The following is a 178,535-nucleotide window of genomic DNA, read 5'->3' as shown; positions in this document are numbered from 1 at the left end:
GCCCCTGCCCCCGCGCCTGTCGAGGCGCCCGGCCCGGTCGTCGCAGCTGCCGACGCGCCCGTCGCGCACGCGGCGCCGGCGGCGCAGCAGCAGGGCGTGGACGCGGGCGACCTGGCGGGCGGCGCGCTGCTGTGCGCCGGCCTGCTCGTCGCGATCGACCAGCTCCGTCGGCGTCGCCGGACCCCGGAGCCGTCGGAGGGCGCGATCGAGGCGGAGGTCGCCCTGCGCGTCGGCGCGGACCCCGAGCGCGCAGCCCGCCTCGACGCGGCTCTGCGGACCCTCGGCGCGACGCTGCAGTCGTCCGGCCGCAACCTGCCCGCGCTCTACGCCGCGACGATCGACGACGCCTCCCTCGTGCTGCACCTGGCCCCGCCGGAGCCCCACGCACCCGCGCCGTGGGTCGCGGAGGCCGAGGGTGCCCGGTGGGTGCTGCAGGCCACCGACCGCACGCCGGCGCCGCGACAGGCGGCCGCGCCCTACCCGGGGCTCGTGTCGCTCGGCCGCGACGACGCGGGCGCCGACGTGCTGCTCGACCTCGAGTCCGCGCAGGGTCCGGTCGCCGTGGTGGGCGACCCTCGGGCGGCGGGGGAGGTGGTCGCGGCGATCGCCGCGGAGCTGGCCACCAACCGGTGGTCGGACGCGCTGCGCGTCACCGGCGTCGACCTGCCCGGTGGTCTGACGGCCCTGGGCCCGCGCCGCTACCGGTCGGTGCGCAGTGCGCGCGACGTCCTGCCGGCCCTCGCGGAACGTCAGGCGGACGTGCTCGGCGGTGACGTCCTGAGCGGTCGGCTGCGCAGGCCCGGGGACCCGGCGTGGGTTCCGGAGTATGTCGCGCTCGGGTCGGTGCCGGACGCCGCGACCGTCGACGAGCTGCTGGTGCTCACGGGAGCGCAGCGACGGGCTCCGCTCGGTGTGGTCTGCGCGGGCGAGCTGCCCGGCGCGCGCTGGAGGCTCGAGGTGGACAGCGCAGGGACGCTGCGCGCGGGGCTGCTCGGCGTCTCGGTACGCGCGAACCGGCTCACGCCGGCCCTCGCCTCGGCCGTGGCGGAGCTGCTCACGGAGGAGCCTCCGCCGCTCGTCGACCCGGCCACGGTGGCGCGGAACGAGGAGTCGGTCGCGCGCCCCGCCCCGATCGTGCCGGCGCGTGAGGTCGACGCCGCCGACCTGGCCACGGCGCCCGTCCGCGTCCGGGTGCTCGGCTCTCCGTCCGTGGCTGCGCAGAACCCGATCGAGCCCGAGCGACTCGCCCTGTGCGTCGAGCTCGTCGTCCACCTCGCCCTGCACCCGTCGGGCGTCCACCCGACCGTCCTGGCCGGTGCGCTCTGGCCTCGCGGGGTCACGGCGGCGGTGCGCGACGCGACCATCGACCGGGCGCGCGAGTGGCTCGGCACCGACGTGCACGGGTCGCCGCACCTGCGCACCCGCGACGACGGGCTGCTCGAGCTCGGTCCGGGAGCCGTCCTCGACTGGGACGTCGTGTGCACGCTGACCGCCCGGGCACGGTCCCGGACCGACCCTGTCGACGAACGCCGCGACCTCGTCGCCGCGCTGCGCCTGGTCCAGGGTGGCGTTCTCGCCCGACGCCCGGCCGGTCGCTACGCGTGGCTAGCTCGCGTCCGGCTCGAGCGGGCTGCGCGCGACCTGCTCGTCGACACGGCACACCGGCTCGCGGTCCTGAGCACGCACGACGACGACCCGACGGCGGCGCGCGCAGCCGCCTGGACCGGTCTCGGGGTTGCTCCGACCGAGGAGCTGCTGTGGCGCGACGTGCTGCGTGCCGCGTTCGCGGAGGGCGGCACGGAGGCGGTGCGGTCGGCGGCGGACGAGATGGAGATGACCCTGCACGCATCCGGCGTCGCCGAGGTCGGGGCGCCGACCGCGGCGCTCCTCGAGGAGCTCGCACCTCGGGGGCTCGACGCCCGGCTGCCGGGGTCCGCGTGACGCGGGCGGCCCGCCCAGGGCTCCTCTACCCTCGTTCCATGCCGTCTCCCGTCCCGCTGCTCGGCCGCGCCGCCGTCGTCCTCCTGCTCGTCGGCGGGCTGGCGGCGTGCAGCTCGCCGGACCCCGAGCCGTCTCCGACCGTCGAGGCGGCGTCCACCCCGAGCCCGACCCCGACGCCGACCGTGGACGACGAACCGGTCGTCCTCGCTGCTCTGCAGCGGTACTGGGACGCCGAGGTCGCCGCCCAGGCCGGCAACACCGACCCGGCGGTCTTCGCCGGGGTTGCCGAGGGCCCGCTCGTCGAGGACTCGCTCGCCACGGCACGTCAGCTCCAGTCCGTCGGCCTCGCGCGCCAGGGGCAGCCGACGCTGTCGAAGCAGACGGTCACCGTCGACGGCGACACGGCGACCGTCCTGGTCTGCGTGGACAACTCGACCTGGACGATCCCCGGCCAGACGGTCGCCGAGGGTGTTTCGCTGATGGTCCCGACGAGCGTCTCGTTCCGCCGGGCCGGTGAGGACTGGGTGGTGACGGCGACGGCGGTCGCGCCACCGGAGTTCACGTGCTGAGGGCCTGGCGGGCGTTCGTCGTCCTGCTGATGCTCGCCGCAGGCACGGTCGTCGCCGCGTCGCCCGCGCAGGCCGCCTGTACGTCGCAGGTCGTCGGGGTCGACGCGCACGGGAAGCTGATCTACCAGACCGTCTGCGACGGCGGCCCGGGGACCCCGGGCGGCGGCACCGGCGGTAGCGGAGGCGGCCCGACGTGCACGCTCACGGGCCTGAACTCCTACTGCATCGGCTCGGCGCCGTGCTGGAGCAACATCCCCGCGGCCGTCCCGCCGACCCCCGAGCAGGAGGCGCAGCGCCCGTCGCCGGAGGCCGTCTGGGTGTACCAGCGGTGCAACGACGACGAGGCGGACCCGTTGTCGGGGTGGTCCTGGCAGGAGACGACCGGACCCACGCTCGAGGAGCTCGCGCAGCAGGCGTTCGGCGCCCTGCGGACCCCGCCGTTCTCGATCGGGGTGAACCCTCCGCGTCAGGCCGTCGTCGGCATCCCGACCTGGTTCTGGGCGGAGGCGGCAGGGAACGCGCCGCTGACCGGCACCGCGGCGCTGGGCGTCGTCGCCATCGGCACGCCGACGGGCATGGAGCTCGACCCCGGTGACGGGACGGGGACGATCAGCTGCCCGTGGACCGTGCAGGCGACCGACGCGTGCTCGCACGTCTACGACCGCAGCTCCGCCCGCCAGCCGGTGAGCGCCAGTGGGCTTCCGGCGTACACCGCGCGGGCCCGGCTGATCTACGACATCCGGTTCGAGGTCAACGGTGCGCCCCTGGACCTTCCCGGCACTCCCGACGAGCTGCAGTCGCCGTGGGCGCAGGTCGCGGTCCCGGTCGCCGAGGTGCAGTCGGTGGTGACGTCCTGACGCGAGCGTGGGAATCGTGACGCGACCCGCGCGGGGACCGCACTAGGATCGTCCGGTGCCCGCGAGGGCGCTCCCATGCATCCCAGAACGAAGGACGACCCGTGCTCCGCACCCACACGGCCGGCTCCCTGCGAGCCGAGCACATCGGTACCACCGTCACCCTCACGGGCTGGGTGGACCGGCGGCGCGACCACGGTGGGGTCGCGTTCGTGGACCTGCGGGACGCGTCGGGCATCGCCCAGGTCGTCATCCGCGACGAGGCCGTCGCGCACGGGCTGCGCGCCGAGTATGTGCTCCAGGTGACCGGCGAGGTCGGTCGTCGGCCCGCCGGCAACGAGAACCCGAACCTCGCGACCGGCGAGATCGAGCTCGTGGCGGCGGACGTCGTCGTCCTCAACGAGTCGGCCCCGCTGCCGTTCCAGGTCTCGTCGTCGCTGGACGAGACCGTCGGCGAGGAGGCCCGCCTCAAGTACCGCTACCTCGACCTGCGCCGGCCGGCCCCCGCCGCCGCGATGCGCCTGCGCGCCAAGGCCAACCAGGCCGCCCGCCGGGTGCTGGACGCGCAGGACTTCGTCGAGGTCGAGACGCCGACCCTGACGCGGTCGACGCCCGAGGGTGCCCGCGACTTCCTGGTTCCCGCTCGGCTGAGCCCGGGCTCCTGGTACGCGCTCCCGCAGTCGCCCCAGCTGTTCAAGCAGCTGCTCATGGTGGGTGGGCTCGAGCGCTACTACCAGATCGCCCGCTGCTACCGCGACGAGGACTTCCGCGCGGACCGCCAGCCGGAGTTCACGCAGCTCGACGTCGAGATGAGCTTCGTCGAGCAGGACGACGTCATCGCGCTCGGCGAGCAGGTGCTGGTCGCGCTCTGGGAGCTGATCGGGGTCACCATCCCGACGCCGATCCCGCGGATCACGTTCGCGGAGTCGATGGCCCGGTACGGCAACGACAAGCCGGACCTGCGGTTCGGCCTCGAGCTGGTCGAGCTCACCGAGTACTTCGTCGACACCCCGTTCCGCGTGTTCCAGGCGCCCTACGTCGGTGCCGTCGTGCAGCCCGGTGGCGGCTCGACGCCGCGCCGTGGCTTCGACGCCTGGCAGGAGTGGGCCAAGCAGCGCGGCGCCAAGGGGCTCGCGTACGTCACGGTCGGCGAGGACGGCGAGCTCGGGGGACCGGTCGCCAAGAACCTCTCGGAGACCGAGCGCGCGGGACTCGTCGCCGCCGTGGGGGCGAGCCCCGGGGACGCGGTCTTCTTCGCGGCCGGCAAGGCGAGCGAGGCCCGGGCCCTGCTCGGCGCGGCGCGCCTGGAGATCGGTCGTCGCGGCGACCTGATCGACGACAACGAGTGGAAGTTCGTCTGGGTCGTCGACGCCCCGCTGTTCAAGCCCACGGGCGAGGACGACGACGTGGCGGTCGGCGGCGGCGCCTGGACCGCGGTGCACCACGCCTTCACGTCCCCGACGCCCGAGTGGATCGACACCTTCGAGCAGGACCCGGGCGCAGCCCTGGCCTATGCGTACGACATCGTGTGCAACGGCAACGAGATCGGCGGCGGGTCCATCCGTATCCACCGCCGCGACGTGCAGGAGCGCGTGTTCGACATCATGGGCATCGGCCCGGACGAGGCGCAGGAGAAGTTCGGCTTCCTGCTCGACGCGTTCCAGTTCGGCGCCCCGCCGCACGGCGGGATCGCGTTCGGCTGGGACCGCATCCTCGCGCTGCTGACCGGCTCGGAGTCGATCCGCGACGTCATCGCCTTCCCGAAGTCCGGCGGCGGCTACGACCCGCTGACGGCCGCTCCCGGACCGATCACGCCCGAGCAGCGCCGCGAGGCCGGCGTCGACTTCACGCCGAAGGCTCCTCCGGCCGCGTGAGCGCGGACGTCCTGACGGGTCTTCCGCGACGGTGGCGTGCGGACCGTCTGCTCTGCGGCGACCGCGCGCGCTGGGGCGCCGTCGAGCCCTTCGGCGACGACGAGGGCGTCCTGCTCGTCGTGAGCGCGCACGAGCAGCCGGGTGTGAGCCTGCTGGGTCGGGGCGACGGCGCGACCGTCGACCGGCTGGTCGAGGCGGTGGTCGACGGGGGACGTCTCGACCTCGTCCGATGGATGAGCGTGCCGAGGACGTCCCGGCCGACCCCGCGGGTGCTCGACGCGCTCGGCCTGACGCCGTTCTCCGCGTGGGACTGGATGGCGTCCGACACCGAGCCGCCGGCGACGCCGGGTGAGGACCGGGTGCGTCGGCTCGACCCGTCACGCGATGCGGAGGCGATCCGATCCTGCCTGGCCGAGGCGAACCCGAGCACGTCGGCCGACCCGACCGCGGCCGGCGAGATCGGCTGGTGGGGCGTCGACGACGGGTCGGGGCTAGCGGGCGTGGTCGGCGTGGCGGCCCGCGCGGCGAGCGACGGCGGAGCGTCCTGGCACCTGCACGGTCTGGGCGTGCGACCGGTCGCGCGGGGGACCGGTGTCGGTTCGGCCCTCGCGGCCGTGGCCACCCGCACGGGCCTCGCGGCCGGCGCGGAGTGGGTGTCGCTGGGGTTGTACGCGAGCAACGACACCGCGCGGCGGCTCTACGAGCGGCTGGGGTTCCGGACCGAGGCGGAGCTGTCGTCGTTCGCGCCGGCGGGCGCGGACCGCCCGCCTGCCTGACGCGAGCTACCAGCGACGAGGCGGCGGCACCTCGCCCGTGAGGCTGGTGTGGGCGCGCGACGGGGCGTCGAGCTCGGGCACTCCCGTGGTCGCCCCGGGCCCGGCGTCGTGCGCGAGGACGACGGGCCGCGCACGGAAGGACCGCCGCCACGCCCACCAGACGACCAGACCGGCGCCGATCGCGTAGAGCCCGAGCTGGAAGAACGCCCAGCCCGCCTTGACCGCGACCGTCGGGTCCTCGTCGCCCGCGAGCCGGACGAGCTCTACCAGCGAGAGCGTGAACGGGATCAGGGCGCCGACGGTGATCCAGCGCGCCTGCCAGCGCAGGCGCCGGTAGGCGTCCCGGTCGGTCGGCACGTGGCGGGGCATCAGTGCACGATCCCGATCCGGTCGTGGACTCGGCGCAGGAACCCGGGCGCCCACCAGTTGAACCGGCCGAGCACCGTCATGGTCGCCGGCACGAGCAGGAGCCGCACGACCGTCGCGTCGATGAGGACGGCGATCGCGAGCGAGAAGCCGACCTCCTTGATCACGAGGAGCTGCCCGGCCACGAAGCCGGCGAACACGACGATGACGATCAGCGCGGCGGACGTGATGATCCGCCCGGACCGCTGCATGCCGAGGCGGACGGCCTCGTCGTTGGGTACACCCGCGTCCACGAGCTCCTTGATCCGCGAGAGCAGGAACACCTCGTAGTCCATGGCGAGCCCGAACCCGAACGCGACGACGAGCGCGACCACGTAGGTCTCGATCCCGCCCGTCGGCGTGAAGTTGAGCAGGCCGGCCAGGTGCCCGTCCTGGAACACCCAGACCATCACGCCGAGCGACGCCGCCAGCGAGAGCGCACTGGTGAGCAGCGCCTGGACCGGCACCACGACCGACCCCGTCATGAGGAAGAGCAGGATCAGCGTCGCCAGGGCCACGATCGCGATCGCGATCGGCGCGCGCTCGCCGACCGCGGCGGTGAAGTCGATCTGCGACGCGGCCTCGCCGACGACCCACGTGGGGAAGCCGGGGTCGAGCGCCCGGATCTCCTCCACGACCTGCCGAGAGACCGTGTCACCGGGGTCGTCGGTGTCGGGCCGGACGCCGATGGTCACGTAGGACCCGACCGGTGTGGGGGTGTCGACGGAGGCGACCCCGTCGATGTCCTCGAGGCTCGCGGCCCACGCGGTGGCCTCGTCGAGCGTGGTCTCGACGACGACCGTCACGGCCGGCGTGGAGGCCGCGGGGTAGTCGCTGGCCAGCACGTCGACGAACTCCCGCTGGGTGCTGCCCTCCGGCAGGAGCTCGGTGGTGGAGTTGCGCACCTCGAGGTGCGCCAGGGGGATCGCCAGGACGCCGAGCGTGACGACCGTCGCGCCGAGCACCCACCACGGGTGGCGCTGCACCCGTCCCGTGAGCCGCGAGAAGAACCCCTCCTCGGTCTGCACGTCGGAGGTGTGGGCGAGCACGACGCGCAGGCCGGGGACCCGGTCGAGGATGCTCGGGCGGATCAGCCGGCGGCCGGCCATCGCCATGAGTGCCGGAACCAGGGTCAGCGCGGAGAGCACCGCCACGAGGATGACCGCGACGCCGGCCGCCCCGAAAGCGCGCAGGATCGGCGCCGAGAAGACCATGAGACCGGCGATCGCGATGGCGACGGTCAGGGCGGAGAACGTCACGGTCCGGCCCGCGGTGGCCATCGTGCGCTCGATCGCGGTGATCACGGCGCCGTCGCCCCGTCGTCGGCGGCTCGCGCGTCCGTCGTCCTCGTCGACGAGCTTGTGCAGCTCTTCTCGGAACCTGGACACCATCAGCAGGCCGTAGTCGATCGAGAGCCCCAGCCCGAGCACGGTCACGATGTTGACCACGGAGGAGTCGAGGTCGATCACGTACGAGAAGGCGAGGAGCGCCGCCAGACCGCCCGAGATCGACGCGAGGGCGCCCGCCATGGGCATCGACGCCGCCAGGAAGCCGCCGAAGACGAGCACCATGATGACCAGGGCGATGGGCAGCGCGATGGCCTCGCCGGTGCGCAGGTCGGTCTCGACCTGCTGGGTGATGGCGTCGACGATCAGCGGAGTGCCGCCGACGATCCCGGTGACGCCCGGGGCGACGTCCTGCAGCTCGTCGGGCACCTGGTCGAGCTGCGCGTGCACCTCGGCCACGGCCTCGGCCTCCGCGTCCCCGGTCAGCTCCGGGTCCAGCTCGACGACGACGAGGAAGCCGTCACCGTCGTTCGCGACGAGGGGCGCGGCCGCCGGGTTCGCGGCTCCGTCGGGCAGCGCGAGCGGGTCGATGACGCCGACGACGCCGTCGATCGCGGCCAGGTCGGTGCGGATGGGGTCCATCGCCGCGTCGACGTCGGGGTCGGTCGGGTCGATGCCCTGCAGCGCGAGGGTCAGCGAGACGCCGCTCTCGTCGGCCTGGTCGAGGATGGCCCGGCCCTCGAAGCTCTCGGAGCCGGGAACCTCGGGTGCGCCGGTGGTCAGCCGCTCGAACAGGTTCTCGCCGTGCACGCCGACGACGGCGAAGCCGTAGCCGAGCACGACGAGCACGAGCCACACGGCGACGGTGAGGCGTGGGCGGTGGGCGACGATGCGACCGACACGGGCGAACACGCTGGCCATCGTCGCAGGTGATCGCGCCAACCCGCACACCCGCCACTCGATCGCGCGACCCTGACGGTCGGTGCCCGTGGGTGCGCGTGCGTACCCTGCCCGCATGGACCTGTTCGATGCGGTGACGTCGACGGCCTCGGGCCTGCCCTCCGTCGGGGAGGGCGCTCCGCTCGCGGTCCGCATGCGGCCGAGCTCGCTCGACGAGGTCGCCGGGCAGGAGCACCTGCTCGTGGCCGGGTCGCCGCTGCGTCGGCTGGTGGAGCCCGCCAACGAGGCGGCGCGTCGTGCGGCGCCCACCTCCGTCGTGCTGTGGGGACCGCCCGGCACCGGCAAGACGACGCTGGCGTACCTGATCGCCGCCACCTCGGGCCGGCGGTTCGTAGAGCTGTCCGCGGTGACCGCCGGCGTCAAGGACGTGCGGGCCGTGATCGAGGACGCGCGCCGCAGGCTGGCCACCGGCGGCACCGAGACGGTCCTGTTCATCGACGAGGTCCACCGGTTCACCAAGGCGCAGCAGGACGCGCTCCTGCCGAGCGTCGAGAACCGCTGGGTCACGCTCGTCGCCGCGACCACCGAGAACCCGTCGTTCTCCGTCAACTCGCCGCTGCTGTCCCGCTCGCTGCTGCTCACGCTCCAGCCCCTGGGCACCGACGACGTGCGGCGCCTCGTGCGTCGGGCCGTCGAGGACGAGCGCGGGCTGGCGGGCGCGATCGAGCTCGACGCCGACGCCGAGGACCACCTGCTGCGCCTGTCCGGCGGCGACGCGCGCAAGGCGCTGACCATCCTCGAGGCGGCGGCCGGTGCCGCGCTGTCGGAGGAGGACGCGGTGGAGCCCGTCCTCGTCGACCTCGCGACCATGGAGCGCGCGATCGACGTCGCCGCGGTGCGCTACGACCGGGACGGCGACCAGCACTACGACGTCATCAGCGCGTTCATCAAGTCGATGCGCGGCTCCGACGTCGACGCCTCCCTGCACTACCTCGCGCGGATGATCGCCGCGGGGGAGGATCCCCGGTTCATCGCCCGTCGCGTCGTCATCTCGGCGGCCGAGGACATCGGGATGGCGGACCCGAGCGCGCTGCAGACGGCGGTGGCCGCCGCGCAGGCGGTCGCCCTGATCGGCATGCCGGAGGCCCGGATCATCCTGGCCGAGGCCGTCGTGCACAACGCCACGGCGCCGAAGTCCAACGCCGCCTACCTGGGCATCGACCGCGCCCTGGCCGACGTGCGCGCCGGTCGCATCGGCTCGGTCCCCGCGCACCTGCGCGACGCGCACTACCCGGGCGCCCGCGACCTCGGCCACGGCACGGGGTACGTGTACGCGCACGACGAGCCGCACGGCGTCGCCGCGCAGCAGTACCTCCCGGACGAGCTGCTGGGTACGCGCTACTACGAACCGTCGGACCGCGGCTACGAGCGCTCGGTCACCGAACGCCTCGAACGCATCCGCGCGATCCTCGACACCCCGTAGCGTCCGCGCCCGGCGGCGGCGACGGATTGGGGGATCACGGTGCCCAGAGGGTAGAGTGGTGCGGTCGTCCGCGGGACGGGTGTGCTTGCACGCCCGGGCGGACGGCCACCTGGGGCCTTAGCCGCGTCGCAAGCACGTGACGCATCCATGGTCGGCCCCACGCCCCGGCGGAACTTCTCCGCACCCGGGTGTGACGTCTACAACGACAGGAAGTATCTCTGTGAGCAGTGTGACCCGTTCGCGCCGCCAGGTTCGCCTGAGCCGCGCCCTCGGCCTGGCCCTGACGCCCAAGGCCGTCAAGCACTTCGAGAAGCGTCCCTACCCGCCCGGTGAGCACGGCCGCGCCCGTCGCCGCACCGAGTCGGACTACGCCGTCCGTCTGCGCGAGAAGCAGCGTCTGCGCGCGCAGTACGCCCTCCGCGAGAAGCAGATGGCTCGTGCGTACGAGGACGCCCGCAAGGCCCCGGGCCTGACCGGTGAGGCGCTCGTCGAGAACCTCGAGACCCGCCTGGACGCCCTCGTCCTGCGCTCGGGCTTCGCCCGCACGATCCTCCAGGCCCGCCAGGTCGTCGTGCACCGCCACATCCTGGTCGACGGCAAGATCGTGGACCGTCCCTCCTTCCGCGTGAAGCCGGGCCAGACGCTCCAGGTCAAGCCGAAGAGCCAGGCCACCGTGCCGTTCCAGGTCGCCGCCGCTGGCGCGCACCGCGACGTGCTCCCCAACCTGCCGGGCTACCTGGACGTGCAGCTGGAGAAGCTCAGCGCCGTGCTGGTGCGTCACCCCAAGCGCGCCGAGATCCCCGTGACGTGCGAGGTCCAGCTGGTCGTCGAGTACTACGCCCGCTGATCTGAGCCGTTCGCAAGAACGACGTTCACGAACGCCCCGCTGCGCCTCGGCGCACGCGGGGCGTTCGTGCGCAGGTAGGGTTTCCGCGGGGTCGACGGCCCCGGAACCGGGAGGCAAGACATGTCGGTGGGTGACGTCGCGGGACTGATCGCCGCGATCGCGTTCGTGCTGCTCGTGGGCGTGCTGGCCGTGCCGCTGATCAAGCTCGGTCGGGTGTTCGACGAGGCGACGGCGTCGGTCAAGGAGATCACCGAGCACACGGTCCCGGTGCTGGACGAGACGGCGACCCTCGTCGCGTCGTCCAACACCCAGCTGGAGAACATCGACACGGTGACCACCGCCGCGGCGCAGGTCTCGGAGAACGTCTCGGCGCTGACGGCCCTGTTCGCCGCGACCGTCGGCTCGCCGATGATCAAGGTCGCAGCCTTCTCCTACGGCGTCCGTCGGGCTCTCACAGGCCTGTCCGCGAGCGCCCGCAAGGCCCGCTGATGCGCCGCCTGGTGTGGATCGGTGTCGGCGTCGTCGTGACGGTGGTCGTGATCCGCAAGGGACGCGCCGTCATCGACGCGTACGTGCCCGCGGGCGCCACGGACGCGGTCGGCACGGCCGCCCGGTACGGGTCGGCGCTGCGTACGGTGCGCCACGAGTTCGTCGCCGGCATGGCCGAGCGGGAGCAGCAGCTGCGCCGCGACCTGGTCGGCGACGCGGACATCGACACCATCCGCGAGCAGCGTCCCGAGCGCGTCGCGGACCTCAAGCGCACCTGGTCGACGGCGCGCAGGCACGACACCGACCCGCTGGGCCCGACGGAAGACCCGGACGACGACGACGGCTACACCTTCTTCTGACGCAGCGGGAGAATTGGCCTCGACCGAGGCCGTGCCAGGCCCGCACGATCAGGCACGACCCGAACCACCACGAGAGATGGACACGATGCGCACCGCCGAGATCCGCCAGCGCTGGCTCGACTACTTCGAGGGCCGCGGCCACACGGTCGTGCCCTCGGCCCCGCTGATCTCGCCGGACCCGTCGACGCTGTTCGTCATCGCTGGCATGGTGCCGTTCATCCCGTACATGCTCGGGGAGCAGACCGCGCCGTGGCCGCGCGCGACGAGCGTGCAGAAGTGCGTGCGCACGCTCGACATCGAGGAGGTCGGCAAGACCACCCGGCACGGCACGTTCTTCCAGATGAACGGCAACTTCTCGTTCGGCGACTACTTCAAGGAAGGCGCGATCACCTACGCGTGGGAGCTCGTCACGGGCTCCCAGGAGACGGGCGGCTACGGCTTCGACCCCGACTCGATCTGGGTGACGGTCTTCTACGACGACGACGAGGCGGCGGCGCTCTGGAAGCAGATCGCCGGGCTTCCCGACGAGCGGATCCAGCGCCGCGGCTGGAAGGACAACTACTGGTCCACCGGCGCGCGCGGCCCCGCGGGCCCGTGCTCCGAGATCTACGTGGACCGCGGTCCGGAGTTCGGGGCGGAGGGTGGTCCGGTCGTCGACGAGGACCGCTACCTCGAGATCTGGAACCTTGTCTTCATGCAGTACGAGCGCGGCGACGGGGGCGGCAAGGAGGACTTCCCGATCCTCGGCGAGCTCAAGCAGAAGAACATCGACACCGGGATGGGCCTCGAGCGCGTCGCGTACCTGCTGCAGGGCGTCGACAACCTCTACGAGATCGACGAGGTGTTCCCGGTCATCCGGGGTGCGCAGGAGCTGTCGGGCAGGCGCTACGGCGCGGTGCAGGACGACGACGTGCGCATGCGCGTCGTCGCGGACCACGTGCGCAGCGCGCTGATGCTCATGGGCGACGGCGTCACCCCGTCGAACGAGGGCCGCGGCTACGTGCTGCGCCGCCTGCTGCGTCGCTCCATCCGCGCGATGCGCCTGCTCGGCGTCGAGGACCTCGCGCTGCCCACCCTGCTCCCGCTGAGCAAGGACGCGATGAGCCCGAGCTACCCCGAGCTCGCGACGAACTTCGACAAGATCAGCCAGGTCGCGTACGCGGAGGAGGACACGTTCCGGCGCACCCTCGCGGCGGGCACGACGATCCTCGACACCGCGGTCCAGGCGGCCAAGTCGACCCCGCAGCCCGTGCTCACCGGCTCCCAGGCGTTCCAGCTGCACGACACCTACGGCTTCCCGATCGACCTGACGCTCGAGATGGCTGCGGAGCAGGGCGTCCAGGTGGACGAGACCGCGTTCCGCAGCCTCATGAAGGAGCAGCGCGAGCGGGCGCGCGCGGACGCGCTGGCCAAGCGCGCGGGTCGCGCGGACAACGCGGCCTACCAGGACCTGCACAGCACGCTGAGCAGCGAGAACGCGAAGCCGGTCCAGTTCGTCGGCTACACGGACTCGACCACCAGGTCGCGCGTCGTCGGCCTGCTCGTGGACGGCGTCCCGGCGCCTGCGGCGACCGCACCGGCGGACGTCGAGGTCGTGCTGGACGTGACCCCGTTCTACGCGGAGGCGGGCGGCCAGCTCGCGGACACCGGCACGATCGTGCTCGAGGGCGGCGCGCGGATCGAGGTCGACGACGTCCAGGCGCCGGTCAAGGGACTCTCGGTGCACCACGGCCGCCTGGTCGACGGCACCGTCACGTTCGGCGAGTCCGGTACCGCGTCCATCGACCTGGTCCGTCGACGCGCGATCGCGCGGGCGCACACGGCGACGCACTTCGTGCACAAGGCGCTGCACGAGTCGATCGGCGAGGGCGCGACGCAGGCGGGCTCGCTCAACGCGCCCAGCCGCCTCCGCTTCGACTTCCGCTCGCCGTCGGCGACGCCGTCCGAGGTCGTCGCGGAGATCGAGGCGCGCGTCAACGAGCGGCTCCAGGACGACCTCGAGGTCACCGACGCTGTCATGCCGATCGACGAGGCGCGCGGTCGCGGCGCGATGGCCCTCTTCGGCGAGAAGTACGGCAACGAGGTGCGCGTCGTCGACATCGGCGAGGGCTGGTCTCTCGAGCTGTGCGCGGGCACGCACGTCAAACGGTCCGGCGAGCTCGGTCTGGTGACCTTGCTGTCCGAGTCGGCGATCGGCTCGGGCGTGCGCCGCGTCGACGCGCTCGTGGGTGCCGGTGCGTACGGGTTCCAGGCCAAGGAGCGGGCCCTCGTCGGCCAGCTGTCGGGGCTGCTCGGCGCGCGCCCGGACGACCTGACCGACCGCGTCTCCTCGCTGCTCACCAAGCTCAAGGAGTCCGAGAAGGAGCTCGCCACGCTGCGGCAGGCGGCGCTCCTCGCGCAGGCCGGGTCGCTCGCGTCCGGCGCGCAGACCGTGGGGGAGACCCGCGTCGTGACGCACGACGCGGGTGAGGTGGCGAGCAGCGACGAGCTGCGCACGCTGGTCCTCGACGTGCGCTCGCGCCTCGGCGACTCCGCGCCGAGCGTGGTAGCCGTCGGTGGCACCAGCAAGGGCCGACCCGTCGTCGTCGTCGCGACCAACGCGACGGCGCGCGAGCGGGGTGTGCGGGCCGGGGCGCTCGTGAAGGCGGCGTCGACCATCCTGGGCGGCGGGGGCGGCGGCAAGGACGACCTCGCGCAGGGCGGCGGCACGGACCCCGACAAGATCGTCGACGCGCTGGCCGCGATCGCCGGCGCGGCGAACGGCTGACGTGCCGGGTCGTCGCGACACGCCCGACCCCGTGGTCCGCGGGGTCAGGCTCGCGGTCGACGTCGGGTCGGTGCGCGTGGGCCTGGCCGCGAGCGACCCCGACGGGCTGATCGCCACGCCGGTGGCCACGCTCGCGCGTGACAACAGCGGGAAGGGCCGGCTGCCCACCGACATCGCGTCGCTGGTGGGCGAGGTGGAAGAACGACGTGTGGGTGTTGTGTACGTCGGACTACCTAGACACCTGTCCGGGTCCGAAGGTGCCGCATCGGAGGCCGCGCGCGCGTACGCTGTCCAACTGGCGCAAGCCATCTCACCGGTACCGGTACGGATGGTCGACGAGCGGATGAGCACGGTGTCCGCACATCAGGCGCTGCATGCGTCCGGCCGATCCGGACGCAGCCACCGCAAGGTCGTCGACCAGGCGGCCGCGGTGGTGATCTTGCAGTCCGCGTTGGACGCGGAGAGTGCGACGGGGCGACGTCCCGGAGAGCGGGTCGTGGTAGACCCAGCTCAGCACCCTCCGACGGCGCGCGGGGGGGCTGCGGGCGACGCACGGACGACGGTGGAGTGACGCGCACGTGAGCAATCAGACCGAGTGGTGGGCCCCTGTGGAGCGAGGTGACGAGGTGACGTCCGACCTGTTCGGCGGCGACCCGCACGGCAACGCTCCCGACCCTCGTCGCAACTCTCGCTCCCGCGGCCGAGCCAAGGAACAGCGCGAGCGCAAGCGTCGCCGCCGCCGTTCGATCGGCGTGCTGGTGGTCGCGATCGTCATGGTGCTGGGCGCCGGGTACGTCGTCGTCGAGCTCATGGGCGGCTTCTTCAACGGTGGCCCCGCGTCCGCCGGCAACGTCGAGGACTACCCGGGACCGGGCCACGGCACCGTGACCGTGGCGGTCAAGCCGGGACAGACGGGCTCCGAGATGGCGACGACGCTCGTCGACGCCGGTGTCGTGGCCAGCACCAAGGCGTTCAACGAGGCGTTCGCCGAGAACCCCGACGCGGCCTCGATCCAGCCCGGCACGTACAACATGCTGCTCGAGATGAAGGCCGCCGACGCGATCGTCGCGCTGCTCGACCCCGCGAGCCGCGTCTCGTTCAAGGTGACCATCCCCGAGGGCCTGAACAAGGACCAGACGCTGGCCAAGATCAGCGAGAAGACCCTCATCCCCGTCGACCAGCTGAACGCCGCGATCGCCGACCCCGCGTCGATCGGCCTGCCCGCCGAGGCCGGGGGCAACGTCGAGGGTTGGCTGTTCCCCGCCACCTACGACGTGCAGCCCGACGCGACGGCTGCCGGCGTGCTCGGTCAGATGGTCCAGCAGACCGTCACCAACCTGACCAACCAGGCCGTGCCGCAGGACCAGTGGGAGACCGTGCTCATCAAGGCGTCGATCGTCGAGCGCGAGGCCAAGCTGGACGAGGACCGCTACAAGGTGGCCCGCGGCATCGAGAACCGGATCGCGCGGGACATGCCGCTGCAGATCGACTCGACGACGGCGTACGGGCTCGGCGTGACCCGCGCACCGACGCCGGAAGAGAACAACGACCCCAACAACGCGTACAGCACGTACACCCACGTCGGCCTGCCGCCCGGCCCGATCGCCTCGCCCGGTGCGGTGTCGATCGACGCCGTGATGCACCCCGCCGAGGGCCCGTGGATCTTCTGGGTGACCGTCAACCCGGTCACCGGCGAGACCCTGTTCACCGACTCGTCGGCCGAGCACGCCGCGAACATCCAGAAGCTTCGCGACTGGAAAGCGGCGAACGGGCAGTGACGGGAGCCGCTCCGCGGCGAGCGGCAGTACTGGGGCACCCGGTCGCGCACTCGCTGTCGCCGACCCTGCACCGTGCCGCGTACGCGGAGCTGGGGCTCGACGAGTGGCGGTACGACGCGGTCGACGTGACCGAACAGGACCTGCCGGAGTTCGTCGCGGGTCTCGACGACACGTGGGCCGGGCTGAGCCTGACCATGCCGCTCAAGCAGACCGTGATCCCGTTGCTCGACCACGTCGAGCCCTTGGCGCAGGTGGTCGGTGCGGTCAACACCGTCCTGCTGCAGGGCACGGGCGGCTCGCGCGTGCTGGTGGGTGCCAACACGGACGTGCACGGCCTCGTCGCGGCGATCGGCGAGCGGCAGGGGACGCAGGAGCTGCGCACGGCGGCCGTCCTGGGCGCCGGCGCGACGGCCTCCTCGACGCTCGCCGCCCTGGCGGAGCTGGGCTGCCCGTCGCCGGTCGTCTACGTGCGCGCGCTCTCGCGCGCCGGGGGGCTGATGCGCTCGGCGCACCGGATGGGCGTCACGCCCACGTTCCGCGCGCTCGACGCGGCCGCGGCGGAGATCGGCCGCGCCGACGTCGTCGTGTCCACGCTCCCGCCCTTCGCCGCCGACCCGGTCGCGGCGGCGCTCGTCGGCCCGGTCGACGGCGTGCTGCTCGACGTGGCGTACGACCCGCGCCCGACCGCGCTCACCGTCGCCTGGCGAGCCGCCGGCGGGGACGCGGTGGCGGGGGAGCGGATGCTGCTGCACCAGGCCGCCGAGCAGGTCCGCCTGATGACCGGTCGCCCCGGTCCCGTCGCGGCGATGTCCGCGGCCCTCGAGGACCGCCTGACGACCGTCTGACGCAAACTCGTCGGGTGCAGTTCCTCACGGGCGCCCACGCGTCTGCCGATGCTCCAGCGAGGACGGCCGACCGCGGCCGTCGGCTGAGGCGGAGGTACGGCGTGAAGCAGCTCGGGGAGATCTTGCTCGACGAGGGCCTCGTGACCGAGGCGCAGCTGCTGGCCGCACTCGACGAGACGATGACGCGGGGCACGTCGCTCGGCCGCACCCTGGTCGAGCTGGGCGTGCTGACCGAGGGGCAGCTGGTCAAGGCGCTCGCCGCCCAGGTCGGCATGACCTTCGTGGACCTGGACGACTACCCCGTCGACCGCGCCGCGCTCTCGCTCGTGCCGAGCGCCCTGTGCAGGCGGTACACGGTCCTGCCCGTCGGGTTCCAGGGGGACGCGCTGCTGCTCGCGACGTCCGACCCCGGCAACGTGATGGCCGTCGACGACGTGCGCACCGTCTCGGGACGCCCGGTTGTCGCCGTGATCTCGACGCACGACAACCTGCTGCGCGCCATCGACCGGTTCTGCCGCGCCGACGACGAGATGGAAGACCTCTCGCAGGCGTTCGAGGACGAGACCAAGCCGGCCGACGCGGACCTGTCCCGCATGGGCGACGTGGTCGACGACGACGCGCCGATCGTCCGGTACGTGAACCTCCTGGTCACCCAGGCGATCACCGACCGCGCCTCGGACATCCACATCGAGCCGACCGAGCACGACCTGCGCGTGCGGTACCGGATCGACGGCGTGCTGCACGAGACGCAGCGCTCCCCGAAGCAGATCCAGGGCGGCGTCATCAGCCGCGTGAAGATCATGAGCGACATCGACATCGCCGAGCGCCGCAAGCCTCAGGACGGTCGCATGTCCGTGGTCCACAACGGGCGCAAGATCGACCTCCGCGTGGCCACGCTGCCCACCGTGTGGGGCGAGAAGATCGTCATGCGAATCCTCGACAACTCGACCGCGAGCCTCGACCTGCGGGACCTGTCGTTCCTCGACGCGAACTACGCCACGTACCACGAGGCCTACACCAAGCCCTACGGGATGATCCTGGTGACCGGCCCCACCGGTTCGGGCAAGTCGACCACCCTGTACGCGACGCTCAACGCCGTCTCGCGGCCGGAGATCAACGTCATCACGGTCGAGGACCCGGTCGAGTACCGGCTGGCGGGCATCAACCAGGTGCAGGTCAACCCGAAGGCGGGACTGACCTTCGCCGGCGCACTCCGCTCGATCCTGCGCTCCGACCCCGACGTCGTCCTCCTGGGTGAGATCCGCGACCACGAGACCGCGCAGATCGCGATCGAGGCCGCCCTCACCGGTCACCTCGTCCTGTCGACGCTGCACACGAACGACGCGCCCTCGGCGATCACCCGTCTGACCGAGATGGGCATCGAGCCCTTCCTCGTCGGGTCGGCGCTCGACGCGGTCGTCGCCCAGCGGCTCGCGCGCAAGCTGTGCGGCAACTGCAAGGAGCCGTACACGCCCTCGCCGCAGGAGATGCTCGCCGCCCGCTTCCCGTGGGTCGAGGGGGAGCAGATCCCCGAGCTCATGCGTGCGGTCGGCTGCGTGACGTGCTCGAAGACCGGCTACCGCGGCCGCATCGCCCTGCACGAGGTCATGAGGGTCACCGAGGAGATCGAGCGCCACGCGGTCGCGCACTCCTCGAGCGCCGACATCGCGGCCACCGCCATCTCGCAGGGGATGATCCCGCTGCGCAACGACGGCTGGCAGAAGGTCGCCCTGGGGCAGACGTCGATCGAGGAGATCCTGCGCGTCGTCGCGTGAGGTGAATTCCCTGTTCAGACCAGTTTGTCGACTAGCGACGTGCACGCACGGCTCAAGTCAGTCACCCCCGTGACCGATGAACGGGCAGAGCAAGGCGACGGTGCGTAGGTCCGCGTACCGGCAGAGCAGGTCGGTCGACCGTGGAGGAATGACGTGAGCGAGTCCTACCAGGCATCTGCCGGGGAGCCGACCCGGCCCCTGCCGCCGTACCGGCCGATAGGCCCGCAGGCAGGCGCGCCCGCACCGGCGCCGGGGCAGACAATGTTCTCGCCGATCCCGTCGCAGACCGTCGCGGCGGCTTCTGTCGCCGCGGCCCAGCCGTACCCGCCCGCACCGAGCGGCCCGCCGCCGGGCTACGCGGCGCCGCAGCAGGGCTACGGCGCGCCCGCGGGAGCGCCGCAGCAGACCTACTCCGCGCCGCCCGACCCGACGCGTCAGTACGCCGGGGCACCGCCCGCCGCCGCCCCGCCGGGCGTCTTCATGCCCGCGCCCCAGGCCCCGCAGGCACCTGCCGAGCCGCTGGCGGCCGAGACTCCCCGGCCGCAGCCCGTCGCAGACGTCCCCGTCCAGAAGGCTCGCCCCGGCGCGCGTCGCGCCCTCGGCCAGGAGTCGCAGGAGGGGGACATCGCGATCGACGCCGTGCTCACCGAGATGGTGCGCTACGGGGCCTCGGACGTGCATCTCACCACCGGCGCCGCGCCGATGATCCGCATCTCCGGTTCGCTCAAGCCCCTCGACGGGTTCGGCACCGTCACGTCCGAGCCTCTGCGTCGCGCCCTCTACGGCATCCTCACGCAGAAGCAGCGAGAGAAGTTCGAGGCCAACCTCGAGCTCGACCTCTCGTACGCCGTGCGGGGTCTGGCCCGGTTCCGCGTGAACATCTACCAGCAGCGCGAGTCCATCGGTGCCGCGTTCCGCGTCATCCCGTACGAGATCAAGCCGCTCGAGGCGCTCGGCGTACCGCCGATCGTCGGCTCGTTCGCGGGCCTGCCGCGCGGACTTGTCCTGGTTACCGGCCCCACGGGTTCGGGCAAGTCGACGACGCTCGCCGCGATCGTCGACCTCGCCAACCGGACGCGCGAGGACCACATCATGACCGTCGAGGACCCCATCGAGTTCCTCCACCGCCACAAGAAGTCGCTGATCAACCAGCGCGAGGTCGGCTCGGACACGCTCTCGTTCGCGAACGCCCTCAAGCACGTGCTCCGCCAGGACCCCGACATCATCCTCGTCGGTGAGATGCGTGACCTCGAGACGATCTCGGTGGCCCTGACCGCCGCCGAGACCGGTCACCTCGTCTTCGCGACGCTGCACACCTCGGACGCCGCGCAGACGATCGACCGCGTCATCGACGTGTTCCCGGCCCACCAGCAGGCTCAGGTCCGCACCCAGCTGGCCAGCGCGCTCCAGGGCGTCGTCTGCCAGACGCTGGCCAAGCGGGCCGACGCCCACGGTCGCGCGGTCGCCACGGAGGTCCTCATCGCGACGCCAGCGATCCGCAACCTCATCCGTGAGGGCAAGACGCACCAGATCTACTCGGCCATGCAGGCCGGCGCCCAGCAGGGCATGCACACCATGGATCAGCACCTCGCCGACCTGGTCAAGACTGGCCGCATCTCCTACGAGACGGGCCTGGACAAGTGCCACCACATCGAGGACTTCAACCGGCTCACCGGCCGTGATCACGGCGGCACAGCGGGTGCAGGTCTGACCAAGGCCAGCATGGGCGGGAACTTCTTCGCGGAGGGGGCACACTGATGGCGGCGACGACGGCCAAGACATTCGAGTACGCGGTCCGGGACCGCGAGGGCAAGATCGTCAAGGGGCGCATCGAGGCACCGAGCCAGGCGGCGGTCGCCAACCGGCTCAAGACCTTGGGCATGGCGCCCATGTCCATCAACGAGGTGGGCACCGGCGGTCTCCAGAAGGAGATCTCGATCCCCGGCTTCGGGGACAAGATTACGCTCAAGGACCTGGCCATCATGGCCCGGCAGCTGTCGACCATGATCAACGCCGGCCTGTCGCTGCTCCGGTCATTGACGATCCTTGCCGAGCAGACGGAGAGCAAGCCGCTGGCCAAGCGACTCGCCGCGGTGCGCAGCGACGTCGAGGTCGGTGTCTCCTTCTCGGCTGCCCTCAGCAAGCATGCGGACGTCTTCCCGCCCCTGATGATCAACATGGTCAAGGCCGGCGAGGTCGGCGGCTTCCTGGACGGCGTTCTGATTTCGGTCGCCGAGAACTACGAGGCCGAAGTCAAGCTCCGTGGAAAGGTGAAGTCGGCGATGACCTATCCGGTCGTCGTCTTCTTCATCGCCATTCTCGCGGTGGTCGGAATGCTGTTGTTCATTGTCCCCGTGTTCGCGGGCATGTTTGCCAGCCTCGGTGGCGAGCTCCCGGCACCGACGCGCATTCTCGTCGCATTGTCAGGTTTGCTGAAGATCGTGGCGATCCCGCTCGTCATCGGCATTGTCGTCTTCAGCGCGTGGTGGAGCAGGCACAAGAACGATCGTGCGGTGCGCGAGCGCCTCGACCCCATCAAGCTCAAGGTGCCGGTGTTCGGCAACCTGTTCCGCAAGATCGCCGTCAGCCGGTTCACGCGCAACTTCGGCACCATGATCCATGCCGGTGTGCCGATCCTGCAGGCGCTCGACATCGTCGGGGAGACGAGCGGCAACCTCGTGATCGAGCGTGCCGCGAAGGCCGTGCAGGAGTCCGTCCGCTCCGGCCACTCGCTGAGCGGGCCGCTGTCGCTGCACCCCGTCTTCCCGCCGATGGTGGTGCAGATGATGGCCGTCGGTGAGGACACGGGTGCGCTCGACACGATGCTCGAGAAGATCGCCGAGTTCTACGACCAGGAGGTCGAGTCGACCACAGAGCAGCTCACCTCGCTGATCGAGCCGCTGATGATCGTCGTCCTGGGATCGCTCATCGGTTCGATGATCATCGCCCTGTACATGCCGATCTTCTCCGTCTTCAACCTCATCAACTGAGGGCCGGACGATGACAGGACGCCGGGGTTCAGAACCGGAAGAGGGCTTCTCGCTCGTCGAGCTGCTGATCGTCATCATCATCATCGGCATTCTTGCGGCAATCGCCATCCCCGCTTTTATCTCGCAGCGGCAGAAGGCGACGGACGCGAGCATCAAGTCCGACCTGCGGACGATCGCGACGGCCATCGAGGCGCAACGCACCTCCGACGGCGAGCTCCCCCTGACGTTGGACAAGATCGCCGCGGACGCTGTCACGAGTCCGGGAAACACGTTCGACGTCGTGATCACGGGGACGCAGTACTGCGTCGAGGGAGACCATCCCGCCGGCGTCGGTCCGTCCCACACCTGGGTGTACGACACGGCAGCCGGTGGCATGTCCAAGACCGAGGGAGCCGCGTGCTCCGGGACGCCGGCGTTCTCGATCTCCTAGCACGTCGGACGCGCATTCTTCTTGCTCGTCACCCACGGCCCGGACGCGAATCTTGCGCGTCTGGGCCGTTTGGGTGAATCGGGAAACTCACTTCCCAACGCACTCAAGTCGCCGGGTCAGATGCCGAAAACCTGTCTGTGCCCGACGCTTCGGCGGAGGGCAACCTGCCGACCATTAACCACGAATCTGAAATGGGGACGAGCACATGATCGCTCGCGTTCGCAAGTCCATCGACGAGAAGGACCAGGGCTTCACGCTCATCGAGCTCCTCGTCGTCATCATCATCATCGGCATCCTCGCCGCCATCGCCATCCCGGTGTTCCTGAACCAGCGCAAGAAGGCGGTCGACGCGTCGATCAAGTCCGACCTGCGCACGGTCGCCAACGAGATGGAGACGGTCTACACGGACGCTCAGGCGTACTACGCCGTCTCCAGCGCGGGCAGCGTCGCGTCCATCGCGTCGACGCCGACCGCTACGACCGTCCAGCTGTCGATCGGCAACGAGGTCACCGGCACGGTCACCGGCGAGGCCTACTGCCTGGTCGGCTCGGCCACCAAGGGGCCGCCCCCGCCCCCCCCCCCCGCGTCTCACAATTCCAGCGCGCGGCTCCCGGCCCCGGCCGGGAGATGCAGCACCTCCTCGGGGTCAGGGACGGCAGTCAGCCGACCCCGACCCCGTTGCCGAACCACGAGGGGACAGACCATGCAGGGTGCGACCAAGCGAGGGTCCGACTCGGGCCTGACGCTGATCGAGGTCGTCGTCGCACTGACCCTCCTCGGTGTGGTCGCCGCAGCCGCGTTGACGTTCTTCTTCCGCGGCATGCAGAGCGCCTCCCACCTTCAGAGCTCCCAGTCCGCCGTCGCGGTGGCCACGCAGGCGATGGAGAAGGCGCACTCGATCACCCCCAAGGTCGTCGACGTCCCGACGTCGACCAGCGGTCTCATCTACGGCCGGCCCCAGACGGCAGTCGTTGCGAGCTTCACCGCACACGCCGCTGACATGACGCAGACGAATCCCGCGTGGGACCCTTCCGCCACGGCCCGGCCGGGCGGACCGACCATCCCGCTCAGCTACGACACGGTCGTCTCGAAGAAGACGTACACGGTCACGACGCTGATCGGCACGTGCTTCCGTCCCGCAACTGCGAGCACGTCGGACCAGAACTGCACGAAGGCCGACCCCGGTGCCTCCGCGAAGATGTTCCGCGTCACCATCGTGGTCAACTGGGCACCGGGCAAGTCCGACGAGTGCGGCGGCTCGGACTGCGAGTACACGCTGACCTCGCTCGTCGACCCGACCGTGGACGCCAACTGGAACCTCACGGCCAAGCCCGTCGCGTACGACGACGTCACCTCGACGGTGACCGGCGCCGCTGGTGACGTGTCGAACACGCTGGCCAACGACATTTACGGCTTCGTGCCGCCAGGCGTGAACCCCACGACCATCACCCTTGCCCCCGCCCAGGGAACGGCCCAGGCCGTCACGAGCGGTTCCGAGATCGGGCGCATCAAGTACACGCCGCCGACCGCGGCTTCCGGCATCTACTCGCTGAAGTACCGCATCAAGGACGGCGCGGGTCGCACGTCGAACGAGGCGACGATGGTCATCAACGTGCTGCCGTCGGCCGCCAACGGGAGCCAGACGCTCGAGACGGGCACCACGGGTACGTGGGCCCTTCCGGCCGTGGGGACCGGACTCAAGGCCACGATCACGGGCGGGACGGCGGGCAGCGCAGCGACCATCAGCGGCAACACGAACCTGGTCTTCGTCGCCCCGAGCACCGCCGGTACCAAGACGGTGACCTACACGGTGAAGGACACGAGCGGCCTGGTCAGCGCGGTCGCCACGATCACCATCAGCGTCGTCGTCCCGACACCGCCGTCCACGACCGCCCTGACCATCCCAGTGAACGCCACGACGGTCGCCACCACCACCGACCTGAACATCCTCGGCCTGCTCGGGCTCAGCCCGAAGGCCTCGTACTCGCTGGCCGTCGCCACCTCGGTGTCACCGAGCAACGGCGGGACGCCGACGCTCTCTGCACCCAAGACCGAGATCAACTGGGTCCAGTCGTCCTCACAGGTGAACCAGGTGGGCGTCTTCACCTTCAACTACACGGTGGCCAAGGGCGCCAGCGCGCCGTCGGCCCAGAAGACGGTCACCGTCCAGATCAAGCCGGTCGCCACCAACTTCACGTCGGCGACGACGTTCGGTCCCAACGACAACAAGCTGGTGCCGCAACCGACCGGGGCAACGGGGAACATCCCGAACGTCGCGTTCAGCGGCGTGACTTTCAACGTCGTCACGCAGCCGACCTGCTCTCTGGGCACGAACGCCGCGATCAGTACCGCCCCGACGGTGACCGGAGGTACGACCGGTCTGACGTTCAAGTCCGTGAAATGGACCAAGGGGAGCACGACCGGAACGTGCACGTTCACCTACTCGATCACCTGGGCGGGAACCGGCGGGCCGCTGACCTCGACCACGATGACCGCGACGGTGCCGGTGAAGCAGTCATGAGCCGTTACTGGGCGGCGCGCCGACGCCGCGACGACAGGGCCGACGACTCCGGCCTGACGCTGGTCGAGCTCATCGTCTCGATGGGCATCTTCACCGTGCTGCTGTCGATGTTCATGGCGGGTGTCGTGATCATGACCCGCGACACGACGCGCGCCGTGGGGGTGTCGAACGCGGGAGATTCCACCCGCAAGGTCTTCCAGCGGCTGGACAAGGAGATCCGGTACGCGTCGAGCATCAACCGCCCAGGTGTCGGCGCCACGCCGGGGACCTACTACGTCGAGTACATCCAGACGGCGGTCGACGCTGGCCTGAAGCCGAAGTGCACGCAGTGGCGATACACCGCGTCCACGCACAAGCTCGAGGTGCGGACCTGGCGCGTGACGCCCGCCGTGGCGACGGCCTGGCACCTGGAGGCGACGAACGTCCGGAACGACCTGGCGGTCGCCTCGAGCCTCCCGTTCCAGTTCAGCCCCGCGGACTCGATCTCCCTGCGCCAGCAGCTGCGCGTGTACCTGACGGTCGGGTCCGGGACCAAGCCCGGAGCCGAGCTCGACTCGGTCTTCGTCGCGCGGAACTCCTCGGCCAGCTCGCCCTCCAACCCTGACGCCGTCGCCCCGTTCGGGTTGAGCGACACCCCTGTGTGCCCCGGTCCTGGGAGGCCATGATGTTGTCCCCTCGCACCCTCCTCGTCGCGCTGCGGCGCCGGACCGATCCGAGCGCACCCGCGGACGAAGGCGTCGCGCTGCTCACGGTAATCATGCTCATCATGGTCATGGGCGCCCTGAGCGTCCTGCTCCTCGGCGTCGTCGTCGCCCAGGTGAAGCCGACGATGTTCGCGGACAAGAACTCGCGGACGGTGTTCGCGGCCGAGGCGGGGATCGATGCCGCGCTGAGCCAGATGCGCTCGGCGAACGGCGCTCCGGACATCAACGGCAAGATCTACGGCGATTCGAAGAAGCTGCCGTGCACCGTCCAGGGGCCGGTCGACGGTGCCTCGACGTCCCTGACCTACAAGGTGACCGTCAGCTACTTCGACCAGGACCCCACCGGCAAGGACGCGGCGTGGCGCACCGCGAACCAGCTGACCTGCACCACGGGCGTGCTGATCGCGCCGAGCTTCGCCGTGCTCTCGTCGGAAGGCTTGGACGCCGGAGTCGCCGGGCTCGCGTCGGACGCCGGTGACCGGCTCCTCGAGACCATGTACACCTTCCAGGTCACGCACAACAACATCGAGGGCGGCACGATCTACGCCTTCGGCGACAAGCACTGCCTGCAGGCGACCGGCCAGGTCACCGGATCCAAAGTGACCTACGTCGACGGAGCTCAGTGCGGTGCCGACGACCCTCGCCAGCTGTGGACCTACGGCAAGGACTACGCGATCCACCTCTCCGTCACCGACCTGACCGGGACCCCGCTGTGCCTGACCGGCAACTCGAGCACCGGCGGCAACATCGAGGTCACGCTCACGGCCTGCACCGCCGGCAACACGAGCCAGATGTTCAGCTGGCAGGGTGGCGCGCAGTGGAACGGCGAGAACAGCGCCAAGACCGACTACTCGAACCTCTGCCTGAGCGCCGGTGCGGTCTACACGGACGCACTGCTCATCGGAAAGACCCTTCGGTACGGCAGCTGCCTCGCGGGCAACATCGCGTCCGGCTCCTTCGACCCGGACCCCCGGGTCGGTGCCGGCGCGGCCAGCAAGGCGACGAACCAGATCGTCAACTCCCTCGAGTTCGGCCGATGCATGGACGTCACTGGTGAAGACATCACGCAGTCGTTCATGATCGACTACCCGTGCAAGCAGGATCCCAGCGGCGGCAGCAAGCTCAAGTGGAACCACAAGTGGAGCTACTCGGAGCCGTTGAGCAACCTCGGATCGCTCGGGCCGCAGCAGATCACGGTGAAGAACGGCGGCAGCAGTGGTGTCTCCGGCGCCACCTACTGCCTCAAGGCGCCGTCGGCAACGGCGAGCCCCGCGTATGTCACGATGGTCACGCCGTGCGACGCGTCGGCTAACGACCAGAAGTGGATCCGGAACGCCGCGATGTCGACGTACGCGCTCAGCTGGACGTTCACAGACGTCTCCGGGACCAAGTGCATCACGCTCGGCGACAAGCTGGACGCCTCGTGGTCGAAGCTCCTCCTCGGGGCGTGCACGGGTGGTCCCGAGCAGAAGTGGAACGCGCCTACCGTGGACAAGGAAGCCGGCGTGAGCGACTACAGGGAGCTGAACAACTGAGCACCGTGCCCGACGCGACGATCACCGTCGTCGTCGCCGTGCTCTGCGGCGTCGTCGGCCTGCTCGTCGGTTCGTTCCTCAATGTCGTCGTCTGGCGTGTTCCGCGCGGCGAGTCGATCGTCTCGCCGCCGAGTGCATGTCCGCGATGCGGTGCCCGAATCAAGCCCTACGACAACATCCCGGTGGTCTCGTGGCTCATGCTGCGTGGTCGCTGCCGGAACTGCCACGAGCCGATTTCGGCGCGATACCCCCTCGTCGAGGCGGGGACAGGGGCGTTCTTCGTCGGGGTCGCCTGGTGGGCCGGGCCTTCGGCCGTGCTCCCTGCGTTCCTCTATCTCGCGGCGATCTCGGTCGCCCTGGCGCTGATCGACCTGGACACCCGTCGCCTCCCGAATGCGATCGTTCTGCCGGCATATCCCGTCGCACTCGTCCTGCTCGCCGTGGCGAGCTGGGCGCAGGACGACTGGACGGCCCTCGGTCGGGGCGCGGTCGGGGGCGCGGCCCTGTACGCGTTCTACTTCGCCCTCATGGTGCTGCGACCCGGGGGGATGGGATTCGGCGACGTCAAGCTCGCTGGAGTTCTCGGCCTCTATCTCGGCTGGCTGGGTTGGTCGTCCGTGGTCGTGGGAGCCTTCGGTGCATTTCTGATCGGCGGGATCGTCTCGATCGGCCTTCTGCTGGCTCGCCGAGCTGGCCGCAAGTCGGCGATCCCTTTTGGCCCCTTCATGCTGGTCGGCGCCTGGATCGGCATCTTCGCCGGGGAGGCCATCGGCTCGGGGTACCTCTCGCTCCTGGGCTGAATCTCGTGCGATCCGAGAACGACGAATTGCTCAAGTAGGCGACGCGCGCACCCGATACGGATGAAAGCACAGCAGTGCTTACCGGAAGGGGTAGAGCGTGGCTAAGACGCGGGTCATCGGGCTCGACATAGGCACGACCGCCGTTCGCGCGGCACAGCTGGAGTTCGGCAACGGCGGTCCGGGAGGCAAGGGTCAGCCCAGCCTCGTCCGGTACGGCGAGGTCCCCCTCCCGCTCGGTGCTGTCCGCGACGGAGAGGTCGCCGACCAGGCAACCGTCACGCAGGCGCTCAAGCAGCTGTGGGCGACGTACAAGTTCGACTCCAAGGACGTCGTCATCGGTGTGGGGAACCAGCGCGTCGTCGTCCGTGACCTGACCCTGCCGTACATGCCGCTCGCTCAACTGCGCTCGTCGCTGCCGTTCCAGGTGCAGGAGCTCCTGCCGATGGCCGCCGACGAGGCACTGCTCGACTTCTATCCGACGGGCGAGGGAGTGTCCGAGCAGGGCCGCGTCGTGCACGGGTTGCTCGTCGCCGCCGTACGCGACACCGTCACGGCCAATGTCCTGGCGGTCGAGTCCGCCGGGCTCCGGCCGACGATGGTCGACCTGAACGCCTTCGCCCTCCTTCGCGGTGTGGCTCGTGGCGAGCTCGCGCAGCGAACCGTTGCGCTGGTGGACATCGGTGCTCGGGTCACGGACGTGACGATCGTCGCCCAGGGCGTGCCGCAGTTCGTCCGGACGCTGCCCAATGGGGGCCAAGACGCGACCGACACGATCGCCCGCGGGATGAACATCTCTGGGACCGATGCTGAGACGCTCAAGCGTCAGATCGGCGTCGGCTTCGCCGTCGGTCCCGAGCTCCAGGATGCCAGCGACGCTCTCGCGACCGTCACGCGCACCCTCGTCGAGGCCGTGCGCAACACCTTCGTCTACTACTCGACCAACAACCCCGGTGCCGGCATCGACGTCGTCGTGCTGACCGGCGGAGGGTCGCACCTTCCCGGACTCGGGCAGTACCTCTCGAGCGCGAGCCGGCTCCCTGTCACCCTCGGCGACCCGCTGTCCACCATCAACGTCGCACGCACGGCGGGGGGCCGTGAGGCGTTCGCCGGTCGTGAGTCGCTCATGGCGTTGCCGGTGGGCCTGGCCTACGGAGTTGCAGCATGAGCATCACCCTGACCAAGGCACCTGCTCGCCAGGCGAGCGCCGCCTCGTTCGGTGCCCCCGGTCTTCCGCAGGTCAACCTCCTCCCGCCCGAGGTCCGGGCTGCCCGGGGCCTCGTGCACGTCAAGCGGTGGCTCGCCGTCGGCTTTGCCATCGTGCTCGTCGTCATCGGCCTCGTCTACGCGTTCGCACTGCTCCAGCGGTCGGCCGCTGAGAAGGACCTGGAGAAGACCCAGGCCACCACGGCGAGCCTCCAGGCGGAGACGAGCAAGTACGCCGAGGTGCCGCAGGTGCTGGGCGACCTCAAGCGCATCAACGACGCCCGCGCGATCGGCACGTCGACCGAGATCCAGTGGAAGCCCTACATCGACGCGATCACGGCGACGCTCCCGGCCAACGTGAGCATCGACGCCTTCTCTGTGACGTCGGCGACCCCCTGGACCCCGCAGTCGACGCTGCAGGATCCTCTCGTCGTCCCGGGTACCGCGATGATCTCGTTCACGGCCCGAGCGACGGCGCTGCCGGACGACGCCGCGTGGCTGGACGCGCTCAACACCATCCCGAACGTCACCCAGGCATCCCTGGTCTCGGCCGAGGCGACGGTGGACACGGGCGACCCGTACTACGCCATCACCGCGAACGTCCAGGTCTCCGTCTCGGCCGTGGTCCCGCGCGCCCCGATTGCCACCCCGGAGGGCTGACCCATGACCCGATCCAAGAGCACTCCCTGGATCGCGGGGACCGTCATCGTCTCCCTGCTCCTCTTCGTCGCCTCCTGGTTCCTCGCGATCTCGCCCGTGGTTGCCGCGACGGACGAGGCGAAGTCGCTGTCCGAGGCGCAGAGCCAGCAGAACGAGGTCCTCCAGGCGAAGCTGGCACAGCTGAAGAAGCAGTCGCTCAAGCTCGATGTCTACAAGGCCCAGCTGGCGACGATGCAGGCGCAGATCCCGCCCGTGACGGCGATGGCTGACTTCCAGCGGCAGATCTCGGCCACGGCAGCGACCTACGGCGTCACCATCGTCTCGGTCGTCGTCGCGCCGTCGACCCAGGTCGTCCCGACGGCTCCGGCCGCGCCAGCCACGACGGACCCGGCGACCTCGACGGACGGATCGACGACGAGCACGGACGCCACCACCGAAGCCGCTGCCCCCGCCGCGCCGAGCGGACTCGAGGGCTTCTACCAGCTCCCGGTGACACTTGAGGTGATCGGCAACTTCGGAGCCGTTCAGGCGTTCCTGAACGACCTGCAGAGCGATGTCGGCCGGACCTTCCTGGTCAGCACGCTCTCCGGTACGGCGACCAAGGACGCCGAGGCGAACGCCGGGCACCCCGCGACGGTGGTCGGTGACCTGGATCTCGTCATCACCGGATCGGCCTTCGTCCTGACGTCGAACGCACCTGCGGCCCCCGTCGACCCCGATGCGGTGCCGCCGGCCCTGCCGGTCCCACCTGCCGACAAGAACCCGCTGGTGCCGATCGGCTAGAAGACTCCACAGCAGTTCACAGCGACGCCACGCCCCGTCCGGGCGTGGCGTCGCAGTGCGTCCATCGCCCGGATGGCGAGTCCGTCACGTGGCTCGACCGTGGGAGGATCCGTGGCATGTTGCGTTGGTTGACCTCCGGTGAGTCCCACGGCCCGGCGCTCGTCGGCATCCTCGAAGGGCTCCCCGCGGACGTCGAGGTGCAGAGCTCCGACATCCAGGAGGCGCTCGCGCGCCGCCGCCTCGGCTACGGTCGCGGGGCCCGGATGAAGTTCGAGCAGGACGCGGTGCGGCTGCTCGGAGGTGTCCGGCACGGCCGGACGCAGGGGGGCCCGGTCGCGATCGAGATCGGGAACACGGAGTGGCCCAAGTGGGTCGACGTCATGGCGTCGGACCCGGTGGACGACGCCGACGTCCTGAACCGCGCGCGCAACGCGCCCCTCACGCGGCCGCGGCCCGGCCACGCCGACCTGGTCGGCATGCGCAAGTACGGATTCGACGACGCGCGCCCGGTGCTCGAGCGCGCGAGCGCCCGCGAGACCGCCACGCGCGTGGCCCTCGGCACGGTGGCCGCCCGGTTCCTCGAGCAGTCGGCGGGCATCCGCCTCGTCTCGCACGTCGTGTCGATCGGTCCCGTCTCCGTCCCGGAGGGCGCCGACCTGCCCACGCCCGACGACCTGGTCGCGCTCGACGCCGACCCGGTGCGCTGCTTCGACGCCGCGTCGTCGGCCGCGATGGTCGAGGAGATCGACCAGTGCCACAAGGACGGCGACACCCTCGGCGGCGTTGTCGAGGTCCTGGTCTACGGGCTGCCGTCGGGCCTCGGGTCGTACGTCCACGCGGACCGCAAGCTCGACGGCCGGCTGGCGGCCGCGCTCATGGGCATCCAGGCCATCAAGGGCGTCGAAGTGGGTGACGGCTTCCGCACCGCGGCGCGCCGAGGCTCGCAGGCGCACGACGAGATCGAGCGCGACGCGTCCGGCGTCATCGTGCGGCGCACCAACCGCGCGGGCGGCATCGAGGGCGGGATGTCGAACGGCGAGACCCTGCGGGTCCGCGCCGCGATGAAGCCCATCTCGACGGTGCCGCGTGCTCTGGACACGGTCGACACCGCCACGGGGGAGGCGACCAAGGCGCAGCACCAGCGCTCGGACGTGTGCGCGGTGCCGCCCGCCGCGGTCGTGGCCGAGGCGATGGTCGCGCTCGTGATCGCCGACGCCCTCCTCGAGAAGACCGGCGGCGACTCTGTCGCCGAGGTCCGGCGCAACCTGGACGCGTACGTCGCCTCGATCCCGGACCTGCTCGCGTGAGCGCTGTGCCCGACGGTCCGCGGATCGTGCTCGTCGGCCCGCCGGGATCGGGGAAGTCGACCGTCGGCCTCGCCCTCGGCGAGCGCTGGCAGCTCGCCGTGCGGGACACCGACGCCGACGTCGAGACGGTGGCCGGCAAGCGGATCGCCGACATCTTCGTCGAGGACGGGGAGCCGCGGTTCCGGGAGCTGGAGACCGCCGCCGTCGCTGCGGCGCTCGCCGAGCACGAGGGCGTCCTCGCCCTGGGCGGGGGAGCGGTCCTCGACCCGCGCACGCAGGACGCGCTGGACGGCTACCGGTCGGGCGGGGGAGTCGTGGTGTTCCTGGACGTCTCGCTGGCGTTCGCGGCACCCCGGGTCGGCTTCAACACCTCTCGGCCGCTGCTCCTGGGCAATCCGCGCGCACAGTGGCAGGCCCTGATGGAGGCGCGCCGCCCGGTGTACGAGGCGGTGTCGACGTTGCACGTCCTGACCGACGGCCTGCGACCCGCCGACGTGGCGGAACGGATCGAGCTCCAGCTGGCCGACCTGCGTACCGGGCAGGCGCCCCAGGCGGACGAGGAGTCCTCATGACCGAGCCCGTGACCGTGCGGGTGCACGGCGACCAGCCCTACGACGTACTGATCGGGCACCACCTCCTCGGAGCCCTGCCGGGTCTGCTCGGCACCGGCGTGCGCCGCGTGCTCGTCGTGCACCCGGCGGCCCTCGCCGCGACCGCCGACGTCATCCGTGAGGAGCTGCTCACCCACGGGTACGAGGCCCTCATCGCCGAGGTGCCGGACGCGGAAGAGGCCAAGACCGCGCAGGTCGCGGCATTCCTGTGGCAGGTGCTGGGCCAGGCGGACTTCACGCGGACCGACGCGATCGTCGCGGTCGGTGGCGGGGCGACGACGGACCTCGGCGGCTTCGTGGCGGCGACGTGGCTGCGCGGCATCCGCGTCGTCCAGGTGCCGACGACGGTGCTCGCGATGGTCGATGCGGCCGTCGGCGGCAAGACGGGGATCAACACCGCCGAGGGCAAGAACCTCGTCGGCGCGTTCCACCCGCCGGTCGGCGTCCTGTGCGACCTCGCGGCGCTCGCATCGATGCCGAAGCACGACTTCGTCGCCGGACTCGCCGAGGTCGTCAAGTGCGGGTTCATCGCCGACCCCCGGATCCTCGAGCTGGTCGAGCAGAACGTCGACCTCCTGCAGGACCCGGCGGCCGCGGCCGCGTCGCCCGTGCTGCTCGAGCTGATCGAGCGGTCGGTGCAGGTGAAGGCGGACGTCGTCGGCGAGGACCTCAAGGAGGCCGGCCTGCGCGAGATCCTCAACTACGGCCACACCTTCGGGCACGCGGTCGAGCACGTCGAGCGGTTCCAGTGGCGCCACGGTGCCGCCGTCTCGGTCGGCATGGTGTTCGTCGCCGAGCTCGCGCGGCTGGCCGGGCGCCTGTCCGACGAGGTCGTCGACCGTCACCGTTCGGTCCTGACGTCGCTCGGGCTGCCCGTGTCCTACCGCGGCGACCGGTGGGAACAGCTGATGTCCGCCATGCGCCGCGACAAGAAGACCCGGGGCGACCTGCTTCGCTTCGTGGTGCTCGAGGACATCGGCAAGCCGGTCCGTCTCGAAGGCCCCGACCCCACCCTGCTCGCCGCGGCCTACGCCGAGGTGAGCGAGGGTGCGGCCCCGCCGTCGCGCCTCGTCTCGCTCTGACGCGCGCGTGGTGCCCGGGCGTCAGGCTCCCCGTCGCCTAGGCTTCGCGGCATGGCGCGTGTGCTGGTCCTGAACGGACCCAACCTCGGTCGGCTCGGCGTCCGAGAGCCGGAGATCTACGGCTCGGACTCCCACGCCGACCTGGTCGCTGCCGTCGAGCTCTGGGCGAAGGAGCTGGACCTGGAGGTCGAGGTTCGCCAGACCGACGACGAGTCCACGCTCGTCGGCTGGTTGCACGAGGCCGTCGACGCCCGGGCGCACGTGGTGCTCAACCCCGCCGCCTTCACGCACTACTCGTACGCGTTGCGCGACTCCGCCGCGCAGGTCACCACCGCGGGCCTCGTGCTCGTCGAGGTGCACCTGTCCAACCCGTACGCACGCGAGACCTTCCGGCACGTCTCGGTGATCGGTCCCGTCGCGACCGGGACGATCGCAGGCTTCGGCCCGCTCGGGTACCGGCTGGCGCTCGAGGCGGTCGCCGCCCGCCTCTGACGGGTCGTCGGGGTGCCTGCGAGCGCAGGATAGGATGGTCGGCGGTCTGCGACCGATCACGGGTGCGCGCCTCGCGGCGTGGGTGTCCGATCGGACCGCGGAGACAGCTCCCCATCACTCGACAGGAAAGCGACGATCGTGGCGACCACCAACGACCTGAAGAACGGCACCGTGCTGAAGATCGACGGCCAGCTGTGGACCGTCATCGAGTTCCAGCACGTCAAGCCCGGCAAGGGTGGCGCCTTCGTCCGCACCAAGCTGAAGAACGTCCTGTCCGGCAAGGTCGTCGACCGCACGTTCAACGCGGGCCTGAAGGTCGAGACGGCCAACGTCGACAAGCGCGACATGCAGTACCTGTACAAGGACGGCAGCGACTTCGTGTTCATGGACACGGACACGTACGACCAGATCAACATCCCCGAGGCCACGGTGGGCGACGTCGCCAACTTCCTCCTGGAGAGCCAGAGCGCGATGGTTGCGACGAACGAGGGTGCGCCCCTGTACGTCGAGCTCCCGCCGTCGGTCGTCCTCGAGGTCACGTACACCGAGCCGGGCCTGCAGGGCGACCGCTCCTCGGCCGGCACGAAGCCCGCCACGCTCGAGACCGGCTACGAGATCCAGGTGCCGCTGTTCCTCGAGGCGAACACGAAGGTCAAGGTGGACACCCGCGACGGGAGCTACCTCGGCCGTGTGAACGACTGAGGTGGGTGCTCGAACCAAGGCACGCAAGCGCGCGCTGGACGTCCTGTTCGAGGCGGACCAGCGGGGCGTCGATCCGGTGAGCCTGCTCGCGCAGCGCATCACCGAGCCCGGCACCGAGGCGTCCCTGCCGCAGTACTCCGTCGACCTCGTTGAGGGCGTGATCGCGGAGCAGGGCCGCATCGACGAGCTGCTGGCCACGCACGCGCACGGCTGGACCGTCGACCGGATGCCCGCCGTCGACCGCGCGCTGCTGCGGATCGGCACGTGGGAGATCCTCTACAACGACGACGTCCCGGACGCGGTCGCGGTCGACGAGGCCGTCGAGCTGGCCCGGTCGCTGTCCACCGACGAGTCACCGACGTTCGTCAACGGCCTGCTCGGCCGGATCGTCGACCTGAAGCCGACTCTGCTCGCCTGACGCACGCACGACGAAGGGCCGCCCGTGGTGGGCGGCCCTTCGTCGTACCGGTCAGACGCTGCGCTGGATCGCGGCGAGCGAACCCTCGCGGGGACCCTGCGTCGGGACCGCGCGCAGCGACCGCGGCTGGGGGACCACCGGGATGGTGCCCGTGGTGGGGCGCGGACCGCGGACGGGGAGCCCGGGGGCGGCGCGGCCGAGGAAGTTGCCCTGGACGCGCGTGACGCCCATCGCGATGAGAGCCGTGAGCTGGTCGGGCGTCTCGACGCCCTCGGCGACGACGTCGAGCCCGTGCGTCTGCGCGAGCGCGACGATCGCGCGCACCACGCCCTGACCGCGCTCGGTGGACATGTCGCGGACGAAGGACCGGTCGATCTTCAGCTGGTCGACGGGCAGCCGAGCGATCCGGGCCAGCGAGCTGTAGCCGGTGCCGAAGTCGTCGACGGCGATCTGGGCGCCGCGGGCGCGGAGCTCGGACAGGACGGGGACCGCGGACGTGGTGTGGACCAGCGCGCTCTCGGTGATCTCGAGCGTCAGGTGCTCCCAGAACGCGTCGCCCCAGGCCGTCTCGATCTGCGCGAGCGCGTCGGGCTCGGCGAGCTGGCGGGCCGCGATGTTCACGGCGACGGGCATCTGGAAGCGCTCGAGCGCCTGCCGGGCCTGGCTGAGCACCGACAGGCCGATCGGCACGATGAGGCCGGTCTCCTCGGCGAGGTCGAGCCAGTCGGCCGGCAGGATCAGGTGGCCGTGGTGGTCCCAGCGGGCGAGCGCCTCGACCTGGACGATCTCGAGGGTCTGGGCGTCGACGATCGGCTGGAAGTACGCCGTGAAGTGCCCGCCGGTGACGGCAGTCTCCAGGGCGGCGCGCTGCTGGCGCTCGGCCTCGACGCGGCGGCGCAGGACCCGGTCGAAGACCCGGAAGCCCGAGTGGGTGCGCTTGGCCTCGAGCATCGCCGTGTCGGCGTGCCGGACGAGCGCGTCGGCGTCGACGATGTCGCCGGGCAACCAGGTGGCCACGCCGACCGTGAGCCGCGCGGGGCGGCTGCCCACGGTGCGGTCGAGGAAGCCCTCGCGCAGCGACCGGGCCAGGGCGACCAGGTCGACGTCGGAGGGCGCACGGGACAGGACCACGACGAACTCGTCGCCACCGAACCGGCCGACGTAGGCCTCGCGGTCGGCCATGGCGGACCGAAGGTAGTCGGCGACCCGCACGAGGAGGGCGTCGCCGCTCGCGTGCCCGAGCGCGTCGTTCACGCGCTTGAAGCCGTCGAGGTCGCAGTAGATCAGGGAGACGCGGGTGCGCTCGACGTTGGCCTGGTCGAGCACGTCGCCCAGGTGACGCTCGACCGAGCGGCGGTTGGGCAGCCGGGTCAGGGAGTCCGCGAAAGCGGTCGAGTGCAGCCGCTCGGCGAGCTGGTAGCGCTCGGCGGCCGCGGAGACGATCTGGGCCAGGTCGATCATGAACGCGCGGGCCTGCGGCGCGTGGTCGACCTTCTCGGCGCTGAACAGCTCGGTGACGAAGCGGTCGCGCGCGATGGGTCGCAGCGAGCCCTCGATGCTCGGGTCGGCCAGGACCGTGCGGGCCTCGTCGCGCGCGGTGACCAGGAGGGTGTCGGCGTCCTTGACGAACCAGGCGGCGTTCGAGAGCCGGGCGACCGCGTCGCGCATGAGGTGCTGCAGCGCGGCACTGTCCTGGGCCTCGCGGATGCGGCTGAGCGCGACGACCTCGAGCGCGACGGCGAGCGGGATCGCCCAGAGCGCCGCGAAGATCCCGCCGAGCCCGCGGTCGGGCGTGAGGACCCCGGCGGTGAAGATCGCGAGCGACTCGGCGCCGGCGAGGACGAGCAGCGACCCGAACCGCGTGAGCCGCGTGCGGCCGACGGCGAGGACCACGTAGGTGATCACCACGATCGTCGGGACGAGAAGGAGCGCCTCGCTCAGACCGACCGGGTCGAGGTTCCCTGGGAGCAGGCTGTCGGGCACCCACCAGACCATCGCCCGGATCGCGAAGAGGCCGCCCGCGGCCCACACCCACGGTCCGACCGGCGGCCCACCGGCGATCGCCCGGGTCGCGGGGATCGCGATGAGGATGAAGGCCGCGACGAGCTGCGCGTGGAGGTACACCAGGACGTCCTGGAACGCGCCCGGTGGCGTCAGGGCGAAGAGCCCTCCCACGGCGAGGACCAGGGACATGTCGAGGGACCAGGCGAACGACCACGCCGCACTCGCGGGACGTTCCCCGCGCCACCAGACCCACTGCAGCACACAGAAGCCACCCACGACCCCCGCAGCGAGAAGCTGCAGGACGGTGACCCATGTCGGTACGGAAGCCAGCACGTTTGGGACATCGTCACCCGCAAGCCCCCGGATGACGTGGCATCCGGGTGATGGGCACAGGTTTTTCACTGGAGCACATGTTCATGCACTCGATCCGGTGGCTGCCATCATGTCCCCGTGACGACGGCTCCTGACCCGGCAGTGCGCTCGAGCGAGCTGCCGCGGCGCACCATCACCTCGTACGCGCTCGGCTCGGTGGCGACCGGCGGGTTCGGCACCTTGCCCGGGCTGGTGCTCGCGTACTACCTGACCGACACCCTCGGCGTCGCGGCCGGTCTGGCCGGCCTGGTGGTGACGGTCCCGAAGCTCTGGGACGTGATCATCGACCCGTTCATCGGCGCGCGGTCGGACACGTCGGCGGCGCGGCACGGGAGCCGGCGCAGCTTTCTTCTCACCGGGGCCCTGGCGCTCCCGCTGCTCTTCGCGGCGGTGTTCGCGACGCCGCAGGCACTGGAGGGCGCCGGTGCCGCGGTCTGGGTCGTCCTGGCTTTCGTCGCCGCGGCCACCGCGTTCTCGATCTTCCAGGTGCCGTACATCGCGCTGCCCGCCGAGATCGCCCCGGACTACGCCTCGCGCACCCGGCTCCTGGCCCCCCGGATCGCCGTCCTCGCGGTCGCGATCCTCGCGTTCGGGGCCGGCGGACCCCTCGTGCGGGACGCGGCGGGCGGCGGGCGCGCCGGCTACGTCGTGATGGGTCTGGTCGGCGGCGTCACCATCGGGCTCGGCATGCTGGCCGCCTGGTGGGGAGCGCCGCGCAAGGCACAGGTCGCCGCCGAGACGCCCGTCTCGGTCCGTCCGCACGCGCGGGGTGACGCGCTGCGGCTCGGCCTGGCGGCCCTGCGGGAGATCCCGGCGTTCCGTCGCCTGCTCGGCGCCTTCCTGCTGCAGGCGCTCGCCACCGGCGCGATGCTGGCCGGCGCGCAGTACGTCGCCACCTACACGCTGGGCGACGAGAACGCCGTGACGTTCCTGTTCGTCGCGCTCGTCGCGCCGGCCTTGCTGGTCATGCCGGTGGGGACGAGGCTGGCCCGGCGGTTCGGCAAGCGGCGGTCGTACGTCGGTGCCTCCGTCCTGTTCAGCCTGGCGGCGCTCTCGCTGGTCCCGATGCGGTGGGCGCCCGGCGGGTGGGTGTACGCGTCGGTGGCGCTGGCCGGTGTCGCGTACGCGGGGATGCAGCTCTACCCGCTCGCGATGCTGCCCGACGTGGTCGCCGTGGACGCGAGGGACCGCGGCGAGGACCGCGCCGGCGTGCTCGGCGGCGTGTGGACGGCGGGGGAGACGGCCGGGCTGGCACTCGGTCCCACGCTCGTGCTCGGCATGCTGGCCCTCACGGGCTTCGTCTCCAAGACGGCCGACGAGACCGTCGCGCAGCCCGGGTCGGCACTCACCGGGATCTCGCTCGCGTTCTCGCTGCTTCCGGCCGCGCTGGCGCTGCTGAGCCTGCTGCCGCTGTCCCGCTACCCGTTGTCGGCGGACGTCGTCGACCGCACCACCCCGCAGGAGGTCCACCCGTGAACCGTCGAACCGGCCGCCCGTCGGACGAGGTCCTGGCCGACCTGGCGTCGTGGCGTGCGGGCGACCCACCGACCCACGGCGGACGGATCCTGTCCTACGTCTACGACCCCGGACGTCCGGACCTCGACGAGGTCGCCGCCGAGGCCGTCCGCATGTTCCTGCCGGTCAACGGCCTGGACCCGACCACGTTCACGTCGGTGGCCGCGCTCGAGAGCCGCATCGTCGCGTTCGCCCGGGACGTCCTGCACGGCGACGACGGCACCGTCGGGTCGGTCACGTCGGGCGGCACCGAGTCCTGCATGCTCGCGGTCAAGTCCGCCCGGGACCTGTGGCGCGCGACGAACGGTGCGCAGGCGCGGCCGACGCTGGTCCTGCCGACCACGGCCCACCCCGCGTTCCACAAGGCCGCGGCGTACCTCGACCTCGACGTCCTCGCGGTCCCCGTCGACCCGGCGACCGGCGCACCGGCTGCCGCGGACGTGCTCGCGCGGGTCGACGAGCGGACCGCGCTGGTCGTGGTCAGCGCGCCGAGCTACCCCTTCGGCGTGATCGACCCCGTCGCCGAGGTCGCGGGCGCCGCGGGCGTCCCCGTGCACGTCGACGCGTGCATCGGTGGCTGGGTCCTGCCGTGGTGGGGCGGGATCGAGGAGCCGTGGGACCTGACGGTCCCCGGCGTCACCTCGATCTCGGCGGACCTGCACAAGTTCGGCTTCGCCCCCAAAGGCGCGTCGGTCGTGCTCTACCGCTCGCGCGAGCAGCACCGCGCCCAGTACTTCGCGACGACGGCCTGGCCGGGCTACCCGGTGGTGAACCCGACGATGCTCGGGTCGCGGGGCGTCGGGTCGATGGCGGCCGCGTGGGCGGTCCTGCAGGTGCTCGGCACGGACGGTCTCGGCGAGCTCGTCGCGGCAACCCGGTCGGCCACCGATGTGCTGGTCGCGGCGGTGGCGGGGATCGACGGGCTTCGCGTCGTCGGCGACCCGACCGGCCCGCTGGTCGCGGTCGCCACCGACGAGACGGCAGACGCGGGCGACCGGGTGGACCCGTTCCTGCTGATCGACGCGGTCCGCCGCCGGGGGTTCCTGCTGCAGGCCCAGCCGGCGATGGTCCAGCCGGACGGGTCGGTGCTGCCGCGCACCGCGCACCTGACCGTGACGCCCGTGACGCAGCGCGTCGTCGAGGAGCTCGTCGCGGCCCTGGTCGCGGCGGCCGACGAGGTCCGGGGGCGTGCGCCCGCCGCGCCGGACCCGTCCTTGGCGGCCACCGTCCTGAGCGAGGGCCTTCCCGACGACCTCGCCGTCGTCATGGCGACGCTCGAGGCGCTGCCCGCCGAGCTGGTGCGGCCGCTGCTCGTGGAGGTGCTCGCCGCCACAGTCGACCCGGCTCAGGAGGGACGTTCCGGGCGGTAGGGTGAGTCGTCGACAGACATTCCTTTAAGACCCGTCCTGTGAGGCGGGGAAGGAGCTGCTGCATGAGCCCTGCTGTGCCTTCCGAGAAGGACACGACCACCCCCGACGACGACGCGGGCAACGTGGTCCTCGGCGCACCGGAGATCGCCCGGGCGCTGACGCGCATCGCGCACGAGATCCTCGAACGCAACAAGGGTGGCTCCGACGTCATCCTGCTCGGCATCCCCACCCGCGGCCTGCCGCTCGCGCGCCGTCTGGCCGAGCGCCTGGAGGCGGTGGAGCCCGGCCTCGACGCCTCCCGCCTGGTCGGCAGCCTCGACGTCACGATGTACCGGGACGACCTCGCGCACCACCCGACCCGGACCATCGGCGAGACCGACATCCCGGGCGGCGGGCTGGACGGCAAGGTCGTGGTCCTCGTCGACGACGTCCTCTACTCCGGCCGCACCATCCGCGCGGCCCTCGACGCGATCAGCGACCTCGGTCGCCCGCGTGCGGTCCAGCTGGCGGCGCTCGTCGACCGCGGCCACCGCGAGCTGCCGATCCGCGCGGACTACGTCGGCAAGAACCTGCCGACCTCCACCACCGAACGGGTGCGTGTCCTGCTGCAGGAGAGCGACGGCCGCGACGCCGTGCTCATCGAAGGAGGGGTGCGATGAAGCACCTGCTGTCCACGGCCGACCTGAGCCTCGCCGACGCCGTCCGGATCCTCGACACCGCCGGCTCGATGGCCGCGACGCAGGGCCGGGAGATCAAGAAGCTGCCCACCCTGCGCGGCCGCACCGTGGTGAACCTCTTCTTCGAGGACTCCACCCGCACACGCATCTCGTTCGAGACCGCCGCCAAGCGCCTCTCGGCCGACGTCATCAACTTCTCGGCCAAGGGGTCGAGCGTCTCCAAGGGCGAGTCCCTCAAGGACACCGCGCTGACGCTGCAGGCCATGGGCGCCGACGCGGTCGTGATCCGGCACCACGCGTCGGGCGCGCCGCACACGCTCGCCACCAGCGGGTGGACGAACGGCGCCGTCATCAACGCCGGCGACGGGATGCACCAGCACCCGACGCAGGCGCTGCTCGACGCCTACACGCTGCGCCGCCACCTGATGGGCCCGGGCGACGTCACGGGCCGGGACCTGGCCGGGCTGCGCGTCGCGATCGTGGGCGACGTGCTGCACAGCCGGGTGGCGCGGTCGAACGTCCAGCTCCTGCACACGCTCGGAGCCGAGGTCACGCTCGTGGCCCCGCCGACGCTGGTGCCGGTGGGGGTCGAGGCGTGGCCCGCCAAGGTCTCGTACCACCTCGACGAGGTCATCGCCGACGACAAGCCCGACGCCGTGATGATGCTGCGCGTCCAGCGCGAGCGGATGTCGAGCGCGGGCGGCGGCTTCTTCCCGAGCCCGCTGGAGTACACCCGGCGGTACGGGCTCGACGCCCGCCGGCTCGACGCGCTGTCCGACCACGCGATCGTCCTGCACCCCGGTCCGATGAACCGCGGCCTGGAGATCTCCGCCGACGCGGCCGACTCGCCGCGCGCGGTGATCGTGGAGCAGGTGGCCAACGGCGTCGCGGTGCGGATGGCCGTCCTTTACCTCCTGCTGGCGGGTGGCGACACCACCCCCACGCGCACGACGAACGACGAAGCGAAGGTGAACGCGTGAGGACCTACCTGCTGCGTGACGTCAGCCCCCTGGGCGACGGCACGACCGACGTGCTGCTCGCCGACGGGGTCATCGCCGCGATCGGCGCGGACGCCGAGGCGCAGGCGGGTGACAACCCGGTGATCATCGACGGCAGCGGCCTGGTCCTCCTGCCCGGCCTGGTCGACCTGCACACGCACCTGCGCGAGCCCGGCCGAGAGGACGCCGAGACCGTCCGCAGCGGCACGCGAGCCGCCGCGATGGGCGGCTTCACGGCCGTGCACGCGATGGCCAACACCTCCCCGACGCAGGACACCGCGGGGGTCGTCGAGCAGGTCTGGCGGCTCGGCCGCGACGCCGGCTGGGTCGACGTGCGCCCGGTCGGCGCGGTGACGGTCGGCCTCGACGGCGAGCGCCTGGCCGAGCTGGGCGCCATGGCGGAGTCGGCGGCGCAGGTCCGGGTGTTCTCCGACGACGGCAAGTGCGTGCACGACCCCGTCCTGATGCGCCGCGCGCTGGAGTACGTCAAGGCGTTCGACGGTGTCATCGCGCAGCATGCGCAGGAGCCGCGGCTGACCGAGGGTGCCCAGATGCACGAGGGCGTCGTGTCCGCCGAGCTCGGGCTGCCGGGCTGGCCCGCGGTGGCGGAGGAGGCGATCATCGCCCGCGACGTGCTGCTCGCCGAGCACGTCGGGTCGCGGCTGCACGTGTGCCACCTGTCCACCGCCGGGTCCGTCGAGATCATCCGCTGGGCCAAGTCGCGGGGGATCGACGTGACCGCCGAGGTCACGCCGCACCACCTGATCCTCACGGACGAGCTCGCCCGCGGCTACGACCCGGTGTTCAAGGTCAACCCGCCGCTGCGGACGCAGCGGGACGTCGAGGCGGTCCGCGAGGGTCTCGCCGACGGCACGATCGACATCGTCGCCACCGACCACGCGCCCCACACGCGCGAGGACAAGGACTGCGAGTGGGGTGCGGCCGCGTTCGGCATGACCGGCCTCGAGACCGCGCTCTCGGTCGTGCAGGAGACGATGGTCGACACCGGCCGCCTGACCTGGGCGGACGTCGCGCGCGTGATGTCGACGACGCCCGCGCAGATCGGCCGCGTCAGCGACCACGGCCGCCCGATCGCGGTGGGGGAGCCCGCCAACCTCGTCCTGGTCGACCCGGGCATCCGCCGGATCGTCGTGCCGGAGGAGCAGGCGACGAAGAGCACGAACTCGCCGTTCCGCGGCCGGGAGCTGTCCGGCTGCGTCATCGCGACGTGGCTGCGCGGCCGCGCGACCGTGATGGACGGGTCGGCGTGCGACGAGTCGGTGGTGGTGAGCTCTTGAGGAATGCGACCCTCGCGGTGATCATCCTGATCGGGATGGTCATCGTCGCCCTCCTGATCATGCGCGCCGGGTGGAACGCGCGAGCCCGGAGGACCGCCGAGTTCGTCCCCACGCTCCCGGTCGCCCCGGTGTCGCTGGGCAGGTCCCTGTTCGGACCGGTCGCGATGACCTACGTCTCGACGACGCGCGCGGGCGACTGGCTCGAACGGATCACCGCGAACGGCCTCGGGGTGCGCAGCCGCGCGCAGGTCGAGGTGTTCGACGCCGGGGTCCAGATCGTTCGTACAGGTGCGCCCGACCTGTTCGTACCGACCTCGGCGCTCCGCGACGTCACCGTCGGCCCGGGCATCGCCGGCAAAGTCGTGGGCGGCGACGGCATCGTCGTGCTCACCTGGCAGGCCACCCCCGACGACCCCCGCGGCGTGGACACCGGTCTGCGCCCCCGCCACACGTCCGACCGCGAACCGCTCGTCGACGCGATCGCCCCGCTCATTCGTCTGACCCCGGGCGCCCCGGCCCCCGCGCAGGAGGAGAACTCATGACCACAGCCGTGCTCGTGCTCGAGGACGGCCGGACCTTCACCGGCCGCACCTACGGCGCAGAAGGCTCGACCCTCGGCGAGATCGTCTTCAACACCGGGATGACCGGGTACCAGGAGACGCTCACCGACCCGTCGTACCACCGGCAGATCGTCGTCATGACGGCGCCGCACATCGGCAACACCGGCGTGAACGACGAGGACGCGGAGTCCGCCCGGATCTGGGTGGCCGGGTACGTGGTGCGCGACCCCGCCCGCCGGGCGTCGAACTGGCGCTCCGTGCGCACGCTCGACGACGACCTGGTGGCCCAGGGCATCGTCGGCATCAGCGAGATCGACACCCGCGCCCTGACGCGCCACCTGCGCGAGCGCGGGGTGATGCGGGCGGGGATCTTCTCCGGCGCGGCACTCACCGGCGCGGACGGCGACCGCCGCCCCGACGACGAGCTCCTCGAGGAGGTGCGCAGCGCGCCCGCGATGGCCGGCGCCGACCTGGCCGGGGAGGTCTCGACGGACGTCGCGTACGTGGTCGAGGCGCTCGGCCCCGACGGTGAACCGCTCGAGACGCCCGTCGCCACGGTCGCGGCCGTCGACCTGGGCATCAAGGCGATGACCCCGCAGCGGCTCGCCGAGCGCGGCATCCGGGTGCACGTGCTCCCGTCGAGCGCGACGTATGCCGACGTCGTCGCCACCGAGCCGGACGGCGTCTTCTTCTCGAACGGTCCGGGCGACCCCGGTGCGGCCACGCACGAGGTCGAGCTGCTGCGCGAGGTGCTCGACAACAGGATCCCGTTCTTCGGCATCTGCTACGGCAACCAGATCCTCGGCCGGGCGCTCGGATACGGCACCTACAAGCTGGGCTACGGCCACCGCGGCGTGAACCAGCCGGTCATGGACCGCCTCACCGGCAAGGTCGAGATCACGGCGCACAACCACGGGTTCGCCGTGGACGCCCCGCTCGACGGCGAGTCCGTCGCGCCGCACGACGGCGGCCGCTACGGCCGGGTCGTGGTCAGCCACGTCGACCTGAACGACGACGTCGTCGAGGGCCTTCGGGCGCTCGACCTGCCCGCGTTCTCGGTGCAGTACCACCCGGAGGCCGCGGCCGGTCCGCACGACGCCGCCTACCTCTTCGACCGCTTCCTCGAACTCATGACCAACGAGAAGGGTGCCGCCTGATGCCCCGGCGCACAGACATCAGCAGCGTCCTCGTCATCGGGTCCGGCCCGATCGTCATCGGCCAGGCCTGCGAGTTCGACTACTCCGGCACGCAGGCCTGCCGCGTGCTCAAGGAGGAGGGCCTGCGGGTCATCCTGGTCAACTCCAACCCGGCGACGATCATGACGGACCCGGAGTTCGCCGACGCCACGTACGTCGAGCCGATCACCACCGAGGTCCTCACGACGATCATCGCCAAGGAGCGACCCGACGCGATCCTGCCGACGCTGGGCGGTCAGACGGCGCTCAACGCGGCGATCGCCCTCGACGAGGCCGGCGTGCTGGAGAAGTACGACGTCGAGCTCATCGGCGCCAACATCGCGTCCATCCAGAAGGGCGAGGACCGCGAGCAGTTCAAGGAGGTCGTGGCGGTCTGCGGCGCCGAGAGCGCGCGCTCCGCGATCATCCACACCATCGAGGACGCGCTCGCCGCGGTCGAGGACCTGGGCTACCCGGTCGTCGTGCGGCCGTCGTTCACCATGGGCGGCCTGGGTTCGGGCATCGCCTATGACGAGACCGACCTGCGCCGCATCGTCGGCCAGGGCCTGCACTACTCGCCGACCACCGAGGTGCTCCTGGAGGAGTCCATCCTCGGCTGGAAGGAGTACGAGCTCGAGCTGATGCGCGACAAGCACGACAACGTCGTGGTCGTCTGCTCCATCGAGAACGTCGACCCGGTCGGGGTGCACACCGGCGACTCGGTCACCGTGGCGCCCGCCCTCACGCTCACCGACCGCGAGTACCAGCGCCTGCGCGACATCGGCATCGCGGTCATCCGCGAGGTCGGCGTCGACACGGGCGGCTGCAACATCCAGTTCGCGATCGAGCCCTCCACCGGTCGCGTCGTCGTGATCGAGATGAACCCGCGCGTCTCGCGGTCGAGCGCCCTGGCGTCCAAGGCGACGGGCTTCCCGATCGCCAAGATCGCCGCCAAGCTCGCGGTCGGCTACACGCTCGACGAGATCCCCAACGACATCACGGGCGGCTCGACCCCCGCGTCGTTCGAGCCCACGCTCGACTACGTCGTCGTGAAGGTCCCGCGGTTCGCGTTCGAGAAGTTCCCGGCGGCCGACGACACCCTGACGACGACCATGAAGTCCGTCGGCGAGGCCATGGCCCTCGGCCGCAACTTCACCGAGGCGCTCGGCAAGGCGATGCGGTCGCTCGACAAGAAGGGCTCGGTGTTCCACTGGGCCGGCGACGCCCTGACCGGCGACGCCCTCGACGCGCTGACCGCGACGATCTCGCGTCCGACCGAGCACCGCCTGGTCGACGTGCAGCAGGTGCTCCGTGCCGGCGTCTCGCTGGAGACGGTCTACGAGCTCACGGGCATCGACCCCTGGTACATCGACCAGATCCAGCTCATCAACCAGGTCGCCGCGCAGACCGCGGCCGCGTCCGCGCTGACCCGCGACGTGCTGCTGCACGCCAAGCGGCACGGCCTGTCCGACGCCCAGATCGCGACCCTGCGCCGCACGTCCGAGGACGCGGTCCGCGGTGCCCGGCACGCGGTCGGCCTGCGGCCGGTGTTCAAGACGGTGGACACGTGCGCGGCGGAGTTCGCCGCGAGCACGCCGTACCACTACTCGACCTACGACGAGGAGACGGAGGTCGCCCCGCGCACGCGCCCGGCGATCCTGATCCTGGGATCGGGCCCGAACCGGATCGGCCAGGGCATCGAGTTCGACTACTCGTGCGTGCACGCCGCGCTGGCGCTCAAGGACGAGTTCGAGACCGTCATGGTCAACTGCAACCCCGAGACCGTCTCCACCGACTACGACACCTCGGACCGGCTGTACTTCGAGCCGCTGACCTTCGAGGACGTGCTCGAGGTCTACCACGCCGAGCTCGCGGCGGGTCCGGTCGAGGGCCTCATCGTCACGCTCGGCGGCCAGACCCCGCTCTCGCTCGCGCAGCGGCTCGCGGACGCCGGCCTGCCGATCCTCGGCACGTCCCCGGCCGCGATCGACGCCGCCGAGGACCGCGGCGAGTTCGGCAAGGTGCTCGAGGCGGCGGGGCTCCCGGCGCCGGCGTTCGGCACGGCCACGACGCTCGCCGGCGCGCGCGACACCGCCCGCCGGATCGGCTTCCCGGTGCTCGTCCGGCCGTCGTACGTGCTCGGCGGCCGCGGCATGGAGATCGTCTACAGCGAGCCGCAGCTCGACGAGTACGTCAAGCGGGCCCTGGAGAACGCCGCTGACGGTGGCCGCGCGGGCACGCTGCCGCCGCTGCTCATCGACCGCTTCCTCGACGACGCGATCGAGATCGACGTCGACGCGCTCTTCGACGGCACCGAGATGTTCCTCGGGGGAGTCATGGAGCACATCGAGGAGGCCGGCATCCACTCCGGCGACTCGGCGTGCACCCTGCCGCCCGTCACGCTCTCCAAGAGCGAGCTGGAGCGCATCCGCCTGTCCACCGAGGCGATCGCCCGCGGCGTGGGCGTGCACGGGCTGCTGAACATCCAGTTCGCGCTCGTCTCCGACGTGCTCTACGTCCTGGAGGCCAACCCCCGGGCGTCGCGCACCGTGCCGTTCGTCTCCAAGGCCACGGGCGTCTCCCTGGCCAAGGCCGCGGCGCTGGTCATGGCCGGCCACTCGATCGCGGACCTGCGCGCCCGCGGCATCCTGCCCGTCGACGACGCCAGCGTGCTCGACCTCGGGTCGCCGGTCGCCGTCAAGGAGGCCGTGCTGCCGTTCAAGCGGTTCCGCACGAAGGAGGGCGTCGTGGTGGACACGGTGCTCGGCCCGGAGATGCGCTCGACCGGTGAGGTGATGGGCTTCGACGTCGACTTCCCGACCGCGTTCGCCAAGTCGCAGGAGGCCGCGTTCGGCGGTCTGCCCAGCGGCGGGCGCGCGTTCATCTCGGTGGCCGACCGCGACAAGCGCTCGATCGTCTTCCCGGTCAAGCGCCTCGCCGAGCTCGGCTTCGAGATCCTCGCGACCGAGGGCACCGCCGCCGTCCTGCACCGCAGCGGCATCGCCTCGCGGGTGGTGCGCAAGTACTCCTCGGGCCGGGGCAGCGACGGCGAGCCGACGATCGTCGACCTGATCACCGCCGGCGAGGTCGACATCGTCGTGAACACCCCCTCGGGCCAGGGCGCGCGCGCCGACGGCTACGAGATCCGGGCCGCGACGACGGCGGCCGACAAGGCCATGGTCACGACCGTGCAGCAGCTCGGTGCGGCCGTGCAGGCTATCGAGGCGGCCCAGGCCGGGCCGTTCCAGGTCACCAGCCTGCAGGAGCACGACGCGGCCGCCCTGGTGCGTCGCGAGGCGCGGGCGGCGGCGCGGGCCTCATGAGGGCGTTCGGGCAGCGGCTCGCGGCCGCGATGGACGAGCACGGACCGCTCTGCGTGGGCATCGACCCGCACCCGGGCCTGCTCGACGACTGGGGCCTCGCCGACGACGTCGAGGGGCTGCGCCGGTTCGCGCTGACCGTCCTGGAGGCGGTCGGCGGGCACGTCGCCGCCGTGAAGCCCCAGGCGGCGTTCTTCGAGCGGCACGGGTCCCGCGGCGTCGCGGTGCTCGAGGAGGTGGTCGCGGCCGGCCGGGACACCGGCACGCTCGTGATCGTCGACGCCAAGCGCGGCGACATCGGCTCGACCATGGCCGCGTACGCCGACGCGTTCCTGCGCGACGGCTCGCCGCTGGCCGGCGACGCGCTCACGGTCTCGCCGTACCTGGGCTTCGGGTCGCTCGACCCGGCGGTCGACCTGGCGCTGGCGTCGGGCCGCGGCCTGTTCGTCCTGTGCCTGACGTCGAACAAGGAGGGCCACGAGGTCCAGCACGCCCGCACGGCGGACGGGGTGAGCATCGCGGCCCTCGTGGCGGCGCGCGCCGCGGCCCTGAACGCGGACGCGAGCCCGCTCGGCTCGATCGGTCTGGTCGTCGGCGCGACGGTCGGCGACGCGGCCGAGCGCACGGGCGTCGACCTCGCCGCAGTCAACGGACCGCTGCTCGCTCCCGGGGTCGGCGCACAGGGCGCCGGCCCGCGAGAGCTGGCGCAGGTGTTCGGTTCCGCACGGCGGCAGGTGCTCGCCTCGTCGTCGCGCGGTGTCCTGGCAGCCGGCCCTGCGGTCGTCGCTCTCCGGGCGGCCGCTCGTGAGGCGTCCGACGATGCCGGCGCCGCGCTGCGCGACTGACCGCCTCAGGCGGCGGCAGGCACTCGTTCCCGCGCCCGGCTCGCAGCGGCGATGTGGCGCGCGACGTAGGCCGCGTCCCGAGCGACGCCCAGCACCATCGCCGAAGAGAACGCGTACTGGAACGGCAGGCCCATGAAGTACAGCCCCGGCACGGACGGGACGACTCCGCGGTCGGTGACCGGGTAGCCGTCGTCGCCCCGAGGTGCGGGCTCGACCCAGCCGAGGTCGTCGCGGAAGCCGGTGGCCCAGACGACCGATCGAACGTCGGGCACCGAGCCGTCGTCGAGTTCGGGGCGGCCGTCGCGGACCGCGACCACGCGCGCCGTCGTGTGCCGGACGCCGGCTGCCGCGAGATCTGCCAGCTTGACACGCAGCAGTGGTGCACCGCCGGCGCGCACCCGAGGGCGCAGCCTGCGGCCGACGGGCGTCCGCAGGGTCAGCACGTGCCGGCTGACGAAGGGCAGGAGATGGGCGGCGAGCGACCCCTTCACGCCTGGTCCGAACGGGACCTCGCCGTGCACACGGCCGGCCAGGACGACGTCGTGGCCGGCCAGGGCGAGCTCGAGCGCGATGTCGGTGCCTGAGTGGGACGCGCCGACGACCAGGATCGGCCCGGTGGGCAGCTGCGACGGGTTGCGGTAGGCGGTCGAGTGCAGCTGGACGATCGACGGATCGACCTGCTGCGCGAGGCGGGGCGTCCACGGGTCACGGTGACCGCCCGCGGCGACCACGACGCTCCGGGCGACCAGGTCCCCGGTGTCGGTCGCGATGCGGAAGGCGTCGTGGTCGCTCGAGACGCGGGCGACGCGAACACCGCCACGCACGGGGAGGCGCATCTCTGCCGCGTACCGCTCGAGGTAGTCGCCCATCTCGCGCGCCGTCGGGTACCCCCCGCCGGGGCCGGGCAGGTCGAGCCCGGGCAGCCGGTCGAGCCGTGCCGGCGTGAAGAGCCGTAGCGAGTCGTACCGGTCCCGCCAGACGTCTCCGACGCGCTCGTGCTCGTCCAGGACCAGGCACGGGATGCCTCGGCGCGTGAGGTGGAACGCCGTGGCCAGCCCCGCCTGACCGGCCCCGATGATGATCGTCTCCTGCTCGTCCATGGTCCTGCCTCCACGTCGTCGTCCGTGCGATCGACGCTAGGAGCTCCCGGAGCGGCCGACATCGGGCGTCCTGCGCATCAGGCGTGCACGGACGTGGGTCGTTCTGCCCATGCGTGCTCAGAGGACGTCGTGCTCGTACGCCCAGGCGGTGGCGGCCGCCCGCGACGGGACGTCAAGCTTGGCGAAGATGTTGGACAGGTGCCGGGCGACGGTCTTCTCGGAGAGGTGCAGCTCCGTCGCGATGGCGCGGTTGGTCCGGCCGGTCGCCGCCAGCCGGAGCACCTCGGCCTCTCGCGGGGTCAGTCGGCCCGCCGGCGGCGGTCCCGAGGGGTGGTCGAGGGCGGCAAGGTCGGCGACAGCCCCGAGGCGCTCGAAGACCGAACGCGCGGCGCCGAGCTCGAGCGCGCCGGCTGCTGCGTCCCCGAGGGCTCGGTCGGCTGCGGCGAGCCGCACGCGCACACGCGCGACCTCGTACGGCACCGTGAGCCCGACCCACACGTCCAGCGCGCGTCGCAACGACTCGCGAGCACCCCGCGGATCCGCGTCGGCGAGCCGGACGGTGCCCTCCGCCGCCGCCGCCATCGCCTCCAGGTACGGCCCGCTGTCCGGGCCGACGGCCAGGCCCGCCAGCGCGTCCGCCGCCCGCCGCGCGATCGGGAGATCGCCCGCCGCTACACCGACGTCGACGAGAGCCGCGAGCAGCAGCGGCCGCGGCGGACTGGGCGTCGCCATCGCGCTGCGAAGCAGCTCCAGGGCGTCGTCCGCCTGGCCGGAGACGAGGCGGATGAGCGCGAGCCCCGGCTGCGGGTCACCGCCGGCCTCCAGGGCACGGCCGTAGGCGTCCTGCGCCTGGTCGAGCTCACCACGCACGCGGTGCACCTCGCCCTTCTGGTACCACGCCGCGGCAAGGTCTTCCTGCGGTGGTGCGGACAGCGCCTCCACCGCGAGGTCGGCCTCGACCAGCGCGCGGTCCCACGCGTCGGTCTCGAGCAGCACCTGCGAGCGGTGCATGCGACAGGTGCCCCGGAAGGGCACCAGCTGCGGCTGACGTTCGCACCACGCGTCGAGCGCGAAGGTCCACTCGCGTGCCCGCCGGATGTCGAGCGCCTCGCGGCAGATCTGGACGACCACGCAGTAGACGATGCCTGAGACGACGGGCGAGACCCGGCCCGCCGTGACCCCGAGCATGACGTCGTCCAGCTCGTCGAGCCCATCGCGCACCCTTCCCAGCCTGAGCAGGGCGTATCCCTGGCTCATCCGTGCGAGCGCCACCAGGTCGTCGTCGGCCACCTGCTCTCCGGTCTCGCGTGCGAGCGCGAAGAGCGAGACGGCGCCCGCGACGTCGCCCCCTTCAGCGGCGCGACGCCCCATGGGCACGGCCAGGTAGCCGCGCACGACCGGTCCGAGCTCCGCGTCCTGCGCGAGCCGGGCCCCGCGCGCCATCCAGCCGGCGAGCGCGGCGTCGCGCCCGCGGCTGGAGAGGTTCAGTCCGGCGCGAAGCATGCACTGCCCGGCGTGGGCGGCGTCGCGGTCCTCGACGAAGTAGTCGAAGGCGTTCGCGAGCAGGTCGCAGCCTTCGTCGTCGCGACCGCTGAGGATCGCCGCCGACGACCACGCGAGGAGGTCGGTCGGAGCCAGGCGGACGGTGGCGGCCGCGAGCGCGAAGCCGTCGTACGCGTCCGACCACGCCCCGGTGGCACAGGCCGCGTGGGCTCGTCCGAGCTCCGTGCCGTCCACCATCGCCGGCTCCTCGATCCATGGACGCCCAAGACCTACTCACGCTACGCCGAGGTACGCCCGTGGCCCGCGGATTGGCCCGGATTGAGCCGCCCGCGTTGCCGTTCACCTGGTCGCTCGCTAGTTTCGTATCCAAGGTCCCGCGTCCATGACGTGCAGGATCGCCGGCCCAAGGACGAGAAGGTGACGCGCGTGGCACTCCCTCCGCTGACTCCCGAACAGCGAGCGGCAGCACTACAGAAGGCAGCTGCGGCGCGACAGGCCCGTGCCGAGGTCAAGAATCGCCTGAAGTACTCCCAGGGCACGCTCTCCGAGGTGATCGCGCAGGGCCAGGCAGACGAGACGATCGGCAAGCTGAAGGTGCTCGCCCTCCTCGAGTCCCTGCCTGGCGTCGGCAAGGTCAAGGCGCGTGCGATCATCTCCGAGATCGGAATCTCCGAGACGCGGCGTGTCCGCGGCCTCGGACCGCACCAGGTGAAGGCTCTCGTCGACCGATTCGGGTGACGTGGTCGACCGGGTTGTGGATATCCGTCGCGACCCGGTTCCCTGGACGAGGAGTGCTGCACCACCCATGACGACGACGCCCGCCCGGCTGACTGTTCTCGCCGGACCGACTGCCGTCGGCAAGGGGACCGTGTCCGCTGACGTCCGGTCCCGCTATCCCGAGGTGTGGCTCTCCGTCTCCGCGACGACGCGGTCACCGCGTCCGGGCGAGGTGGACGGGGTCCACTACCTGTTCCTGTCCGGGGACGAGTTCGACCGGATGGTCGCCCAGGGGGAGTTCCTGGAGTGGGCCGTCGTGCACAGCCAGAACAAGTACGGCACACCCCGCCGCCCGGTCGAGGCCCGGCTGGCGGCGGGGGAGCCCGCGCTCCTGGAGATCGACCTGCAGGGCGCTCGGCAGGTCCGGGCGTCGATGCCGGACGCGCACTTCGTGTTCCTGGCGCCGCCGACGTTCGAGGAGCTCGAGCGGCGGCTGGTCGGGCGGGGGACCGAGGGCGCCGAGGAGCGCGAGCGACGGCTCGCGACCGCCCGCGTCGAGCTCGCGGCGGCGGCCGAGTTCGACCAGATCATCGTCAACGACGACGTGCACCGGGCGACCGACGAGCTCGTCCACGGGATGGGCATCCCGACCAGGTAGGATGAGGGGTAGTCCACACCTTTTACCTCGGGAGATCACCGTGTCCGGAACCGTCGCAGCCCCCACCGGCATCACCGACCCGCCCATCGACCGTCTGCTCGAGCGCGCCGACTCCAAGTACGCCCTGGTGCTCTACTCGGCCAAGCGTGCGCGCCAGATCAACGCCTACTACTCGCAGCTCAACGAGGGCCTGCTCGAGTACGTCGGCCCGCTGGTCGACACCCGTCCGCAGGAGAAGCCGCTGTCGATCGCCATGCGCGAGATCGACGCCGGTCTGCTGACGTCCGAGGCCACCGAGGGCTGACCTGCCCCCATGCGCATCGTCCTCGGTGTCGCGGGCGGTATCGCCGCCTACAAGTCGGTGCTGCTGCTGCGGCTGCTGCGTGAGGCCGGGCACGCGGTCCGCGTCGTGCCCACGCGGGCGGCCTTGGAGTTCGTCGGGCGTGCCACCTGGGAGGCCCTGTCGGGCGAGCCCGTGACCACCGACGTCTTCGAGGACGTCGACCAGGTCGCGCACGTCGCCGTCGGCAAGCAGGCCGAGCTCGTGATCGTCGCGCCCGCCACGGCGGACCTGCTGGCCCGCGCCGCGACCGGCCAGGCGGACGACCTGCTCACCGCCACCCTGCTGGTCGCCCGGTGCCCGGTCCTGCTCGCGCCCGCGATGCACACCGAGATGTGGGAGCACCCGGCGACCGTCGCCAACGTCGCGACGCTGCGGTCGCGTGGCGTGCACGTCCTGGACCCCGTCGCCGGTCGGCTGACCGGCTCCGACACCGGCCCGGGCCGCCTGCCCGAGCCCGAGGCGATCGCCGAGGTGGCCCTCGCCCTGGTGTCGACCCCGGCGCAGGACCTCGTCGGCCGCCACGTCGTGATCTCCGCCGGCGGGACGCGAGAACCGCTCGATCCGGTCCGCTTCCTCGGCAACCGGTCCTCGGGCCGGCAGGGCGTCGCGCTCGCCCGTGCAGCCCGCGACCGCGGCGCGCGGGTGACGCTGGTCGCCGCCAACCTCACCGTGCCGACGCCCGCCGGCCTGGACGTCGTGCACGCCGAGACGGGTGCCGAGCTGCGCGACGCGGTGCGCGCCGCCGCCAAGGACGCCGACGTGGTGGTCATGGCCGCCGCCGTCGCCGACTACCGGCCACGCACCGCCGTCGAGACGAAGATCAAGAAGAACCCGGACGGCGCCGCCCCGGTCCTCGAGCTGGTCGAGACCGTGGACATCCTGGCCGAGCTCGCGCACGAACGGCTGCGCGCCGGCCAGGTCGTCGTGGGCTTCGCCGCCGAGACCGGCGACGGCGACGGTTCCGTGCTCGACCACGGCCGGGCCAAGGCGCTGCGCAAGGGCGCGGACCTGCTCGTCGTGAACGCCGTGGGCGACGGTCGCGGCTTCGGCACCGACGCGAACGACGTGACGATCCTCGACGGCAGGGGCGACGTCGTCGCGACCGCGTCGGGCAGCAAGGACCTCGTCGCGCACGCCGTCTGGGATGTGGTCAGCGCCCGGTTGTGACACGGCCGTGCCGTCGTCGCGCACTACGCTGTCCGCCATGACCGTGCCCGCGCTGCGCCTGTTCACGTCGGAATCCGTCACCGAAGGGCACCCGGACAAGGTCTGCGACCAGATCTCCGACGCCATCCTGGACGCCCTGCTCGAGCAGGATCCTCAGGCGCGTGTTGCCGTCGAGACCATGGTCACCACCGGGCTGGTGCACGTCGCGGGCGAGGTCACGACCAGCGCGTACGTCGAGATCCCGCAGATCGTCCGCCAGGTGGTCCGGGGCATCGGCTACACCTCGTCGCACATCGGCTTCGACGGCGACTCCTGCGGCGTCTCGGTCTCGATCGGTCAGCAGTCCCCGGACATCGCGGCCGGTGTCGACAAGTCGATCGAGGTTCGCGACGACGCCTCCGACATCGACCCGCTCGACCTGCAGGGCGCCGGCGACCAGGGGCTGATGTTCGGGTACGCGTCGGACGAGACGCCGTCGCTGCTCCCGCTGCCGATCTGGCTCGCCCACCGCCTGGCCGAGCGCCTGGCGCTCGTGCGCAAGGAGGGGATCCTGCCCGGGCTGCGTCCCGACGGGAAGACCCAGGTCACCATCGGCTACGACGGCGACCGCGCCGTGAGGCTCGACACCGTCGTCCTGTCGACGCAGCACGAGCCCGACGTCCAGCTCGAGACGCAGCTGCGCCCGGGGATCGCCGAGCACGTCATCGCACCCGTCCTGGCGACCATCGACCTCGACACGAGCGACTTCCGCCTGCTCGTGAACCCGACGGGGACCTTCGTCATCGGCGGCCCGCAGGGCGACGCCGGGCTCACGGGCCGCAAGATCATCGTCGACACCTACGGCGGCATCGCGCGCCACGGCGGCGGCGCGTTCTCGGGCAAGGACCCGTCGAAGGTCGACCGCTCCGGCGCGTACGCGATGCGCTGGGTGGCCAAGAACGTCGTCGCGGCAGGGCTGGCCCGCCGCTGCGAGGTGCAGGTCGCCTACGCGATCGGCAAGGCGAACCCCGTCGGCCTCTACGTGGAGACGTTCGGCACCGAGACCGTCCCGGTCGACCGCCTGACGGCCGCGATCCGCGAGGTGTTCGACCTGCGCCCGGCCGCGATCGTCCGCGACCTGGACCTGCTGCGCCCGATCTACCAGAAGACCGCCGCGTACGGGCACTTCGGTCGCGAGTTGCCCGACTTCACGTGGGAGCGCGCCGACCGCGTCCCGGACCTGCACGCCGCGATCGGCTGAGCTGCATCCCTTCCCCGGTGGACCAGTCTGTGCACGACGCGGCCCGGCCCGTCGGTCGCGGATGATGGGATGAGCGCATGGACGTGACGGCCGACGGCGAGCAGCTCGTGCTCGACGGGCTGCCCAAGCCGCGGCGCCGCGTGCGGGCCGCGACGTCCGGCGTCCCGATCGCCGACGAGCTGCCCGTCGCGCGCGTCTGCGTCGACCTGCCCCCCGCCCACCTCGACCGCAACTTCGAGTACCTCGTGCCCGCCGCCCTGGCGGAGACGGCGGTGCCGGGCACGCGCGTGAAGGTGCGGTTCGGGGGCCAGGACGTCAACGGGTACGTGCTCGAGCGCGTCGAGGAGGCGGAGCACGACGGCACCCTGGCGCCGTTGCGCAAGGTGGTGTCCGCCGAGCCGGTGCTGTCGCCCGAGGTCGCACGACTGGCTCGCGCCGTCGCCGACCGCTGGGCCGGGACCCTCGCGGACGTGCTGCGCCTTGCGGTCCCTGCCCGGCACGCCCGCGTCGAGGCCGAGGTCCCCGTCGAGGCCGAGCAGCCGGCGCCGCCGACGGCGACCGCCACGGCATGGGTGCCCTACCGGGGCGGACCCGCCTTCCTGCAGCACCTGACCGCCCGTGGCGCCCCGCGCGCGGTCTGGTCGGCCCTGCCGGGTGCGGCGGGCGACCGGTGGCCCGACGCGATCGCGCAGGCGGTCGCCGCGTGCGTGCTGGGCGGTCGCGGGGCGCTCGTCGTGGTCCCCGACGCTCGGGACATCGACCGGGTGCTGGAGGCGCTGGCCGAGGTGGGGATCCCGCGCTGGGCCCCCGGGAGCCGAGGCGGCGCCGTGCGGCTCGCCGCCGACGACGGTCCCGCGGTGCGCTACCGGTCGTTCCTCGCAGCGCTGCGCGGGCAGGCGGACGTCGTCGTCGGGACCCGGGCGTCCGCGTTCGCCCCGGTGCGCGACCTCGGCCTGGCGGTGGTCTGGGACGACGGCGACCCGCTGCACGCCGAGCCGCGGGCGCCGTACCCGCACGTGCGCGAGGTGCTGGCCCTGCGCTCCGAGCTCGAGTCCTGCGCGCTGCTCGTCGCGGCGCACGGTCGCAGCGTCGAGGCGCAGGCACTCGTGGAGAGCGGGTGGGCGCGCGAGGTCGCCGCGGACCGCGCGACAACCCGCCGGCGCGCGCCCCGGGTGCAGGCGCTCACGTCGGTCGAGCTGGCGCGGGAAGGACCGGCGGCGGCGGCGCGGCTGCCCGCGCCGGCGTGGCGCACCGTGCGCGACAAGCTCGCCGACGGTCCGGTGCTGGTCCAGGTCCCGCGAGCCGGCTACCTGCCGGCGGTCGCGTGCGGACGGTGCCGCGCCTCGGCGCGCTGCGGCGTGTGCCACGGACCGCTCGGGCTGACGTCGGCGAGGGCCGTGCCGACGTGCGGCTGGTGCGGTCGGCTCGCCACCGACTGGCGCTGCACCGAGTGCGGCTACGGCTCGCTGCGCTCGGTCCGGGTCGGGTCCGAGCGCACGGCGGAGGAGCTCGGCCGCGCGTTTCCCGGGGTACCGGTGCGGGTCTCCGGTGCTCGCGCCGCCGGGGGCGTGCTGGCCTCGGTGAAGGACGTTCCCGCGGTCGTGGTGTCGACGCCCGGGGCCGAGCCCGTCGCGCCCGGCGGGTACGCCGCTGCGCTGCTTCTCGACGCGTCCGTCAGCACCGCAGGGGCGGCGCTGCGGACCGGCGAGGACGCGCTGCGCCGGTGGTTGGCAGCTGCGGCGCTGGTGCGGGCCGCGTCCGACGGGGGAGTGGTGCTCCTGGTCGGCGACGCCGAGGAGCGGGCGACCCAGGCGCTCGTGCGCTGGGACCCGGCCGGGTACGCGTCGCGCGAGCTGGCCGAGCGGGCCGAGCTCGCCCTCCCGCCCACCGTCCGGATCGCCTCGGTCACCGGTCCGCGCGACGCCGTCGACACGCTGGTCGCCCGCCTCGACGTCCCGCAGCTGGAGGTCCTCGGGCCGGTGCCCGTCGACGCCCGCGAGGAGTCGCTGGAGCCCGAGGTCCGCGCCCTGGTCCGCGTCCCGCGCTCGCACGGGTCGGCGCTCGCCCGGTCGCTCGCGGCCTCGCAGGCGGTGCGCTCCGCGCGTCGCGAGGGCGGGACCGTCCGCGTCCAGCTCGACCCGGCGGACCTCGGATGACCGTCGACGCCGTGGTCTTCGACCTCGGGCAGGTGCTCGTGCGCTGGGACCCGTTCGGACCGTTCGTCGGCCGGATGGACCGGGAGGCCGTCGAGGCGTTCTTCGCGGACGTCGACTTCCCGTCGTTCAACCACCACCAGGACGCGGGCCGTCCGTGGGCGCAGGCGAAGGCGGAGGTGCGCGCCCGATTCCCGCAGCACGCTGCCGCCCTCGACGTGTACGTCGACCACTTCGCCGACGCGCTGCCGGGCCCGGTGCCCGGCTCGGAGCGGCTGGTGCGCGACCTCGTCGCGGCCGGGGTGCGCACGCTGGGCCTGACCAACTGGTCGGCGGAGACGTTCCACCTGGCCGAGCCGGCCGCTCCCGCCGTCGGGCTGCTCGAGGACGTCCTGGTCTCCGGGGCCGTGGGGCTGGCCAAGCCGGACGAGCGGATCTTCCGGCTGCTCATCGACCGGTTCGACCTCGATGCCGCGGCGACGGTCTTCGCGGACGACTCTGCGGCGAACGTCGAGGCGGCAGCCCGGCTGGGCCTGCAGGCGGTGCTGTTCACGTCCGCGCAGGAACTGCGGCTCGACCTGGTCGCGCGCGGGGTGCCGCTGCCGCGCACCTAGGATCGAGGCCATGCGACTGCTCTTCGCCGGAACTCCCGCGGCCGCGGTGCCGTCGCTCGAGGCGCTCCTCGGATCCCGCCACGAGGTGGTCGCCGTGCTCACGCGACCTGACGCCCGCTCCGGCCGCGGACGCACGTCCGGCGTGAGCGCGGTCAAGGCCCGCGCGCTGGAGGCGGGCCTCGAGGTGCTCACCCCGGACCGCCCGCGCGACGAGGCCTTCCAGGCGCGCCTGGCCGAGCTGGCCGTCGACGCCGCACCCGTGGTCGCCTACGGCGCCCTCGTCCCGCCCGCGCTGCTCGACGTGCCGACGCACGGCTGGGTCAACCTGCACTTCTCGGTGCTGCCCGCCTGGCGCGGCGCGGCTCCCGTGCAGCACGCGCTGATCGCCGGCGACGAGGTCACGGGCGCCTCCACGTTCCGGCTCGAGGCCGGGCTGGACACCGGGCCGGTCTACGGGTTCCTCACCGAGACGATCCGCCCGCGCGACACCGCGGGCGACCTGCTCGACCGGCTCGCGGTCGCGGGCGCGGGGCTGCTCGTGCGGACGCTGGACGCGATCGAGGACGGGATCCTGAGCCCGGTGGCGCAGAGTACGGACGGGGTCAGCCACGCCCCGAAGCTCGACACCGAGGACGCGCGCGTGCGCTGGAACCAGCCGCCGCACGCCGTCGACCGCCGGGTCCGCGGCTGCACGCCCACGCCCGGCGCGTGGACCACGCTGCCGGACGGTTCACGCCTCGGTCTAGGCCCGGTCGTGGGCGTGCCCGACGTCACCGACCTCCCGCCCGGCGAGGTGCGCGCGGGCAAGCGGGAGGTGCTCGTCGGCACCGGCGGGCACGCGGTGCGGCTCGGCGAGGTCACGCCGCAGGGCAAGCGTCCGATGGCGGCCGCCGACTGGGCACGCGGTGCGCGCCTCGAGGGCACGGTCGTGCTGGGCGGTGCGGCATGACCGCCGACGACCGGCGCGACCCGAGCGGCCGCCAGCGAGGCGCGGCTCGCGCGCAGGGCCGGACGCAGCGTTCGTCGGCGGCGCCGTCGCAGCGGCGCAAGGGCAGCGACGCCGCGCGCACGGCCGCGTACGACGTCCTGCGCGCGGTCGCCGGCACCGACTCCTACGCCAACCTCGTCCTGCCGCCGCTGCTCCGCGAGCGCCGGATCGACGCGCGCGACGCGGCGTTCGCCACGGAGCTCGCCTACGGCACGCTGCGGCTGCAGGGTCGCTACGACGCGATCATCGCGCTGGCGGCGTCGCGCCCGACCGACAAGATCGACCCACCCGTCCTGGACGTGCTCCGCCTGGGCGCCCACCAGCTGCTCGGCATGCGCGTGCCCGCCCACGCGGCGGTGTCCGAGACGGTCGGTCTCGCCCGGGAGCAGCTCGGCACGGGTGCGTCCCAGTTCGTGAACGCCGTCCTGCGCGCGATCGGCCGCGAGCCGCTCGACGTGTGGGAGCAGCGGATCACCGAGGGGGCCGACCACCTCGGCGCCCTCGCCGCCGTGCAGAGCCATCCCGTCTGGGTGGTCCGTGCGCTGCGGGAGGCCCTCGCCGGGCACGGGCGGTCTGTCGACGAGATCGAGGAGCTGCTCGTCGCGGACAACGTGGCGCCGCACGTGACCGTCGTGGCCCGGCCGGGTCTGGCCGACGCCGACGAGGTGCTCGCGGACGCGCCCGGCTCGACGCGCGGTGCGCTGACACCGACCGCGGTGGTCCTGGCAGGCGGCGACCCGGCCGCCCTGCCGAGTGTGCGCGACGGTCGCTCCGGGGTGCAGGACGAGGGCAGCCAGCTCGTGGCGCTCGCGCTGACGCAGGTCCCGGTCCACGGTCGCGACGACCGATGGCTGGACCTGTGCGCGGGCCCGGGCGGCAAGGCCGCGCTGCTCGCAGCCGTCGCGGGGGAGCGCGGGGCGCGGATCGTCGCCAACGAGCTGCAGCCGCACCGCACGCAGCTGGTCGAGCAGGCGTTGCGGGCCGTCCCCGCCGACGCCGTCGAGGACGTGCGCACGGGCGACGGTCGCGAGGTCGGCACGCAGGAGCCCGCGTCGTTCGACCGGGTCATGGTCGACGCACCGTGCACCGGGCTCGGTGCCCTGAGGCGTCGGCCGGAGGCGCGGTGGCGCAGGACGGCGGCCGACGTCGCCCCGCTGAACGCCCTCCAGCGCGAGCTGCTCGTGTCGGCGCTGCGGGCGGTGCGCCCCGGCGGCGTCGTCGCCTACGTCACCTGCTCGCCGCACCTCGTCGAGACCCAGCTCGTCGTGAAGGACGCGCTGCGTGCCGCCGACAGGGAGAACCTCGTCGTCGAGGTGCTCGACGCCCAGGCCGTGGTCCGGGGGATCGTCCCGGACGGGCAGATCGACCTGCCCGAGGGACGCCTCGACGTGCAGCTGTGGCCGCACGTGCACGGCACGGACGCGATGCACCTGAGCCTGCTGCGCCGCACGTCGTGATCTCGGTGGGGCCCTGGCTAGGCTGGTCGCCGTGCCAGCGCTGATCAACCCGAGCATCCTGTCCGCGGACTTCGTCAACCTCGAGCGGGACCTCGCGCGGATCGCCACCGCCGACTACGTCCACGTGGACGTCATGGACAACCACTTCGTCCCCAACCTGACGCTCGGGCTCCCGATCGTGCAGCGGATCGCCGAGGTGTCCGCGGTGCCGCTCGACGTGCACCTCATGATCGAGGACGCCGACCGGTGGGCGCCCGAGTACGCGGCAGCCGGAGCGGCGTCGGTGACGTTCCACGCCGAGGCGACGCAGGCGCCCGTGCGGCTCGCGCGCGAGCTGCGGTCCAACGGCGTGCGGGCGGGGATCGCGCTGCGTCCGGCGTCGCCGGTCGAGCCGATCCTGGACCTGCTGCCCGAGTTCGACATGGTGCTCGTGATGACCGTCGAGCCCGGGTTCGGGGGCCAGTCGTTCATCGAGGGCATGCTGCCCAAGATCCGGCGGACGCGGCAGGCGATCGAGGAGACCGGCGCGTCGACCTGGCTGCAGGTGGACGGCGGCGTCGCCCGGGACACGATCGCGCGGATCGCGCAGGCCGGCGCGAACGTCTTCGTCGCCGGGTCGGCCGTCTACGGCGCCCCCGACATCGCCGCCGAGATCTCCGCCCTGCGGTTGCTCGCGGACGGCCCGGCGGTCTGAACGAATCCCGATCCAGCAGATCGGGTTTGCTGTCGGGAATGCCGCGTGTGGCATGATCGTTGGCGCAGTACGAACACATACACGTGCTCCGGGGTCGGTGTAATTCCGAGCCGGCGGTGACAGTCCGCGACCCGACCGGTCCGCAAGGATCGGGCGGTTGACCTGGTGGAACTCCAGGACCGACGGTGAAAGTCCGGATGGGAGGATCACGTGGCGGCGCCTGTGCGCCGTGGTTGCGGGACCCTTCCTGCCGCCCACACCCCGGAGCCATCGCGCCCGGAGGTGAGCATGTCCAGCACGGAGGTCGAGCGCGTCGCTCCCGCCGAGCTGTCTGCCCTGCGGCACGCGCTGGAGATCGCGCGACGCGGCCCGGCCGGTGGCCCGAACCCGCGCGTCGGCGCGGTCCTGCTGAGCGCGTCCGGCGAGGTCCTGGGGGAGGGCTGGCACCGCGGTGCCGGCACCCCGCACGCCGAGGTCGCCGCCCTCGTCGACGCGGAGGCACGCGGCAGCGACACCGTCGGCGCGACCGCAGTCGTCACGCTCGAGCCGTGCAACCACACCGGCCGCACCGGCCCGTGCTCCGAGGCCCTGATCGCCGCAGGTGTCAGCCGCGTGGTGGTGTCGGTCGTCGACCCCAACCCGGTGGCCGCGGGCGGCGCCCAGCGGCTCCGGGACGCCGGCGTCGACGTGCAGACCGGCGTGCTCGCCGACGAGGGGCGCGAGCTGCTCGGCGCCTGGCTGCCGTCGGTCGAACGTGGGCGCCCGTTCGTCACGCTCAAGCTCGCCACGTCCCTCGACGGCCGGATCGCCGCAGCCGACGGGTCCAGCCGGTGGATCACGTCGGAGGTGTCGCGCCACCACGCTCACGACCTGCGCGCCGAGGTGGGCGCGATCGTCGTCGGCACCGGGACCGCGCTGGCCGACGACCCGTCCCTCACCGCCCGCAACGCCGCGGGCGAGCTGCACGGCGACCAGCCGCTGCGCGTCGTCGTCGGGTACCGGCCGGTGCCTGCCGGCGCGCGCCTGCACGGCCCGGGCGGGGAGCTGCTCGCGCTGCGGACGCACGACCCGGCCGAGGTCCTGGCGCGCCTGCAGGAGCGCGAGGTGCGGCACGTCCTGGTCGAGGGCGGCCCGACCCTCGCCGCGGCGTTCGTGCGGGCCGGGCTCGTGGACGAGGTGCACGCCTACGTCGCCCCCGTCCTGCTCGGCTCCGGCCCGCCCGCGCTGGCCGACCTCGGCGTCACGACGATCGACCAGGCCGTCCGCCTGACCACGCGCACGGTCCTGCCGCTCGGCCCGGACGTGCTCGTCGTCGCCACCCCCGAACTCACCAGCACCACCAGCGAGGAGAGCTGATGTTCACCGGAATCGTCGAAGAGGTCGGCACCGTCCAGGCCATCGAGCAGGGGGCGCAGGACGCCCGGCTGCGCGTGCGCGGCCCGCTCGTGGTCTCGGACGCGCACCTGGGGGACTCGATCAGCGTCTCGGGCGTCTGTCTCACGGTGACCGAGCTGCCCGGCGACGGGACGTTCTGGGCCGACGTGATGCCGGAGACCCTCCGCCGCAGCGCGCTGGAGGACCTCGGTGTGTCCAGCCCGGTGAACCTCGAGCGCGCGCTGGCGGTCGGCGGTCGGTACGGCGGCCACGTCGTGCAGGGGCACGTCGACGGGGTCGGCACGATCCTGAGCCGCACCCCCGGACCGCGGTGGGACGACGTCGAGATCGGCCTCGCGCCCGAGCTCAGCCGGTACATCGCCGAGAAGGGCTCGATCGCGGTGTCCGGCATCTCGCTGACCGTCACGCACGTCACGGACGACTCGTTCGGCGTCTCGCTCATCCCGACGACGCTCGAGGCGACCACCCTCGGCACCCTGGCACCCGGAGCCCGCGTGAACATCGAGGTGGACGTCCTGGCCAAGTACACCGAACGGCTGCTGTCCTCGGCCGGGGTGCTGCGATGAGCGTCCGTCTGGGCACCGTCGAGGAGGCCCTGGAGGCGTTGCGGCAGGGACGGCCCGTGCTCGTCGCCGACTCCCCGGACCGCGAGAACGAGGCCGACGTCATCCTCGCGGCGCAGTCCGCCACACCCGAGTGGATCGCGTGGACCATCCGGCACTCGTCGGGGTACCTGTGCGCGCCCATGCCGGCGTCCCGCGCGGATGCCCTGGACCTGCCGCTGATGGTGCCCCACAGCCAGGACCCGCGCCGAACGGCCTACACGGTCACGGTCGACGCGGCCACGGGCGTGACGACGGGCATCTCCGCGTCCGACCGTGCCCGCACGCTCCGGGTGCTGGCGGACCCGGCGTCGGGCCGGGAGGACCTCATCCGGCCCGGGCACGTCCTGCCGCTGCGTGCCGTCCCCGGGGGCGTGCTGCACCGGGCCGGCCACACCGAGGCCGCGGTCGACCTGTGCCGGCTCGCGGGCCTGGAGCCGGTCGGTGCGATCGCCGAGCTGGTCAACGACGACGGCACGATGACGCGGCTCGACGTCGCGTCCGAGCTCGCGCAGGCCGAGGGGCTCGTGCTCCTGACCATCGAGGACATCGTCGCCTGGCGGACGAGCCACGGCGACGACGTGACCAGCGAGGTCGCGGTCGCCGCGCCGCCGCGCGAGCGGGTGCACGCGACGCACACGGCGTACCTGCCGACGAAGCACGGCGAGTTCCGCATCCACGGCTACCGCGACCTGCGCACCGGCGACGAGCACGTCGCGCTGGTGCCGACGAGCGGCCTGGCCGAGCACCCCGTGGTCCGCGTGCACTCCGAGTGCCTCACGGGCGACGCGTTCGGCTCGGCGCGCTGCGACTGCGGTCCGCAGCTCGACGCGGCGCTCGAGCTCGCGTCGCAGCAGGGCGGGGCGGTCGTCTACCTGCGCGGTCACGAGGGCCGGGGGATCGGACTGCTGGCCAAGGTCGCCGCCTACGCGCTGCAGGACGCCGGTCGGGACACGGTCGAGGCCAACCTCGACCTCGGCTGGCCCGCGGACCGCCGCGAGTACGGTGCCGCGGCAGCGATCCTCACCGACCTCGGGGTGAGCCGGGTCAGCCTGCTCACCAACAACCCCGCCAAGGTGGCCGGGCTGCGGGCGCACGGCATCGACGTCGCGGAGATCCGCAGCCTCGAGGTCGGACGCACCCCGCAGAACGAGGCCTACCTGCGCACCAAGGCCACGTCGATGGGGCACCTGCTCCACCTGCCTGCCGGCACCGAGCGCGAGCCCATCGCCGTCGCACCGGTGCACGCGACGCCGGCCACCCCCGGCGCCGACCACGAGGACCACGCGTTCGAGAACCTGGAGGACCTGGCATGAGCGGTGCTGGAGCACCCACCCTGACCGTCGACGGCACGGGCCTGAAGGTCGTCGTCGTCGCCGCGAGCTGGCACACGGTCGTCATGGACGGCCTGCTCGCCGGCGCGACGCGAGCCCTGGAGGCCGCGCACGTCAGCGACGTGACCGTCATCCGCGTGCCGGGCACGTTCGAGCTGCCGGTGGCCGCGCGCGCCGCGGTCGAGGCCGGCGCGAACGCGGTCGTCGCCCTGGGCGTCGTGATCCGCGGCGGCACCCCGCACTTCGAGTACGTGTGCCAGGCCGCGACGCTCGGCCTGACGGACGTCGCCGGGTCGACCGGCATCCCGGTCGGCTTCGGCGTCCTGACCTGCGACGACGAGGCGCAGGCGCTCGACCGCGCCGGCTTGCCCGGGTCGCACGAGGACAAGGGCGCCGAGGCTGCGGAGGCCGCCGTGGCGACGGTTGTGGCGCTGCGGGGGCTCTAGTGCACAACTGGCTCTTCGACGCGACGTGGACCATCGCGGGCCACGACATCCTCTGGCGCGAGATCGTCGGCAACGGCTTCGGCCTGGGCTCGGCGATCGGCGGCATGCGCCGGAAGGTCTGGGCGTGGCCCGTCGGCATCGTCGGCAACGTCCTGCTGTTCACCGTGTTCCTCGGTGGCGTGTTCCACACGCCGCAGGCGCGCGACCTGTACGGGCAGGCGGGCCGTCAGGTCTTCTTCATCATCGTCTCGGTCTACGGCTGGGTGCGGTGGAGCCAGGCGCGGGCGGCCGGACGCGCGCACGGGGACCCGGACGCGCCCGGGGTCGTGCCGCGCTGGGCGGGCCGCAACGGCTGGATCCAGCTCGTCACCATCGGCGTCGTCGGGACGGTCGCGTTCGCGTACATCTTCGAGGCGCTCGGCTCGTGGGGACCGTGGGCCGACGCGTGGATCTTCACGGGGTCGTTCCTGGCCACGTACGGGATGGCGCGCGGCTGGATCGAGTTCTGGCTCATCTGGATCGCCGTCGACGCCGTCGGGGTGCCGCTGCTGTTCACGGCCGGCTACTACCCGTCGGCCGCCCTCTACCTCGTCTACGCGGGCGTCGTGATCTGGGGCTTCGTGGTGTGGTGGCGTCAGCAGGCACGCGCCCGGCCCGCGGACGGCGACGGAGGGCTGCCGCAGCAGCCCCTACTCTTGGCCGAGTGAAGACCTTCGACGCGCTGTTCGCCGAGCTGGCGGACAAGGCGGCTACCCGCCCCGCCGGCTCCCGTACCGTCGCCGAGATCGACTCCGGTGTCCATGGCATCGGCAAGAAGGTCGTCGAGGAGGCCGCCGAGGTCTGGATGGCGGCCGAGTACGAGTCGGACGAGCGGACGGCTGAGGAGATCTCCCAGCTGCTGTACCACCTGCAGGTGCTCATGATCGCGCGCGGACTGACGCTCGACGACGTGTACGCGCACCTCTGAGACCCAAGGACTTCGCTGTGCTGAGGATTGCCGTCCCGAACAAGGGCTCCCTGTCGGAGCCTGCCGTCGAGATGCTCAAGGAGGCCGGCTACAAGCAGCGTCGCGACTCCCGCGAGCTCGTGCTGCCCGACCCGGACAACGACGTCGAGTTCTTCTTCCTGCGCCCGCGCGACATCGCGGTGTACGTCGGCGCGGGGACCGTCGACGTCGGGATCACCGGCCGCGACCTGATGCTCGACTCGGAGTCCGCGGCCGTCGAGCACCTGCCGCTCGGGTTCGCCCGCTCGACGTTCCGGTTCGCCGGCGCGGCCGGGGAGTGGACCGACGTCGCGCAGGTCGGTGGCCGCCGGGTCGCGACGAGCTACCCGGTGCTGGTGCGCTCGTACCTGCGCTCGCTCGGCATCGAGCCGGCCGGCGTCGTGCGGCTGGACGGTGCGGTCGAGTCCGCGATCAAGCTCGGCGTCGCCGACGTGATCGCGGACGTCGTCGAGACCGGCACGACGCTGCGCGCGGCAGGCCTCGAGATCTTCGCGGAGCCGATCCTGCGCTCGGAGGCCGTCCTGGTCCGCCGGTCCGACGTCGACGAGCCCCTGGGCCTCGACGTGCTGACCCGGCGGATCCAGGGCGTGCTCACTGCGCGCGAGTACGTGCTGATGGACTACGACGTGCCGCTCGACCTCGTCGACAAGGCCGTCGCGATCACGCCCGGGCTCGAGTCGCCCACCGTCTCCCCGCTGCACAACCGCGACTGGGCGGCCGTGCGCGCCATGGTCCGTCGCGACCAGACGAACCGCGTCATGGACTCCCTCTACGACATCGGTGCGCGCGCGATCCTGGTGACGTCGATCCACGCCTGCCGACTCTGAGCGTCGTCGTGGCGGCATCGTCGTACCGGACGTTCCGACCTCGCGCCGCGCGGGTGGTGACGCTCACGCTCGCGGTCGTCGTCCTCGTCCTGACGGGCCTGCTGATCGTGTTCATGCCGACCCTGAACACCGGCGACCAGGTCGGCTTCGCGCTGGTCGGGCTGCTCATCGCGGGGTTCTGCTGGCGACAGGCCACCGTCCAGGCCCGGGTCGACGACGAGGGCGTCACGGTCCGGAACCTCGTCTACACGCGCCGGCTGGAGTGGGCCGAGATCGTCTCGGTGCGCTTCGGCTCCGGGCGGCCGTGGGTCCAGCTGGACCTGTCCGACGGCGACACGCTGGCCGTCATGGGCATCCAGCGGGCGGACGGCGCCTACGCCGACGCCGAGGCCCGGCGCCTCTCGACCCTCGTCGCCCAGCACACGGCCACGCCTCGGGACGACTGAGGTGGAGATCGAGGTCGACGGCGAGCGGTTCCGCGTCGTCGAGCGCGCGGCCGGCGGCTACGACCTGACGTGGTTGACCGGTCCGAACCCCGGCTACGGCTTCTCCTCGAGCGGCATGCCGCTCGACCCTGGACGGCTTGCGCAGACCATCCGCGGGTTCCTCGCCGGGATCGACCCCGCGACGGGGTACCTCGGGGAGGACCCTGCTGCGCAGCCCGGCTACCCGGTCTGCTTCGAGTGGGGGCTGCCGGGTGCGCGATCCCTGGCGGCGTCGGCGGCCGTCTCCGTGGTCGTCGACGTGCTCTCGTTCACCACGACGCTGTCCGTCGCCGCGGACCTGGGTATCGACGTCCTGCCGCACGCGGGCAGCGCCGAGGACGCCGCGCGGCTCGCCGCCGACCGGGGTGCCACGGTCGCCGGTCCGCGGACCGCCGCGCACGGGCCGTCGCTGTCGCCGGCGAGCCTGCGACGGTGGGACGCTCCCGGACGGATCGTCCTGCCGTCGCCGAACGGCTCGACGATCAGTCGCCGGCTCGCGGATCTCGGCACGACCGTCGTGGGTGCGAGCCTGCGCAACGCCCACGCGGTCGCCGCCGAGGTCGGACCGCTCGGACGGGTACTGGTCGTGGCGGCCGGCGAACGATGGCCGGACGGATCGTTGCGGCCCGCGGTCGAGGACCTCTGGGGTGCGGGCGCCGTGATCGACGCGCTGCAGCAGCAGGGACTCGTGCTGTCGCCCGAGGCGTCCGCCGCGGCTGCGGCCTACCGGGAGGTGCGCGGCCACGAGCGCACCGCCCTGCACGGGTGCACGAGCGGTCTCGAGCTGGGCCGTGCCGGGTTCGCCGGCGACGTGGACATCGCGGCAGAGGTCGGTCGCAGCACGTCGGTGCCGACGCTGGTCGACGGCGTCTTCGTCAGCTGAGCAGGTCGACCGCGTGCACGCCCGCGGCGGCGGCGGTCAGGAACGACGCCGGGTCGGCATCGAGCCCCCGGCCCATCGTCGACAGGCGAACCGGTGAGCTCGCCAGCGCGCTCAGCAGGTCCGCTCCTGCGGGCACCCGCACCAGGCGGTGCCGCGACGACAGCGCCGCGACCTGGTCGTCGATCCGGTGCCCGAGCCCGTCGAGCGCACCCGGGTCGAACACGGGGACGACGACGTCCGCGGCCGCGAGCGCGACCCGTCCGTAGGCCGTCAGGGAGTGGTGCGAGATGCCGAGGTGGCGCTCGCGCTCGTCCGCCCCCGAGACGCGCAGGGACGCGACCGGGCGACCGCCCAGCGTGGCCGCCGCGTTGACGGCCTCGCCCGCCGCGACGCCCGAGAACCCCCAGCGCGTGCCCGTGCCGAGGTTGCCCGGCCCCTGCGCGACGACCACGAGCGAGGCGCCGACGACGTGCCGCGCGGCCAGCAGCCCGGTGTGCACCGTGACCGCCTCGAGGTCGCCGCCGAACGCCTGCCCGGTCGTGATGCAGGCGTCGATCCAGCCCGCCGACCGCAGGCCCGCGACGGCCCGGGAGAACCAGGCGGGCAGCGCGCCGCCGTCGGTCATCACGTACGCGACCCTCGGAGGTGCCTGGCCGGTGCGGGCGGCGGCGAAGCGGGCGCCAGCGACGATCGCGGGGAGGGCGGAGTGCAGGTCCGCGACGACGACCGGCAGCCCGGCGAGGTCGTCCGCGTCGCGAAGCACGTCGTGGTGCGGCGACTCCTGGTCGTCGACCCCCAGGACCATCGCCTGCAGCGGCGTGTACCTGGCCTTGACCAGGTGGCCGGGACCCTCGGGCGGGTCGGCCGGCGGGGTGTCGGGCCGCGCGACGACCAGTGCGTAGCCGCCGGTGCCCAGCCCACGGGCCAGGGCCGAGACGTTGAGCAGGACCCGGTCGCCGATGACGGGGGACCCGACGAGGGAGGGGTAGGCCAGCGCCCGGACGGTCCCGCCGGCGGGAACCGCCCCGACCGGCGACTCCAGCTCGACCGTCACCTCTGCGGCGCCCGGCCACGTGGATCCGAGCGACACCACGACCCCAGCACGCCACGTGATCACGCGCCCACGCTACCGGCCACTACGGTGGTGCTCGATGGCCGCTCAGATCGCCCCTGCCGAGCGCCTGCTCAACCTCGTCATCGCCCTGGTCAACACGGCCGGCCGCATGACGAAGGAGCAGGTGCGCACAAGTGTCGCCGGCTACCAGGAGGCACCGTCCGACGACGCGTTCGAGCGGATGTTCGAGCGCGACAAGGACACCCTGCGCGACCTCGGCATCCCGATCCTGACGATCACCGACGCCGGCCACGGCGACGACATCGGCTACCGGGTCGACCTGGACGCCTACGCGCTGCCCCCGCTCGACCTCACCGCCGCCGAGCTCGGGGTGCTGGCCATGGCCGCCCAGGTGTGGCAGGACCAGGCCGTCCAGGCGGACACGTCGCGCGCCCTGACCAAGCTGCGGGCCGTCGGCGAGGGTGTCGAGTCGACGGACCTCGTCGCGGGCCTCTCCCCGCGCGTGCGGGCGGGCGGCGGCGCGTTCAGCCCGCTCGTCGACGCCGTCCAGGCGCGGCAGCCGGTCCGGTTCACCTACCGCGCCGCGACCACCGGCGAGGTCCGCGAGCGCGTCGTGGAGCCGTGGAAGCTGCTCGCCCGGCGTGGCGGCTGGGTGCTCGTCGGCCTGGACCGGGACCGTGGCGCCAGCCGGTCGTACCGGCTGAGCCGCATCGAGGGTGCCGTGCGGTCGGTGGGGGAGCCCGGGTCGTTCCCGCCCCCCGAGCCGGAGGCGCTCGCCCAGGCGATGCGCGCGTGGGGAGCCGGACCCGAGCTGACCGCGACGCTGGCGATCCTCCCGGAGCGCGCGAGCGCCCCGCGGGCGCGCGCCGTCCCCGCGCCACCGGACGCCCCGGACTGGACCGCCGACCCCGCGACCGCGCCCCTCGTCGCGAACCGCGAGCTGGTGCACGTGCCGTACCGGGCCGAGTGGGAGCTGGCCGAGGAGCTCGTCGGCTACGGCGCGGCCGTCGTCGTGCTCGCGCCCGTCAGCCTGCGCGAGCACGTCCTGCACCTGCTGCGGACCGCGGCCGTCCTCGACTCGTCCGTCGACCAGCAGGGGGTGAGCGTCGATGGCTGAGCGCGCCAGCGACCGGCTCCTGCGGATGCTGGGGATGATCACCTACCTGGACCGGCACGAGGGCGTCGCGGTCGAGGAGATCGCCGACCACTTCGGCGTGACGACCGGCCAGGTGATGTCGGACATCGACACGCTCTGGGTCACGGGCACGCCGGGTTACTACCCGCACGACCTCATCGACTTCGACGCGGCCTCCTACGAGCAGGGCGTCGTGCGCCTCACGGAGTCGCGAGGCATGACGCGGCCGCTGCGCCTGGGTGCCCGTGAGGCGGTCGCGCTGGTCGCGGCGCTGCGGGCGCTCGACTCGGCCCTCGGCTCGGCCATGGACCCCGAGCGTGCCGCGGTCCTGCGCTCGGCGCTGGGCAAGCTGACCGCGGCGACCGGCGACGCCGCAGCGGCGGTCGACGTGCGGCTCGCCGTCGACGCCGCGCCCGACGTGGCCGCAGCGGTCGCGACGGCCCTGCGCGACGGGCGACGGCTGCACCTGCGCTACGTGAACGCCGCGGACATCACCACCGAGCGCGACGTGGACCCGATCCGGCTCGCGACCGACGACGAGCGCTCGTACCTGCTGGCGTGGTGCCTGCTCGTGGACGGCGAGCGGCTCTTCCGCATCGACCGGGTGCTGGAGGCCCACGTCCTGGACGAGCCGAGCCTCGAGCACCAGGTGAGCGAGAGCGCGCACCTGTTCGCGCCCGGGCCCGAGGGTGAGCTCGTCACGCTGCACCTGACCAGCCGGGCCCGGTGGGTCGCCGAGACGACGCCCGTCGACGCCGTACGCAACCACGACGACGGCTCGTTCGAGGTCGACCTGCGGGTGGTGCAGGAGTCCTGGCTGCGGCACCTCGTGCTCCAGGTCGCCGACGACGTGCTCGAGATCCAGCCCGCCCGCGTCGCCGAGGAGGTCGCGTCGTCGGCCCGAGCGGCGCTGCGGGCCTACGGTGCGCTCGCCGAGACGGGGGTGTGAGGGTGCTCTGGTTCTCCGTGTGGACCGTGCTGGTGCTGGCGACGCTGGGTGGCGCCTTCCTGCTCGGCCGGCGGCTGTGGCGGTCCGGCGTCGCGCTGGCGAAGGAGCTCGGGCGTGCCGCCGAGGTCGCCGAGCAGCTAGCCGTGCGCGTCGACGAGCTGCAGGCCGCGGCCGCCGCTCTGCGGCCCGACACCGGTCAGACTGTCTTCGCCGAGCCCGCCGAGATGTACGACCGCTACGCCGAGCTCCGCGTCGCCGCGGCCGGCCGCCGGGTCGCCCGGCAGGCTCGTCGCGAGGCGACCCGACGCGCCTGGAAGGCCTACTGGCGCTGACCGTTTCCGCGCGCGCGTAGGATTGCCGAGTCATCACTCAACGACGGAGGCTCGATCCGTGCGTAACCTCAGCGCCTGGCACGTGGTTCTCGTGCTCGCCGTGGTCCTTCTCGTCTTCGGGGCCAAGCGGCTCCCGGACGTGGCCAAGAGCGTCGGGCAGTCGATGAAGATCTTCAAGAACGAGGTCAAGGACCTGAACAAGGACGACGCGCCGACGACGGACGCGCCGGCCGGCACCACCCCGGTGGCCCAGACCACCGTCGTCACCCCGCCGGTCGTCGTGCAGACGCCCGTCGTCACCCCGGACCGGCCCGAGCCGACCGAGGGTTCCGCCCCGCCGAAGGTCTGACCCGCAGGTGAGCGCACGCCGCGGGGATGAACCCGGCGGCCGGATGCCGCTGCGAGCACATCTGGTCGAGCTGCGTCACCGGCTGTTCCTCGCCGTCATCGGCCTGCTCGTCGGGGCCGTCATCGGGTGGTTCCTGTACACGCCGGTCTTCGAGGCCCTGCAGCAGCCCATCCAGGACGTGGCCGAGGCGCGCGGCGACCTCGTCGGGCTGAACTTCAACGGCCTGGCCGCCTCGTTCGACATGCAGATCAAGGTCTCGTTCTTCCTCGGCGTGCTCATCTCGAGCCCCTGGTGGATCTACCAGCTCTGGGGCTTCATCACGCCCGGGCTCACGCGTCGCGAGCGCGCGTACGCGTACGGGTTCGTCGGCGTCGCCGTGCCGCTCTTCCTCGCGGGCGCCTACCTCGCCTGGTGGGCGCTGCCGAACGCCGTCCGGCTGCTGACCGAGTTCACCCCCGAGGGCGCGTACAACCTCATCGACGCCCAGACGTACCTCGGCTTCGTCATGCGCCTGACCCTGGCCTTCGGTCTGGCGTTCCTGCTGCCCGTGCTCATGGTCGCCCTCAACTTCGCGGGCCTCGGCTCGGCGGCGATGTGGCGCCGCAGCTGGCGGTGGGCCGTCGTGATCGCGTTCGTCTTCGCGGCCGTCATGACCCCGACCCCCGACGCGATCACGATGCTCATGGTCGCGCTGCCGATCTGCGGGCTGTACTTCATCGCGCTGCTGGTCTGCGAGCTGCACGACCGGCGGGTCAACAAGCGTCGCCTGGCCGAGGGGCTGCCGACGCTCGACGGCTACCTGCCCGACGACACCCCCGGGGGGGCCGCGTGACTCGTCTGGGCGTCGTGGTGAACCCCACCGCGGGCAAGGGGCGGGGGACCGCCGCCGGCCGACGCACGCACGAGCTGCTGCGTGCTCGCGGGCACGACGTCCAGGACCTCTCGGCTGCCTCGCTCGCGCTGGCCACCGACCGCGCCCGCACGGCCGTCCTGGCGGGCCTCGACGCGCTGGTGGTCGTGGGCGGCGACGGGATGGTGCACCTGGGCGTGAACGTCGTCGCCGGCACCGACCTGCCGCTCGGCGTCGTCGCGGCGGGGACGGGCAACGACATCGCGCGCACGCTCGAGCTGCCGAAGCCGGGCCACGTCGACGCGTCCGTCGCCGCCATCGAGCACGGGCTGCGCGAGGGACCCCGGCAGGTGGACGCGGTGCGCGTCGGTCCGCCCGGCACGGCCGCGCACGAGTGGTTCCTCGGAGTGCTGTCCTGCGGGTTCGACGCCGCGATCAACGCCCGGGCGAACGAGATGACCTGGCCCAAGGGCTCCGGGCGGTACGTGCGGGCGTTGCTCGCCGAGCTGCCCAGGTTCGAGCCCTACGGGTACCGCGTGACCATGGACGACCAGGTGTGGGAGTCCACCGGCACGCTCGTCGCGGTCGCGAACGTGCCGTGGATCGGCGGCGGCCTGAAGATCGCGCCCGACGCCGTCGTGGACGACGGTCTGCTCGACGTCGTCGTCGCCGGACCCTTCAGCAAGCCCGGCGTGATCAAGATCTTCCCCGGCATCTACGGGGGCAAGCACGTGGGCCACCCGTCCGTCGACGTGTTCCGCAGCCGGTCCGTGCTCATCGAGCCGCTGACCGACCTCGGCGGCCTGCCGCCCGCCGCGTTCGCCGACGGGGAGCGCGTCGGACCGCTCCCGCTGCGGGTCACCGTCGAGCCCGGGGCGCTCTCCGTCCTGTGCTGATGCGCGCGCCGGGCCTGTGGGCGGCCCACGTGTGCCTAGGGTGTGCGTGTGGTGGCCCGCACACGCAAGTCCTCCCGTCCCGCTGACCCGCCGGCCGAGCCCTCGCCCGCCGAGCGTTACGCGGCGGCCCGCCGCCGGGCCGACGAGGAACGCACCGAGCTCGCCAAGTTCCGGGAGCTGCTGGGGTTCCCGCTCGACCAGTTCCAGGTGGACGCGTGCCTGGCGCTGGAACGCGGCAGCGGGGTGCTCGTCGCGGCGCCGACCGGTGCGGGCAAGACCGTCGTCGGCGAGTTCGCCGTGCACCTCGCGCTCGAGTCCGGTCGCAAGGCGTTCTACACGACGCCGATCAAGGCGCTGTCCAACCAGAAGTACGGCGACCTGGTCCGTCGCTACGGCGCCGAGAAGGTCGGCCTGCTCACCGGGGACACGACGATCAACGGGGACGCCCCGGTCGTCGTGATGACCACCGAGGTGCTCCGCAACATGCTGTACGCCGGGTCGACGACCCTGCAGGGGCTCGGGTTCGTCGTCATGGACGAGGTGCACTACCTCGCCGACCGGTTCCGTGGGCCCGTGTGGGAAGAGGTGATCATCCACCTCACCGACGACGTGCAGCTGGTGTCGCTGTCCGCGACCGTCTCGAACGCCGAGGAGTTCGGCGACTGGCTCGCCACCGTCCGCGGCGACACGACCGTGGTGGTCAGCGAGCACCGTCCCGTGCCGCTCGGGCAGCACGTCCTTGTACGAGGCGAGCTGCTCGACCTGTACGCGGGTCACGTGGACCCGACGGCGCCGGGCGTCGACCCGCCGATCAACCCCGACCTCAGCCACCTGCTGCGCCGCAGCAACCGCGAGGAGGTGCCGGCCCGACGCGGTCCCGCGCACCGCGGCCGGCAGCAGCAGGGCCGCCCGAACCACCGCCCGGGCGGCGGGAAGCCCACCCCTCGGTTCGCGGTCGTCGACGCGCTGGAGGCGGACGGGCTGCTGCCCGCGATCGTCTTCATCTTCTCGAGGGCCGGCTGCCAGGGCGCCGTGCAGCAGTGCCTCGCCGCGGGCGTGCGGCTGACGAGCCCGGCCGAGTCGTCGCGGATCCGGATGATCGTCGAGGAGAAGTGCGCCGCCGTCCCGCCCGAGGACCTGCCCGTGCTCGGCTACTGGGAGTTCGCGGAGGCGCTCAGCCGGGGCGTCGCCGCGCACCACGCCGGGATGCTCCCACTGTTCAAGGAGACCGTCGAGGACCTGTTCTCGCAGGGGCTGGTCAAGGTCGTGTTCGCCACCGAGACGCTCGCGCTCGGCATCAACATGCCCGCGCGGTCCGTGGTGCTCGAGAAGCTGGTCAAGTGGGACGGCTCCAGCCACGTCGACGTCACGCCGGGGGAGTACACCCAGCTGACCGGACGCGCGGGACGCCGGGGGATCGACACCGAGGGCCATGCGGTCGTCGTCGCGCACCCTGGGCTCGACCCGGTGCAGCTGGCCGGCCTGGCGTCCAAGCGGCTCTACCCGCTGCGGTCCAGCTTCCGCCCCACCTACAACATGGCCGTCAACCTCGTGGCGCAGGTCGGTCGCGACCGTGCTCGTGAGGTCCTGGAGACGTCGTTCGCGCAGTTCCAGGCCGACCGGGGTGTCGTCGGCCTGGCGCGGCAGGCACAGAGCCACACAGAGGCGCTGGACGGCTACGCGAAGGCGATGGAGTGCCACCAGGGCGACTTCGCCGAGTACGCGTCCCTGCGCCGGCAGATCACAGCCCGCGAGAAGGACCTCACACGCGCCGAGGCGTCCGCCCGCCGGGCCGAGGTCGCCCGGACGCTCGAGGGCCTGCGGGTCGGGGACGTGCTCGAGATCCCCGTGGGGCGTCGGTCGGGCCACGTCGTCGTCATCGACCCCGGCGGCGAGGCCGGGTTCGACGGCCCGAAGCCGACCGTGCTCACCGTCGACCGCCAGGTCCGCAAGCTCACGGTGGCCGACGTCGGGACGGGGGCCCGCACCGTCGGGTTCCTGCGCGTGCCCAAGGGGTTCACCGCCCGCGTGCCGGCGGCCCGCCGCGACCTGGCCGCCCAGCTCCGCACGGCCGTCAGCGAGGACGGGCACGCCCACACGTCGTCCAAGGGCCGCGTGAAACCGACCCGACGGGCGGCGGCCACCGACGACGCCGAGATCGCCGAGCTGCGGCGTCGGATGCGCGCGCACCCGTGCCACAGCTGCCCCGACCGCGAGGAGCACATGCGCTGGGCAGAACGCTGGGCGCGGCTGTCCGGCGAGCACGACGCGCTCGTCGCCCGGATCGCGGGCCGCACGGGTTCGATCGCGGCCGTGTTCGACCGCATCTGCGACGTGCTGCTGCAGCTGGGCTATCTCGCGCAGTCCGACGCCGAGGGCGGCGGCCGCGCCACGCTCGAGGTGACCGACGAGGGCCGCTGGCTGCGCCGGATCTACGCGGAGAACGACCTGCTGCTCGCGGAGTGCCTGCGACGCGGCGTGTTCGACGAGCTCGACGCCCCGGGTCTGGCGGCGGCCGTCTCGACCCTGGTCTACCGGTCCCGCCGCGACGACCAGGGCGAGCCGCGCATCCCGGGAGGACCGGCGAGCAGGCTGGGGGTCGCCCTGGACGCGACCGTCCGGGCCTGGTCCGAGCTCGACGACCTCGAGTCCGCGCACAAGGTCGAGACGACGCAGCCGCTCGACACCGGCCTGGTCGAGGCCGTGCACCGCTGGGCGGCCGGACGCAGCCTCGACGCGGTGCTCAAGGGCAACGAGCTGTCCGCCGGGGACTTCGTCCGCTGGTGCAAGCAGGTCATCGACGTGCTCGACCAGGTGTCCCAGGCGGCCCCGCACGACCGCGTCCGCGAGACCGCCCGCAAGGCCGTGGACGCGTTGCGGCGCGGAGTGGTGGCGTACTCGTCGGTGTAGGGCTCTATCGTGCCCGTGTGAGCTCGACCCTCTACCGCCACGGCGCGGTGCACACGTCCGCAGACCCGTTCGCCGAGGCGCTGCTCGTCGAGGACGGTGTGGTCGCGTGGATCGGCGCCGACGACACCGCCGACGGGCTCGCCTCCCGGGCCGACGAGGTGATCGATCTCGACGGCGCGCTCGTGGCCCCCGGCTTCGTCGACGCGCACGTGCACGTCCTGGAGACCGGCCTCGCGCTCGAGAGCATCGACCTGTCGGCCGAGGGCGGCGTGCACTCGCTCGCGGACGCGCTCGAGGCCGTGCACCGGGCGGCGCAGCAACGGTCCGCGAGCGCGCAGGACAGCCCTCTGCTCGGCTTCGGCTGGGACGAGCTGCGCTGGCCCGAGGGGCGGCCGCCCACCCGCGAGGAGCTCGACTCGGCCGCGGGTGGCGCTCCGGTGTACCTGGCCCGCGTCGACGTGCACTCGGCGGTCGTCTCGAGCGCCCTGACCGCGAGCGCCGGCCTCGACGTGCTGCCGGGCTGGAGCTTCGACGGGCGCGTCGAGCGGGACGCGCACCATGCCGCCCGGGACGCGGCGCGCACGGTCGCGCCGGACCGGCGGACCCGGTTGTACCGCCAGGCGCTGGAGCACGCCGCGGCCCGGGGCGTCGTCTCCGTGCACGAGCAGTCGGCGCCCTTCATCGACACGCGCGAGGGTCTGATCGAGCTGCTCGAGCTGACCGCCGACGAGGAGAGCGGCCTGCCGCACCTCGTGGGCTACCGCGGCGAGCAGTGCGTCACCGTCGACGACGCGCGCGAGATCCTGGCGGCGATCCCCGGCCTCACCGGGATCGGTGGCGACCTGAACATCGACGGCTCGCTCGGCTCGCGGACCGCCGCGCTGCGGGCGCCCTACACGGACGCCCCGTCGAGCGACGGCGCGTTGTACCTGACCGCCGAGCAGGTCTGCAACCACCTCACCGCGGTCACCCGTGCGGGCGTCCAGGGCGGCTTCCACGTCATCGGCGACCGGGCGATGGACGAGCTGCTGATCGGGCTGCGGGCCGCCGTCGACGTGGAGGGTGTGGAGGCGATCGCGCGACGCGGGCACCGGCTCGAGCACGCCGAGCTCGTCGACGCCCCGACGTTGGCCGCGTTCGTCCTCCTGGGCGTCCAGCTGAGCGTCCAGCCCGGGTTCGACGCCGCGTGGGGCGGTCCGGACGGCATGTACGCCGCCCGTCTCGGCGCCGGCCGCGCCGCCGCCCTCAACCCGCTGGCCGACCTCGCCGCGGCCGGGATCCCGCTCGCGTTCGGCTCGGACTCGCCCGTCACGCCGATCTCGCCGTGGGCGGCGGTCCGTGCCGCGGTCCAGCACCGCTCCGCCGACCAGCGGATCTCGGCGCGGGCCGCGTTCCGGGCCTCGACCCGTGGCGGTTGGCGGCTCGCGGGCCTCGACCACACCGGCGCCGGCGAGCTGCGGGTGGGGTCGCCGGCCCACCTCGCGGTGTGGCGTGCGGAGCATCTGACCGTGCAGTCGGCGGACGGCCGCTTCTCGTCGTGGAGCACCGACGCGCGCGCGGGGATCCCGCTGCTGCCGGACATGTCGCAGGACGCCCCGCTGCCGGAGTGTCTGCGCACCGTGCGCGGCGGGACCGTCCTGCACGACACGTTCTGAGACACGCCGGACGACGCGATCCGAGACACGCGGGAGAACCTGGACAACTGACCGGGTGAAAAAAACGGAGCCCGATCGTGGACAGCGCAGTCCGATTCCGCCTGATCCCGCGACACGCGGACCGACACGCCGAACCGAACGGTACAGACCGTACGCGGGGGGCTCTGGTGACCTGCGGGTACGGCTCTCACCTGCACCGTCGCGGCCTTGACACACCCGGGGAACTGGGTAGGTTTCAGGGGATCCACCTGAGCGACATGCCCACGACGACGTCGGGCCATGGGGGGCAAAGGTGGAGAGCTAGGGCTCCGACCGGGCCCGCGTGTTCAGTAGACAACGGTCCGTGCGCCTGCACGCCGACCGGTACGAAGGACACGCGGGCCGGTCGGTCGGCGCCCCTGAGCGATTCTCAGGCGCCCCGGTCGCGACGACCTCCCGACACATGCACCTGACGTACTCTCCTGAGGTGCCCGCCCGTGAACCCGCCCGCTGGTGGACTCTCGTTCTCGCCGTCGCCGGTGGCTATCTGACCCGGCTCGCCTTTCCCGCTCCCGGCTGGTGGGGGATGGCCTTCGTCGGCATCGCGCTCGTCTACCTCGCGATGCGTCGGGACGGCGCCCGCTGGAACGCCCTCGTCGGGTTCGTCTGGGGCCTGGCCCTGTTCGTCCCCTTGATCAGCTGGACGGGCGACGCCGTGGGACAGGTGCCCTGGTTCGCCCTGTCCACGCTCGAGGCGCTGTACTTCGCCCTGTTCGGCGCGGCCTGGTCGTGGGCCCGGCGCGGGCAGGCCGTCTGGCGCAGCGGAGGTCTGCAGGTCGTCGTGTTCGCGGTGCTCTGGGCCGCCACGGAGGAGCTCGCGGCGTCGTGGCCCTTCGGTGGGTTCCCGTGGGGGCGGATCGCCTTCTCGCAGGCGGACTCGCCGCTCGCCGCGTTCATCTCCTGGGGCGGGACGCCGTTGCTCACCGGAGTCGTCGTGGCGGTCGGGGTGCTCCTGGCGCGGATCTGGCTCGCGGCCCGCAGGCTGCGCCTGGTGCGCCTCGGCGTGGCCTGCGCGGTGGTCGCGGTCATCTTCGTCGTCGGCCTGACCATCCCGCTCGACACCCAGGCCCAGCAGGGCTCGCTCAAGGTGGGTGCCGTCCAGGGCAACGTCCCCGGCACCGGGCTCGACGCGTTCGGGCAGCGGGAGGCGGTCCTCGACAACCACGTCGCGGGCACCTACGCGCTGCTCGACCAGGTGGAGCCCGGCGATCTCGACCTGGTCCTGTGGCCCGAGAACGGCACGGACATCGACCCGCAGGTGGACGCCGGGGCGGCGAAGCTGATCGACGACGCCGCGACCGCGGTCGATGCCCCGATGCTCGTCGGCACCGTGCAGTACCCCGAGAGCGGCGGCCGGTACAACACCGCCGTGCTCTGGGTGCCCGGCGTCGGTGTCACCGAGTACTACAGCAAGCAGCACCCCGCGCCGTTCGCCGAGTACATCCCGCTGCGCTCGCTGGTGCGTCCGTTCTCGTCGGCGGTCGACCTGGTCACGCGCGATATGCTGCCCGGCAACAAGCCTGGGTACATCCCCCTGCAGTCCGAACGGCTGGGCCGCACGGTCGGGATCGGGGACGTCATCTGCTTCGAGGTCGCGTACGACGCGATCGTCCGCGACGCCGTTCGGGCCGGGGGAGAGGTGCTGGTCGTGCAGACGAACAACGCGTCCTTCGGCGTCTCCGACGAGTCCACGCAGCAGCTCGCGATGTCGCGTCTGCGCGCGATCGAGCACGGCCGGGCCACCGTCCAGATCTCCACGGTGGGCGTCAGCGCGGTCATCGAGCCGAACGGTGTGGTCGCGCAGGACACCGACCTGTTCACGGCCGCGCAGATGGTGGCGTCCCTTCCGCTGCGCGACTCCCTGACGCCCGCTACCCGGCTGGGCTCCTGGCCGGCGTGGATCGTCGACGGCCTGGCGATCGTCATGGTCGCCGCCGGGATCGCCGGCGCCCGCGGGATCCGTCGCCAGGACCGGGTCGGCACCGCCGCATGACGGGCTCCGTCGGACGCGTGCTGGTCGTCGTCCCCACGTACAACGAGCGCGAGAACCTCCCACTCGCCCTGGACCGGCTGCGCGCGCACGTGCCGCAGGCGGACGTCCTCGTCGTCGACGACGGCTCTCCCGACGGCACGGGCGAGGTGGCCGAGAAGATCGCCGATCAGGAGGTCGACGGACCGCGGCGCGTCCACGTCCTGCACCGGTCCGGGAAGCTCGGTCTCGGGACGGCCTACATCGCGGGGTTCCACTGGGCGCTCGAGCGGTCCTACGACGTCGTCGTCGAGATGGACGCGGACGGCTCGCACCGCGCCGAGGACCTGCCCAGGCTCCTCGACGCGCTGCAGGACGCCGACCTCGTGCTCGGCTCGCGGTGGGTGCCCGGCGGCAAGGTGCTCAACTGGCCGATGAGCCGGCACGTCCTGTCGCGGGGCGCCAACACGTACACGCGGATCATCCTGGGCATCCCGCTCGGCGACGCCACGGGTGGCTTCCGCGCCTACCGCGCCACGCTGCTGCGGGACCTCACGCTCGACGACATCGCGTCCCAGGGCTACTGCTTCCAGGTCGACATGGCGTGGCGGGCCGTCCGGCAGGGCGCGCGCGTCGTCGAGGTTCCCATCACGTTCGTCGAGCGTGAGCTGGGCACGTCGAAGATGAGCCGGGCGATCGTCGTCGAGGCCTTGGTCAGCGTGACGCGGTGGGGGATAGCAGAACGCTCCCGCCGTGTGGCGGGAGCGTTCAGGCGTTCCTAGCTGTCGAGCGCGTCAGGCGCTGCGGCGCAGCTTTCCCGAGCGGAGCAGGTCGAGGCGCTCGTCGAGCAGCTCCTGGAGCTCACCGACGGTGCGGCGCTCGAGCAGCATGTCCCAGTGCGTGCGCGGGGGCTTGCCGGCCTTCACCTCGGGTCGCGAGGCGTCGCGAAGCAGTGCCTCCTCGCCGCAACGGCACTCCCAGACCACCGGGACATCGGCCTCGACCGAGAACGGCAGGATGATCGTGTGCCCGTTGGGGCAGTCGTAGTGAGCCTGGAGGCGGGGCGCGAACTCGACGCCGTCTTCCGTCTCCATGCTGTGGGACCCGATGCGCATGCCGCGCAGGGACCGGTTTGCCATCTTGGGATCCTCCGTGCCGTTGTACGGCCGTCGAGAGTGTGAACTTCCACCGGTGTTAACGGTGGGGGCCCCTCCAGTGTTCCAGGTCGAGGTGAAGGGACTGTGAACGCCCTCAGCATGCGGCGGAGAGGCTTAGGGTCGCAGGGTGACTTCGCAGGCTCCCACCAGGCAGATGACGTTCCGACAGCTCGGCGAGCGCGGACCGAGCGTGTCCGTCGCCGGCCTCGGGTGCAACACGTTCGGCGCAACGCTGGCCCCGGACGGGGTTCCGGCCCTGGTCTCCGCGGCCCTGGACGCCGGCATCACCTTCTTCGACACGGCCGACGTCTACGGCGGGTCGTTCGGCCAGAGCGAGGAGCTGCTGGGCGCCGCGCTGGCCGGCCGTCGCGACGAGATCGTCCTCGCCAGCAAGTTCGGGGCGGGCGCGCCGCAGGGCGAGGCGGCGGGCTCGCGCGCATACGTGCGGCGCGCTGTCGAGGCCTCGCTGCAACGGCTCGGCACCGACCGGATCGACCTGTACCAGATGCACGTGCCGGATCCCGTGACGCCCATCGAGGAGACGCTGGCCGCCCTGCACGAGCTCGTCGTCGAGGGAAAGGTCCGCTACCTCGGGTCCTCGAACTTCGCGGGCTGGCAGGTGGTCGACGCCGACTGGAGCGCGCGGACCGCAGGTGCGACGGCCTTCGTCTCGGCCCAGAACCGGTACAACCTGCTGGCCCGGGACGCCGAGGCCGAGCTGATCCCCGCGCTCGAGCAGGTCGGCGTGGGCCTGATCCCGTACGTGCCGCTCGCCTCGGGGCTCCTGACGGGCAAGTACTCGCGCGACGAGACCGCGCCCGAGGGTTCGCGACTGTCCCGCTGGCCCGACCGGCTGGCGGCCGCCGACTTCGACCGGATCGATGCGCTCGCCGCGCTGGCCGGGCAGTGGGACATCGACCTGCCGACGCTGGCGCTGGGTGGCCTCGCCGCCCAGCCCGCGGTCTCGACGGTCATCGCCGGCGCCCGGACGCCCGAGCAGCTGCGCGCGAACGTGGCGTCGATCCTGTGGGAGCCGACGCTCGACCAGCTCGCCGCGATCGACGACGCATCGCCCGGCCCGGTCGGCTGACCGGCTCACCACTCGAGCATCCTGGCGCGGTCGGCGCCGATCGCGGCGAAGCCCGACACGCGGACCCCGGCCTCGTCGGCACCCTCGCGCAGGGCACCTGCCCACGACGCCTCGAACAGGCCCCTGTCTCCGCCTGCCTCCCGGACGAGACCCACGAGCACCGACCCGCCGGGCGCGTACTCGTCGAGGACCGAGCCGAGGACGTGCATGATGCCGCTCACGACCTCGGGCTCGGCGCGCATCGCGACGTCCGAGATCGGCAGCGCGACCGGAAGGGTGTACCCGCCTGCGTCGAGCAGCACGAACCACAGGGCCGGCTCCCCGGACCGTTCGTAGCCGACGAGGCCGAGGAGCACCCCGAGGGCGTCGTCGGGCGTCCCGACCGGGCCGCCCGGCGGGGGCGGCAGGTCGTCGTCCGGACCGTCGTCGTCCCAGTCCAGCGCCTCCCACGCCCCGCGCCCCGCCCTGAGCTGGGTGTCCCACTCCTCGTCGAGCCAGTCGTCGTCCTCGTTCGCCGTCATGCGTCCAGGTTGCCCCCGGACGACGGCGCGGAACGGGCTCGCGGCGGGCTCGGGGGCCCGGCGGGGGCTGTGGTCGGCTCAGGCCGCCAGGTGAGCGGTCAGCGCCTCCACGACGAGCGCGTGGTCGTCGGCCTGGGGGAGACCCGACACGGTCACGACGCCGACGACGCCCACGTCGCGCACCCGGATCGGGAACGCACCACCGTGCGCGGCGTACTCGCGCAGGGGCAGGTCGTGCTGCTCGTTGAACGTCGTGCCCTTCGCCTTCGCGCGCAGCCCGACCAGGTAGGACGGCGCGCCGAAGCGCAGGACCACCCGGACCTTGCGCGCCACCCACGTGTCGTTGTCCGCCGTCGTCCCGGCCCGCGCCGCGTGGAACACCTGCTGAGTCCCGTGCTGGACGTCCACGGTGATCGGCAGGTCGCGCTCCTGTCCCAGCTCGATCAGCAGGCAGCCGAGCCGCCAGGCGTCGTCGTGGGTGAAGGTGGTGAACACCAGGTCGCGTTCCTGCTGCTCGATGGTCGCGATGGTGCGCTGGATCTCGGTGACGTCGTCGGCACTCATCACGACATCGTCGCAGACGGCACGGGGGCCACCCCGAAGTTGCTGTCGAACAGGTGCGACGGGTCGTAGAGCGCCTTGAGCCGGCCGATCTTGGCGAGAGTCGCGGGCGGGAACGCCTCGGCGACGCGGGCGGGGGACTGGTTGGTCTCGAAGCTGAGGTAGACCCCGTCGAGGTAGGGCGCGAGCCGCTCCCACCAGGCGTCGATGTCGGCGCGACGACGCCCGCCGGCCGTCGCGGCGAGCGAGAAGTTCTGCGTCCGGTGGGCATAGGCGGTGGCCGCGGGGTCGAGGTCGTTGACCGCACCGCCGACCGCCCGCAGCTGCACCATGCCGGACACGCCGGAGCGCACCAGGTCGGCCAGCAGCTCGGCCAGCTCGGGCGTCACGTGCTCCACGAGCCCGCCGCGCGCCGCAAAGTCGGGTCCGCCGGTGTGCTGACCGTGGTGCGCCTCGACGGTGGCGGCGTAGGGGACGACCTGCGCCTGCTGCTGCAGCACGGGCGCCAGGTCGAGGAACGGCTCGAGGACCGCGACCGCCGCTTCGGTGTCGTCGTTCGCCCAGACGGCGATCGTGTAGCCGATGGCCGGGTTCTGCCCGCTCGCGGGGATCAGGCTCAGGAAGCTGGTCAGCTCGCGCGGCGCCCCCTCGACGAACGTCGCCCACGACTCGATGAACGCCGCCGTGTCCGTGGCGTCGAAGACGATCGTCGCGTGCACGACGTTGCCCACCTGCGCGGCCTCGATCTCGACGGCGGTGAGGATGCCGAAGTTGGCGCCCGCACCCCGCACGGCCCACAGCAGGTCGGGCTCGTGCTCCGCGTCGGTGCGCACGATCCGACCGTCCGCGAGCACCAGCTCGGCGGCCACGACGTGGTCGAGCGTGAGGCCGTACGAACGGGCGAGGAACCCTTGGCCGCCCGCGGTCACCAGCCCGCCGACGCCGACGTCGCCGTAGTCGCCGGAGCTGATCGCGAGCCCGTGCGGCGTGAGCGCGGCCGCGACGTCGCCCCAGCGAGCCCCGGCCCCGAGCCGGACGAGTCCGCGGCTGCGGTCGAGCACCTCCACCGTGTCGAGCTTCCCGACGTCGATCACGATGCCGCCGTCGTTCGTCGACCGACCGCTGATCCCGTGCCCGCCGCTGCGGACCGCGAGCGGCACGTCCTGCGTTCGGGCGAACGCGAGGGCGTCGCTGACGTCCTGCGGCGAGGTCGCCCGGATGACGAGGCCCGGCGAGCCCGCGTAGATGTACGTGGAGCGGACGCGCCCGTACTCGCGGTCTCCAGGCTCCACGGCCTTGCCGACGAGGGACGCGGGCAGCCCGTCGTAGTCGATCCCCGGACGCCGTCTGGCCAGGGCGGCCGCGGGCCGGACCGCGCCGGTCGCCGTGCCGGCCGAGGACCTCTGGGCGGCGACGGCCTCACGCAGTGCCGGAGCGACCTCCTGCCCGAAGACCGCCAGCGTGCGCTCGTCGTCGGCCGCGACGATGAACGTGCCGATGCCGTCCTCGAGCGCGAGCGGCAGGAGCTCGTCGACCCACTGCTCGGGGGTGCCCTGGGGACCGCCGATGTTGAGGAGCCGGCGGATCTCGCGCGGGTCGCGGCCGGCGGCCTCGGCCGCCTCGTCGATGGCCGCGTTGCCGCGCCCCAGGTCGCCGGGCTGCAGGTACCCCTGGCTCGGCAGCCAGCCGTCGGCCTTGGTGCCGACGAGCCGCAGCATCCGCGGCTTGTAGGCGCCGAGCCAGATCGGGATGTCGTGCGCGGGCGACGGGCCCCGCTTCGCGCCGTCGACCTGGTGGAACGTGCCGCGCACCCGCAGCGGAGTCCGCTCGTCGGCGTCCCAGACGCCGCGGATGATGTCGATCGCCTCGTCGAGCGCGGTCACGCCCTCGCCGGGGGTGCGACGCGGTGCGCCCATCGCCACGATCGCGTCCCAGAACGCCCCGGACCCGAGCCCGAGCGCCAGCCGGCCGCCCGAGAGCAGGTCCAGGCTCGCGGCCGCCCGTGCGAGGACGGCCGGCGGACGCAGCGGCAGGTTGAGCACGTTGCCCGACAGCAGCACCCGCTGCGTCGAGGCGGCGACCCAGGACAGCAGCGTCCAGGTGTCGAGGAACGCCGGCTGGTAGGGGTGGTCCTGGAACGTCACGAGGTCGAGGCCGACCTCCTCGCTCGCCTGCGCGAGCGCCACGACCTGGTGCGGGTCCTTGGCCGACGGCGTGATGAAGCTGCCGAACACGAGGTCATGGCCGTAGTCGGGCACCCTGGAAGCCTTTCGTCGAGTGATACAACGTTCAACTATATCGCCCGTGAGGACGCGAGCGCGCCCGGGGGAGGGACGCGTCGGTGCCTGCTGGCACGATGGTGCCCACACCTTCCACCTCACGAGGACGGACACGCAGTTGCCTGCACCGTTGCCCGCACAGCTCTCTGCCGACAGCCACGATCTGATCCGCGTCCAGGGGGCGCGCGAGAACAACCTCAAGGACATCAGCGTCGAGCTGCCCAAGCGTCGCCTGACGGTGTTCACCGGCGTCTCGGGCTCCGGCAAGAGCTCGCTGGTCTTCGGCACGATCGCCGCCGAGTCCCAGCGCATGATCAACGAGACGTACAGCAGCTTCGTGCAGGGCTTCATGCCGAGCCTGGCCCGCCCGGACGTCGACGTGCTCGACGGCCTGACGACCGCGATCATCGTCGACCAGGAGCGGATGGGCGCCAACGTGCGGTCCACCGTCGGCACCGCGACGGACGCGAACGCGATGCTCCGGATCCTGTTCAGCCGGGTGGGCCAGCCGCACCTCGGCTCGCCCCAGGCGTTCTCGTTCAACGTCGCCTCGGTGTCCGGGGCCGGCGCGATCACGATGGAGCGCGGCGGCGAGACCGTCAAGGAGCGTCGCAGCTTCACGGTGACCGGTGGCATGTGCCCGCGGTGCGAGGGCATGGGCAGCGCCACGAGCATCGACCTGACGCAGCTCTACGACGACTCCAAGTCGCTCGCGCAGGACGCGCTCACTATCCCGGGGTACACCGGGGGCGGCTGGAACACGCGGCTCTACATGGAGTCCGGCTTCTTCGACCCGGCGACGCCGATCCGCGACTTCACCGAGCAGGAGCTGCACGACTTCCTCTACCACGAGCCCGTCCGGATGAAGATCGCCGGCATCAACATGACGTACGAGGGACTGATCCCGCGGATCGAGAAGTCGATGCTCTCGAAGGACAAGGAGGCGATGCAGCCGCACATCCGCGCGTTCGTCGACCGTGCCGTGACCTTCACGCGGTGCCCCGACTGCGGCGGCAGCCGGTTGAACGAGGGCGCCCGGTCCTCCCGGATCGGCGGGGTCAACATCGCCGATGCCTGCGCGATGCAGATCAGCGACCTGGCCGAGTGGGTGCGCGGGCTCGACGAGCCGTCCGTCGCGCCCCTGCTGAAGAACCTGCGGGCCATCCTCGACTCGTTCGTCGACATCGGCCTGGGCTACCTGTCGCTCGACCGCCCGTCGGGAACGCTGTCGGGCGGCGAGGCGCAGCGGACCAAGATGATCCGGCACCTCGGCTCGTCGCTGACCGACGTCACGTACGTGTTCGACGAGCCGACGATCGGGCTGCACCCGCACGACATCCAGCGGATGAACACCCTGCTCCTGGCGCTGCGCGACAAGGGCAACACGGTGCTCGTCGTGGAGCACAAGCCGGAGACGATCGTGATCGGCGACCACGTCGTCGACCTCGGCCCCGGCGCCGGGACCGACGGAGGGACGATCTGCTTCGAGGGCACCGTCGACGACCTGCGCGCGAGCGGAACCCTCACGGGCCGCCACCTCGACGACCGATCCGTGCTCAAGGAGACCTTCCGGGCTCCGTCGGGCACGCTCGAGATCCGCGGGGCGAAGGCGAACAACCTGCGCGACGTCGACGTCGACATCCCGTTGGGGGTGCTCGTCGTCATCACCGGGGTCGCGGGCTCCGGCAAGAGCTCGCTGGTGCACGGGTCGATCCCGGACGACGCGGGCGTCGTGTCCATCGACCAGGGCGCGATCAAGGGGTCCCGCCGCAGCAACCCCGCCACGTACACGGGACTGCTCGAGCCGATCCGCAAGGCGTTCGCCAAGGCCAACAACGTCAAGCCCGCCCTGTTCAGCGCCAACTCTGAGGGCGCCTGCCCGAACTGCAACGGCGCCGGCGTCATCTACACCGACCTCGGTCCGATGGCCACGGTCGCGACGACGTGCGAGGTCTGCGAGGGCAAGCGGTTCGACGCCTCGGTGCTCGAGTACCACCTGGCCGGCCGGGACATCAGCGAGGTGCTGTCGATGTCGGTCGCGGAGGCCGAGGAGTTCTTCCGGACGGGGGAGGCACGCACCCCCGCGGCGCACACGATCCTCGCCCGTCTCGTGGACGTCGGGCTCGGCTACCTGCGCCTCGGCCAGCCCTTGCCCACGCTGTCCGGTGGCGAGCGGCAGCGGCTCAAGCTGGCGACGCACATGGGGGAGAAGGGTGACATCTACATCCTCGACGAGCCGACCACCGGCCTGCACCTGGCGGACGTCGAGAACCTGCTGGGGCTGCTCGACCGGTTGGTCGACTCCGGCAAGTCCGTCATCGTGATCGAGCACCACCAGGCCGTCATGGCGCACGCCGACTGGATCATCGACCTCGGTCCGGGCGCCGGCCACGACGGCGGCCTGGTCGTCTTCGAGGGCACTCCGGCGACGCTCGTGGCCGACCGGACGACCCTCACCGGCCAGCACCTGGCGGCGTACGTCGGTTCCTGAGCGGGTGCCTGTCACACATGGCCGACGAGGAACGTCGAGTGGGTGACCGGCACTCACGAGAGGAACCCGCCATGACGAACACGACCGAGACCACCGAGGGCTTCACCGCCGCCGAGCGCGCCGCCATGAAGGACCGTGCCCGGGAGGTGAAGTCCGCGGGCAAGAAGGCCGACGGGCTGGCCGACCTGCTCGAGAAGGTCGCCGAGATGGAGGACGCCGACCGGACGATGGCGGAGCGTCTGCACGTCCTGGTGACGGACGCCGCACCCGGGCTCGAGCCGAAGACCTGGTACGGCATGCCCGCCTACGCGAAGGACGGCAAGGTCGTGCTGTTCTTCAAGCCGGCCGCCAAGTTCAAGGCGCGGTACGCGACGCTCGGCTTCAGCGACTCGGCCGCGCTGGACGACGACGTGCTGTGGCCGACGGAGTTCGCGCTGACCCGGCTGACCGCCGCCGCCGAGCAGCGGATCACCGACCTGGTGACCCGGGCGGTCGGCTGACGCGAGCGATCCCGGGACATCGGCCACGAGCTGGCGTCCCGGGATCTCGGCGGACGCCTGGCGGGCTGCGTAGGCTGCTGAGCGGTGCTCGTCACCCCACGACGACGTGGGGTCCACCGAGGCACGACCTGTGGAGGGATCGACCGATGGCTGACCGGACCGACACCACGACCGAAGGCTTCACCGCCGAAGAGCGCGCCGCGATGAAGGAGCGTGCCAAGGAGGTCCGCCCCAGGGGCAAGAAGGTCGACGGGCTCACCGACCTGCTCGAGAAGATCGCCGAGATGGACGACGCCGACCGCGCGATCGCCGAGCGGGTCCACGCCATCGTCACCGACGTCGCGCCGGACCTGGAGCCCAAGACCTGGTACGGCCAGCCCGCCTACGCCAAGGACGGCAAGGTCGTGGTCTTCTTCCAGGCCTCCGGGAAGTTCAAGACGCGCTACGCGACCCTCGGTTTCAACGACACCGCAGCGCTGGACGACGGCTCGATGTGGCCGACCTCGTTCGCGCTCAAGGCACTGACGCACGACGACGAGAAGCGCATCGCCGCGCTCGTGAGAGCGGCCGTGAGCTGAGCCGACGGCCCGTCTCCTGACCCGTGCGTCGGCCGCCGCGGCGGCCCGCGCGTCGTGGGGGACGCGCGAGCCGCCCGGTCGACGACCGTCGCGGGGGAGGCCCGGTCGGGTCAGGCGTCGTCGAACTCCTCGGAGGCGAGCAGCCCGATCTCGACCAGGTCGAGCGGGTGCACCCACCCGTCGCTGATCGGGACGCCGCCGGCGCGGGCGATCGCGTCGCGCAGCGGTGCAGCCCAGACGTGCTCGATCAGCGCGATGGCGGCCGCGGACCCGTTCGGGATCTGCGCAGCGACGTCCCACGCGCGCTCCTCGTCGATGACGTGGCCGTCGGACCCCGCCTCGAGCCCGAGCAGCGCGCCGGCCTCGAGACCGGCCTCGCCGGCCAGACCGAGGCCGAGGAGCGCGCCGACCGTGGCGCCGAAGTCCTCCGCCTCGTCGACCGACAGGTCGCTCCAGCTCAGGGCGACGACCTCGCCGTCGACCGTCTTCTCGACGACGAGGACGTCGATGAGGCGGATGAGCTCGTTCTCCCGCAGCCGGGCGAGCTCCTCCAGGATCTCCCCGGAGAAGTTGGGCTCCTCGAAACCGACGACGAGCAGCTGGACGGGACCGATGGGCATGCTGGGCTCCTTCACACCGATGTTCGAGTGCCCTCGGACGACGGCACCTGTCCTGCGTCGCGCGTCAGGCGTTGAGGAGCTTCGTCTTCTGCGCGTCGAACTCTGCCTGGGTCAGGACGCCCGCGTCGAGGAGCTCCTTGAGCTTGGCGAGGTCCGCGTAGACGTCGGTGGGTGCGGCTGCCGGTGCGGCCGGCGGCGCGGCCTCCACCGGGGCGGCCACCTGCTCCGGAGCGCTAGCCTCCTGCGCCGCAGCATTCGCTGCGTTCGCCTGGGCGGCACCTCGGTTCGAGGCGACGTGGGCCGTGGCCCCGAGTACTGCTGCGCGACGTAGCATCCGCGGCATCGTGTTCTCCTTCGGTCCGACGTCGACGCGGTGCGCCGTCGCCAGGGTGTACGGGCGAGCCGCGTCCGCCGTCGGGCCGGTCTCGCACGCGGGACCGTCCATCGGAGCGTAGACCGCGCCCGGTTCATCCTGGGATCGTCCCGAGCGGGTGATATGCGGGAAAGCCGTCTGCGGCACGTACCGAGGCAAACGCCGATAATGCACATTATGACACTACGGTTCCGGAGCACCGTGCCGTCGACCCGGCACCTGCACGAAACGGCCCTCCCCGAGGCGAGCGACCCGCCATGCTCGTCCGCACGGTCCTTCTGCTGCTGCTCGCGGTCAGCCTGCCCATGCTGCGCCGGCGGCACTGGACGGAATCCCGGCGGTGACCGGCCGGCGGATCAGCACAGCGCCGAGCCGGCGTGACGACGCGACGCTGCTGCGGCAGCCTGCCGTCGCAGCGATCGTCCTCGGTGTCCTGACGCTGGTGCTCTGGTCGCTCGCTCTCCTGACCCACGACGCCCTGGACGCCTGACGGCGGTCGCCCGCGTGGCTCCCCGAGCTCTCTCCCCTGAAGTCTTGACCGCTGCACTTGTTTTTTGCAAGTATCGAGTCGTCGACCTGCTGGACCCCGAGACCGGACGAAGGACGCCTCATGTCGTCAGACCGGAAAGTCGTCGTGTGCCACCTGCTGTCGCTCGACGGCGTCGGCGAGAGCCCCCAGTCGTTCTTCACCGAGTGGGACGACGAGGCGGACGCTGCCGGCGCCGACTGGATCGGCACGCAGGACGCGGTGATCCTGGGCCGCAGCTACGACGAGTGGGTCGGGTTCTGGCCGGACAGCGAGATCGAGCCGTTCGCCACGTTCATCAACACGGTCCCGAAGCACGTCGCGACCTCCACGCCGCTCACCCCGGAGTGGGCCGGAGCGAGCGCCATCGACGGCCCGCTGGTCGACGCCGTCCGTGAGCTGAAGAGCCGGCCGGGTGGCGACATCGGCGTCCACGGCAGCATCTCGGTCGCGCAGGCGCTGCTCGCGGCGGGCGTGGTCGACGAGCTGCGGCTCGTGGTCGCACCGACGATCGCCGGCTCCGGCCGCAAGCTCCTCGACGGGCTGCCGCCGATCCGCCTCACCCCGATCCGGAGCACGGTGTCGCCGACGGGGTACCTGATCCTCGACTACCGCGTCGTCGCGTAGTCGCTCACCACCGCCACACACAAGGGAGAGCTCGACATGACCGCGATGTTCGTCAACCTGCCGGTGACCGACCTGGAACGCGCCAAGGCGTTCTACACGGCGGTCGGATTCACGTTCAACCCCGCCATGTCCGACCACAACGGCCTCTGCATCGTGGTCGAGGCGGACCACAGCTACCTCATGCTGCTCACGCGCGAGTACTTCCAGACCTTCACCGACCTCCCGATCGGCGACCCGGCCGTCAACCCGTCGGTGTCGACCGCGATCTTCCTCGAGGGTCGCGACGCGGTCGACTCGCGCGTCACCGCCGGCCTCGCCGCCGGCGGCACGGAACCGCACGAACCGACCGACTACGGCTTCATGTACCAGCGCCAGCTCAACGACCCCGACGGCAACATCCTCGAGTTCGGCTGGTTCGACCCGTCCGCCGCGGCCCCGGCTCCCGAGGCACTCGCGGACCAGCAGGCCTGACCTCCATGCCGGCACGCGAGTACGGGCAGTACTGCGGCATCACGCAGGCCCTCGAGCTCGTCGGCGAGCGCTGGGCGCTGCTCATCGTCCGCGACCTGCTCGTCGGGCCGCGTCGCTACGGAGAGCTCGCCGCGGGACTCCCCCGCATCCCGAGCAACATCCTGGCGACGCGGCTCAAGGAGCTGCAGGCGGCCGGCATCATCCGCCGGGCGCCGCGCTCGCGCATCATCGTCTACGAGCTGACGCAGTACGGGCACGAGCTCGAGCCGGTCGTCCTGGCACTCGGCGCCTGGGGCAACAAGGCGATGGGCGACCCGCGCGAGGGGCAGATCATCACTCCGGACGCGATGACCATGACTCTTCGCACCGCGTTCCGTCCGCAGGTGGCCGCGGACCTCCCGTCGACCGCCTATGCGGCGCACCTCGGACCCGTCGAGCTGCTCGTCCGTGTGGACGGCGCCACGCTCGACGTGACGCGCGGCGACGGGCCGGTCGACCTCGCGTTCGCCACGGGTCCGGAGATCCACCGGCTCATCTCGGGGCGGCTCGCCCCCGACCACGCGATCGCGACGGGCGCCGTCGAGGTGCTGCGCGGACGCGGCGACCTCCTCGACCGCTTCGCGAGCACGTTCCACCTGGCCGCCTGACGTGCCGCCCCCGCGGGKGCGGGGGCGGCATTCCAGCGGCTACTGGCCGGGCGGCAGCACGGGGCTGTTGTGGTACCCGGCGATCAGCCAGCGCCCGTCGCGCTTCTCGAACGCCCAGGTCGCGTTCACCTTCCGCGCCTCGGGCACCTGCGTCTCGCCGGCGAACAGGATGCCGGACTCGCTGACCACGATCGCCGCGTCCCGGCCGACGAAGCGCAGGCTGAGCGGCCGGTTGTAGGTCGAGGTGTTCTTGAGCGGTCCGTCGAAGGCCAGCGCCATGCTGTCGCGGATCGCGTCGCGACCCGCCCGGAGCGAGCCGGGCATGATCGCCGTGGCGTCCGCCGTGTAGTCGGCCACCATCCCGGCGGCGTCGCCTGCCTCCCACGCCCGGTAGGAGTCGACCAGCACCGCCTGGATGGCGGCCTCGTCCTGCGCGCGACTGTCTGACATCGGTGTCTCCCTCCTGAACGGTTCGGCCGGGGCTCCGGCGAACTCGTCAGTACATACCGGCGGGGAGACCGAAACTCATCGCGGGACCGTGCGGTCACCCAGGACGGCCGCCAGACCGAACGACGCGAAGACCTCGGCGTCCTGGAACACCGAGTTGCGGCTGATCCCCTCGACGGTGACGGTGAAGACCTGCAGCGTGTGCAGCTCGTAGCGGTCGCTGGCGCGACGGTAGGCGGCGAAGCCCGGCTGGCCGTTCGCGGCGACCTGGACCAGGGTCCAGTCCGTGCCACCGACCTCGAACACCCAGTCCATGAACGCGCCGTAGCCGTCCGTGCCGACGAACCAGTTGAGCATCGGCGGCATCTCCATGAGCACGTCGTGGGTGAGCAGCCGCTTGAGACCCTCCACGTCCGCCGCCTCGAACGCCACCATGTACCGGTCGACCCAGGCGCGCTGCTCGGCGGTGGACGGCTCGGCCAGCGGTTCCGGACCGACTCCGGCGGCCCTGACCCGTGCCCGCGCCCGCTGCAGCGAGCTGGTCACGGACGCGACGGTCGTGCCGAGGATCTCCGCCGACTCGGACGCCGAGAAGCTCAGCACGTCGCGCAGGATCAGTGCACCCCGTTGCCGAGCCGACAGGAGGTGCAGGCTGGCGACGAACGCCAGGCGCAGAGTGCTGCGGTCGACGGCCGTGCGGGCGGGATCGACGGCGTCGAGCAGCGGGTCCGGCAGCGGCTGCAGCCACGCGACGCGCTCCCCCGGGACCAGGGGGCCGCGTGGGTCGGACGCCGCCACCAGGCCGGACGGCAAGGGCCGGCGGCCGCGGACCTCCAGCGCGGTCAGGCACGCGTTGGTCGCGATGCGGTACAACCAGGTGCGCAGCGAGCTGCGGGCCTCGTCGTACTGGTCCCGCGCCCGCCAGGCGCGCAGGAACGTGTCCTGGACCAGGTCCTCGGCGTCGTGGGGCGAGCCGAGCATGCGGTAGCAGTACGCCAGCAGCTCCGCGCGGAACTGCTCGACCGGGAGGTCGATCCCCTCTGTCCTCGTCGTCACGCCTCGCCCTTCTCGACTCCAGCCGAGCCAACATACGACGCAGCGAAGTCGATCGGTGATTTCATGTCGAGAAGCGCCGACCGGCTCCGCTCTCCAGGTGAAGGGCCGCGACAGACGGGGCCCACGACACACCAGGAGAACGACGATGCCGAAGTACCTGCTCCTCAAGCACTACCGCGGCGGCCCCGAGAACATCCGCCAGGTCCCCCCGATGGACCAGTGGGCACCCGAGGACATCGAGGCGCACATGGCGTTCCTCAGGCACGTCTCGGAGCTGCTCGAGAAGAACGGCGAGTACGTCGACGCGCAGGCGCTCACGCCGGCGCGCTCGTGGGTGCGCTACGGCGGCCCGGACGCCGCGCCCGTCGTCACCGACGGCCCGCTGCCCGAGACCAGCGACCTGGCCGCAGGCTGGTACATGATCGACGTCGACTCGTACGAGCGGGCGGTCGAGCTCGCGGCGTACGTCTCGTCGGAGCCCGGGCCCGGTGGCACTCCCCTGTACGAGTGGATCGACGTCCGCGAGGTCATGTCCGAGATCCCCGCGAACGACTGATGTCCGAGCCGGACCCAGGGCTGGACGAGGGCGCCCTGCGCGCCCTCGTCCCGCGCGTGCTCGCCGGCCTGGTCCGGCGGGGCGAGGACTTCGACGCCGCCGAGGACGCGCTGCAGGAGGCCCTCCTGGAGGCGCTCCGGGTGTGGCCCGAGCATCCCCCGCGCGAGCCCCGGGCGTGGCTGACGACGGTGGCGACGCGACGGCTCGTCGACGCCCGCCGCAGCGAGGCCGCACGCGACCGGCGCGAGGAGGTCACGTACGCCGAGCCGGTCCCCGGTGCCGGTGAGGACGGCGACGACACGCTGTTCCTGCTGTTCTGCTGCTGCCACCCCGACCTCTCGCCCGCGTCCCAGGTCGCGCTGACCCTGCGAGCGGTCGGCGGCCTCACGACGCGGGAGATCGCGGACGCCTTCTTCGTCCCCGAGCCGACGATGGCGCAGCGGATCAGCCGCGCCAAGCGGGACCTGCGCGGCAGGCGGCTCGACCAGCCCGGCGACCTGGCGGTCGTGCTGCGCGTGCTCTACCTCGTCTACACGGCGGGTCATGCGGGTCGGGTCGACCTCGCGGCCGAGGCGATCCGGCTCACCCGCCAGCTGACGCTCGCCACCCCGGAGCCCGAGGCACGCGGGCTGCTCGCGCTGATGCTCCTCCACCACGCCCGGCTCCCCGCCCGGCTGGACCCGGACGGGCTGATCATCACGCTCGACCGGCAGGACCGCACCCTGTGGGACACGCGTCAGATCGCCGAGGGCGTGCGGGTCCTGCAGGATGCGCTGGCGGCCCAGCGGCCCGGTCGCTACCAGATCGAGGCGGCGATCTCCGCGCTGCACGACGACGCGGCGCGGGCGGAGGAGACCGACTGGCCGCAGATCCTCGCCTGGTACGACGACCTCGTCGCCCTCACCGACGACCCGGTGCGCCTCGACCCCGCCGCCGTGCTCGGGCGGGCGGTCGCGGTCGGTCACGTCCTGGGCGCCGATGCCGGGCTGCGCGAGACCGACCGCCTGCGCGAGGTCCTCGGGAACCGGCATCGATGGCACGCCGTCCGCGGCCACCTGTACGAGCTCGGAGGCGACCTGTCGTCGGCGGCCGACGCGTACGCGGACGGCGCACGCCTGGCGACGGACGTGACGGAGATGAGACACCTGGTCCGACAGGCGGCGTGCGCGCGGTTCGCGGCGGCCGAGGGAGCGCCGACGTCATGACGATCGGCGCAGAGAGCGCGTGCGCGTGGGCCGCGGGCGGCGCTGACCGCTACGGCGCGTCGTCGGCCGGCGCGAGCGTGAGGACGTACCGCTCCTCGGTCAGGGAGCCGTCGCGCGATAGCGCCTGCCGCTCCCCCGTCCGGGCGTAGCCGGCCCGGACGTACAGGTCGCCGGCGGCGTGGTTGTTGTCGACGAGCCACAGCGACAGCGTGCTCGCGCCGTCCTGTACAGCCGCCTGGCGCACGGCGTCCAGGAGCGCCCAGCCGAAGCCCTGGCGACGAGACTCGGGCGCGACCCACAACGAGATGATGTGCCGGTCGTCGACCGGCGAACCGGGCTCCTGGAGCATCTGGACGATCCCGCGGCCGGTGCCGGCGTCGTCCAGGGCGATCCAGGTGGGGCTCGTGCGCAGGCGCATGCGCCAGTGCGACTCGACGAACCGGTTCTCCCGGGCAAGCGACGCGCCGAAGATCTCGGGGTTCTCGCGGACCGCCCGCAGCCGGACGTCGCGGACGATCTCCCAGTCGTCCTCACCCACGCGTTGGATCAGCACCAGGACAGGATGCCGCACGTCGGGCACGGACGCCGTCAGGGCGCGTCGCGCGCCGCGATCGGATCCGTCAGCCGCCGTGTCCCGCCGGGTCGGGGACAGACCGGGCGGCGTCCGCTATCTCCTCCTCCGGGCGGGGCGGCACCGACTCGTCGTACTCGAGCTCGGGCACCTCGTGCGAGTGGCCGTCGTGGCCTGCAGGCTGCGTCACGATCGTCTCCCTCCGACGAGGTTCACGGTACGCACCCGCGGGCCGGCGCGCTGCCTCTACAGCTCGATCGACTCCCCCGGGCCGAGCAGGACCGGGTCGCCGGCACCGCCGAGCCGGCCGACGAGCGTCGAGGCGAGCCCCACCCCGGGTGGCGACAGCTGGGCGTCGTGGATCGTGACGAGGCGGCCCGGGCCGACCGATCGCACGTAGTCGACGACCTCGCTGATCTTGAGCCACGGACCGCCGATCGGGGTCATCAGCACGGCGACGGAGGCTCCGAGGGGGTCGACGAACGCGTCGCCGGGGTGCAGGACTCCCGAGACGAGGTACCCCACGTTCGCGGCCCGGGGGACGTCGGGGTGGATCAGCGCGTGCCACTCCCCCAGCACGGCTACCTCGAAGCCACCCGCCTCGACGGTGTCCCCGGCGCGCACGACGTGCAGCCGGTCGCCCGGCGCGCCCGCCTCGGCCAGGAGGTCGATCACGGGCTGCGGCGCCCAGACCTCGACCCCCGCCGCCACCACCGCGTCCGGGACCACGTGGTCGGCGTGCTCGTGGGTGACCAGGACGGCCGAGACGCCGTCGAGGGCACCGGGGATGTCGGAGAAGGCGCCCGGGTCGATCACCAGGTGGTCGTCGCCACGGTCGAGACGGACGCAGGAATGGCCCCAGCGGGACAGGCGAGTGCTCATGACTCGCAGTCTCTCTCGGCACGCGTCCCGGTGCTGCTCGAACGCGCACGGCGCGTGTTTCGTGATCGACACGTGGCCCCGATACGGTGTCGCCCGTGCTGGTGCTCGGGGTGTGCAGTCTCAAGGGCGGCGTCGGAAAGACGTCGGTGACCCTCGGTCTGGCGTCGGCCGCCCTGGAACGCGGCCTGCGCACCCTCGTGATCGACCTGGACCCGCAGGGCGACGCCACGATGGCGCTCGGCACGCGCCCGGACACCGCCGACGTGGCCTCGGTGCTGGAGCTCCCGGGCGCCGCGACGATGGAGGCGGCGACGGTCCGCTCGTCGTGGGCCGACGAGGGGCTCGACGTCCTCGTGGGCTCGGAGCGCTCGGCCGACCACGACCGGATGCGCGACAACGACGTCGAGCGTCTGCGGTACGCGCTCTCGTGGGTCAACGGCTACGACCTGATCCTCATCGACTGCCCGCCGTCGCTCGGCGGACTCACGCGGACGGGCCTCGTCGCCGCGGACCGTGCGATCGTCGTGACCGAGCCGGGGCTGTTCGCGGTCATGGCCGTGGGCCGCGCGATGCGGACGATCGACGAGCTCCGCCGCGGCCCGGCGCCGGCGCTCCAGCCGCTCGGGATCGTGGTCAACCGCGTGCGTGCCCGCTCGGTGGAGCAGGCGTTCCGGCTCGAGGAGCTCCAGACGCTCTACGGACCGCTCCTGCTCACGCCGTTCGTGCCCGAGCGTGCCGCCCTGCAGCAGGCCCAGGGGGCCGCGCAGCCGGTGCACGCCTGGCCCGGGGCGGCGTCCGCCGAGCTCGGTCGGACGTTCGACGCGCTGCTGGACAGAGCACTGCGCGCGCCCCGCCGCTAGGCAGGACGCGCGCAGGACGTCGATCGTCGGTTCAGCCGGCGGTACGGGCCTGACGGCGCATCGCGAGCTCGTCGTGCGGGGACGGCTCGGCGGTCACGTCCTCGTCCTCGTCCGCACGCTCGCTGGGCAGCGCCGCGAGGGTGCCCTCGACCTCGCGCCAGACACGGCCGACGGCGATGCCGAACACGCCCTGACCGCCCTGCACCAGGTCGATGACCTCGTCGGCGGACGTGCACTCGTAGACGCTGGCACCGTCGGACATGAGCGTGATCTGCGCGAGGTCGTCGACTCCGCGCTCACGCAGGTGGCTGACGGCGGTACGGATCTGCTGCAGCGAGACGCCCGTGTCCAGCAGGCGCTTGACCACCTTGAGGACGAGGATGTCGCGGAAGCTGTAGAGGCGCTGGGTCCCGGAGCCGGTCGCGGGGCGGACCGACGGCTCGACGAGCCCGGTGCGAGCCCAGTAGTCGAGCTGGCGGTACGTGATGCCGGCCGCCCGGCACGCCGTGGGCCCGCGGTAGCCGGTCGAGGTGTCGAGATCAGGGAGGTCGTCGTCGAACAGCATGCCCTGTGCGCGCTGGGGAACGACCCCGCCGACGCTCTCGGCATTCTCGGTGCTGGTCACGAATCCTCCACTCTTAACGCCGGTCGGGTCGACTGCGCCCCTGGGTACCCCCGGCTACGTGCCACAGTAGGCCCGTCGAGGGGCAGATGCCATGACGCCTCCGGGCGTGTCGGCGTCCGCGAGTCTCACCTTCAACCTGAACGCGAAGGTTCGGGTCAGAGGCCCTCGTCGTCGGGCTCGCTGCCGGTGCCGAAGTCCTCCGGGGTGACCAGGTCCAGGAACCGGCGGAACTTCTCCAGGTCCTGTTCCGACGACGTCGTGCGGACCTCGACGCCGGCGACCGCGACCACCTCGGCGGAGCACAGCACCGGGCAGGAGAACCGCAGCGCCAGCGCGATCGCGTCCGAGGCGCGCGAGTCGACGCGCGGACCGGTGCGCAGCACGAGCTCGGCGTGGAACACGCCCTCCTCCAGCCGGGTGATCTCCACCCGGGTCAGGCCCGAACCGGTGGCGACGAGGACGTCGCGCAGAAGGTCGTGCGTCATCGGTCGCGGCGGGACGATGCCGGCCTGCGCCGACGCGATCGCGCTGGCCTCGGACGGGCCGATGAGGATGGGGACCAGCAGCTCGGAGTCGGGGTCCAGGAGCAGCACGACGATCTCGTCGTCCGCGAGGTGCTGACGCACACCCACGATCTCGACGGGAATCAGCTCGGCGTCTTCCCCCATACGGCCCAACCTACGACGCCGCAGGCGATCCGGCGCCCCCCTTGTGCGGATCGGCGTGTATCGGTCCCGTTACGGTGCGAGGTCGGCGACGGCCGCACGCACGAGCGCCGTGTGCATCTGCGTGCACAGCTCGCCGACCTCGGCGGCCAGCGTCCCGGCCCGTGCACGGCTCGACGCGCTGCGCTGCCCGCGCCACGGCGCGACGACCTGCTCGACGAGGTCGGCCTGGCGGTCCGCGGCGGCGCGGAACTGACGCAGGTGCCGCGGGTCGATCCCGTGCTCGGCCAGCGCGGCCGCCGAGACGACGATCTGCAGCGCCCACGAGTCGAACGCCCCGGACAGGTGCGGCCGCAGGATCCCGGCGGTGACCAGGTCCTCGATGAACGATGGCTCGACGGCAGCCTCGCGGGAAAGCAGCTCGAGGGTCAGGCGCGGGCCGGACGACTCGCGGACGCCGTCACGGGTGGCGAGCCGGGCACGGGGCGCCTGCTCGTCCTCCTCCCCCGCGTCCAGGGCGGCCAGGCGCTCGCCGATGACCTTCAGTGGCATGTAGCGGTCGCGCTGCTGGCGCAGGACGAAGCGCAGGCGCTCGACGTCGGCCGGCGAGTACTGGCGATAGCCGGACGCCGTGCGGACCGGCTCGATCAGCCCCTGCTCCTCGAGGAAGCGCAGCTTGGACGTGGTCACGGCGGGGAACTCCAGCTGGAGCGAGGCGAGCACGTCGGAGATCCGCATCGTCGCCCGACGGGAGATGCCGCGCGGCCAGAGCTCGTCCGTCGCGGGGGTCTCCTGCGTGGGTGCAGGCGTCTCGACAGCGTCCAGCCGCTGCGGTCGTGCACTCACCACGCGGTGCCCCCGGTCGATCCGTTCGGTCCGTTCACGCGCCTGCCGCGTCCCGGTGCGGGCTGGGGTGGAACGTCATGCGGTACTTGCCGATCTGCACCTCGTCGCCCGAGCGGAGCACCGACTGGTCGATGCGGGTGCGGTTCACGTACGTGCCGTTCAGTGAGCCGATGTCGCGCACCACGAACTGGTTGCCCTCGCGGACGAACTCGGCGTGCTTGCGGGAGACCGTCACGTCGTCGAGGAAGATGTCCGCCCCCGTCGACCGGCCCGCGACGGTGCGCTCCGCGTCGAGCAGGAACCGTGCGCCGGCGCTCGGGCCGCGCTGCATGACGAGCAGCGCGGAGGTGGGGGGCAGCGCGTTGACGGCACCGACCTCGTCCGGGGTCAGCCCGACCGGGGCGCCGGCCTCGATCTCGACCTCGACGGGCTCGATCGCGCCGAAGCTCATGGTCGTGTCCGGTCCGGACGGCGGTCCACCCACCTGCGGGTCCTCGCTGCTCATGCCACCTCCCGGCCCGGTACCGACGACGAGTGCGTGCTCGTCGTCACGCGTCCACACACCCTATGCGGACCGGGCCGCCCCGCGCAGCACCGTCGACGAGCGCGCCCCGGACGTGGTGTCGCGAAACCCGGATCATCCGCCCGACGGCGGCACGGGCGTGGCGTACACGGGGTCGGGAATCACCCGCAACGCCGTGATCTGGACGTTGTCCCGCTGCTCCACGTCACCCTGCCCGCCGTTGTTGCGGACCTGCGCCATCGCGCCGCCGGGGATCTGCAGGGCGGGGTCGATCGTGTCGGGGTCGCCGATCGCGATCCACACGTAAGGGGAGGTGAGGTTCATCCCGTCGAGCATGATCGCGCCCGCCGTCCCCGTGAACGCGCTGCTCGCAGTCACCCGTTGACCGTTCAGCTCGATGGCCTCGGCGCCCGCGTTGCGCAGCTCCTCGAGCACGCCGAGCATCGTGTTCGGCTTGATCAGACCGTCGGGCTCCGTGAGCGTCACGACGACTCCCGGGCCCTCGGCCGGCAGACGGCCCGTGAGGATGCCCTGGGTCTCCGCGCTGCGGCGCAGGGCGTCCAGCGCGGCCTGGCGCCGGTCGGAGCCGGAGAGCAGCTGGTCGCGCTCGCGCGTCAGGTCCGCGGACTCGTCGGCGAGGGCGTCCCCGCGGTTGGTGACCTCGTCGAGGATGCGCACCAGGTCCTGCTGGCGCATCGTGCTGAGGTCGGCGCCGGCGGCCTGACGCACCTGGACCACGAGCGCGAACCCCAGCAGGGCGCACAGGACGCCGGCGAGCACCTGCGCCCGGGTCATCCGCGGTCGCAGGGCGCGGCCGAGCACCGACCACGGGCCGGGTTCGGCGTCGTTCGGCTCGTCGGTCGCGTCCGGTCCCGACGACGCGACCGCGTTCTCGTCGTCGACGTCGGGCTCGACCGTGAGCTCCGGCTCGACGGTCGCGGCCTGCGGTCCCGTGTCCTCGGCCTCCAGCTGCTCGGGCGCGTGCGCGCTGGGCTCGACATCTCCGAGGGCGTCCGCGAACGTCTCCTCGATCGCCTCGGCACGCGCCTGCTCGATGGCCTCGGCGCGCGCGAGCTCGGCGGCGGCCGCAGCGGCCAGCGGCGACTCGTCGTCGTTGACGACCGGCCCGGCGAGGTCGGGGCGCGGTTCGTTGAGCGCGTCGAAGACCTCGAGGTCGCTCGGGCGGTCGACGACGGCGTCGGCCTCGTCGCGGCCGTCGTCGTCGTTCGGAGAGCCCGCCACGGTCATGCCTTGAACAGGTGCCGGCGGATCGAGGCTGCGTTGGAGAAGATCCGGATCCCGAGCACGACGACCACCGCCGTCGACAGCTGCGTACCGACACCGAGCTGGTCGCCGAGGAAGACGATGAGGGCGGCGACCACGACGTTCGAGAGGAACGAGATGAGGAAGACGCGGTCGTCGAAGATGCCGTCGAGCATGGCGCGCAGGCCGCCGAAGAGCGCGTCGAGGGCGGCGACCACGGCGATCGGCAGGTACGGCTGCAGCTCCGTGGGCACCGTCGGCTGCAGGAGCAGCCCACCGACGACGCCGATGAGCAGCCCGATGACGGCGATCATCTGACTCCCCTCCCCGAAAGACGTGCCGACCATGCCACACCCGACTCGTCGGGCGCACGTTCCGGGCCGTCCGCGCCGCTGGTCGACCCGGTCGTGTCGTCCGGCGTCGGCTCCGTCGAGCCGTCGGACTCCGACGAGCCGAGGACGGTCGCGTCGTGCAGCGTGACCGGTCCGGTGCCGGGGAGCTTGAGCCGGGACTGCGACGACATCTGCACGCCGATACCGAAGGTCGTGCGCAGCGTGGACATGAGCTGGCCGGCGGTGGTGCGGGCGAGCGCCGTCTGCATCGCGACGGGGTCACCGATCGCGTCCACCTTGTACGGGCTGCTCAGCGGCACGAGGTCGACGAGGACCGCGTCGCCGGCGGACCGGATGGCCGTCATGGACGTGAGGCGCTGCCCGTTGATCGCGATCGCCTCGGCCCCCGACGCCCACAGTCCGTTGACCACCACCTGGAGGTCGCCGTCCTGCACGCGCTCCCGCGGGTCCTGGGTGTCGGGATCGTCCGACGGGGCGTCCGAGAGCTCGAGGCGCAGCCCGCGCCCCTCGACCGGCACGACGCCCGACTCGACCGCGACGTCGTCGGCCGCGTCCCGCAGAGCGAGGTCGTCGTCGCCGAGGACCTCGCTCTGGAGCGTGCCGACCTCCGCGGTGAGGTCGTCGATCTGGGTCTGCAGGTCGTCGGCCTTGTCCGTGCGCTCCCCGATCTGGTCCTCGAGGATCTCGCGCGCGCGCTGCACCGAGCTCGCGGGCTGGCGCAGGGCGATCGTCGCGGCGGTGGTGCCGAGCCCGAGCACCACCGCGATCGCGACGAGGGTCGAGACCGAGCGCGCCGTGCGGGGGTGCGCCTTGCCCTCGGCCCGCCGGGCCGCCGCCTCGGCGTACCCCGGGTCGAGCGGCCGGCGGTAGACCTCCGTCAGCAGGGTCATGGACGCGTCGGGCGGACGGGTGGGCGCGACCGGCAGGCCGCCGTCGGCGCCGTGCCGGGACGTCATGCCGGTTCCGCGGGCGCGCGCAGCAGGCGGGCGGCCTGCGCCAGGTACAGCGCTCCGGCGAACCAGTACAGCGCCACGCCCCACAGCGCGAACGCCCAGCCGACGACGCCCGCGACGACACCGACCCAGGAGTCGACCTCGGCGAGCAGCAGCAGCGGGAACGCGTAGAGCAGCGCGAATGTGCCGGCCTTGCCCGCCAGGTGCACGGGCAGCGGCGCGTAGCCCGCCCGGCCGAGCACGAGGAGCATGATGCCGAGCACCACGTCCCGCAGGACCAGCACGACCAGGAGCCACCACGGGACGACGTCCCGCCAGGCCAGGGCCACGAGCGTGACGATGATGAACAGGCGGTCCGCGGCGGGGTCGAGCAGCTGACCGAGGCGCGAGACCTGCCCGAGGCGGCGCGCGAGCACCCCGTCGAGCCAGTCGGAGGCGCCGGAGACCGCCAGGACGACGATCGCCCAGCCGTCGCTGCCCATGGCCAGCAGCACCGCGAAGACGGGCACGAGCAGGAGCCGGGCGAAGCTGATCGCGTTGGGGACCGTCAGGACGCGCGAGGAGACGGCCTGGTCGTCTGCCATGGCCTGCCTCCCCGAGTACCCGTGCCGACTGTGCGGCGTCGATCCTATGCGGGCGTCGCGACGGCTCCCGACCGTGGCGCGCGGCGGATCCCGACCGATGGTGCGACGCTGGCGTCATGGCGCACAGCAACGACCCCGAGGTGATCCGACGGCTGCTGACCACACCCGGGCGGTGGGCCGTGGTCGGCCTGTCGTCGAACCGAGCCCGGGCCGCGTACGGCGTCTCGGCGTACCTCGGCGGCATCGGCCACCAGATCGTCCCCGTGCACCCGAGCGCCGAGACGGTGCACGGCGCCTCGGGCGTGAGCTCGCTCGCCGAGGTGGACGGCCATGTCGACGTGGTCGACGTCTTCGTGAACAGCAGCCTGGCCGGCGAGGTGGTCGACCAGGCCATCGCGATCGGCGCGGGCGCGGTCTGGCTCCAGCTGGACGTCGTCGACGAGGACGCCGCGGCGCGTGCCGAGGCCGCCGGGCTCGACGTCGTCATGAACGCCTGCCCGGCCATCGAGGGCCCCCGACTCGGCCTGCGGTGACCCTGTGCCGGACGTCACGCGCACGGTGCCGGACAGGCGACCGCTCCCCCGGCTAGACTGACGTCGAATCTGGAGTTCGTCGCGTCCCCCTTCGAGGCGTCGCCACCACCGTTGTCGTCCATCTGACAGCGGTCGGGGCCCGCCTCTTGTTGTGAGGTCTAGGCACCGCGAGATGCGGTCGCCACTGGGTGGTCCGGGGCTGCGACCCGCTGTTCGCCGACCTGGTGCACGGTTCAGGGCTCCGCCCCGCGATGATCGGTTCCCCCTTTCCATGAGTTCTGTTGCGCCCTCTTCCATGCCCGAGAACGGCACCTTCGACGAGCTGGGCCTCCCCCCGGCGCTCGAGGCTGCGATCGCCGACCTCGGCTTCACCACTCCGTCCGCCATCCAGGCGCAGGCCGTCCCGGCCCTGCTGAGCGGCCGCGACATCGTCGGCGTCGCGCAGACCGGCACAGGCAAGACGGCCGCGTTCGGCCTGCCGCTGCTCGCGTCGATCGACCCCGACGTGCACGCCGTCCAGGCGGTCGTCCTGACCCCGACGCGCGAGCTCGCGATGCAGGTCGCCGACGCGATCCAGTCGTTCGCGACGCACCTGCCCGGCATGAACGTGCTCGCGGTCTACGGCGGCTCGCCGTTCCTGCCGCAGCAGCGCGCGCTGGCCCGTGGCGCGCAGGTGGTCGTCGGTACCCCCGGCCGCGTGCTCGACCACCTCGACCGCCGCACCCTGAAGATGGACGACGTCCGCTTCCTCGTGCTCGACGAGGCCGACGAGATGCTCCGCATGGGCTTCGCCGAGGACGTCGACCGCGTGCTGTCCGCCGCTCCCAAGGAGCGTCAGGTCGCCCTGTTCTCCGCGACGATGCCGCCGCCCATCCGCCGCGTCGCCGAGCAGCACCTGAGCCGTCCGGTCGAGATCACGGTCTCGCGCCAGGCGTCCACCGTGACCAGCGTCCGCCAGACCTACGCCGTCGTCCCCCACCGCCACAAGACCGGTGCGCTCGCCCGCGTGCTCGCCGTGTCCGAGGCCGACGCGGCGATCGTGTTCGTGCGCACCCGTGGTGCGGCCGAGGAGGTCGGCAGCGCGCTGGTCGAGCGCGGCATCTCCGCTGCGTACATCTCCGGCGACGTCGCCCAGACCGAGCGCGAGAAGATCGTCGACCGCCTGCGCACCGGCGCGCTCGACGTGCTCGTCGCCACCGACGTCGCGGCTCGCGGCCTCGACGTCGACCGCATCGGCCTCGTCGTGAACTTCGACGTGCCGCGCGAGCCCGAGACCTACGTGCACCGCATCGGCCGCACCGGACGCGCCGGCCGCGAGGGCGAGGCGCTGTCGTTCGTCACGCCCGCCGAGCAGTCGCGCCTGCGCCAGATCGAGCGGACCACGCGCCAGTCGCTGATCCAGGTCGAGATCCCCACGCCCGTCGAGGTCTCCGCGCACAAGGTCACCGGGCTGCTCGCCCGCACGGCCGAGCGCAAGGAGATCGGGCGTCTGGACCTCTACCGCGAGGCCATCGCCGTCCACCTGGCCCAGAACCCCGACGTCGACCCGGTCGACCTCCTTGCTGTCCTGACCGCCCTCGCGGTCGGCGACGAGGGCCCCGTGGCCGCGTCCGGCGACGACCTGGACGACGCCCTGTCGCGTGCGCACCTGACCGGTGGGAACGGCCGTGACCGCGACAACGAGCGAGGCTACGACCGTCCGGAGCGCGAGCGCCGCAACACCAGCACGCACATCGCCGGCGGGTCCCCGCGCTGGCGCGTGGCGGTCGGTCACCGTGACGGTCTCCAGCCGGGCGCCCTGGTCGGCGCGCTCACCGGTGAGGGTGGCCTGACCGGCAAGGACGTCGGCAAGATCGACATCTTCGGCAGCTTCGCGCTGGTCGACATCCCGGCCGGCCTGACCCCCGAGGTCATCGACCGTCTGGCGCGCACGCGCGTCGCCGGCCGTCCGCTGCGGATCCGTCAGGACACGGGCCCGCGTCCGGGCCAGGGCGCCTCGCGCCCCAGCCACGGCCCGGCCCGCGGCCGCAGCTGACGAACCCCTGAACGACGCCCTCGGCTCTTCGGAGCCGGGGGCGTCGTTCGTCTGACAGGCTCTGTCGGATGATCGACGACTTCGCCAAGGCCTACCTCCTCGACGACCTGCGCGACGTGCGCGGCTCGCTCCTGGCGACGCTGGACGGCCTGTCCGAGTACGACGTCCGCCGCCCGCTCACGGCGACCGGGACGAACCTGCTCGGCCTGGTCAAGCACCTGACCCTGTCGGAGGCGTGCTACCTCGGCCTGGTCTTCGATCGACCGTTCTCCGATCCGCTGCCGCGGTTCGACGAGCCGGGTTACGCGAACCGCGACCACATGTGGGTGTCGGAGCACGAGTCCCGCGCCGAGATCGTCGACCGGTACCAGCGCGCGTGCCGGCACGCCGACGACACGATCGAGGCGCTGCCGATCGACGCCCCCGGCCACGTGCCGTGGTGGCCGCGTCCCGACGTGCTCCTGCTCAACGTCATGGTCCACGTCCTGACCGAGACCAGCCGGCACGCCGGCCACGCCGACATCCTGCGTGAGGGGCTCGTCGGCCCGGGCCCGTCGCGCTACGACGACGCCGGCTGGGCAGCCCACCGCGCGCGGATCGAGGACGCCGCGCGGCGGGCGTGATCCGTCAGACGACGGCGTCGGCCACGGCGGCGACCAGCTCGTCGACGTCCGCCTCGGTCGTGTCGAACGAGCACATGAGGCGGACCTCGCCGGTGGCCACGTCCCAGTCGTAGAACCGCCACCGGCGTCGCAGCGCCTCGGCGACGCCCGCCGGGAACACGACGAAGACGCCGTTCGCCTGGGTGGGCCGCGTGACGTGCACCCCGGGCAGGCTCTCGATGCCCGTGCGGAGGCGCGCCGCCATCGCGTTCGCGTGCCCGGCGGACCGCAGCCACAGGTCGCCCTCGTACAGGGCGATCAGCTGCGCGGACACGAAGCGCATCTTCGAGGCGAGCTGCATGTCCATCTTGCGCAGGTAGGTCAGGCCGCCGTCGGCCTCCGGCGAGAGCACCACGACGGCCTCGCCGAACAGCAGCCCGTTCTTCGTCCCGCCGAGCGACACGAGGTCGACGCCCGCGTCGGTCGTGAACGCGCGCAGCGGGAGGTCGAGCGCGGCGGCCGCGTTGGAGATCCGGGCGCCGTCGAGGTGGAGCCGCATGTCCAGGGCGTGCGCCTGGTCGGCGAGGGCGCGGATCTCGTCGGGCGTGTAGAGCGTGCCGAGCTCGGTGCTCTGCGTGATCGAGACGACGCCCGGCTGGGCGCGGTGCTCGTCGCCGAACCCCCACGCCTGGGTGGCGACGAGGTCGGGCGTGAGCTTGCCGTCGGGCGTGCTGACGGTCAGCAGCTTGAGGGCGCCCATCCGCTCGGGCGCGCCGTTCTCGTCCGTGTGGATGTGGGCGGTCTCGGCGCACACCACGGCTCCCCAGCGCGGGAGCACCGACTGCAGCGACAGCACGTTGGCGCCCGTCCCGTTGAACACCGGGAACGCGGTGGCCGTCGGCCCGAAGTGCTCCTGGACCACGGTCTGGAGGCGTGCGGTGTACACGTCCTCGCCGTAGGCGGTCTGGTGGCCCCCGTTCGCCGCGGCGATCGCGGCGAGGATCTCGGGGTGGGTCCCTGCGTAGTTGTCGGAGGCGAAGTCGCGGCGGTCGGCGTCGTGCAGTCGGGTCACGGGCTCAAGTGTGCCCTGGGGCCGACCGTGCGGCATGATCCTGGCAACTCACGAGGAGGTGTCGGGTGCAGCACGACGACGTGGCCCCGGACGACGGCCGGACCGAGACAGCCAACGAGCGCGCCGACCGGAACTGGAACGAGCTGCTGCAGGAGCTGCGCGTCTCGCAGACCGGCACGCAGATCCTCACGGGCTTCCTGCTGACCATCCCGTTCCAGCAGCGGTTCGAGTCGCTGGACACCTACCAGCGCAACCTCTACCTCGTCCTGGTCGTCCTGGCCGTGCTCGCGACGGCGCTGCTGCTCACGCCCGTCAGCATGCACCGGGTGCTGTTCCGCCGACGCCTCAAGCCGCAGCTCGTCGCCTGGGGGAACGCGTTCGCCCGCGTGGGGCTGTTCGTGCTCGCCCTCGTGCTGGCCGGCGGCGCGATGCTGCTGTTCGACGTCGTCCTGGGCCGGACCGAGGGGCGGATCATCGGCGCCGCGTCGGTCGTCGTGCTCTTCGGGTGCTGGTGGGTGCTGCCGCAGGTCGTGGGGCGCCGGACACCCGACTAGGACGCGGCGGCGGCGCGGCAGGCCGCGCAGGTCCCGATGAGCTCGATGGTGTGCTCGACGTCGTCGAAGCCGTTGGCGGCGCCGACCTGGGCGGCCCAGGCCTCGGCCTGCCCGGCCTCGATCTCGACGGTCCGACCGCAGGACCGGCACACGAGGTGGTGGTGGTGGCTGCGCTGCTCGCAGAGGCGGTAGACCGACTCCCCCTCCTCCGTGCGCAGGACGTCGACGTCACCGTGCTCGGAGAGGCTCTGCACGGCCCGGTAGACGGTCGCCAGACCCACGCTCGAGCCACGCCGGCGGTGAGCTTCACGCGGAAGCCCGCGGGGATCTCGAGCTTCTCACCGGTCTGCGGGTTGATACCGGTGCGGGCACCACGCTCAGCGCGGGCGACGGCGAGGAAACCGGGGATCGTGACGGCCTCGCCCTTGGCAAGGTTCTCGACCACGACCTCCTGGAAGGCCTTCAGAGCCTTGTCGGCGTCCGTGTTGGTGAGGCCCGCCTTGGCGGCGAGGGCCTGGACGAGCTCGGTGCGGTTCACGCTCACTAGATGTGCTCCTTGTTCACTCGGGACATGCGGGCCCAGGTGCGGGCCGAGGTGTGCCCGGGCGTGCAGGGAGAACCGACTTGCCCGGGGACGACCGGCTGACACTAACCCGAGAACGGCCCTGGGACCGAGACGGGGCGTGTCGTGTCACCTGTGCGCACGCGCCAGCAGGTCGTCCAGGGGCCACGTCGTGATGATCCGGGCGGGGTCCAGGTCGTGCTGGGCGGCACGCTCGCAGCCCGCACCGAGCCAGTCCAGCTGACCCGGAGCGTGCGCGTCCGTGTCGATCGAGAACAGGCATCCGGCCTCGATCGCCACGTCCAGGAGCTCGTGCGGCGGGTCGAGCCGGTCGGGCCGGCAGTTGATCTCCACGGCGACGCCGTTCTCGGCGCAGGCGTCGAAGACCCGGCGGGCGTCGAACTCGCTCTGCGGGCGGCTCTTGCCCTTGATCTGGCGCCCCGTGCAGTGCCCGAGCACGTCGGTGCGCGGGTTGCGGACCGCGGCGAGCATCCGCTCGGTCATCGGTCCGCGGTCCATGCGCAGCTTCGAGTGCACCGACGCGACGACGACGTCCAGCTGGTCGAGCAGGTCCGGGTCCTGGTCCAGGCCGCCGTCGTCGAGGATGTCGACCTCGATGCCCGTCAGCACCCGGAACGGTCCTACCACCCGGTTCAGCGCGGCGACCTGGTCCAGCTGGGCTCGCAGTCGCGGTGCCGACAGCCCGTTCGCGACCGTGAGCCGGGGCGAGTGGTCCGTGATCGCCAGGTAGTCGTGCCCGAGCTCCATCGCGGCCAGCACCATCTCCTGGATCGGCGTGGACCCGTCGCTGGCCTCGGTGTGCGCGTGCAGGTCGCCCCGCAGCGCCCGGCGCAGCGCGGCCGCCGCGGGCTCCAGCGACGAGGACGCGTACTCCTCCTCGAGCGTGTCGAGGTACTCCACCGGCTTGCCCCGCAGCACGTGCGCGACCACGTCCGCGGTGCGTGCACCGACCGACGGCAGGGTCGCCAGCGCACCCGTGGTCTCGAGCACGGCCAGCCGCTTCGCGTCCTGCTTCTCGACGCTCACGGCAGCCTTGCGGAACGCCTCGCTGCGGTAGGCGCTCGCCTGGGCCCGCTCGAGCAGGAACGCGATCCGGCGCAGGGCCGCCACGGCGTCCGCCTGCCGGTCGGACGCCGAGCGGTCCGACGGGCTCACGACGCCTTGGACTTACGCTTCTTCGGCTCCTCCTTGGGAGCCTCGGCCGGCTCCTCACCCCGCGCGCTGCGGGCCTTCTCGACGCTGCGCTGCAGGGCCGCGAGCAGGTCGACGACGTCGCCGCCGCCCTCGCCGGACTCCTCCTCGCCGGGGGGCACGGGCACGGACTGGGTCTCGCCGGAGGAGACCTTGGCCTGGATCATCGCCTCGAGCGCGCCGGCGTACCGGTCCTCGTACTGGTTCGGGTCGAAGTCCGCGGCCAGCGAGTCGACGAGCGACGACGCCATCGCGAGCTCCTGCGGCCGGACCGTCACCTCGTCGTCGAGGACCGGGAAGTCGACGGCGCGGATCTCGTCGGGCCAGAGCAGGGTCTGCATGACGATGACCTTGTCGCGGACGCGAAGGATCGCCATCGACTCGCGCTGCCGCAGCGCCACCTTGACCACCGCGACGCGGTCGGCCTGCTCCAGCGCCCCGCGCAGCAGCGCGTACGGCTTTGCGGCGGTCTTCTCGGGCTCGAGGTAGTAGGTCTTCTGCAGCAGGATCGGGTCGACCTGGTCCACCGGCACGAACTCGAGCACCTCGATCTCGCGCTCCGTCGACAGCGGCAGGGAGCGGAAGTCCTCGTCGGTGAGCACGACCAGCTCGCCGTCCTCGGTCTCGTAGCCCTTCGCGATGTCCGACATCTCGACCGGCTCGCCGTCGATGCTGCAGAACTTGCGGTAGCGGATCCGGCCGCCGTCCTCGCGGTGCACCTGGTGCAGCGTCACCTCGTGCTCCCCCGTCGCCGAGTACAGGCGCACGGGGACGTTGACCAGCCCGAAGGCGACCGAGCCCTTCCAGATCGCTCGCATGGTGTGTGTGCCTTCCGTCCGTGTGAGGTTCGGTCGCGCGGCTGCTCTCCAGGCACGACTGCTACCAGGCAGGATGTACCCGTGGAGCCCATGCTCGCCACCCCCGCGACCGGTCCGACGGAGCTTCCGCGCGGCCCGCAGTGGTCGTACGAGGTCAAGTGGGACGGCGTCCGGGCGCTCTCGGACACCACGTCCGGTGCGCTGCGGCTGTGGAGCAGGCAGGAGCGCGAGATCACGCCCGCCTACCCGGAGCTGGCCGGACTGGTCGCGGTCCAGGACGCGATCCTGGACGGTGAGATCGTCCTGCTGGCCGACGGGATCCCCTCGTTCACGGCCCTGGCCGAGCGCATGCACGTGCGCGACGTGCGTCGGGCGGCCGCCCTCGCGGCGCGTCAGCCGGTGACGTTCATGGTGTTCGACGTCCTCCGGCTGGCGGGCGCCGACCTCACCCGGACGACCTACGACGACCGCCGCGCCGTCCTGCAGCAGCTCGAGCTGCCGGCGAACGTGCAGCTCTCGCCGGTCTACCCCGACGGCCAGGAGCTCTGGGGCGTGACCAAGCAGCTCGGGCTCGAGGGCGTCGTCGCCAAGAAGCGCTCGTCGTTCTACCACCCCGGCCGCCGGTCCGAGGAGTGGGTCAAGGCCCCGCACCGCCGGACCCGGGCGGTTCTCGTGTGCGGCTGGCGGGTCGAGACCACGGGATCCGGGCGGCTCGGGGCGGTCCTGTTCGGCGCCCGCGACGCGGACGGCAGGCTGCGCTACCTGGGACGGGCGGGCAGCGGGCTGAGCGGCGCGAAGGCGACGCGGATGCGGCAGCTGCTGGACGAGCACGCGCGGGACGGGTCGCCGTTCGACGAGGACATCCCGCCCGAGGATGCCCGTGGGACGCACTGGGTCGACCCTGTCGTCGTCGTCGACACCCTGTACCTGGCCCGCAACCCGACGGGGCGCCTGCGCCAGCCCGTGGTGCGCGGCGTGCGCACCGACACCGACGCCGATCCCTGGGAGCAGCCGTGACGCCTGAACGGCAGATGGTGGACGTGGAGGGCCGTGCGGTCCGCGTGAGCCACCTGGAGAAGGTCATGTACCCCGCGACGGGGATGACCAAGGCCGAGGTCATGAACTACTCGGTCGGCGTCGCGCCGGCGCTGCTCGCGCAGCTGAAGGACCGGCCCGTGACCCGCATCCGCTGGCCCGACGGCGTGGACGGCGAGAAGTTCTTCGAGAAGAACACGCCCCGCGGGGCGCCGGCATGGGTCCGTCGGCAGAAGATCAGCGCCGCCCCGGGCTCCGACGACGAGGGCACGGTGCTGGAGCTGCCCTTCCTCGACGACCTCGCGGGACTCGTCTGGGCCGCGAACCAGGGCGCGCTGGAGCTGCACACCCCGCAGTGGCGGGTCGGGCCGCGCGGGGCGATCCACAAGCCGGACCGGCTCGTCGTCGACCTCGACCCCGGTCCCCCGGCCGGCCTGGACGCCTGCGCCAAGGTCGCGCACCTCGTCGCCGACCGGCTGCGCCAGGACGGGCTCGACGTGATCGTGCCCGTGACCTCGGGCAGCAAGGGCATGCAGCTGTACGCGCCGCTGCCGGGCACCCAGAGCGTCATGGAGGTGCGGCAGTACGCCCACGACCTGGCCTACGAGATCGCGGCGGCCAACTCGAGCCTCGTCGTCGCGATCATGAAGAAGGACCTGCGCGGCGGCAAGGTGCTGATCGACTGGTCCCAGAACCACCCGGCGAAGACCACGATCACGCCCTACTCCTTGCGCGGCCGTGAGTACCCGCACGTCGCGGCGCCCCGCTGGTGGGACGAGATCGGACCCGGCCTGAAGCAGCTGACACCCGACGAGGTGGTCGCGCGGTACGCGGAGAAGGGCGACCCCTTCGCGTGAGCGATGGCGAGACCGCGACACCTTTGGCACGGTGGCGTGACACACAGATCCGAGGAGTCGTCATGGCACTGCCCAAGTACACCGTCCCGTCCCTGACCGCCCAGCAGGGAGCCGACGTCGCCGCGGTCCTGCAGCAGCGGCTCGACGCGCTGAACGACCTGGCGCTCACCCTCAAGCACATCCACTGGAACGTCGTCGGACCGCACTTCATCGCGGTGCACGAGATGATCGACCCGCAGGTGGACGCCGTGCGGCTCATGGTCGACGCGATCGCCGAGCGCATCGCGACCCTGGGGGTCGCTCCGGTGGGCACTCCGGGCGCGCTGGTGAAGAACCGCACCTGGGACGACTACTCGATCGGGCGGGACAGCGCGATCGCGCACCTCGGCGCTCTCGACGTGGTCTACGTCGGCGTCATCACCGATCACCGCAAGGCCGCCACCGACGTCGAGGAGATCGACGACGTGACGAACGACCTGCTGATCGGGCACCTGCACGAGCTCGAGCTGTTCCACTGGTTCGTGCGCGCGCACCTCGAGTCCGTGGGCGGCGAGCTGACCACCGGCACCTCCTCCACCGAGAAGTCCTCGGCCAAGAAAGCCGCCACGAAGGACAGTGCGTGACGGCTGAGGTGCGCAGCGCGCGTCCGCACGTCGCGGCGCGCCTCGAGAGCGCGCTCGACCGGCGCGTGGCCAGCCGGCTGCGCCGGCGCGGCTGGACGGTCCGGATCGAGCCGTACGCCAGCTACGGCGCCCCGGGCTGGGTCCGCGTCATGGCGCGGGCCCTGCTGGCGGCGCCCATCGTGCGCGACGAGGACCTCCCCGGCGCGGGCGGGAACGCGCAGGCCGGCGAGCCTGCCGCTCCCGCCCTGCGCGGGTGGCGCAGCTTCGCGACCGCGCAGGTCTCGGACGCGGTGATCGACGTCCACGTGGGCGGCCGGGTGCACCACGTCACGACGGACCGCGGCGGGTACGTCGACGTCGTCCTGACCGCGGACCTCGACCCTGGGTGGCACGACATCCGGCTGACCACGCAGGACGGCGCCACGGCGACCGCGCCGGTGCACGTGATCGGGCCCGAGGTGCGGTTCGGCATCGTCAGCGACATCGACGACACGGTGATGGTCACGCGCCTGCCCCGTCCTCTCGTCGCGGCGTGGAACGTGTTCATGCGGCACGAGAACGCGCGCGAGCCCGTTCCGGGCATGTCGTCCCTGTACTCCGAGCTGCTGGACCGCGACGAACGGCTCCCGGTCGTGTACCTGTCCACCGGCGCGTGGAACGCGGCGCCGACGGTCGGCCGGTTCCTGCGCGAGTACCGGTTCCCCGCCGGGCCGCTGCTCATGACCGACTGGGGTCCGACGAACAGCGGGTGGTTCCGCAGCGGGCCGGCCCACAAGATCGCGCAGCTGCGCCGCCTCATGCGGGAGCTGCCGCACGTCCGCTGGATCCTCGTGGGCGACGACGGGCAGCGCGACCCGCAGATCTACGCGGGTGCCGCGCAGCACCACCCGGAGCACGTGCTCGCCATCCTGATCCGTCAGCTGACGTTCGGCGAGCACGTCCTGGCGCACGGCGTCCCCGCGCCGACGACCGACTCGCTGCGCGCCGAGCGCCGGGCGAGCCTCGACGGCATCGCGGTGATCCAGGGTCCGGACGGGCAGTCGTTGGCGCGTCAGCTGCGGGCGCGCGGGATCCGGCTGACCTGACCGCTCAGAGGCGCTCGGGGTCGTCCCACTCGTCGCTGCTGGCGATCGCCTCGTCGTCGGCCTCGAGCTCGACGGAGTGCAGGGAGCGCGGCGCGCGCGACGGGTTGCCGCCCGAGCGGGCGTCGGCCGCGTCGAGATCGGCCTGCGACTGCAGGCGGTCCGCCAGGTGCTCGGCGGACGGGTCGGAGGTCAGGTCCCGGTCGGCGGTCATGACTTCGTTCTACCCCGCTCCGGTCCTCGGTGCACGCACGAACCACTGGTGGGCACAAGTGTGACGTAGGCCCGCGACCAAGATCACAGGCGCCGGACATGGAGGTATCTCGACGTCAACATACGATCGAAGACGTGGCGCACAGCGAAGAAACGGTAGACGTCGTCCTCGTCGGCGGCGGGATCATGAGCGCCACGCTGGCCGCTCTGATCACCACCCTCGAGCCCACCTGGACCGTCGAGATCCACGAGGTCCGGCCCGGTCTGGCCCAGGAGAGCACGAACGCCTGGAACAACGCGGGCACGGGCCACGCCGCCCTCTGCGAGCTCAACTACACGCCCGAGCGTCCCGACGGCTCGATCGACATCAGCAAGGCCGTCGCGATCAACGAGCAGTTCGAGCTGTCCCGCGAGCTGTGGAACCACCTGGCCACCGCGGACCGGCTGCCGGGCGGTGACGGCTTCCTGTCGAGCACCCCGCACATGACGTTCGTGCGTGGCGAGGCCAACGCGGACTACCTGCGTCGCCGCTACGAGACGCTGCGGACGCACCCGCTCTTCGACGACATCGAGTTCAGCACCGATCCCGAGCAGATCGCCCGGTGGGCCCCGCTGCTCATGGCCGACCGCGGCGGCGACGAGGTCGTCGCCGCGACCCGCTCGGCCGCCGGCACCGACGTCGACTTCGGCCGCCTGACCAACGCGATGGTCACCGACGCGGTCGCCCGCGGCGCCCGTCTGCACCTCGAGAGCGAGGTCACGCGGCTCTCGCAGCGGCGCGACGGCACCTGGCGCCTGCGCATCAAGGACCGTCGCTGGAACGGTCATGTGCGTTCCCGCAAGGTCAGCGCCCGGTTCGTGTTCATCGGCGCGGGCGGTGGCGCCCTGCGGCTCCTGCAGCGCTCGGGCATCCCGGAGGCGCGCGGGTTCGGCGGGTTCCCGATCAGCGGGCAGTTCCTGCGCACGACCAACCCGGAGCTCGTCGCGGCGCACCAGGCCAAGGTCTACGGCAAGGCCGACGTGGGCGCTCCCCCGATGTCGGTCCCGCACCTCGACGCCCGCGTGGTCGACGGCGGCTCGGCGCTGATGTTCGGCCCGTACGCGGGCTGGAGCATGAAGTTCCTCAAGAACGGCTCGTGGACCGACCTGCTGCGCTCCGTGCGCCCGGGCAACCTGGTCCCGATGCTCGCGGTCGGCGTGAAGAACCTCGACCTGGTCAAGTACCTCGTCGGAGAGGTGACGGCCAACGACACCGACCGGCTCCGCACGCTGCGCGCGTTCATGCCCGGCGCGCACCCCCGCGACTGGGAGCTCATCACCGCCGGCCAGCGCGTCCAGGTGATCAAGAGGGACAAGAAGCTCGGCGGCGTGCTCGAGTTCGGCACCGAGCTCGTCACGTCGGCCGACGGCTCGATCGCCGGCCTGCTCGGCGCCTCGCCGGGTGCGTCGACCGCCGTCGCGACGATGCTGGACCTGCTCGAGCGCTGCTTCCCCGACCGGTCGCAGGAGTGGCAGCCCCGGCTGCGCGCCATGATGCCGAGCCTCGGCGGCGGCGCGTGGGACGAGTCGTTCGAGCTCGACCAGCTCGACCAGGAGATGGAAGAGCTGCACTCCGAGCGATGAGGGACGATGGGGCCGTGTCGTACGAGACCCCACCTGCCGTCAGCGCCGAGATGCGGCACGCCAAGCTGCGTGCCGCGACCGAGCACACCACCGTCGGTCAGGTCGTCCAGACAGACGACGGCCGCGTCACCATCGGCTGCGCGTGCGGGATGGTGCTGAGCAACGGCCCGACCTGGTCGCTCGACGAGCACATCCGCCTGCACCGCGCCGAGGCACGGTTCCTGGCGCTGGCCGCGGTCGCGCCGACCGGGATCCCCCGGCTCGTGGAGTGGCCCCTGCGCTAGACGTGGGCCAGGTCGTCGTCGTCCTCGTGCTCGTGCGGCAGACCCAGCTCGTGGGCGCGTTCGTGCGCCTCGCGGGCCGCGATGCGCGCCTGCACGTCCGCGCGACGCAGCGGCGGCACGGTCGTGGGCGGCTGACGGCGCTCGGGCAGCTCGTCGAGCAGCCGGGCGGTGATCGCGGCGATCTCCGCGACGGCAGCCTCGAACGGGTCGCGCGTCTTGTCGGTGAGCGTCTGGACCCCCGTCACCTTGCGCACGTACTGGCGCGCGGCGGCGGTGATCTCCTCGGACGTGGCGGGCGGCTCGAGGCCGCGCAGCGTGGTGATGTTCCGGCACATGCCACCGACGCTACGCGGCGATCCCCCGGGTCTCCAGGGCGAGCAGGGTCAGCTTGGCGTCCGCTCCCCCGGCGTACTGCCCCGGGGAGCCGTCCGAGCGGACCACGCGGTGGCAGGGCAGGACGAGCGGCAGCGGGTTGAGCGCGCACGCCGTCCCGACCGCGCGGACCGCCTTCGGGCTGCCGGCCCGGGTGGCCATCTCGGCGTAGCTCGCGGTCCGGCCGTAGGCGATGTCGGGCAGGTGCTCGACCACCGCCCGGCGGAACCCCCGCAGCAGCCGCAGGTCGAGCGGCACGTCGAACGCGCTGCGGCGGCCGGCGAAGTACTCGTCGAGCTCGCGGGCGACGTCGTCCAGCCGTCCGGGTGCTTCGAGCACCCGCGGACTGATCTCGTCGGAGAGCGCCTGCAGGACCGCCTCGTGGTCCTGCACCGCGAACGCGACCCGGACCAGGCCCTCGCCGGTGCGGGCCAGCAGCAGGGTGCCGACCGGGCTGTCCATCGTCCGGTAGGCGACGTCGACCAGCGCATCCGCCTCGAGCCGTGCGTGCAGGCGTGCCAGGTCGGAGGGGTCGACCGCCGTCAGGAGGCCGGTCGGTGTCTCGTCGCTCATCGTCGTCCTCCGTCGATGCCGGGGTAGGTCCTGCGCAGGGTCGCGATGCCGTCCGAGCCGGCGCGCCGAGCGGCCGCGGCCGTCCCGCCGAGCAGCGCGGCGACGTCGTCGTAGGGCAGGCCGCCGAGGTGGTGGTAGGCGACGACGTGCCGCTGCTTGTCGGGCAGGGCGGCCAGCGCCGACCACAGGTCCAGGTCGCGGCCGTCGTGCGCGGTCGGTCGGTCCGGGACGTCGGCCACCGGGACGGCCTGGCGGGCGGCCCGGCGGACGACGTCGATCGCCTTGCGGTGCGCGATGGTCACCAGCCACGCCTCGACGTTCGCGTCGGCGGGCAGGTCCGGGTACGCGCGCAGCGCGGAAAGGAACGTCTCCGACCAGGCGTCGTCGGCGTCCACGGGACCGACGACCGCGCGACAGACGCGCAGCACGGTGGGCCCGTGCGCAGCGACCACCCGCTCGAAGGGTTGTTTCACGCTCACAGTGTGCAGACGCGCGACGGTCGCCGCGTGTGAGGTCCGACTTCTAGGGTGGTGCTCGTGACGAACCTCGAGGTGCGACCGGTCCCCGAGCTGTGCGACCTGGTGCCGACGCACGGTCCCGTGGTCGAGCTCCATCCGTCGCGCGACGTGCCGCTGGGCGGGGTGCGCGCCATGCGGGTGCGCCGGACGCTCCCGCAGCGCGGCCTCCCGCTGGTCGGCGCCTGGTGCTTCCTCGACGAGTTCGGTCCGCAGAACGTCGACATGCGGGTGCTCCCCCACCCGCACACGGGCCTGCAGACGGTCACGTGGCCGATCGCGGGCGAGATCCTGCACCGCGACAGCGTCGGCTCCGAGGCGATCGTCCGGCCAGGGCAGCTGAACCTCATGACCGCCGGCCACGGGGTGTCGCACTCGGAGTTCTCGCTGGGCTCCGAGCCTCTGCTGCACGCCGCACAGCTGTGGGTCGCGCTGCCCGACCCGGTGTCGCAGGGTGGCCCCGGGTTCGAGCAGGTGAGCGACCTGCCGGTCTGGGAGGCGCCCGGGGTCCGGGCGACCGTCTTCATCGGGCAGGTCGACGGTCTCGCGTCGCCGGCACGGGTGCACACGCCCCTCCTGGGCGCCGAGGTCACGGTCGACGCCGGGGCCTCGGCCGAGATCCCCCTCGTCCCCGGGTTCGAGCACGCCGTCCTCGTCGTCGACGGGGCGCTCGAGGTCGCGGGAACGCCTCATGAGCCCAGCGGTCTGCTCTACCTCGGGGACGGCCGCGCGTCGGTGCACCTGCGGTCCCGGGACGGGGCGCGGGTGCTGCTCCTCGGCGGGGCGCCGTTCGAGCACGACCTCGTGATGTGGTGGAACTTCGTCGGCCGCGACCACGCCGACATCGCGGCCGCACGTGCCGACTGGGAATCACCCGACCGTGCGGAGCGCTTCGGTGTGGTGCAGGGTCACGGCGACCTGCGCATCCCCGCACCGGAGCTGCCGAACATCCGCCTGCAGCCCCGCCGCCGCCGGCCCCCGAAGGAGTCCGTGTGACCGAGCTTCCCGTCCGCTCCCGACTGGTCGCGACCGCCTTGGCCGACGCGGGCGTCACCGGCGTCGTGCGTGAGCTGCCCGACTCCGCGCGGACCGCGCCCGAGGCGGCTGCGGCGCTCGGGGTCGAGGTGGGTGCCATCGCGAACAGCCTCATCTTCTGGGCCGACGACGAACCGCTGCTGGTGCTGACGAGCGGGCGGCACCGGGTCGACACGGCCGCACTCGCGGTCGCGCTGGGCAAGGGACACATCGCCCGCGCCACGCCGGACCAGGTGCGCGCCGCGACCGGGCAGGCCATCGGCGGCGTCGCCCCGGTGGGCCACCCGGCGCCCGTCGAGACGGTCGTCGACGTCGCGCTCGCTGACTATCCGCAGGTCTGGGCGGCCGGCGGCACGCCGCACACGATCTTCCCGACGTCGTTCGACGAGCTGGTCCGCGTCACCGCGGGTCGTGCCCTCGTCGTCGGCGACTGACAATTCGGGCTGCGGAGCACAGACTGTGGGTGAAGGAACGAGCCGAGGGAGTCATGTGGAGCAGGTGCAACGCCAACCGGTCCTCCTGACGGTCGACGACGACCCGGTCGTGTCCCGGTCGGTCGCACGTGACCTGCGACGCCACTACGGCGAGCACTTCCGCGTGGTGCGCGCCGAGTCGGGCGCCGCGGCGCTGGACGCGTGCCGGGAGCTGAAGCTGCGGGGCGACCAGGTCGCGATCCTGCTCGCGGACCACCGGATGCCGGACATGAACGGCCTGGAGTTCCTCGAGCAGGCCATGGACCTCTTCCCGTACGCGCGACGCATCCTGCTCACCGCCTACGCCGACACGGACGTGGCGATCGACGCGGTCAACGTCATCGACCTCGACCACTACCTGCTCAAGCCGTGGGACCCGCCGGAGGAGAAGTTCTACCCGGTCATCGACGCGCAGCTCAAGGCGTGGAAGACGACCTCGCGCAAGGCCGTCCCCGAGACGAAGGTCGTCGGGCACCGCTGGTCGGCGCGGTCGTCCGAGGTGCGGGAGTTCCTCGCCCGCAACCAGGTGGCGTACCGCTGGTACGCGTCCGACGAGCCCGAGGGTCGGCGGCTCCTGGAGGTCGCGGGCGCCGACGGCCTTGACCTCCCGCTGGTGATCACCACGGCGGCGAAGGCCCTCGTCGCCCCCACCGACGCCGAGCTCGCGGCCGAGGTCGGGCTCTCGGTCGCACCGACCGAGGAGTTCTACGACCTCGTCGTCATCGGCGGCGGCCCGGCCGGGCTCAGCGCCGCGCTGTACGGGGCGTCGGAGGGTCTGCGGACGGCGCTCGTCGAGCGGTCGGCGACTGGCGGCCAGGCGGGGCAGAGCTCGCGCATCGAGAACTACCTCGGCTTCCCCGACGGGGTGTCCGGTGCGCAGCTGACGGACCGCGCGCGGCGGCAGGCACTGAAGTTCGGCGCCGAGATCGTGCTGACCCAGGACGCGGTCGGGCTCGAGGTGAACGGCGCCGCACGGTCGGTCCTGTTCGCCGACGGCAGCTCCGTCGACGCACACACGGTGATCCTGGCCAGCGGCGTCGCCTACCGGGAGCTCGACGGCCCGGGCATCGGTGCCCTCACCGGTCGCGGCGTGTACTACGGGTCGGCCCTCACCGAGGCGACCGCATGCTCCGACAAGGACATCTACATCGTCGGCGGCGCCAACTCGGCCGGCCAGGCGGCGATGTTCCTGTCCGCCCACGCGCGCTCGGTGACTCTCGTCGTCCGGGCGCCGTCCCTGACGCAGTCGATGTCGCACTACCTGATCGAGCAGGTGGAGCGGAACCCGCGGATCCGGGTGGTCACGCAGACCGAGGTCGTCGAGGCCGTCGGGGACGACCACCTCGAGCAGCTCGTGCTGCGCGACATCGGCACGGGCGAGAAGCGCACGGTCGACACGGGCTGGCTGTTCGTGTTCATCGGCGCCGCCCCGCTGACGACCTGGCTCGACGGCGTGGTCGACCGCGACTCGCACGGCTTCGTCTGCGCGGGGCACGACCTGCTCGTCGACGGGCAGACGCCCGACTCGTGGCCGCTCGACCGGCCGCCATACCACCTGGAGACCAGCGTCCCCGGGGTGTTCGCGGCCGGCGACGTGCGCGCCGAGTCCGCCAAGCGTGTGGCCAGCGCCGTCGGTGAGGGCGCCATGGCCGTCATGTTGGTCCACCGCTATCTGGAGCAGCTGTGACCATCACCCTCCACCGCTACCTGGAGCAGCTGTGACCACCATCGACGAACCGGCGACGATCACCCGCAAGCAGCTCGCCTGCGACATCGACGAGCTCCGGACGCTCTTCCTGTTCGAGCGGCTCAGCTCCGAGCAGCTGCTCTGGCTGTGCGCTCGCGGCCACGTCGAGCACATCGACCCCGGCGTCCTGTACCGCGAGGGCGACCCGGCGACGGACTTCTACGTGATGCTCGACGGGTCGCTCGCGATGTACCGGCGGGTCGGGACCGACGACGTCGAGGTGGCGCGCACCAGCCAGGTGGGCGTGTACGCCGGCGCCTGGGCCTCCTACCTGGGTGACCGGGTGCCGCAGGTCTACTCCCAGACGCTGCGGGTCCTCGAGCCGTCGCGGTACTACGTCCTCGGCGCCGCCGACTTCGCGAGCTTCATGAACGACTGGTTCCCGATGGCGGTGCACCTGCTCGAGGGGCTCTTCTTCGGGCAGCAGACCTCGCAGCAGGTGATCGGCCAGCGCGAGCGGCTCCAGGCGCTGGGGTCGTTGTCGGCAGGCCTCACGCACGAGCTCAACAACCCGGCCGCGGCGGCGACGCGGGCGACCGCCACGCTGCGCGAACGCGTGGCCGGGATGCGCCACAAGCTCGCGCTCATCGCGTCCGGCACCTACGACCGCGCGCAGCTGGCCCAGATCATCCACCTGCAGGAGAAGGCGGTCGCCGCGTACGCCGCGACCCGCGCGTCGGGCAAGACGCCGAGCGCCATGGAGGTGTCGGACCTCGAGGACGCCGTCGGCGACTGGATGGACGACCACGGCATCCAGGGCGGCTGGGAGCTCGCGGAGAGCTTCGTGACGGCCGGTCTGAGCACCGCGTGGCTGGACAACGTCGCCTCCTACGTCGGCGACGAGGTGCTCGAGGGGGCGGTCCGCTGGCTCGCCTACACGCTCGAGACCGAGTCACTGATGTCGGAGGTCGAGGACGCCACGACGCGCATCTCGGCCCTCGTCGGCGCCGCCAAGCAGTACTCGCAGATCGGCCGGGCACCCGACCAGGTGCTCGACGTGCACGAGCTGCTCGAGAGCACGCTGACGATGCTCGACCGCAAGCTCGACGGCATCACGGTCGTGCGCGACTTCGACCGCGACCTGCCGCCGATCCACGTGTTCGGTGCCGAGCTCAACCAGGTGTGGACGAACCTCATCGACAACGCCGCCCAGGCGATGGACGGCACCGGGACCCTGACGATCTCCACCCGGCGCGTCGACGACTGGCTCGAGGTCGTCGTCGCCGACACCGGACCGGGCATCCCGCCGGAGATCATCGACCGTGTCTTCGAACCGTTCTTCACGACGAAGCCGGTGGGCTCGGGTACGGGCCTCGGCCTCGACATCTCCTGGCGCATCGTCGTCGGCAAGCACCACGGCGACCTGTCCGTCACCTCGGAGCCGGGCGACACCCGGTTCCGCGTCCGCCTTCCCTACACTCCGAACGAGGGGCCCACCGCGTGACGATCGACCCGACTGCACCGCCCAGCGGCACCGGCTGTCTCGAGTGCGACGCGACGGACGGCTGGTGGTACCACCTGCGCCGCTGCGCGACGTGCGGGCACATCGGATGCTGCGACACCTCGCCCTCGCAGCACGCGACGGCGCACTACCGCGAGACCGGCCATCCGGTCATGCGGACGTTCGAGCCCGACGAGGACTGGTTCTGGGACTTCCCGGCCGACGACTACACCGACGGCCCGCCGCTCGCGGCGCCCGAGCACCGGCCCCGCGAGCAGACGGTGCCCGGGCCGCAGGGTCGGGTCCCCGACGACTGGCGGGCCCACATCCACCGGTAACGGACCGGACAGAGACCGGGGCACGACGAGGAGCGACGATGACGTACGCGAACGACGGCCGGCTTCCGGTGATCTACGTCCGCGGGTTCGCGGGCGGTCCGTCCGGTATCGGTGCAGCCACGGACGACCCGTTCTACGGGTTCAACGAGGGCTCGGTGCAGGTCCGCGTGGACGGCGGCGACCGGCCCGTGTTCCACCAGTTCGAGAGTCCGCTGCTGCGCCTGATGATCGACCAGGGCTACCAGCTGCTCGTGCAAGGGGACCAGCTCGCCTACCTGGGCACCCAGGAGCCCGGCACGATCCCGGCCGCGTCGATCTGGGTGCACCGGTTCTACGACGAGTTCTCGCCGAACCTCACCAACGACCCCAACGCGTTCAGCCTCGAGCGCGCCGCCGAGAGCCTGTTCACCCTGATCAAGCTCGTGCGCAAGCAGACCGGTGCTCCTCGGGTGTTCCTCGTGGCGCACTCGATGGGCGGCCTCATCGTGCGCTCCCTGATCCAGCGCACGATCCCGGACGACGCCGAGGTGGGCGGGCGGGCGGACGCAGCCACGGCGTTCGTCGACCGCGTGTTCACCTACGCCACGCCGCACGGCGGCATCGAGTTCTCGGTCGGCTTCGGATCGCTGGAGAGGCTGCGCGACCTGACGGGGGTGGCCGGCGCCGACATCTTCGGGCCGGCCCGCATGCGGGAGTTCCTGTCGTGGTCCGGAACGCACGAGCAGGACGCGTTCGACGCGACCGAGATGCCCGACGACGGCTTCCCCAAGGACAGGTTCTTCTGCCTCGTCGGCACGGACTCGGCCGACTACGCGACGGCCGCCGGCCTGTCCGCCCGCGCGGTGGGCGCCCGGAGCGACGGCCTCGTGCAGATCGACAACGCCTACGTGAAGGGCACCCCGCGGGCGCTCGTGCACCGGAGCCACTCCGGGCGGTTCGGCATCGTGAACTCCGAGGAGGGTTACCAGAACCTTCGGCGCTTCCTCTTCGGGGATGTCGAGGTCCGCGCCGACCTGGTCAACTTCACGCTGCCCGGCCTGCCCGACGACGACACGGACTGGCAGCTCGAGGCGTCGCTGTCGATCCGAGGGCTCCCGGTGGTGCTGCACGAGCAGAGCGCGGCCCACCTGTGCCCGATCCAGATCGAGCGCCCGTCCCGGACGGACGAGGCGAGCACCCCCTTGCCCCTGGTGCGTACCTACCTCTCGACGGCGTCGTCGCGACCGACCGATCCGTCCGGGAAGCGGTCCGCGACCATGCGGCACGTGCTCCAGCTCAGGCTGGTCTCGCTGCGCAAGAGGGGCGGCATCCTCTCCTTCCTCGACCACCTCGAGTCGACCGCCGACTGGGCCGACGTCCTCGTCGTCGACATCGCGTTCGAGGAGGGGGCGCCGCCGCAGTCGTGGGCGGTCTGGAGCTCGGCCATCGCCGGGGCGATCCGTGACTGGGTGCCCGACCCCGCGGTCACCCCGCCGTTGAAGGACGAGGACACCGCGCCGGGGCACTGGCTGGTCCGGGTCCCGGTTCCGCCCGCGGCGCGCGCGTTGCTGGGAGACCGCGCGGCGATCACGATCCAGGTGTCGGGGCGGGCGACGGTCGACCGGACCTAGGTCGTCGCCTCCGCCAGCGGGGCGTCCGACCCCGCAACCCGGATCTCGACGCTGCGGATGTCCTCCGTGACGATGCTCGACGACGCCCCGAGCCCCCGCGCGCCGGCGTTGCGGGCCAGCCACGTCGCGACGACGGTCCGCTCCCCCGTGTCGTCGACGAGGACCAGCTCGTAGGTGGGCCCGTCGCCGTCCGGCCACGCGTCCGCCGGGTAGGTGCACTGCCAGTCGATCCGCGTGCCCCAGCCCTTCTTCTCCAGCGTGAGGTCCGCCGTGACGTCCACGTCGCCGACCGGTTCGAGGAGCAGGGTGGTCGTCTGGTTCGCGGTCGGCGGCGGAGCCGCGGGTCGCGCCAGGAACGTGCCGGCCAGGCCACCGACCACGAGCAGGACCGCGGCGGCGCCGACGAGAGCGACGATGCGACGCCTACGCACGCGCCGGACGGCGTGCGCGAGCGCGGCCAGCTGCACGACGTCGCCCGCGGCGGCGTCGTCGGCGCCGTCCATGGCCTCCTGCGCCGGCACCATCCGCAGCAGCCCGGGCATCCCGGCCAGCTCGGCCACGGCCGCGGCGCACTCGTCGCACGTGCGCAGGTGCTCCTCGTAGGCGCGCCGGTCCTGCGGGCTGAGCGCACCGAGGACGTAGGCAGCGTCCCAGTCGCGGTACCGGTGGTCCTCCGCGTCGCGGCCGGTCATGACGACACTCCTCTCTCCTGCAGGGCGAGCCGCAGCGCGCGCAGTCCGTAGTGCAGGCGCGACTTCACGGTGCCCTCGGGGATCTGGTGCTCGGCGGCGAGCTCGGCCACCGAGCGTCCGCCGTAGTAGGCGCCGACGACGACCGCGCGGTGCTCGGCGGACAGCTGCGCGAGGGCGTCCGAGACCAGCCAGGCGTCCAGGACGGCCTGCGACTCGTCGGGCTGCTCGCGCTCGGGCGCCTGGTCGACGGTCCGCTCGCGCACGTGCCGGGCGCTGCGCCGGTCGTCGATGACCAGGTTGCGCACCACCGTGTACAGCCACGCGCGGGTCGCGTCCTGCTCGCGGGCCAGCACCTCGGGGTGCTTCCACGCCCGCACCATGGCCTCCTGGACCACGTCCTGGGCGAGCGCGTGGTCGCCGGTCAGCCGGACGACGTACGACTGCAGGGGACGCGCGTACGCCTGGTGCAGCGCGCGCATCAGCGCGTCCGGTTCGTCGCCCACGGCCCTCCCTCCGTTCTCCTACCCGGTCAACGGGACCGGCACGCACGAGGTTCAACGAACGGTGAACCTCACCCGCCCCGGCCTCGTGGTCCAGGTAGCCGGTCGTCGCACCGGTGGCCCGAACCGAGGAGATGCATCGTGCGTACGACCCAGCGGATCTTGACCCTTGTCCCGATCGCCATGATCCTCGCCGGAACCCTCGCCGCGTGCGGCGACTCGAACGGCGGCTCCGGCGGCGGGGGCGCCTACGGAGGCGGGGACTCCTCCAGCAGCGCGAAGTCGACCCCCGAGAAGTCGACCGCGGCCGGGGCCTCGACGGGCGCCGACCTGTCCACCGCCGACAGCTCGCTCGGCACCATCGTCGTCGACGGGAAGGGCATGACGGCGTACTACTTCACGAAGGACACGAAGGACTCGGGCGTGAGCGCGTGCTCCGGCGACTGCGCGACGGCGTGGCCCGCGATCGAGACGACCTCCGACACCCCGACCGTCGACGGCGTCACCGGGACGGTCGGAACCATCCCGGCGGCGGACGGCGGCAAGCAGATCACCATCGACGGCATGCCGATCTACACGTTCGCCAAGGACATGGCCCCGGGTGACGTGAACGGCCAGGACGCCAACGGTGTCTGGTACGTGATCGCGCCCGACGGCACGATGATCGACGGCTGACCGTTCAGGCGCTCGTCTCCACGTTGAGGACGTTCCCGTCCGGGTCGGCGAACCATGCGGCCTTCATCCCCCCGGACACCAGGACGCCGTCGACCCACTCGCCGTCGGGCACGTCGAACGTCTGCAGCTCGACCCCCGCCGAGCGCAGGGCCGAGACCTCGGAGTCGAACGCGTCGCCGGGGAGCTGGAACGAGATCCCGGTGGCCTTGTTGGTGCCGGCGTAGCTGGACGGGTAGACGAGGAACCCGCCGTTGGCGGTGGTGTACAGGACGCCCTCGGGGACCTCGTCGTCCCCGGGGGTGAAGCCGAGCGTTCCCTCGTAGAACGCGCGTGCCCGCTCGACGTCCGTCACGGCAAGGACGGGGATCGCGGGGTGGGCGGAGAGCATGACGGCCTCCAGCGCGGGCCAGACGACCATCGGCTGGCCGGCTCTCTCGACGGTAGGACCGCGCCCATCGGCGGTCAACGGTCACACCATGCGTCCGGGATCCGTCAGCAGGGTGAAAAGACGCGAGAGGATGAGGCCCCATGAGCGACGACGAGTACCTCGCCCGCCGGTTCGAGGAGAACCGCACCCGACTGACCGCCGTGGCGTACCGCATGCTCGGCTCCAACGCCGAGGCGGACGACGCCGTCCAGGATGCGTGGCTGCGGCTCGACCGCGCCGACGCCGACGGCGTCGACAACCTGCCCGGCTGGCTCACGACCGTCGTGGCACGGATCTGCCTGGACCGCCTGCGCACCCGGACGTCGCGGCGGGAGGACCCGCTCGACGTCGCCCTCGCACGGGTCGACGACCACGCCGTCGATCCCGCGCAGGAGGCCGTCCTCGCCGACTCGGTCGGGCTCGCGATGCTCGTCGTGCTGGAGCACCTGGCGCCCGCGGAGCGGCTCGCGTTCGTGCTGCACGACATGTTCGCCGTGCCCTTCGACGAGATCGCGCCGATCGTCGGCCGGACGCCCGAGGCGACCCGGCAGCTCGCCAGCCGCGCCCGGCGCCGGGTCCAGGGCGCACCCGCCCGCGCGGAGACCGACCTGGTCCGTCAGCGCGAGGTGGTCGACGCCTTCCTGACCGCTGCCCGCGGCGGCGACTTCGAGGCGCTGCTGGCGACGCTCGACCCCGACGTCGTCCTGCGGGTCGACGCGAAGGTCGCCTCGTTCGGCTTCCTCAGGGACACCGTCGGGGCCCGGGAGGTCGCCGTCGCGTTCAACGGTGCGGCGCAGACCGCGGAGCTCGCGCTGCTGGGCGGGGCCGTCGGCGCCATGTGGGCACCCGGCGGCGTCCCGCGCACCGCGTTCGTGGTCACCATCGAGGACGGCGTGATCGTGGCCATCGACCTGACGATGGACCCCGACGCGCTCAGGCTCCTCGACCCGGTCGCGCTCAACTTCTAGCGCGTGCTGTCCCGGTCGCTCAGGCGGCGGCCTGCGTGGGACCCGCCGGGGTGACCGGGACGTACGCGACGCGCTCCGAGGGCATGAGGATCCAGAGGATCGGGTAGACCAGGAGCTGGCTGCCCGGGAGCACGAACAGGATCAGGACGAAGAGCAGCCGCGCCAGCCACGGGTCGAGGCCGAACCGCCGCCCGAGGCCGGCGCACACGCCCCCGATCACCCTGCCCTGGATCGGACGGACCAGCCCCTGTTCGGTCATGCTGTCGTGGATCGTTCCCATCGTGGTTCCCTGCCCTGTTCGTCGGTGGTGACTGCGTTCCTCCAGCCTGTCTCGTCGTCGTGCGCAAGAACATCGGGGTACCCCCCGGTTTCCACCCTGAGCGGACTCCCTCGTCCCCCTGGCTCCGGACGCCTAGGCTCTCGGGGTGGCCGTGCTAGGTTCGGCGCGAGACCTGCTTGACCATCCCGTGACCATTGAGCGGTATGGCGATGACGCTGGTGCGCATCGCTCGTTCCGTGCTGGACGTGAAGGACGACGATGACCGACGCAGCTCCCCTCCAGCCCCCGGCACCGCAGTCGGTGTTCGCGCTCGAGGCGCCCGCTCCGCCCGCACCGGTGTCCACCACGCAGGCGCCCGCGATGGCCCCCAAGATCGACGCGGCCGCGCTGCCGGGCCTCGACGCCAAGGTCGACGCATACGTCACCAGCCTCATGGCGGCGCAGGCAGGGTCGCCCGAGCTCTCGGCGAAGGCCGACGACATCCGCCTCATGGGCGACACCGACATCCGCGCCGCGGCGGACAGCTCGAACCGGCTGCTGCAGATGCCCGTCAAGGCCATGCGCGACGGCGGGGTGTCCAGCACGTCCCAGATCAGCAAGTCGCTGCTCGACCTGCGCAAGACCGTCGAGGACCTCGACCCCAGCGAGGCGACGATCGGCAAGAAGCTTCTCGGCCTCATCCCGTTCGGCGACTCGCTCACCGACTACTTCCGCCGGTACGAGAGCTCGCAGAAGCAGATCGACGCCATCGTGCGCGCGCTCTACAACGGCAAGGACGAGCTGCTCAAGGACAACGCGGCGCTCAACCTGGAGAAGCAGCACCTCTGGGACACGATGGCCCGCCTGCACCAGTACATCTACGTGGCCGAGTCGCTGGACACCCGGCTGTCGGCGACGATCGCGCAGCTCGACACGACGGACCCCGAGCGGGCCAAGGTGCTGCGCCAGGACGTGCTCTTCTACGTCCGGCAGAAGCACCAGGACCTGCTCACGCAGCTCGCCGTGAGCATCCAGGGCTACCTGGCGATCGACATCATCATCAAGAACAACCTCGAGCTCACCAAGGGCGTCGACCGCGCCACGACGACGACCGTCTCGGCCCTGCGCACCGCCGTGATCGTGGCGCAGGCGCTGAACAACCAGAAGCTGGTCCTCGACCAGATCACTGCGCTGAACACCACGACCTCGGGCCTGATCGCGTCGACGGCCAAGATGCTCAAGGAGCAGTCCGCGGACATCCAGCAGCAGGCCGCCAGCGCGACGGTCGGGCTGGCGCAGCTCCAGCAGGCGTTCAGCGACATCTACGCGACGATGGACTCGATCGACGACTTCAAGGTCAAGGCGCTCGACTCGATGGCGCAGACCGTCGGCGTGCTCCAGACCGAGACCACCAAGGCGCAGTCGTACCTCGACCGCGTCCGCAAGGCCGACACCACCGAGGTGGCCGGCGGCTCGCTCGACCTCGGCCTGAGCTGAGTGGCACCGGACCTTCGGGGAGCGAGCGCTGCATGAGCTGGTTCGGACGCCTGAGGGGGCGGCGTCGTGAGCCCGAGCTGCCCGCCGAGCCACCCGCACCGACGTCGGCGGAGATCGTCGCGTCGGCGCACGCGGTCGAGCAGCAGATCGTCGGTCGCGTGCCCGCAGCCGTGACCGCGCGCGTGCACAGCATCGCGCGGACCGTCGAGGACATGGCGCCGCGGCTCGACCGGCTCGGCGCGGGCAGCCACCAGGCGTTCACCGTCGTCGCGACGGCCACGAGCTACCTGCCGGAGGCGGTGGGCGGCTACCTGCGGCTCCCCCGCGACTTCGCCGACCGCCGCGTGGTGTCCCGGGGCAAGACCTCGCTCATGCTGCTGTGCGACCAGCTCGACCTGCTCGACCTCACGCTCGACAAGATCTCCGACGCCATCTCCCGGCAGGACGCCGACGCGCTGGTCGCGCACGGCCTGTTCCTCGCGGAGAAGTTCGGCGGCGGCTCGTCGCTCGAGCTCTCGCCCGACGCCGGCCGCGACACCCCACAGACGGAGCACCCATGAACCTCACCGAGGCCCTCGACGCGCTCGAGCGCGCCGGCGCCGCCGCCGGTCTGGACGGCGCCGCCGCTCGCGACGAGGGCGCCCGGCTGTCCGCCGCGGTGGCCGAGTCGATCACCGGCGCCCCGAGCGCGTGGCTCGCCGCGGTCGGCTCCCCCGACGCGTCGTTCGGCGCCTTCTTCGAGGCGGCGGCCAGCGCGCGCCGGTGGCGCACCTCGCCGACCGACCTCCTGGCCGGGATCGCCGGCACGCCCGCCGCGACGACGTACTCCGCCGCCCTCGCCGACGTCATCTCGGCCGCCTGCGAGCTCGGCACGGCGGACATCGGCGTCATCGCGCGCGCGTCGGCGACCGCCGCCGTCCAGCGGTCGGCCGCGCCGGGCGCTCCGCCGGCGCTCGCGGTCCCCGGTCCGCAGGCGCCCGCCCCCAAGCCGGCGCCCGCGGCCGCGCCCGAGCACACGCTCGAGGAGCTGCTCGCCGAGCTGGACGCGCTCGTGGGGCTGGCCGCCGTGAAGGCGCAGATCCGGCAGCAGACCCAGCTGCTGCGGGTGGAGCGCCTGCGCACCGAGGCGGGGCTGACCGCGCCGACGATCACGCGCCACCTGGTGTTCCTGGGCAACCCCGGGACGGGCAAGACGACGGTCGCGCGACTGGTCTCCGGCATCTACCGCGCGCTCGGGCTGCTCTCGACCGGGCACCTGGTCGAGGTGGACCGCTCCGAGCTCGTCGCCGGCTACCTCGGGCAGACCGCGGTGAAGACGTCCGAGGTGGTGGCCACCGCGATCGGCGGCGTGCTCTTCATCGACGAGGCGTACGGGCTGGCCGAGGACCAGTACGGCGCCGAGGCGGTGAACACGCTGGTCAAGGACATGGAGGACCACCGCGACAACCTCGTCGTGATCGTCGCCGGCTACCCCCGGCCGATGGCCACGTTCCTCGCCACGAACCCCGGGCTCGAGAGCCGCTTCTCCACCACGGTCGAGTTCGCCGACTACACCGACACGGAGCTGCGCGAGATCTTCGAGCGGTCCGCCCGCAAGGCCGACTTCGAGCCGGCACCCGAGACGCTCGAACGGTTCGAGGAGATCGCGTCCCTGCAGATCCGCGACGAGGGCTTCGGCAACGGCCGCTACGCACGCAACGTGCTCGACCAGGCGATCACCAGGCACGCCTGGCGCCTGCGGGACGTTGAGCAACCGACGGTGGAGCAGCTGCGGCTGCTGCTCCCGGAGGACCTTGTGGCGGCACCGGACGACGAGACCCCCACCGACGACACGGTCGCACCACCCGCCGACGAGCCGACACACATCGAGGAGCCCGCGTGACCCAGACGATCGCAGCGCCGCAGCCGGCCCCTCCACCGGCGGACCCCGCGCCGCCCGTGACCACCCCGCACCGGGCGCGGACGCGACGGCCACCAACGCGTTCCTCGTCGGCGGCCTCGAACCTCCCGCGCAGCGGGCGAAGTACGACGCCGCGATCGACTCGGCCGCCAACGGCCTGGCGCAGCTGTCCGGCTCGAACGACGCCGACGCCGACCAGCTGGGCCAGGCGACCGCGGGCCTGACCCGGTACACGGGGCTCGTCGAGCAGGCCCGGGCCAACAACCGGCAGGGGTTCCCGGTGGGCGCGGCCTACCTCGACCAGGCGTCCGCGGTGCTGCGCTCCGACGTGCTTCCGGTGCTCGACGACCTGGTCCAGACCAACTCCGACCGCGTCGACTCGTCGTTCTCCGCGGTGACCGCCACGCCCTGGCTGCTCGCGTTCGGGCTGATCGCCCTGGTCGCCTTCGTCATCGTGCAGACCTGGCTCGCCCGCCGCACGCACCGCCGCCTCAACTCCGGGCTGTTCTGGGCCACGATCCTGGCGCTCGCCGCGAGCATCGCCGGCGCGTTCGTCCTGGGCACGACCGCGAAGAACGCCGCGCAGGTGCAGACCGGGTCGTACGCGGACACCGTTGCCGTCTCGCAGGCCTACTCGCTGGCGAACGACGCGAAGTCGATGGAGTCGTTCACGCTCATCAAGCGAGGCTCCGGCCAGGCGTACGAGGAGACGTTCCAGCAGGAGACCGCGCAGGCCCGCGACCTGCTCTCGGGCGTCGACGACGCGCTCGTGCAGTCGCTCGACGCGTGGACCGCCGAGCACCAGAAGATCCGCGATCTCGACAACGCCGGTCAGTGGGACGACGCGGTCGCCCTGGCGATCAGCGACGGCCCCGGCTCGCCGAACGCGGCGTTCGACGACTTCTCGACCGCCGCGTCCACGAGCGTCGAGGCCACCGCGGCCGCGACGCACGACGCGCTGGCCGGAGCCGGCACCTCGGCGGTCCTCGTCGGCTGGCTGATCCTCGTCGCCGGGTTGATCGCGGCCGTGCTGAGCTGGCGCGGCATCTCGAGGCGAGTGGAGGAGTACCGGTGAGCCGCATGCTGCGAGGCCTGACCGGCGCGCTGGCCGTCGTCGCGGTCGTCGTCCTGTCCGCGTGCGACCCCTCGACGACGCCCGAGCCCCAAGTCACCGCGACGCCGGAGCCGACCGCGGCACCCGCCGCACCGGCCGTCGTCTGCGACGACGCGACCACGTCGTACGCCCCCGACGCGACCTTCGGGCCGACCGTGCAGGCGATCAAGGACCGCGGGTCGCTCATCGTCGGCGTCTCGGCGGACACCCTGCTCATGGGCTCGCGCAACCCGCTGTCGGGCCAGATCGAGGGCTTCGACATCGACGTCCTGCACCTCGTCTCCGCGGCGATCTTCGACGGGGACCCGAACCGCCTCCAGTTCCGGGTCATCACCTCCGGTCAGCGGCTCGACGTGCTCAAGAACCACGAGGTCGACCTGGTCGCGCGCACGTTCACCATGAACTGCGCCCGGTGGCAGGAGATCGCGTTCTCCGCGGAGTACCTCGACGCGGGCCAGAAGGTGCTGGTCACGCGCGACTCGACCGCCACGAGCATCGACGACCTCGGCGGCCAGCGCGTCTGCGCACCCGAGGGCACGACGACCCTGACGCGGCTCCAGGACGACTACCCGGACATCACCGCCGTGAGCGCCCCGACGCACACCGGCTGCCTGGTCCTGTTCCAGGAGGGCGACGTCGACGGGATCACCGGCGACGACACGATCCTCGCCGGGTTCGCGGCGCAGGATCCCTACGCCAAGGTCGTCGGCGACGCGTTCAGCTCCGAGCCGTACGGCGTCGGGGTGCCCGCGGACCAGGTCGACCTGGTCCGCTTCGTCAACGCGGTGCTGGACCGGGCCAAGGCGGACGGCACCTGGGCCGCGATGTACGACCGCTGGCTGCACGCGCTCGGGCCGGCGCCCGTGCCGCCGCCGTCGGTGTACGGCCGGGCCTCGTGATCGCGCCCGACGCACCGGAGGCCCCCGGGCGGCTCGGCGAGCCGATACCCGCGCCGGAGCTGCTCACCTACCTCGGCGCGCTCGACGCCTGGCTGACCCACCGGCGCACCGAGCTGGACCGCCTGGACGCGGCAGCGCAGGCCTCCCCCACGGTCGACACCTACACGGCCGACGTGCTGCTCGCGATGACGATGTGGCAGGCCATCCGGACGCGCGCCGACGAGCTCGTGGTCGTGTGGGACTCGGGCCGGGCCGACGTCGTCGACCGCGAGAAGATGTCTCGCCTCATCTGGGGACGCCTCGACTCGGGGCTGGGCTCCGCGCTCGTCTCACTGGTCGAGGCCGTGACTCTCTGCGACGCGATGATCACCAAGGTCCGCGCCCGGCTCTCGTTCGACCCGGACAGCGCGGACCAGGCCGAGCGGTTCCGCGGACTGCGCGCCGGTCTGGTGCGCTGCGAGGACCTTGCGGGGACCGACACCGCGTCGGCGGAGCGGGTGGCGGCCCTGCGGCAGCGCGAGCAGAAGCTGGTCACGCAGGCCGCCCGCGGCGCCGACGTGACCGGGCCGCTCGGCGAGCTCGAGGTCGACGCGGCGCGGACCGAGCGCGACCTGATCGTCCAGGTGTCCCAGCGTCGGACCCTCGAGAAGGGGCGGGCGGACGCGCAGGCGACGCTCGCCGCCCTCGAACGGCGCGAGCCCACGCTGCACGAGCTGGCCGACCGGTGCCGTCGAGAGATCGCGCGCCCGCCCAAGCAGGCCGTCCCCGACGTGTCCCGGCTCGGGGCGGTGCCCGACACCCGGCAGGAGCTGGACGCGTACATCGACCGGCTCGCGGCCGTCGGTCGGGCGTTCGAGGCGGTCGCCGACGCGTACAGCGCGCCGCTGCGCGAGCGCGCCGAGCTCCGCTACAAGCTGACCGGCGCGCACTCCGCCGCCGACGCGAACGGCCGCAGCGCCTCGCCGACCGTCCGCTCGGGCTACGAGGAGGCGCACGCGGCCGTGACCGCGTCACCCTGCGACGTCACCATGGCCCGCTTCCTCGTCGAGCAGTACCTGTACCTGACCCGCGACCTGCCCACGGCAGCTCAGGAAGGATAGCGATGACCGCCATCCACTGCACCGAGCTCGGCTGCGACGGCTACTACGAGGACGGGTGGTGCAACGTCTGCGGCTCGCCGCAGCCCGCCGGCGCCTCGCCGGCCTCCGCCACCACGCTGCTCGGCACGGGCGTCGCGCAGGCCACGACCACCGCGACCGGGGACGAGCAGGCGGAACGGTCCACGCGCACCGGGCGCACCAGCTCCACCCAGCTCGCGACCGCCGCGCTCGGCTCGGCCCGGACGGCGGCCACCGGCAGCCGGCCGACCCGTCGCGTCGGCACGTCCTCGACGCGTCTGCGCGGTGCCCGCCTCGGCGCCGGGCTCACGACCGTCCCCGCCTCCCCGGTGCAGGACCCCCTGCAGGCGGTCATGGCCGTCCCCGAGGTGCCCGAGCGCAAGCGGTTCTGCCCGTCGTGCCAGCACGAGGTGGGCCGCACCCGCGACGGCGTGCCGGGCCGGACCTCCGGGTTCTGCCCGCAGTGCGGCAACCACTTCGACTTCGCGCCCGCGCTGAACCCGGGCGACGTCGTCGGCGGGCAGTACGAGGTGGTCGGCTGCCTCGCGCACGGTGGGCTCGGCTGGATCTACCTCGCGCGGGACCGCAACGTCTCCGGCAGGTGGGTCGTGCTCAAGGGCCTGCTGAACTCCGGCGACCCCGACGCGTACGCGGCCGCGATCTCCGAGCGGCAGTTCCTCGCCGAGGTCGAGCACCCGCTGATCGTCGAGATCTACAACTTCGCCATGCACGAGGGCGCCGGCTACACGGTGATGGAGTTCGTCGGCGGCCGGTCGCTCAAGCAGATCCTGCAGGACCGCCGGGACGCGAACTCGGGCGTGAACAGCCCCCTGCCCGTCGACCAGGCGCTCGCGTTCGTCCTGGAGATCCTGCCCGCGTTCGCCTACCTGCACGACGTCGGCCTGCTGTTCTGCGACTTCAAGCCCGACAACGTCATCCAGCAGGGGGACGCCGTCAAGCTCATCGACCTCGGCGGCGTGCGACGGCTGGACGACCTGAGCTCGGCGATCTTCGGGACCGTCGGGTACCAGGCGCCTGAGGTGCCCGAGGTGGGTCCGTCGGTGGCGTCGGACATCTACACGATCGGTCGCACCCTCGCGACGCTCGTCCTCGACTTCCGCGGGAACACCTCGACGTTCGTCGCGTCGCTGCCGTCGGTGGCCGACACCCCGCTGTTCCAGAAGTACGACTCGTTCTACCGCCTCCTGGCCAAGGCCTGCGCGTTCGACCCGTCCGACCGGTTTGCGACGGTCGACGAGCTGCGCGCGCAGGTGCTGGGTGTCCTGCGCGAGGTCGTCGCGACCGACCGAGGTCCGGGCAGCCCGGCCCTGTACTCGGCGGCCTCCGTCCTGTTCGACGCGCCCGCGTCGGACGAGGCCGGCCACCCGCTCGCCTGGGACCAGCTGCCGGCGCTCAAGGTCGACGCGGGCGACCCGGCGGCGAGCTGGCTGTCCGGCGTCAACGTCAGCGACCCCGACCTGCGGCTCACGGCGCTGGAGAACGCCCCCGAGGACTCGGTCGAGGTGCGCCTGCGCCGGGCGAGCACCGCGATCGAGGCGGGACGCCAGGACGTCCTGTCGGAGACGCTCGCCCTGATGCTCGCCCACGACCCGTGGGAGTGGCGCGCGGCCTGGCTCGGCGGACTGTCGCAGCTCGCGAACGGCGACCCGGTGGCGGCGCGCGCGTCGTTCAACGCCGTGTACGGCCAGGTGCCCGGTGAGCTCGCCCCGAAGCTCGCCCTCGCCACGGCCTGCGAACGCAGCGACGAGCCCGACATCGCCGAGTCCCTGTACGTCATCTGCGCCCGCGCCGACGCCAACTACACGGCACCTGCCGCGTTCGGGCTCGCACGGATCCGCAGTGCGCGCGGCGACCTCGAGGGCGCCCTGCACGCGCTCGACCTCGTCGCGTCCACGCGAAGCTCCTACGTCGACGCCCGCATGATGCGTGCGCGGCTCCTGGCGCAGTCGACCGGTGACGTCAAGGCGCTGTCGCAGGCCCTGGTGAGCGTCCAGACGGTCGTGCTGCCGCCGCTCCAGCACGCCGAGCTCAAGGTCGTCGTGCTCGGGTCGGCGCTCGACGCGGTCGTCGCGCACGGCCCGGTCCGCAACGTCGACCTCGGCGGGGTACCGGCGCACGAGCCCGAGCTGCGCGACGCGCTCGAAGGGGCGCTGAAGCAGCTCGCGTCGCTGACCGACGACCACGACTACCGCATCGCGCTGGTGGACCGGGCGCACGAGGTCCGCCGGTGGACCACGTGGTGAGCCTCGTCTGCGCCTCGTGCGGCACCGTCGCGCAGGAGGGGTCCAAGTTCTGCGAGCAGTGCGGCGCACCGCTCACGGCACCGGTGGCCGTCACGGCGCCCCCCGTCGAGACGGCCGCCCTCCGGGCGTGCCGCGCGTGCGGCGGCACCATCGCCGACGACGGGTACTGCCAGGACTGCGGCACGCCCGCGGCGTCCGAGCGCGACCACTGGACCGAGGCCCCGAGGCCCACCCTCGGCGGCGTCTGCGACCGCGGCATCCGGCACGACAAGAACGAGGACGCGATGGCGCTCGGCCTCGCGGCGGACGCCGCGGTCCTCGTCGTCTGCGACGGCGTCTCGAGCGTCCCGGACTCCGACATCGCGAGCCTCGCCGCCGCCCGCGCCGCGCGTGACGTCCTGGTGGCGGGCATCGCACAGAGCGGAAGCGACACGGCGCGCGTCGCCGCCTGGTCGGCGTCCCTGGTGCGCGCCGCCGAGGCGGCCAACGAGGCGATCGCCACGGCGGTCGGAGACATGGCCGGCCGGCACGACCCGCCGTCGTGCACATTCGTCGCGGCCGTCGTCGACGGACCCCACGTCGTCGCGGGGTGGCTGGGCGACTCGCGCGTCTACTGGCTCCCTGACGAGGGCGACCCGATCCAGGTGAGCAGCGACGACTCGGGCGCCAACGAGCTCATGGCCCTCGGCATGCCGCGGGCCAAGGCGGAGTCGTCGCCCCAGGCGCACGCGATCACCCGCTGGCTCGGCGCGGACGCCCAGGACGTCGTCCCCCGCACGGCCCCGACCCGGGCCCAGGGACCGGGCTGGGTGCTGGTGTGCTCGGACGGGCTCTGGAACTACTGCTCCGAGGCGGTCGCGATGGCCGACCTGGTGCGCAGCTCGCAGAAGGTCTCGGGGGACGCACCCGAGGCGATCTGCTCCGAGCTCGTGCGCTGGGCGAACGAGCAGGGCGGTGCCGACAACATCACCGCCGCGCTTCACCGGATCGAGGTCGTGCACGCCACGGTCACGGTCGATACTGTCCACAGCTGACCCGCTCACCTACAAGGAGCCACACGTGGCCGAGTTCCACACCGAGGTGTTCCAGAACGAGTTCCTCTCCGAGGGCGCCACGGACGTGCACGCGATCGTGACGGTCACCAGCTCGGGCGCCGGGACCGCGGGCGCCGCGTCGGCCGCGGGCACCGTCGCCGAGATCGTCATGGTGGACACGTCCGGCTCGATGCAGGGACCGAACATCGATGCGGCCAAGTACGCCGCGCAGGTGGCCGTCGACCAGATCGCCGACGGCACCTGGTTCGCGATCATCGGCGGCAGCCACGTCGCGCAGCGCGCCTTCCCCTACCCGAACGCCCCGGTCGCGATCGTGCAGATGGAGCCGGGCGCGCGCCGCGAGGCCAAGCGGGCGATCTCGCTCATGTCGCCGTCGGGCGGCACCGCGATGAGCACCTGGCTCCGCCTGGCCGACCAGGTGTTCTCGCACGTCCCGCAGGCGACGCAGCGGCACGCGATCCTGCTCACCGACGGGAAGAACGAGTCCGAGCCGCGCGAGGAGCTCTCGAACGCGATCCGGGACGTCACGGGACGCTTCCAGTGCGACGCCCGCGGCGTGGGCGCCCGGTGGGAGGTCGCCGAGCTCCGGGAGATCGCCTCCGCGCTGCTCGGCACCGTCGACCTCATCGCGAACCCCGCGGACATCGCGGAGGACTTCCGCCAGCTCGTCGCGGCGTCGATGTCGAAGGGCGTCGCCGACGCCGAGCTGCGGGTGTGGGCGCCGCAGGGGGCCCAGGTGCTGTTCGTGCGCCGGGTCGCCCCGACGGTCGAGGACCTCACCGCCCGTCGCACGGAGGTGAACGCGCTGACCGGCGCCTACCCGACGGGTGCGTGGGGCGACGAGTCCCGCGACTACCACGTCGCCATCCGCGTGCCCTCCAAGCCCGTCGGCTCCGAGCAGCTCGCGGCCCGGGTGCAGATCGCGGTCGGCGGCCAGGTGCTCACCTCGGCCCTGGTCAAGGCGCGCTGGTCGGACGACAACGCGCTCACGGCCCGGATCAACCCGGAGGTCGCGCACTACACGGGCCAGGCAGAGCTCGCGTCGGTCATCCAGGAGGGCCTGGCGGCCAAGGCGGCGGGCGACGAGGCCACGGCCACGGTCAAGCTCGGCCGCGCGGTCCAGCTCGCCCAGGAGACGGGGAACGAGGAGGCGACCAGTCGCCTGCGCAGGGTCGTGGACATCGACGACGAGGAGAAGGGCACGGTGCGCCTCAAGCGCGACGCCGCCAAGCTCGACGAGATGGCGCTCGACACCGCCTCCACGAAGACCACCCGGGTCCGCCGGTGAGCACGGTCCAGTGCCCGAACGGCCACGCCTCGGAGTCGACCGACTACTGCGACGTCTGCGGTTCGCCGATCGCCGCGGCGCCGGCCGCCCCCGCCGACCCGGCGCCCTCGCCCGTCGCTGCGGCGACCACGTGCTCGAACTGCGGCTCGCCGGCCGCGGCCGGTGCCCTGTTCTGCGAGACCTGCGGGTACGACTTCACGACGGGGTCGCTCCCCGTCGCGGCCTCGGTGCCGACCCCGGTCGTCGCGCCGCCCTCGTCGCCGACCCCGGCGGTCCCGTCGTCCCCGACTCCCCCGCCGCCGGGCACCGAGTCCTGGGTGGCCGAGATCTGGGTGGACCCGGACTGGTACGCGGCGCAGAAGCCCGAGGACCCCATGCCGTCCGCAGGCCTGCCCGGGCTGGTGCCGCTGCGTGAGCGCAGCGTGCTGGTGGGCCGGCCGTCGGTCTCGCGGAACATCCACCCGCAGGTCGACTGCGGCACGGACTCCGGCGTAAGCCCGAGGACCCACCGGCGCCTTCTCTGTGCGACTACCTGGCCGTCACGGCGCCGGGTACTGCGCGACGAACTGCGGCGTGCCGGTGTTCGTGTTGTCCGCCTGGGTGCCCACCCCGTCGATGACGTGGCGGATGGTGCCCTGGCTGAGGTTGACCGTCATCACGTGCTTGATCTGGACACCCGGGGTCGTCGGGACCTCGAAGCCGTTCTCGGTGATGACCGACGGGTCGTTCTGGTTGAAGACGTACGCGCCGCCGCCGAAGAGGCTGTGCTTCTTGACGCGGTCGCCGACCTTGTAGGCCGCCCAGCCGAGGGTGCCGGCAGGAGTCGTCCAGTCCGCCTGGGTGCGCGGGTCGTACGGCAGCTCGTTCTGGTAGAAGATCGTGGTGCCGTTCTCGCCGTTCCACACGGTGTTGTACTGCTGGAAGTGCTCGACGAACAGACCGGTCGCCGTCACGTTGTCACCGTTGACGACCAGGCCGTTGGGGGCCGTGTTCGTCACCCAGCGCGTGTCGTCGTCGTTGAGCAGCGGCAGCCCGTCGGCCGTGCGCTGCCGGTCGACGTCGGACCGCACGACGGTGTCGGTCGGGAAGCCCTCGTCCCCGTGGTCGGCACGCCACACCCACGCGTGGTCGAGCAGCACGTTGTCGCTGTTGACCTCGAGGGCGACCTTGGTGCGGCCCACGTACGGGCCGCCGACGCGGAAGAACACGTCGCTGAGCGTCGTCGGGTTCTTGGCGCCGGACCGGTCGCCGTGGCCGTTCTTCTTGCCGACGCGGACGAGAGCGGCCGAGCTGACCTCGCCGGCGTCGACCGTCACGCCTGCGACGACGACACCCGAGACGTCCTCGACCTCGAGCGGGGTCGCGCCGCCGACGGAGTGCAGGGTGGCGTAGCCGAGGCCCAGGACGACGGTGTCGGCGCGCTTGACCTTGATGGTCTTGGCGACGTCGTAGACACCAGGAGTGAGGATCAGGTTCTGCCCCTTGGCGAGCGCGTTGTTGATCGACTGGACGGAGTCGCCCGGCTTGGCGACGTAGAAGTCCTTGATCGGCACCGTGCGTCCGGGCGTCAGGCCTGCCGCCCAGCTGACGCCCTTGCTGTTGGTCTGCGCGGACGGCACGCGGACCTGGTACTTGCCCGCCGCGTCGACGAACAGGTACGGCTTCTCACGGCTGACCGGCGTGGTGTCGAGCACGGTGTACGGGTTCGGGGTGGGGAAGGTCTCCGCGGGAGCTCCGACGACGCCGGAGAAGACCGCGTTCCACACGGCGTTCGACCAGGACGTGATCTCGCTGTTGCGGGTGTACCACTGCTGCTGCGAGCCGTTGACGACCGCGGCGGCGTTGCTCCGGGAGTCGGCCATGAACCCGCCGCTGGCGTACTGCGGTCCGGCGGAGCAGTAGTCCATGAACGAGAAGCCGCCGTTGATGTTGACCCGGCGCAGCGGAGAGGCCTGCGAGACGGCCCAGAACTCGGTGTCGGTGCACCAGTCCGGACGCGGCGCGGCCTCGCCCAGCACCGTGTGCAGCCCGCCCTTGACGTTGATCGTGAGGTTCGACATCGAGCGCCAGAAGTTGGTCAGCGCGAGGCAGTTGCTGGTCTCGTCGGCCTCGAGGCACCGGTTGTAGACGTTGATCGTGCCGTTGATGACGACGTCCGTGGGCGACGCCCCGAGGCCGGCGACCTCGGTGTAGTAGCCGACCTGGACGTTGAGCGGCGCCTCGGGTGTGCCATAGGTGCCGGGCAGGAAGTAGACCGCGTCGCGGCGCGGGCCGAACTCGTTGTCGAACTGCTCGGCGGTGATCGCGTCGAACTTCGCCTTGATGTCGGCGACGGGCATGCTCGGGTCGAAGATCGTGACGCTCGGGCCGAGGTCGGGATTCGCCGGGCCCGGTCCGGGCTTGGGGTGGGCCGACGCGCCCGTGGCGCCTGCGAGACCGATCGACAGTGCGGTCACGCCGATCAGCACCTGACGGCCGATCCGTGAGCGCGCCCTGCGCGGGTGGATGGTGGGCTCGGACATCGTTGTCCTACCTTCTGTCGGGAGACGAGCGCAAATGTGGAAACGTTTACGTCGGTCGAAACAGTAGAGGCTCGTACCGGGATACGTCGAGGCATAGACGACTATTCGGGCGTCCGAGGGCCGAGGTGCGGTCGCTCTACCGGACGCCGGGCGCGGGGCCGGACGACTCCCGGGTGACCAGGACGGCCGGCAGCAGTCGCGGCAGGGTGGCGGCGTCGTCCGGGGGGACACCCGCGCTGCGCGCGGTGATCAGGTCGGTCAGCAGCGTCACCGCCGCCGCGCCCATGGCGAGGTAGTCCTGCCGGATCGTGGTGAGCGCGGGCCGGACGACAGCCGCGAGCTCGATGTCGTCGTACCCGACGACCGAGATGTCGTCGGGCACGCGCAGCCCGGCCTCGCCGATCGCACGGCACGCGCCCACCGCCATGCTGTCGCTCGCGACGAAGACGGCCGTCGGCGGGTCCGCGAGGGCCAGCAGCTCACGCATCGCCCGGTGCCCCGTGTCGAGGAAGTAGTCGCCGTGCACCACATACCCGTCCGGCACCACCAGCCCGAGGTCGGCCATCGTCTCGATGTAGCCGGCCAGCCGCTCGATGGCCGGCAGCTGGTCGGCCGGCCCCGCGATCGTGGCGATGCGTCGGTGACCCAGCTCGGCCAGGTGCCGCACCGCCGCCACGGCACCGGCCTGGCTCTCGGTGCTGACGTAGCTGGCGCGTTCGCCGCGCACCGGCAGGTCCAGCCCCACCACGGGCATGCCCGACGTGATGAGCGCGTGGACGGCCGGCAGGTGCTCGTCGACCCCCATCAGCACGACGCCGGCGAGGCTGTGCTGCGCGGCGACGCGCTCGAACGCGTGCAGGTCCTCGTCGGCGGCCTTGGGCGACACGAGCATCAGGTGGTAGCCGGTGTCCGCCAGCGCGAGCTTCAGCCCGATGAGCAGGTCCCCGAGGAACAGGACGCGACGACCGAGGGACGCGTAGGTGGTGTCCCAGATCAGGCCGACCGTGTCCGACTGTCGCCGGACGAGCGACCTCGCCTGCTGGTTGGGCAGGTAGCCCAGCTCGCGCGCGATCCGCTCGACCCGCTCACGGGTGTCCGCACTCACGCCGGGGCGCGCGTTGAGCGCCCGCGACACCGTGGCCATCGAGACCCCGCTGCGACGCGCGACCTCGCGGATGTCGACGACCACGTGAACGACTCCCCTCGCCAGCGACCTGCCGTCACCGTAGTACGTCGGGGTCCCGTCCCCGCGCAGGTCCCGGTGGCTCCTTCCCGACGCACCGCACGGTGCTCGACCCTTCCGCGCGTCGGCGGCGTGCACCAGGGTGGGACCCATGACCTCACCGGACGGCATCGCGGGCGTGTTCGACCGAGCGGCCGACACGTACGACGACGTGGGCGTGCCCTGGTTCGAGCCGATCGCGCTCGGCCTCGTCGACGAGCTGGCCGTCCGGCCCGGGGAGCGCGTGCTCGACGTCGGGTGCGGCCGCGGCGCGGCGCTGCGCCCCCTCGCCGTCGCCGCTGGTCCCACCGGGCGCGTCCTGGGCATCGACCTTGCGCCGCGGATGGTCGAGCGCACCGCCGACGACCTGCGGTCGCTCCCCCAGGTGGAGGTGCGCGTCGGCGACGCCCGCGCCCCGGAGGTGCCGGCGGGCTCGTTCGACGTCGTGGCCTCGTCGCTCGTGCTCTTCTTCCTGCCCGACCCGGGCGCCGCTGTCCGCGCGTGGACCGACCTGCTGGTCCCGGGCGGTCGGCTCGGCATCACGACGTTCGGCGAGCAGGACGAGCGCTGGCTCGGGCTCGACGCCGCGTTCACGCCGTACCTGCCGCCCGCCATGCTCGACGCGCGCACGAGCGGGCGCCGCGGACCGTTCGCCGACGACGCCGGCATGGAGGACCTGCTCACGGCCGCGGGCGTCGACGACGTCCGCACCGTGCACCGGACGGTCACCGCGACGTTCCGTGACCCCGACCAGTACGTCACCTTCTCCTGGTCGCACGGGCAGCGCGCGATGTGGGAGGCGGTGCCGCCCGAGGACCACGCGTCGGTCCTCGGGCTCCTGACCGACCAGCTCGATGCGTTCCGCGACGAGGACGGGGCGATCCGACTCCACCAGGACGTCCGCTACACGCTGGGGACCGCCTGACGGGCGAGCTCCGCGTTCGCGCGCTCGGTCAGCAGCGTCAGCACCCGTCCCGCGACCTCGAGGTCCTCGGCCGGCACGTCGCCGTACAGCCGCGCGGTGATCGTCTCGATCTCACCGATCACGGCGTCGAACCGCTCCCGACCGGCGGCCGTGAGGGCCAGGTCGCCCGTGTCGGCCTCGTCCGCCAGTCCGAGCCGGCGCACGCTGTCGACCGCGTCGCGTGCGGTCGCGTCATCCACCTTCAGCCCGCCGGCGAGGCGTGCGACGACGTCGGGGTACGCACCGGCACCTGCCTCCACCTGGTTCAGCGCGACCCACTCCTCGAACGCCAGGCCCGACCCCTGCAGGCGGACGTCCAGCAGGGTTCGGGTCGCGCGCTCGGCCTGTCCGATGACTCGTCCGTTGAGCGTCATGGTTCGTTCCTCCGTGCCTCGTTGGTGTCGCTAACGTTAGTCGGGTGAATGATTACGCACAAGACGTTGGAGTGACGAACGATCCTGCTAGCGTCGCCCCATGACCTCCCCCGGACCGTCGAGCATCACGGCCCTGCCGAGCTGGTTGCTGTCCCAGACGTCGACCCACGCGCACCGACTCCTGGTCGAACGCCTGTCGGCGCTCGGCGCGCGCGGGTACGACTACCGCGTCCTCGCGACGCTCGACGAGCATGGCGCGACGAGCCAGGCGGACCTGGGTCGGGCCACGGGCATCCACCTGAGCGACATGGTCGGGTGCCTCAACGACCTCGAGAGCGCCGGCTACGTCGAGCGCGTGCCCGACCCGGCGGACCGCCGTCGCAACGTCGTGACGGTGACCGCACCGGGTCGCGAGCGGCTCCAACGGCTGGCCGCCGAGGTCGGCCGCGTCCAGGACGACCTGCTGACACCGCTCTCGGCTGCCGAGCGCGCCGAGCTCACCCGGCTGCTCGGACGCCTCCTGGCGTTCCACGACGCCCGCTGACGACGGACTCGTCAGTACGGACCGTGCCGTCCGCGGTCACCGCGATCGCGGTGACCGCACCGTGCTGCGCCGCCCACGCGACACCGTCGGTCCCGAGCGCCAGCACCGACGTGGCCAGCACGTCCGCGGTCGTGAGGTCGGCGGCCACGACGGTCGCGGACACGAGCTCGGTCGCGGCCTCGCCCGTGCGCCCGTCCCAGACGTGCGCACCGCGCTCGTAGGTGCCCGACGTGGCGACCGCGCCGTCGCGCAGCTCGAGGACCGCGAGCATCTGGCCCTGGTCCGCGGGGTGGCGGATGCCGACCTGCCAGCCCCGACCCGGCTCGGGCTCCCCGCGGGTCACCACGTCGCCGCCCGCGTTCAGGCAGAAGCGGCGCAGACCGCCCGCCTCCAGCACGTCGGCAGCCCGTTGGGCCGCCCAGCCCTTGACCACGCCGTCGGTGTCGAGCGTCCCGTCCGGCCGCCGCACGTGGAAGGCTCCCCCGCTGGCCTCCCACGCCCGGCCCGCGACGGCCAGGACCTCACGCAGGTCGTCCGAGAGCCCCGCGGGCCGAAGCCGACCCGAGGCGTACCGGCTCACCTCGCTGTCGGGGTCGTGCCGGCTGAACCGGCGGTCGGCGTCCCGCAGCACCGCGAACGCGGCCTCGACGAGCTCCGCGGTCCCGACGTCGCCGTCGCGCACGTCGACCGACATGGGGATCCCCATCACGGTCTCGAGGTGGCGCACGCGCTCAGCCATGCTGGTCGATCGCCGACTGGACGGATTCGGCGTAGGCCTCCGAGGTGTACGTCGCCCCGGAGACGGTGTCGACCTGGGCCGACTGCGCCGCGACGACCTTCTGCTGGAGCAGCGGCACCGCCTGCTCGTTGATCCGGACGCTCTCGCGCTCCCGGCTGGGCACCTGGAGCGCCTGCACGTCCGCGATCTGGCTGCCGGTGAACGTCACCGAGACCTGCACGGGCCCGTACCGCGTCTGCTCGACCGCGCCGACGATCGTCACGGTGTCCGACGTCGTGGTGTCGCCACCGGTGCTGGACCCGGGATCGGTGACGGACGAGTCGGACGACCCGGAGCTCGTCGCCGTGTCGGCGCTCGACGAACCCGTCGACGAGCCCTGTGCGGTCGTCGCTCCCGCGGAGGAGTCCTGCACCGCCGGGGCGAACTTCGCGACGCCGGCGGCGGTCATGGCGGCGGCGGCACCCACGTACAGCAGGGTCCCCCGCCAGGGTCGGGTGGCCATCAGCCCAGCTCCTCTCGGTGGATCGCACCCGCGGGCACGCCCAGTGCACGGGCCGAGCGCTCGACGGTCGTGGCCATGGCATCCGGCCCGCAGACGAACACGTCCCGCTCTGCGATGTCGGGCACGAGCCGCCGCAGGTGCGCCGGGGCGAGCGGGTCGTAGCGCAGCTCGGAACGGCGCCCGGGCAGCGGGACGTAGTGCAGCCACGGCGACTCGGTGAACTCGTCGGCCAGCGCCAGGGCGTCGGCGCTGTGGGCGCGGTGCAGGACGACGAGGTGGTGGCCCCGGCGCAACAGCTCCTCGGCCAGGGCGCGGACGGGGCCGATGCCGGCGCCGCCCGCGACCAGGAGCACCCGGTGCGTCGTCGCACGGTCCGCGGTGAACCGACCGAACGGACCCTCGATCTGGACGCGGGTGCCGGGCCGCAGCGCGTCGACCGCGGACGAGTGGTCGCCCAGCGCGCCGACCGTGAACCGGAGCCTGTCGTCCGTCGGCACCATCGACAGCGAGTACGGATGGGCGGTGCCGAGGTGCCCGCGCGTCAGGTACCGCACCAGGAAGTACTGCCCGGCGCGGGCGTCGAGCCTGCCGAGCGACGCGCCGGTGAGCCAGACGCTCACCAGCCCGCGCGCCTCGGGCACCACCGACGCGACCCGGAGCTGGTGACGGTGCGTGTCGAGCAGCGGGAGCACGACCCGCCAGATGACGACCGCGGACGCCGTGGCCGAGTACAGGCCGATCCAGGCGATCTGCGCGAGCCGCTGGGAGACGAAGTGCGTCCCGCCCGCGATCTGGTGGAAGAACGTCAGGAAGATCCCCACGTAGATGGTCAGGTGCAGCCCGAACCACCACTCGTACGAGAGGGCGCGCCGGGCGAACCGCGCGCTGGAGAGTCCCACGACGAGGAACAGGACCGTGCCGATCAGTGCGGGCCACAGGTACGGCTGGGTGGCCAGGATGCCGGGCACCTCCGACCAGACGGACGTCCGGTCGAGCAGGGCGCCCCCGACGACCACCAGCGCGACGTGGGTCAGCACCAGGAGGACGACCGTCGTGCCGAGCGACCGGTGCCAGGCGGTGAGCCGGTCGAGCCCCACCGAGCGTTCGAACCAGGGGACGCGCGCCACGAGCAGGAGCTGCGCGCAGACGAGGAACGAGCCGAGCAGGCCGGACAGCTCCCCGACGCTCATCAGCGCTCCCCCAGGCGTCGCACCGGCGGCCGACGACGTCCCGAACCACCAGAACGCGACGACGGCCAGCGATCCCAGCCACAGTGTCGCCATCGCGGCGGAGAGGCGTCGGCGTGGCGCCGCCTGCCTCGTCGCGGAGACCGCCGGGGCGGCGCGCATCGTCGTGGTCATGGGAAGAGCCTCGTCGTCGCGCCTCCGAGCATGCTCGGAACGACCTGTGCGTTCCCCATGTGGTCCATCCTCGTCCGCGACCTGCCCGCCATCGACTGACCGAGCGGCACCGACGGTCCGGCGCGGGCCGTCGGTGCCAGACTGGCGTCATGAGCGTCCCCGACCCGGTCCAGTTCAGTGCCGCATGGCAGGCCGCGTGGAACGCGCACGACCTCGACGCCGTGCTCGCCCACTTCCACGACGACGTCGTGTTCACGTCCCCGGTCGCCGCGCGGATCCTGCCCGGCTCCGACGGCGTCGTGCGGGGCAAGGAGCAGCTCCGCGCCTACTGGGCCGAGGGGCTGCGGGTGTTCCCCGACCTGCGCTTCACGGTGGTGGACATCTTCGCCGGCGTGACCACCCTGGTGCTCCAGTACCGCAACCAGCGCGGCAGCATCGTCGACGAGGTCCTCGTGTTCGGCAAGGACGGCCGCGTGGTCCAGGGCCACGGCACCTACCGCGTCGAGGTCGAGGACCTCGCCGACGAGGGTTAGCCTCCTCGCCACGTCCGAGGCCGACGACGGAGCAGGTCAGCTCGCTGCCGGCACCGGCGCGAACGGACCCGGTCGGCCCAGCAGGTAGCCCTGCGCCCACGGGACGCCCAGGTCCTGCAGGACCGCCAGCTCCTGGGGCTCCTCGACACCCTCCGCGATGAGCTGCGCCCCGACCTCCTGCGCGAACGACACCATCGCGCGGGTGAGCGCCCGCTTCTCCGTGCTGCGGTGGATCCCCGAGATCAGGGAGATGTCGAGCTTGATGATGTCCGGCTGGAGCCGCACGAGGTGCCGGAAGCCGGCGTACCCGGCGCCCAGGTCGTCGGCGGAAAGGCGGGCACCCTGCGTGCGCAGCCCGGCGAACGCACCACGCACGGCGCTGTAGTCCTCGACCGGCACGTGCTCGGTCAGCTCGATCACCATGCGCGAGGCCATCTCGGGCGTGCAGAGGTCGTGCTCGAGCATGTACAGCGCGGTGGCCGGCGACATGTTGACGGCCAGGAACAGGGGCGCCGGCGCACGGTCGAGGTAGCTCAGCGCCGCGACCGCGGCGGACCACTCCATCTCGATGCCGAGCCCGACGGAGAACGCATCCGCGTACCAGCGCTCGGGTCCGCCGTGGGCGGGGTCGGAGAAGCGCGAGAGCGCCTCGTGGCCGACGGTCCGCAGGGTCTGCGTCTCGACGACGGGCTGGTAGACGATGTCGCGCGTCCCGTTGCGCAGCACGTGCTCGATGCGCTCACGGGTACGCGCCGTGCCCTCGTCGTCGGCGTGGTGCGGGGTGGCCGGGCTGACCGACCTGCGCAGCGTCGAGTACAGCTCGCGCGTCTGCAGCAGGTTGGCGATCCGCAGGCAGGTCTCGGTGATGTCCAGCGGCTTGGTCAGGAAGTCCTGCGCGCCCAGGCCGAGGGCGCGGTTGCGGGCGGTCGTCGTGGTGTCGGCCGTCAGCACGAGGACGGGGAGGTAGGTGCCGGCCGCGTACGCCTGGACCTGCGCGAGCACCTCGAACCCGTCGACCTCCGGCATGTGCAGGTCGAGAAGCACCAGGTCCGGGTGGATCTGCGGCAGGCGGGCACCGACCTGACGCGCGTCGGTCTCGGTCTCGATCCGCTCCATGCCCTGCCGGAGCAGGAGCGAGCGCAGCAGCAGCACGTTGCTGGGGCTGTCGTCGACGACGAGCACGACCATGGTCGAGAAGCGCTCGAGCGACCTATCCAGCATCGTCGCGACCCCCGACCTCGTCGAGCGCGCCCAGGACGTCGCGCAGGTCGAGCGGCTTGGTGAGGTACCGGGCCGCGCCCGCGTCGAGCAGGCGGCGCTCCTGCCCCGCCGTGGCGTCCGCCGTGAGGATCAGCACCGGGACGTCGCACGTGGTCGGGTCGCCCTTGAGGGACTTCAGGACGTCGAGGCCGGAGCGGTCCGGCAGGTGCAGGTCGAGCAGCACCAGGTCGGGGTGGTTGGCCCGGGCGAGGTCGAGGCCGAGGCCACCGAGCCCCGCGTGGATGAGCCGCCAGTGCGGCCGCAGCCGGAGCAGGTGCTGGATGATCTCGACGTTCGGCGCGTTGTCCTCGACGTAGAGCAGGGTCCGCACGGGGGTCGCGGGGTCGTGCGACACGCCGGCCAGCACCGCGTCCGGGCCGGCCGCGCGCGAGCCGTGGGTCGCGACCGCCCGGGGCAGGGTCACCGTGAATGCCGAGCCGCGACCAGGTGCGGACTCGGCGGTGACGGTCCCGCCCATGAGCTCGGCGAGCGAGCGGGTCAGGGCCAGCCCGATCCCGGTCCCGTCGATGCCGGTCGCCTCGGCGCCGAGCCGGTCGAACGGGGTGAAGAGCCGGTCCTGGAGCGCCTGCGGGATCCCCGGGCCGTCGTCGCGGACGGTGATCGCGACCGTGTCGCCGAGCACCTGCTGCTCGACCCAGACCGTCCCCCCGACGCGGTTGTACTTGATGGCGTTGGACACGAGGTTGAGCAGGATCTGGCGCAGCCGCTGCCGGTCGGCGACGACGTGCCAGCTCTCGAGCGGGGACTCGTCCAGCACGATGTCGGCGCCGTCGGCCATCGACGCCATGAGCTGGATGCTCTCCGCGACGAGCTCGGCGGTCGAGACGGGCTCGAGGCTGATCGACATCTCGCCGGCCTCGATGCGCGCCACGTCGAGCACGTCGTTGATGAGGTTGAGCAGGTGTCTCCCGCCCTTGAGGATCTGGGCCAGCTCTCCCTCGTACTGGGTGCCCGCCAGCTCGAGCTCGAGCAGCTGCCCGAACCCCAGCACCGCGTTCAGGGGCGTGCGCAGCTCGTGGCTCATCCGGGAGAGGAAGACGTTCTTCGCGGCGTTGGCCGACCGCGCGGCCAGCTCGGCCTCGCGCAGGTCCGCCGCGGCCTTCATCCGGCCGGTGATGTCGTCGATCGTGATGAGGTAGCGCTCGGTCGGCCCGTACGGGTTGAGGACGGGCGTCGAGACCGTGCGGATCCATCGGACGGCTCCGCCGCGCAGGACGATCCGGTGCTCCGACTCGGCCGCCATCCCGTTCCGGGTCGGTTCGACGAAGTCCCGCCAGACGCGGTCGCGGTCCTCGGGGTGTGTCACGACCGCCTCCGGGTCCGCCCGGAGCTCGTCGGGCCCGACCCCGAGCACCTTGGCCGTCCCCGGGCTGATGTAGAGGTAGGCGGTCGGCTCGATCTGGAGCAGCAGGAACACCGTGTCGACGCCCTCGGCGAGCTGCCGCAGCCGCGTCTCGGTCTCCCGCATGCTCTGCTCGGCCGCACGCTGGTCGGTGAGGTCCCGGAACGCCGCGATCGCGATCGGGTGGGCGACGTCGCTGCGGTCCTGGGACAGGCTGACCGCCATCGGGAACGTCGAACCGTCCCGCCGGCAGCCCACGAGCTCGACCGTGACGCCCCTCGGGAGAGCACCCGGGTCGTCCAGGTACTCCTGGTGACGCTCGAGGTGGAGGGAGCGCAGCTCCGCGGCCAGCATCATCTCGAGCCGCATGCCCACGAGCTCGTCGCGCCCGTACCCGAACATCTCGGAGGCCCGTGCGTTGGCCATGACGATCACGCCGTTCGCGTCGGAGCCCGCGATCGCGTCGGGCGCCGCCTCGAGGAGCGAGGCGTAGCGCTCGGCGTCCCGCTCCTCGTGGCTCACCGGCCGGGAGAGCGACGCGACGCCGACGATCGTCCCGTCCGCGGCCCGGACCGGAGACATCGACATGACGACGTCGAACGGCTCGCCGTCCGCCCGCAGCCGCACGGTACGCAAGCCGCTGGCCGCTGCCCCGGCGGCGACCTCGGCGTGCCGGACGCGCTCCTCGGCCAGCGCCTGGGGTGCCACGAGCGTCTCGTAGCTGCGACCGACCATCTGGTCGGCCGGGTACCCGTAGACGAGCGTCGCACCGTGGTTCCAGGTGGTGACGACTCCGTCGAGGTCCTTGGCGATGACGGCGTCGTGCGACGACTCGACGATCGCAGCGAGTGCCAGCGCGACCTCGACGGCCTGGTCCGGCGCGCGGCCACCTGCGATCTCGCTCATGCCCACCCCGCAGAGGTTGGATCGGCGGCACGTCGGCGAGCCGTCCGGGTCGCCAGCATATTCCCGGCGGCCCGCATCTGCGCTACCTCGCCGGAAATGCCCCGCTCTGCATCGACATTGCGCGCATCTGCCGTCTGACCTGGACAAACACCCAACTCGACGCAATTAACGGATCTGCGCCGGAATCGATCAGCCGAACATTTAACCCAGCCGGCGCATTCACCTCGCTAGGCGTCCGTCGTCGGCGTGATCTCGATGAGCGGGCTCTGCGCCATCATCAGGTCGACGTCGTGGCGGCCCCACCGGCTCGCCGCGGCCTCGATCAGCGGCCGGCGTTCGTCGGGGTCGTCGACCACCCGCGCGATCCCAGGCACGTCCGCAGACACCCCGCTCTTGAGGTGGATCACGACGTGCGGGTCGGCGCTCACGTTGTGGATCCATGCCCGGGTGTGCGGCGACGGACGGCCGGAGATGAACAGCCGGCCGTCCAGGTCGTGCAGGAAGATCTCGATCCGCCGAGGCTCCCCCGACCTCCTGCCGGTGGTCGTGAGGTCGATGATCTGGCTGCGGTGCAGCGCGCTCGAGGTGTCCACGCCGCCACTGTCCGCCCGCGCACGGACCGCGGCAACCTTGGGGACGCGGCGAGCGACGCCCGGATCGTGCGGCACGCTGGGGAACCATGTGGCACACCCGGTCCTCGACGACCGTCTACGAGAACGCCTGGATCCGCGTGCGCGAGGACCAGGTCGACCGCCCCGACGGCGGCGCCGGCATCTACGGCGTGGTCGAGATGCGCCACCCCGCGGTGTTCGTCGTGCCCGTCACGGCCGACGACGAGGTGGTGCTGGTGGACGTGGCGCGCTACACCACGGGCGCCGGCTCGCTCGAGGTCCCCGCGGGCGGCTCGGACGGCGAGGAGCCGTTGGTCGCCGCGCAGCGAGAGCTGCGCGAGGAGACCGGCCTCGTCGCGGACAGCTGGGAGCCCATCGGCTTCATGTTCGCGCTCAACGGCGTGAGCCACGCCCCCGAGCACGTGTTCCTCGCCCGGGGGCTGCGTCCCGCCGACGTGCCCGCCGAGCAGGCCGAGGAGGGCATCACCGCCGTCCGGACCGTGCCGTGGGCCGAGGTCTTGCGCCTCGTCGCCGACGGGACCATCACCGACGGCGAGACGGTCGCCGCCCTCATGTACGCGGCGATCGCCCTGGGCCGCGTCTCGTAGGTACCGTCGACGGATGGGCTTCGACGTCGAACCGACGGCCTACCAGCGGTTCATGGGCCGGTTCTCCGAGCCGCTCGCGGCACAGCTCGTCGGCGCCCTGGGCGCGGCCGTCGACGGTCGTGCGCTGGACGTGGGCTGCGGGCCGGGAGTGCTGACCGCCCATCTCGTCGCACGCCTGGGACCGGGGTCTGTCGCGGCCGTCGACCCGTCCGAGTCGTTCGTCGCGGCGACGCGGGCCCGGTTCCCCGGCGCGCAGGTGCTCGTCGCGGTCGCCGAGGCCCTGCCGTTCGCCGACGACGCGTTCGACCTCACCGTCGCGCAGCTCGTCGTCCACTTCATGAGCGACCCGGTCGCGGGCATCGCCGAGATGGCCCGCGTGACCCGGCCGGACGGCGTCGTCGCCGCGAACGTCTGGGACCACGGCGGGCGGGGCGGCCCGCTGGACACCTTCTGGCGCGCGGTGCACGACGTCGACCCCGACGAAGCCGGGGAGGCCGAGCTCCCCGGCACCCGCGAGGGGCATCTCGCCGAGCTGTTCCGCGCCGCCGGCCTGTCGGACGTCGTGGCGTGGAGCGAGAACGTCCGGGCGCCCTATGCGTCGTTCGACGACTGGTGGGAGACCTTCACGCTCGGTGTCGGGCCTGCGGGCGCGTACGTGGCCTCGCTGTCCGACGAGCGACGAGCCGTCCTGCGGGCACGCGCCGCCGAGCTGGTGCCGACGGGCGCGTTCGAGGTGAGCGCCGTCGCGTGGTGCGCGCGCGGTCGCGCCTAGGGGACGTCCCCGACCCGCTGGGCCTCGACGGCGCGATGGATGTTGCCGTGGATGTGATCGGCACCGAGCCGGTCGACGAACCCTTCGCGCACCAGCACCTCCCGGACCCGCGGCTTCAACCGGGCCAGCCGGAGCGTCACACCGGCCTGCTGGCAGAGCACCAGGACGTCGTCGAGCTTCGCGGAGCCCTGCGAGTCGACGAAGTTGACCCCCTCGAGCACCACGACGACACCGTGCACCCCGGGCGTCTCCTGGATCAGCGTGCGCACCCGGTCCTCGAGGGCGTCCGACGTGGCGAAGAAGAGCCCGCCGTCGATCCGGACGACGGCGACACCGTCGGGGAGCTCGTCGTCGGGGTTCTCGGCCAGGTCGCGGTAGACCTGCGTGCCCGGCTGACGGGCCAGCACGGGCATCCCGGGCCGGGTGGCGACCCCGACGAGCCAGAGCAGAGAGAGGCCGATCCCGATCATGACCCCCGCGAGCACACCGAACACGAGCGTGCCCAGGATCGCCGCGATCGCGACCCAGAAGTCGAACCGCTGGACCCGGTAGATCCGCCGCATCTCCGGCAGGTTCATCATGCCCATCACGACGGCCTCGATGATGAGCGCCCCGAGCACCGGCTTGGGCAGCTCGGAGAACAGCGGGGCGAGCACCAGCAGCGTCGCGAGCACGGTCAGGCCGGACGTGATCGACGCGAGCCCCGTGCGGGCGCCCGAGTGGTCGTTGAGCGAGCTCGCCGACAGGCTCGTCGAGACCGGCATGCCCTGCAGCACGCCCGACCCGATGTTCGCGGCCGACTGCGCCAGCGACTCCTGGTTCACGTCGATCTGGTACCGGTGCTTCGCGGCGAACGCCCGGGCGTCCCCCGCCGTCTGCGAGAACCCGATGAGCATGAGCGCGAACGCCCCGAGCGTCACGGGCACGACGTGCTCCCACATGAGACCGAGGTCGGGCAGCGCGAACGTCGGCAGCCCGCGGGGCACGTCGCCGACCAGCGCGACGCCGTGGTCGCCGAGGTCGAACAGGTAGGACGCCAGGAGACCGCCCACGACGAGGACCAGGGCGCCCGGCACCCGCGGCGCGACGACGCGCAGCCCGAACACGACGACGAGCGACACCACGCCGACGACGAGGGTCGCCCGGTTGCCGTCGCCCAGCGCCCCGATCCACGAGCGCAGCTCCTGGAAGGAGTTCGACCCCTCGACCGACGTCCCGTTGATCTTGGGCAGCTCGCCGATGACGACGTCGATCGCCGCCCCGAACAGGAAGCCGGTCACCACCGCGCGCGAGAGGAACTGGGCGATCCAGCCCATCTTGAGGACCGCCAGCACGAGGAAGAGCAGACCGGACGCGAGCGTCAGACCGGCGACGAACGACGCGATGTCGACCTCGTCGGTGATCCCGGCCGCGACGACGGCGCTGGCGGCGACCGCCGCCAGGCCCGAGCTCGGACCCATCGAGATCTGCCGGCACGTGCCGAAGACCGCGTACAGGAGCGCGCCCGCGGCGGCGGCGTACAGGCCGTTCTGCAGCGGGATCCCGGCGATGTCGGCGTAGCCCAGGTTCTTCGGGACGATCAGCGCAGCGACGGTGACGCCGGCGATGAGGTCGCCGCGCAGCCACCGACGGTCGTAGGTCCGCAGCCAGCCGACGATCGGGAGGAGGCGGACGAGCCGCGACGTCTCGGTCACCCGAAGTCCATCCCTTCGAGCGACGACGACGGTCTCTGGTCGGGCAGGCGGAGCATCCGGAACGAGTTGGCCAGGCCCAGGAGGCCTGCGAGCAACGGGACCAGCAGCGCGATCTGCAGCGAGATGTTGCGGGCGTCGTTGTTGATCTCGACCACCGCGGCCTCGACCTCCGGCGGCAGCCCGGTGAGCTGCTCGGCGAGCTGGGTGTTGCTCATGATCTCGGCGTCCTCCTCGAGCGCCGCGGCGATCTGCTGCTGCTCGGCCACCGGGATGACGTCGCTGCTCTCGGTCATGGTGGTGAAGCTGAACGAGAGGGCGGCGAGCATCAGCCCACCGGCCATCGCCAGGCCGAACGAGAGCCCGAACGAGCCGGCCGCGGAGTTCACGCCTGCCGCCTCGCTGACACGTTCCTCCTCGACCGGCGCGAGCGTGTAGTTGTTCAGCTGCGACACGAGCAGGCCCAGCCCGGCACCCGCGACCGCGAGCGGGACGACGAGGTACCAGCCGCTGTCGACCCGGGGGACGAACGGGATGATGACCGCGATCCCGAGGCTGGCCAGCAGGAACCCCGCGCGGATGATCGCCGCAGGACGCCGGTTGCCCGCCCGCTTCCCGGCCACGAGCGCGGCGGCGAACATCGTGAGCGACAGCGGGGCCAGCGAGAGCCCCGCCTGCAGGGCGTTGTACTCCAGGGTCATCTGGAAGAACAACGGCAGGGCGATCATCGCGCCGCCGAGCGTGACCTGCTGCAGCATCTGGCCCGTGACGCCGGCGGTGAAGTTGGGGTGCTGGAACAGGTCCGGGTCGAGCAGCGTCACGCGGCCCTGGCGCTTGCGCCTCACGAGCCAGCGCGCGAGGGCCACGAGAGCCACGCCACCGAGCACCATCAGCAGGAGGACGTACTCGCCACCCTCCTGCCAGACGAGGATGCCGAGCACCACGCCACCCATGCCGACCACGGAGAGCACGGCGCCGACGACGTCGACCTTGCGCGAGCCCGTGTACGGCACGTCCTTGACCAGGCGGATCTGGCTGAGCACCACCAGGATGACGACGACCTCGAGCCCGAACCCGACGCGCCACGACAGGTACGTCGTGACGAAGCCGCCCAGGAGCGGGCCGATCGCCGCGGCGATGGCGGCCGCCGCCCCGACCAGCGCGTACGCCTGCTTCTGCGCGGCGCCGGCGAAGTTCCCGTGGATCAGCGACTGCATCGCCGGGAGCAGCAACGAGGCGCCGAGCCCGCCGATGATCGCCCAGAAGACGACGATCGCGGTCAGGTTCTGCGCCAGGGTCATGGCCAGCGCGCCGACCGCGTAGGCGAGCAGGCCCAGGACGTACGCCTTCTTGCGGCCGATGAGGTCGCCGACCTTGCTGTTGATGAGGATGAAGGCCGCCGACACGAGCGCCTCGAGCGCGATGGCCGACTGGACGCCGCTGGCCGTCGTGTCGAGGTCCGTGACGACCGCCGAGATCGAGACGTTCATCAGCGACGTGTCGACGACGAGGACGAACATCGCCATGGCGAGCAGGAGCATCAACCGACGGCTGCCGTTCGGCGCGACACCTTCCCCGGGACCGGTGCTCATGCTTGCCCTCCTGGTCTCTCGTACGGCACGACGCGCGCGAGGCCCCGGAGCACGGCCCTGCCACTCGACGGGAGACTATCGGTCGCCTCCCGCCGCAGGTCGCGGGCACGCGAAGAGCCCGCGGAGCGGGCGGTGGGCCGTGCTGCTCGCCGGCACGTGGCGTCCAGCAGATCCGACCTCGGGGGGCTCTCGCCGACCCCTCACCGCCGTCCGCAGGCTCAGGTCGTAGCCAACCCTATTCCCCACGTGAGGTATTCGCACCCATCTCGGGCAAACTGCCGGCCCAGGCCTACTAGGCTTCCGGCGCGCGGGTCTGTCACGGACGCGCTGTCCTGCTCTCCCGCGCCGACGTCACACATCGTCAGGAGGCGTCATGGCCGACAGACCCGACCGGCTCGGGCTCGTCCGGGTGTGGTCGTCGTCTGCCGATGCCCCGCGGATGCGGCAGCCGACGGACGTCCTCCTGCTCGTCGCCTCGATCGTCGCGCTCGGCGTCCTCACGCTGGCCGCGCCGGGGCCGACCGGAGCCGACCGGGCGTTCGACACGCTGATCGCCTGGCTCGACCCGGTGTTCGGCTGGCTCTGGAGCCTGGCCTACGCCCTCCTCGCGGTCTGGGCGGCGGCCGTGGTCCTGCTCGCCCTGCTCAGCCGGGGACGACGCCGGCTCCTGGTCGACCAGGCGACGGCCTCGGTCCTGGCCTTCGTCGGGGCGATCGGTGCCGGAGCCCTCGCCGGGACCGACGCGTCCGTCGCCGTCGACGCCGTCGGCGCGTCCGGCCCGCCCGTCGTCTACGTCGCCACCCGGGTCGCGGTGCTCACGGCCGTCCTCGTGACGGTCTCGCCGCACCTCGCGCGGCCCTGGCGGTGGGCCGGTCGCCTCGTCGTCGGGATCGGCGCGGTGGGCGCCGTCGGCCTGGAGACGACGCACCTGCTCGGGGCGAGCGCCGCCATCGCGGTCGGGATCGCCGCCGCGGCGGCCGCCCACCTCCTCCTCGGGTCACCGCAGGGGCGTCTGACGACGGCGCAGGTGCAGGTCGCGCTCGAGGACCTCGGAGTGCACGCGGTCGAGGTCGTCGCCGCCCCGAGCATGGATGCGGGGACGTACCTGCTGGTCGGTCGCACGGACGCGGGCACCGGGCTGCTCGTCCGGGTGTACGGGCGCGACGCGTGGGACAGCCAGGTGGTCGGCTCGCTCTGGGCCGCCCTGACCCGGCGCGGTGAACGGGCCCACGTGGGCGGCAGCCGGCGGTCCCGCGTCGAGCACGAGGCGCTCATGACGCTGCTCGCCGCCCAGGCGGGGGTCGCGACGCTGGACGTCGTCGCCGTGGGCGTGGCCGAGCAGGGCGACGCCCTGCTGGTCTCCGGAGCGCCCCGCACGACCCTCACGGAGCTCGGCGAGAACGAGCCGGGGCTGGTGGACGACGAGCTGCTCGCCGCGATGTGGCGGGCCGTGCTCACCCTGAACCGCGCCGGCATCGCCCACGGACGCATCGACGGACGCCGGGTCGTCGTCCGGCCCGACGGCGCGGTCGCCCTCGCGGACTTCGACGCGGCCAAGACGGCGGCCGAACCGGGCGACCTGGCCACGGACCAGGCCCAGCTCCTCGTGGCGACCGCCCTGGTCGTCGGGCCCGAGCGCGCGATCGCCGCTGCCGGGACGGCCCTCGGTCCGGTGGGGCTCGCGACCGTGCTGCCCTTCCTGCAGCCCGCCGTCCTGGCGCACGGCGCACGGGCGGAGGTCCGGGCCCGTGACTGGACTCTCGACGAGCTGCGCGCCGCCGCCGTGGCCGCTGCCGGGGGCGAGGAGCCGCCGCTCGAGCGCCTGCGACGGGTCACTCCCAGCTCGATCGGCTGGCTGCTGCTCATCGCCGTCGCGGCGTACGCCGTCATCACGCTGCTCGCCGGTGCCGACCTCGCCAGCGTGGCCGCGGCGCTCGCCGCCGCCAGCGTGCCCTGGCTCGTCGCCGCGCTGCTGCTCTCACCGTTCATCCAGACCGCGGCCGCGTGGTCGACGATCGGGGCGACGACGGCACGGCTGCGCTACTTCCCGGTCCTCATGCTGCAGTACGCCGTCCAGTTCTTCGCCCTGGTGCTGCCGGCCACCGCCGCACGCCTCGCGCTCCTGGTGCGCTTCTTCCAGAAGTTCGGGATCCCGGCCGCCGCCGCGCTGTCGTTCAGCCTCCTCGACAGCGTCAGCGGGTTCGTCGTGCAGTGCCTGCTCATCCTGGTGATCGTCGTCGGCGGTCTGCCCGGCTTCACCACGACCCTTGCGACGCGCGGTGGCTCGACCTCGGGCACCGAGGACGCCGGCCCGACGCTGCTCGTCGTGCTGGTTGCCCTTGTGCTGGTCAGCGCGCTCGTCGTCGTCGCGGTGCCGCAGCTCCGGCGGCGCGCCACCGCGGTGGTCCCCCGCCTCCGCAGCGGGCTCGCGGCGCAGGTCGGCTCGGCCCGTGGCGCGGTCGGGGTCCTGCGCAAGCCCGCGAAGGTCGCGACGATGCTCGGCGGGAACCTCGGCGCGCAGCTCCTGCAGGCCTGCGTGCTCGGCCTCTGCCTGCACGCGTTCGGTGAGACCGCGCACTTCTCGCAGCTGGTCCTGATCAACACCGCCGTGAGCTTGTTCGCCGGTCTCATGCCCGTCCCGGGCGGGATCGGGGTCGCCGAGGCAGGGTTCACGGTCGGCCTGCAGGCCATCGGCGTCCCGAGCGCGATCGCCGTCTCCGTGGCCATCACCTACCGCCTCGTCACCTTCTACCTGCCGCCCATCTGGGGCTCGGCCGCCATGCGCTGGCTGCGCCGCCAGGAGTACGTGTAGCGGGATCCGAAGCCACGCGCGGGCCGCCTCTCTCCTAGCCTGGGGCCATGCCCCGAACCGTCGCGACCACCACCACCGTCGACCTGACCGCCCTCCTGGACTTCGTCCGCGACCGGCACCACTTCGTCCTCGCGACGACCCGAGCCGACGGCCGCCCGCAGATCTCCCCGGTCAGCGGAGGTGTCGACGAGCAGGGCCGGCTCGTGATCTCCACGTACCCGGGCCGCGCGAAGGCGGTGAACGCCGAGCGCGACACGCGGGTGAGCGTCTGCGTGCTCTCCGACGACTTCGGGGGCGCCTGGGTGCAGGTCGACGGAGACGCCGAGGTGCTGCACATGCCCGAGGCCGAGGATGCCCTCGTCGACTACTACCGGTGCATCGCGGGCGAGCACCCCGACTGGGACGAGTACCGCGCGGCGATGCGCCTGCAGGACAAGTCGCTGATCCGGATCACCCCGACCCGGTGGAGCCCGATCGCCACCGGCGGCTTCCCGGCCGATGTCGCCGCCCGACTGGACGGCTGAGGACGTGAGCCCGCCCACACGCGCCGATTGTTCCCATTTGCCGGAATGTCACCAGGTCGAGTGACGCTGCGGGTGAAGGTCGACGCCGGGCAGCGTGTGACTGGTTGTCAACCCGCACGATGGAAGCCGTGGACAGCGACAGCGTGAACATGGCATGGACCGTCGACGTGACCGACGACGACATCCGGGCCGCCAAGCGGGCGTGGAACCGCGCCCAGGACGCTCCCGTACCCGACAACGACCGCATCGCGAGCCTCTACGACGACTACCGGAGGCTGGTCATCGCCCAGGCGCAGCAGATCGCCGACGACTTCCGGGCCCGACGGGCCGGCTGACAGCCCGTCACGAGGACGCGCGCACCGGGTAGCGCAGGTGCGTGACACCTACCCCTGCGATCACGCTCGGGTTGCCCAGGACGGCCGGTGTCGCGTCGAGGTGCTCGAACAGTCGGACGCCGGAGCCGAGGAGGACCGCGGCGACGTCGAGCGCGATCTCGTCGAGAAGGCCCGCGTTCAGGCACTGCTGGATGGTGACGGCGCCGTGCACGCCGACGTCCTTGCCCGCTGCCGCGGCCTTGGCCTGCGCCACCGCGCTCTCGATGCCGTCGGTCACGAACTGGACGGTCGAACCCGGCCGCGGCCAGCCGTCGGGGATCTCGTGGGTGAGGACGAACGCCGGTCCCCATCCGTGGTTGCCGCCCCAGCCCTCGGCGGCGTCGAACGTGCGCCGACCCGTCAGCATGGCGCCCAGGCGGGACGTCAGAGCGCGGAAGTGGTCGGCGCTCGGCTCGGACAGGCGGAACGTCATGGGGTGCGATCCCCCGGTGCGGAACTCGACGTCGCCCGAGGTGTACCAGTCGAACACCTCCTCGACGCCGCCGTCGGGGTCGGCGACGAATCCGTCGAGCGACATGGACATGATGGCGACGACCTTCGTCATCGGACTCTCCTCAGCTCAGGGCGGTCCCGGTGACCGCCTCCTACCCCCACCACGAACGGCATCAGTCCGATCGGACAGCCCCGGCGGCCCGACGCGCGGTGACGATCCAGGATCGCGAGCCGAACCAGACGCCGTCCTCGCGCAGGTGCGCGGACACGGTCTCCCGCAACCGCGCCAGCGCGCGCTCGCGGCCGTCGGGACCGGGCCGCTCCAGCACCTCGCGGGTGCTGGTGAAGCCGCGGATCCAGGCCGTCGCGGTGTCCAGGTCGGGGCCGTAGAAGACCGGCTCCTCGACCTCCCCGAACACGCACTCGACGAACCCCGCGGCCGCGAGCAGCCGCTCGGTCTCGAGCGGGTCCCCGAGGGAGAACGCCGGCGCGACGGTCGGCCCGGCCCCCAGCGACCGCCGGATCGCCATGTCCCACTCGTTGCGGTCGCTCGCCTGCCAGACCAGCATCACGAGACGGCCGTCCGGGCGCAGCGCCCTCGCGAGGTTGGCGAACGCTGCTGCGGCATCGTCGAAGAACATCGTGCCGAAGCGGCTGATCGCGACGTCGTACCGCCCGGTCGGGAACGGGTGGACCTGCGCGTCGACGCACTCGAACGCCACGTTGCCGAGCCCCTCGGCCGCAGCGAGCGTGCGGGCGCGGGCGACGGCCGACGACGAGACGTCCACGCCCAGCACGCTGCCCTCGTGCGCGGCGGCCGCTGCCGCTCGCGTCGTCGATCCCGTCCCGCACCCGACGTCCAGGACGTGATCGCCGGGCCGGATCGCGCAGGCTCGGCGGAACGCGGGGTCGAGCCGCTGGAGCTCCGCGTCGTACCCGTCCGCGTGCGCCGCGGCCCGTCGCGGTGCGTCCGCCACCTCCTCGCCCGGGCTCATGACGCCAGTCGACCCGTCGACCTCGACGTCCGCAACAGGGACGCCGCCCACCCTGCCGAGCCGCGGATGGTCCGCATCGTGAGCAGTCGCGCCCAGCCGTTGACCAGGACCCGCCCGGTTCCTACGGTGCGCGGCACCACGTGCTCCGCCCACCGGAAGGTCAGACCATGCCCGTCGAGTTCCTCGGGATCGCCACCACGAGCGACGCCTCCGAGACCACCGCCGCCACCACCCGGCCGATCGACCTCGGCTACCTGGAGCGCATCGTGCGGACGCACCAGGACAACGGCTGGACGCGCGTGCTGTTCGCCTACGGCTCGGGCGGCCTGGAGCCGTCCGCGCTCGCCGGGTACATCGCCGGTCGCCTCGACTCGATCGAGCTGTTGCTGGCGCACCGCCCCAACGTCTCCTACCCGACCTTCGCCGCCAAGACGTTCGCGACGCTGGACCAGGTGTCGCAGGGGCGGCTCTCCGTCCACTTCATCACCGGCGGAAGCGACCACGAGCAGGCACGCGAGGGCGACCGGCTGACCAAGGACGAGCGGTACGCCCGGACGCGCGAGTACATCCAGATCGTGAAGCAGGCGTGGTCCAGCACGGAGCCGTTCGACCACCACGGCGAGTTCTACGACTTCGACGACTTCGTCCTCGACGCCAAGGCGTTCGAGGGTCGATCGCCGACGATCTCGTTCGGCGGCTCCTCGGACGCGGCCTACCGGGTCGGTGCGGCCGAGGCCGACATCTACGCCGTCTGGGGCGAGCCGCTGGTCAACACCGCGGAGCAGATCGCGCGGATCCACGCCGAGTCCGCCGCCGCCGGACGCACGACACCGCCGCGCATCCACGCCGCGTTCCGGCCGATCATCGCGCCCACCGAGGAGCTGGCCTGGGAGAAGGCCCACGACGTCGTCGCGCGGATCGAGGCCCGCAAGGCCGCCGGCGCCGGCAGTCCGTCGCGCTGGTCCTCGGGCCCGCCCCAGAACGCCGGCACGCAGCGACTGCTGGCCATCGCGGAGCAGGGAGAGCGCTTCGACACTGCTCTGTGGACCGCGACGACCAAGGCCACCGGTGGCGGCGGCAATTCCAACGCCCTCGTCGGGACGCCCGAGACCGTCGCCCAGGCGCTGCTCGCCTACTACGACCTCGGCGTGCAGATCATCTCCGCGCGCGGCTACGACCTGCTGGACGACGCCACCGACTTCGGTCGGTACGTGATCCCGATCGTCAAGGAGGAGGTCGCCAAGCGCGACAAGGCGGCCGCGGCGCACGGCACCGCGGCGTGACACCCGGCGCGCCGGGTCCTCGGTCGCCTACTCCGGCTTGTACTTGAACGACAGCTGGAGCCGGGTCCGGTACACAAGCGATCCGTCGTCGCCGACGACGACGTCCTGCTTCGCCACCTCGGCCACCCGGAGGTCGTGGAGCGACCCGCCTGCTGTGCGGATCGCCTCCGCGGCCGCGTCCTCCCAGGACGTGGCACTCGTCCCGATCACGTCGATCACTCGGTACACGCTCATGGGTCACCTCGACATCGCTCGTTGCCCAACACTCATCGTGGCCTTGCTGCCCTGCGACCACCACTCGGCGACCTGAGCCGGCGGCGGGTTGTCGTCGACCAGCGTCCGGGCTCGGCTTCCGGCCCGCCCCGGTCGAGCCCTTCTACGAGGCGGGCAGCGGCCAGGGCGCGAACGCGTTGCGTACGCCCCGCACGGCCGGTGCGAGCTCGGGGTAGTGCCGCACGATGACCGACGACATGTCGTTGGCGTCGATCCAGGCCATGCCTTCGGGCGTGTAGGTCTTCGAGTTGAAGTCGGCGCCGAAGAACCGGTCGCTCTTCAGCCGCCGCGACGCCATGAGCACGAAGATGCGGAAGGCGGTGTCGCTGAACCCGAAGCCCCGGGGCAGCGGCTCGCCGAGCATGCCGACGGCCAGGTCGACGTCCTCCAGGTTGTCGTCGTAGATCTCGCGGAGCTGCGCGACCGTCTCGGGGTCGTCGCCCAGCTCCTCGAAGCTGCGCACCGGTGCCATGTGCATCAGGCGACGGAAGTCGTTGTAGCGAGGCACGCCGCGCTCGCGCGAGCGCAGGACGTCGATCGCGGCCAGGTCGATCTGCTTGCCGTCGGCGCGATCCAGCCGGTGCATGAAGCGGGGGCTGTTGTGCAGGCGCAGGGCCCCGGGGTTGGCGACACCGAGCGAGAAGAACACGTTGGACGCCGACGCTCGCTGCAGGACAGGCCGCGAGCTCAGCCCGTGCAGGTCGGTGAACGCGAGGTTCTCCCGCACGGCGCCCGTGACCGCGTCGCGGATCTCGTAGTCGTCGGGGATCAGGGGGTGCATCCGGTACACCGCGACGAACTCCTCGGTCATGGCGTACGGGACTCCGTGATGGTCCGTCGGCGAGCCCGGGATGCCGCTGACCAGGTCGCTCGAGCTGAGCCGGCCGACCAGGTTGTGCACCCGCTCCTCGGCCAGACCCCACCAGTTGGCGCGCATCGCGATGTGCAGCACGGGGTGCCCGAGGATGGCGGGCGTCCACTCCACCGTGTGGATCTTGGCGATCAGGGCCGCGTTGATCAGCCGGGCCTTCTCGAACAGCTGGTCGTCGTTCCACGAGGGGTAGGACGCCGCGAGCCGGTCGCAGATCGCGTTGTGCTCACGCATGAAGAGCGTGTGCATGAGCTCCAGGCCCACCCACCACCCGTCCCGACCACCCGAGGTGCCCAACAGGGCCGGGTCCACGTCGATCAGGCCGTCGGCCCCGATCCGCACGCGACCGCCCGTGCCGGTCCGGATGGCCTGCTCGAACTCCGGCAGGCTCCCGTAGATCTGGGAGGCGTCCCACCAGTGCGTCTCGGTGTTGACGAACGTCGCCGACCCGTCGGTCGCGTGGTTGGTGGGGTCCTTCGGCGTGCTCGGCCACTCCATCGGGTCGGCCGGCCAGTCGTCGCCCGGCGGGCGCGGCACCTGGATCGGGTGCTCCATGTCGGTGCCGTGGCTGAACCAGTCGCGCGTCTCGAACTGGAGCCACGCGGCCGCGAGGACGTTCAGTGTCGTCGCGGGCTTGAACTCGTCGCGCAGGAGCAGGACGGTGCTGATGGTCCGGGGATTGGGGGTGAACAGCCGCGGCGCCACCTCGGGCTTGGTCAGCTCGAGCGGGACGTTGCGGCCGAACCGCGTGTTCGCCATCCCCATGGCCGGGTGCGCCAGGTCGTTGTACGAGCCGTCCGTCGTGCGGGCGACGAGGTGGCGTGGCGGAGCCGGTACGGGCGCCTTGACGCCCGACCCCTTCGTCGTGCTGAACAGGTTGCGGGCGCGGAGCGTGTTCCGGATGCCGATGAGCGCCAGGACCCCCAGGAACGTCGGGAACCTGTGCCACCTGAACCGCTTGTCGAACCACTCGACGACCTTGCCGAACGTTGACTGCTGCCGCATCGCTCCCCCGGAATCCGTGTCGTTGACGTGCCTGCTAAGCAACCGGACCGCGACGCGGACGGGCTGCGAGGTACTGGAGTGCCTTGAGGCCGGGCAGGAAGAAGTAGGCGCCCCCGCGCATCTGGACGAACTGCGGGAGGTCCCGGTACCGGCGACGGACGGGGTGCCCGGGGACGGTGAACGACGACGGGCCGCTCAGCCTCGAGCCGACCAGCGGATCGTCCGCGTCGTCGAGCGTGACGAACGCGTTGCCGTTCAACCACCCGTGCTGCACGAACTCGAACTGCCGGGCCAAATTGGCGTTGAGGCACACGAAGTAGAGGCCGCGCTCACCGTCGTCGGTGTACGTCCGGCCCCGTCGGACCAGTCGGTGCGTCCGCACACCGCGCAGGGAGGAGTCCGTCCCGGGGCTCGGCGGCAGGGAGTCCCGCGGGTTGGCGCGCCGGACGTGCGCACCCACCGGGCAGCGCTGGCCACCGGCGTCGACGTGGTGGTATCCGAAGTCGTTGGCGTCCGCGAGGGCGGGGTCGTCGGTCGAGGGGGCCAGCACCACGGGCGCCCCGCCGGGCCACCTGCCGACGATGCGCGCCGCGAGGTGCTCGGCCTCGGCCGCGTTCCCGTCGGCCGCCGCGTTCACGTAGCCCCAGAAGCCCTCGACGTCCTGCCGGAGCTGGCGGAACACGAGGTACGTGCCGTTGCGCCCGAGGTCCGGCGCGCCAGAGCGGTCGCGGCTCAGCATCCGCTCGGGGTCCGCGGACGACGGGAGCAAGGGCCGCTCCGACCGCTGGCCGTACTCGTTGCCGTAGCCGAGCACGAACTCGCCCGGCATGAGCGCCTCGGCGGGGTTGTGCCCGCCGGTGACCGAGGCGATCGTCGGCTGCGAGATCCCGTCCCTGAACCCGAAGGGCTCCCGGTCGCTCAGGTCGTCGGCCGGCAGGACCCGCTGCACCCGGACACCGTCCTGCTCGGCCTCGCCGCTGACCTCGGCGACGAGCTCGGCCAGAGTCGGGGCGTCCTGGGCATACAGGAGGAGCAGGAGGTGGATCGGCTCTGCACCCGAGCGCCCCCACAGCCACCCGCGGGGATCGTTCGTCCCGGTGTCGCCGAGGATCCGGTTGCGGTACTCGGTGTCCATCCCCGTGCGGAAGGGCTCGGAGAACCCGTCGGGAAGGTCGTCCCACTCGGTCAGGCTGCGCACCCCGTCGTGCGTCAGGGCGACGTTCATCGCCTGGTCGGTCGGACTCTCGTCGCCGGTGGTGACCCGCGACGCGGCCCATCGGGTCAACCGGCGGAGCCCGTCGGGCGTCGGCGCGTGCAGCAGCAGGTAGGCCGCGGACGGGAGCTTCCCGTAGCCGCGCACCACCAGACCCTGGACGTCCGGCAGGTCGAGGAGCTCGCTCGTCGCCGGGCTCACATCGCCTCGAGCCATCGCGGGTCCTGGGCGCGAAGAGCCCGACGGACGTCCGCGTTCCGGTCGATGTGGATCGCGGCGAGCGTGGGATACGCCGAGTAGAACAGCACGGTCGGCACCAGGTGGCGGCGCAGGTAGTGCTTGTAGGCGATCTCGTCCTTGGCGCCGCCGAAGAACAGCCAGCGCGTCCGCGGGAAGCCGACGCCGTTGCTGAAGACGAGGTTGATGCCCCAGGCCAGCCGGGAGATGAAGTCGTCCATGTAGCTCTCGAGGTTGCCGTCGTAGGCGCTGGCGAAGATGAACCTGCGGCCGCCGTCGACCGGCTGCCACCGGGCGAAGTGGATGGTCCGCACCCCGGACAGGTTGTCGCGGTACATGACGAGACGGAACGCGAGGTCGAGCCCGAGCAGCGCGCCGCGCATGGTGAGACGACGCACCACTCCGGGCTTGACGAACCCGACGCCGGTGAACGGGTTCTGGACCCCGTGGTCCTCGTAGCGGCGGACCGCCTCGACGTGCCCGACGTCGACGGCTCCGCTCTCCTGCGTGTCCCGCAGCTCCAGGAACCGCACGACGAGGACCCACGCGACGAGGAACGGTCCGACGAACGGGAGGGCGAAGAGCAGGCCGACGACGAGGGCGACGAGCGTCGCGATCCGGACCACCCCGTAGGCGAGCCCCGGGCTCGACGGCCGTCGGATCGCCCACGAGAGGTCGGGGCGCCGCTTCATCGCGCGGTACACGGTGTGCGTGACCTCGTCGACCGAGGTGTGCGTGCCGGCACCCAGCTCGTCGAGGACGACCTCGACCTCCTCGCGCAGGTACGCCTCGCGCTTGATCTGGTCCACCGGGCGATCGGCGGTGTGCCGGTAGTAGGCGGCCGGCCGCAGGGAGTGCTCGTGCAGCCACACGAGGCGCGCTGCGCCGGTCGCGCTCGGGTAGCCCAGGCAGTGCTCGAACAGCGCGTGGATGTCGGACGGCAGCGCTCGGAAGTGCCCGTCTGCCGAACCATCCACGTCGGCCATGTACACGATCGACGACGGGATCGGACGGCCTCCGTTGTCGAGCACCCGGTCGAGGACGAAGGCGCGGGCGAAGTGCACGGTGCCCAGGGCGTCGAAGTCGTCGCCGCTGATCTGCTCCAGGTAGTCCCGAGCGGCCTGCTCGCGGTCCGCGTCGAGCTCTGCCTGGACGCACACCGCTACCTGTGCCGGCATGGAACCCCCTCTGCGACCACGTGCCCCACCCGTCGCGAGCCAGCTCGGAGTGCTATTTGGATCCCCGCTGCCGGAGGGTGAACCAGCCGACGCGCCAGCGCCACAAGAACACGACACCGAGGTACAGGCCAGGCCCGACGAGACGGATCTCGTCGCGGACCATGCGGGCGACCAGCGAGGTGCGCGAGTAGTCGATGAGGACGATCGGGTCGCCGTCGACCCAGCTGTCCGCGGTGGACAACGTCGCCTTGATCAACGGCAGCCGGAACGGGCTCACCAGATTCTTCAGGCTGGCCTGCTGCGCGTCGACGACCTTCCCCTGCCAGAACAACGCCCGAGCAACTCTCGAGACGGGCTTCACCGCCCGCGTCCCGGGAAACGCCAGAACGGTCCCACGCAGCTTTCCCTTGGGGATGGGGCCTGGTGGACTTGCACGGAAGAGCTCGTCGAGGAGCAGGTTGCCGAGCCGCATCAGGGTGGCCTCGGTGGTCGTCCGCTCACGTGTCGCAGTCCTGCCCCACACGGTCAGGCCTCCCCCCGCCCGCAGGCCGGTGGATCGAGCTCGGCCTGATCGCCTTCCAGACTGGCCCGGCCGCCCAGCCTTGTAAAGGTGTGAACCGGGCGATACCGGACGGCGCCGACTGGGCGTTGACAGCGACCGGCACCGATGCCAACGTGGCACGGGACTCGATCAGGGGAGACGCAATGGCGACATCGACCGTGGCACGCCGTTCGGGTCAGATCCTGGCGGTGGTCCGCATCGTCAACGGCACCCTCGGCCTCCTGGCTCCCCAGGTGCTCCTGCGGCGGCTGTCCCCGGACGAGCAGGCCGCCCGGGCGGGGATGTACCCGTTCCGCATGTTCGGCATCCGCACGATCCTCATCGGTGTCGAGCTGCTCGCGGCCGACGACGCCTCGCGACGCAGGCTGACCCGCCTCGCCATCCTCATCCACGCCTCGGACACCGTGTCCGCCGTCGTCTCCGGCATCCGCGGCGACCTTCCGCGACGGGCGGCGGTCACCACCGCGCTCATCTCCTCGGGCAACACGACGCTCGCGATCCTCGCCGCCCGCGACTGAGGGCGGCCGCCTCGAGAGGCTCTGATGCGATCCGACGGCCAGGACACACGCTGGGCGGATCTTCGAGGCTGCCGGTCGTGAACCCCCCGACGACGAGCTCCAACGCCAGCCGCCCGCAGCCGCGCGCCGCCACCGGCGTGGCCTGGCGCGACTTCGTCGCCGACACCAGCGGGGCACTGCTCCGGCTGGAACGCCGCTTCGACCCGTTCGTCCGCCCGGCCTTCGACGCGCTCCTGAAGACCCGGCTCGAGCGGCTCACCACCTCGGTCATCAACGTCAAGCGCCGCGACCAGCACCTGAGGATCGCCCAGGAAAGGATGATGGCCGACGAGGAAGCCTTCACCGACTCGATCGTGCGCAGCTTCACGCAACAGATGACCGACCTGTGGAAGCCCGGCGGCGTCGAGCGCGGCGGCAACACCAAGACGCACGGCATCTGCCGGGGCGAGTTCACGGTCCACGACGACCTGCCCGAGCACATGCGGCGCGGGATCTACGCGAAGCCGCAGACCTTCAAGGCGTGGGTGCGCTTCTCCGGGCCGGGGCCGTACATCACGCCGGACATCGACGACGTCGGTTTCCTGAGCATCAGCATCAAGCTCATGGGCGTCGAGGGGCCGAAGCTGCTCGAGGACGAGCGGCACACGCTCGACATGTTCGGTGTCTCGACCCCGACCTTCGTCACGCCCGACGCGAGGGCGAACGCCGCGCTCCAGCGCTGGAGCGTGCAGAACGCGCAGCTCTTCTACTTCCTGAACCTGCGCGCTCCGCACGTGCTCGACATGGTCATGCAGGGGCTCTACACCAAGACCCAGAGCAGCCCGTTCGAGGCGCCCTACTTCAGCTGCGTGCCGTATCTGATGGGCGAGGGGCAGGCGATGTCCTACTCCGTCTGGCCGACGTCGAGCACGAGGACTCGCGTCCCGCGTCTGCCGTTCCGTCCGCCCGACGACTACCTGCGCGAGGCGATGGTCACGTCGCTGGCGGAGGGGGACGTGGAGCTGGAGGTGCGTATACAGATGCAGACCGACCCGCACCTCATGCCGATCGAGAACGCCGGCGTGCTCTGGCCCGAGAAGCTGTCACCGCGCGTGCCCGTCGCCACGCTCCGCCTGCCGAGGCAGACCTTCGACTCCCCCGCGCAGATGGAGTTCGCGAAGCGGTTGTCGTACAACCCGTGGCACACGATCGCCGAGCACCGTCCGCTGGGCAACCAGAGCCGCGTGAGGAAGCGGATGTACGGGGAGCTGTCGCAGCTGCGGCACAGCATGAACGCGGTGCCGCACTACGAGCCGACGGGCGACGAACGCTTCCCGTAGAACCCGGTACTCAGGTGCGGCCCAGGAGAGGAGAGCCCTATGGGCAAGGTGGTCATGTACGGCTCGGTGTCCGTGGACGGCTTCATCGCGGACGAGAACGACCAGCCCGGTCCGCTCTTCGAGTGGTTGACCAGCGGCGACGTCCCGCTGGACGAGAGCGGCGCGCTGACGGTGTCGCAGACGTCCTTCGACTACACCCGGCCCTACTGGGACCAGATCGGGGTGACGCTCGTCGGCCGCCACGTCTTCGACCTGACGGACGGCTGGGACGGGAAGCCTCCGAGCGGGATCGACCACGTGGTCGTGGTGACCCACCGGCCGCCGCCCGACGGCTGGGACCCCGAGGCGCCGTTCCACTTCGTCGACGGCGTCGAGTCCGCCATGGCCACCGCGCGAGAGCTTGCGGGTGAGCGCACCGTCGAGGTCGCCGCCGGCGACGTCGGCGGCCAGGTCCTTGCCGCGGGCCTGGTCGACGAGGTGCGCATGGACGTCGCGCCCGTCGTCTTCGGGTCCGGCAAGCGCTACTTCGGGTCGGTGCACGCACAGCAGCTGCTGGAGGATCCCGACGCGGTGATCCAGGGCACCGGCGTGCTTCACGTGCGCTACCAGGTGCGCCGTTGAGCCTGGCGGCCTGGCCCCGCTGATCGCTGTGCCTGCCTCGCACCGGGCCAAAGGAGAACTCTCGCCGGAGCCGGTCCGCGCACCGAGATGTCCGTGCGCGGGGTCTGAGGGCATTTCGGGCTGACGGCTAGCTGTTCCCAACCGCCGGGTTCGGGTACACCTCGACGGTGTGAAGGTAGGCCTCAAGGAGTTTCCGTGCGCCGCCGTACTGCGCGACATCCGGGTCGGATTCGGGACGCCATACTGCGATCACCTGAGAGTCCTGGAAATTACCGCCGAAGAGGAATGCGGCTGTTCCCTCGTCGAACGGAACGAGCACGGCCGGGTGGCAGTCCCGTCTCTCGATGCACATGGCAACGGCGCGATCCGCAACACCCGTGCACGGCGAGAGGTTCGCGACTTCGCAGTAGTCCTCCGCCCAGGCAACGATCGAGTCCGGTGAATCCGCAACCGGCAGAAGTCCGTACACGTCGGTATCTATCGTGACGAGTTCGGACCCTTCCACCGTCCCGTCCGGCGTAGGCGAGGGCAACGAACCCGGCTCCGCCGCGGGGATCGCGGTCGTCGATTCCACGGCAGGGGGCGGAGTCGCCGTGCACCCCGCGACAAGAAGGATCGACACCATCACCACTGCGGCCCGTCGAACGATGCCCATCGGGATCGCCTCCGTCTTCAACCTCATGATGGCGAGAGTCCCCCACAAACGGAATAGCACCAGGACGAGTCGTGGGTCAGCGCCGTGCGGCCACGCGGTGAGCTCGTCGGTCGCGGGTAGGCCTCGCGCGCGGCGCTCCGAGAACACCGACACTGTGCGACGCGCTCGCCCTGGCACGATGACGCGTGTGTCGTCGAACCCCGCTCTGGCGCCTTCCGCGGGCCTGTCACCCTCCGGACTGAGGCGCGTCCAGGTGGGATGGGCCGAGCGGCTCGCCCTGCCCGTTGACGCACTGACCTCAGCGGGGACTCAGTTCTTCCCACGGGAGGCGGCGACCGCCGTCGTGGTCCTCCGACTTGGCCAGTCCTGCGTGGTCGTCGCACCCCCGCGCGTGACGCTCGTGCTCGAACGTCTCGGAGTGCCGGCTCTCCTCGATGCGCCAGCCGTGGCCGCGAGGCTCGGGGAGTTCGACCCGCATCCCATCGGCACAGCCATGCTCGCGTTTCGCGATGGGCGTCCAGTCGAGCGGCCGAGCATCCCCATCACGAGTGTTGAGCCAGCCATGGTCGATCAACTCCGATCGAGCATCCACGCCGAGGAGTGGGACGAGAGCGGACTCTCCTCCATGGCGCAGCGATGGGGAGCAGTCACGCCGGCAGGCCCCATCGGCGCGATCGCCGGCTACGAGCAGTGGGGTGCGCACATCGCGCACATCGGCGTTGCTGCCGATGCGGCCGAACGCGGACGCGGCTACGCGGCGGCAGCATCGGTGGCGGCCATGACGGAGGCGCTGAACGCGGATCTCGTCGTGCAGTGGCGCAGCAGAGTAGGGAACACGGCGTCAGACCGACTTGCGGCCCGCCTGGGCTTCACGCCGCTCGGGTTCCAAAGTGCCGTTGCGCTGGGCTGACCCCCGCCTCGGCACCCAGGACGCACGTGAGGGCCGTCCTCGGCCAGGGTGAGGTCTCGCAGACCGAGTCCGCTGCTCGGACCGGCTGAGCCGCCGCCCGCGCGGCCGCCGGGACAGCGAGTCACTCGGGATCGTTGTCGGAGTCGCCACCCAGCCGGAAGGGCTCGGTCACCCCCGTGTACGCGACGTGCGCGACGAGCCCTTGCTGCGCGTGCGGGAGGTTGTGGCAGTGGTCCATCCAGACCCCGGGGTTGTCGGCGACGAATGCGACCTCGTACGTCTGGCCGTTCTCGACCTCCAGCGAGTCCACCCACCACGGGCTACCTCTCGACGGATGGCCGTCGCGGGAGAGGACGAGCAGGTGGTGCCCGTGCAGGTGCATCGGGTGCGGCTGACCGCTCGAGTTGCGGATGGTCATGGCGACCACGTCGCCCTCGCTCACCATGAACATCGGGACGTCGGGATACGTGTGCCCGTTGATCGTCCACTGCAGTCCGGGCAGACCGTCGACGAATCCGGGCCGACGACCGATCGCGTACGTGAATCGTCGATCGGCCGCCTGCGGGTCGAAGCCGACGTCAGCCGGCGTCCCGTAGTCGAGGAGTTCGAGCGTGGCGCGCGGATCCGCGCCGTCCACGGCGTCGCCGCCGCCGACGAGCACCGAGAGCGACCCGAGCCGGACGCGCACCGCCGTGCCGTCGTCCGGGGCTGCGACCTCGACGTCTGCTCGGCCGCCTGCGGCCACGACGACCGCCAGGCCATCGATCGCGCCGGGGCCGTTCACGTCGCGCCCGTCGACCGCGAGCAGACGGTAGCTCGCGCCTGGGACCCAGACGCGCAGGACCCCCGAACCCGTGTTGATCACGCGGACCCGCGCAGTCGCCCCGGGGTCGGCCGGCACCCGCATCGGGCCCGGGTTCCCGCCGACCGTCGGAGTCGCGCCGTACGTGTGCGCGAGCGCCACGACGTCGACGTCGTGATCGGCGGCCGCCACAGGGTGCACGACGAGCGCACCGAACAGTCCCCCGCGGACCTGCGCGTGCGACACCTGGTGCGAGTGGTACCAGTACGTGCCCGCGTCGTCGACGACGAAGCGGTAGACGTGCTGGCCGCCCTCCGGCACGGCGTCCTGCGTCACACCCGCGACGCCGTCCTCCGCGTTGGGGACGTCGACGCCGTGCCAGTGCAACGTCACTCCGTCCGCGACCGACCGGTTCACCAAGGTGACCTGGACCAGGTCCCCGACGGTCGCGTCGATGGTCGGTCCTGGCGACGACCCGTTGACCGTGTAGCCGGGCACGCTGCGCCCGTCGGCGAGCTCGACGTCGCCGCGGTCCGTCGTGAGCGTCACGTCGACGTCCGGGGCGCCGTCGGCCGGTCCTGTCAGGTCGGCGACGCTCACCGTGGGGCCGCCCACGTCGGAGCCGCCGTGCCCGTGCGTCGTCGTGGTCGCCACGCCCAGGTCCTCGTAGCCCATGTCCATCACGGACGCGTGTGCCGGAACGAGGCTGGTCCACCAGAACCACGCGAGCGGAGCGACGACGAGCAGCGCGGCCACGACGCTGGCAACGACCTGTCGCCTGCGTCGAAGGGCCGCCTGCTCCGTCATGCCGTCAAGCGAGGGCGTCAGCCGGCGCGGGCGCCGACTTCACTCGCGGAACCCGCTGCGCGGCGGTGATGCTCAGGCCCAGGATCACGAGCGCGTTCATCCCGTGCAGGGCGCCGACGACCGGGGCGCCGAACGCGACGAACGCCAGGACGACCTGCAGGACGACGAGACTGAGGATGATCGCCGCGAACCGCACGGCGCCGGCAAACTTGGCGAAGAACGAGATGATGAACAAGAGGATCGCAACGAGCGGGATCACCATCATCCCGACCGTGCCGTGCGCCGAGTGCGCAAAGTTGCCCTCATAGCTCGAGTCGATGATCGCTCCGTTGTCGACGTCGTTGATGGCGGTGAACCAGGCCAGGGCGATCAGACCGGCCTGGATGAAGACGCCCGCAGCAACGAGGTAGGCGAGGACCCGATACGCAGTCTTCATGGCGTGTCTCTCTCTCGAACATGGATGCCCAAGGGGTGCGCGGTCGGGATGGCCACGCTGGAGACAAGAATGCTCCGAAAGGCGCCGTCGGACACCCCATTTCCGACAAATCCACCCCCGCGACTGCGGTTTTGGCCCTCGAGCCGTCCGAGAGTCGGCGGTCTTCTTCTGGGATGCGGCCGCCCGCCGCTCGCGTTGTCTGGAGCTCGGGATTTCCGCACGAGCGTCGCGCCGCTTTCTCCTACCCGCGCGACGGGCGACGCTCTCCGTCGCCCGCGGCGACACCGAGGCCTTGGCGGTCGGCTCCGAGCGCGACCTCAACATCACCGGCCCGGGGCACTGACTCCCGGACTGTCTCGCCCAGCAGTGCGAGCTGGCGCTCGAGGGCAGCCGCGCGGTCTGGCAGCGCGACATCGGCGAGGTCGCTCAGTGCAGCGGTGAGGCGCCGGGAGACCTGCGGCGACGTGGCGCCGACGATGCGGATCTCGTCGAAGGCGAGGTGGACGTAGGCCTCCCAGTCCATCACCGGCTCCATCAGTCGAATCTCGCCGTCGGCATCCCGGTACAAGCCGTCCGACAACGGCCGCCGGGCGATCTGACGAAGGCAGTCGTGCAGGCGGTCGATCGCCTGCACCGCGGTGGTCGGGTCCTGCAGCGGGGAGTCGGACATCGAGCGTTGCGCGATGTCAACCAGCAGGCGCAACCCGTACGCCGCGTCTCGATCGAGCGTCCGTTCGAGACCCAGGACGACAGCCTCATTGACCTTGCGCTCGTCGAGGTCGACTGGCTCGCCGTGCACGTGGAACAGCGGAGCCCCGGACGGGACGAACTCACCGAGCGCGGGCAGCAGCTCGAGGACACAGCCCGCCTTCGTGGCTTCGTCCACCAGATGCTGGTACCCGATCACCGTGACGACACCCGACTGCGGCGCACGCAGCAGACGCCGGCCGTCCTCCGGGGCGCCTTCTCCCTTGTCTGGGTAGATCTCGTCCAGGAGCTTGCGGGTCTGCTCGCCGACGAGCTCGATCAGGCTGGAGACCCGCAGCGACTGCCCGATGTGGTGCACGTAGACGATCAGGATCGCGATGCTGATGATGACGAGCACGAACGAGGTGAGCACGGCGGTCCCGGGCACATGGCCGGTGCCGTCGCCGTTGGACGTCACCTCGTGCAGCGCGACGATCGCGAAGGCGAATGTCGCGACGAACAGCCCGATGGCGCTTTGGCTGGGCTTGTCCCGCAGCAGTCGCTGCACGATACGGGGAGAGAACTGTCCCATCGCCAGCTGGACAACGACCATCGTGATCGTCAGCACCAATGCCGCCATGCTGACCATGGAGGCCGCGACCACCGAGAGCGTGGCGATCGCGGCTTCCGGGCCGCCCACCACGGAGGTCGGGATCAGCGAGTAGTCGAATCGGCGGTCGATGGTGATGGTGACCAGCGCCAGCGCGACGCCACCGAGAACGAACAGCACGGGCACGAGCCACAGGCTGTTGCGGACCGTCAGCCACAGCTTGTGGAGCCACATGCGGTACCGCCCATCGCCGAGGGCGAGCAGCCTTGCACGCCCATGAAGAACTGAACGTATGCCCACAATCGATCGCCCGCGACGGCAGCCGCACGGGGGCACACACCGCACTGGGCAGGGAGTCGGTGTCGCCAAGGACCGCGCAGCCCGGGCCGGAGCGGCGACCCCACGCGGATACCGGTTCATCCACCACGCCGTCGACGACCACTCCCGGCTGGCCTACTCCGAGACCCTTCCGACGAGCGCAAGTAGACCGCCGCGGCGTTCTGGATCCGCGCCCGCCCAGGGCCTACGCCACGGCCTACGTCAATGACGAAGCCCGTGCAGCTACCTGCGCCGCCTGGCTGCGTCACTACAACCACCACCGACCCCACACCGGCATCGGCAGCGCCGTCTCTTCAGACCGCGTTCACACGTCACGGCGAGCTACACCTGGCCCTCTACGGGCCGCCGCGCCAGTGGTCGATGCGGCGGTGGTCGGGCAGGAAGCCGTGCTCGACGCCCCACAGCACCGCCTGCGTCCGGCTCTCCACGCCGATCTTCCCGTAGGCGGAGCGGATGTAGGACTTCACCGTGTTCGGGCTCAGGTAGGTGTGCGCGGCGACGTCGGCATTGCTCTTTCCTTGCGTGATCAGCGCGAGGATCTCGGCCTCCCGATCGGTCAGCCCCTCCCCGCGCCCGGGCCAGTCCAGCCCGCTCGCCGGACGCGCGCGGCCCGGGACCTCGCTGATCACCACCTCACCGGCGTGCACCGCCTCCAGGGCCGCGACGAGCTCACGCGCGGGCAGCGCCTTGGACAGGTACCC

General features: G+C 72.2%; 180 protein-coding genes, 1 pseudogene and 1 riboswitch. Of the genes and pseudogenes, 119 read left to right on the top strand and 62 right to left on the bottom strand.

The features are described from left to right. The 5 genes from AC1DUE_RS11010 to AC1DUE_RS10990 form a co-directional block, all read left to right on the top strand. Positions 1-1,941 (top strand): hypothetical protein (locus AC1DUE_RS11010; RefSeq protein ID WP_477039454.1); only part of this gene is annotated, 1,941 nt, incomplete at its 5' end. Positions 1,942-1,979: 38 nt separating this feature from the next. Continuing rightward, entirely contained in the window at positions 1,980-2,510 is a 531-nt protein-coding gene (locus AC1DUE_RS11005; RefSeq protein ID WP_477039453.1) for a hypothetical protein, read from the top strand. Then, complete coding sequence (locus tag AC1DUE_RS11000; protein ID WP_477039452.1) at positions 2,504-3,367, top strand: hypothetical protein; 864 nt, start codon at positions 2,504-2,506, stop codon at positions 3,365-3,367. Before AC1DUE_RS11005 ends, AC1DUE_RS11000 begins: the two co-directional genes overlap by 7 nt. 101 nt (positions 3,368-3,468) lie before the next feature. After that, positions 3,469-5,238 (top strand): aspartate--tRNA ligase, encoded by a 1,770-nt coding sequence (gene aspS / locus AC1DUE_RS10995; RefSeq protein WP_477039451.1) that lies wholly within the window; start codon positions 3,469-3,471, stop codon positions 5,236-5,238. Continuing rightward, complete coding sequence (locus AC1DUE_RS10990; RefSeq protein WP_477039450.1) at positions 5,235-6,014, top strand: GNAT family N-acetyltransferase; 780 nt, start codon at positions 5,235-5,237, stop codon at positions 6,012-6,014. The genes aspS and AC1DUE_RS10990 overlap by 4 nt, the downstream gene beginning before the upstream one ends. 6 nt (positions 6,015-6,020) lie before the next feature. Here the strand turns inward: AC1DUE_RS10990 and AC1DUE_RS10985 are convergent, their stop codons facing one another. Both AC1DUE_RS10985 and AC1DUE_RS10980 read right to left on the bottom strand, forming a co-directional pair. Then, the gene (locus AC1DUE_RS10985) at positions 6,021-6,383 is read right to left on the bottom strand and encodes a hypothetical protein (RefSeq protein ID WP_477039449.1); all 363 of its coding nucleotides are present in this window, start codon (positions 6,381-6,383) and stop codon (positions 6,021-6,023) included. Further along, entirely contained in the window at positions 6,383-8,626 is a 2,244-nt protein-coding gene (locus AC1DUE_RS10980) for an MMPL family transporter (RefSeq protein WP_477039448.1), read from the bottom strand. Before AC1DUE_RS10980 ends, AC1DUE_RS10985 begins: the two co-directional genes overlap by 1 nt. 94 nt (positions 8,627-8,720) lie before the next feature. Between AC1DUE_RS10980 and AC1DUE_RS10975 the strand changes: the two genes are divergently transcribed. From AC1DUE_RS10975 to nusB, 25 genes are all read left to right on the top strand, one after another. Then, positions 8,721-10,088, top strand: coding sequence for a replication-associated recombination protein A (locus tag AC1DUE_RS10975; RefSeq protein ID WP_477039447.1), 1,368 nt, complete (start codon positions 8,721-8,723; stop codon positions 10,086-10,088). A 220-nt stretch (positions 10,089-10,308) separates the two neighbouring features. Next, complete coding sequence (gene rpsD / locus AC1DUE_RS10970; RefSeq protein ID WP_477039446.1) at positions 10,309-10,935, top strand: 30S ribosomal protein S4; 627 nt, start codon at positions 10,309-10,311, stop codon at positions 10,933-10,935. Positions 10,936-11,055: 120 nt separating this feature from the next. Then, positions 11,056-11,424, top strand: coding sequence for a DUF948 domain-containing protein (locus tag AC1DUE_RS10965; protein WP_477039445.1), 369 nt, complete (start codon positions 11,056-11,058; stop codon positions 11,422-11,424). Next, complete coding sequence (locus AC1DUE_RS10960; protein ID WP_477039444.1) at positions 11,424-11,783, top strand: hypothetical protein; 360 nt, start codon at positions 11,424-11,426, stop codon at positions 11,781-11,783. The genes AC1DUE_RS10965 and AC1DUE_RS10960 overlap by 1 nt, the downstream gene beginning before the upstream one ends. Positions 11,784-11,868: 85 nt before the next feature. Next, a complete protein-coding gene (alaS, locus tag AC1DUE_RS10955) occupies positions 11,869-14,550 on the top strand; it encodes an alanine--tRNA ligase (protein WP_477039443.1) in 2,682 nt (893 codons plus the stop codon). A gap of 31 nt (positions 14,551-14,581) precedes the next feature. Continuing rightward, positions 14,582-15,121: a Holliday junction resolvase RuvX gene (gene ruvX, locus AC1DUE_RS10950; RefSeq protein ID WP_477039442.1), complete on the top strand. Its 540-nt coding sequence runs from the start codon at positions 14,582-14,584 to the stop codon at positions 15,119-15,121. Positions 15,122-15,176: 55 nt separating this feature from the next. Continuing rightward, positions 15,177-16,328 carry an endolytic transglycosylase MltG gene (mltG, locus tag AC1DUE_RS10945; protein ID WP_477039441.1) on the top strand — a complete coding sequence of 384 codons (1,152 nt, stop codon included), beginning with the start codon at positions 15,177-15,179 and terminating at the stop codon, positions 16,326-16,328. Next, positions 16,325-17,173 (top strand): shikimate dehydrogenase, encoded by an 849-nt coding sequence (locus AC1DUE_RS10940; protein ID WP_477039440.1) that lies wholly within the window; start codon positions 16,325-16,327, stop codon positions 17,171-17,173. Before mltG ends, AC1DUE_RS10940 begins: the two co-directional genes overlap by 4 nt. Positions 17,174-17,274: 101 nt before the next feature. After that, the gene (locus AC1DUE_RS10935) at positions 17,275-18,948 is read left to right on the top strand and encodes a GspE/PulE family protein (protein WP_477039439.1); all 1,674 of its coding nucleotides are present in this window, start codon (positions 17,275-17,277) and stop codon (positions 18,946-18,948) included. 153 nt (positions 18,949-19,101) lie between these two features. Continuing rightward, complete coding sequence (locus AC1DUE_RS10930) at positions 19,102-20,706, top strand: type IV pilus twitching motility protein PilT (protein WP_477039438.1); 1,605 nt, start codon at positions 19,102-19,104, stop codon at positions 20,704-20,706. Further along, positions 20,706-21,938 (top strand): type II secretion system F family protein, encoded by a 1,233-nt coding sequence (locus AC1DUE_RS10925; protein ID WP_477039437.1) that lies wholly within the window; start codon positions 20,706-20,708, stop codon positions 21,936-21,938. The genes AC1DUE_RS10930 and AC1DUE_RS10925 overlap by 1 nt, the downstream gene beginning before the upstream one ends. 10 nt (positions 21,939-21,948) lie before the next feature. Continuing rightward, entirely contained in the window at positions 21,949-22,368 is a 420-nt protein-coding gene (locus tag AC1DUE_RS10920) for a prepilin-type N-terminal cleavage/methylation domain-containing protein (RefSeq protein ID WP_477039436.1), read from the top strand. 205 nt (positions 22,369-22,573) lie between these two features. Next, complete coding sequence (locus tag AC1DUE_RS10915) at positions 22,574-24,889, top strand: type IV pilus modification PilV family protein (RefSeq protein WP_477039435.1); 2,316 nt, start codon at positions 22,574-22,576, stop codon at positions 24,887-24,889. Further along, positions 24,886-25,554 (top strand): PulJ/GspJ family protein, encoded by a 669-nt coding sequence (locus AC1DUE_RS10910; RefSeq protein WP_477039434.1) that lies wholly within the window; start codon positions 24,886-24,888, stop codon positions 25,552-25,554. Before AC1DUE_RS10915 ends, AC1DUE_RS10910 begins: the two co-directional genes overlap by 4 nt. Beyond that, a complete protein-coding gene (locus AC1DUE_RS10905) occupies positions 25,554-27,128 on the top strand; it encodes an RICIN domain-containing protein (RefSeq protein WP_477039433.1) in 1,575 nt (524 codons plus the stop codon). The genes AC1DUE_RS10910 and AC1DUE_RS10905 overlap by 1 nt, the downstream gene beginning before the upstream one ends. Positions 27,129-27,133: 5 nt before the next feature. Then, the gene (locus AC1DUE_RS10900; RefSeq protein ID WP_477039432.1) at positions 27,134-27,928 is read left to right on the top strand and encodes a prepilin peptidase; all 795 of its coding nucleotides are present in this window, start codon (positions 27,134-27,136) and stop codon (positions 27,926-27,928) included. Between the two features lie 97 nt (positions 27,929-28,025). After that, positions 28,026-29,093: a type IV pilus assembly protein PilM gene (gene pilM, locus AC1DUE_RS10895; RefSeq protein ID WP_477039431.1), complete on the top strand. Its 1,068-nt coding sequence runs from the start codon at positions 28,026-28,028 to the stop codon at positions 29,091-29,093. Further along, the gene (locus tag AC1DUE_RS10890; RefSeq protein WP_477039430.1) at positions 29,090-29,791 is read left to right on the top strand and encodes a PilN domain-containing protein; all 702 of its coding nucleotides are present in this window, start codon (positions 29,090-29,092) and stop codon (positions 29,789-29,791) included. The genes pilM and AC1DUE_RS10890 overlap by 4 nt, the downstream gene beginning before the upstream one ends. A 3-nt stretch (positions 29,792-29,794) precedes the next feature. Next, positions 29,795-30,574 (top strand): hypothetical protein, encoded by a 780-nt coding sequence (locus tag AC1DUE_RS10885; RefSeq protein ID WP_477039429.1) that lies wholly within the window; start codon positions 29,795-29,797, stop codon positions 30,572-30,574. Between the two features lie 116 nt (positions 30,575-30,690). Beyond that, the gene (gene aroC, locus AC1DUE_RS10880; RefSeq protein WP_477039428.1) at positions 30,691-31,881 is read left to right on the top strand and encodes a chorismate synthase; all 1,191 of its coding nucleotides are present in this window, start codon (positions 30,691-30,693) and stop codon (positions 31,879-31,881) included. After that, on the top strand, positions 31,878-32,453 hold the full coding sequence (locus tag AC1DUE_RS10875; protein ID WP_477039427.1) for a shikimate kinase: 576 nt from the start codon (positions 31,878-31,880) through the stop codon (positions 32,451-32,453). The genes aroC and AC1DUE_RS10875 overlap by 4 nt, the downstream gene beginning before the upstream one ends. Next, complete coding sequence (gene aroB / locus AC1DUE_RS10870; protein ID WP_477039426.1) at positions 32,450-33,574, top strand: 3-dehydroquinate synthase; 1,125 nt, start codon at positions 32,450-32,452, stop codon at positions 33,572-33,574. Before AC1DUE_RS10875 ends, aroB begins: the two co-directional genes overlap by 4 nt. A 51-nt stretch (positions 33,575-33,625) precedes the next feature. Further along, positions 33,626-34,066, top strand: coding sequence for a type II 3-dehydroquinate dehydratase (aroQ, locus tag AC1DUE_RS10865; protein WP_477039425.1), 441 nt, complete (start codon positions 33,626-33,628; stop codon positions 34,064-34,066). Positions 34,067-34,204: 138 nt separating this feature from the next. Next, complete coding sequence (gene efp / locus AC1DUE_RS10860; RefSeq protein ID WP_477039424.1) at positions 34,205-34,768, top strand: elongation factor P; 564 nt, start codon at positions 34,205-34,207, stop codon at positions 34,766-34,768. A 1-nt stretch (position 34,769) separates the two neighbouring features. Beyond that, a complete protein-coding gene (gene nusB / locus AC1DUE_RS10855) occupies positions 34,770-35,186 on the top strand; it encodes a transcription antitermination factor NusB (RefSeq protein WP_477039423.1) in 417 nt (138 codons plus the stop codon). 51 nt (positions 35,187-35,237) lie between these two features. On the opposite strand, the gene AC1DUE_RS10850 is transcribed toward nusB, so the two are convergent. After that, a complete protein-coding gene (locus tag AC1DUE_RS10850) occupies positions 35,238-37,451 on the bottom strand; it encodes a putative bifunctional diguanylate cyclase/phosphodiesterase (protein ID WP_477039422.1) in 2,214 nt (737 codons plus the stop codon). Positions 37,452-37,640: 189 nt separating this feature from the next. Here AC1DUE_RS10850 and AC1DUE_RS10845 point away from each other — a divergent pair, with 189 nt between their 5' ends. The 9 genes from AC1DUE_RS10845 to pyrF all read left to right on the top strand — a co-directional run bounded on the left by AC1DUE_RS10845 (position 37,641) and on the right by pyrF (position 49,320). Further along, on the top strand, positions 37,641-39,038 hold the full coding sequence (locus AC1DUE_RS10845) for an MFS transporter (protein ID WP_477039421.1): 1,398 nt from the start codon (positions 37,641-37,643) through the stop codon (positions 39,036-39,038). After that, positions 39,035-40,447, top strand: coding sequence for a pyridoxal phosphate-dependent decarboxylase family protein (locus AC1DUE_RS10840; protein ID WP_477039420.1), 1,413 nt, complete (start codon positions 39,035-39,037; stop codon positions 40,445-40,447). The genes AC1DUE_RS10845 and AC1DUE_RS10840 overlap by 4 nt, the downstream gene beginning before the upstream one ends. A gap of 62 nt (positions 40,448-40,509) precedes the next feature. Next, positions 40,510-41,106, top strand: coding sequence for a bifunctional pyr operon transcriptional regulator/uracil phosphoribosyltransferase PyrR (gene pyrR, locus AC1DUE_RS10835; RefSeq protein WP_477039419.1), 597 nt, complete (start codon positions 40,510-40,512; stop codon positions 41,104-41,106). Continuing rightward, entirely contained in the window at positions 41,103-42,104 is a 1,002-nt protein-coding gene (locus tag AC1DUE_RS10830; RefSeq protein ID WP_477039418.1) for an aspartate carbamoyltransferase catalytic subunit, read from the top strand. The genes pyrR and AC1DUE_RS10830 overlap by 4 nt, the downstream gene beginning before the upstream one ends. Continuing rightward, complete coding sequence (locus tag AC1DUE_RS10825) at positions 42,101-43,420, top strand: dihydroorotase (RefSeq protein WP_477039417.1); 1,320 nt, start codon at positions 42,101-42,103, stop codon at positions 43,418-43,420. Before AC1DUE_RS10830 ends, AC1DUE_RS10825 begins: the two co-directional genes overlap by 4 nt. Continuing rightward, positions 43,417-43,962 (top strand): PH-like domain-containing protein, encoded by a 546-nt coding sequence (locus AC1DUE_RS10820; RefSeq protein ID WP_477039416.1) that lies wholly within the window; start codon positions 43,417-43,419, stop codon positions 43,960-43,962. Before AC1DUE_RS10825 ends, AC1DUE_RS10820 begins: the two co-directional genes overlap by 4 nt. Further along, complete coding sequence (gene carA, locus AC1DUE_RS10815) at positions 43,959-45,137, top strand: glutamine-hydrolyzing carbamoyl-phosphate synthase small subunit (RefSeq protein ID WP_477039415.1); 1,179 nt, start codon at positions 43,959-43,961, stop codon at positions 45,135-45,137. Before AC1DUE_RS10820 ends, carA begins: the two co-directional genes overlap by 4 nt. Next, positions 45,137-48,478 (top strand): carbamoyl-phosphate synthase large subunit, encoded by a 3,342-nt coding sequence (gene carB / locus AC1DUE_RS10810; protein ID WP_477039414.1) that lies wholly within the window; start codon positions 45,137-45,139, stop codon positions 48,476-48,478. The genes carA and carB overlap by 1 nt, the downstream gene beginning before the upstream one ends. Continuing rightward, on the top strand, positions 48,475-49,320 hold the full coding sequence (gene pyrF, locus AC1DUE_RS10805) for an orotidine-5'-phosphate decarboxylase (protein ID WP_477039413.1): 846 nt from the start codon (positions 48,475-48,477) through the stop codon (positions 49,318-49,320). The genes carB and pyrF overlap by 4 nt, the downstream gene beginning before the upstream one ends. 5 nt (positions 49,321-49,325) lie before the next feature. Here pyrF and AC1DUE_RS10800 read toward each other — a convergent pair whose 3' ends face one another. Beyond that, complete coding sequence (locus tag AC1DUE_RS10800) at positions 49,326-50,420, bottom strand: flavin-containing monooxygenase (RefSeq protein WP_477039412.1); 1,095 nt, start codon at positions 50,418-50,420, stop codon at positions 49,326-49,328. Positions 50,421-50,537: 117 nt separating this feature from the next. Continuing rightward, a complete protein-coding gene (locus AC1DUE_RS10795; protein WP_477039411.1) occupies positions 50,538-52,160 on the bottom strand; it encodes a helix-turn-helix transcriptional regulator in 1,623 nt (540 codons plus the stop codon). A 189-nt stretch (positions 52,161-52,349) separates the two neighbouring features. On the opposite strand from AC1DUE_RS10795, the gene mihF reads away from it, so the two are divergent. From mihF to AC1DUE_RS10700, 19 genes are all read left to right on the top strand, one after another. Continuing rightward, positions 52,350-52,661 (top strand): integration host factor, actinobacterial type, encoded by a 312-nt coding sequence (gene mihF / locus AC1DUE_RS10790; protein WP_028046342.1) that lies wholly within the window; start codon positions 52,350-52,352, stop codon positions 52,659-52,661. A 67-nt stretch (positions 52,662-52,728) separates the two neighbouring features. After that, positions 52,729-53,298: a guanylate kinase gene (gene gmk / locus AC1DUE_RS10785; RefSeq protein ID WP_477039410.1), complete on the top strand. Its 570-nt coding sequence runs from the start codon at positions 52,729-52,731 to the stop codon at positions 53,296-53,298. Between the two features lie 40 nt (positions 53,299-53,338). Further along, positions 53,339-53,602 (top strand): DNA-directed RNA polymerase subunit omega, encoded by a 264-nt coding sequence (gene rpoZ, locus AC1DUE_RS10780; RefSeq protein ID WP_028046344.1) that lies wholly within the window; start codon positions 53,339-53,341, stop codon positions 53,600-53,602. A gap of 9 nt (positions 53,603-53,611) precedes the next feature. Continuing rightward, positions 53,612-54,808: a bifunctional phosphopantothenoylcysteine decarboxylase/phosphopantothenate--cysteine ligase CoaBC gene (coaBC, locus tag AC1DUE_RS10775; RefSeq protein WP_477039409.1), complete on the top strand. Its 1,197-nt coding sequence runs from the start codon at positions 53,612-53,614 to the stop codon at positions 54,806-54,808. A gap of 37 nt (positions 54,809-54,845) precedes the next feature. Next, positions 54,846-56,048, top strand: coding sequence for a methionine adenosyltransferase (gene metK / locus AC1DUE_RS10770; RefSeq protein ID WP_477039408.1), 1,203 nt, complete (start codon positions 54,846-54,848; stop codon positions 56,046-56,048). Between the two features lie 77 nt (positions 56,049-56,125). Continuing rightward, on the top strand, positions 56,126-58,204 hold the full coding sequence (locus tag AC1DUE_RS10765) for a primosomal protein N' (RefSeq protein WP_477039407.1): 2,079 nt from the start codon (positions 56,126-56,128) through the stop codon (positions 58,202-58,204). Further along, a complete protein-coding gene (locus AC1DUE_RS10760) occupies positions 58,201-58,815 on the top strand; it encodes an HAD family hydrolase (protein ID WP_477039406.1) in 615 nt (204 codons plus the stop codon). Before AC1DUE_RS10765 ends, AC1DUE_RS10760 begins: the two co-directional genes overlap by 4 nt. 10 nt (positions 58,816-58,825) lie before the next feature. Beyond that, complete coding sequence (locus tag AC1DUE_RS10755) at positions 58,826-59,764, top strand: methionyl-tRNA formyltransferase (protein ID WP_477039405.1); 939 nt, start codon at positions 58,826-58,828, stop codon at positions 59,762-59,764. Continuing rightward, positions 59,761-61,260: an RsmB/NOP family class I SAM-dependent RNA methyltransferase gene (locus AC1DUE_RS10750; RefSeq protein WP_477039404.1), complete on the top strand. Its 1,500-nt coding sequence runs from the start codon at positions 59,761-59,763 to the stop codon at positions 61,258-61,260. The genes AC1DUE_RS10755 and AC1DUE_RS10750 overlap by 4 nt, the downstream gene beginning before the upstream one ends. A 31-nt stretch (positions 61,261-61,291) precedes the next feature. Further along, positions 61,292-61,954 (top strand): ribulose-phosphate 3-epimerase, encoded by a 663-nt coding sequence (gene rpe, locus AC1DUE_RS10745; protein ID WP_477039403.1) that lies wholly within the window; start codon positions 61,292-61,294, stop codon positions 61,952-61,954. A gap of 80 nt (positions 61,955-62,034) precedes the next feature. Next, a riboswitch (FMN riboswitch) is annotated at positions 62,035-62,167 on the top strand. A 75-nt stretch (positions 62,168-62,242) separates the two neighbouring features. Continuing rightward, positions 62,243-63,310, top strand: a complete 1,068-nt coding sequence (ribD, locus tag AC1DUE_RS10740; RefSeq protein WP_477039402.1) for a bifunctional diaminohydroxyphosphoribosylaminopyrimidine deaminase/5-amino-6-(5-phosphoribosylamino)uracil reductase RibD — start codon at positions 62,243-62,245, stop codon at positions 63,308-63,310. Then, a complete protein-coding gene (locus AC1DUE_RS10735) occupies positions 63,310-63,915 on the top strand; it encodes a riboflavin synthase (protein WP_477039401.1) in 606 nt (201 codons plus the stop codon). Before ribD ends, AC1DUE_RS10735 begins: the two co-directional genes overlap by 1 nt. Next, positions 63,912-65,267 carry a 3,4-dihydroxy-2-butanone-4-phosphate synthase gene (ribB, locus tag AC1DUE_RS10730; protein ID WP_477039400.1) on the top strand — a complete coding sequence of 452 codons (1,356 nt, stop codon included), beginning with the start codon at positions 63,912-63,914 and terminating at the stop codon, positions 65,265-65,267. The genes AC1DUE_RS10735 and ribB overlap by 4 nt, the downstream gene beginning before the upstream one ends. Further along, on the top strand, positions 65,264-65,731 hold the full coding sequence (gene ribH, locus AC1DUE_RS10725; RefSeq protein WP_477039399.1) for a 6,7-dimethyl-8-ribityllumazine synthase: 468 nt from the start codon (positions 65,264-65,266) through the stop codon (positions 65,729-65,731). Before ribB ends, ribH begins: the two co-directional genes overlap by 4 nt. Further along, a complete protein-coding gene (gene pnuC / locus AC1DUE_RS10720; RefSeq protein ID WP_477039398.1) occupies positions 65,731-66,438 on the top strand; it encodes a nicotinamide riboside transporter PnuC in 708 nt (235 codons plus the stop codon). The genes ribH and pnuC overlap by 1 nt, the downstream gene beginning before the upstream one ends. Then, positions 66,435-66,698, top strand: coding sequence for a phosphoribosyl-ATP diphosphatase (locus AC1DUE_RS10715; protein ID WP_477039397.1), 264 nt, complete (start codon positions 66,435-66,437; stop codon positions 66,696-66,698). The genes pnuC and AC1DUE_RS10715 overlap by 4 nt, the downstream gene beginning before the upstream one ends. Before the next feature lie 17 nt (positions 66,699-66,715). Continuing rightward, on the top strand, positions 66,716-67,564 hold the full coding sequence (gene hisG, locus AC1DUE_RS10710; protein ID WP_477039396.1) for an ATP phosphoribosyltransferase: 849 nt from the start codon (positions 66,716-66,718) through the stop codon (positions 67,562-67,564). Between the two features lie 8 nt (positions 67,565-67,572). After that, positions 67,573-68,010: a PH domain-containing protein gene (locus AC1DUE_RS10705; RefSeq protein ID WP_477039395.1), complete on the top strand. Its 438-nt coding sequence runs from the start codon at positions 67,573-67,575 to the stop codon at positions 68,008-68,010. A gap of 1 nt (position 68,011) precedes the next feature. Continuing rightward, positions 68,012-68,932: a 2-phosphosulfolactate phosphatase gene (locus AC1DUE_RS10700; protein ID WP_477039394.1), complete on the top strand. Its 921-nt coding sequence runs from the start codon at positions 68,012-68,014 to the stop codon at positions 68,930-68,932. Here AC1DUE_RS10700 and AC1DUE_RS10695 read toward each other — a convergent pair. Next, positions 68,925-70,049, bottom strand: a complete 1,125-nt coding sequence (locus tag AC1DUE_RS10695) for a DUF3866 family protein (protein WP_477039393.1) — start codon at positions 70,047-70,049, stop codon at positions 68,925-68,927. The genes AC1DUE_RS10700 and AC1DUE_RS10695 overlap by 8 nt on opposite strands. A 34-nt stretch (positions 70,050-70,083) precedes the next feature. Between AC1DUE_RS10695 and AC1DUE_RS10690 the strand changes: the two genes are divergently transcribed. The 10 genes from AC1DUE_RS10690 to AC1DUE_RS10645 all read left to right on the top strand — a co-directional run bounded on the left by AC1DUE_RS10690 (position 70,084) and on the right by AC1DUE_RS10645 (position 81,873). Further along, positions 70,084-71,124: a helix-turn-helix transcriptional regulator gene (locus AC1DUE_RS10690; RefSeq protein WP_477039392.1), complete on the top strand. Its 1,041-nt coding sequence runs from the start codon at positions 70,084-70,086 to the stop codon at positions 71,122-71,124. Then, entirely contained in the window at positions 71,117-72,091 is a 975-nt protein-coding gene (locus AC1DUE_RS10685) for a helix-turn-helix transcriptional regulator (protein WP_477039391.1), read from the top strand. Before AC1DUE_RS10690 ends, AC1DUE_RS10685 begins: the two co-directional genes overlap by 8 nt. A gap of 2 nt (positions 72,092-72,093) precedes the next feature. After that, positions 72,094-72,423: a hypothetical protein gene (locus tag AC1DUE_RS10680; protein WP_477039390.1), complete on the top strand. Its 330-nt coding sequence runs from the start codon at positions 72,094-72,096 to the stop codon at positions 72,421-72,423. A 58-nt stretch (positions 72,424-72,481) separates the two neighbouring features. Further along, the gene (gene tatA, locus AC1DUE_RS10675; RefSeq protein WP_477039389.1) at positions 72,482-72,772 is read left to right on the top strand and encodes a Sec-independent protein translocase subunit TatA; all 291 of its coding nucleotides are present in this window, start codon (positions 72,482-72,484) and stop codon (positions 72,770-72,772) included. 43 nt (positions 72,773-72,815) lie between these two features. Beyond that, positions 72,816-73,604 carry a twin-arginine translocase subunit TatC gene (gene tatC / locus AC1DUE_RS10670; protein ID WP_477039461.1) on the top strand — a complete coding sequence of 263 codons (789 nt, stop codon included), beginning with the start codon at positions 72,816-72,818 and terminating at the stop codon, positions 73,602-73,604. Next, positions 73,601-74,518: a diacylglycerol/lipid kinase family protein gene (locus AC1DUE_RS10665; protein WP_477039388.1), complete on the top strand. Its 918-nt coding sequence runs from the start codon at positions 73,601-73,603 to the stop codon at positions 74,516-74,518. The genes tatC and AC1DUE_RS10665 overlap by 4 nt, the downstream gene beginning before the upstream one ends. Positions 74,519-74,566: 48 nt before the next feature. Continuing rightward, positions 74,567-77,428, top strand: a complete 2,862-nt coding sequence (locus AC1DUE_RS10660) for a DEAD/DEAH box helicase (RefSeq protein ID WP_477039387.1) — start codon at positions 74,567-74,569, stop codon at positions 77,426-77,428. Positions 77,429-77,445: 17 nt separating this feature from the next. Beyond that, complete coding sequence (locus AC1DUE_RS10655; protein ID WP_477039386.1) at positions 77,446-79,083, top strand: amidohydrolase; 1,638 nt, start codon at positions 77,446-77,448, stop codon at positions 79,081-79,083. 466 nt (positions 79,084-79,549) lie between these two features. Next, the gene (gene lnt / locus AC1DUE_RS10650; RefSeq protein WP_477039385.1) at positions 79,550-81,115 is read left to right on the top strand and encodes an apolipoprotein N-acyltransferase; all 1,566 of its coding nucleotides are present in this window, start codon (positions 79,550-79,552) and stop codon (positions 81,113-81,115) included. Continuing rightward, positions 81,112-81,873, top strand: a complete 762-nt coding sequence (locus AC1DUE_RS10645; protein WP_477039384.1) for a polyprenol monophosphomannose synthase — start codon at positions 81,112-81,114, stop codon at positions 81,871-81,873. Before lnt ends, AC1DUE_RS10645 begins: the two co-directional genes overlap by 4 nt. A 12-nt stretch (positions 81,874-81,885) precedes the next feature. On the opposite strand, the gene AC1DUE_RS10640 is transcribed toward AC1DUE_RS10645, so the two are convergent. Continuing rightward, the gene (locus AC1DUE_RS10640; protein WP_028046368.1) at positions 81,886-82,230 is read right to left on the bottom strand and encodes an RNA polymerase-binding protein RbpA; all 345 of its coding nucleotides are present in this window, start codon (positions 82,228-82,230) and stop codon (positions 81,886-81,888) included. A gap of 172 nt (positions 82,231-82,402) precedes the next feature. Between AC1DUE_RS10640 and AC1DUE_RS10635 the strand changes: the two genes are divergently transcribed. Beyond that, the gene (locus tag AC1DUE_RS10635) at positions 82,403-83,338 is read left to right on the top strand and encodes an aldo/keto reductase (protein ID WP_477039460.1); all 936 of its coding nucleotides are present in this window, start codon (positions 82,403-82,405) and stop codon (positions 83,336-83,338) included. 5 nt (positions 83,339-83,343) lie between these two features. On the opposite strand, the gene AC1DUE_RS10630 is transcribed toward AC1DUE_RS10635, so the two are convergent. The 3 genes from AC1DUE_RS10630 to AC1DUE_RS10620 all read right to left on the bottom strand — a co-directional run bounded on the left by AC1DUE_RS10630 (position 83,344) and on the right by AC1DUE_RS10620 (position 86,678). Next, the gene (locus tag AC1DUE_RS10630; RefSeq protein WP_477039383.1) at positions 83,344-83,859 is read right to left on the bottom strand and encodes a hypothetical protein; all 516 of its coding nucleotides are present in this window, start codon (positions 83,857-83,859) and stop codon (positions 83,344-83,346) included. Between the two features lie 78 nt (positions 83,860-83,937). Then, positions 83,938-84,423 (bottom strand): heme-degrading domain-containing protein, encoded by a 486-nt coding sequence (locus tag AC1DUE_RS10625; RefSeq protein ID WP_477039382.1) that lies wholly within the window; start codon positions 84,421-84,423, stop codon positions 83,938-83,940. Further along, positions 84,423-86,678, bottom strand: coding sequence for an LLM class flavin-dependent oxidoreductase (locus tag AC1DUE_RS10620; RefSeq protein ID WP_477039381.1), 2,256 nt, complete (start codon positions 86,676-86,678; stop codon positions 84,423-84,425). The genes AC1DUE_RS10625 and AC1DUE_RS10620 overlap by 1 nt, the downstream gene beginning before the upstream one ends. A gap of 139 nt (positions 86,679-86,817) precedes the next feature. Between AC1DUE_RS10620 and AC1DUE_RS10615 the strand changes: the two genes are divergently transcribed. From AC1DUE_RS10615 to AC1DUE_RS10605, 3 genes are all read left to right on the top strand, one after another. Next, entirely contained in the window at positions 86,818-89,190 is a 2,373-nt protein-coding gene (locus tag AC1DUE_RS10615) for an ATP-binding cassette domain-containing protein (protein ID WP_477039380.1), read from the top strand. Positions 89,191-89,261: 71 nt separating this feature from the next. Beyond that, the gene (locus tag AC1DUE_RS10610; protein ID WP_477039379.1) at positions 89,262-89,690 is read left to right on the top strand and encodes an iron chaperone; all 429 of its coding nucleotides are present in this window, start codon (positions 89,262-89,264) and stop codon (positions 89,688-89,690) included. A gap of 146 nt (positions 89,691-89,836) precedes the next feature. Beyond that, the gene (locus AC1DUE_RS10605) at positions 89,837-90,268 is read left to right on the top strand and encodes an iron chaperone (RefSeq protein WP_477039378.1); all 432 of its coding nucleotides are present in this window, start codon (positions 89,837-89,839) and stop codon (positions 90,266-90,268) included. 110 nt (positions 90,269-90,378) lie between these two features. Here AC1DUE_RS10605 and AC1DUE_RS10600 read toward each other — a convergent pair whose 3' ends face one another. Next, a complete protein-coding gene (locus AC1DUE_RS10600) occupies positions 90,379-90,888 on the bottom strand; it encodes a hypothetical protein (RefSeq protein ID WP_477039377.1) in 510 nt (169 codons plus the stop codon). A gap of 64 nt (positions 90,889-90,952) precedes the next feature. Continuing rightward, positions 90,953-91,333, bottom strand: a complete 381-nt coding sequence (locus AC1DUE_RS10595; RefSeq protein ID WP_477039376.1) for an SHOCT domain-containing protein — start codon at positions 91,331-91,333, stop codon at positions 90,953-90,955. 268 nt (positions 91,334-91,601) lie between these two features. On the opposite strand from AC1DUE_RS10595, the gene AC1DUE_RS10590 reads away from it, so the two are divergent. From AC1DUE_RS10590 to AC1DUE_RS10575, 4 genes are all read left to right on the top strand, one after another. Then, complete coding sequence (locus AC1DUE_RS10590) at positions 91,602-91,751, top strand: hypothetical protein (protein ID WP_477039375.1); 150 nt, start codon at positions 91,602-91,604, stop codon at positions 91,749-91,751. 120 nt (positions 91,752-91,871) lie between these two features. After that, entirely contained in the window at positions 91,872-92,414 is a 543-nt protein-coding gene (locus AC1DUE_RS10585; RefSeq protein ID WP_477039374.1) for a dihydrofolate reductase family protein, read from the top strand. A gap of 36 nt (positions 92,415-92,450) precedes the next feature. Further along, entirely contained in the window at positions 92,451-92,885 is a 435-nt protein-coding gene (locus AC1DUE_RS10580; RefSeq protein WP_477039373.1) for a VOC family protein, read from the top strand. Between the two features lie 5 nt (positions 92,886-92,890). Further along, positions 92,891-93,532, top strand: a complete 642-nt coding sequence (locus AC1DUE_RS10575; RefSeq protein WP_477039372.1) for a winged helix-turn-helix transcriptional regulator — start codon at positions 92,891-92,893, stop codon at positions 93,530-93,532. Positions 93,533-93,571: 39 nt separating this feature from the next. Here the strand turns inward: AC1DUE_RS10575 and AC1DUE_RS10570 are convergent, their stop codons facing one another. Both AC1DUE_RS10570 and AC1DUE_RS10565 read right to left on the bottom strand, forming a co-directional pair. After that, positions 93,572-93,982: an SgcJ/EcaC family oxidoreductase gene (locus tag AC1DUE_RS10570; RefSeq protein WP_477039371.1), complete on the bottom strand. Its 411-nt coding sequence runs from the start codon at positions 93,980-93,982 to the stop codon at positions 93,572-93,574. Positions 93,983-94,057: 75 nt separating this feature from the next. Continuing rightward, entirely contained in the window at positions 94,058-95,035 is a 978-nt protein-coding gene (locus AC1DUE_RS10565) for an RNA polymerase subunit sigma-70 (protein WP_477039370.1), read from the bottom strand. 145 nt (positions 95,036-95,180) lie between these two features. Between AC1DUE_RS10565 and AC1DUE_RS10560 the strand changes: the two genes are divergently transcribed. After that, positions 95,181-95,591, top strand: coding sequence for a YciI family protein (locus AC1DUE_RS10560; protein WP_477039369.1), 411 nt, complete (start codon positions 95,181-95,183; stop codon positions 95,589-95,591). Further along, positions 95,591-96,796, top strand: coding sequence for an RNA polymerase sigma factor (locus AC1DUE_RS10555; protein WP_477039368.1), 1,206 nt, complete (start codon positions 95,591-95,593; stop codon positions 96,794-96,796). The genes AC1DUE_RS10560 and AC1DUE_RS10555 overlap by 1 nt, the downstream gene beginning before the upstream one ends. Before the next feature lie 49 nt (positions 96,797-96,845). Here the strand turns inward: AC1DUE_RS10555 and AC1DUE_RS10550 are convergent, their stop codons facing one another. From AC1DUE_RS10550 to AC1DUE_RS10540, 3 genes are all read right to left on the bottom strand, one after another. Next, on the bottom strand, positions 96,846-97,349 hold the full coding sequence (locus tag AC1DUE_RS10550; protein ID WP_477039367.1) for a GNAT family N-acetyltransferase: 504 nt from the start codon (positions 97,347-97,349) through the stop codon (positions 96,846-96,848). 67 nt (positions 97,350-97,416) lie between these two features. After that, positions 97,417-97,557, bottom strand: coding sequence for a hypothetical protein (locus AC1DUE_RS10545; protein WP_477039366.1), 141 nt, complete (start codon positions 97,555-97,557; stop codon positions 97,417-97,419). Between the two features lie 56 nt (positions 97,558-97,613). Then, on the bottom strand, positions 97,614-98,249 hold the full coding sequence (locus tag AC1DUE_RS10540) for an MBL fold metallo-hydrolase (RefSeq protein ID WP_477039365.1): 636 nt from the start codon (positions 98,247-98,249) through the stop codon (positions 97,614-97,616). 95 nt (positions 98,250-98,344) lie between these two features. Here AC1DUE_RS10540 and AC1DUE_RS10535 point away from each other — a divergent pair, with 95 nt between their 5' ends. Next, positions 98,345-99,109, top strand: coding sequence for a ParA family protein (locus tag AC1DUE_RS10535; protein ID WP_477039364.1), 765 nt, complete (start codon positions 98,345-98,347; stop codon positions 99,107-99,109). A 31-nt stretch (positions 99,110-99,140) separates the two neighbouring features. Here the strand turns inward: AC1DUE_RS10535 and AC1DUE_RS10530 are convergent, their stop codons facing one another. The 8 genes from AC1DUE_RS10530 to clsA all read right to left on the bottom strand — a co-directional run bounded on the left by AC1DUE_RS10530 (position 99,141) and on the right by clsA (position 104,921). Then, positions 99,141-99,734 (bottom strand): MerR family transcriptional regulator, encoded by a 594-nt coding sequence (locus AC1DUE_RS10530; protein WP_477039363.1) that lies wholly within the window; start codon positions 99,732-99,734, stop codon positions 99,141-99,143. Positions 99,735-99,889: 155 nt separating this feature from the next. Then, positions 99,890-100,402 (bottom strand): bifunctional nuclease family protein, encoded by a 513-nt coding sequence (locus AC1DUE_RS10525; protein ID WP_477039362.1) that lies wholly within the window; start codon positions 100,400-100,402, stop codon positions 99,890-99,892. 69 nt (positions 100,403-100,471) lie between these two features. After that, on the bottom strand, positions 100,472-101,224 hold the full coding sequence (gene ftsR / locus AC1DUE_RS10520) for a transcriptional regulator FtsR (protein ID WP_477039459.1): 753 nt from the start codon (positions 101,222-101,224) through the stop codon (positions 100,472-100,474). A 55-nt stretch (positions 101,225-101,279) separates the two neighbouring features. Further along, complete coding sequence (locus tag AC1DUE_RS10515; protein ID WP_477039361.1) at positions 101,280-101,750, bottom strand: FHA domain-containing protein; 471 nt, start codon at positions 101,748-101,750, stop codon at positions 101,280-101,282. Between the two features lie 132 nt (positions 101,751-101,882). Next, a complete protein-coding gene (locus AC1DUE_RS10510; RefSeq protein WP_477039360.1) occupies positions 101,883-103,010 on the bottom strand; it encodes a DUF881 domain-containing protein in 1,128 nt (375 codons plus the stop codon). Positions 103,011-103,012: 2 nt separating this feature from the next. Beyond that, positions 103,013-103,345, bottom strand: coding sequence for a small basic family protein (locus AC1DUE_RS10505; RefSeq protein WP_456824714.1), 333 nt, complete (start codon positions 103,343-103,345; stop codon positions 103,013-103,015). After that, the gene (locus AC1DUE_RS10500; RefSeq protein ID WP_477039359.1) at positions 103,342-104,340 is read right to left on the bottom strand and encodes a DUF881 domain-containing protein; all 999 of its coding nucleotides are present in this window, start codon (positions 104,338-104,340) and stop codon (positions 103,342-103,344) included. The genes AC1DUE_RS10505 and AC1DUE_RS10500 overlap by 4 nt, the downstream gene beginning before the upstream one ends. Next, a complete protein-coding gene (gene clsA / locus AC1DUE_RS10495; protein WP_477039358.1) occupies positions 104,337-104,921 on the bottom strand; it encodes a cardiolipin synthase ClsA in 585 nt (194 codons plus the stop codon). Before clsA ends, AC1DUE_RS10500 begins: the two co-directional genes overlap by 4 nt. Positions 104,922-105,037: 116 nt before the next feature. Between clsA and AC1DUE_RS10490 the strand changes: the two genes are divergently transcribed. The 3 genes from AC1DUE_RS10490 (at position 105,038) to AC1DUE_RS10480 (ending at position 108,112) form a co-directional block, all read left to right on the top strand. Further along, positions 105,038-105,454, top strand: coding sequence for a CoA-binding protein (locus tag AC1DUE_RS10490; RefSeq protein ID WP_477039357.1), 417 nt, complete (start codon positions 105,038-105,040; stop codon positions 105,452-105,454). Positions 105,455-105,749: 295 nt separating this feature from the next. Then, on the top strand, positions 105,750-107,489 hold the full coding sequence (locus tag AC1DUE_RS10485; protein WP_477039356.1) for a DEAD/DEAH box helicase: 1,740 nt from the start codon (positions 105,750-105,752) through the stop codon (positions 107,487-107,489). 68 nt (positions 107,490-107,557) lie between these two features. After that, positions 107,558-108,112, top strand: coding sequence for a DinB family protein (locus tag AC1DUE_RS10480; RefSeq protein ID WP_477039355.1), 555 nt, complete (start codon positions 107,558-107,560; stop codon positions 108,110-108,112). Positions 108,113-108,116: 4 nt separating this feature from the next. Here AC1DUE_RS10480 and AC1DUE_RS10475 read toward each other — a convergent pair whose 3' ends face one another. Further along, positions 108,117-109,199: a threonine aldolase family protein gene (locus tag AC1DUE_RS10475; RefSeq protein WP_477039354.1), complete on the bottom strand. Its 1,083-nt coding sequence runs from the start codon at positions 109,197-109,199 to the stop codon at positions 108,117-108,119. A 29-nt stretch (positions 109,200-109,228) separates the two neighbouring features. On the opposite strand from AC1DUE_RS10475, the gene AC1DUE_RS10470 reads away from it, so the two are divergent. After that, complete coding sequence (locus AC1DUE_RS10470) at positions 109,229-109,717, top strand: DUF6328 family protein (protein ID WP_477039353.1); 489 nt, start codon at positions 109,229-109,231, stop codon at positions 109,715-109,717. Here AC1DUE_RS10470 and AC1DUE_RS10465 read toward each other — a convergent pair. The 4 genes and pseudogenes from AC1DUE_RS10465 to ku all read right to left on the bottom strand — a co-directional run bounded on the left by AC1DUE_RS10465 (position 109,714) and on the right by ku (position 112,309). Continuing rightward, on the bottom strand, positions 109,714-109,998 hold the full coding sequence (locus AC1DUE_RS10465) for a Fur family transcriptional regulator (protein WP_477039352.1): 285 nt from the start codon (positions 109,996-109,998) through the stop codon (positions 109,714-109,716). The genes AC1DUE_RS10470 and AC1DUE_RS10465 overlap by 4 nt on opposite strands. A gap of 71 nt (positions 109,999-110,069) precedes the next feature. Beyond that, positions 110,070-110,255: pseudogene (locus tag AC1DUE_RS10460) on the bottom strand (HU family DNA-binding protein); the annotation flags it as partial. Between the two features lie 153 nt (positions 110,256-110,408). Beyond that, a complete protein-coding gene (locus AC1DUE_RS10455; protein ID WP_477039351.1) occupies positions 110,409-111,455 on the bottom strand; it encodes a PHP domain-containing protein in 1,047 nt (348 codons plus the stop codon). Beyond that, positions 111,452-112,309, bottom strand: a complete 858-nt coding sequence (gene ku, locus AC1DUE_RS10450) for a non-homologous end joining protein Ku (protein WP_477039350.1) — start codon at positions 112,307-112,309, stop codon at positions 111,452-111,454. Before ku ends, AC1DUE_RS10455 begins: the two co-directional genes overlap by 4 nt. Positions 112,310-112,399: 90 nt before the next feature. Here ku and ligD (AC1DUE_RS10445) point away from each other — a divergent pair, with 90 nt between their 5' ends. The 4 genes from ligD (AC1DUE_RS10445) to AC1DUE_RS10430 all read left to right on the top strand — a co-directional run bounded on the left by ligD (AC1DUE_RS10445) (position 112,400) and on the right by AC1DUE_RS10430 (position 115,909). Then, positions 112,400-113,326: a non-homologous end-joining DNA ligase gene (gene ligD, locus AC1DUE_RS10445; RefSeq protein WP_477039458.1), complete on the top strand. Its 927-nt coding sequence runs from the start codon at positions 112,400-112,402 to the stop codon at positions 113,324-113,326. Then, positions 113,323-114,201: a non-homologous end-joining DNA ligase gene (gene ligD, locus AC1DUE_RS10440; RefSeq protein WP_477039349.1), complete on the top strand. Its 879-nt coding sequence runs from the start codon at positions 113,323-113,325 to the stop codon at positions 114,199-114,201. Before ligD (AC1DUE_RS10445) ends, ligD (AC1DUE_RS10440) begins: the two co-directional genes overlap by 4 nt. A gap of 62 nt (positions 114,202-114,263) precedes the next feature. Next, positions 114,264-114,824 carry a Dps family protein gene (locus AC1DUE_RS10435; RefSeq protein ID WP_477039348.1) on the top strand — a complete coding sequence of 187 codons (561 nt, stop codon included), beginning with the start codon at positions 114,264-114,266 and terminating at the stop codon, positions 114,822-114,824. After that, positions 114,821-115,909, top strand: coding sequence for an App1 family protein (locus tag AC1DUE_RS10430; RefSeq protein ID WP_477039347.1), 1,089 nt, complete (start codon positions 114,821-114,823; stop codon positions 115,907-115,909). The genes AC1DUE_RS10435 and AC1DUE_RS10430 overlap by 4 nt, the downstream gene beginning before the upstream one ends. Before the next feature lie 4 nt (positions 115,910-115,913). Here the strand turns inward: AC1DUE_RS10430 and AC1DUE_RS10425 are convergent, their stop codons facing one another. Further along, positions 115,914-116,120: a hypothetical protein gene (locus AC1DUE_RS10425; protein WP_477039346.1), complete on the bottom strand. Its 207-nt coding sequence runs from the start codon at positions 116,118-116,120 to the stop codon at positions 115,914-115,916. A gap of 98 nt (positions 116,121-116,218) precedes the next feature. On the opposite strand from AC1DUE_RS10425, the gene mqo reads away from it, so the two are divergent. Beyond that, entirely contained in the window at positions 116,219-117,742 is a 1,524-nt protein-coding gene (mqo, locus tag AC1DUE_RS10420) for a malate dehydrogenase (quinone) (protein ID WP_477039345.1), read from the top strand. A gap of 14 nt (positions 117,743-117,756) precedes the next feature. Next, positions 117,757-118,026 carry a hypothetical protein gene (locus AC1DUE_RS10415; RefSeq protein WP_477039344.1) on the top strand — a complete coding sequence of 90 codons (270 nt, stop codon included), beginning with the start codon at positions 117,757-117,759 and terminating at the stop codon, positions 118,024-118,026. Here the strand turns inward: AC1DUE_RS10415 and AC1DUE_RS10410 are convergent. From AC1DUE_RS10410 to AC1DUE_RS10400, 3 genes are read right to left on the bottom strand one after another with little or no spacing between them, the layout of a single operon-like run. Continuing rightward, positions 118,023-118,361, bottom strand: a complete 339-nt coding sequence (locus AC1DUE_RS10410; protein WP_477039343.1) for a DUF2277 domain-containing protein — start codon at positions 118,359-118,361, stop codon at positions 118,023-118,025. The two genes, AC1DUE_RS10415 and AC1DUE_RS10410, sit on opposite strands and share 4 nt — an antisense overlap. Before the next feature lie 10 nt (positions 118,362-118,371). Beyond that, positions 118,372-118,971, bottom strand: a complete 600-nt coding sequence (locus AC1DUE_RS10405; RefSeq protein ID WP_477039342.1) for a methylated-DNA--[protein]-cysteine S-methyltransferase — start codon at positions 118,969-118,971, stop codon at positions 118,372-118,374. Then, positions 118,968-119,444, bottom strand: coding sequence for an RNA polymerase sigma factor (locus AC1DUE_RS10400; protein WP_477039341.1), 477 nt, complete (start codon positions 119,442-119,444; stop codon positions 118,968-118,970). Before AC1DUE_RS10400 ends, AC1DUE_RS10405 begins: the two co-directional genes overlap by 4 nt. A 63-nt stretch (positions 119,445-119,507) precedes the next feature. On the opposite strand from AC1DUE_RS10400, the gene AC1DUE_RS10395 reads away from it, so the two are divergent. From AC1DUE_RS10395 to AC1DUE_RS10370, 6 genes are read left to right on the top strand one after another with little or no spacing between them, the layout of a single operon-like run. Continuing rightward, positions 119,508-120,482, top strand: a complete 975-nt coding sequence (locus tag AC1DUE_RS10395) for a pirin family protein (RefSeq protein WP_477039340.1) — start codon at positions 119,508-119,510, stop codon at positions 120,480-120,482. Continuing rightward, the gene (locus AC1DUE_RS10390) at positions 120,479-120,955 is read left to right on the top strand and encodes a YbaK/EbsC family protein (protein ID WP_477039339.1); all 477 of its coding nucleotides are present in this window, start codon (positions 120,479-120,481) and stop codon (positions 120,953-120,955) included. The genes AC1DUE_RS10395 and AC1DUE_RS10390 overlap by 4 nt, the downstream gene beginning before the upstream one ends. A 55-nt stretch (positions 120,956-121,010) precedes the next feature. Beyond that, complete coding sequence (locus tag AC1DUE_RS10385) at positions 121,011-122,681, top strand: NAD(P)/FAD-dependent oxidoreductase (protein ID WP_477039338.1); 1,671 nt, start codon at positions 121,011-121,013, stop codon at positions 122,679-122,681. A 31-nt stretch (positions 122,682-122,712) separates the two neighbouring features. Beyond that, on the top strand, positions 122,713-124,185 hold the full coding sequence (locus AC1DUE_RS10380; protein WP_477039337.1) for an ATP-binding protein: 1,473 nt from the start codon (positions 122,713-122,715) through the stop codon (positions 124,183-124,185). Beyond that, positions 124,182-124,520 carry a UBP-type zinc finger domain-containing protein gene (locus AC1DUE_RS10375; RefSeq protein ID WP_477039336.1) on the top strand — a complete coding sequence of 113 codons (339 nt, stop codon included), beginning with the start codon at positions 124,182-124,184 and terminating at the stop codon, positions 124,518-124,520. Before AC1DUE_RS10380 ends, AC1DUE_RS10375 begins: the two co-directional genes overlap by 4 nt. 38 nt (positions 124,521-124,558) lie before the next feature. Beyond that, complete coding sequence (locus tag AC1DUE_RS10370) at positions 124,559-126,130, top strand: esterase/lipase family protein (protein WP_477039335.1); 1,572 nt, start codon at positions 124,559-124,561, stop codon at positions 126,128-126,130. Here AC1DUE_RS10370 and AC1DUE_RS10365 read toward each other — a convergent pair. Together AC1DUE_RS10365 and AC1DUE_RS10360 are read right to left on the bottom strand one after the other, a co-directional pair. Next, the gene (locus tag AC1DUE_RS10365; protein ID WP_477039334.1) at positions 126,127-126,822 is read right to left on the bottom strand and encodes an anti-sigma factor family protein; all 696 of its coding nucleotides are present in this window, start codon (positions 126,820-126,822) and stop codon (positions 126,127-126,129) included. The two genes, AC1DUE_RS10370 and AC1DUE_RS10365, sit on opposite strands and share 4 nt — an antisense overlap. Further along, positions 126,819-127,325 carry a sigma-70 family RNA polymerase sigma factor gene (locus AC1DUE_RS10360; protein WP_477039333.1) on the bottom strand — a complete coding sequence of 169 codons (507 nt, stop codon included), beginning with the start codon at positions 127,323-127,325 and terminating at the stop codon, positions 126,819-126,821. Before AC1DUE_RS10360 ends, AC1DUE_RS10365 begins: the two co-directional genes overlap by 4 nt. 180 nt (positions 127,326-127,505) lie before the next feature. Here AC1DUE_RS10360 and AC1DUE_RS10355 point away from each other — a divergent pair, with 180 nt between their 5' ends. Further along, on the top strand, positions 127,506-127,997 hold the full coding sequence (locus AC1DUE_RS10355) for a COG4315 family predicted lipoprotein (RefSeq protein WP_477039457.1): 492 nt from the start codon (positions 127,506-127,508) through the stop codon (positions 127,995-127,997). A 4-nt stretch (positions 127,998-128,001) separates the two neighbouring features. Here AC1DUE_RS10355 and AC1DUE_RS10350 read toward each other — a convergent pair whose 3' ends face one another. Continuing rightward, positions 128,002-128,463 (bottom strand): VOC family protein, encoded by a 462-nt coding sequence (locus AC1DUE_RS10350; RefSeq protein ID WP_477039332.1) that lies wholly within the window; start codon positions 128,461-128,463, stop codon positions 128,002-128,004. A 62-nt stretch (positions 128,464-128,525) separates the two neighbouring features. On the opposite strand from AC1DUE_RS10350, the gene AC1DUE_RS10345 reads away from it, so the two are divergent. Further along, positions 128,526-129,392 (top strand): sigma-70 family RNA polymerase sigma factor, encoded by an 867-nt coding sequence (locus tag AC1DUE_RS10345; protein WP_477039331.1) that lies wholly within the window; start codon positions 128,526-128,528, stop codon positions 129,390-129,392. A gap of 19 nt (positions 129,393-129,411) precedes the next feature. Here the strand turns inward: AC1DUE_RS10345 and AC1DUE_RS10340 are convergent, their stop codons facing one another. Next, a complete protein-coding gene (locus tag AC1DUE_RS10340; protein WP_477039330.1) occupies positions 129,412-129,672 on the bottom strand; it encodes a PspC domain-containing protein in 261 nt (86 codons plus the stop codon). Between the two features lie 258 nt (positions 129,673-129,930). On the opposite strand from AC1DUE_RS10340, the gene AC1DUE_RS10335 reads away from it, so the two are divergent. The 9 genes from AC1DUE_RS10335 to AC1DUE_RS10295 are packed head-to-tail and all read left to right on the top strand — an operon-like array spanning position 129,931 to position 140,786. Continuing rightward, positions 129,931-131,148, top strand: coding sequence for a toxic anion resistance protein (locus AC1DUE_RS10335; RefSeq protein WP_477039329.1), 1,218 nt, complete (start codon positions 129,931-129,933; stop codon positions 131,146-131,148). A gap of 32 nt (positions 131,149-131,180) precedes the next feature. Then, positions 131,181-131,708: a hypothetical protein gene (locus AC1DUE_RS10330; protein ID WP_477039328.1), complete on the top strand. Its 528-nt coding sequence runs from the start codon at positions 131,181-131,183 to the stop codon at positions 131,706-131,708. Then, complete coding sequence (locus AC1DUE_RS10325) at positions 131,705-133,030, top strand: AAA family ATPase (protein ID WP_477039327.1); 1,326 nt, start codon at positions 131,705-131,707, stop codon at positions 133,028-133,030. The genes AC1DUE_RS10330 and AC1DUE_RS10325 overlap by 4 nt, the downstream gene beginning before the upstream one ends. Beyond that, positions 132,942-134,123, top strand: a complete 1,182-nt coding sequence (locus AC1DUE_RS10320) for a hypothetical protein (protein ID WP_477039326.1) — start codon at positions 132,942-132,944, stop codon at positions 134,121-134,123. Before AC1DUE_RS10325 ends, AC1DUE_RS10320 begins: the two co-directional genes overlap by 89 nt. A 5-nt stretch (positions 134,124-134,128) precedes the next feature. Next, positions 134,129-135,061: a glutamate ABC transporter substrate-binding protein gene (locus AC1DUE_RS10315; protein ID WP_477039456.1), complete on the top strand. Its 933-nt coding sequence runs from the start codon at positions 134,129-134,131 to the stop codon at positions 135,059-135,061. Then, the gene (locus AC1DUE_RS10310; protein WP_477039325.1) at positions 135,058-136,161 is read left to right on the top strand and encodes a hypothetical protein; all 1,104 of its coding nucleotides are present in this window, start codon (positions 135,058-135,060) and stop codon (positions 136,159-136,161) included. The genes AC1DUE_RS10315 and AC1DUE_RS10310 overlap by 4 nt, the downstream gene beginning before the upstream one ends. A 2-nt stretch (positions 136,162-136,163) precedes the next feature. Continuing rightward, a complete protein-coding gene (locus AC1DUE_RS10305) occupies positions 136,164-138,443 on the top strand; it encodes a serine/threonine-protein kinase (protein WP_477039324.1) in 2,280 nt (759 codons plus the stop codon). Beyond that, positions 138,428-139,477 carry a protein phosphatase 2C domain-containing protein gene (locus AC1DUE_RS10300; RefSeq protein ID WP_477039323.1) on the top strand — a complete coding sequence of 350 codons (1,050 nt, stop codon included), beginning with the start codon at positions 138,428-138,430 and terminating at the stop codon, positions 139,475-139,477. Before AC1DUE_RS10305 ends, AC1DUE_RS10300 begins: the two co-directional genes overlap by 16 nt. 25 nt (positions 139,478-139,502) lie before the next feature. Next, the gene (locus AC1DUE_RS10295; protein ID WP_477039322.1) at positions 139,503-140,786 is read left to right on the top strand and encodes a VWA domain-containing protein; all 1,284 of its coding nucleotides are present in this window, start codon (positions 139,503-139,505) and stop codon (positions 140,784-140,786) included. Positions 140,787-140,829: 43 nt separating this feature from the next. On the opposite strand, the gene AC1DUE_RS10290 is transcribed toward AC1DUE_RS10295, so the two are convergent. From AC1DUE_RS10290 to AC1DUE_RS10280, 3 genes are all read right to left on the bottom strand, one after another. Then, positions 140,830-141,267, bottom strand: a complete 438-nt coding sequence (locus AC1DUE_RS10290) for a hypothetical protein (protein ID WP_477039321.1) — start codon at positions 141,265-141,267, stop codon at positions 140,830-140,832. 58 nt (positions 141,268-141,325) lie between these two features. Beyond that, the gene (locus tag AC1DUE_RS10285) at positions 141,326-143,308 is read right to left on the bottom strand and encodes an adenylyl cyclase (RefSeq protein WP_477039320.1); all 1,983 of its coding nucleotides are present in this window, start codon (positions 143,306-143,308) and stop codon (positions 141,326-141,328) included. 136 nt (positions 143,309-143,444) lie between these two features. Beyond that, a complete protein-coding gene (locus AC1DUE_RS10280; protein ID WP_477039319.1) occupies positions 143,445-144,497 on the bottom strand; it encodes a LacI family DNA-binding transcriptional regulator in 1,053 nt (350 codons plus the stop codon). A gap of 145 nt (positions 144,498-144,642) precedes the next feature. On the opposite strand from AC1DUE_RS10280, the gene AC1DUE_RS10275 reads away from it, so the two are divergent. Further along, positions 144,643-145,455, top strand: coding sequence for a class I SAM-dependent methyltransferase (locus tag AC1DUE_RS10275; protein ID WP_477039318.1), 813 nt, complete (start codon positions 144,643-144,645; stop codon positions 145,453-145,455). Here AC1DUE_RS10275 and AC1DUE_RS10270 read toward each other — a convergent pair. Next, positions 145,434-145,868 carry a hypothetical protein gene (locus AC1DUE_RS10270; protein WP_477039317.1) on the bottom strand — a complete coding sequence of 145 codons (435 nt, stop codon included), beginning with the start codon at positions 145,866-145,868 and terminating at the stop codon, positions 145,434-145,436. The genes AC1DUE_RS10275 and AC1DUE_RS10270 overlap by 22 nt on opposite strands. A 100-nt stretch (positions 145,869-145,968) precedes the next feature. Between AC1DUE_RS10270 and AC1DUE_RS10265 the strand changes: the two genes are divergently transcribed. Then, positions 145,969-146,412, top strand: a complete 444-nt coding sequence (locus AC1DUE_RS10265; RefSeq protein WP_477039316.1) for a MarR family winged helix-turn-helix transcriptional regulator — start codon at positions 145,969-145,971, stop codon at positions 146,410-146,412. Here AC1DUE_RS10265 and AC1DUE_RS10260 read toward each other — a convergent pair. The 3 genes from AC1DUE_RS10260 to AC1DUE_RS10250 are packed head-to-tail and all read right to left on the bottom strand — an operon-like array spanning position 146,366 to position 149,014. Further along, entirely contained in the window at positions 146,366-147,151 is a 786-nt protein-coding gene (locus tag AC1DUE_RS10260) for an FAD:protein FMN transferase (RefSeq protein ID WP_477039315.1), read from the bottom strand. The two genes, AC1DUE_RS10265 and AC1DUE_RS10260, sit on opposite strands and share 47 nt — an antisense overlap. Then, positions 147,144-147,653, bottom strand: a complete 510-nt coding sequence (locus AC1DUE_RS10255) for an FMN-binding protein (protein WP_477039314.1) — start codon at positions 147,651-147,653, stop codon at positions 147,144-147,146. Before AC1DUE_RS10255 ends, AC1DUE_RS10260 begins: the two co-directional genes overlap by 8 nt. Next, positions 147,653-149,014 (bottom strand): ferredoxin reductase family protein, encoded by a 1,362-nt coding sequence (locus AC1DUE_RS10250; protein WP_477039313.1) that lies wholly within the window; start codon positions 149,012-149,014, stop codon positions 147,653-147,655. The genes AC1DUE_RS10255 and AC1DUE_RS10250 overlap by 1 nt, the downstream gene beginning before the upstream one ends. A 149-nt stretch (positions 149,015-149,163) precedes the next feature. Here AC1DUE_RS10250 and AC1DUE_RS10245 point away from each other — a divergent pair, with 149 nt between their 5' ends. After that, positions 149,164-149,547, top strand: coding sequence for a nuclear transport factor 2 family protein (locus AC1DUE_RS10245; protein WP_477039312.1), 384 nt, complete (start codon positions 149,164-149,166; stop codon positions 149,545-149,547). A 36-nt stretch (positions 149,548-149,583) separates the two neighbouring features. Here AC1DUE_RS10245 and AC1DUE_RS10240 read toward each other — a convergent pair whose 3' ends face one another. From AC1DUE_RS10240 to AC1DUE_RS10230, 3 genes are all read right to left on the bottom strand, one after another. Further along, positions 149,584-150,768, bottom strand: coding sequence for an EAL domain-containing response regulator (locus AC1DUE_RS10240; RefSeq protein ID WP_477039311.1), 1,185 nt, complete (start codon positions 150,766-150,768; stop codon positions 149,584-149,586). Then, positions 150,758-153,076, bottom strand: a complete 2,319-nt coding sequence (locus AC1DUE_RS10235; protein WP_477039310.1) for a PAS domain S-box protein — start codon at positions 153,074-153,076, stop codon at positions 150,758-150,760. The genes AC1DUE_RS10240 and AC1DUE_RS10235 overlap by 11 nt, the downstream gene beginning before the upstream one ends. A 227-nt stretch (positions 153,077-153,303) precedes the next feature. After that, positions 153,304-153,669, bottom strand: a complete 366-nt coding sequence (locus AC1DUE_RS10230) for a nitroreductase/quinone reductase family protein (RefSeq protein WP_477039309.1) — start codon at positions 153,667-153,669, stop codon at positions 153,304-153,306. 86 nt (positions 153,670-153,755) lie between these two features. Between AC1DUE_RS10230 and AC1DUE_RS10225 the strand changes: the two genes are divergently transcribed. Continuing rightward, entirely contained in the window at positions 153,756-154,295 is a 540-nt protein-coding gene (locus tag AC1DUE_RS10225) for an NUDIX domain-containing protein (protein ID WP_477039308.1), read from the top strand. A 13-nt stretch (positions 154,296-154,308) separates the two neighbouring features. Then, on the top strand, positions 154,309-155,067 hold the full coding sequence (locus AC1DUE_RS10220) for a class I SAM-dependent methyltransferase (protein WP_477039307.1): 759 nt from the start codon (positions 154,309-154,311) through the stop codon (positions 155,065-155,067). On the opposite strand, the gene AC1DUE_RS10215 is transcribed toward AC1DUE_RS10220, so the two are convergent. Both AC1DUE_RS10215 and AC1DUE_RS10210 read right to left on the bottom strand, forming a co-directional pair. Then, positions 155,064-156,761 carry a SulP family inorganic anion transporter gene (locus AC1DUE_RS10215; protein ID WP_477039306.1) on the bottom strand — a complete coding sequence of 566 codons (1,698 nt, stop codon included), beginning with the start codon at positions 156,759-156,761 and terminating at the stop codon, positions 155,064-155,066. The two genes, AC1DUE_RS10220 and AC1DUE_RS10215, sit on opposite strands and share 4 nt — an antisense overlap. Further along, on the bottom strand, positions 156,758-158,350 hold the full coding sequence (locus tag AC1DUE_RS10210) for an MFS transporter (protein WP_477039305.1): 1,593 nt from the start codon (positions 158,348-158,350) through the stop codon (positions 156,758-156,760). Before AC1DUE_RS10210 ends, AC1DUE_RS10215 begins: the two co-directional genes overlap by 4 nt. A gap of 373 nt (positions 158,351-158,723) precedes the next feature. Between AC1DUE_RS10210 and AC1DUE_RS10205 the strand changes: the two genes are divergently transcribed. From AC1DUE_RS10205 to AC1DUE_RS10195, 3 genes are all read left to right on the top strand, one after another. Further along, positions 158,724-161,162, top strand: a complete 2,439-nt coding sequence (locus AC1DUE_RS10205; RefSeq protein ID WP_477039304.1) for a lysylphosphatidylglycerol synthase domain-containing protein — start codon at positions 158,724-158,726, stop codon at positions 161,160-161,162. A gap of 47 nt (positions 161,163-161,209) precedes the next feature. Then, on the top strand, positions 161,210-161,686 hold the full coding sequence (locus AC1DUE_RS10200) for a PPOX class F420-dependent oxidoreductase (RefSeq protein ID WP_477039303.1): 477 nt from the start codon (positions 161,210-161,212) through the stop codon (positions 161,684-161,686). Positions 161,687-161,814: 128 nt separating this feature from the next. Next, a complete protein-coding gene (locus AC1DUE_RS10195; RefSeq protein ID WP_477039302.1) occupies positions 161,815-162,021 on the top strand; it encodes a hypothetical protein in 207 nt (68 codons plus the stop codon). A 7-nt stretch (positions 162,022-162,028) separates the two neighbouring features. Here the strand turns inward: AC1DUE_RS10195 and AC1DUE_RS10190 are convergent, their stop codons facing one another. Then, positions 162,029-162,625 (bottom strand): dihydrofolate reductase family protein, encoded by a 597-nt coding sequence (locus tag AC1DUE_RS10190; protein WP_477039301.1) that lies wholly within the window; start codon positions 162,623-162,625, stop codon positions 162,029-162,031. A 61-nt stretch (positions 162,626-162,686) separates the two neighbouring features. Continuing rightward, positions 162,687-163,508 (bottom strand): class I SAM-dependent methyltransferase, encoded by an 822-nt coding sequence (locus AC1DUE_RS10185; RefSeq protein WP_477039300.1) that lies wholly within the window; start codon positions 163,506-163,508, stop codon positions 162,687-162,689. A 167-nt stretch (positions 163,509-163,675) separates the two neighbouring features. Between AC1DUE_RS10185 and AC1DUE_RS10180 the strand changes: the two genes are divergently transcribed. Continuing rightward, positions 163,676-164,791, top strand: coding sequence for an LLM class flavin-dependent oxidoreductase (locus AC1DUE_RS10180; RefSeq protein WP_477039299.1), 1,116 nt, complete (start codon positions 163,676-163,678; stop codon positions 164,789-164,791). A gap of 27 nt (positions 164,792-164,818) precedes the next feature. Here the strand turns inward: AC1DUE_RS10180 and AC1DUE_RS10175 are convergent, their stop codons facing one another. The 5 genes from AC1DUE_RS10175 to AC1DUE_RS10155 form a co-directional block, all read right to left on the bottom strand. Further along, a complete protein-coding gene (locus AC1DUE_RS10175; protein ID WP_477039298.1) occupies positions 164,819-165,025 on the bottom strand; it encodes a dodecin family protein in 207 nt (68 codons plus the stop codon). 142 nt (positions 165,026-165,167) lie between these two features. Then, on the bottom strand, positions 165,168-166,940 hold the full coding sequence (locus AC1DUE_RS10170) for a peroxidase family protein (protein ID WP_477039297.1): 1,773 nt from the start codon (positions 166,938-166,940) through the stop codon (positions 165,168-165,170). Between the two features lie 34 nt (positions 166,941-166,974). Then, complete coding sequence (locus tag AC1DUE_RS10165; protein WP_477039296.1) at positions 166,975-168,369, bottom strand: Dyp-type peroxidase; 1,395 nt, start codon at positions 168,367-168,369, stop codon at positions 166,975-166,977. Beyond that, positions 168,351-169,568 (bottom strand): hypothetical protein, encoded by a 1,218-nt coding sequence (locus AC1DUE_RS10160; protein WP_477039295.1) that lies wholly within the window; start codon positions 169,566-169,568, stop codon positions 168,351-168,353. The genes AC1DUE_RS10165 and AC1DUE_RS10160 overlap by 19 nt, the downstream gene beginning before the upstream one ends. Positions 169,569-169,620: 52 nt before the next feature. Beyond that, the gene (locus AC1DUE_RS10155; protein ID WP_477039294.1) at positions 169,621-170,040 is read right to left on the bottom strand and encodes a hypothetical protein; all 420 of its coding nucleotides are present in this window, start codon (positions 170,038-170,040) and stop codon (positions 169,621-169,623) included. A 233-nt stretch (positions 170,041-170,273) separates the two neighbouring features. Between AC1DUE_RS10155 and AC1DUE_RS10150 the strand changes: the two genes are divergently transcribed. The 3 genes from AC1DUE_RS10150 (at position 170,274) to AC1DUE_RS10140 (ending at position 172,588) form a co-directional block, all read left to right on the top strand. Then, on the top strand, positions 170,274-170,648 hold the full coding sequence (locus AC1DUE_RS10150; protein ID WP_477039293.1) for a hypothetical protein: 375 nt from the start codon (positions 170,274-170,276) through the stop codon (positions 170,646-170,648). Between the two features lie 77 nt (positions 170,649-170,725). Beyond that, positions 170,726-171,967 carry a catalase family protein gene (locus AC1DUE_RS10145; protein WP_477039292.1) on the top strand — a complete coding sequence of 414 codons (1,242 nt, stop codon included), beginning with the start codon at positions 170,726-170,728 and terminating at the stop codon, positions 171,965-171,967. A 39-nt stretch (positions 171,968-172,006) separates the two neighbouring features. Further along, positions 172,007-172,588: a dihydrofolate reductase family protein gene (locus AC1DUE_RS10140; protein ID WP_477039291.1), complete on the top strand. Its 582-nt coding sequence runs from the start codon at positions 172,007-172,009 to the stop codon at positions 172,586-172,588. A 127-nt stretch (positions 172,589-172,715) separates the two neighbouring features. Here the strand turns inward: AC1DUE_RS10140 and AC1DUE_RS10135 are convergent, their stop codons facing one another. Further along, positions 172,716-173,270, bottom strand: a complete 555-nt coding sequence (locus AC1DUE_RS10135) for a hypothetical protein (RefSeq protein WP_477039290.1) — start codon at positions 173,268-173,270, stop codon at positions 172,716-172,718. A gap of 364 nt (positions 173,271-173,634) precedes the next feature. Here AC1DUE_RS10135 and AC1DUE_RS10130 point away from each other — a divergent pair, with 364 nt between their 5' ends. Continuing rightward, on the top strand, positions 173,635-174,153 hold the full coding sequence (locus AC1DUE_RS10130; protein WP_477039289.1) for a GNAT family N-acetyltransferase: 519 nt from the start codon (positions 173,635-173,637) through the stop codon (positions 174,151-174,153). 121 nt (positions 174,154-174,274) lie between these two features. Here the strand turns inward: AC1DUE_RS10130 and AC1DUE_RS10125 are convergent, their stop codons facing one another. The 4 genes from AC1DUE_RS10125 to AC1DUE_RS10110 all read right to left on the bottom strand — a co-directional run. After that, positions 174,275-175,762 (bottom strand): multicopper oxidase family protein, encoded by a 1,488-nt coding sequence (locus AC1DUE_RS10125; RefSeq protein ID WP_477039288.1) that lies wholly within the window; start codon positions 175,760-175,762, stop codon positions 174,275-174,277. A 4-nt stretch (positions 175,763-175,766) separates the two neighbouring features. After that, entirely contained in the window at positions 175,767-176,198 is a 432-nt protein-coding gene (locus tag AC1DUE_RS10120; RefSeq protein WP_477039287.1) for a hypothetical protein, read from the bottom strand. Between the two features lie 241 nt (positions 176,199-176,439). Beyond that, positions 176,440-177,729 carry a DUF2254 domain-containing protein gene (locus tag AC1DUE_RS10115; protein WP_477039455.1) on the bottom strand — a complete coding sequence of 430 codons (1,290 nt, stop codon included), beginning with the start codon at positions 177,727-177,729 and terminating at the stop codon, positions 176,440-176,442. A 440-nt stretch (positions 177,730-178,169) separates the two neighbouring features. Beyond that, the coding region (locus AC1DUE_RS10110; protein ID WP_477039286.1) for a response regulator transcription factor at positions 178,170-178,535 on the bottom strand (366 nt) is incomplete at its 5' end.

This window comes from Cellulomonas sp. P4_A2, from assembly GCF_056402515.1.
The sequence above is the reverse complement of the archived record's forward strand: the minus strand, read 5'-3'. Positions and strand labels throughout refer to the sequence as shown.

Coding starts and splice junctions, on each gene's coding strand:
- AC1DUE_RS11005 (WP_477039453.1), top strand. CDS start 1,980: ATGCCGTCTCCCGTCCCGCTGCTCGGCCGCGCCGCCGTCGTCCTCCTG.
- AC1DUE_RS10985 (WP_477039449.1), bottom strand. CDS start 6,383: ATGCCCCGCCACGTGCCGACCGACCGGGACGCCTACCGGCGCCTGCGC.
- AC1DUE_RS10980 (WP_477039448.1), bottom strand. CDS start 8,626: ATGGCCAGCGTGTTCGCCCGTGTCGGTCGCATCGTCGCCCACCGCCCA.
- AC1DUE_RS10975 (WP_477039447.1), top strand. CDS start 8,721: ATGGACCTGTTCGATGCGGTGACGTCGACGGCCTCGGGCCTGCCCTCC.
- AC1DUE_RS10965 (WP_477039445.1), top strand. CDS start 11,056: ATGTCGGTGGGTGACGTCGCGGGACTGATCGCCGCGATCGCGTTCGTG.
- AC1DUE_RS10960 (WP_477039444.1), top strand. CDS start 11,424: ATGCGCCGCCTGGTGTGGATCGGTGTCGGCGTCGTCGTGACGGTGGTC.
- alaS (WP_477039443.1), top strand. CDS start 11,869: ATGCGCACCGCCGAGATCCGCCAGCGCTGGCTCGACTACTTCGAGGGC.
- AC1DUE_RS10925 (WP_477039437.1), top strand. CDS start 20,706: ATGGCGGCGACGACGGCCAAGACATTCGAGTACGCGGTCCGGGACCGC.
- AC1DUE_RS10920 (WP_477039436.1), top strand. CDS start 21,949: ATGACAGGACGCCGGGGTTCAGAACCGGAAGAGGGCTTCTCGCTCGTC.
- AC1DUE_RS10915 (WP_477039435.1), top strand. CDS start 22,574: ATGATCGCTCGCGTTCGCAAGTCCATCGACGAGAAGGACCAGGGCTTC.
- AC1DUE_RS10910 (WP_477039434.1), top strand. CDS start 24,886: ATGAGCCGTTACTGGGCGGCGCGCCGACGCCGCGACGACAGGGCCGAC.
- AC1DUE_RS10905 (WP_477039433.1), top strand. CDS start 25,554: ATGTTGTCCCCTCGCACCCTCCTCGTCGCGCTGCGGCGCCGGACCGAT.
- AC1DUE_RS10890 (WP_477039430.1), top strand. CDS start 29,090: ATGAGCATCACCCTGACCAAGGCACCTGCTCGCCAGGCGAGCGCCGCC.
- AC1DUE_RS10885 (WP_477039429.1), top strand. CDS start 29,795: ATGACCCGATCCAAGAGCACTCCCTGGATCGCGGGGACCGTCATCGTC.
- aroC (WP_477039428.1), top strand. CDS start 30,691: ATGTTGCGTTGGTTGACCTCCGGTGAGTCCCACGGCCCGGCGCTCGTC.
- aroB (WP_477039426.1), top strand. CDS start 32,450: ATGACCGAGCCCGTGACCGTGCGGGTGCACGGCGACCAGCCCTACGAC.
- aroQ (WP_477039425.1), top strand. CDS start 33,626: ATGGCGCGTGTGCTGGTCCTGAACGGACCCAACCTCGGTCGGCTCGGC.
- pyrR (WP_477039419.1), top strand. CDS start 40,510: ATGAGCCCTGCTGTGCCTTCCGAGAAGGACACGACCACCCCCGACGAC.
- AC1DUE_RS10830 (WP_477039418.1), top strand. CDS start 41,103: ATGAAGCACCTGCTGTCCACGGCCGACCTGAGCCTCGCCGACGCCGTC.
- carA (WP_477039415.1), top strand. CDS start 43,959: ATGACCACAGCCGTGCTCGTGCTCGAGGACGGCCGGACCTTCACCGGC.
- carB (WP_477039414.1), top strand. CDS start 45,137: ATGCCCCGGCGCACAGACATCAGCAGCGTCCTCGTCATCGGGTCCGGC.
- pyrF (WP_477039413.1), top strand. CDS start 48,475: ATGAGGGCGTTCGGGCAGCGGCTCGCGGCCGCGATGGACGAGCACGGA.
- AC1DUE_RS10800 (WP_477039412.1), bottom strand. CDS start 50,420: ATGGACGAGCAGGAGACGATCATCATCGGGGCCGGTCAGGCGGGGCTG.
- AC1DUE_RS10795 (WP_477039411.1), bottom strand. CDS start 52,160: ATGGTGGACGGCACGGAGCTCGGACGAGCCCACGCGGCCTGTGCCACC.
- gmk (WP_477039410.1), top strand. CDS start 52,729: ATGACGACGACGCCCGCCCGGCTGACTGTTCTCGCCGGACCGACTGCC.
- coaBC (WP_477039409.1), top strand. CDS start 53,612: ATGCGCATCGTCCTCGGTGTCGCGGGCGGTATCGCCGCCTACAAGTCG.
- metK (WP_477039408.1), top strand. CDS start 54,846: ATGACCGTGCCCGCGCTGCGCCTGTTCACGTCGGAATCCGTCACCGAA.
- AC1DUE_RS10765 (WP_477039407.1), top strand. CDS start 56,126: ATGGACGTGACGGCCGACGGCGAGCAGCTCGTGCTCGACGGGCTGCCC.
- AC1DUE_RS10760 (WP_477039406.1), top strand. CDS start 58,201: ATGACCGTCGACGCCGTGGTCTTCGACCTCGGGCAGGTGCTCGTGCGC.
- AC1DUE_RS10755 (WP_477039405.1), top strand. CDS start 58,826: ATGCGACTGCTCTTCGCCGGAACTCCCGCGGCCGCGGTGCCGTCGCTC.
- AC1DUE_RS10750 (WP_477039404.1), top strand. CDS start 59,761: ATGACCGCCGACGACCGGCGCGACCCGAGCGGCCGCCAGCGAGGCGCG.
- ribD (WP_477039402.1), top strand. CDS start 62,243: ATGTCCAGCACGGAGGTCGAGCGCGTCGCTCCCGCCGAGCTGTCTGCC.
- AC1DUE_RS10735 (WP_477039401.1), top strand. CDS start 63,310: ATGTTCACCGGAATCGTCGAAGAGGTCGGCACCGTCCAGGCCATCGAG.
- ribB (WP_477039400.1), top strand. CDS start 63,912: ATGAGCGTCCGTCTGGGCACCGTCGAGGAGGCCCTGGAGGCGTTGCGG.
- ribH (WP_477039399.1), top strand. CDS start 65,264: ATGAGCGGTGCTGGAGCACCCACCCTGACCGTCGACGGCACGGGCCTG.
- AC1DUE_RS10690 (WP_477039392.1), top strand. CDS start 70,084: ATGGCCGCTCAGATCGCCCCTGCCGAGCGCCTGCTCAACCTCGTCATC.
- AC1DUE_RS10685 (WP_477039391.1), top strand. CDS start 71,117: ATGGCTGAGCGCGCCAGCGACCGGCTCCTGCGGATGCTGGGGATGATC.
- tatC (WP_477039461.1), top strand. CDS start 72,816: ATGCCGCTGCGAGCACATCTGGTCGAGCTGCGTCACCGGCTGTTCCTC.
- AC1DUE_RS10645 (WP_477039384.1), top strand. CDS start 81,112: ATGACGGGCTCCGTCGGACGCGTGCTGGTCGTCGTCCCCACGTACAAC.
- AC1DUE_RS10640 (WP_028046368.1), bottom strand. CDS start 82,230: ATGGCAAACCGGTCCCTGCGCGGCATGCGCATCGGGTCCCACAGCATG.
- AC1DUE_RS10635 (WP_477039460.1), top strand. CDS start 82,403: ATGACGTTCCGACAGCTCGGCGAGCGCGGACCGAGCGTGTCCGTCGCC.
- AC1DUE_RS10630 (WP_477039383.1), bottom strand. CDS start 83,859: ATGACGGCGAACGAGGACGACGACTGGCTCGACGAGGAGTGGGACACC.
- AC1DUE_RS10625 (WP_477039382.1), bottom strand. CDS start 84,423: ATGAGTGCCGACGACGTCACCGAGATCCAGCGCACCATCGCGACCATC.
- AC1DUE_RS10610 (WP_477039379.1), top strand. CDS start 89,262: ATGACGAACACGACCGAGACCACCGAGGGCTTCACCGCCGCCGAGCGC.
- AC1DUE_RS10605 (WP_477039378.1), top strand. CDS start 89,837: ATGGCTGACCGGACCGACACCACGACCGAAGGCTTCACCGCCGAAGAG.
- AC1DUE_RS10600 (WP_477039377.1), bottom strand. CDS start 90,888: ATGCCCATCGGTCCCGTCCAGCTGCTCGTCGTCGGTTTCGAGGAGCCC.
- AC1DUE_RS10595 (WP_477039376.1), bottom strand. CDS start 91,333: ATGGACGGTCCCGCGTGCGAGACCGGCCCGACGGCGGACGCGGCTCGC.
- AC1DUE_RS10585 (WP_477039374.1), top strand. CDS start 91,872: ATGTCGTCAGACCGGAAAGTCGTCGTGTGCCACCTGCTGTCGCTCGAC.
- AC1DUE_RS10580 (WP_477039373.1), top strand. CDS start 92,451: ATGACCGCGATGTTCGTCAACCTGCCGGTGACCGACCTGGAACGCGCC.
- AC1DUE_RS10575 (WP_477039372.1), top strand. CDS start 92,891: ATGCCGGCACGCGAGTACGGGCAGTACTGCGGCATCACGCAGGCCCTC.
- AC1DUE_RS10570 (WP_477039371.1), bottom strand. CDS start 93,982: ATGTCAGACAGTCGCGCGCAGGACGAGGCCGCCATCCAGGCGGTGCTG.
- AC1DUE_RS10560 (WP_477039369.1), top strand. CDS start 95,181: ATGCCGAAGTACCTGCTCCTCAAGCACTACCGCGGCGGCCCCGAGAAC.
- AC1DUE_RS10555 (WP_477039368.1), top strand. CDS start 95,591: ATGTCCGAGCCGGACCCAGGGCTGGACGAGGGCGCCCTGCGCGCCCTC.
- AC1DUE_RS10540 (WP_477039365.1), bottom strand. CDS start 98,249: ATGAGCACTCGCCTGTCCCGCTGGGGCCATTCCTGCGTCCGTCTCGAC.
- AC1DUE_RS10525 (WP_477039362.1), bottom strand. CDS start 100,402: ATGGGGGAAGACGCCGAGCTGATTCCCGTCGAGATCGTGGGTGTGCGT.
- AC1DUE_RS10515 (WP_477039361.1), bottom strand. CDS start 101,750: ATGAGCAGCGAGGACCCGCAGGTGGGTGGACCGCCGTCCGGACCGGAC.
- AC1DUE_RS10505 (WP_456824714.1), bottom strand. CDS start 103,345: ATGATCGCCGTCATCGGGCTGCTCATCGGCGTCGTCGGTGGGCTGCTC.
- AC1DUE_RS10500 (WP_477039359.1), bottom strand. CDS start 104,340: ATGACGTCCCGGCACGGCGCCGACGGCGGCCTGCCGGTCGCGCCCACC.
- clsA (WP_477039358.1), bottom strand. CDS start 104,921: ATGGCAGACGACCAGGCCGTCTCCTCGCGCGTCCTGACGGTCCCCAAC.
- AC1DUE_RS10490 (WP_477039357.1), top strand. CDS start 105,038: ATGGCGCACAGCAACGACCCCGAGGTGATCCGACGGCTGCTGACCACA.
- AC1DUE_RS10485 (WP_477039356.1), top strand. CDS start 105,750: ATGCCCGAGAACGGCACCTTCGACGAGCTGGGCCTCCCCCCGGCGCTC.
- AC1DUE_RS10480 (WP_477039355.1), top strand. CDS start 107,558: ATGATCGACGACTTCGCCAAGGCCTACCTCCTCGACGACCTGCGCGAC.
- AC1DUE_RS10475 (WP_477039354.1), bottom strand. CDS start 109,199: ATGCCGCACGGTCGGCCCCAGGGCACACTTGAGCCCGTGACCCGACTG.
- ku (WP_477039350.1), bottom strand. CDS start 112,309: ATGCGAGCGATCTGGAAGGGCTCGGTCGCCTTCGGGCTGGTCAACGTC.
- ligD (WP_477039458.1), top strand. CDS start 112,400: ATGCTCGCCACCCCCGCGACCGGTCCGACGGAGCTTCCGCGCGGCCCG.
- AC1DUE_RS10435 (WP_477039348.1), top strand. CDS start 114,264: ATGGCACTGCCCAAGTACACCGTCCCGTCCCTGACCGCCCAGCAGGGA.
- AC1DUE_RS10425 (WP_477039346.1), bottom strand. CDS start 116,120: ATGACCGCCGACCGGGACCTGACCTCCGACCCGTCCGCCGAGCACCTG.
- mqo (WP_477039345.1), top strand. CDS start 116,219: ATGGAGGTATCTCGACGTCAACATACGATCGAAGACGTGGCGCACAGC.
- AC1DUE_RS10410 (WP_477039343.1), bottom strand. CDS start 118,361: ATGTGCCGGAACATCACCACGCTGCGCGGCCTCGAGCCGCCCGCCACG.
- AC1DUE_RS10405 (WP_477039342.1), bottom strand. CDS start 118,971: ATGAGCGACGAGACACCGACCGGCCTCCTGACGGCGGTCGACCCCTCC.
- AC1DUE_RS10370 (WP_477039335.1), top strand. CDS start 124,559: ATGACGTACGCGAACGACGGCCGGCTTCCGGTGATCTACGTCCGCGGG.
- AC1DUE_RS10365 (WP_477039334.1), bottom strand. CDS start 126,822: ATGACCGGCCGCGACGCGGAGGACCACCGGTACCGCGACTGGGACGCT.
- AC1DUE_RS10355 (WP_477039457.1), top strand. CDS start 127,506: ATGATCCTCGCCGGAACCCTCGCCGCGTGCGGCGACTCGAACGGCGGC.
- AC1DUE_RS10345 (WP_477039331.1), top strand. CDS start 128,526: ATGAGCGACGACGAGTACCTCGCCCGCCGGTTCGAGGAGAACCGCACC.
- AC1DUE_RS10340 (WP_477039330.1), bottom strand. CDS start 129,672: ATGGGAACGATCCACGACAGCATGACCGAACAGGGGCTGGTCCGTCCG.
- AC1DUE_RS10335 (WP_477039329.1), top strand. CDS start 129,931: ATGACCGACGCAGCTCCCCTCCAGCCCCCGGCACCGCAGTCGGTGTTC.
- AC1DUE_RS10330 (WP_477039328.1), top strand. CDS start 131,181: ATGAGCTGGTTCGGACGCCTGAGGGGGCGGCGTCGTGAGCCCGAGCTG.
- AC1DUE_RS10325 (WP_477039327.1), top strand. CDS start 131,705: ATGAACCTCACCGAGGCCCTCGACGCGCTCGAGCGCGCCGGCGCCGCC.
- AC1DUE_RS10315 (WP_477039456.1), top strand. CDS start 134,129: ATGCTGCGAGGCCTGACCGGCGCGCTGGCCGTCGTCGCGGTCGTCGTC.
- AC1DUE_RS10305 (WP_477039324.1), top strand. CDS start 136,164: ATGACCGCCATCCACTGCACCGAGCTCGGCTGCGACGGCTACTACGAG.
- AC1DUE_RS10285 (WP_477039320.1), bottom strand. CDS start 143,308: ATGTCCGAGCCCACCATCCACCCGCGCAGGGCGCGCTCACGGATCGGC.
- AC1DUE_RS10275 (WP_477039318.1), top strand. CDS start 144,643: ATGACCTCACCGGACGGCATCGCGGGCGTGTTCGACCGAGCGGCCGAC.
- AC1DUE_RS10270 (WP_477039317.1), bottom strand. CDS start 145,868: ATGACGCTCAACGGACGAGTCATCGGACAGGCCGAGCGCGCGACCCGA.
- AC1DUE_RS10265 (WP_477039316.1), top strand. CDS start 145,969: ATGACCTCCCCCGGACCGTCGAGCATCACGGCCCTGCCGAGCTGGTTG.
- AC1DUE_RS10260 (WP_477039315.1), bottom strand. CDS start 147,151: ATGGCTGAGCGCGTGCGCCACCTCGAGACCGTGATGGGGATCCCCATG.
- AC1DUE_RS10255 (WP_477039314.1), bottom strand. CDS start 147,653: ATGGCCACCCGACCCTGGCGGGGGACCCTGCTGTACGTGGGTGCCGCC.
- AC1DUE_RS10250 (WP_477039313.1), bottom strand. CDS start 149,014: ATGACCACGACGATGCGCGCCGCCCCGGCGGTCTCCGCGACGAGGCAG.
- AC1DUE_RS10245 (WP_477039312.1), top strand. CDS start 149,164: ATGAGCGTCCCCGACCCGGTCCAGTTCAGTGCCGCATGGCAGGCCGCG.
- AC1DUE_RS10240 (WP_477039311.1), bottom strand. CDS start 150,768: ATGCTGGATAGGTCGCTCGAGCGCTTCTCGACCATGGTCGTGCTCGTC.
- AC1DUE_RS10235 (WP_477039310.1), bottom strand. CDS start 153,076: ATGAGCGAGATCGCAGGTGGCCGCGCGCCGGACCAGGCCGTCGAGGTC.
- AC1DUE_RS10225 (WP_477039308.1), top strand. CDS start 153,756: ATGTGGCACACCCGGTCCTCGACGACCGTCTACGAGAACGCCTGGATC.
- AC1DUE_RS10220 (WP_477039307.1), top strand. CDS start 154,309: ATGGGCTTCGACGTCGAACCGACGGCCTACCAGCGGTTCATGGGCCGG.
- AC1DUE_RS10210 (WP_477039305.1), bottom strand. CDS start 158,350: ATGAGCACCGGTCCCGGGGAAGGTGTCGCGCCGAACGGCAGCCGTCGG.
- AC1DUE_RS10205 (WP_477039304.1), top strand. CDS start 158,724: ATGGCCGACAGACCCGACCGGCTCGGGCTCGTCCGGGTGTGGTCGTCG.
- AC1DUE_RS10200 (WP_477039303.1), top strand. CDS start 161,210: ATGCCCCGAACCGTCGCGACCACCACCACCGTCGACCTGACCGCCCTC.
- AC1DUE_RS10190 (WP_477039301.1), bottom strand. CDS start 162,625: ATGACGAAGGTCGTCGCCATCATGTCCATGTCGCTCGACGGATTCGTC.
- AC1DUE_RS10185 (WP_477039300.1), bottom strand. CDS start 163,508: ATGAGCCCGGGCGAGGAGGTGGCGGACGCACCGCGACGGGCCGCGGCG.
- AC1DUE_RS10180 (WP_477039299.1), top strand. CDS start 163,676: ATGCCCGTCGAGTTCCTCGGGATCGCCACCACGAGCGACGCCTCCGAG.
- AC1DUE_RS10175 (WP_477039298.1), bottom strand. CDS start 165,025: ATGAGCGTGTACCGAGTGATCGACGTGATCGGGACGAGTGCCACGTCC.
- AC1DUE_RS10170 (WP_477039297.1), bottom strand. CDS start 166,940: ATGCGGCAGCAGTCAACGTTCGGCAAGGTCGTCGAGTGGTTCGACAAG.
- AC1DUE_RS10165 (WP_477039296.1), bottom strand. CDS start 168,369: ATGGCTCGAGGCGATGTGAGCCCGGCGACGAGCGAGCTCCTCGACCTG.
- AC1DUE_RS10160 (WP_477039295.1), bottom strand. CDS start 169,568: ATGCCGGCACAGGTAGCGGTGTGCGTCCAGGCAGAGCTCGACGCGGAC.
- AC1DUE_RS10155 (WP_477039294.1), bottom strand. CDS start 170,040: ATGCGGCTCGGCAACCTGCTCCTCGACGAGCTCTTCCGTGCAAGTCCA.
- AC1DUE_RS10150 (WP_477039293.1), top strand. CDS start 170,274: ATGGCGACATCGACCGTGGCACGCCGTTCGGGTCAGATCCTGGCGGTG.
- AC1DUE_RS10140 (WP_477039291.1), top strand. CDS start 172,007: ATGGGCAAGGTGGTCATGTACGGCTCGGTGTCCGTGGACGGCTTCATC.
- AC1DUE_RS10135 (WP_477039290.1), bottom strand. CDS start 173,270: ATGAGGTTGAAGACGGAGGCGATCCCGATGGGCATCGTTCGACGGGCC.
- AC1DUE_RS10125 (WP_477039288.1), bottom strand. CDS start 175,762: ATGACGGAGCAGGCGGCCCTTCGACGCAGGCGACAGGTCGTTGCCAGC.
- AC1DUE_RS10120 (WP_477039287.1), bottom strand. CDS start 176,198: ATGAAGACTGCGTATCGGGTCCTCGCCTACCTCGTTGCTGCGGGCGTC.
- AC1DUE_RS10115 (WP_477039455.1), bottom strand. CDS start 177,729: ATGTGGCTCCACAAGCTGTGGCTGACGGTCCGCAACAGCCTGTGGCTC.